The 230686-nt window shown below is 71.4% G+C and carries 207 protein-coding genes, 3 pseudogenes and 2 riboswitches (2 of these 212 running past the window's edge); of the genes and pseudogenes, 93 read left to right on the top strand and 117 right to left on the bottom strand.

Annotated elements, in window-relative coordinates; translation table 11 throughout:
- The 4 genes from CLT71_RS04645 to CLT71_RS04630 all read right to left on the bottom strand — a co-directional run.
- On the bottom strand, positions 1 to 399 hold the 5' portion of the coding sequence (locus CLT71_RS04645) for a deaminase (RefSeq protein ID WP_101366015.1). It extends 111 nt beyond the left edge of the window; only the first 399 of its 510 coding nucleotides appear in the window; it begins with the start codon at positions 397 to 399; its stop codon lies beyond the left edge, outside the window.
- A gap of 810 nt (positions 400 to 1209) precedes the next feature.
- Positions 1210 to 2121, bottom strand: coding sequence for an NADP-dependent oxidoreductase (locus CLT71_RS04640; protein ID WP_101366014.1), 912 nt, complete (start codon positions 2119 to 2121; stop codon positions 1210 to 1212).
- Between the two features lie 25 nt (positions 2122 to 2146).
- The gene (locus CLT71_RS04635; RefSeq protein ID WP_101366013.1) at positions 2147 to 2731 is read right to left on the bottom strand and encodes an NAD(P)H-dependent oxidoreductase; all 585 of its coding nucleotides are present in this window, start codon (positions 2729 to 2731) and stop codon (positions 2147 to 2149) included.
- Positions 2728 to 3303: a MarR family transcriptional regulator gene (locus CLT71_RS04630; RefSeq protein ID WP_101366012.1), complete on the bottom strand. Its 576-nt coding sequence runs from the start codon at positions 3301 to 3303 to the stop codon at positions 2728 to 2730. Before CLT71_RS04630 ends, CLT71_RS04635 begins: the two co-directional genes overlap by 4 nt.
- A gap of 107 nt (positions 3304 to 3410) precedes the next feature.
- Between CLT71_RS04630 and CLT71_RS04625 the strand changes: the two genes are divergently transcribed.
- The 5 genes from CLT71_RS04625 (at position 3411) to CLT71_RS04610 (ending at position 7489) form a co-directional block, all read left to right on the top strand.
- Positions 3411 to 4853, top strand: a complete 1443-nt coding sequence (locus CLT71_RS04625; protein WP_158242174.1) for a DHA2 family efflux MFS transporter permease subunit — start codon at positions 3411 to 3413, stop codon at positions 4851 to 4853.
- A 125-nt stretch (positions 4854 to 4978) separates the two neighbouring features.
- Positions 4979 to 6289 (top strand): sensor histidine kinase, encoded by a 1311-nt coding sequence (locus CLT71_RS04620; RefSeq protein ID WP_101366010.1) that lies wholly within the window; start codon positions 4979 to 4981, stop codon positions 6287 to 6289.
- The gene (locus CLT71_RS04615) at positions 6286 to 6945 is read left to right on the top strand and encodes a response regulator transcription factor (RefSeq protein ID WP_101366009.1); all 660 of its coding nucleotides are present in this window, start codon (positions 6286 to 6288) and stop codon (positions 6943 to 6945) included. Before CLT71_RS04620 ends, CLT71_RS04615 begins: the two co-directional genes overlap by 4 nt.
- Before the next feature lie 95 nt (positions 6946 to 7040).
- A complete protein-coding gene (locus CLT71_RS37800; protein WP_486483052.1) occupies positions 7041 to 7175 on the top strand; it encodes a hypothetical protein in 135 nt (44 codons plus the stop codon).
- Positions 7172 to 7489, top strand: coding sequence for a type II toxin-antitoxin system PemK/MazF family toxin (locus CLT71_RS04610; protein WP_101366008.1), 318 nt, complete (start codon positions 7172 to 7174; stop codon positions 7487 to 7489). Before CLT71_RS37800 ends, CLT71_RS04610 begins: the two co-directional genes overlap by 4 nt.
- Positions 7490 to 7505: 16 nt before the next feature.
- On the opposite strand, the gene CLT71_RS04605 is transcribed toward CLT71_RS04610, so the two are convergent.
- Positions 7506 to 8480 carry a helix-turn-helix domain-containing protein gene (locus tag CLT71_RS04605; protein WP_158242173.1) on the bottom strand — a complete coding sequence of 325 codons (975 nt, stop codon included), beginning with the start codon at positions 8478 to 8480 and terminating at the stop codon, positions 7506 to 7508.
- A 192-nt stretch (positions 8481 to 8672) separates the two neighbouring features.
- On the opposite strand from CLT71_RS04605, the gene CLT71_RS04600 reads away from it, so the two are divergent.
- Complete coding sequence (locus CLT71_RS04600) at positions 8673 to 12656, top strand: S8 family peptidase (RefSeq protein ID WP_158242172.1); 3984 nt, start codon at positions 8673 to 8675, stop codon at positions 12654 to 12656.
- Between the two features lie 86 nt (positions 12657 to 12742).
- Here CLT71_RS04600 and CLT71_RS04595 read toward each other — a convergent pair whose 3' ends face one another.
- Positions 12743 to 13279, bottom strand: coding sequence for a MarR family transcriptional regulator (locus CLT71_RS04595; RefSeq protein WP_199187507.1), 537 nt, complete (start codon positions 13277 to 13279; stop codon positions 12743 to 12745).
- Between the two features lie 68 nt (positions 13280 to 13347).
- Here CLT71_RS04595 and CLT71_RS37795 point away from each other — a divergent pair, with 68 nt between their 5' ends.
- The 3 genes from CLT71_RS37795 to CLT71_RS04580 all read left to right on the top strand — a co-directional run bounded on the left by CLT71_RS37795 (position 13348) and on the right by CLT71_RS04580 (position 16855).
- A complete protein-coding gene (locus CLT71_RS37795) occupies positions 13348 to 15102 on the top strand; it encodes an MFS transporter (RefSeq protein WP_101366005.1) in 1755 nt (584 codons plus the stop codon).
- Positions 15103 to 15249: 147 nt separating this feature from the next.
- Positions 15250 to 15675, top strand: coding sequence for an Hsp20/alpha crystallin family protein (locus tag CLT71_RS04585; protein ID WP_101366004.1), 426 nt, complete (start codon positions 15250 to 15252; stop codon positions 15673 to 15675).
- 202 nt (positions 15676 to 15877) lie between these two features.
- On the top strand, positions 15878 to 16855 hold the full coding sequence (locus CLT71_RS04580; RefSeq protein ID WP_101371136.1) for a tyrosine-type recombinase/integrase: 978 nt from the start codon (positions 15878 to 15880) through the stop codon (positions 16853 to 16855).
- Positions 16856 to 16887: 32 nt separating this feature from the next.
- On the opposite strand, the gene CLT71_RS04575 is transcribed toward CLT71_RS04580, so the two are convergent.
- Complete coding sequence (locus CLT71_RS04575; RefSeq protein WP_101366003.1) at positions 16888 to 18588, bottom strand: acyl-CoA dehydrogenase family protein; 1701 nt, start codon at positions 18586 to 18588, stop codon at positions 16888 to 16890.
- Between the two features lie 182 nt (positions 18589 to 18770).
- Between CLT71_RS04575 and CLT71_RS04570 the strand changes: the two genes are divergently transcribed.
- Positions 18771 to 19229 carry an Rv0361 family membrane protein gene (locus CLT71_RS04570; protein ID WP_143743368.1) on the top strand — a complete coding sequence of 153 codons (459 nt, stop codon included), beginning with the start codon at positions 18771 to 18773 and terminating at the stop codon, positions 19227 to 19229.
- A 29-nt stretch (positions 19230 to 19258) separates the two neighbouring features.
- Here CLT71_RS04570 and CLT71_RS04565 read toward each other — a convergent pair whose 3' ends face one another.
- Both CLT71_RS04565 and CLT71_RS04560 read right to left on the bottom strand, forming a co-directional pair.
- Entirely contained in the window at positions 19259 to 19957 is a 699-nt protein-coding gene (locus CLT71_RS04565; RefSeq protein WP_486483051.1) for a thymidine kinase, read from the bottom strand.
- Positions 19958 to 20056: 99 nt separating this feature from the next.
- On the bottom strand, positions 20057 to 20425 hold the full coding sequence (locus CLT71_RS04560; RefSeq protein ID WP_101366002.1) for a hypothetical protein: 369 nt from the start codon (positions 20423 to 20425) through the stop codon (positions 20057 to 20059).
- Positions 20426 to 20658: 233 nt separating this feature from the next.
- On the opposite strand from CLT71_RS04560, the gene CLT71_RS04555 reads away from it, so the two are divergent.
- Together CLT71_RS04555 and CLT71_RS04550 are read left to right on the top strand one after the other, a co-directional pair.
- Positions 20659 to 21864 carry an FAD-dependent oxidoreductase gene (locus CLT71_RS04555; RefSeq protein WP_101366001.1) on the top strand — a complete coding sequence of 402 codons (1206 nt, stop codon included), beginning with the start codon at positions 20659 to 20661 and terminating at the stop codon, positions 21862 to 21864.
- Positions 21861 to 22808, top strand: a complete 948-nt coding sequence (locus tag CLT71_RS04550; protein ID WP_101366000.1) for an RNA polymerase sigma-70 factor — start codon at positions 21861 to 21863, stop codon at positions 22806 to 22808. Before CLT71_RS04555 ends, CLT71_RS04550 begins: the two co-directional genes overlap by 4 nt.
- Positions 22809 to 22827: 19 nt before the next feature.
- Here the strand turns inward: CLT71_RS04550 and CLT71_RS04545 are convergent, their stop codons facing one another.
- Both CLT71_RS04545 and CLT71_RS04540 read right to left on the bottom strand, forming a co-directional pair.
- Positions 22828 to 24204: an MFS transporter gene (locus CLT71_RS04545; protein ID WP_101365999.1), complete on the bottom strand. Its 1377-nt coding sequence runs from the start codon at positions 24202 to 24204 to the stop codon at positions 22828 to 22830.
- A 62-nt stretch (positions 24205 to 24266) separates the two neighbouring features.
- Positions 24267 to 25040 carry a glycerophosphodiester phosphodiesterase family protein gene (locus CLT71_RS04540; protein ID WP_101365998.1) on the bottom strand — a complete coding sequence of 258 codons (774 nt, stop codon included), beginning with the start codon at positions 25038 to 25040 and terminating at the stop codon, positions 24267 to 24269.
- A gap of 116 nt (positions 25041 to 25156) precedes the next feature.
- Between CLT71_RS04540 and CLT71_RS04535 the strand changes: the two genes are divergently transcribed.
- Positions 25157 to 26515, top strand: coding sequence for a hsp70 family protein (locus CLT71_RS04535; protein ID WP_143743367.1), 1359 nt, complete (start codon positions 25157 to 25159; stop codon positions 26513 to 26515).
- Positions 26516 to 26588: 73 nt separating this feature from the next.
- Here the strand turns inward: CLT71_RS04535 and gndA are convergent, their stop codons facing one another.
- The 4 genes from gndA to CLT71_RS04515 all read right to left on the bottom strand — a co-directional run bounded on the left by gndA (position 26589) and on the right by CLT71_RS04515 (position 32253).
- A complete protein-coding gene (gene gndA, locus CLT71_RS04530) occupies positions 26589 to 28055 on the bottom strand; it encodes an NADP-dependent phosphogluconate dehydrogenase (RefSeq protein ID WP_101365996.1) in 1467 nt (488 codons plus the stop codon).
- 109 nt (positions 28056 to 28164) lie between these two features.
- Positions 28165 to 28821, bottom strand: coding sequence for a hypothetical protein (locus CLT71_RS04525; protein WP_101365995.1), 657 nt, complete (start codon positions 28819 to 28821; stop codon positions 28165 to 28167).
- Positions 28814 to 30739 (bottom strand): P-loop NTPase family protein, encoded by a 1926-nt coding sequence (locus tag CLT71_RS04520; protein ID WP_486483050.1) that lies wholly within the window; start codon positions 30737 to 30739, stop codon positions 28814 to 28816. Before CLT71_RS04520 ends, CLT71_RS04525 begins: the two co-directional genes overlap by 8 nt.
- On the bottom strand, positions 30736 to 32253 hold the full coding sequence (locus CLT71_RS04515) for a dynamin family protein (RefSeq protein ID WP_101365994.1): 1518 nt from the start codon (positions 32251 to 32253) through the stop codon (positions 30736 to 30738). The genes CLT71_RS04520 and CLT71_RS04515 overlap by 4 nt, the downstream gene beginning before the upstream one ends.
- A 205-nt stretch (positions 32254 to 32458) precedes the next feature.
- Between CLT71_RS04515 and CLT71_RS04510 the strand changes: the two genes are divergently transcribed.
- From CLT71_RS04510 to CLT71_RS04495, 4 genes are read left to right on the top strand one after another with little or no spacing between them, the layout of a single operon-like run.
- Positions 32459 to 35098 carry a LuxR C-terminal-related transcriptional regulator gene (locus CLT71_RS04510; protein ID WP_486483049.1) on the top strand — a complete coding sequence of 880 codons (2640 nt, stop codon included), beginning with the start codon at positions 32459 to 32461 and terminating at the stop codon, positions 35096 to 35098.
- Between the two features lie 19 nt (positions 35099 to 35117).
- On the top strand, positions 35118 to 35648 hold the full coding sequence (locus tag CLT71_RS04505) for a LuxR family transcriptional regulator (protein WP_101365992.1): 531 nt from the start codon (positions 35118 to 35120) through the stop codon (positions 35646 to 35648).
- A gap of 16 nt (positions 35649 to 35664) precedes the next feature.
- Entirely contained in the window at positions 35665 to 36300 is a 636-nt protein-coding gene (locus CLT71_RS04500) for an SDR family oxidoreductase (RefSeq protein ID WP_143743366.1), read from the top strand.
- 37 nt (positions 36301 to 36337) lie between these two features.
- The gene (locus CLT71_RS04495) at positions 36338 to 37015 is read left to right on the top strand and encodes a hypothetical protein (protein ID WP_101365991.1); all 678 of its coding nucleotides are present in this window, start codon (positions 36338 to 36340) and stop codon (positions 37013 to 37015) included.
- A gap of 19 nt (positions 37016 to 37034) precedes the next feature.
- Here the strand turns inward: CLT71_RS04495 and cpt are convergent, their stop codons facing one another.
- Positions 37035 to 37568 (bottom strand): chloramphenicol phosphotransferase CPT, encoded by a 534-nt coding sequence (gene cpt / locus CLT71_RS04490; protein ID WP_101365990.1) that lies wholly within the window; start codon positions 37566 to 37568, stop codon positions 37035 to 37037.
- Between the two features lie 238 nt (positions 37569 to 37806).
- On the opposite strand from cpt, the gene CLT71_RS04485 reads away from it, so the two are divergent.
- Both CLT71_RS04485 and CLT71_RS04480 read left to right on the top strand, forming a co-directional pair.
- Positions 37807 to 39648 (top strand): RNA ligase family protein, encoded by a 1842-nt coding sequence (locus tag CLT71_RS04485; RefSeq protein WP_101365989.1) that lies wholly within the window; start codon positions 37807 to 37809, stop codon positions 39646 to 39648.
- Between the two features lies 1 nt (position 39649).
- Positions 39650 to 42148, top strand: coding sequence for a poly(A) polymerase (locus CLT71_RS04480; RefSeq protein ID WP_101365988.1), 2499 nt, complete (start codon positions 39650 to 39652; stop codon positions 42146 to 42148).
- 43 nt (positions 42149 to 42191) lie between these two features.
- Here CLT71_RS04480 and CLT71_RS04475 read toward each other — a convergent pair whose 3' ends face one another.
- Entirely contained in the window at positions 42192 to 42986 is a 795-nt protein-coding gene (locus CLT71_RS04475; protein ID WP_101365987.1) for a lysophospholipid acyltransferase family protein, read from the bottom strand.
- 169 nt (positions 42987 to 43155) lie between these two features.
- Between CLT71_RS04475 and CLT71_RS04470 the strand changes: the two genes are divergently transcribed.
- From CLT71_RS04470 to CLT71_RS04460, 3 genes are all read left to right on the top strand, one after another.
- A complete protein-coding gene (locus CLT71_RS04470) occupies positions 43156 to 44598 on the top strand; it encodes a cytochrome ubiquinol oxidase subunit I (RefSeq protein WP_101365986.1) in 1443 nt (480 codons plus the stop codon).
- A 12-nt stretch (positions 44599 to 44610) separates the two neighbouring features.
- Positions 44611 to 45606 carry a cytochrome d ubiquinol oxidase subunit II gene (cydB, locus tag CLT71_RS04465; protein WP_101365985.1) on the top strand — a complete coding sequence of 332 codons (996 nt, stop codon included), beginning with the start codon at positions 44611 to 44613 and terminating at the stop codon, positions 45604 to 45606.
- 163 nt (positions 45607 to 45769) lie between these two features.
- The gene (locus tag CLT71_RS04460; RefSeq protein ID WP_101365984.1) at positions 45770 to 46639 is read left to right on the top strand and encodes a siderophore-interacting protein; all 870 of its coding nucleotides are present in this window, start codon (positions 45770 to 45772) and stop codon (positions 46637 to 46639) included.
- 95 nt (positions 46640 to 46734) lie between these two features.
- Here CLT71_RS04460 and CLT71_RS04455 read toward each other — a convergent pair whose 3' ends face one another.
- The 4 genes from CLT71_RS04455 to CLT71_RS04440 all read right to left on the bottom strand — a co-directional run bounded on the left by CLT71_RS04455 (position 46735) and on the right by CLT71_RS04440 (position 50952).
- Complete coding sequence (locus CLT71_RS04455; RefSeq protein WP_101365983.1) at positions 46735 to 48039, bottom strand: hypothetical protein; 1305 nt, start codon at positions 48037 to 48039, stop codon at positions 46735 to 46737.
- Positions 48036 to 48560, bottom strand: coding sequence for a SigE family RNA polymerase sigma factor (locus tag CLT71_RS04450; protein ID WP_101365982.1), 525 nt, complete (start codon positions 48558 to 48560; stop codon positions 48036 to 48038). Before CLT71_RS04450 ends, CLT71_RS04455 begins: the two co-directional genes overlap by 4 nt.
- A gap of 71 nt (positions 48561 to 48631) precedes the next feature.
- Positions 48632 to 50092: a glycine hydroxymethyltransferase gene (locus tag CLT71_RS04445; RefSeq protein WP_101365981.1), complete on the bottom strand. Its 1461-nt coding sequence runs from the start codon at positions 50090 to 50092 to the stop codon at positions 48632 to 48634.
- Positions 50093 to 50111: 19 nt separating this feature from the next.
- Positions 50112 to 50202: riboswitch (ZMP/ZTP riboswitch) on the bottom strand.
- A gap of 36 nt (positions 50203 to 50238) precedes the next feature.
- Positions 50239 to 50952 (bottom strand): hypothetical protein, encoded by a 714-nt coding sequence (locus CLT71_RS04440; protein WP_101365980.1) that lies wholly within the window; start codon positions 50950 to 50952, stop codon positions 50239 to 50241.
- Between the two features lie 312 nt (positions 50953 to 51264).
- Between CLT71_RS04440 and CLT71_RS04435 the strand changes: the two genes are divergently transcribed.
- The 4 genes from CLT71_RS04435 to CLT71_RS04420 all read left to right on the top strand — a co-directional run bounded on the left by CLT71_RS04435 (position 51265) and on the right by CLT71_RS04420 (position 55421).
- Positions 51265 to 51993: an SDR family oxidoreductase gene (locus tag CLT71_RS04435; protein WP_101365979.1), complete on the top strand. Its 729-nt coding sequence runs from the start codon at positions 51265 to 51267 to the stop codon at positions 51991 to 51993.
- Positions 51994 to 52097: 104 nt separating this feature from the next.
- Positions 52098 to 52547, top strand: coding sequence for a helix-turn-helix transcriptional regulator (locus CLT71_RS04430; RefSeq protein WP_101365978.1), 450 nt, complete (start codon positions 52098 to 52100; stop codon positions 52545 to 52547).
- 5 nt (positions 52548 to 52552) lie between these two features.
- Positions 52553 to 52963 carry a VOC family protein gene (locus CLT71_RS04425; protein ID WP_101365977.1) on the top strand — a complete coding sequence of 137 codons (411 nt, stop codon included), beginning with the start codon at positions 52553 to 52555 and terminating at the stop codon, positions 52961 to 52963.
- Between the two features lie 76 nt (positions 52964 to 53039).
- Positions 53040 to 55421, top strand: a complete 2382-nt coding sequence (locus CLT71_RS04420; protein WP_101371132.1) for an excinuclease ABC subunit UvrA — start codon at positions 53040 to 53042, stop codon at positions 55419 to 55421.
- A gap of 134 nt (positions 55422 to 55555) precedes the next feature.
- On the opposite strand, the gene CLT71_RS04415 is transcribed toward CLT71_RS04420, so the two are convergent.
- The 7 genes and pseudogenes from CLT71_RS04415 to istA form a co-directional block, all read right to left on the bottom strand.
- A complete protein-coding gene (locus CLT71_RS04415; RefSeq protein WP_143743365.1) occupies positions 55556 to 56017 on the bottom strand; it encodes a DUF5980 family protein in 462 nt (153 codons plus the stop codon).
- 348 nt (positions 56018 to 56365) lie between these two features.
- A complete protein-coding gene (locus CLT71_RS04410) occupies positions 56366 to 57178 on the bottom strand; it encodes an IS5 family transposase (protein ID WP_101365975.1) in 813 nt (270 codons plus the stop codon).
- A 622-nt stretch (positions 57179 to 57800) separates the two neighbouring features.
- Positions 57801 to 60287 (bottom strand): hypothetical protein, encoded by a 2487-nt coding sequence (locus tag CLT71_RS04405; RefSeq protein ID WP_101365974.1) that lies wholly within the window; start codon positions 60285 to 60287, stop codon positions 57801 to 57803.
- Between the two features lie 25 nt (positions 60288 to 60312).
- Entirely contained in the window at positions 60313 to 60942 is a 630-nt protein-coding gene (locus CLT71_RS04400; RefSeq protein ID WP_486483048.1) for an ABC transporter ATP-binding protein, read from the bottom strand.
- An 86-nt stretch (positions 60943 to 61028) separates the two neighbouring features.
- Positions 61029 to 61394 (bottom strand): peptidase inhibitor family I36 protein, encoded by a 366-nt coding sequence (locus CLT71_RS36355; RefSeq protein ID WP_158242171.1) that lies wholly within the window; start codon positions 61392 to 61394, stop codon positions 61029 to 61031.
- Positions 61395 to 61886: 492 nt separating this feature from the next.
- Positions 61887 to 62612, bottom strand: a pseudogene (gene istB / locus CLT71_RS04395) (IS21-like element helper ATPase IstB); the annotation flags it as partial.
- 80 nt (positions 62613 to 62692) lie between these two features.
- A pseudogene (gene istA / locus CLT71_RS04390) lies at positions 62693 to 64370 on the bottom strand (IS21 family transposase).
- Between the two features lie 350 nt (positions 64371 to 64720).
- Between istA and CLT71_RS04385 the strand changes: the two are divergent.
- Entirely contained in the window at positions 64721 to 65140 is a 420-nt protein-coding gene (locus tag CLT71_RS04385) for a DUF6086 family protein (RefSeq protein WP_101365972.1), read from the top strand.
- A gap of 256 nt (positions 65141 to 65396) precedes the next feature.
- On the opposite strand, the gene CLT71_RS04380 is transcribed toward CLT71_RS04385, so the two are convergent.
- Positions 65397 to 65723, bottom strand: a complete 327-nt coding sequence (locus CLT71_RS04380; protein ID WP_143743363.1) for a hypothetical protein — start codon at positions 65721 to 65723, stop codon at positions 65397 to 65399.
- Positions 65724 to 66282: 559 nt separating this feature from the next.
- Between CLT71_RS04380 and CLT71_RS04375 the strand changes: the two genes are divergently transcribed.
- From CLT71_RS04375 to CLT71_RS04365, 3 genes are all read left to right on the top strand, one after another.
- Positions 66283 to 67314 carry a tyrosine-type recombinase/integrase gene (locus tag CLT71_RS04375; RefSeq protein WP_101365970.1) on the top strand — a complete coding sequence of 344 codons (1032 nt, stop codon included), beginning with the start codon at positions 66283 to 66285 and terminating at the stop codon, positions 67312 to 67314.
- A gap of 85 nt (positions 67315 to 67399) precedes the next feature.
- Positions 67400 to 68575, top strand: a complete 1176-nt coding sequence (locus CLT71_RS04370) for a sensor histidine kinase (protein WP_101365969.1) — start codon at positions 67400 to 67402, stop codon at positions 68573 to 68575.
- The gene (locus CLT71_RS04365; protein ID WP_101365968.1) at positions 68572 to 69234 is read left to right on the top strand and encodes a response regulator transcription factor; all 663 of its coding nucleotides are present in this window, start codon (positions 68572 to 68574) and stop codon (positions 69232 to 69234) included. The genes CLT71_RS04370 and CLT71_RS04365 overlap by 4 nt, the downstream gene beginning before the upstream one ends.
- Before the next feature lie 84 nt (positions 69235 to 69318).
- Here CLT71_RS04365 and CLT71_RS04360 read toward each other — a convergent pair whose 3' ends face one another.
- The 4 genes from CLT71_RS04360 to def all read right to left on the bottom strand — a co-directional run bounded on the left by CLT71_RS04360 (position 69319) and on the right by def (position 72790).
- The gene (locus CLT71_RS04360; RefSeq protein ID WP_199187505.1) at positions 69319 to 70569 is read right to left on the bottom strand and encodes a hypothetical protein; all 1251 of its coding nucleotides are present in this window, start codon (positions 70567 to 70569) and stop codon (positions 69319 to 69321) included.
- 143 nt (positions 70570 to 70712) lie between these two features.
- Entirely contained in the window at positions 70713 to 71120 is a 408-nt protein-coding gene (locus CLT71_RS04355) for a DUF6223 family protein (protein ID WP_101365967.1), read from the bottom strand.
- A gap of 241 nt (positions 71121 to 71361) precedes the next feature.
- Positions 71362 to 72141, bottom strand: a complete 780-nt coding sequence (locus tag CLT71_RS04350; RefSeq protein ID WP_101371129.1) for an endonuclease/exonuclease/phosphatase family protein — start codon at positions 72139 to 72141, stop codon at positions 71362 to 71364.
- Positions 72142 to 72286: 145 nt separating this feature from the next.
- The gene (gene def / locus CLT71_RS04345; RefSeq protein ID WP_101365966.1) at positions 72287 to 72790 is read right to left on the bottom strand and encodes a peptide deformylase; all 504 of its coding nucleotides are present in this window, start codon (positions 72788 to 72790) and stop codon (positions 72287 to 72289) included.
- Positions 72791 to 73006: 216 nt separating this feature from the next.
- Between def and CLT71_RS04340 the strand changes: the two genes are divergently transcribed.
- The 4 genes from CLT71_RS04340 to CLT71_RS04325 all read left to right on the top strand — a co-directional run bounded on the left by CLT71_RS04340 (position 73007) and on the right by CLT71_RS04325 (position 78651).
- A complete protein-coding gene (locus CLT71_RS04340; protein ID WP_101365965.1) occupies positions 73007 to 75895 on the top strand; it encodes a DEAD/DEAH box helicase in 2889 nt (962 codons plus the stop codon).
- 61 nt (positions 75896 to 75956) lie between these two features.
- Complete coding sequence (locus CLT71_RS04335; protein WP_101365964.1) at positions 75957 to 77201, top strand: hypothetical protein; 1245 nt, start codon at positions 75957 to 75959, stop codon at positions 77199 to 77201.
- Positions 77202 to 77285: 84 nt separating this feature from the next.
- The gene (locus CLT71_RS04330) at positions 77286 to 78158 is read left to right on the top strand and encodes an SDR family NAD(P)-dependent oxidoreductase (RefSeq protein ID WP_101365963.1); all 873 of its coding nucleotides are present in this window, start codon (positions 77286 to 77288) and stop codon (positions 78156 to 78158) included.
- A 19-nt stretch (positions 78159 to 78177) separates the two neighbouring features.
- Positions 78178 to 78651, top strand: coding sequence for a MerR family transcriptional regulator (locus CLT71_RS04325; RefSeq protein ID WP_101365962.1), 474 nt, complete (start codon positions 78178 to 78180; stop codon positions 78649 to 78651).
- A gap of 55 nt (positions 78652 to 78706) precedes the next feature.
- On the opposite strand, the gene CLT71_RS04320 is transcribed toward CLT71_RS04325, so the two are convergent.
- Positions 78707 to 79900: a chorismate-binding protein gene (locus tag CLT71_RS04320; protein ID WP_101365961.1), complete on the bottom strand. Its 1194-nt coding sequence runs from the start codon at positions 79898 to 79900 to the stop codon at positions 78707 to 78709.
- A 124-nt stretch (positions 79901 to 80024) separates the two neighbouring features.
- Between CLT71_RS04320 and CLT71_RS04315 the strand changes: the two genes are divergently transcribed.
- Positions 80025 to 80225: a DUF5999 family protein gene (locus CLT71_RS04315; RefSeq protein WP_101365960.1), complete on the top strand. Its 201-nt coding sequence runs from the start codon at positions 80025 to 80027 to the stop codon at positions 80223 to 80225.
- A gap of 54 nt (positions 80226 to 80279) precedes the next feature.
- On the opposite strand, the gene gcvP is transcribed toward CLT71_RS04315, so the two are convergent.
- Positions 80280 to 83141, bottom strand: coding sequence for an aminomethyl-transferring glycine dehydrogenase (gene gcvP, locus CLT71_RS04310; RefSeq protein ID WP_101365959.1), 2862 nt, complete (start codon positions 83139 to 83141; stop codon positions 80280 to 80282).
- Between the two features lie 78 nt (positions 83142 to 83219).
- Positions 83220 to 83316: riboswitch (glycine riboswitch) on the bottom strand.
- A 315-nt stretch (positions 83317 to 83631) separates the two neighbouring features.
- On the opposite strand from gcvP, the gene CLT71_RS04305 reads away from it, so the two are divergent.
- The 5 genes from CLT71_RS04305 to CLT71_RS04285 are packed head-to-tail and all read left to right on the top strand — an operon-like array spanning position 83632 to position 89441.
- The gene (locus CLT71_RS04305) at positions 83632 to 85305 is read left to right on the top strand and encodes an ABC transporter substrate-binding protein (protein ID WP_101365958.1); all 1674 of its coding nucleotides are present in this window, start codon (positions 83632 to 83634) and stop codon (positions 85303 to 85305) included.
- Between the two features lie 9 nt (positions 85306 to 85314).
- Entirely contained in the window at positions 85315 to 86298 is a 984-nt protein-coding gene (locus CLT71_RS04300; protein ID WP_101365957.1) for an ABC transporter permease, read from the top strand.
- Position 86299: 1 nt separating this feature from the next.
- Positions 86300 to 87223 carry an ABC transporter permease gene (locus CLT71_RS04295; protein ID WP_101365956.1) on the top strand — a complete coding sequence of 308 codons (924 nt, stop codon included), beginning with the start codon at positions 86300 to 86302 and terminating at the stop codon, positions 87221 to 87223.
- Positions 87220 to 88428, top strand: coding sequence for an ABC transporter ATP-binding protein (locus CLT71_RS04290; protein WP_101365955.1), 1209 nt, complete (start codon positions 87220 to 87222; stop codon positions 88426 to 88428). The genes CLT71_RS04295 and CLT71_RS04290 overlap by 4 nt, the downstream gene beginning before the upstream one ends.
- Positions 88425 to 89441, top strand: a complete 1017-nt coding sequence (locus CLT71_RS04285; protein WP_101365954.1) for an ABC transporter ATP-binding protein — start codon at positions 88425 to 88427, stop codon at positions 89439 to 89441. Before CLT71_RS04290 ends, CLT71_RS04285 begins: the two co-directional genes overlap by 4 nt.
- Here CLT71_RS04285 and CLT71_RS04280 read toward each other — a convergent pair.
- Positions 89438 to 90073, bottom strand: a complete 636-nt coding sequence (locus CLT71_RS04280; RefSeq protein ID WP_101365953.1) for a carbonic anhydrase — start codon at positions 90071 to 90073, stop codon at positions 89438 to 89440. The two genes, CLT71_RS04285 and CLT71_RS04280, sit on opposite strands and share 4 nt — an antisense overlap.
- Before the next feature lie 327 nt (positions 90074 to 90400).
- On the opposite strand from CLT71_RS04280, the gene mgrA reads away from it, so the two are divergent.
- Positions 90401 to 91396: an L-glyceraldehyde 3-phosphate reductase gene (gene mgrA, locus CLT71_RS04275; RefSeq protein WP_101365952.1), complete on the top strand. Its 996-nt coding sequence runs from the start codon at positions 90401 to 90403 to the stop codon at positions 91394 to 91396.
- Positions 91397 to 91498: 102 nt separating this feature from the next.
- Here the strand turns inward: mgrA and CLT71_RS04270 are convergent, their stop codons facing one another.
- Complete coding sequence (locus CLT71_RS04270; RefSeq protein ID WP_101365951.1) at positions 91499 to 92098, bottom strand: TetR/AcrR family transcriptional regulator; 600 nt, start codon at positions 92096 to 92098, stop codon at positions 91499 to 91501.
- 111 nt (positions 92099 to 92209) lie between these two features.
- On the opposite strand from CLT71_RS04270, the gene CLT71_RS37790 reads away from it, so the two are divergent.
- Positions 92210 to 92692 (top strand): glycosyltransferase, encoded by a 483-nt coding sequence (locus tag CLT71_RS37790; protein WP_486483047.1) that lies wholly within the window; start codon positions 92210 to 92212, stop codon positions 92690 to 92692.
- A complete protein-coding gene (locus CLT71_RS37785) occupies positions 92689 to 93426 on the top strand; it encodes a macrolide family glycosyltransferase (RefSeq protein ID WP_486483649.1) in 738 nt (245 codons plus the stop codon). Before CLT71_RS37790 ends, CLT71_RS37785 begins: the two co-directional genes overlap by 4 nt.
- Before the next feature lie 125 nt (positions 93427 to 93551).
- Here the strand turns inward: CLT71_RS37785 and CLT71_RS04260 are convergent, their stop codons facing one another.
- From CLT71_RS04260 to CLT71_RS04245, 4 genes are read right to left on the bottom strand one after another with little or no spacing between them, the layout of a single operon-like run.
- On the bottom strand, positions 93552 to 94400 hold the full coding sequence (locus tag CLT71_RS04260; protein ID WP_101365950.1) for a fumarylacetoacetate hydrolase family protein: 849 nt from the start codon (positions 94398 to 94400) through the stop codon (positions 93552 to 93554).
- A 15-nt stretch (positions 94401 to 94415) separates the two neighbouring features.
- A complete protein-coding gene (locus CLT71_RS04255) occupies positions 94416 to 95036 on the bottom strand; it encodes an RraA family protein (RefSeq protein ID WP_101365949.1) in 621 nt (206 codons plus the stop codon).
- A complete protein-coding gene (locus CLT71_RS04250; protein ID WP_101365948.1) occupies positions 95029 to 97266 on the bottom strand; it encodes a hydantoinase B/oxoprolinase family protein in 2238 nt (745 codons plus the stop codon). The genes CLT71_RS04255 and CLT71_RS04250 overlap by 8 nt, the downstream gene beginning before the upstream one ends.
- A gap of 14 nt (positions 97267 to 97280) precedes the next feature.
- Positions 97281 to 99434: a hydantoinase/oxoprolinase family protein gene (locus CLT71_RS04245; RefSeq protein ID WP_101365947.1), complete on the bottom strand. Its 2154-nt coding sequence runs from the start codon at positions 99432 to 99434 to the stop codon at positions 97281 to 97283.
- 154 nt (positions 99435 to 99588) lie between these two features.
- Between CLT71_RS04245 and CLT71_RS04240 the strand changes: the two genes are divergently transcribed.
- Positions 99589 to 100620, top strand: a complete 1032-nt coding sequence (locus CLT71_RS04240) for a LacI family DNA-binding transcriptional regulator (protein ID WP_158242170.1) — start codon at positions 99589 to 99591, stop codon at positions 100618 to 100620.
- Between the two features lie 6 nt (positions 100621 to 100626).
- On the opposite strand, the gene CLT71_RS04235 is transcribed toward CLT71_RS04240, so the two are convergent.
- The 6 genes from CLT71_RS04235 to CLT71_RS04210 all read right to left on the bottom strand — a co-directional run bounded on the left by CLT71_RS04235 (position 100627) and on the right by CLT71_RS04210 (position 107475).
- Positions 100627 to 101913: a TRAP transporter large permease gene (locus tag CLT71_RS04235; RefSeq protein WP_101365945.1), complete on the bottom strand. Its 1287-nt coding sequence runs from the start codon at positions 101911 to 101913 to the stop codon at positions 100627 to 100629.
- Positions 101910 to 102488 carry a TRAP transporter small permease gene (locus CLT71_RS04230; protein ID WP_101365944.1) on the bottom strand — a complete coding sequence of 193 codons (579 nt, stop codon included), beginning with the start codon at positions 102486 to 102488 and terminating at the stop codon, positions 101910 to 101912. The genes CLT71_RS04235 and CLT71_RS04230 overlap by 4 nt, the downstream gene beginning before the upstream one ends.
- A 7-nt stretch (positions 102489 to 102495) precedes the next feature.
- Positions 102496 to 103485, bottom strand: coding sequence for a TRAP transporter substrate-binding protein (locus CLT71_RS04225; RefSeq protein ID WP_158242169.1), 990 nt, complete (start codon positions 103483 to 103485; stop codon positions 102496 to 102498).
- A gap of 173 nt (positions 103486 to 103658) precedes the next feature.
- Positions 103659 to 104594: a dihydrodipicolinate synthase family protein gene (locus CLT71_RS04220; protein WP_101365942.1), complete on the bottom strand. Its 936-nt coding sequence runs from the start codon at positions 104592 to 104594 to the stop codon at positions 103659 to 103661.
- 179 nt (positions 104595 to 104773) lie between these two features.
- Complete coding sequence (locus tag CLT71_RS04215; protein WP_101365941.1) at positions 104774 to 106711, bottom strand: hypothetical protein; 1938 nt, start codon at positions 106709 to 106711, stop codon at positions 104774 to 104776.
- A complete protein-coding gene (locus tag CLT71_RS04210; protein WP_101365940.1) occupies positions 106696 to 107475 on the bottom strand; it encodes an ABC transporter ATP-binding protein in 780 nt (259 codons plus the stop codon). Before CLT71_RS04210 ends, CLT71_RS04215 begins: the two co-directional genes overlap by 16 nt.
- A gap of 210 nt (positions 107476 to 107685) precedes the next feature.
- Between CLT71_RS04210 and CLT71_RS04205 the strand changes: the two genes are divergently transcribed.
- Complete coding sequence (locus CLT71_RS04205) at positions 107686 to 108249, top strand: dihydrofolate reductase family protein (protein ID WP_101365939.1); 564 nt, start codon at positions 107686 to 107688, stop codon at positions 108247 to 108249.
- Between the two features lie 171 nt (positions 108250 to 108420).
- On the opposite strand, the gene CLT71_RS04200 is transcribed toward CLT71_RS04205, so the two are convergent.
- The 16 genes from CLT71_RS04200 to CLT71_RS04125 form a co-directional block, all read right to left on the bottom strand.
- Positions 108421 to 109428: an RNA polymerase subunit sigma-70 gene (locus CLT71_RS04200; protein WP_101365938.1), complete on the bottom strand. Its 1008-nt coding sequence runs from the start codon at positions 109426 to 109428 to the stop codon at positions 108421 to 108423.
- A 255-nt stretch (positions 109429 to 109683) separates the two neighbouring features.
- Complete coding sequence (locus tag CLT71_RS04195; RefSeq protein ID WP_101365937.1) at positions 109684 to 110412, bottom strand: cell division protein DivIVA; 729 nt, start codon at positions 110410 to 110412, stop codon at positions 109684 to 109686.
- Complete coding sequence (locus CLT71_RS04190; protein ID WP_101365936.1) at positions 110409 to 111587, bottom strand: globin domain-containing protein; 1179 nt, start codon at positions 111585 to 111587, stop codon at positions 110409 to 110411. The genes CLT71_RS04195 and CLT71_RS04190 overlap by 4 nt, the downstream gene beginning before the upstream one ends.
- A 3-nt stretch (positions 111588 to 111590) precedes the next feature.
- Positions 111591 to 112040 carry a group I truncated hemoglobin gene (locus CLT71_RS04185; RefSeq protein ID WP_486483046.1) on the bottom strand — a complete coding sequence of 150 codons (450 nt, stop codon included), beginning with the start codon at positions 112038 to 112040 and terminating at the stop codon, positions 111591 to 111593.
- Positions 112041 to 112241: 201 nt separating this feature from the next.
- Positions 112242 to 112955: an ElyC/SanA/YdcF family protein gene (locus tag CLT71_RS04180; RefSeq protein WP_101365934.1), complete on the bottom strand. Its 714-nt coding sequence runs from the start codon at positions 112953 to 112955 to the stop codon at positions 112242 to 112244.
- A 170-nt stretch (positions 112956 to 113125) separates the two neighbouring features.
- A complete protein-coding gene (locus CLT71_RS04175; protein WP_486483045.1) occupies positions 113126 to 113764 on the bottom strand; it encodes a MerR family transcriptional regulator in 639 nt (212 codons plus the stop codon).
- Positions 113765 to 113979: 215 nt separating this feature from the next.
- Positions 113980 to 114444, bottom strand: a complete 465-nt coding sequence (locus CLT71_RS04170) for a bifunctional nuclease family protein (protein WP_101365933.1) — start codon at positions 114442 to 114444, stop codon at positions 113980 to 113982.
- Positions 114445 to 114751: 307 nt separating this feature from the next.
- Positions 114752 to 115459: a transcriptional regulator FtsR gene (gene ftsR, locus CLT71_RS04165; protein ID WP_101365932.1), complete on the bottom strand. Its 708-nt coding sequence runs from the start codon at positions 115457 to 115459 to the stop codon at positions 114752 to 114754.
- Positions 115460 to 115611: 152 nt separating this feature from the next.
- On the bottom strand, positions 115612 to 116064 hold the full coding sequence (gene odhI / locus CLT71_RS04160) for an oxoglutarate dehydrogenase inhibitor Odhl (protein ID WP_101365931.1): 453 nt from the start codon (positions 116062 to 116064) through the stop codon (positions 115612 to 115614).
- A 214-nt stretch (positions 116065 to 116278) separates the two neighbouring features.
- A complete protein-coding gene (gene gcvH / locus CLT71_RS04155; RefSeq protein ID WP_101365930.1) occupies positions 116279 to 116659 on the bottom strand; it encodes a glycine cleavage system protein GcvH in 381 nt (126 codons plus the stop codon).
- Between the two features lie 68 nt (positions 116660 to 116727).
- A complete protein-coding gene (locus CLT71_RS04150; RefSeq protein WP_486483044.1) occupies positions 116728 to 117693 on the bottom strand; it encodes a DUF881 domain-containing protein in 966 nt (321 codons plus the stop codon).
- 101 nt (positions 117694 to 117794) lie between these two features.
- The gene (locus CLT71_RS04145; RefSeq protein ID WP_101365928.1) at positions 117795 to 118127 is read right to left on the bottom strand and encodes a small basic family protein; all 333 of its coding nucleotides are present in this window, start codon (positions 118125 to 118127) and stop codon (positions 117795 to 117797) included.
- The gene (locus CLT71_RS04140) at positions 118124 to 119026 is read right to left on the bottom strand and encodes a DUF881 domain-containing protein (protein ID WP_101365927.1); all 903 of its coding nucleotides are present in this window, start codon (positions 119024 to 119026) and stop codon (positions 118124 to 118126) included. Before CLT71_RS04140 ends, CLT71_RS04145 begins: the two co-directional genes overlap by 4 nt.
- On the bottom strand, positions 119023 to 119673 hold the full coding sequence (gene clsA, locus CLT71_RS04135; protein WP_101365926.1) for a cardiolipin synthase ClsA: 651 nt from the start codon (positions 119671 to 119673) through the stop codon (positions 119023 to 119025). The genes CLT71_RS04140 and clsA overlap by 4 nt, the downstream gene beginning before the upstream one ends.
- A gap of 332 nt (positions 119674 to 120005) precedes the next feature.
- Positions 120006 to 120446, bottom strand: coding sequence for a DUF2267 domain-containing protein (locus CLT71_RS04130; RefSeq protein WP_199187504.1), 441 nt, complete (start codon positions 120444 to 120446; stop codon positions 120006 to 120008).
- A gap of 252 nt (positions 120447 to 120698) precedes the next feature.
- Entirely contained in the window at positions 120699 to 121937 is a 1239-nt protein-coding gene (locus CLT71_RS04125) for an RNA-guided endonuclease InsQ/TnpB family protein (protein ID WP_199187503.1), read from the bottom strand.
- 167 nt (positions 121938 to 122104) lie between these two features.
- On the opposite strand from CLT71_RS04125, the gene CLT71_RS04120 reads away from it, so the two are divergent.
- Positions 122105 to 123511: a selenium-binding family protein gene (locus CLT71_RS04120; RefSeq protein WP_101365924.1), complete on the top strand. Its 1407-nt coding sequence runs from the start codon at positions 122105 to 122107 to the stop codon at positions 123509 to 123511.
- A complete protein-coding gene (locus tag CLT71_RS04115; protein WP_101365923.1) occupies positions 123508 to 124146 on the top strand; it encodes a hypothetical protein in 639 nt (212 codons plus the stop codon). The genes CLT71_RS04120 and CLT71_RS04115 overlap by 4 nt, the downstream gene beginning before the upstream one ends.
- A 133-nt stretch (positions 124147 to 124279) precedes the next feature.
- On the opposite strand, the gene CLT71_RS04110 is transcribed toward CLT71_RS04115, so the two are convergent.
- Complete coding sequence (locus CLT71_RS04110; RefSeq protein ID WP_101365922.1) at positions 124280 to 125437, bottom strand: XdhC/CoxI family protein; 1158 nt, start codon at positions 125435 to 125437, stop codon at positions 124280 to 124282.
- A gap of 254 nt (positions 125438 to 125691) precedes the next feature.
- Here CLT71_RS04110 and CLT71_RS04105 point away from each other — a divergent pair, with 254 nt between their 5' ends.
- The 3 genes from CLT71_RS04105 (at position 125692) to CLT71_RS04095 (ending at position 127427) form a co-directional block, all read left to right on the top strand.
- The gene (locus CLT71_RS04105) at positions 125692 to 125904 is read left to right on the top strand and encodes a phosphatidylethanolamine-binding protein (protein WP_101365921.1); all 213 of its coding nucleotides are present in this window, start codon (positions 125692 to 125694) and stop codon (positions 125902 to 125904) included.
- Between the two features lie 26 nt (positions 125905 to 125930).
- Complete coding sequence (locus CLT71_RS04100; RefSeq protein ID WP_101371126.1) at positions 125931 to 126428, top strand: hypothetical protein; 498 nt, start codon at positions 125931 to 125933, stop codon at positions 126426 to 126428.
- A gap of 342 nt (positions 126429 to 126770) precedes the next feature.
- On the top strand, positions 126771 to 127427 hold the full coding sequence (locus CLT71_RS04095) for a hypothetical protein (protein WP_101365920.1): 657 nt from the start codon (positions 126771 to 126773) through the stop codon (positions 127425 to 127427).
- 55 nt (positions 127428 to 127482) lie between these two features.
- On the opposite strand, the gene CLT71_RS04090 is transcribed toward CLT71_RS04095, so the two are convergent.
- The gene (locus CLT71_RS04090) at positions 127483 to 127668 is read right to left on the bottom strand and encodes a hypothetical protein (RefSeq protein ID WP_369937580.1); all 186 of its coding nucleotides are present in this window, start codon (positions 127666 to 127668) and stop codon (positions 127483 to 127485) included.
- 105 nt (positions 127669 to 127773) lie between these two features.
- Here CLT71_RS04090 and CLT71_RS04085 point away from each other — a divergent pair, with 105 nt between their 5' ends.
- Positions 127774 to 128862, top strand: coding sequence for an SRPBCC domain-containing protein (locus CLT71_RS04085; RefSeq protein WP_101365919.1), 1089 nt, complete (start codon positions 127774 to 127776; stop codon positions 128860 to 128862).
- Between the two features lie 10 nt (positions 128863 to 128872).
- On the opposite strand, the gene CLT71_RS04080 is transcribed toward CLT71_RS04085, so the two are convergent.
- Positions 128873 to 130213: a DUF1343 domain-containing protein gene (locus tag CLT71_RS04080; RefSeq protein WP_199187502.1), complete on the bottom strand. Its 1341-nt coding sequence runs from the start codon at positions 130211 to 130213 to the stop codon at positions 128873 to 128875.
- Positions 130214 to 130317: 104 nt separating this feature from the next.
- Positions 130318 to 130521, bottom strand: a complete 204-nt coding sequence (locus tag CLT71_RS04075) for a hypothetical protein (RefSeq protein ID WP_101365917.1) — start codon at positions 130519 to 130521, stop codon at positions 130318 to 130320.
- A 132-nt stretch (positions 130522 to 130653) separates the two neighbouring features.
- Between CLT71_RS04075 and CLT71_RS04070 the strand changes: the two genes are divergently transcribed.
- Together CLT71_RS04070 and CLT71_RS04065 are read left to right on the top strand one after the other, a co-directional pair.
- Positions 130654 to 131691, top strand: a complete 1038-nt coding sequence (locus CLT71_RS04070; protein WP_101365916.1) for a DUF6461 domain-containing protein — start codon at positions 130654 to 130656, stop codon at positions 131689 to 131691.
- A gap of 201 nt (positions 131692 to 131892) precedes the next feature.
- Positions 131893 to 133068 carry a low temperature requirement protein A gene (locus CLT71_RS04065; protein ID WP_143743362.1) on the top strand — a complete coding sequence of 392 codons (1176 nt, stop codon included), beginning with the start codon at positions 131893 to 131895 and terminating at the stop codon, positions 133066 to 133068.
- Positions 133069 to 133071: 3 nt separating this feature from the next.
- On the opposite strand, the gene selB is transcribed toward CLT71_RS04065, so the two are convergent.
- The 3 genes from selB to CLT71_RS04050 form a co-directional block, all read right to left on the bottom strand.
- Positions 133072 to 134844, bottom strand: a complete 1773-nt coding sequence (gene selB, locus CLT71_RS04060; protein ID WP_101365914.1) for a selenocysteine-specific translation elongation factor — start codon at positions 134842 to 134844, stop codon at positions 133072 to 133074.
- Between the two features lies 1 nt (position 134845).
- Entirely contained in the window at positions 134846 to 136189 is a 1344-nt protein-coding gene (gene selA / locus CLT71_RS04055) for an L-seryl-tRNA(Sec) selenium transferase (RefSeq protein ID WP_101365913.1), read from the bottom strand.
- 119 nt (positions 136190 to 136308) lie between these two features.
- Positions 136309 to 136773 carry a winged helix-turn-helix transcriptional regulator gene (locus tag CLT71_RS04050; protein ID WP_101365912.1) on the bottom strand — a complete coding sequence of 155 codons (465 nt, stop codon included), beginning with the start codon at positions 136771 to 136773 and terminating at the stop codon, positions 136309 to 136311.
- 99 nt (positions 136774 to 136872) lie between these two features.
- Between CLT71_RS04050 and CLT71_RS04045 the strand changes: the two genes are divergently transcribed.
- From CLT71_RS04045 to selD, 3 genes are read left to right on the top strand one after another with little or no spacing between them, the layout of a single operon-like run.
- Complete coding sequence (locus tag CLT71_RS04045) at positions 136873 to 137580, top strand: DUF899 domain-containing protein (RefSeq protein WP_101365911.1); 708 nt, start codon at positions 136873 to 136875, stop codon at positions 137578 to 137580.
- Entirely contained in the window at positions 137577 to 138104 is a 528-nt protein-coding gene (locus CLT71_RS04040; RefSeq protein ID WP_101365910.1) for a pyridoxamine 5'-phosphate oxidase family protein, read from the top strand. The genes CLT71_RS04045 and CLT71_RS04040 overlap by 4 nt, the downstream gene beginning before the upstream one ends.
- Positions 138105 to 138139: 35 nt before the next feature.
- Positions 138140 to 139153, top strand: coding sequence for a selenide, water dikinase SelD (gene selD, locus CLT71_RS04035; protein WP_101365909.1), 1014 nt, complete (start codon positions 138140 to 138142; stop codon positions 139151 to 139153).
- Between the two features lie 90 nt (positions 139154 to 139243).
- On the opposite strand, the gene CLT71_RS04030 is transcribed toward selD, so the two are convergent.
- From CLT71_RS04030 to fdh, 7 genes and pseudogenes are all read right to left on the bottom strand, one after another.
- Complete coding sequence (locus CLT71_RS04030) at positions 139244 to 140350, bottom strand: substrate-binding domain-containing protein (protein ID WP_101365908.1); 1107 nt, start codon at positions 140348 to 140350, stop codon at positions 139244 to 139246.
- Positions 140351 to 140419: 69 nt separating this feature from the next.
- Complete coding sequence (gene mmsB / locus CLT71_RS04025) at positions 140420 to 141718, bottom strand: multiple monosaccharide ABC transporter permease (RefSeq protein ID WP_101365907.1); 1299 nt, start codon at positions 141716 to 141718, stop codon at positions 140420 to 140422.
- Positions 141715 to 143262 carry a multiple monosaccharide ABC transporter ATP-binding protein gene (gene mmsA, locus CLT71_RS04020; protein WP_101365906.1) on the bottom strand — a complete coding sequence of 516 codons (1548 nt, stop codon included), beginning with the start codon at positions 143260 to 143262 and terminating at the stop codon, positions 141715 to 141717. Before mmsA ends, mmsB begins: the two co-directional genes overlap by 4 nt.
- Positions 143259 to 143387: a hypothetical protein gene (locus tag CLT71_RS37780; protein ID WP_486483043.1), complete on the bottom strand. Its 129-nt coding sequence runs from the start codon at positions 143385 to 143387 to the stop codon at positions 143259 to 143261. Before CLT71_RS37780 ends, mmsA begins: the two co-directional genes overlap by 4 nt.
- 439 nt (positions 143388 to 143826) lie before the next feature.
- Complete coding sequence (gene nrfD, locus CLT71_RS04015) at positions 143827 to 144918, bottom strand: NrfD/PsrC family molybdoenzyme membrane anchor subunit (protein ID WP_101365905.1); 1092 nt, start codon at positions 144916 to 144918, stop codon at positions 143827 to 143829.
- Between the two features lie 64 nt (positions 144919 to 144982).
- Positions 144983 to 146032, bottom strand: coding sequence for a 4Fe-4S dicluster domain-containing protein (locus CLT71_RS04010; protein ID WP_101365904.1), 1050 nt, complete (start codon positions 146030 to 146032; stop codon positions 144983 to 144985).
- Between the two features lie 107 nt (positions 146033 to 146139).
- Positions 146140 to 149343 (bottom strand): annotated as a pseudogene (fdh, locus tag CLT71_RS04005) (formate dehydrogenase); the annotation flags it as partial.
- Positions 149344 to 149580: 237 nt separating this feature from the next.
- Between fdh and CLT71_RS03995 the strand changes: the two are divergent.
- Together CLT71_RS03995 and CLT71_RS03985 are read left to right on the top strand one after the other, a co-directional pair.
- Positions 149581 to 150849: a cytochrome P450 gene (locus CLT71_RS03995; RefSeq protein ID WP_101365902.1), complete on the top strand. Its 1269-nt coding sequence runs from the start codon at positions 149581 to 149583 to the stop codon at positions 150847 to 150849.
- A 229-nt stretch (positions 150850 to 151078) separates the two neighbouring features.
- The gene (locus CLT71_RS03985; protein WP_101365900.1) at positions 151079 to 152098 is read left to right on the top strand and encodes a magnesium transporter CorA family protein; all 1020 of its coding nucleotides are present in this window, start codon (positions 151079 to 151081) and stop codon (positions 152096 to 152098) included.
- Positions 152099 to 152199: 101 nt separating this feature from the next.
- Here CLT71_RS03985 and CLT71_RS03980 read toward each other — a convergent pair whose 3' ends face one another.
- Positions 152200 to 152964: a hypothetical protein gene (locus tag CLT71_RS03980; RefSeq protein ID WP_101365899.1), complete on the bottom strand. Its 765-nt coding sequence runs from the start codon at positions 152962 to 152964 to the stop codon at positions 152200 to 152202.
- Positions 152965 to 153259: 295 nt separating this feature from the next.
- Between CLT71_RS03980 and CLT71_RS03975 the strand changes: the two genes are divergently transcribed.
- Positions 153260 to 153616, top strand: a complete 357-nt coding sequence (locus tag CLT71_RS03975; protein WP_101365898.1) for a hypothetical protein — start codon at positions 153260 to 153262, stop codon at positions 153614 to 153616.
- A complete protein-coding gene (locus CLT71_RS03970; protein WP_101365897.1) occupies positions 153613 to 154272 on the top strand; it encodes a nucleotidyl transferase AbiEii/AbiGii toxin family protein in 660 nt (219 codons plus the stop codon). The genes CLT71_RS03975 and CLT71_RS03970 overlap by 4 nt, the downstream gene beginning before the upstream one ends.
- A 101-nt stretch (positions 154273 to 154373) precedes the next feature.
- Here CLT71_RS03970 and CLT71_RS03965 read toward each other — a convergent pair whose 3' ends face one another.
- From CLT71_RS03965 to CLT71_RS03945, 5 genes are all read right to left on the bottom strand, one after another.
- Positions 154374 to 155099, bottom strand: a complete 726-nt coding sequence (locus CLT71_RS03965) for a hypothetical protein (RefSeq protein WP_486483042.1) — start codon at positions 155097 to 155099, stop codon at positions 154374 to 154376.
- A gap of 457 nt (positions 155100 to 155556) precedes the next feature.
- The gene (locus CLT71_RS03960; protein WP_101365896.1) at positions 155557 to 156309 is read right to left on the bottom strand and encodes an amidohydrolase family protein; all 753 of its coding nucleotides are present in this window, start codon (positions 156307 to 156309) and stop codon (positions 155557 to 155559) included.
- Positions 156306 to 157043: a hypothetical protein gene (locus CLT71_RS03955; RefSeq protein WP_101365895.1), complete on the bottom strand. Its 738-nt coding sequence runs from the start codon at positions 157041 to 157043 to the stop codon at positions 156306 to 156308. The genes CLT71_RS03960 and CLT71_RS03955 overlap by 4 nt, the downstream gene beginning before the upstream one ends.
- Positions 157040 to 157936: a dihydrodipicolinate synthase family protein gene (locus CLT71_RS03950; protein WP_199187500.1), complete on the bottom strand. Its 897-nt coding sequence runs from the start codon at positions 157934 to 157936 to the stop codon at positions 157040 to 157042. Before CLT71_RS03950 ends, CLT71_RS03955 begins: the two co-directional genes overlap by 4 nt.
- 22 nt (positions 157937 to 157958) lie before the next feature.
- Positions 157959 to 159131, bottom strand: a complete 1173-nt coding sequence (locus CLT71_RS03945) for a DegT/DnrJ/EryC1/StrS aminotransferase family protein (protein WP_101365894.1) — start codon at positions 159129 to 159131, stop codon at positions 157959 to 157961.
- An 80-nt stretch (positions 159132 to 159211) separates the two neighbouring features.
- Here CLT71_RS03945 and CLT71_RS03940 point away from each other — a divergent pair, with 80 nt between their 5' ends.
- Positions 159212 to 160426: a response regulator gene (locus tag CLT71_RS03940; protein WP_101365893.1), complete on the top strand. Its 1215-nt coding sequence runs from the start codon at positions 159212 to 159214 to the stop codon at positions 160424 to 160426.
- Positions 160427 to 160474: 48 nt separating this feature from the next.
- Here the strand turns inward: CLT71_RS03940 and CLT71_RS03935 are convergent, their stop codons facing one another.
- The 11 genes from CLT71_RS03935 to CLT71_RS03890 all read right to left on the bottom strand — a co-directional run bounded on the left by CLT71_RS03935 (position 160475) and on the right by CLT71_RS03890 (position 173995).
- Positions 160475 to 161539, bottom strand: a complete 1065-nt coding sequence (locus CLT71_RS03935; protein WP_199187499.1) for a dihydrodipicolinate synthase family protein — start codon at positions 161537 to 161539, stop codon at positions 160475 to 160477.
- A 12-nt stretch (positions 161540 to 161551) separates the two neighbouring features.
- Positions 161552 to 162568 carry an NAD-dependent epimerase/dehydratase family protein gene (locus tag CLT71_RS03930; RefSeq protein ID WP_101365892.1) on the bottom strand — a complete coding sequence of 339 codons (1017 nt, stop codon included), beginning with the start codon at positions 162566 to 162568 and terminating at the stop codon, positions 161552 to 161554.
- 103 nt (positions 162569 to 162671) lie between these two features.
- Complete coding sequence (locus tag CLT71_RS03925) at positions 162672 to 163571, bottom strand: Gfo/Idh/MocA family protein (protein ID WP_101365891.1); 900 nt, start codon at positions 163569 to 163571, stop codon at positions 162672 to 162674.
- A 94-nt stretch (positions 163572 to 163665) separates the two neighbouring features.
- The gene (locus tag CLT71_RS03920) at positions 163666 to 164568 is read right to left on the bottom strand and encodes a carbohydrate ABC transporter permease (protein WP_101365890.1); all 903 of its coding nucleotides are present in this window, start codon (positions 164566 to 164568) and stop codon (positions 163666 to 163668) included.
- On the bottom strand, positions 164565 to 165464 hold the full coding sequence (locus tag CLT71_RS03915; RefSeq protein ID WP_101365889.1) for a carbohydrate ABC transporter permease: 900 nt from the start codon (positions 165462 to 165464) through the stop codon (positions 164565 to 164567). Before CLT71_RS03915 ends, CLT71_RS03920 begins: the two co-directional genes overlap by 4 nt.
- A gap of 121 nt (positions 165465 to 165585) precedes the next feature.
- Positions 165586 to 166800: an ABC transporter substrate-binding protein gene (locus CLT71_RS03910; RefSeq protein WP_199187498.1), complete on the bottom strand. Its 1215-nt coding sequence runs from the start codon at positions 166798 to 166800 to the stop codon at positions 165586 to 165588.
- 340 nt (positions 166801 to 167140) lie between these two features.
- A complete protein-coding gene (locus CLT71_RS03905; protein ID WP_101365887.1) occupies positions 167141 to 169552 on the bottom strand; it encodes a DUF6923 family protein in 2412 nt (803 codons plus the stop codon).
- Positions 169549 to 171537, bottom strand: coding sequence for a PQQ-binding-like beta-propeller repeat protein (locus CLT71_RS03900; protein WP_101365886.1), 1989 nt, complete (start codon positions 171535 to 171537; stop codon positions 169549 to 169551). Before CLT71_RS03900 ends, CLT71_RS03905 begins: the two co-directional genes overlap by 4 nt.
- A gap of 160 nt (positions 171538 to 171697) precedes the next feature.
- Entirely contained in the window at positions 171698 to 171874 is a 177-nt protein-coding gene (locus CLT71_RS36895) for a hypothetical protein (RefSeq protein WP_158242168.1), read from the bottom strand.
- 101 nt (positions 171875 to 171975) lie between these two features.
- Positions 171976 to 172686 (bottom strand): hypothetical protein, encoded by a 711-nt coding sequence (locus tag CLT71_RS03895; RefSeq protein ID WP_486483041.1) that lies wholly within the window; start codon positions 172684 to 172686, stop codon positions 171976 to 171978.
- A 373-nt stretch (positions 172687 to 173059) separates the two neighbouring features.
- Positions 173060 to 173995: a LysR family transcriptional regulator gene (locus tag CLT71_RS03890; RefSeq protein ID WP_101365885.1), complete on the bottom strand. Its 936-nt coding sequence runs from the start codon at positions 173993 to 173995 to the stop codon at positions 173060 to 173062.
- Positions 173996 to 174070: 75 nt separating this feature from the next.
- On the opposite strand from CLT71_RS03890, the gene CLT71_RS03885 reads away from it, so the two are divergent.
- Positions 174071 to 174817: a CTP synthase C-terminal region-related (seleno)protein gene (locus CLT71_RS03885; protein WP_101365884.1), complete on the top strand. Its 747-nt coding sequence runs from the start codon at positions 174071 to 174073 to the stop codon at positions 174815 to 174817.
- 75 nt (positions 174818 to 174892) lie between these two features.
- Here the strand turns inward: CLT71_RS03885 and ggt are convergent, their stop codons facing one another.
- Positions 174893 to 176728, bottom strand: a complete 1836-nt coding sequence (ggt, locus tag CLT71_RS03880; protein ID WP_486483040.1) for a gamma-glutamyltransferase family protein — start codon at positions 176726 to 176728, stop codon at positions 174893 to 174895.
- Positions 176729 to 177093: 365 nt separating this feature from the next.
- Positions 177094 to 178311, bottom strand: coding sequence for a M20 family metallopeptidase (locus CLT71_RS03875; protein ID WP_101365883.1), 1218 nt, complete (start codon positions 178309 to 178311; stop codon positions 177094 to 177096).
- Positions 178312 to 178611: 300 nt separating this feature from the next.
- Here CLT71_RS03875 and CLT71_RS03870 point away from each other — a divergent pair, with 300 nt between their 5' ends.
- Positions 178612 to 180402, top strand: a complete 1791-nt coding sequence (locus tag CLT71_RS03870) for a 5'-nucleotidase C-terminal domain-containing protein (protein WP_101365882.1) — start codon at positions 178612 to 178614, stop codon at positions 180400 to 180402.
- Between the two features lie 29 nt (positions 180403 to 180431).
- Here the strand turns inward: CLT71_RS03870 and CLT71_RS03865 are convergent, their stop codons facing one another.
- The 3 genes from CLT71_RS03865 to CLT71_RS03855 all read right to left on the bottom strand — a co-directional run bounded on the left by CLT71_RS03865 (position 180432) and on the right by CLT71_RS03855 (position 184586).
- Positions 180432 to 181319 carry a hypothetical protein gene (locus CLT71_RS03865; protein WP_101365881.1) on the bottom strand — a complete coding sequence of 296 codons (888 nt, stop codon included), beginning with the start codon at positions 181317 to 181319 and terminating at the stop codon, positions 180432 to 180434.
- Positions 181320 to 181404: 85 nt separating this feature from the next.
- The gene (locus CLT71_RS03860) at positions 181405 to 182349 is read right to left on the bottom strand and encodes a hypothetical protein (RefSeq protein ID WP_101365880.1); all 945 of its coding nucleotides are present in this window, start codon (positions 182347 to 182349) and stop codon (positions 181405 to 181407) included.
- Between the two features lie 188 nt (positions 182350 to 182537).
- Positions 182538 to 184586: an AfsR/SARP family transcriptional regulator gene (locus tag CLT71_RS03855; protein WP_486483039.1), complete on the bottom strand. Its 2049-nt coding sequence runs from the start codon at positions 184584 to 184586 to the stop codon at positions 182538 to 182540.
- A 75-nt stretch (positions 184587 to 184661) separates the two neighbouring features.
- Here CLT71_RS03855 and CLT71_RS03850 point away from each other — a divergent pair, with 75 nt between their 5' ends.
- Positions 184662 to 185540, top strand: coding sequence for an alpha/beta fold hydrolase (locus CLT71_RS03850; protein ID WP_101365879.1), 879 nt, complete (start codon positions 184662 to 184664; stop codon positions 185538 to 185540).
- 157 nt (positions 185541 to 185697) lie between these two features.
- Here CLT71_RS03850 and CLT71_RS03845 read toward each other — a convergent pair whose 3' ends face one another.
- On the bottom strand, positions 185698 to 188070 hold the full coding sequence (locus CLT71_RS03845) for a hypothetical protein (protein ID WP_101365878.1): 2373 nt from the start codon (positions 188068 to 188070) through the stop codon (positions 185698 to 185700).
- Between the two features lie 412 nt (positions 188071 to 188482).
- On the opposite strand from CLT71_RS03845, the gene CLT71_RS03840 reads away from it, so the two are divergent.
- The 4 genes from CLT71_RS03840 to CLT71_RS03825 are packed head-to-tail and all read left to right on the top strand — an operon-like array spanning position 188483 to position 191684.
- On the top strand, positions 188483 to 188911 hold the full coding sequence (locus CLT71_RS03840; protein WP_486483038.1) for a helix-turn-helix transcriptional regulator: 429 nt from the start codon (positions 188483 to 188485) through the stop codon (positions 188909 to 188911).
- Positions 188908 to 189708, top strand: a complete 801-nt coding sequence (modA, locus tag CLT71_RS03835) for a type 2 periplasmic-binding domain-containing protein (protein WP_486483037.1) — start codon at positions 188908 to 188910, stop codon at positions 189706 to 189708. Before CLT71_RS03840 ends, modA begins: the two co-directional genes overlap by 4 nt.
- Positions 189709 to 189762: 54 nt before the next feature.
- Positions 189763 to 190563, top strand: a complete 801-nt coding sequence (locus CLT71_RS03830) for an ABC transporter permease (protein ID WP_101365876.1) — start codon at positions 189763 to 189765, stop codon at positions 190561 to 190563.
- Positions 190560 to 191684 carry an ABC transporter ATP-binding protein gene (locus CLT71_RS03825; RefSeq protein ID WP_199187497.1) on the top strand — a complete coding sequence of 375 codons (1125 nt, stop codon included), beginning with the start codon at positions 190560 to 190562 and terminating at the stop codon, positions 191682 to 191684. The genes CLT71_RS03830 and CLT71_RS03825 overlap by 4 nt, the downstream gene beginning before the upstream one ends.
- A 62-nt stretch (positions 191685 to 191746) precedes the next feature.
- On the opposite strand, the gene CLT71_RS03820 is transcribed toward CLT71_RS03825, so the two are convergent.
- Complete coding sequence (locus CLT71_RS03820) at positions 191747 to 193105, bottom strand: cellulase family glycosylhydrolase (protein WP_101365875.1); 1359 nt, start codon at positions 193103 to 193105, stop codon at positions 191747 to 191749.
- A 487-nt stretch (positions 193106 to 193592) separates the two neighbouring features.
- Between CLT71_RS03820 and CLT71_RS03815 the strand changes: the two genes are divergently transcribed.
- A complete protein-coding gene (locus CLT71_RS03815; protein ID WP_101365874.1) occupies positions 193593 to 194486 on the top strand; it encodes a sulfotransferase domain-containing protein in 894 nt (297 codons plus the stop codon).
- A 122-nt stretch (positions 194487 to 194608) separates the two neighbouring features.
- On the opposite strand, the gene CLT71_RS03810 is transcribed toward CLT71_RS03815, so the two are convergent.
- Entirely contained in the window at positions 194609 to 194875 is a 267-nt protein-coding gene (locus CLT71_RS03810) for a helix-turn-helix domain-containing protein (RefSeq protein ID WP_101365873.1), read from the bottom strand.
- Between the two features lie 74 nt (positions 194876 to 194949).
- On the opposite strand from CLT71_RS03810, the gene map reads away from it, so the two are divergent.
- Together map and CLT71_RS03800 are read left to right on the top strand one after the other, a co-directional pair.
- Complete coding sequence (gene map, locus CLT71_RS03805; protein WP_101365872.1) at positions 194950 to 195768, top strand: type I methionyl aminopeptidase; 819 nt, start codon at positions 194950 to 194952, stop codon at positions 195766 to 195768.
- A gap of 162 nt (positions 195769 to 195930) precedes the next feature.
- On the top strand, positions 195931 to 196482 hold the full coding sequence (locus CLT71_RS03800; protein ID WP_143743360.1) for a hypothetical protein: 552 nt from the start codon (positions 195931 to 195933) through the stop codon (positions 196480 to 196482).
- Between the two features lie 152 nt (positions 196483 to 196634).
- On the opposite strand, the gene CLT71_RS03795 is transcribed toward CLT71_RS03800, so the two are convergent.
- The 4 genes from CLT71_RS03795 to CLT71_RS03780 all read right to left on the bottom strand — a co-directional run bounded on the left by CLT71_RS03795 (position 196635) and on the right by CLT71_RS03780 (position 199952).
- Positions 196635 to 196973, bottom strand: coding sequence for a peptidase inhibitor family I36 protein (locus CLT71_RS03795; RefSeq protein ID WP_158242167.1), 339 nt, complete (start codon positions 196971 to 196973; stop codon positions 196635 to 196637).
- A gap of 166 nt (positions 196974 to 197139) precedes the next feature.
- A complete protein-coding gene (locus CLT71_RS03790; protein WP_101365869.1) occupies positions 197140 to 197889 on the bottom strand; it encodes a GNAT family N-acetyltransferase in 750 nt (249 codons plus the stop codon).
- Positions 197890 to 198008: 119 nt separating this feature from the next.
- A complete protein-coding gene (locus CLT71_RS03785; RefSeq protein ID WP_101365868.1) occupies positions 198009 to 199211 on the bottom strand; it encodes an MFS transporter in 1203 nt (400 codons plus the stop codon).
- A gap of 150 nt (positions 199212 to 199361) precedes the next feature.
- Entirely contained in the window at positions 199362 to 199952 is a 591-nt protein-coding gene (locus CLT71_RS03780) for a DinB family protein (RefSeq protein WP_101365867.1), read from the bottom strand.
- Positions 199953 to 200091: 139 nt separating this feature from the next.
- On the opposite strand from CLT71_RS03780, the gene CLT71_RS03775 reads away from it, so the two are divergent.
- The 9 genes from CLT71_RS03775 (at position 200092) to CLT71_RS03735 (ending at position 209711) form a co-directional block, all read left to right on the top strand.
- Positions 200092 to 200526 (top strand): VOC family protein, encoded by a 435-nt coding sequence (locus CLT71_RS03775; protein ID WP_101365866.1) that lies wholly within the window; start codon positions 200092 to 200094, stop codon positions 200524 to 200526.
- Positions 200527 to 200974: 448 nt separating this feature from the next.
- Positions 200975 to 203569, top strand: coding sequence for a rifamycin-inactivating phosphotransferase (gene rph / locus CLT71_RS03770; RefSeq protein ID WP_101365865.1), 2595 nt, complete (start codon positions 200975 to 200977; stop codon positions 203567 to 203569).
- 233 nt (positions 203570 to 203802) lie between these two features.
- On the top strand, positions 203803 to 204216 hold the full coding sequence (locus CLT71_RS03765; protein ID WP_101371115.1) for a DUF6069 family protein: 414 nt from the start codon (positions 203803 to 203805) through the stop codon (positions 204214 to 204216).
- 39 nt (positions 204217 to 204255) lie between these two features.
- Complete coding sequence (locus CLT71_RS03760) at positions 204256 to 204609, top strand: YciI family protein (RefSeq protein ID WP_101365864.1); 354 nt, start codon at positions 204256 to 204258, stop codon at positions 204607 to 204609.
- 20 nt (positions 204610 to 204629) lie between these two features.
- Positions 204630 to 205829, top strand: a complete 1200-nt coding sequence (locus CLT71_RS03755) for an RNA polymerase sigma factor (protein ID WP_101365863.1) — start codon at positions 204630 to 204632, stop codon at positions 205827 to 205829.
- Positions 205826 to 206407, top strand: a complete 582-nt coding sequence (locus CLT71_RS03750) for a dihydrofolate reductase family protein (protein ID WP_101365862.1) — start codon at positions 205826 to 205828, stop codon at positions 206405 to 206407. Before CLT71_RS03755 ends, CLT71_RS03750 begins: the two co-directional genes overlap by 4 nt.
- Positions 206408 to 206678: 271 nt before the next feature.
- On the top strand, positions 206679 to 208055 hold the full coding sequence (locus tag CLT71_RS03745) for a glycosyltransferase family protein (protein WP_486483036.1): 1377 nt from the start codon (positions 206679 to 206681) through the stop codon (positions 208053 to 208055).
- A 239-nt stretch (positions 208056 to 208294) separates the two neighbouring features.
- Positions 208295 to 209011, top strand: a complete 717-nt coding sequence (locus tag CLT71_RS03740; RefSeq protein ID WP_486483035.1) for a serine hydrolase domain-containing protein — start codon at positions 208295 to 208297, stop codon at positions 209009 to 209011.
- 142 nt (positions 209012 to 209153) lie between these two features.
- Entirely contained in the window at positions 209154 to 209711 is a 558-nt protein-coding gene (locus CLT71_RS03735; RefSeq protein ID WP_101365860.1) for a hypothetical protein, read from the top strand.
- 4 nt (positions 209712 to 209715) lie between these two features.
- Here CLT71_RS03735 and CLT71_RS03730 read toward each other — a convergent pair whose 3' ends face one another.
- On the bottom strand, positions 209716 to 210018 hold the full coding sequence (locus CLT71_RS03730) for a metal-sensitive transcriptional regulator (RefSeq protein ID WP_101365859.1): 303 nt from the start codon (positions 210016 to 210018) through the stop codon (positions 209716 to 209718).
- A 125-nt stretch (positions 210019 to 210143) separates the two neighbouring features.
- On the opposite strand from CLT71_RS03730, the gene CLT71_RS03725 reads away from it, so the two are divergent.
- Genes CLT71_RS03725 through CLT71_RS03715 form a run of 3 tightly spaced genes read left to right on the top strand, consistent with a single transcriptional unit; the run spans position 210144 to position 213688 of the window.
- Positions 210144 to 210353: a heavy-metal-associated domain-containing protein gene (locus tag CLT71_RS03725; RefSeq protein ID WP_101365858.1), complete on the top strand. Its 210-nt coding sequence runs from the start codon at positions 210144 to 210146 to the stop codon at positions 210351 to 210353.
- 33 nt (positions 210354 to 210386) lie between these two features.
- Positions 210387 to 211382, top strand: a complete 996-nt coding sequence (locus CLT71_RS03720) for a hypothetical protein (protein ID WP_101365857.1) — start codon at positions 210387 to 210389, stop codon at positions 211380 to 211382.
- A 14-nt stretch (positions 211383 to 211396) separates the two neighbouring features.
- Positions 211397 to 213688 (top strand): heavy metal translocating P-type ATPase, encoded by a 2292-nt coding sequence (locus CLT71_RS03715; RefSeq protein WP_101365856.1) that lies wholly within the window; start codon positions 211397 to 211399, stop codon positions 213686 to 213688.
- 27 nt (positions 213689 to 213715) lie between these two features.
- Here the strand turns inward: CLT71_RS03715 and CLT71_RS03710 are convergent, their stop codons facing one another.
- On the bottom strand, positions 213716 to 214828 hold the full coding sequence (locus CLT71_RS03710; RefSeq protein ID WP_101365855.1) for a geranylgeranyl reductase family protein: 1113 nt from the start codon (positions 214826 to 214828) through the stop codon (positions 213716 to 213718).
- Positions 214829 to 215019: 191 nt separating this feature from the next.
- Here CLT71_RS03710 and CLT71_RS03705 point away from each other — a divergent pair, with 191 nt between their 5' ends.
- Both CLT71_RS03705 and CLT71_RS03700 read left to right on the top strand, forming a co-directional pair.
- Positions 215020 to 215256: a hypothetical protein gene (locus tag CLT71_RS03705; RefSeq protein WP_101365854.1), complete on the top strand. Its 237-nt coding sequence runs from the start codon at positions 215020 to 215022 to the stop codon at positions 215254 to 215256.
- A gap of 281 nt (positions 215257 to 215537) precedes the next feature.
- On the top strand, positions 215538 to 216908 hold the full coding sequence (locus CLT71_RS03700) for an MFS transporter (protein WP_101371113.1): 1371 nt from the start codon (positions 215538 to 215540) through the stop codon (positions 216906 to 216908).
- A gap of 91 nt (positions 216909 to 216999) precedes the next feature.
- Here CLT71_RS03700 and CLT71_RS03695 read toward each other — a convergent pair whose 3' ends face one another.
- Positions 217000 to 217596, bottom strand: coding sequence for an MBL fold metallo-hydrolase (locus CLT71_RS03695; protein WP_101371112.1), 597 nt, complete (start codon positions 217594 to 217596; stop codon positions 217000 to 217002).
- Between the two features lie 146 nt (positions 217597 to 217742).
- On the opposite strand from CLT71_RS03695, the gene CLT71_RS03690 reads away from it, so the two are divergent.
- The 5 genes from CLT71_RS03690 (at position 217743) to CLT71_RS03670 (ending at position 220226) form a co-directional block, all read left to right on the top strand.
- The gene (locus CLT71_RS03690) at positions 217743 to 217931 is read left to right on the top strand and encodes a hypothetical protein (protein ID WP_101365853.1); all 189 of its coding nucleotides are present in this window, start codon (positions 217743 to 217745) and stop codon (positions 217929 to 217931) included.
- A gap of 73 nt (positions 217932 to 218004) precedes the next feature.
- Entirely contained in the window at positions 218005 to 218505 is a 501-nt protein-coding gene (locus CLT71_RS03685; protein WP_101365852.1) for an Asp23/Gls24 family envelope stress response protein, read from the top strand.
- Positions 218502 to 219047, top strand: a complete 546-nt coding sequence (locus CLT71_RS03680; RefSeq protein WP_101365851.1) for a hypothetical protein — start codon at positions 218502 to 218504, stop codon at positions 219045 to 219047. The genes CLT71_RS03685 and CLT71_RS03680 overlap by 4 nt, the downstream gene beginning before the upstream one ends.
- Before the next feature lie 2 nt (positions 219048 to 219049).
- Positions 219050 to 219601: a DUF6286 domain-containing protein gene (locus CLT71_RS03675; protein ID WP_101365850.1), complete on the top strand. Its 552-nt coding sequence runs from the start codon at positions 219050 to 219052 to the stop codon at positions 219599 to 219601.
- Positions 219602 to 219623: 22 nt separating this feature from the next.
- Positions 219624 to 220226 carry a hypothetical protein gene (locus CLT71_RS03670; protein WP_101365849.1) on the top strand — a complete coding sequence of 201 codons (603 nt, stop codon included), beginning with the start codon at positions 219624 to 219626 and terminating at the stop codon, positions 220224 to 220226.
- A gap of 232 nt (positions 220227 to 220458) precedes the next feature.
- Here the strand turns inward: CLT71_RS03670 and CLT71_RS03665 are convergent, their stop codons facing one another.
- Positions 220459 to 220932 carry a MarR family winged helix-turn-helix transcriptional regulator gene (locus tag CLT71_RS03665; protein WP_486483034.1) on the bottom strand — a complete coding sequence of 158 codons (474 nt, stop codon included), beginning with the start codon at positions 220930 to 220932 and terminating at the stop codon, positions 220459 to 220461.
- Positions 220933 to 221011: 79 nt separating this feature from the next.
- On the opposite strand from CLT71_RS03665, the gene CLT71_RS03660 reads away from it, so the two are divergent.
- Positions 221012 to 221386, top strand: a complete 375-nt coding sequence (locus tag CLT71_RS03660) for a cupin domain-containing protein (RefSeq protein WP_101365848.1) — start codon at positions 221012 to 221014, stop codon at positions 221384 to 221386.
- A 30-nt stretch (positions 221387 to 221416) separates the two neighbouring features.
- On the opposite strand, the gene CLT71_RS03655 is transcribed toward CLT71_RS03660, so the two are convergent.
- The 6 genes from CLT71_RS03655 to CLT71_RS03630 all read right to left on the bottom strand — a co-directional run bounded on the left by CLT71_RS03655 (position 221417) and on the right by CLT71_RS03630 (position 226888).
- The gene (locus CLT71_RS03655; protein ID WP_101365847.1) at positions 221417 to 222049 is read right to left on the bottom strand and encodes a response regulator transcription factor; all 633 of its coding nucleotides are present in this window, start codon (positions 222047 to 222049) and stop codon (positions 221417 to 221419) included.
- On the bottom strand, positions 222046 to 223377 hold the full coding sequence (locus CLT71_RS03650; RefSeq protein WP_101365846.1) for a histidine kinase: 1332 nt from the start codon (positions 223375 to 223377) through the stop codon (positions 222046 to 222048). The genes CLT71_RS03655 and CLT71_RS03650 overlap by 4 nt, the downstream gene beginning before the upstream one ends.
- Positions 223378 to 223404: 27 nt before the next feature.
- On the bottom strand, positions 223405 to 224244 hold the full coding sequence (locus CLT71_RS03645; RefSeq protein WP_101365845.1) for an ABC transporter permease: 840 nt from the start codon (positions 224242 to 224244) through the stop codon (positions 223405 to 223407).
- A complete protein-coding gene (locus tag CLT71_RS03640; protein WP_486483033.1) occupies positions 224241 to 225239 on the bottom strand; it encodes an ABC transporter ATP-binding protein in 999 nt (332 codons plus the stop codon). Before CLT71_RS03640 ends, CLT71_RS03645 begins: the two co-directional genes overlap by 4 nt.
- A gap of 141 nt (positions 225240 to 225380) precedes the next feature.
- Complete coding sequence (locus CLT71_RS03635) at positions 225381 to 225800, bottom strand: hypothetical protein (RefSeq protein WP_101365844.1); 420 nt, start codon at positions 225798 to 225800, stop codon at positions 225381 to 225383.
- Entirely contained in the window at positions 225800 to 226888 is a 1089-nt protein-coding gene (locus CLT71_RS03630) for a S1 family serine peptidase (RefSeq protein ID WP_101365843.1), read from the bottom strand. The genes CLT71_RS03635 and CLT71_RS03630 overlap by 1 nt, the downstream gene beginning before the upstream one ends.
- 364 nt (positions 226889 to 227252) lie before the next feature.
- Between CLT71_RS03630 and CLT71_RS03625 the strand changes: the two genes are divergently transcribed.
- Positions 227253 to 228812 (top strand): M20/M25/M40 family metallo-hydrolase, encoded by a 1560-nt coding sequence (locus CLT71_RS03625; RefSeq protein ID WP_486483032.1) that lies wholly within the window; start codon positions 227253 to 227255, stop codon positions 228810 to 228812.
- Positions 228813 to 229015: 203 nt separating this feature from the next.
- Complete coding sequence (locus CLT71_RS03620; protein WP_101365841.1) at positions 229016 to 229684, top strand: YceI family protein; 669 nt, start codon at positions 229016 to 229018, stop codon at positions 229682 to 229684.
- 128 nt (positions 229685 to 229812) lie between these two features.
- On the opposite strand, the gene CLT71_RS03615 is transcribed toward CLT71_RS03620, so the two are convergent.
- On the bottom strand, positions 229813 to 230686 hold the 3' portion of the coding sequence (locus CLT71_RS03615; RefSeq protein ID WP_486483031.1) for a cellulose-binding domain-containing protein. Its footprint extends 821 nt past the window's final position; 874 of the gene's 1695 nt are visible here — the last part of the coding sequence; its start codon lies off the right edge, out of view; its stop codon occupies positions 229813 to 229815.

The following is a 230686-nucleotide window of genomic DNA, read 5'->3' as shown; positions in this document are numbered from 1 at the left end:
GGTACGCACACCGTCGCAGTCGGCGAAGAGCAGCGGCTCGCGTAGCGCCAGTACCACCCGCGCGATCCCGGCGTCGAGCAGCAGACCGGTGCAGGGCTCCGGCCGTGACCTGCGTACGGTGCAGGGCTCCATCGAGGTGTAGAGCGTCGCCCGGGACAGCTCCAGCGCGGCCGGCGGCGTCGAGCAGGGCGGCGTGCGGGCGGTGAACTTCGCCAGGGCGGCCTCCTCGGCGTGGTGGTGCGGGTCGGTCTCCCCGGTGTAGCCGGTGGCCAGCACGGCACCGTGCTGGCCGACGATGATCGCGCCGACGGCGTAGTGGGTCGGCGAGGGTGGCGAGAGCCGGGACAGTTCGATGGCGGTCCGCAACCACCGCCGGTCCTGTGCGGTGCCGCCCTTCATGCCCTGCCGAGACGGGCCGGCCCGGTCCCGCCACTCATCCGGCCCGACGCGGCAGCGGGTACCGCCGTCTGCCGTGCCGGCCCGCCGGCGATCCGGAGAGCGCGGTCGGGCCGAGGGAGTGGCCGCGAGCGGGGCTCGGCCGACGCCGTCGGCGAGGGGTCGGGGTACGTCGGCGGCGAACAAGGAGGCCGATCGGAGTACGTCGGAAATCGACAACGGAGGTGTGAGACTGCTGGCCAGCGGTCCACTGGGAGGCTGTTGATGGCGCGCTCACGGTCGGCTTGGGTGGGCAAGTCGTAGCGCCCGGTGCGATCCGGGCGGGAGTGGCCCATGAGTTCGTCATCGATCCATAGTTCGACGTCGGTGCGCAGCTGCGCGTGCTCGTGCACGGGGACCTCGCGGTACTTGTTGCCCTTGCCGGACCGCACGATGATCAACCCTTTGCGTGTGGACAGGCGGATGTCGTCCAGGTTCAGTGCGACGACCTCACCCGAGCGCAGCCCAGCCTAGAACGGGATCAGCGCGAGTACTCGGTCGAGTCGCCGCCAGGACGGTGTTGCAGGTCGGCGAACAGCGCCTCGCAATGGTCTCGCTGGTCGGAGGCCAGGTCATGCAGGCGGATGTCGTCCAGGTTCAGTGCGACGACCTCACCCGAGCGCAGCCCAGCCTAGAACGGGATCAGCGCGAGTACTCGGTCGAGTCGCCGCCAGGACGGTGTTGCAGGTCGGCGAACAGCGCCTCGCAATGGTCTCGCTGGTCGGAGGCCAGGTCATGGCGGACGGCGGCGATGACTTCCCGTAGCCGTCCGGGTCAGTCCACCGTCAGGACGACCTTGCCACGGACGTGCCCGGTCTGTACCTCGTGGTGCGCGCGGCTGGCTTGCGTGAGTGGGAACGTCGCGTGGATGGGTAGCTGCAGCCTGCCTTCTTCGTACATCGCGACGAGTTCGGTAAGCCCGGCGGTCGAGCGGGTACCGACGCGAAGTATCCCGAACGTCTTCGCGGCTTCGGCATCGACAAGGGTGCCGATGCGGTGCCGGTCACGCACGAGCACGAGGGAGGCGGTGATCGCGGCGCCGCCGATGGCATCGAGGGCGGCGTCGACGCCTCCGGGTGCGAGGGCGCGGATCCGGTCGACGAGGCCGTCTCCGTAGGTGACCGGAGTCGCGCCGAGCGAGCGGAGGTAGTCGTGGTTGTGTTCGCTGGCGGTGCCGATGACGGTGGCGCCCCAATAGCGGGCGAGTTGTACGGCGATGGTGCCTACGCCGCCGGCGGCGGCGTGGATGAGGACGGTGTCGCCGGGGTTGACGGCGATCTGGCGCAGTGCGGTGTGGGCGGCCTGGCCGGCCGCGGGTAGACCGGCGGCGACCGTCCAGGGCATGGTGGCCGGTTTGCGCACCGCGTCGGCGGCACCGACGACGACGTACTCGCAGTAGCCCTGGGCGGTGGCCGAGCCGAGTACCTCGTCTCCGTCCACGAAACCGGCTACGCCGTCGCCGACGTGGTCAACGATGCCGGCGTACTCGTTGCCGAGGCGTTGCGGAAAGTCGGCCGGCATGGTTGCGGCGAAGTCGCCGCGCCGCAGTTTGGCGTCGACCGGGTTGACGCCTGCAGCCTTGACCCGGACGCGGATCTGGCCCGCCGCGGGCGTCGGTAGATCGATCTCGACCGGGTGTAGCACGTCGGGGCCGCCGTAGGCGGTGAACACGATCGCTGTGACCATCGGGCTGTTCCTTTGGAATGGGTGATCAGGCAGGGTACGGCTGGGCGACGCGGGCGGCGCGCAGCGCCTGGGCCCACCAGGTGAGGTGACTCAGCAGCGTGGCGGCTGCAGTGTTGGCGGTGTGCGGGTCGACGAGTTCCCCATGGGAGTCGAACTGTTTGTGTGCCATGTGGAAGCTGACGGTCTCGCGGATACCGACGGCGTGTACCTCGGCGAAGACCTGGCGTAGCTGTTCGACCGCGCGGAGGCCGCCGGCCAGTCCGCCGTAGGAGACGAAACCCACCGGTTTGGCCTGCCATTCGGAGCGGACGGCGTCGATCGCGCGTTTCAGTGCGGCGGGGTAGCCGTGGTTGTACTCGGGGGTGACAAGGACGAAAGCGTCGGCGGCGCCGACGCGGGCGGTGAATGCCGTCACCTGTGCTGTCTGCTCCAGGTTGTCCGGTAGCGGGATGTCGTACAGGTCGATGACGTCGAGTTTCAGGTCGTCGCGTTGCTCGGCGCGGGCGACGAACCAGCGGCCCACCGTCGCGCCGAAGCGTCCGGTCCGGGTGCTCGCGATGATGACCGCGATCCGCAGCGGCCCGTCGATCTCGTAGTGCTCGGTGCTCATCGTGCTGTCCTTTCCTGGGCGGCTCGTACCTCAGGGTCGGCCGGGTCTCGTCGGGTATGGGCCGCAGGGGCCGGTAGGCCGCGGCGGATCTCGGTGAGCGTCTGGGCGAGGTCGGCGCGCTGCTGATCGGTCAGCCCACCGAAGGTGAGCCGTTCAAGCTCGGACCAGATCGCGCGGACCTTGGGACAGAGCCGTCGACCTTTGCCCGACAGAGCGACGATCATCGTTCTCTTGTCGGTGCTGGACGGTGTGCGCGTGACGAGGCCGGCGCGCTCCATCGCCTGGAGCGTGTTGGTGACGGTGGACCGGTCGCGCCCGAGAAAATGGACGATCTCCGACTGCGGAGATCGTCCATTTTCCTGCAGGAACAGCAGCACCAGCTCCTGCGGGGCGACCAGTTCGATGCGCTGCAACATCGCGGTCGCGGTCGCGGCGTGCGCGCGGACGACCTGCAGTAGCAGCGAGCTCAACGGCGCCTCGGCGACGCTTATCCCCACGTGCGGCGCGCGGGCGCCACCCGGTGTTTCACTCTTTGGCGTCGCGGTCACCGTGTCGCCAGTCTCAGTGGTCATGATCTCACGCTAACACCTTCGTTGGCATGCCAGCAATTCCGCCATACTGTTGGCATGCCAACAAGAAGGGGCGGGTTCACATGAGTCGGAACACGGGCGGGACAGGCGTGACCGAGCGGGACACGAGAGGGGAGTACCCGGCAGCCGCGCCGGCGACGACGGATCGGCTGGATCCGGCGCTGCTCCGGCTCGCCGGGATCGTGCTCTTCGGCGCGACGGCCGCGCTGCTGGACACCACCATCATCAGCGTCGCGCTGGATCAGCTCGGCCAGGCGTTCGCCGCCCCTGTCTCAACCGTGCAGTGGGTGTCCACGGCGTACCTGCTCGCGATGGCGCTGGTTATCCCGCTCACCGGGTGGTGCGTCGATCGGTTCGGCGCCAAGGCGACCTGGCTGTGCACACTTGCGGTGTTTCTCGCCGGCTCAGTGCTGTGCGCGGCTGCCTGGTCGGCGGAAAGCCTGATCGTCTTCCGGGTGGTGCAGGGACTCGGCGCCGGAATGATCCTGCCGCTGACCCAGGTCATCCTCGCGCAGGCAGCCGGCTCGCGCCGCTTCGGCCGGGTCATGGCGCTGGTCGCCATCCCCGGAAACCTCGTCCCCGTCGTCGGACCAGTGCTCGGCGGCCTCATGCTCAACGCCCTGCCGTGGCGCTGGATCTTCCTGATCAACGTGCCCGTCTGCGTACTCGCCCTCGTGCTGGCCTGGTGGAAACTGCCCGCCGATCCACCCCAGAGCCGCCCCCCGCTTGATGTGCTGGGCCTCGCCGTGCTCTCACCGGCCGTGGTGGCGATCGTCTACGGTCTGTCCAGGGCGGGTGCGGAATCCAGCTTCGCCGCCATCAGTGTGCTCGCGCCCATCGCGATCGGTCTCGCCCTCCTCACGGTGTTCGTCACGCACGCGCTACGTACCTCCAGGACGCCCATCATCGACCTGCGACTGTTCCGGCACCGCTCGTTCAGCGCGTCAGCCGCGCTGATGTTCCTGTCCGGCGCGGCGCTCTACGGTCCGATGTTCCTGCTGCCCCTCTACTACCAACAGGCCCGCGGATTCGACGCGCTCACCACGGGCCTCGTACTCGCCCCCCAGGGCATCGGCACGGCCCTCGCCCTGGCCGTCGTCGGCCCACTGGCCGACCGTATCGGCGCCGCACCACTGGCAGCCCTCGGCGCGTTGATCACCACAGCTGGCACACTCGCCTACACCCAGCTACCATCCGACCCCGACGACGTTCTCCTTATCGCGTCTCTCGTGCTGCGCGGCATCGGGCTGGGCGCGGTGGGGATCCCGACGATGGCGGCGGCGTATCACCAGCTACCGCGCTCCGCGATCCCTCGTGCGACCAGCGCCACCAACGTGATCCAGCGTGTCGGCGCGTCCTTCGGCACCGCGCTGGTCGCTGTGATCCTCCAACAGCAGATCAATGACCGGGCCAGCGGCGGCGCATCCCCCGAGATCCTCACTCACGCGTTCGCGAGAACCTTCTGGTGGACGGTCGGGTTCGCGGTCCTTCTCCTCCCACTCGCCATGTTCCTGCCTCGAAGAAACCGATAGAGCGCATTCGGGCCCGCGCCGGCAGCGGCGCCGGCTCGCGGGCTGCGGGATGACACGGCGCCGGCCTGCGGGATTACGTCCGTGGGCTGATGTCGCGTCCACCGGCGGGTGGCTAGTCTCGCGGCGTGGACGCCACCTCGCACCCGCTCCGGCCACCGCTGCGGCACCGCCTGCCGACGGCACTGCGGACGGCCCTGGTCTGGTGCGCGATCGCCGCCTTCCCGGTCGTGTTGGCCCTTACCGTGGCGATCACCTCGGACGCTCCCGGCCATTACTACAGCGTGCTGGGGACGATTCCCCGGTACGCGCTGCCGGCCCTGGTGATGGCGCTTCCCGTGGTCCTGCTGCGGCGCAGCCCGCTGGCCACCCTGGCGTTGATGCTGCTCGGGTCGGCGACGATGACGACCATGATCCACTCCTGGCAACAGGGCTACCTGGCCGACCTGCGGTACCTGCAACTGCTGGCGATCGACCTGGTCGTCGGGTTCGTCGCGGCGACCAGGTCCCGGCGGCTCTCGGTGACCGTCGCCGTGCTGACGCTCTGCGCCGAGATCGTCATCGGCTACGTCAATCCGGGCGACAACGCCGTCTTCCAGCCGGAGATCCCCACCCTGGGAATGCTCGCCGCCTGGATGATCGGCAACTCGATGCGGGCCCGGCGGCGGTACACCGAGGCGCTCCGCGCGCAGGCCACCAGCCAGGCGGTCACTGCGGAACGGCTGCGGATCGCCCGCGAACTGCACGACATGGTGGCGCACAGCATCGGCATCATCGCGATCCAGGCCGGGGTGGGCAGCCGGGTGATCGCCACCCAGCCGGCCGAGGCCGGTGCCGCACTGCGGGCGATCGAGACGACCAGCCGGGAGACCCTCGCCGGGCTGCGCCGGGTGCTCGGCGGGCTGCGGCAGGCGAGCCCCTCGGACCCGGCATCCCGGGATCCGGCGCCGACGCTCGGCGACCTCGACCGGCTGGCGGCGACGACGGCGGAGGCCGGGGTCCGGGTCGAGCTGTGCGAGCGGGGCGAGCGGCGTCCGCTGCCCACCGACATCGAGCTGTCGGCGTACCGGATCGTGCAGGAGGCGGTGACGAACGTCGTCCGGCACGCCGGCATCCCGCACTGCCGGGTGACCCTGGACTACCGGGCCGACGACCTGCACGTCGAGATCCTCGACGAGGGGCGCGGCGGTCCGGTCTCGGCGACCGGCTTCGGGATCACCGGAATGCGGGAGCGGGTCGGCCTGCTGCACGGCGACTTCGAGGCCGGCCCGAGACCCGGCGGTGGTTTCCGGGTGGCGGCCAGGCTGCCACTGCCGGCGGATGGCTCGACTCCGACGGCCGGATCGAATTCGACGGGCGGGTCGGGTTCGACGGGCGGGTCGGGTTCGACGGGCGGGTCGGGTTCGACGGGCGGGTCGGGTTCGGAGGTGTCGGCGTGAGCGTCCGGGTTCTCCTCGTCGACGACCAGCCGTTGATCCGCTCCGGGCTGCGGGTACTCATCGCCGACACACCGGACCTGTCGGTGGCCGGCGAGGCGGGTACGGGTGCGGAGGCGGTACGGCTCGCCCGCGAACTCCGGCCGGACGTGGTGGTGATGGACATCCGAATGCCCGGCATGGACGGTATCGAGGCGACCCGGCAGATAGTCGCCGACAACGGGTCGACCCGGGTGCTGGTGCTGACCACCTTCGACGAGGACGAGCACGTCTACGGCGCGCTCCGGGCCGGTGCCAGCGGTTTCCTGGTCAAGGACATGGCGGTGGACGACATCCTCGGGGCGATCCGGGTGGTTGCCGCCGGTGACGCGCTGATCGCGCCGAGCGTGACCCGGCGGCTGATCGCGGGCTTCGTCGGTGCCGCCCCGGCCTCCGCCCGTCCGGTGCGACCGGTCGCCGGCATCACCGAGCGGGAGCGTGAGGTGCTGACGTTGATCGGGCAGGGCCGGTCGAACGGCGAGATCGCCGAGGAACTGTTCATCACGATGGCGACCACGAAGTCGCACGTGGCCCGGCTGCTGACCAAACTCGACGCCCGGGACCGGGTACAGCTCGTGATCATCGCGTACGAGCTGGGGCTGGTCGCGCCGACCCGCTGACTCCCGCACCATCCGAAGACGACGGGGGAACGCGGCGCCGTCGACACACCCGCGCGGACACCTGCGCGGATACCGCCGGGCGTAGCATCGCGGACATGGCGGACAAGGTCATGCTCGACCGGGACCGGGTGGTCCGGGACGGGCTCGACGCCCTCGACCGGTACGCCGAGCGCGTCGACCACGCGGACAGGGTCGACGCGGGCTGGTCCGACCTCGTCGGCGCGGCGTGAGGCGGGGCGAGATCTGGACCGTCGGCGACCGTGCCGGGCAGGCCAGATACCGGGTCGTCGTGCTCTCCGGGGAGGCCCACAACGATCGGCCGTCCGGCTCGCCGTACTGCGCTCCGATCGTCAGGCAGCGCGGCGGGGGCGAACTGCCGCCGTTCGTGGTGCCGCTGGCGGAGACGGATCCGGTGACCGGTGTGGTGGTGGTGAACCGGCTGCGCCGGGTTCCGGCGTCGGTGGCGGTGGAGCGGGTGGGGATGGCGACCGGGGCGAGCATGGCCCGGATCCGGGAGGTGTTGCGGGACCTGTTCGAGCTGTGAGCCTGACCGGGGCCGGTCACACCCAGCCCCGCTCCCGGGCCGCCATGCCCGCCTGGAACCGGGTGCTGGCGTTCAGCTCGCTCATCAGGGCGCTGATGCGCCGCTGCACGGTACGCAGGCCCAGCCCGAGCGACCGGGCGATCGCCTCGTCGGTGACACCCGAGGCCAGCAGCGCCAGCAGCTTGCGGGTCAGCTCGTCCGGGCCGGCGGTCTCCGTCGCGGTCGCACCGGCCAGGAACGACCGCATCGGTACGGCTCGCGCCCACTCCAGTTCGAAGAGCGCGATCAGGGCGTCCAGCAGTGCCGACGGGTACACCACGAACGCTGCGTCGATCGCGTAACTGGCACTGCGGATCGGGATCAACGCGGCGGTGTCGTCGACCATCCACAGTTTCAGCGACGGGTCGGCGAGCACCCGGGCCTTCTCGCCCCGGGCGCAGGATTCGGCGACGTTCGCCAACCGGCCCGGCTGCTCGATGGCTTCCCGGGAGTACAGGATGCGGTACTCGATGCCCTCGCGGAGCCGCCGGAACTCGTGCTCGGCGTTGCCCTCGACGGCCATCGCGTACGGCGCCTTGTCGACTCCCCGGAACAGTGACTGCGCGCCCTCCTGGAGCGCGAACGCCCGGCTGCGGATGTTCCCTGCGCCGGTGATGACCTCCACCAGGTCGGCGGGGTGCACGTGTCGGGAGGAGCGGTGGAAGGTGGCCAGCAGCTCGTGCATCGCCCGGCGCACCTCGTGCAGTTCGTCCTCACGGCGACTCAGCAGCGGCTGGAGGGACAGGTCGGGCGCGGCCGCGACGTACCTGGCCTGCCGGCCGGGCAGCCGACTGGCCAGACCTCGCCGGCTGAGCTGACCGAGCGTGCGGGAGGCCAGCCGCACCGAAACGGCAGCCTCGTGCGCGAGGTCGGCGACCGACGACCTCGGATTGTTGATCAGTGCGATGTACAGACAGCTCTCGACGTGCGACAGGCCGATCGCTTCGAGCAACGCCCACCCCCGTGGCGGTGTCCCGCCACCTGGCGGGTTCTCGTCGGTTGGCGGCCTTGCTTCGCCGGCCGCCAACCCTCACGTTAGATGATCAGGGACGGCTAGATCATCTGCTGCCCGTTCCCCACTCCCTGATCCTCATAGCATGTGGAGGAACACGTGCGTATGCAGCCACCCGCGGGACGCGGCCGAATGCGACGCCGGGTCGCCCCCGTCGTGGCGGCCGTGCTGCTCGCCAGCATGGCGGGCACGCCCGGGTACGCGGCACCGGCGCCGGATCCCCGGCCCGGGTCCGGGTCCGGCCAGAGCGCCGCACCGGTCCCAGCCCTCGCCGGTGCCCGATCCGCACCGGTACGGCTCACCCTGATCACCGGCGACGTCGTCAGCTACTTCCCGGACAGGTCCGGTAACGCCGCCGTCACCGTGCATCGCAGCGGCGACCGCACAGCGGTGACCTTCCAGTCGCAGCGGGACGAGAACGGCTTCTACCTGTTCCCGAGCGACGCCCAGGGCTACCTGGCCGCCGGGGTGTTGGACCGGGAACTGTTCAACCTGGACGCACTCGTCGCGGCCGGTCAGGGGAACGCGACCGCCGACGAGCTTCCGGTGATCGTGCAGTACCGGGAGGAGAAGCCGGCCGCGCGGCTGGCCCCGAGCGCCACCGCGCTGCCGGGCGCGGCGGCGCCGCTCACCCTGGAGAGCATCAACGGTGCCGCCGTCCGGGTCCGTACGGGTTCGGCGGCGCAGTTCTGGGAATCCGTCGCCGGGCGCCGGGACGCCGCGCCCCGGTCCGGCACGCCCTCGCTGACCACCGCACCCACCGAACTCGGCAACGGCCTTCGCAAGATCTGGCTCGACGGCCGGACGACCCGCCTGGACGAGACCAGCACCCCGCAGGTCGGTGCGCCGGCAGCCTGGGCCGCCGGCTACGACGGCACCGGCGTCGCCGTCGGGGTGATCGACACCGGCGTCGACCCGAACCATCCGGACCTGGCCGGCAAGCTGCGTGCCGTGCGGAACTTCGTGCCCGCCGGTGATCCGGGCGGTGGGGCACCCGCCGACGTCACCGACCGGCAGGGGCACGGCACCCACGTGGCGGGCATCGTCGCCGGCACCGGTGCTGCCTCCGGTGGGCGGCACAAGGGCGTCGCCCCCGGTGCCGAACTGGTCATCGGCAAGGCGCTGGACGACAGCGGCAGTGGCTGGAACTCCGCCATCATCGAGGCGATGGAGTGGATGGTGGCGACCGAGGACGTCAAGGTCGTCAACCTGAGTCTCGGCGGCGAGCCCACCGACGGCAGCGATCCGATGAGCCAGGCGGTCGACGCCCTGACGGCGGAACACGGCGCGCTCTTCGTGGTTGCCGCCGGCAACTCCGGCCCGGACAGCCAGACCGTCGCCGCGCCGGGCGCCGCGTCGAGCGCGCTGACCGTCGGCGCGGTCGACCGGGAGGACAAGCTGGCACCCTTCTCCAGCCGTGGCCCGAGGATGGGCGACCGCGCGATCAAACCGGAGATCACCGCTCCCGGCGTGGGCATCGTCGCGGCCCGGGCCGCCGGGACCGCGATGGGTACGCCGGTGGACGAGCACCACACAAGCGCGTCCGGTACGTCGATGGCCACCCCGCACGTGGCGGGCGCGGCGGCGATCCTGGCCAAGAAGTACCCGGACTGGACGCCGGCACAGCTCAAGAACGCCCTGGTGCAGACCGCGCTGCCCGGTGACTTCACCCCGTACCAGCAGGGTGCCGGGCGGCTCGACATCGGCCAGGCCATCGGTCAGCAGGTCTTCGGTGACCACTCCACGATCCACGGGACGTTCAGCCACCCCTACACCGGCCAGACGACGCGGACACCTGTCAGCTACCGCAACACCGGGACGACGCCGGTGACGCTGGAGCTGACCGCCACCGCGACCAAGCGGGACGGTGGTGGGCCGGCCCCCGCCGAACTGCTGTCGGTGACCCCGTCGACGATCACCGTTCCGGCCGGCGGCTCGGCGACCGCACTCGTCACCATCGAGCCGGCGGCCGGCGCCCCGGGCTGGTACTTCGGCACGGTGCGGGCCAGCGCGCCGGGCATCCGGTCGGGCGTGCCGGTGGCCATCCACAAGGGTGCCGCCCAGCACACCGTACGGGTGAAACTCGTCGGTGAGTCCGATTGGACGTTCGCCCCCGGGTACCTCTCCGCGTGGCTGGTCAACGACGACGCTCCGGACCTGCTCGGCGAGCCGTACCTGATCTGGGTCGGCGGCTGGGAACTGACCGACGGCGGTGCCGCGATCGAGGCCTCGATACCGCTGGCCCACGGCGGGACGTACGCCGTCAGCACCGACGGCCTGTTCATGGACACCGCCAATCCGCTGCACCGAAACGGTGTGTTCATCCAGCCCGAACTGACCGTCACCGGGGACAGCACGCTGGTCTTCGACGTGCGCACGTTGACCCCGCTCACGGTCCAGACGCCCCGGCCGTCCGACGCGATCGCCCTGAACTACTCGTGGCACCGCACCACGGCGTCCGGGCGCGAGGTCGCCAGCGCCTCGATCTTCCCCTACCACGGCACCGCGCCGTCGACGCACTCGTTCGCGCCGACCGGAGCGGTCCGGACCGGGACGTTCACGCTCGCCGTCGACCAGCTCCGGGCGGCTCCGGAGGTACGGGTCACCGTCACCGGTCGGCAGCGCCTCGAACTGCACCCGAGGTACGTCACCGACGTCTCCAACCCGCTCGGCGAGTACGACGTGCCGAAGTTCGACGCCGACCGGCGGGCGGGACTGGCCACCGAAGCGGAGCTGCGGGCCGGCCGTGACGTCCGGGGCAAACTGGTGCTGACCCGGACGCGGACCCTGGAGGATCAGTTCGCGGTGCTGGACCTGGCCCACCGGGCCGGGGCGGCGGGCGTGTTCACCGACAGCTCCTTCGCCTGGGTGATGCAGCACCCAGACTACGCGGAGCACATGCGGGTTCCGCTGCTCTGGATCCCGCCCGACGAGGCGGACCGGTTGAGCCGGGTACTCGGGGGCGGTTCGCGGCCGACCGCCGAGATCCGGGTCGAGCGTGACCTGCCGTACCAGTACCGGATCGCGGAGCACCTCGACCGGATCCCGGACCGGTTCACCCTGGCACCCCGGCAGTTCAGCCAGGTCGAGAGCACCTTCCACGCGCAGCAGGCCGGGCAGAAGTTCGCCGAGTCGGCGCACGTCTTCAAGGGCGACCAGCGGATCAGCGTACGGGGTGACCGGTCGTTCTTCGGGGCGCGGAACCGGACCGACTACTACCAGAACACCGGCTCCGACGTGCTGTGGCAGCGGATGCTCTTCGTCGGCGGGACCGGTGACAAGGCGCCGTGGATCGCCGCGTCGAACCGGGGGTTCCCGAAGCCGACCCGGGAGCGGGAGGAGTGGAACGAGACGATCGTGCCGGCGCAGACGACGGCCGGGCCGAGCATGCCGGACGGTTTCCAGGTCGTCTTCCCGTGCGACGGGTGCCGGCAGGGTGACCGGCTGCGGCTGCGTTCGCTCAGCGCCGTCGGGTTGGGCCTCTACACGGAGGCGAGCGACACCAGCCGGACGTACCAGGGCATCACCGCCAACGAGGAGACCCGGCTGTTCCGGGGCGACACGGAGGTACCGGTGGCGGCCGACGAGGCCGGTCTGCCGTACTACCCGGTGCAGCCGGGGGCGGCCACCTATCGGTTCAGCAGTGTGCTGCGGGAGGACTACCGGATCGGGCCGCACCCGGGCCGGACGGTGGAGACGGAGTGGGTGTTCCGTAGCTCCCGGCCGGAGCGCGACCAGGTCGCCGCGCCGTACGGCTGCATCGACAGGCTGGTGCACGAGGATCCGAAGCCGTGCTCGTGGCTGCCGGTGAACTATCTGCGGTACCAGTTCGGGCTGGCGCCGGACGACACCGTCCGGCCGGGCTGGCTGCACAGCTTCACGGTCAGCGCCCAGCAGGGTGCCTCGACGGCGAAGCTGAAGTCGATGCGGGTCTGGACCTCGACGGACGGCACGAGGTGGACCCCGGCGGTGGTGGTGCCCGGGCTGGACGGCGGCTACCGGGTGCTCACCGCCACGCCGGGGCGGGCCGGGCCGGTCTCGGTGCGGGTCGCGGCGACCGACCGGGCGGGCAACTCGGTGACCCAGACCATCACGGAGGCCTACCGGGTGAGGTAGTCCGACGCCCGACGCGACGGTCCCGCCGGGAACCACCGGCGGGACCGTCGCACATTGGTGCGCATCCCCCGTCGTGGCGGTGCTGGTCAGGGCGTCGGTGGCCGCTCGGCGGCGACCATGATCCGGCGCAGCAGGTCGGAGAGGGTACGCCGCTCGTCGGCGTTCAGCGCGCCGAGCAGCCGGTACTCCTCGTGGCCGAGGACGTCCATCGCGCCGAGCCAGGCGGCCCGGCCCTGCTCGGTCAGCTCGATGTCGACCCGACGACGGTCGGTGGCCGACGGTGTGCGCCGGACGAAGCCGCGGGCGACCAGGGCGTCGATTCGGGCGGTGACCGAGGGCGGCGCCAGGTTGAGGTCGTCGGCGAGTTGGGAGGGCACCGCCCGGCCGTGCCGGCCGGCGAGCGCGTGCAGGGTGTCGAACTCGGGCCGCTGGAGGTCGAAGTCGACAAGCGACTTCTCCCGGACCCGGCGCAGGTGCTGGGCCAACAGTTTCGCCCGGGTCACCGCGCCCTCCACGTCCGGGTCGAGGTCGGGCAGCACGGGCAGCCAGCGGGCGACGTGCCCGTCGGTCCAGTCCTTCTGGTCCTCCACGTCCTTCTGGTCCACGTCCCTCCGGTCCTCCACGCGCCGATCATACGTCGGAGCGGAATTATTCGTTGACGAAAGGTTCGGCTCCGAAATAATCTCCGATCGTGATCCACCCGCTCCGGCTCCGTGCATTCCGCCTGCTCTTCCTCGGCCGTACGCTCTCCGCGCTCGGTGACGCCGTCGTGCCGGCCGCGCTCGCCCTCGCCGTACTGCGGGTTACCGGCTCCAGTTCCGCGCTGGCCCTGGTGCTCGGCTGTGCGATGGTGCCGAAACTGCTGCTGTTGCCCCTCGGCGGGGTGCTCGCCGACCGGCTCGACGCCCGGATCGTGGCCATCGGCACCGATCTGGTCCGCTGCGTCGTCCAGGTCTTCATCGGCGTCGAACTGCTCGGCGACGACCCGACGCTGGTGTCGATCGCCGTCGCCTCGGCGGTCGGCGGGGTGGCGTCCGCCTTCGCGATGCCCACCACCTCACCGCTGGTCGCCGGAGTGGTCGACGCTGCCGGCCGGCAGCAGGCCAACGCCGCGCTCGGGGCCGCCCGCAGCGTCACCGGCCTGGCCGGACCGGCACTGGCCGGCGCGTTGATCTGGGCTGCCGGGCCAGGCTGGGCGTTCGTGCTCGACGGTGCCAGCTTCGCGGTGAGCGCCGCGCTGCTGGCCGTACTCCGGGTACGCCGTGTGCCGGTGCAACGCCAGACGCTCCTGGCCGACCTGCGGGAGGGCTGGTCCGAGGTGCGCTCCCGCGACTGGTACTGGAGCAGCCTGGTGGCGCACGCGGTCTGGAACGGCGTGGCGGCGGTACTCGTCACCCTCGGTCCGGCGATCGCGGTCGACCGGCTGGGCGGCGAGGGTGTCTGGGTACTCGTCCTCCAGGCGGGTGCCGTCGGTCTGCTGCTCGGCTCGCTGCTGGCTGGACGGGCCCGGCTGCGCCGGCCGATCCTGGTGGCGAACCTGGGGCTGGCCACGTACGCGCTGCCGCTGATCCTGTTCGCGGTGGCCGCTCCATCGTGGACCGTGATCGTCTCGTACGGCGTCGCGCTGGCCGCCCTCGGCTTCCTCAACCCGGTCTGGCAGACCGTCGTCCAGGCGGAGATCCCGCCACACGTGCTCGCCCGGGTCACCTCGTACGACTGGCTGCTCTCGCTCGCCGCGATGCCCCTCGGGTACGCCCTCGCGCCGATCGCCGCCGACGCCTGGTCCCCGTCCGTTCCGCTGGTGCTCTCCGCCGTCGCGGTCACGGTGGCCTGCCTGGGCACCGCCGCGTTCCCCGGGGTGCGCCGTCTCGCGACCACCCGCCCGGAACCCGAGCCGCTCGCCGCCAATGAGCGGAAATCCGCTGGACGCGACGGCCAGAATGACAGAGTGGACAAGATCATTACCCGTGGCTGGACGGTCCGGGCCGAGCCGGTCGACAGCCCGGTGGCGAGCGCCCTGCTGCGCGACTACTACACCGAGATCGTCGGCCGCTATCACAGGCGGCCGGCCACCGACGCCGAGGTCGACCAGGTGCTGGCGGAGGAGAAGAGCGAGGACCTGACCCTGCCCACCGGGTTGTTCCTGGTCGGCTGGTACGACGACGAGCCGGCCGGCTGTGCCGGCGTACGGCTGGACGCCCTGCCGTACGCCGAGGTGACCCGGGTCTTCGTCCGGCCGGAAGCGCGACGGCGCGGGGGCGGGGTGCGGCTGCTCGCCGCCGTCGAGGAGGCCGCGGCGGCGCACGGGGCGACGACGATGCGGCTGGACACCCGGCACGACCTGGTGGAGGCCCGGGCGCTGTACGCCGGGCACGGCTACCGGGAGGTGCCCGCCTACTCGACGGGGCCGTACGCCGAGCACTGGTTCGAGAAGCAGCTCGGATGACCGTCGCGACGGCGGAGGTTGCGACGGTGGGGTTGACGGCCGGGGTGGTGGCGCGGTAATAAAGAAAAGAAGTTGAGTCACACCGACTCAACTTAACTTCGACCCGAACCCCAACCTTCGGCCCAGGAGAACCGAGGAGGATCGACGATGTTGATGCGTACCGACCCGTTCCGCGAGATCGACCGGATCGCCGAGCACTTCTTCGGCACCAACAGCCGACCGGCGGTCATGCACCTGGACGCCTACCGCGACGGCGACTACTTCTACGCGGCCTTCGACCTGCCGGGCGTCGACCCGGACAGCATCGAGTGCACGGTGGAGCGCAACGTGCTCACCGTCCGGGCCGAACGGCGCCGGCCGACCGGCGACAACGTCGAGCTCGTCGCCGCCGAGCGCCCGATGGGTGTCTTCACCCGCCAGCTCTTCCTCGGCGACACGCTCGACACCGAGAAGCTGGAGGCGGGCTACGAGGCCGGGGTGCTCACGCTGCGCATCCCGGTGGCCGAGCGGGCCAAGCCGCGCCGGGTCGAGGTCACCGTCACCGGTGGCGGCGCCCGCCAGATCAACTCCTGATCGTCCGACAGGTCCGGGCGATCCGCGAGACGCGCCGGACCGTGACCCCTCGACGCGCGCCAGTCCGCTCGACACCGGACGGGCGCGCGTCGAGGCGCGCGGGGCAGTGGCCGACGGGTGGGAAGTTCCGAGATCTCCGGGCGAGTCTGGCGCCGTCCCGGGTGAATGGTCTGAAAAACTTCCTCGCGTGTCCCGATCCACCCTGGTTCGCCGGACGGCGATCCGACAGGTGTCGACATCCACCCCGGACGACTTCACCGAGGCCTGGCTGCGTAACCGCCGGCTCTCCGAGCACACCCGGGCCGCGTACCGGCGCGACATCACCGGCTGGCTCGGCTGGTGCGCCGGCCGGCAACTCGACCCGCTCGACGCGACCTTCCTGGACGTCAACGCCTACGCCCGGGAGCTTGAGTCCAGCGTCGACCCGCGCAGCCGCCGCCCGCTGACCGCCGCCACGGTGGCCAGGAAACTCTCCGCGCTCTCCAGTTGGTACACGTTTCTCGGCAAGCTCGGCGCGGTGCCGGCCAACCCGGTCTCCGGCGCCGACCGGCCCCGGGTCGACCGCGACCACTCCGCCACCGTGGGGCTGAGTGCCGACGAGGTGGACGCGCTGCTGGCCGCCGCCGAGGCCGCCGCCGGCCCCACCGCGCTGCGCAACCGGGTGGTGCTGGCCCTCCTCGCCGACCTGGGGCTGCGGGTCGGCGAACTCGTCTCGCTCGACCTGTCGGACCTGGGCCAGGAACGCGGCCACCGCAGCGTGCGGTTCGTCGGCAAGGGCGGCCGGGCCCGCCGCCGGGCGTTGACCCCGGCCTCGGCGTACGCGGTGGACGCCTACCTGACCGCCCGCGCGGTCGTAGCCGGGCGGCCGGTGGAACAGCTCACCGGCGCACTGCTGGTGACCGCCACCGGCAACCGGCTCGACCGGCACGCCGTCTTCCGGCTGGTCCGGCGGTTGGCCCGGGCGGCCGGCATCCCGGCCTGGGAACGCCTCTCCCCGCACTCGCTGCGGCACGCCTTCGCCACCTCGGCCCGCGCCGAGGGGGTGCCGCTGGAGGACGTGCAGGACGCAATGGGACACGCCGATCCGCGTACCACCCGCCGGTACGACCGCGACCGGCACAACCTGGACCGGGACCCGGCGTACACGATCTGGGCGGCCCGCAACCGTCGGCAGGGCTGATCCGGCGACCGGCGAGCCTGCCGGGTGCCGGATCAGCAGAGCAGGTCCAGTTCCTGGTGCGCCTGTGCCGCGATGTCCGCGCCGCGCAGCCAGCGCCGTGCCCAGAGCCGGGCGGCCACCTCCGCCGTCTCGTCGCCGCCGGCCGCCTGCTCCACCAGCAGGGCGGTGGCCAGCGCGTACGCCATCCGCAGCGCCAACCCGCGCGCCCCGGCCAGCACCGCGACCGCCTCCGGGGTCACCTCGGCGAGCGAGTTGCGCAGTTCGGCGGTCGTGTCGGCGAGCGCGTCGGCAAGCGCCGGGTGCAGCCGCCGGGCGGTGTCGGTGGCGGCGTCGAGCCGGGCCAGCAGCGGGGTGGCGGCGTCCTCCCGGAGGACGGCCCGGAGCACGTCCAGCGCCAGCACGTTCGTGGTGCCCTCCCAGATCGGCAGCACCTGGGCGTCCCGCAGCAGCCGGGGTATCCCGGTGTCCTCGACGTATCCGGCGCCGCCGAAGCACTCGACGTACTCGCTGGCCGAGGAGACCGCCAGCCGTCCGGTGGCGAGTTTGGCCAGCGGCGCCACGATCCGCAGTTCGGCGGCGGCAGCCGGATCCGAGCCGACCTCGACCCGGCCGAGCAGCGCGAACGCGTGCCCGGCCAGCACGAACGCGCCGGCCGCGTCCACCGCCAGGACGCCGAGGGTGGCCCGGTGCAGAGGTGAGGTGATCAACCGTCCGCCGGCCACCTGGCGGGCGTCGGCGTAGGCGCGGGCGTACGCCAGGCCCCGGCGCATGCCGGCAGCGGCAGCCGCCGAATTGTGCAGCCGGGTCACCACCACCAGGGTCATCGCCCGGCTCAGACCCGGCCCGGACGGGTCACCCAACGGCCACGCGTACGCGTCGTGCAGCCCGATCTCGGCGGTCGGCAGGGCCCGGGTGCCGAGCTTCTCCTTGAGCCGGTGCACGGTGATCCCGGGCGCCGGGGCGGTCCCGTCGACGGCCGGACCGGCCAGCGGCGAGTCGGCGGCGTAGCGCGGCACCAGGAACGGCACCAGCACCCGGCTGCCCGCTCCGGCGCCCTCCGGCCGGGCCAGCGCCACCGCCAGCTCCGCGTCGGCGGCCGAGCAGAACCACTTCTCGCCGGTGAGCCGCCAGGAGCCGTCGAGAGCGGGGCGACCGCTGGTGGTCGAGCCGGCCAGGTCGGAGCCGCCCTGCGACTCGGTCATCCACTGCCCGCTGTTGACCACCCGGGCCGGATCGGTGGCGGTGAGCCGGGGCAGCCAGGTGTCGCGCAACGCCGGATCGACCTCGGGGCGGGCGAGCAGCGCGGCGGTACCGTCGCTCATCGCCACCGGGCAGGAGAAGGTGGCCGACTCCGGGCCGTAGAGGTGCAGCAAGGCGTGCTGGACGACCCGGGCCGCCGCTCCCCAGGTGCTCCGGGCCTCCGGCTGGTACGGCAGCGCCACCACGGCGTGCCGGGCCGCCGCCGCCCGCTGGGCCTGCCAGCCGGCGGAGGTCTCGATCCGGTCGATCCGGGCGCCCCACGGGCCGTAGCGGACCAGGGTCGGCGGGTGTGCCTCGGCGTCGGCGTGCGCGGCCCGCAGCGGCCCGGTGACGTCGGTGGCGAGCGCGGCGAGCCGGTCCGCCGCCGCGGCGTGCCCGTCCGGGCCGAGCTGGCGATCCAGCCAGGAGCGCAGCAGCCGGTCGCTGAAGTACGGGTCGGCGGGCACCGGGACCACCTGGACGTAGCGCTGCATCTTCTTCGTCCTCGGGGGCGAGGGCCGGCCGGTGGACCGGCGAAGCTGGCGGGGGGGGGGTGGTCCCGACCGTAGTCCACCCGGGCGGCCGGTGGCATCGACCGACGGCGATCATGGCCGGTCGGCGGCGGACCCGGCGGGTTTGGCACCTGCCGGACCCGACCGCATCTACCGTCGGTGGCATGGCCTACGAGCTGCCCGGCGGACGCGGGGCACGGCGACCGCGCCGGCTGCGTGGCGTGCTCGCGGTGGTGGCGGCCGGCCTCTTCGTCTGCTGTGTGGGCGCGGCCGGCCTCGGTGCCTGGAACTACCAGCACGTCCGGCAGTCCTCCGGCGCGGCCCGGGACGCGGCGGAGGCGTTCCTACAGGACGTGACCAGCGGCGACGCGGGCGGTGCCTACGACCGGCTCTGCGTCGACACCCGGGAGCGGTGGAGCCGGGAGGAGTTCGAACGGCAGCTCGCGGTACCACCGACGATCACCAGGTACGCCGTCGACGACGTCACCGTCGCCAGCGACCAGGGGCAGCTCCGGGCGACCGCGACGGCGGAGCTGACCCGCCGCTCGGGTGTGGTGGACCGGCGGGAGATGCCGATGGTCAGGGAGGACGACCAGTGGCGGGTCTGCGGCGACCCGTTCTGACCCCGACCGCGCGGGCCGCACTCCGGGCGTCAGCGGTGGCGGGCCAGGTCGCCGGAGCGGAAGTGTCGCCGGCAGAGCACCTGGTAGCGCACCTCGGCCGCCTCGACGGTGTCCCCGATGACCACCTGCTCGCCCTGCCGGACCACCACACCGTCGACCACCCGGGCGTTGAGCTGCCCCGGACGCCCGCACCAGCAGAGCACCTCGACCTGGATCCGGGACACCTCGTCGGCGAGTTCGAACAGCCGCTGCGCCGCCGGGAACAGGCAGGACCGGAAGTCGCTGGCCAGACCGAAGGCGAAGACGTCCACGTCGTAGCAGTCGACCAGCTCGGCCATCTGCTCCACGTGCCGCACGGTGTAGAAACACGCCTCGTCGCAGATCAGGTAGTCGAGCCGGTCACCCTCGGCCCACCGGCTCCGGACCAGCTCACACAGGTCGAGGTCGTCGGTGACCTCGATGGCCTCGTGTGCCAGGCCGATCCGGGTGGTGATCTGCGGGCCGAGGGACCGGTCGATCCTGGTCAGCACCAGCCCGTGCCGGCCCTGCCGGGCGTGGTTGTAGTTCATCTGCAGGGCCATCGTCGACTTGCCACAGTCCATCGGTCCCCAGAAGAACTTCAGGGCGGCGCCCTGCCGCAGCCGGCCGTCGCCGGCAGCGGAACATGCCTGGGCGAGCGCCGATTCGTCACCGGAGCGGGTACGGCTGGTGCGGCTGTCGTCGGTCACGCCCCGGGAGCCTAGGCCACCAGGCGTTCCGGTTCGACCCGCCGTGTCGTTGACCACTTCGGGCTGTCTGGTCGGTCAGCGCCCGCCTGCGGCTGCGGCTCAGTCCGGCCCGGAATCGCCATCCCGCCGCCCGGTGATCCGATCCCGCTGGTCGGAGCCGATCGCCGGCAGGAGATGCCGCTCGACGAGTTCGCGCAGCTCGGCGGCGAGGACCGGATCGCCCTGCACCAGGTCCCGGAACCGGCGCTGCCAGCCGTGCGCGAGTACGCGCTCCAGGTCGTGGTCACCTGCCTGGCGGGCGGCGAGCACCTCGGCGCGGATCTCGGTCAGGTCGGTGGCGATGTCGTCCGCCTCCGCCGGCCGGACACTGCGCCAGAACGCCACCGCCTCGGCCCGGGCAGCCGGCCAACCGGCACCGGCCATCGCGCCGACCAGCGCCGTACCGGCGGCCACCTCGATCGACTCCATCCCGCACCTCCTGCCTGCCCACGCGCCGCCCCGGGCCCACCCTAGGACAGATCGTGCGGCGAGGTGGCCGGGTGCCCGGTGCCGACCGGGCAGCCGGAGTGGTGGGGCGGTCCGGCCCGGCCAGCGGCGAGCCTCGACAGGCCCATGTCCCGGATCACACCGGGCAGATGTCACGTGCGGGCGGGCAGCCCACATCTGGTGGTCGTCACATCGGGTGAGGGGAGAACGGAACGATGACCACACAGCGGAAATCCGGCCCGGCGGCCGGCCACCGGGTGCTGATCCTGGGTGCGGGCTACGCGGGCATGTCTGCGGCCATCCAGCTCGGCGCCCGGACCAGGCGACGCGCGGACGTACAGGTGACCCTGGTGAACGCGCAGGAGTCGTTCACCGAGCGGCTGCGGCTGCCGATGGCGGCGACCGGGCAGCGGCTCGCCGAGCTGAACATCCCGCGCATGTTGGAGGGCACGGGCGTGCGGTTCGTCCGGGGCTGGGTGACGGCGGTCGACGCGGACGCCCGGACCGTACGGGTCGACGACGAACGGGTACTGCACTACGACACCCTGGTGTACGGGCTGGGCGCCGTCGCCGACACCGCCACGGTGCCCGGTGTCGCGGAGTACGCGCACACCCTGGACAGCGCCCAGGACGCCGAAACGCTCGCCGAACGGCTGGCGCTGCTCGGCACCGGTACGGTGGTGGTCGGCGGCAGCGGACCGACCGGAGTCGAAACCGCCGCGGAGATCGCCGAGCGGCACCCGGAGCTGGCCGTAGTGCTGCTGGGCCGGAGCGCACCAGGCGCGGCCATGAACCCGAAGGCCGCCGCATACCTGCGGTCCGCGCTCGGGCGCCTCGGCGTGGCGGTGCGCAGCGGGGTGGAGGTGGCCAGGGTGCTGCCCGGAGCGGTGGAGCTGGTCGGCGGCGGGACCGTCGCGGCCGACGTGCTGGTCTGGGCCGGCGGGACCCGGGTGCCCCCGCTGGCGGCCACTGCCGGGCTGACGGTCGACGAACGCGGTCGGATCGTCACCGACGCCACACTGCGCTCGGTGTCGCACCCGCAGGTGTACGCGGTGGGCGACGCGGCCGCGATCCGGCAGCGCTACGGCGTGCTGCACGGTACCTGCCAGGGTGGCATGCCGACCGGTGTGCACGCCGCGGTGGCGATCCTCCGTACGCTGCGGGGCAGCCGGCCCAGGCCGTTCCGCTTCGGCTACTACCACACCCCGGTGAGCCTCGGCCGCAACGACGCGGTGGTGCAGTTCACCCACCCCGACGACAGCCCTCGGCGGATCCACCTGACCGGTCGGATGGCGGTCCGGTACAAGGAGACCGTCACCGCCGCGCCCTGGCCCACCTGGCTGCGGATGAAGAAGATGCCCGCCTCGGGCGCGCTCTGGCCGAAGGGCGGTCGCTTCACCAGGAACCGGGGGACGCGATGACCGAGCCGCATCCGCCGGACCACCGACGACGGCCACCGGAGGACCCGGGCCAGCAGGTCTTCACCGACCACCGCAACCTGCTCTTCTCGGTCGCCTACCGGGTTCTGGGCAGCGCCGTCGACGCGGAGGACACGGTCCAGGACGCCTGGCTCAGATGGTCCGCCGCCGACCGGTCGCAGGTGGCCGATCCGTTGGCGTACCTGACCCGGATCGTGTCGAACCTGGCGCTGGAACGGCTGCGCTCCAGCCGGTACCGACGGGAGATCTACCCGGGGCCGTGGCTTCCGGAGCCGATCCTCACCGGCGGGGATGCCGCCGAGACGGTCGCCGACGCCGAGACGGTGTCGATGGCGATGCTCGTGGTGCTGGAGACGCTGAGTCCGCTCGAACGGGCGGTCTTCGTACTCCGGGAGGTCTTCGACTTCAGTCACGCCGAGATCGCGGAGGCGGTGCAGCGCTCCGAGGTCGCGGTACGGCAGGCCGCGCACCGGGCTCGCGAGCACGTGCGGGCCCGCCGGCCGCGCTTCACCGCGGACCGGGCGCGGCAGCGCGAGGTCACCGAGCGGTTCTTTGCCGCCGCGACCGGCGGTGACATCAACACCCTGATGGAACTGCTCTCCCCGGACGTCGCGCTCTGGACCGACGGCGGCGGCAGGGTCCGGCAGGCCATGCGCCCGGTCGTCGGCGTACGGCCGGTGGCCGCCTGGTTCGCCGCGATCGGCACCGTCAGCTACCAGGGCGTCGCGCCCGCCGACATGCGCGCCGAACTCGTGGAGATCAACGGCGGTCCGGGCATCGTGTTCGGCGCCGCGGACCGGGTGATCGCCACCGTCACGTTCGACTTCGACACCGGTGGTCGGATCACCGCGATCCACAACGTGGCCAACCCGGACAAGCTCCGGGCCGTGTCCGGCGGCACCAGGCACGACATCGGGACCCGGTGAGCCGGCGGGGGGATGCCCGTCAGAGGCGTGCCGGGGGCGTGTTGCCGGCGGCGACGATCGCCCGCCGGATCGGTACCGCCGCCAGCAACACGAACCCGATCACGAAGAACGCCAGCAGCGAGATGATCGCCACCCGGTAACTCTCGGTCATCCCGTACGCCAGCCCGAACAGCAGCGGGCCGAGCCAGCTCGTGCCCTTGTCGGAGATCTCGTAGAGCCCGAAGTACTCGGCCTCCCTGCCCTTCGGGATCAACTGGCTGAACAGCGAGCGGCTCAACGCCTGGCTGCCGCCGAGCACGATGCCGATCCCGCCGCCGAGCAGCACGAACGGCACCGCCTGGTTGGCCGGCAGCCGGAACGCGACCGCGAGCACCACGGTCCAGAGCACCAGGCTGATCAGGATCGTCTTCCAGGCGCCGATCCGTTTCGCCAGCGCGCCCATGCCGAGCGCGCCGAAGAAGGCGAGGAACTGCACCATCAGGATGGTCGGCACCAGTACGTCGTCGGAGAGCTTGAGCTCCTCGGTGCCGTACACCGCCGACAGCGAGATCACCGTCTGGATGCCGTCGTTGTAGACCAGGTAGGCGACCAGGAAGAACAACGTCAACGGGTACGCCTTCAGGCTGCGCAGCGTGTGCCAGAGCTGGCGGAACCCGTCGAGGAGTACCGGTCCCTGGGCCGGGCCGGCGACCGGTGGCCGGTTACGCAGCCGGATCAGCGGGATCGTGGTGAACGCCGCCCACCAGATGCCCGCCGACACCATGCTGTACCGGGCCACCTCGCCGGTGTCCATCCCGAGCGAGTCCTTGAACAGCACCCCCGCCACGTTTATCGCCAGCAGCAGCCCGCCGCCGATGTAGCCGATCGCCCAGCCGATGCTGGAGACGCTGTCCCGCTCCTCCGGCCCGGCTATCTGCGGCAGGAACGAGTAGTAGACGACGATGCTCGCCCCGTAGGAGATGTTGGCGATCAGGAACAGCCCGGCGCCGAGCAGGTAGCGGTCGCCGGTCAGGAAGAGCAGCCCGATGGTGGCCGCCGAGCCGATGTAGGCGAAGAGCGCCAGCATCTCCTTCTTGCGCGGCGACCGGTCGGCGACGGCGCCGACCAGCGGCAGTACGAAGACGGTCAGGAAGACCGACAGCGACACCATGTACGGGAAGAGCGAGCCGGGCGCGATGTCGATGCCGAGCAGGCTGATCCGCTCGCCCCGACACGGGTCGTCGGAGGCGCAACCGGCGGCCGACTTCGCGATCGAGGTCAGGTACGGGCCGAGGAAGACGGTGATCACCGTCGTGTTGAACGCCGAGTTCGCCCAGTCGTAGAAGTACCAGCCGACCCGCTCGTGCCGGGTGCTGGGTGGCGCCTCCGGCGCCGTCGCGGGGATGGTCTCGGCCATGTCGGTCCTTCGGTAGCGGGTTCTGGCGGCGGATCGGGGTCGGTGGCCCTGGTCCGACCGACCTACCGATCGGACGGCCAGTGGCCACGGCTCAGGTACGCCTCGCGCAGCACGTCGACGTGATCGGTCATGATGCCATCCACACCGAGGTCGAGTAACTCGTTCATCTCGGTGATGTCGTCGATGGTCCAGACGTGCACCTGGAGGCCGAGTCGGTGCACATAGTCGACGAACCGCCGATCGACCACCTTGATCCCGCGGTAGCGGATCGGCACCTGGGCGGCCACCACCGTCGGTGGCAACACCAGTCGCCGGTTGGCCAGCGAGGCGAGCCGTAACCGGGCGACCCCGCGCAGCCCGAGCGAGGTGGCGATCTTCGGCCCGGCCAGGATCCGCAGCCGGGCCAGCCGGGTGTCGCTGAACGAGGCGAGCAGCACCCGGTCGCCGGCCCCGGCCGCCTCGACGGCACGCACGGTCGGCGCCACCGCGCCGTCGGCCTTCACGTCGACGTTGAACCGGATCTGCGGCCAGGCCCCCAGCACGTCGTCGAGCCGGGGTACCGCCGCCGCCCCGCCGACCCGGATCGTCCGCAGGTCCGCCCAGCGCAGCTCGCCGATCCGGCCGGGCTGCCCGGTCATCCGGTCCAGTGTCGCGTCGTGGAAGACCACCGGCACGCCGTCGGCACTGGCGTGCACGTCGGTCTCGACGTACCGGTAGCCGAGGTCGACCGCCCGGGCGAACGCCTCGGTGGTGTTCTCGTCGCCGCGCGCGGCACCGCCCCGGTGCGCGAACGCCAACGGTGTCGGCGCGTCGAGATAGGCGAAGTCCCGGATCACCGTGCGAGTATGCCCGGCCTGGGTGACCGGCCGGTGACCGGCACCTTTCCCCGGTCGACCGGAACTCCTTCCGCGACCTGCCGGCGATCGGGGCGGGGTTCAGTAGGGTGCTCGCCATGCGGCTGCTCGCCATCGACTTCGGCACCTCGAACACCGTCGCCGCAGTGCGGGGCGCCGACGGGCGCGCCCGGCCGCTGCTCTTCGACGGCACCCCGCTGCTGCCGTCGGCGGTCTGCCTCGACCCGTTCGGCACGCCGATCACCGGCCGGGACGCGATCCGGGCGGCCCGGCTCGACCCGGCCCGGTTCGAGCCGGCGCCGAAACGCCGGATCGACGACGGGACGGTGCTGCTCGGCGACCGGGAGGTACCGGTCACCGAGCTGGTCGGCGCGGTGCTGCGGCGGGTGTCGACCGAGGCGTACCGGCAACTCGGCGGGATCGACGAGGTCCGGCTCACCCACCCGGCCCGGTGGGGCGAGCGTCGTCGCGGCCTGCTGGTCGCCGCCGCCCGTGCCGCCGGGCTGCCACCGCCCCGGCTGGTCGCCGAGCCGGTCGCGGCGGCGGCGCACTATCCGGCGGTACTCGGCACGGCGGTGCCGACCGGCCGGGCCCTGGCCGTCTACGACCTGGGCGGCGGCACCTTCGACGCCGCGGTGGTCCGGCGCACCGCCGCCGGTTTCGACGTGCTCGCCGAGTCGGGTCTGACCGACCTGGGCGGGCTCGACTTCGACCAGGCGCTTGTCGAGCAGCTCGGCCGCGGTTACGCCGTCGGCCGGACCGAGCTGTGGCAGACCCTGCTGAACCCGGCCGACGCGGGCCAGCGCCGGGCCCGGGAACTCCTCTACGACGACGTACGGGCGGCCAAGGAACTGCTGTCCCGGGCCGCCAGCGCGCAACTGCACCTGCCGGCGCTGGAGTTGCGGGCACACCTGACCCGGGACGAGTTGGAGTCGCTGATCCGCCGACAGCTCCAGCAGACGGTCGACTGCCTGGCCCGGACGATCGCCGCCGCCCGGCTGGACCCGGCCGATCTCGTCGGGATCTTCCTGGTCGGCGGCTCCAGCCGGATCCCGCTGGCCGCCCGGCTGATCCACACCGAGCTGGGCGTCGCCCCGACCACCCTGGAGCAGCCGGAGACGGCGGTCGCCGAGGGAGCCCTCCGACTCGACGACCCACCCCGGACCGCGTCGCCGCTGCCGGCACTGGGTGGCAGGGTGCCGCCGCAGACCGCCGTGGTGGCACCCGGACCGACCCCGGCGCGGTCCGGGGGGCCGTCACCGCCGCTTTCGGCCCAGCCCGGTCGCGCGGCCAGTGTGCCGGCGGAGCGGCACGACCGGACAGTTGCCGAACAGGTCGCCCCGACCGGCCGGTTCTGGACCGGCACAGCCGGGCTGGTCTCGACCGGGACGCTGGCCCTGCTGGTGCTCGCCGCCCTCGTCGTGCTGATCGTGGTCGTCAACACCGACCCCACCTGACCGCACTCCGACAGCTGTAAGGAAGGGCCCCCTCATATACAGAAAACGATATGAGGGGGCCCTTCCTTACAGCTCAGGCCGGGGACTCGGTACGGTCGCCGGCCCACCGGGTGTGGAAGCTGCCCTCGGTGTCCACCCGCTGGTAGGTGTGCGCGCCGAAGTTGTCCCGCAGGCCCTGGATCAGCGCGGCCGGCAGCCGGTCGCGCCGCAGCCCGTCGTAGTAGGACAGCGAGGAGCCGAAGGCGGGGGCGGGCACCCCGGCCTGGGCCGCGTAGCTGACCACCCGCCGCCAACTCGCAACACTGTCGGCGACCCCCTGCACGAAGTACGGCGCCACCAGCAACGTCGGCAACTGCGGGTCGGCGTCGTACGCCTCCCGGATCCGGTTGAGGAAACGGGCCCGGATGATGCAGCCACCCCGCCAGATGGTGGCCAGCGCCGCCGGGTCGATGTCCCAGCCGTACTCCTCGCTGCCGGCCCGGATCTGGTCGAAGCCCTGCGCGTACGCGACGATCTTCGACGCGTACAGCGCCTTGCGGACGTCCTCCACGAACGCGTCCCGGTCCACCTCGTCGGTCGGCGCCTCGCCACCCGCGTCGGCGTACGCCCGGGCCGCCGCCGCCCGCTGGTCGGCGTGCCCGGAGAGCGACCGGGCGAACGTCGCCTCGGCGATCCCGGTGATCGGCACACCGAGGTCGAGCGCGCTCTGCACCGTCCACCGGCCGGTGCCCTTCTGCTCGGCCCGGTCCTGGACGATGTCGACGAACGCCCTGCCGGTGCGGGCGTCGACGTGTCCGAGCACGTCGGCGGTGATCTCGATCAGGAACGACTCCAGGTCGCCCTCGTTCCACCCGGCGAAGATCTTGCCGATCTCGGCCGGTGTCGCACCCAGCCGCTCCCGCAGCAGGTCGTACGCCTCGGCGATGAGCTGCATGTCGGCGTACTCGATGCCGTTGTGCACCATCTTCACGAAGTGCCCGGCGCCGTCCGGCCCGATGTGGGCGCAGCACGGGGTGCCGTCGACCTGGGCGGCGATCGACTCGAAGATCGGCCCGAGCTTCCGGTATGCCTCCGGCGAACCGCCGGGCATGATGCTCGGCCCGAGCAGCGCACCCTCCTCACCGCCGGAGACACCGGTGCCGACGAAGTGCAGCCCGTGCTCGCGCAGCGTCTCCTCGCGCCGCCGGGTGTCGGCGAAGTGGGCGTTGCCGCAGTCGATGACGATATCGTCGGGTTCGAGCAGCGGGATCAGCTCGTCGATGACGTCGTCGGTCGGGCGGCCCGCCTTCACCATCACGATCACGGCCCGGGGCCGCTCCAACGAGGCGACGAAGTCGGCAAGCGACTCGCTCGGCACGAACGTTCCCTCGTCGGCGTGCTCGGCGACCAGGCTCCGGGTCCGCTCCGGCGACCGGTTGTGCACCGCCACCCGGTGACCGTGCCGGGCCAGGTTGCGGGCCAGGTTGCGGCCCATCACCGCCAGCCCGGTGACCCCGATCTGGGCCGTGGCGCCGGTGCTGCCACTCGTCGTCTCCGCCATCCGCTGCTCACTTCCGTCTGGGCCGGAAAGGTTCGGCCGGTTGCCACGTCCGTGCCGGCGTCGGAGCAGCGCGCGGAATCCCGCAGCAGGGCGGAAGGCCCGGTGTTCCTCAGCGCTCCTCCGGCAACCAGAACCGGGCAAGCGTACTCGTCGCCGGGTCGTCGGAGGCGGCCAGCGCCGCCCACGGGTCGGCGTCGGGCGGCAGCTGTGCGCCCGCGTACCCGGCCAGTTCCTCCGGGGCGACGGGCGCGGTCTCCGGTCCGGACGGCGGCGCGTCGACCGACTGGCCGAGCAGGGCAGGATCGGCCCACGGGAAACCGTCGACCGGCTCCGGTGGGGTGCCGAGGTCCGGCAACTCCGTCGACTCCCACCAGGCCGGCCCGTCCTCGGCGTACGGGTCCAGGTCCGGGTCGGCGCCGACCGGCGGGTCCGCCGCGCCGAAACCGACCTCGGCGGGTACCTCCGGATGGTCGTCCGGCCCGAACCCCTCCTCCTCCGCCGGGTACGGGTCAGCCTCGGCGTACGGGTCGGTGGTCGGCTCCGTCGGCAGGTCGTCGTAGCCGAGCGGGGGCGGCGGGTCGTCGGGTGCCCCGGGAAGGTCCCCGGGATCGGGGTCGGCGGTGCCGAACCCCTCGACCGGAAAACCGTCGGGCTGGTCCGGGCTCAGATCGCCGTAGGCATCGCCCTCGGGGCCACCGAAGTCATCGCCCTCGGGGCCGCCGAACTCCGGCTCGTCGGCGGACCAGCCGCCCCAGTGGTCAGTCATGTTCCCGCCCTCGTGCGTCGGTGGCCGGGGCAGGGGAGAGCACCCGGGCCCGCACCAGCACCTCGTCGACCTGCTTGACCCGGGCCCGGACCGTCTCCCGCTGCGCCTGCGTCGTGGCCCGGCGCCGGGCCCGTACGGCGGTGTCCTCGGCAGCCGCCGCGTCGATCTCGGCGATCCGCTCGTCGAGCTGCCGCAGCCGCCGCTCGATCGCGTCGTCCAGGGCGAGAGTCATCGCGTACTGGAGGTCGGTGAAGCGGTGGGTGATCTCGTCCGACAGGACAGCCCGGGCGTCGGCGACCACCTCCCGCAGCCACATCCGGGCCTGCTGCCGGTCGGTGTGCACCCGGCGGCGGTACAGGATGAAGCCGCCGGCGGCGAGCCCCAGGCCGAGCCCGGCGAACGGGATCAGCAGGCTGCCGCCGACCAGCGCACCCGCGCCGAGCGCCGAGGCGCCGGCCATCGCGCCCCGGCTGGCCAGGAACGCCATCGACCCGGCCGACATCGCGATCATCATGTTGTCCGGGCCGCCGCCGGAGCGGCGCGGCTTGCTGGCCAGCGCGTGCCGCAGCGTCGCGTTGAGCCGCCCCAGCACGAACCGCAGCTCGTCGGGGTGGAACACCTCGGCCAGCACCCGCTCGCCGACCTGCCGGAACCGCACCTCCAGATCGTCCGACAGCCGCACCGACAGCGCGTGCAGCGCCTCGTCGACCTGCTGCGGCAGCCCTTTGAGCTCCTCGCCGCGGGCCTTGTCGATCCGGTTCAGGAACTCCTCCTGGAGGGCTCCGGCATAGCCACGCAGCAGCCCGGTCGCCTCGACCCGGGCCCGCTGCGTCTCGGTGCTCAACGCCAGCGACCACTGCCGCGACTCGGTACGCTTGCGCGCCGCCAGCGCCGCCCGGTCCTGCTTGATCCGCAGTAGGTCCGCCGGATCGGGGTCGGCGGCCCGCAGCCGCTCACCGAGTTCCAGGTCGTACCGGACCAGTTCGCTGCGTACCGTGCGCAGCAGGTTCGCCTGCCGCAGCAGGTGGCCCCGGCCGGCCACCCCGATCAGGGCGTGTTGCAGCTGCGCGATCCGGGACTCCCGGAGCAGTTCGCCGGCCGCCTCCGCCGGCATCGTCCGGGCCAGTTCGGCCAGCCGGGCCGAGACCGGAAACCACGGCGCGCCGCCGAACCGGGGGGCGTGGGCCTGCAACTGTGCCCGGTTGTCGGCCAGGATCGTCCGCCACCCCGGATACGCGTCGGTCTTGGTCAGCGCGAAGACCACCAGGTTGACCCGCTTGCTCGCCTCGATCAGGAAGTCGAGTTCCGGCTGCGCGAACGGGGCGGCGGCGTCGACCACGAAGAGCAGGGCGGTGGCCCGGGCTGCCGCGTCCAGGGCGATCTGCGCGTGCGCCGGTTCCAGCCCGCCGGTGCCCGGGGTGTCGACCAGGCTCAGGTACTGCAACAGCGGCGCCGGATGCGTCACCTCGATGTGCCGGGGCGGCCGCTGGTCGTCCGGCAGCCGCCCCAACGGGGTGGCCCAGTCCCGCAGGTCGGCCAGGGACAGCGGCAGCGGCTCGGGGCGGCCCGGCAGGAAGGCCCGGGCACCCGACTCGGCGCCCGGCACGAACTCCAGATAGCAGCAGGTGGCGACCGCGACGTCGACCGGCGACAGCCCCGGCACCCCAACCAACGCGTTGACCAGGGAACTCTTTCCACGTTTCGTCTCGCCGACCACCACGATCGAGGGGCGGGTCACCACCTGTCGGCGCAGCGTGTCGACCTCGGCGGCGGCGTCCGGGGCGACCTTGCGCAGGTACGCCAGCCCGCCGTCGACCGCCCCGGTCAACGCCGCGCCGAGCGCCGCCTCCGGATTCCCGCCACTTTTCGCGGCCGGCGCGGCGGCACCCGCCCCGGTGGCGGTACGGCCGGCGGTCACCGCGGGCTCCCCTCGGCGCGTACCCGCTGGGAGAGCAGGAAGAAGCCACGGTGCGCCACCTGCGCCACCCGGGACTGCGCCGGGCTCGCCCCGGCGACCGCGTACACCCGCCACCGGGTGGCGGCCTCCAGCGCGGCCCGGGCCAACTGCTCCGGAGCGGCGGCCGGCAGGCTCAGGATCCAGCGCGGGTCGGTGGAGAGCGCCAGCCGGGTCAGCTCCTGCTCCATCGGCTCCGGCAACTCCACCGAGCCGGAGCTGACCAGTTGGGCCACCTCCAGCAGCCGCAGCCGGTGGTACTCCGGCTGTTGCAGCACCTGCTCGATCGCGTCCCGCAGCAACTCCCGCTCCTCCGGTCGGGGAGCGTGGCTGGCCAGCTTCTCCAGCGTCGAGAGCCCCCAGCCGGCCTTGATCGCGTCGGTACGCCACCGGAACGCCTGGTCGAGGGTGTTACGCAGCCGGGGGAACCCGGACGCGGCGAGCAGCAACCGCACCAGGTCGCCGCTGGACAACTGCGGCTCGGCGGTGAACTGGGCGATGGCGAAGCCGATGCCGTACAGGTCGAGCAGCCGCAGCAGCCGCTCCCGCTGCTCCGCCGGCACCGGACAGTCCCGGGAGGTGAACAGGTCGACCGAGGCGAGCAGCACCGCCCGTTCCCCGGCCGGCAGCCGGGCGATCGTTCGCAGCGCCTCGCAGTCGGCGGCGGTGAGCCGGCCGGCCTCGGTCGTCTCGGCCAGCAGCCCGACGATCGGCACCACCTCGGAGACCACCCGGCGCAGCACCCCGGTCTGGTCGGCGGCGAGCGGACCGGCCACCGGCCACGGGTCGGCCGCCCCGCCGACCAGCTTGTCCACCTTGTTGAACAGGCCGAGCGAGTTGATCGGGTTGCTGGCCAGTCGCGCCGAGACCGACCGGAACGCCTCCAGCGCCGCCAGGTCGTCGTCCCGGACCGACTGGGTGAAGACGTAGACAATCGCCTCGGCACCGGCGATCGCACCGGCCGAGTCGTCGTCGATGTTGTCGTCGAACGGGGCGGTCGCGGCCTCGAACAGGAACCGGCGGGCACCGGCGCTGACCGAGGTGTTCGTCGAGGCGAGGCCGGGGGTGTCCAGCACGGTCAGGTCCCGCAGGTGGTAGCTGGTCAGCGTGACGTCGACGTAGGAGATCTCGGCACGTGGCACACCGAGCCGCTGCGGGATCATGCCGGCGTCGTCGAGCGGCAGGCTGAGCCGGCTGCCGTCCCGGCGTACCACGTCGACCCGGTCGGCGGTGCCGTAGCGGAACTGGGTGACGATCCGGGTGCACTCACCGACCTCGGTCGGCGCCACCCGCCGACCGATCAGCGCGTTGACAAGCGTCGACTTGCCGGCCTTGAGCCGGCCGGCGATCGCCACCCGCAGCGGTTCGTCGAGCCGGCGGCGTACCCCCGACACCTGGGCTCCGGTGGCGGCGCCGAGTCGCGGACCTACCTCGTCACAGAGGTCGGCGACCCGGGCGCTGAGCGGACCTGCTCCCATCACTCGTCAGCCGGCGGTGCGGTCGGCGACAATGGCAGCAACCCGGTGGTGGAGCACGCTCATCTCGTCTGCTGTCCTTCCGACACGACGGCGGGGGCGGGCTGCCCCTGCCGGACACCACACTACGAATATCCTGCCGGCGCAGGATCCCATGTTCGTGCCACCGTCATGGCGGCACGGCGTCGACCCGGGCGGGGGAGGACCAGTGCGGCACGCGTCGGTCGGTGATCTGCCCGACCAGTCCCGCCCCATCGACCTGCCCGGCGACGGGCCGGCCGGTGAGCCGGCACCGGACGTGGTCGCGGTCGGCTCCCACCTGCTCACCACCCCCGGCCTGGTGGTGCTGCACAGTGGACCCGGCGGCGGGCGCAGCACCGCACTGCACCGGCTCGGCGCCGCCTTCCGGGGGCCCGTCTTCGCCGGTGGCGGCCTGGCCAGCCTGCCCGGCGAACCGGCGTTCGCGCTGGCCCGCGCCGTCCGGGTCCGACTGCCCGCGCACGATCCGGCGCTGCTCGCCGAGGCGGTCCGGTCCCGGGTACGTGGCGGCCTGCTGCTCCTCGACGACCTCCAGTGGGCCGATCCGGCCACCCTCGCCGCCCTGGTACCGCTGGCCACGCACTGCCGGGTCGCGGTCGCGCTGCGTACCCCGCACCGGCTGCCGCCGCCCGCGGTGGCGGCGTTGCGGGCCGTCGCGACCGGCTGGCTCGCCGTGCCGCCACTGACCGTGGAGTCGGCGACCGCACTCGCCCGGCGGATCGCCCCCGCGCTCGGCCCGGCGACCGTCGCCGCCATCGTCCGGCAGGCCGGCGGCACACCACTCGCGGTGGTGACCCTGGCCCGCCAGGCGGCGGCACGGCGGCAGCCCGGAACAGACGACTCCGACGCCCCGGCACAGCGGCGACCGGAGCCGGTGCCGGCGGACCACGACGCCGACCAGGTCGGCTACGCGGTCGCGGCGGCGCTGGCCGACCTGACCCGACCGGCCCGCACCACGATGGCCGCCCTCGGGCTGCTCGGCCGGCCGGCTCCGGCAGGGCTGCTCGGTGCCGGGGTCGACGAACTGCACGCCGCCGGCCTGGTCACCGTCGATCAGGACACGGTCGCCCCGGTGTCGCCGTACGTCGCCGAGGTCGCCGCCGGGCTGCTCGACGAGTCCGGTCGGCAGGCGCTGCACCGGCGCCTCGCCGACCTGGTACCGCCGGTCGAGGCGGTACGGCACCTGGTGGCGGCCGGTGACGGTGTGGCGGCGTACCGGCAGGCGCTGGCCACCGCCGCCACCGTCGACACCGCGGGTACCCGGGCCGAACTGCTGCTGCTGGCCTGCACGCTGCCCGGCGTCGAGCCGGAGCCGGCGGTACGGGTCGACGCCGCCCGATCCGCGCTGGCCTGTGGCCGGCCCCGGGCGGCGGCCCGGGTGCTGACCACCGGCACACCGCTCGGGGTCGACCCGGACCTGTTGCGGGCGGAGGCGCTGGTCCAGCTCGGCGACCTGGCCGGTGCCCGGTCGGCGGCGACCCGGGTGCCGGACTCGGCCACGCCGGAGCAACTCGCCGCCCGGGACCGGATCGTGCTGCTGGCCCAGCTCGGCACCGACCCGGCCGAGGCGACCCGCTCGGCGGCCCGGATCACCGCCCGGCACGGCCCGGAACCGGCGTACCCGGGCCTGCGGGCGGCGCTGGCGGCGGTACGCGCCGCGAACCGTGCCCCGGGTTGGGAGTCCGCGCTCGCCTCGGCCGCCGTCGCGGCGGGTGCGGCCGGTGATCTGCTCTCCGCCCGGTGGAGCGCCTGGCTGCTGGTCGAGACCCTCATCGCCGACGGCCGGCTCGCCGAGGCCGGACAGGCCGCCGAGGCGGCCGAGCACGCCTGCGCGGCCGATCTCGCCTACAGCTGGCAGACCCGTTTCCTGGCCGCCCGGCTCTGGTGCGCGGCGCTACGCGGCGGCCCGCCCGCCCTCGGCTCCGGCGCGGCTGCCGGCCCGGCGGGTGCCTTCGGTCCCGGGCCGGTACTCGACGCCGACGAGGCGCTGCGCCGGGCCGGTGACCTGACCGACCGGACCCTGCCCGCCCCGGCCCGGGGCTATGCGGTGGCCGCCGCCAGCCTGGTCGAGGCCGACGGTGGGCTGCTCGGCCCGGCCCGGTCCCGGCTGGCCGCCACCACCGGCGGCTCTGCCGGCGCCGACGCGCTGCTCGACTGGGTCAGCCGGGAGGCTGCCTGGCTCGATGGTCAGCCCGACCGGGCCGGCGGATCATCCGCCGGCGGCCCGCCACTGATCGACGGGCTGCGGCAGATCACCGCACGCTGGGCGGCGTACGACGGCGCGGAGGCCGGTTCCACTCCCGGTCCTGACGGCGCGGTGACGGCGGTGCCGCCCGGGCCGGTGCCGGTGTGGCAGACACTGGCCGCCTGGGACACCCCGGGCGGTGACCCGGCCGGGTTCACCCGGGCCGCGCACGACTGGCGGGATCTGGCGGTCCGCGAGGAGGTGCGCTGCCTGCTCGCCGCAGGCCTGCACGAGCCGGACCCGTCCCGGAGCGTCCCGGTGCTGCTGACCGCCGAGGAACGTGCCGAACGGGCCGGGCTGGTCGTGCTGCTCGGCCGGATCCGCCGGGCGCTGCGCCGGCACGCCGTACGCCGCGACGTCCGGGGCTCTCGCGCCGACGGTGACCTCACCGACCGGGAGCGGGAGGTGCTCCGGCTGGTGGCGGCCGGTGAACCGACCCGACGCATCGCCGGGCAACTGGGTATATCCGCAGAGACGGTGGAGACCCACGTCCGGTCCGGGATGCGCAAGCTGGGCGCCCGCACCCGTACCGAAGCCGCAGCGCTCGCCATGGAGGCGCTGTGACTGGTGCTGGAGGTGCGCGATGACCGACCCGCCGCGCTACGTCGTACCGTCGGCGACCGACGCGACCACTGTGCTGCGCCGGCTGGCCCGGGACGGCTGGTCGACCCGGGAGGGGTTCGCGGTCGCCGAGCCCGGCTGGGACCTGGCCGCCGCCCGGCTGGTGCTGTTCGGCCGGGTACCGGACGCCGAGACGGTCCGGCTGGCGGTGCTCGCCGCCGCCCGTGGCGCCGGAGTGGTGGCCATCGTCGACCCGGCCGGCGAGGTCGGGCGGGCGCTCGTCGACGACCTGAGCAGGCTCGGCCCAGTGCACCGCAATCCGGACGAGGCGCCGGAGTCCGACACCGAGTCGGTGCTGAGTCGGCTGATTCCGGAGCAGCGGGCGCTGCTGGAGCGGCTGGCCGACGGCGAGACGATCGCCGCGGCTGCGGCGGCGGAGTTCCTGTCGCTGCGTACCGCCAACCGGCGGATCGCGCAGGCCCGCGAGGCGCTCGGGGTGCGTACCACCCGGGAGGCCGTTCTCGCCTACCTGCGGCAGCGCCGGTCCGGCTGACCACCACCGGACTGCGATCCGTGGTTCGGCTCGCGCGCTGAGCGCCGCGCCGGTCGGCTGCAAAGCTGCCGGCGAAGAGGCGGTTCGTCTCGGCGGTCGGCAGGGATGGCGCGGTGGCTACCCGGGCGACCGGTCCTGGTCGAGCAGCCGCGCCACGGCGTCCGACGCTCACCGATGTGGATGCGTTGACCCCCCTGTTGCACGGCAGCGACGCGGTCCTGTCCGGAGTGGGCCCGCGCGGCCGCAACGACGGACCCGTCGCCTCCACCACCACGCACGCGATCCTGAGTGCGATGCAACCGAGGGTGTCCGTCGACTCGTCGCGGTCAGCGCCGCTCCGGTCGGCCCCGCACCCGACGGGGACAGCTTCCTCAACCGCCGCATCGTCCTGCCGGCCATCAGCGCCCTGCTCCGGGATCTCTACGCGGACCTGCGAGCCATGGAGGATGCGATGGCGAAAAGCCCGGCGGACTGGACGGTGGTGCGGCCGCCGAAGCTCGTCAACAAGCCCCTGACCGGCCGATACCGCACCGCTGTCGGCCACAGCGTCGCCCGCGGCTACACGATCTCGCGGGCCGACGTGGCCCACGCCATGCTCGCCGCCACCGACGACTCCGCGTCGATCCACCGTGCGATCGGGGTCGCGTACTGACCGGCCGCACCTTCCCATCGATACCGAAGGACGAACGATGCCGTACCCGCTGCCCCAGCTCGCCGAGCCGGAACCGTACGGATTCCTCTACCTGGGCTTCCCGGCCGAGCCGGCGCAACGAGCACCCGTCTACCCCCGCACTCCCCGTCGGCAACGGGCAGCGGCGCGGCTCGTGCAGGCCGTCCCGGCCCTCGTGAGCCGCCCGGAGATCGCGTCCGTTCGCGTCTTCCGGGCGGTGTTCATCCCGCCGCTGCCGGGCACCCTGCGGTACGACCTCGTCATGCTCATCCGTACGCAGCGGGTGGACCAACTGCCGGCCGTGCGTACGTGCGACGAGGTCTCGGCCCTCGACGGCGAGCAGATCCTCGCCGGGATCAACGTGGCCCGGATCGGCGACACCGAGGCACGCGCCGACGGCACCTTCCTGTTCAACCACTTCACCGCCCCGCCGGACACCGATGCCGAAGCCGTCTGGCGCTCCGTCACCGGTTGGTACACAAGCAAGACCGGCATCGACAACTCGACAGCGCTGCGCCCCACCGGACCCTCGCCGTTAGCCCTCGTCAACTACGCGCGGCTGCCCGCCGGGCCGATTCGTTTCCTGTCCGGGCAACTCAGGCGGCCGAGCTTCCACCGCTTCGTGCGCGCCACCCTCGCCAGCAACGGGATGCGCGCCCTGCCCGCCTTCCACCGGCTCGTCCACCCGTCGGGTTGATGACGCGGCGCCGGGACGGTCAGACCACGTACGAGGCGATGGTGCGGGCACACTGGAGCGACTCGGTACGACCGGAGTCGACCTCGACGTCGTAGCGGACGCCCCGGTGCACGATCTCGGCCTGCGACACCGCCATCCCGATCACCCGGTCCCCTCGGGCGATCTCCCGGCCCGCCGCGACGTCCGGAGCACAGCGCACCCCGACCCACAGCACGTCGAGGTCCGCCAGGTATCGACCGGTGCGTTCCTGGGAGGCGCCGCCGCCGAGGAACACCTCGTCGAGGATGATCCGCGCTCCGGCCCGTGCCATCGCGGCGATGCCGACCATCCAGGCATGCTGCAACTCGTCGAAGTCCGCGCCGACGACGACCTCACCGTCGGGCCCGAAGGTCAACCCGGTGGGGGAGTTCAGCATTGCCGGCGGCAGTCGGCCGATCAGGTCGTCCACTCCGAAGCTGATCCATGGGCGCGGAAGGATGTGCTTGAGGCACCGGGCGATCGCCGACTTGCCCGAGCTGGAGCCGCCGTTGAGCACGATGACCTGTGTCGACAAGTGATCGTCAACCTTTCCGGGATCCGCTGCCCCCTTGCGCACCGGCGGCTTGGCGATGACGACGCAGCCGGACGTTCTCCAGCAAGCGGAGTGGTGCCGGCCATCGGGATTCTTTCAGGCTGTCACATCCCGCTGACACCCGCGGCCGGGCCACGTGTGCGGCGAGCGCGAAATGACTGGTCGAGGCTGCCCGTGCTGCGTACCGTTTCCGATCAGTTGTCGTCACCAGGAGTGGATCATGCGAGTGCCGTACCCCCGCACGCCGCATCTGCCCTGGTCGCCGGGGGTGAGCGCGGACGACCTGCGGGTCGGGGACCTGTCCGGTCTGCGTGGCCGGGAGGTCGTGGTGACCGAGAAACTCGACGGCGAGAACACCACCCTCTACCGCGACGGCCTGCACGCCCGGTCGCTGGACTCGGCACACCACCCGTCCCGCGCCTGGCTGAAGGCACTGCACGGCCGGATCGCCACCGGACTGCCGGCCGGCTGGCGGATCTGCGGCGAGAACGTCTACGCCCGGCACTCGATCGGCTACCAGGATCTGGCGAGCTGGTTCTACGCCTTCTCGGTATGGGTCGATGACCGGTGCCTGGACTGGGATCGCACGGTCCGGTTCACCCGGCGACTCGGGCTGCCGGTGCCGCCGGTGCTGTGGCGGGGCACCTTCGACGAGCGGGCGCTGCGGGCGCTGCGGGTGGATCCGGCCCGGCAGGAGGGTTACGTGGTCCGCAGCGTCGACGGGTTCACCCGTACCGAGTTCGCCGGCCGGGTCGCGAAGTGGGTACGCCGTGACCACGTACGCACCGACGCGCACTGGATGCTGGCGCCGGTGATCCCGAACGACCTCGGCCGGCACGCCGCGCTCTGGGAGGTGCGCTCGGGTGGCCCGGTGGACGTACCCGCGTTGATCGCCGCCACCCTCGGCGACAGCACCCCCGACCTCGGCACCGCCCCTCGGCACAACACCGTCGACCCGTCCGGTGTCCCGCAGCCGGTCGACCGGGTCGAGGAGGTGGTCGCCGACGTCCGGGCCCGGCTCGACCTGCTGGGTCGCTCCGGTGATCCTCGGCTGGCGGGAGTGCTGGCCGCCCTCTACACCCAGGTCCGTCTGCCGGGGTTGCCGGCCCGTCTGGTGTCGCCGCTCGGCATGCCGCTGGCCCGCCGGGTCGCCGACCTGGTGGAGCTGCACACCGGCCCGCACCGGCCGTTTCCCGACGAGACGCGTCGGGCCGGCCTGATCCGGCTCGCGGACGGAGTCGACGTCGGCGTCCTGCACGCGGTTGCCGCAGCGGTGCTGACCGGCCGCGACGACGCCGACACCGCCGAGGCGCGGGAACAGGTGGCCTGGTCGGAACTGCACGCGGAAGAGGCCGGCCTGCTCGGCGAGGCACCCCTGCGACAGCTGCGGGCCGGGCTGCGGGCGACGCTGCGCGGGTACGACCCGGAGGTGGCGGACAGGTGCTGGGCGGAGACGCGCCAGGCGTACGCGGACGGCCGGATCGACACGCCTGAGGAGGCCCCGGCGGCAACCTGGCGGTGGCGGTCGGGGCAGTTTCCCCGGCTGGTGGTGACGGTCGGGCCGGCCGGCAGCGGCAAGAGCACCTTCGCCGGTAGCCTGCCGGGCGTCACCGAGGTCGTCTCCCTCGACGAGCTGCGTCAGGCCCGAGGCTCCCGCGCCGACCAGCGGGCGAACGCGGCGGTGCTGCGCGCCGGCCTGGACCGGCTCGACACCCTGCTGGCCGGGGGCGGGACTGTCGTCTGGGACGCGACGGCGCTGACCCGGCAACAGCGCTCCCTGGTGCACACCGTGGCCCGCCGCCGCGACGCGCTGACCACGCACGCGGTGCTGCTCGTCCCGGCCGACCTGCTGGCTCGGCGAAACGCCGACCGGGCGTACCCGGTGCCGCCGGAGGTGCTCGACGGACAACTTCACCGGTTCCGCCTGCCGTGGGCCGGAGAGGCGCACCGCACCTGGTACGTCGGCCCGGACGGCACGATCGAAGACGTCGCCGGCAGCCTCGACGACGAGGAGCCGGACGTCTTCGCCGCCGGCGAGCCGGTGCTCGGCGGGGTGCGGTGAGATGCGGACGAGTACGGAGATCTACCACCGGATCCGCTGGGACCCTCGGTTCGACCCGGCACGGTTCGTGTTAGGGGTCAACGTCCGGGGCACCGACCCGAAGCGGATTCCGTTGCCCGCGTTCACGCCCGACGGCGACATCCCGTGGCATCGGGTGCTGTTCATAGAGGCGGACGGCGAGGTGGTGTGGGACCGGGCCGCCGGCCTGGACCGGATCGACTCGGCGCAGGTCGGCCGCGTCCGGCACCCCCGGCTGCTCCGAGCGCCGTCGTTCACCGCCGGTACGCCGCTGCGGTGGTCGCCCGGCCCGGATCCCCTGTCCGAGGTACCGGTCTCGGGCTGGCACGCCGCGCCCTCGCCGTCCGGCACGGCCGGGCCACCCGGCCCGGGCCGGGTGCGGGTGCTGACCTGGAACACCCTGTGGGACCGGTACGACAGCGAGCGGATCGACACCGCCCGGCGCCGGCCGCTGCTGCTGGCGGCACTCGAGCGCGCCGACGCGGACGTGATCGCCCTGCAGGAGGTCGAATCCGACCTGCTGCACCTGCTGCTGCGCGCCCCGTGGGTCCGCGCCGGCTACACCCTCGGCACCGAGCCGACCGGGCGGGAGGTCGACGACACCGGGCTGCTGCTGCTCAGTCGCCTGCCGGTCCGGGAGTCCGGCCGGCATTCGCTCGGCCCGCACAAGGCGGTCGCGGCGATCACCGTGGAGTCCGCCGCCGGGCCGGTGGTGGTGGCCGGCACCCACCTGACCAGCGACCACACGTCCGGCGGGGCAGCCCGACGGCAGGTCGAACTGGCCCGGCTCGCCGAGGCGCTGGCCGGGATCGACGGGCCGGTGGTGCTGGTCGGCGACTTCAACGACGGCGGAAGCGGCCCCGGTGTGCTCCCCGAGGTCCGGGACGCCTGGTCCGAGGTGCACGGGGTCGGTGACCGCACGCCGACCTTCGACCCGCTGGTCAACCCGTTGGCGGCCGTCTCGTCACTGTCCGGCCGGCCGGCCCGGCTCGACCGGGTACTGCTGCGCGGCACCGTACTGCGGGCCGAGGCCGCCGCCCTGCTCGGCAACGCCCCGGCCACCGCCGACGGCCTGTTCGTGTCGGACCACTACGGCGTCACCGTGGACGTCATCGTCGTCGACAGCTCGGCCGGCCCCGGTGCCGTACCCGGCAGTTCGGTCACGCCCGGAGCGTTCGACACCGGTGAACTGCGCTGGCCCGATGCCGACCCGTCCTCGCCGGATCTGGACGCCTGGCAGGCGGAGGCGGACCGCCCGCAGCGACTCGCGGCCGGCGGACCGGTGCGTGACAGCTCCGGCGTACCGGGGGAGGAGCGCACCGATCCGCTGACCCGGCAGGTGCTGTCGCGGCTGCGGGAGGTCCTGCCGGAGGCGGTGCCGCACCTCGTCGGGTCGCGGCGGCTCGGTTGCGCGGCGCCCGACGCCGACCTGGATCTGGTGCTGGCGCTGCCGGGCCGGCTCGACCTGCCCGCGGTCGAGGCCCGGGTGCGGGCCGCGCTGCCGGCCGCGACCGGGCTGCGCCAGGTGGTCGGTGCTCGGGTGCCGGGGCTGCGGCTGCACGTCGACGACCGGGACGTCGACCTGGTGCTGGTCGCGACCGGGGACGTTCCGGCAACGGCGGCGGTGACCCGCCGGGCCGAGCTGGGCCCGGCGGCGGCGATGGCGTTGAGCGCGGTCAGCGACGCCGAGGAACTGCTCGCGGCGGTACGCGGACACCGGTCCGCCTTCGTCGGGCTGTCCCGGATCGTGAAGGCGTGGGCGCGGGTACGCGGGATCGACTCGGCACCGTTCGGCGGGCTGCCCGGACTGGCCTGGACGGTGCTGGCGGCCCGTACGGTGCGCCAGGCCGGCGACCTGCCCCCGCTCCTGCTGCTCAGGCAGTTCTTCGCCGACTGGGCGGCCTGGGACTGGCGTGAGCCGATCAGTCTGCGCCCGTCGACGGGACCGACCGAGCCGGCCAACACCGGCACCGGCACCGATACCGACGGCGACACCGATGCGCCGGTGCGGATCATGACGCCCAGCGCACCGGTCCGGTCCTGCTCCGGGCAGGTCTCCGTCGCCGGCCGTGATCTGCTGACCCGGGAGCTCTACGCCGCCTGGGAACTCCTCGACACCACACCTGCCCACGAACCGATCAGCCGGCTGCTGTCGCCGCCTCCGCTGCATCGCCGACACGCCGCCTGGGCGGTGCTGACCGTGCGGGCGGTTCGGGGCGAGGCGTTCGACGTGACGCTCGGCCGGGTCCGGGGTCGCATCCGTGCCCTGCTCACCGCCGTGGAGCGGGCCGGTGTCCCGGAGTCGCACGCCTGGCCGCGCCCGTTCGACCGTACGGCGGAGCTGGCCCGGTACGCGATCGGCCTCGGCCCGACGCCACCGGATCGGGACGGGCTCGCCGAGGTGGCCGCGACCTGGACGCCGGGACTGCTGGGTGTCACGGTCGACTGGCGGCCCGGCGGTGAACTGCCAACCCTGCGCTGAACGGACCGGCCGTCGCGCCGACCCGTTCGTCCGGGCGGGTTGCTCAGGTTCCGGCTGGGGTGCCGGGGCCGCCGCGACGGTGTTGGCGGCGGGTCTCGGTCGGCCGGGTCGGGTCGACGTGGCGGGGCCTGTCGGGTTCGTCGGGGCGCAGCGGCGCCAGGGCGACGGTGAGCGCCTCGATGATCGCCTCGGTGGCCCGGGCGGCGGCGCCGGGACTGGCCGGGTCGATCCCGGTCAGGTCGACGGGTGGGCCGAAGTGCACCCGGATCACCGGGCGGCGCAGCATCGCCCGGCCGACCGCCCGGAGCATTCCGGTGGGTGCGGCGTACGGCAGCACCTCGTGGGCACCCCACTGGGCGACCGGTACCACTGTGGCGCCGCTGGCGAAGGCGAGCCGGGCGGTGCCGGTCTTGCCCCGCTCGGGCCACATGCCGGGGTCGAGTCCCATCCGCCCCTCCGGGTAGACCAGCACCACCGAGCCCTGGGTGACGGCCGCCGCCGCGTGTTCGAGGGCGAGGCCGACGGTCGGGGTACGCCGGTCGACCCGGATGTGTCCGCTGGCCCGCATCGCGGAGCCGACGATCGGGGCCCGGAACACCCCGCCGGTGGCCATGATCCGGGGTGCGATCCGGCGTACCCGGCAGGCGGCGGCCAGCACGACCGGGTCGAACGGGTTGATGTGGTTGGCGGCCAGGATCAGCGGCCCGTGCCGCAGCCCGTCCGGTACGTCGCCGGTGACCCGTAGCCGGGCGAGCAGCCCGACGACGCCCCGGGCGAGCACCTGGAGGAAGAGCCAGAAGCGAGGGGCGCGCCAGGGCGCGGTGGTGGTGGTCTCCATCAGCGGTCGATCGTCGCACGCGCCGGCCGTCAGGGCGGCCCGGGGCCGACAGGTGTCGCCTCGGCACCGGACTGTTGGACGGCGGCGACGTGATCGACCTCCCAGCACCACCATCTACGACGACAGGTAGTATTTACTACGTCCGGTAGTAAATACCTGGGGGTCAACCGTGGACGCGCTCGACGTCGCCCGGTGGCAGTTCGGTGTCACCACCGTCTACCACTTCCTCTTCGTACCGCTGACCATCGGGCTGTCGGTGCTCGTGGCGATCCTGCAAACCCGCTGGCACCGCACTGGGGAGCTGCGCTACCTGCGGCTGACCAAGTTCTACGGCAAGCTCTTCCTGATCAACTTCGCGATGGGCGTGGTCACCGGCATCGTGCAGGAATTCCAGTTCGGGATGAACTGGAGCGACTACTCCCGCTTCGTCGGCGACGTCTTCGGCGCCCCGCTGGCCATCGAGGCCCTGCTCGCGTTCTTCCTCGAATCCACCTTCATCGGACTGTGGATCTTCGGCTGGGACCGACTGCCCCGCCGGATCCACCTGGCCACCATCTGGGCCGCCGCGATCGGCTCGACGCTCAGCGCGTACTTCATCCTGGCCGCGAACTCCTGGATGCAGAACCCGGTCGGCTACCGGATCAACCCCGACACCGGCCGGGCCGAACTCACCGACATCGTCGCCGTGCTGACCAACAAGGTCACCCTGGTCACCTTCCCGCACACTCTCGCCGGCTGCTTCCTCGTCGCCGGGGCGCTGATGGTCTCGATCGCCCTCTGGCACCTGCGCCGCCCGGCCGGCGAGACCGCCGACGAGGTCCCGACGGCGGGGGAGAACCGTGCCGCGTTCCGGTTCGCCGCCCGGTTCGGCTCCTGGGTCACCCTGGTCGCCGCCGTCGCCGTCGTGATCAGCGGCGACCTGCAAGGCAAGATCATGACGCAGGTACAGCCGATGAAGATGGCCGCCGCCGAGGCGCTCTACACCACCGAGCAGCCCGCCTCGTTCTCCGTACTCACCGTCGGCAGCCTGGACGGCAACCGGGAACTCTTCGCCATCAAGATCCCGTACCTGCTCTCGGTGCTCGGCACCGGCGACCCGAACGGCCAGGTACAGGGCATCAACGACCTCCAGGCCCAGTACGTCGCCCAGTACGGCCCCGGCAGCTACACCCCGATCATCCCGGTCACCTACTGGAGCTTCCGATTCATGATCGGCTTCGGGTTGGCCGCCGCCGCCATCGCCGCGCTCGTGCTCTGGGCACAGCGCCGCGGCCGTACCCCGAACTCCCGCTGGCTGGTCCGGGCCGGCCTCGTCATGCCGGTCCTGCCGCTGGCCGCGAACTGCTTCGGCTGGATCTTCACCGAGATGGGCCGGCAGCCGTGGGTCGTGTTCGGCGAGATGCTCACCCGCGACGGTGTCTCCCGCAGCGTCTCCCTGGCCGAGGTACTCACCTCGTTCACCGCCTTCACCCTGGTCTACGCCACCCTCGCGTTCGTCGAGGTCAAGCTGCTGATCCGGTACGCCCGCGCCGGCCTGCCGGACACCGCCGCGCCGACCGAACCCGAACCCGACGCCGACGACGAGGACCGTCCGCTCGCCTTCGCCTACTGACCGGAGTCCACGATGGACCTGCCCACCTTCTGGTTCCTGCTCATCGCCGTACTCTTCGTCGGCTACTTCATCCTGGAGGGCTTCGACTTCGGCGTCGGCATCCTGCTGCCCGTCCTCGGCCGCGACGACCGGGAACGCCGGGTGCTGATCAACACCATCGGACCGGTCTGGGACGGCAACGAGGTCTGGCTGATCACCGCCGCCGGCGCCCTCTTCGCCGCCTTCCCCGCCTGGTACGCCAGCCTCTTCTCCGGCCTCTACCTGCCGCTGCTACTCGTGCTGCTCGCCCTCATCTTCCGGGGCGTCGCCTTCGAGTACCGGCACAAGCGCCCCGAGGCCGGCTGGAAAGCCCGCTGGGACCTCGCCATCTTCCTCGGCTCACTGATCCCGGCCGCCCTGTGGGGAGTCGTCCTCGGCAACCTGCTGCGCGGCGTACCGCTGGACGCCCGAAGCGACTACACCGGCGGACTGCTCGACCTGCTCAACCCGTACGCGCTGCTCGGCGGGGTGACCACGACGGCGCTCTTCGTCACGCACGGCGCCGTCTTCCTCGCCCTCAAGACCACCGGTGAGATCCGGGCCCGCGCCGGCCGGCTCGCCGCCCGGGTCGCCACCGCCACCGCCGGACTCACAGTCGCGTTCCTGGCCGTCGGCCTGACCATCCGGAACACCCCGGCCGCCGTCGGCCTCGCCGCCGTCGCCACGCTCGCCCTGGCCGGCACCCTCGCCGCCACCCGGGTACGCCGGGAGGGCTGGGCCTTCGTCGGCACCGCCGCCGCGATCGGGCTGACCGTGGCCGCCCTGTTCGCCGCGCTCTTCCCGACCGTGCTGCCGTCCACCGCCGACCCGGCCGGCACCCTCACCATCCACAACGCCGCCTCCAGCCCCTACACCCTGACGGTGATGACCTGGGTGGCCGCCTTCTTCACCCCGGTCGTCCTCGCCTACCAGGGCTGGACCTACTGGGTCTTCCGCAAGCGGATCGGAGTCGCCAACATCCCGCGCTGACGCCCATCACCCCAACGCCACCGCCGGGCTACCTCCGCTAGTTGAGACTTTCCCCGAACCCACACCGGAGCAGGGCAGGAAAAGTCTCACATAGGAGTTCAATGAAACAATTGAAGGAGTCGTGCCGGGGCAACGCCCGCTCGTAACCTTCGAAAGGCACCCGATGGGACAGCTCCCGATCCGGTTCATCCGGGTCGCCGAAACCGCCCGGATCACACCACGGATGGCCCGGATAGCCTTCACCGGCGACGACCTCGCCGACCTGCACCTCGCCGGCCCCGACCAGCAGGTCAAGCTCTACTTTCCCAGACCCGGGCAACGCCGCCCCCGGCTGCCCGACCCCGATCCCGACCTCTGGCGCTGGTACGCCGGCTTCGCCGAGATCCCCGCACCCGTTCGCCCGTGGACCCGCAGCTACACCATCCGGGCCCACCACCCGCACGGCAACCTCGTCGACATCGACTTCACCCTGCACGAACACGCCGGCCCGGCCACCCGATGGGCCGCCTCCGCCACCCCCGGCGACACCCTCGGCATGTTCGGCCCGTCCCCGGTCTTCGCCCGCCCCCTCCCGCTCGGCACCACCGACTGGATACTGCTCTGCTGCGACGAATCGGCGCTGCCGGCGCTCGGCACCATCGTCGAGGCGCTGCCGGCCGGCACCCGGGCACACGCCTTCGTCGAGATCCCCGACCGGGCCGAGGAGCAGCACCTCGACACCCCGGCCGACCTCACCCTGCACTGGCTGCACCGCGACGACCCGCCCACCGCACACGGCAACCCACTGCTCGACGCCGTACGCGCGGCGACCTTCCCGGCCGGTTCGGTCCTCGCCTGGCTGGCCGGTGAGGCCGGCACCGTACGCGCCCTGCGCCGGCACCTCGTCGACGACCGGGGCCTGCCGAAACAGTCGATCGACTTCACCGGCTACTGGCGACGGAACCTGACCCAGGACGACGACCCGACCGACGAGGACCTCGCCGAGGTACGCGAACGCCTCGCCGACGCCGAGAACGCCACCCAGGCCCGGTGAACCCCCGGTGGGCGCCGGCCCTGCACCTCGGCGCCCACCGGGCAGCACCGCCCCACGGGGCCGGCGACGGTGAGCGGGCGCGCCGGGCCGACCGCTCAGCGCAGCGGGACCGTCTGCGCCGGACCACTCGGCGGGGTCACCCGCAGCTCGACCGCCTCCGCCGGCAGCAGCGCGGCGTCCCGGCCCGCGTCCCGCCACCCCTGGTCCGTGAGCCGGTAGTCGAACGCCGCCCCCTCCGCCGCCACCGCCGTGCCCTGCCCGTCCGGCAGCCGCAGCCGCACAGGCAGCACCGCCGACCAGTCGGCGATCCCGCTGGCCACCGGCCGCAACGGGGCCCCAACCGGGCCGAGCAACGCGATCACCCGAGCCGGATGGTCGTCGTACTGGACCGTCGTCAGCAGCAGCATCCGGCCGTCCGGCGTCACCCCGTACACCGTCAGCAGCGGTGACCCGTCGACGGTGTGCGTACCCCACGGGTCGTGGTAGTCGGCGAGGACCTCGGGCTCGTGCACGTACCGCCGGACCAACTCCGGCGGGTCATGCCACACCGACTCGGCACCCGGCAGTACGTGGTCGCGCAGTGGTGGCGACGGCCGGTCCCGTCCCCCCGGAAACAGGATCTCCGAGGCGTTGCTGAGATGCACCAGCTCGCGCCCGCCGTCCGCTGACCGCAGCGCGACAGTGACCCTCCTGCGCTGGGGCGGCACCGCGAGCACCGCGGCCCCGTCCCGGAACGACACCTGCGCGAACGCCCGCTGCACCCGACCGTCGGGGGTGAACCGCAGCTCCGGGGAATACTCCACCACCCGCCCCACGTCCAGCACCAGCAACACCTCCCGGTCCCTACCGAGCAACGCCGCCTGCGAGTTGCCGTCCATGCCGTCCTCGGGTACCTGCTCCACCGTCATCACCCGCAACCGGTCACCGACCGACTCCACGAACGCGGCCAGCGCCGCCAACCGCACGTCGCCCGGCTGCCGCACCACCGGATGCTCGGCGGTGCGCTGCATCACGAACGCCGCCGGCCCGGCCGGGGTACCACCGGCCCACACCACGTGCGGCGCCCCGCGTACCCCGCCGTCGATCGCGGCGACGTGCCGCCGCCACACCTCCAGCAGCCGCCGCACGAACGCCTCGTCGCCCGCCAGGTCACCCCGGGACGGCCGGTCGAACAGCGGCGCCGCCACCTCCGGCCCGCCGCGACCGCCGCCCGTCCACCGCAGCATCCCGCCGGACGACGCCGTCGCGACCGCCAGCAGACCGGCCGCCAACACCCCCCGACGGCGCAGCACCCGCCGCCGCCCACCCCGGCGTACCCCTTCGAGCAGGTCCGGCGGTCCACTCAGCTGGGCCGTCGCTCGGTGCAGGACCCTCCGCACCTCGGCATCGTCGATCGTCATCGCACACCCCCGGAATCGTTGGAAACAGCCGAGACGAGACCGGAACCGGCAAGCGCCACCCGCAGCCGCGCCAGCCCACGCGCCGTGTGGCTCTTCACCGCACCCTCGGAGCAGTCCAGCGCGACGGCGACGTCGGCGACCGACAGATCCTCCAGGAACCGCAGGACCACCGCGGCCCGCTGCCGGTGCGGCAACGACCGCAACGCCGCGACGACCGACTCCCGGACCAGCACGTCCTCGCTGCGGTCCGGCGTCACCGGCTCGACGTCGGCCAGCGCCCGCTCCGGCCGCCGGGCCCGCCGCCGCCACCGGCTCGCCGCCCAGTTCACCAGAGCCCGCCGGGCGTACGCCTCCGGCACCGTCCGTACCCGACGCCACCGCAGATAGACCTGCTCCAGTACCTCCTGGAGCAGGTCTTCCGCCTCGTGCCGGTCACCGGTCAGCAGGTACGCGACCCGCAACAGTGCCACCGACCTCGTCCGGACGAAGTCGTCGAAGTCCGTGCCACGCGAGTCTCGCATCCACCCTCCCAGTCCCGTCTCCTGTCAAGACACCGCCGGAGAGCGGGAGGGTTACCACCTGGGAGCGGAAATCAGCCCAGGTCGACCACCGGATACAGCGGATAGTCCGCCAGCAGGTCGGCGGCCTGCCCGGCCACCCGCTGCGCCACCGCCCCGTCCAGCACATACCGCGCCTTCGACGGGACATCGTCCGGCCCGACCCCCGGGCGGGTCGCCGACAACACCGTGTGCACCAGCCCGGCCACCTCGTCCATCTCGGCCACCCCGAGCCCCCGGGTCGTCAACGCCGGCGTGCCGAGCCGGACACCGGAGGTGTACCAGGCACCGTTCGGGTCCCCGGGTATCGAGTTCCGGTTCGTCACGATGCCGGCGTCCAACAGCGCCGCCTCGGCCTGCCGCCCCGTCAACCCGTACCCCGTCACGTCGACAAGCAGCAGATGGTTGTCCGTACCCCCGGTCACCAGCCGCGCCCCCCGGCGCAACAGCCCCTCGGCCAACGCGACGGCGTTCTGCACGACCCGACCCGCGTACGCGGCGAACTCGGGCCGCCGCGCCTCCGCCAACGCCACCGCCTTGCCGGCGATCACGTGCGGCAACGGGCCGCCGAGCACCAACGGACAACCCCGGTCCACCTGGTCGGCGAACTCCGGACCGCACAACACCATCCCGCCGCGCGGGCCCCGCAACGACTTGTGCGTCGTCGAGGTCACCAGATGCGCGTGCGGCACCGGATCGAAGTCACCGGTGAACACCCGCCCAGCCACCAGCCCGGCGAAGTGCGCCATGTCGACAAGCAACGTCGCACCGACCTCGTCGGCGATCTCCCGCATCAGCCGGAAGTTCACCCGACGCGGATACGCCGAATAGCCGGCCATCAGAATCAACGGTCGGAACTCCCGGGCGATCCGGCGCACCTCGTCGTAGTCCAGCAACCCCGTCTCCGGATCGGTGCCGTAACTACGCTGGTCGAACATCTTGCCGGAGATGTTCGGTCGGAAACCGTGGGTCAGATGCCCGCCCGCGTCCAACGACATGCCCAACATCCGCTGGTCGCCCAGCTCCCGGCGCAACACCGCCCAGTCCGCCCCGGTCAGCTCGTTCACCTGCCGGACCCCGGCCCGCCGCAACGCCGGCGACTCCACCCGCTCCGCCAGCACCGCCCAGAACGCCACCAGATTCGCGTCGATCCCCGAATGCGGCTGCACGTAGGCGTGCGCGGCCCCGAACAACTCCCGGGCATGTTCCGCCGCCACCGACTCCACAGTGTCGACATTGCGGCAACCGGCGTAGAAACGGCGGCCGACCACGCCCTCGGCGTACTTGTCGCTGAACCAGTTACCCATAGCCAGCAGTACCGCCGGAGACGCGTAGTTCTCCGCAGCGATCAACTTCAACGACTCGCGCTGGTCGGCCAGTTCCGCCCCGATCGCATCCGCGACCCGGGGCTCGACCGCACGCACCACATCCAACGCCGCGCGGAACGCGACGGATTCCGTGGACCTCGTGCCGACCGGAAAGACCGGATTGACCATGGCAGCCTCCTGGGCGAAGGGAATCGGCCCAGGCGCACGGCACACGTCACTCGACGGGACCGCTTCCCGATGGTTGATCCCATCCCAGCACGCCAGTCACGGTCCGGGCCGAGCCTACCAACCGGAGCGGCCCGGACGGCAACGAATCACCCCGCGTCGCGCAACTCCGCCAGCCGCGCCTCGATCTCCGCCAACTCGGCCCGCAACTTCTCCGCCTGCTGCTCGGCCTCCCGCCGCTCCACCGCCATGATCTGCTCCACCGCCTCGTGCACACCTGGAACATCGATCAACGCCACCATCTTCAACGCCTCGGCCGGCTTGATCACGTACGGCTTCGCCAGCGATTTCGCGCCCTGCGTCGCCGCCAGCGTCCACTCACCGTCCGCGTACGTCAGGGTGACCGTCAACCCCGCCGGCCCCTTCGGCTTCGCCGCCTTCGTCGCCCGACGGGCCGGCTTCGGCTCACCCTCACCGTCCGCCGGACGGGCCGGGGGAGTCTCCACTGCGGTCACTGTTGCCTCCTCGCGGGGCGCCGGAACCGGCTCCCTGACAATCTTGAACTCTGGCTCCGGGACCGGCTCCGGCTCCGGCTTGACCGGCGCCCGCCGGGTCGCGCCCTTCGGCGCCACAACCAGATCGCTGGGGGAGAAGGGCAGCTCGTCGCGGCCGAACCGGACCACCACCCACTCCTCGGACACCTCCGGATCGGTCAACTCCACCACCTGACCGAGCTGCCCGGCCACCTGCCCCGCCGCCTCGGTGAACATCACCTTCGGCTTGCGCCCCGCCGCCAACGCGTCCCTGATCTGCTGCAACTCCTCGGTGGACAACCCCGGTTGGGCGGTACGCGCGGCAGCCATCAGAACCCTCTTCCGTACACCTGTTTGATTCATGACTTACTACCAGGCCGGCCCGACAACGTCGAGACGGACACACCGGTCCGAGATCAACAAAACCAGGACCCGGGACACCGTCCCGCCCCGACCAAGCCGCCGAACCCACAACCGTCCCGCCCCGGAGGACCCGCCGAACCCACACCTGGCAGGATCGCCAGCTATCGAACCCGCGCGGATCACCCGCGCCGAACGAAACCCGCGGGCGCACCACAGCGCACCCGCGACACCCCGGCCCGGACCCGGCAGCCGGGAGGCGACAACCAGGGGGAGAGGACCATGACTCCACTGACGGTGGTGACCGGCGGCGGACGGGGAATCGGCGCCGCGACAGTACGACAACTCGCCGACGCCGGACACGACGTCGTCTTCTGCTACCGGCGCGACGCCGAAGCCGCCGACGCCGTACTCCGCGAGGTCACCGCCGCCGGACGCCGGGGCCTCGCCGTCCGCGCCGACACCACCGACCCCGACCAGGTCGAACGACTCTTCGACCAGGTCGCCACCCTCGGCGAACCCACCGGCTTGGTCAACAACGCCGGAGTGACCAGCCCGATCGGCCCGTTCGAGGAACTGACCCTGGCCGATCTGCGCCGCGTCGTCGACGTCAACCTCATCGGCTACGTCCTCTGCGCCCAGCAGGCCGCCCGCCGGTTCCCGTCCGGCGGGGCGATCGTCAACGTCTCCTCGGCAGCCGCCACCCTCGGCAGCCCCGGCGAATACGTGCACTACGCCGCCGTCAAAGCCGCCACCGACGCCCTCACCGTCGGGCTGGCCAAGGAACTCGCCCGCAAGGGCATCCGGGTCAACGCCGTCGCACCCGGCACCATCGACACCGAGATCCACACCATCTCCGGAGTACCCGACCGGGCCCAGCGGGTCGCCAGCCGGATACCGCTCGGCCGCGCCGGCCGGGCCGACGAGATCGCCGCCGCGATCGTCTGGCTACTCGGCGACGGCGCCTCCTACACCACCGGCGCCGTACTCCGAGTCGCCGGCGGCATGTGACACCCCGCCGGACATCTCCGGCCGGCTCCGTCACGGCCTGCCGTCACGGCCTGCCGCCGTGGCGGACTAGGCAATTCCCGGCAGGTCGTGGCAGCATCACGCAGGTGAGCAGCACACTCGCCGAGGCACAACACCTGCGCGACCTCGCCCGGCTGCGCCGCGTCCGAGACCGGATCGACCGGGAGCACGCCCAGCCGCTCGACGTCGAGGCGCTCGCCCGTGGCGTGAACATGTCCGCCGGACATCTCAGCCGCCAGTTCCGGGCCGCCTACGGTGAGTCACCGTACTCCTACCTGATGACCCGACGCATCGAACGCGCCATGGCACTACTGCGCCGCGGCGACCTCAGCGTCACCGAAGTCTGTTTCGAGGTCGGCTGCTCCTCACTGGGCACCTTCAGCACCCGCTTCACCGAACTGGTCGGCATGCCGCCCAGCACATACCGGACCCGGGCCGCCGACCCCACCGCGGAGCTGCCACCCTGCATCGCGAAACAGGTGACCAGACCGATCAGGAATCGAGAAGCGCGGGTCAGCGAGCCGCAACTAGCGTGACGGACATGGACATCAACATTCACGCCGCCTTCCTCCCGCACACCGACCCCGACGCCGCGCTGGCCTTCTACCGCGACACCCTCGGCTTCGAGGTCCGCAACGACGTCGGATACGGCGGCATGCGCTGGATCACCGTCGGTCCCCCCAAGCAGCCGGAAACCTCGATCGTCCTGCACCCGCCGGCCGCCGACCCCGGCATCACCGACGATGAGCGCCGCACCATCCTCGAACTGATCGCTAAGGGCACCTACACCGCCATCACCCTGGCCACCCACGACCTCGACGCCGTCTTCGACCGGGTACAGGCCAGCGGCGCCGACGTCGTCCAGGAACCGACCAACCAGCCGTACGGCATCCGCGACTGCGCCTTCCGCGACCCCGCCGGCAACATGATCCGGATCAACCAGCTCGGCTGACCGCCGCGACCACCACAACCCCTTGGTCGGTCCCGCGAAGGCGACCCCCACCCGAACAATGGAGAACACCACAAGCATGGCCATGAGGACGGACACCACGTCGCACGTCGCCGACAGCCACGACCTGATCCGCGTACACGGCGCCCGCGAGAACAACCTCAAGGACGTCAGCGTCGAGATCCCGAAGCGCCGGCTGACCGTCTTCACTGGCGTCTCCGGCTCCGGCAAGAGTTCACTGGTGTTCGGCACCATCGCCGCCGAATCCCAGCGCATGATCAACGAGACCTACAGCAGCTTCGTACAGGGGTTCATGCCGACCCAGGCCCGCCCCGAGGTGGACGTACTCGACGGTCTGACCACCGCGATCATCGTCGACCAGGAGCGGATGGGCGCCGACCCGCGCTCCACCGTCGGCACCGCCACCGACGCCAACGCGATGCTGCGAATCCTCTTCAGCCGCCTCGGCGAGCCGCACATCGGCCCACCCAGCGCCTTCTCCTTCAACGTCGCCTCCGTCCGGGCCAGCGGGGCGATCACGATCGCCGGCAAGACCACCAAACAGACCTTCAACCGCACGGGCGGCATGTGCCCCCGCTGCGAAGGCCGCGGCCGGATCTCCGACATCGACCTCAGCCAGCTCTACGACGACTCCAAGTCGATCGCCGAGGGCGCCTTTACCATCCCCGGCTGGAAGTCGGACAGCTGGTGGACCGTACGCACCTACGCCGAATCCGGCTTCCTCGACCCCCACAAGCCGATCCGCGACTTCACTAAGCGGGAGATGCAGGACTTCCTCTACCGGGAACCGACCAAGGTCAAGGTCGAGGGCGCCAGCCTCACCTACGAAGGACTGATCCCCAAGATCCAGAAGTCGTTCCTGTCCAAGGACCGGGAGGCGATGCAACCGCACATCCGGGCATTCGTCGACCGGGCCGTCACCTTCACCACCTGCCCCGAATGCGGCGGCACCCGGCTCAGCGAGGCGGCCCGATCCGCACGGATCAAAGGCGTCAACATCGCCGAAGCGTGCGCCATGCAGATCAGCGACCTCGCCGAATGGGTCCGCGACCTCGACGAACCATCCGTGGCACCGCTGCTCGCCTCGCTGGGCCAGACCCTCGACTCGTTCGTCGAGATCGGGCTCGGCTACCTCTCCCTCGACCGACCCTCCGGCACCCTCTCCGGCGGCGAGGCACAGCGCACCAAGATGATCCGCCACCTCGGCTCCTCGCTCACCGACGTCACCTACGTATTCGACGAACCCACCATCGGCCTGCACCCACACGACGTCCAGCGGATGAACGACCTGCTGCTCCGGCTCCGGGACAAGGGCAACACCGTACTCGTCGTCGAACACAAACCCGAGACCATCGCGATCGCCGACCACGTCGTCGACCTCGGCCCCGGCGCCGGTACGGCCGGCGGCACCGTCTGCTTCGAAGGCACCGTCGAAGGACTACGCGCCAGCGACACCACCACCGGTCGACACCTCGGCGACCGGGCCGCCCTGAAGAAGACGGTACGCAAGCCCACCGGCACCCTGGAGATCCGCGGCGCGACCGCGAACAACCTGCGCGACATCGACGTCGACATCCCACTCGGAGTACTCGTCGTCGTCACCGGCGTCGCCGGCTCCGGCAAGAGCTCACTCGTGCACGGATCCATCCCGGCCGGCGCCGGCGTCGTCTCGATCGACCAGGGCGGCATCCGCGGCTCCCGCCGAAGCAACCCGGCCACCTACACCGGACTGCTCGACCCCATCCGCAAGGCGTTCGCCAAGGCCAACGGCGTCAAACCGGCACTGTTCAGCGCCAACTCCGAAGGCGCCTGCCCCACCTGCAACGGTGCCGGCGTCATCTACACCGACCTGGCCATGATGGCCAGCGTCGCCACCACCTGCGAGGACTGCGAAGGCAGGCGGTTCGAGGCATCGGTACTCGAATACCGCCTCGGCGGCCGCGACATCAGCCAGGTACTCGCGATGTCCGTCACCGAGGCCGAGGAGTTCTTCGGCACCGGCGAGGGCCGCACCCCGGCCGCGCACGCCATCCTGCGCCGGCTCGCCGACGTCGGACTGGGCTACCTCAGCCTCGGCCAACCGCTCACCACCCTCTCCGGCGGTGAACGGCAGCGCCTCAAGCTGGCCACCCACATGGCCGAGAAGGGCGGCGTCTACGTCCTCGACGAGCCGACCGCCGGACTTCACCTCGCCGACGTCGAACAACTACTCGGCCTGCTCGACCGGCTCGTCGACTCCGGCAAGTCCGTCATCGTCGTCGAGCACCACCAGGCGGTGATGGCGCACGCCGACTGGATCGTCGATCTCGGTCCGGGCGCCGGCCACGACGGCGGCACGATCGTCTTCGAAGGGCCGCCGGCCGACCTGGTCGCCGCCCGATCCACCCTGACCGGCGAGCACCTGGCCGCCTACGTCGGCGCCAGCGACACGAAGGGCTGAGGCAGGGCGCTCGGCGGTGATCGGCACACCTCGTGCCCACCGGCCGCACGCCCGGCGAGCACGACTGACCATGGTCCGTGCCGGCGTCCCAGGACGCCGTCACGGACCGGTCGCGTCTCGGGCCGACCCCCGGGTCAGCAGCGTTCCTGGAAGTCGATGATGACCGGCACGGTCTGCGTCACCCGTCCGTCCGACGCCCAGAGCACCGAGTGGTACCGGCCGACCGGGGTCGCCGCGACGCTGAACGGGGCACCGTTGAGAACCAGATGGCGGTCACTGGACCCGGGCGGGATGGAGCCGTTCGGGATGGGGGCGGCGCCAGGGGGCAGGTTCGTCACTCCGGACGTGATCGGTGTCGACCAGGTTCCGTTGATCGAGACCAGGAAGTACAGGCCGGCCCTGGCGAAGTTGGCCGGAGTGCACATCCGCTGCGGACGGTTGGGGTCGTAGTCGACGAGTTCCCAGGTCACCGGAACGTTCGAGTCCGTGGTTGACGGGGGTGTCGACGCGGCGGCGGGCGAGCCGCCGGTCAGTGCCAGCGCCAGTGCTGCTGCCACGCCGATCACGAGCTTGAGCACACTACGGGTGGGTCTCACGAACAGCTCCCTCGGTCGTTGCCGGTCCGGGCGACCCGGCGTCGCCCATCCGCAAGTATCAATGGATAGATGATTGCGTTGTCAAGCAAACAACCCGAGGTGCGACGTCGACGTGCCGACCGGGGAGTAGCCGCACGGTCGCACGCACCAACACGTTCTACGACGAAGCCGGGCAGATCCACCCGATGATCCGTGGGTCACGGCCGCGGGCACGCGTCGCGTCTTCGGGTACGACGAGAGTGGACCTGCCGAGCGGCGATCGATCCGGCTGGCACGGAGAGGCACGGACCAGTCGAGCCACAGTCAGCCCGCGCGCCGGAACTTTTAAGAGCCTGGTAAATAAGGGTTTCAGGTGGGTTGGTGGCGGGCGAGTCGGCGGGTCATCACGATGATCATCGCCCATTGGACCATCGCGGCGTGGTGCTCAGGCAACCGTTCGTAGTCGCGGACGGTACGGCGGCACCGGTTGATCCAGGAGAACGTGCGCTCGACCGCCCACCTGCGGTGTAGGACCACGAACGTGGTCTGACCGGCGAGTTTCGTCACGACGCGTACGGTCATCGCGAGGTGGGTGGCTGCCCAGGCGATGGCCTTGCCCGTGTAGCCGCTGTCGGCCCAGACGAGACGGATCGTGGGGAAGCAGGTGTGCAGCGCTTGGAGCAGGGCCGGGGCGGCGGTGCGGTCCTGGACGTTCGCGCCGGTGACCAGGACCGCCAGGAGCAGGCCGCAGGTGTCCACCGCGATGTGCCGTTTACGGCCGTTGACCCGCTTGCCCGCGTCGTAGCCGCGGGTGGTGCGGCTGACGGTCTCCGCGCCCCGGATCGACTGGGAGTCGACCAACGCCGCGGTGGGTTGCCGGTCACGGCCTTCGACCTGAACGCGGACCTGTTCACGCAGGCTGTTGTGGATCCGGTTGAGGATTCCGTCGGCGGTCCAGGTCCTGAAGTAGTGGTAGACCAGCCTGTGGTGGGGGAAGTCGGCCGGTAGCGCGTCCCACTGGCAGCCGGTGCGGTTGAGGTAGCGGATCGCGTCGACGATGTCGCGGCGGGGGTAGATGATCGGCCGGCCACGTCCGGTGCTGGCCGGAACGTGTGGTGCCAGGATGGCCCATTCGGCGTCGCTGGTGTCCGACGGGTAGTGCCGTGGCCGGGCGGTGGGCAGGTGAGCGTCGAGGGTGGCCGGGGTGGTGGATGCGGCGACACCGGCGACAAGGTATACAGACAGGGTTGGGCCTTCGGTCGTGCTGGTTTAGTCGCCGTTGCTCGTACCGGAGGCCCTTCCTCATGTCACGCCCGCCACGCTGGCTGTGACGGGTGTCCTCGGCCCCAGGGTGACGGTTGAAGCCGGCCCCATCCGCTGTTGAGGCGCTTGGTTGGTGGCAGAGCTATTTGGCCCCACCTGCATCGGCCGCGGACGATGGCCGTGTCAATCGTGGCTGGCCCCAGCTTGTTGATCGTGCGTCTGACGACTTCCCGAGGGTGTCCGTTGACAGCGAACTTGGTCTTCTTGCCATCGAACCTGGACCGCTGGCCGTCCCTGCCAACGAAGTTGGTCCACCGCAGTTCAGGCGCCGGAGCGTGCCCGGTCGCCCACGACCGATCTGCCACCTGCAGTGATCAGTCCTACTGCTGGCGTGCCATGCGATCTGATCCGGCCTGGTCAGCGCGTTGGTCGTGGGTCAGGTTCGGTGGCACCGGACAGAGGGGTTTCGGAATCACGATCTGGGGCAGCCTGCGGGGTTGTCGGCTGGTGAATGCCGACCCGCCCCGCAAGGGGGCTTCGGTCAGGCGGTCAGGCGGTCTTTGCTGATGAGGCGCCGGCTGGACGCGATGGTTGCGGCGAGGGTTGCGAGGTAGAACGCGGCAGTGATCAACATAAGCCATGTCCACGGGATGGACAGGGTGAACCCTCGAAGTTTGACTGCGGCGATGACGACTGGCGGCACGGCGATGAGCGCGGCCAGCGCGGTGCTGGTCAGGATAACGAGGCCGTTCTGGATGAGCAGGACGTGCCGCGCCCATCGCGGGGACAGTCCGATGGCGATGAGCCGGCCGAGGTAGCTGCGCAGGGTGATCACCTGGCTCCTGGCGAGGGCCATGGTCGTGGCTAGGACGATCGCGGCGAGGCCGAGGACCGCCCCGTAGTAGGCCGGCGGAACCGTGATGGGCTCCGGCGGTTGGTAGATGCCGACCTGGAGCGGGTCGAGGCCGTTGTCGATCGCGGCCTGCTCGGCGGCGGCTGCTTGGGCCTCGGTGACGTCGGTGAATACGATCGCCGCCGGGCTGATGGTGAGGTTGAGGCGTTGCGCGGTCGCGCTGAGCAGCAGCCCGCTGACTCCGACGGTCCAGGCGGGTTCGAAGGTTGTGCGGCTGGCGGGCAGGGGCGGGCTGGAGGCCGCCGCTCGGTCACTGGCACGGTCGTGGCTGAGCAAAGTCCGCGTGCCGGGTCCGTCGCTCCACACGAGGAGGCCACCTCGTTGCAACGTCTGTCGTTGCGTTTCGGTGAGGGCACCGTTGTTGAGGCGGCTGGCCTGCTCGGGGGTGTCGACCACGAGTACCGCACCGATACCGGCGTCCTTGACTGTGACGTGCACCGTCTCGGTCGTGAGGTAGCCGGTCTTGACCGGCTGCGCTGCGTTGGCGAGTCGGGCCGATACGGCGGTGACCACCTCGGGAGAGGGCGGATGCATGGCCCCTCCGGGTCCGGACAGCACCACCTGGTGCGGTGCGACGGTGGGGACGACGTCTTCCTGCGCCGTTGTGATCAGTGTTGCCAGCAGCGTCATCAGTCCCAGGGGGGCGCCGAGCGTCGCCGTGAGGACCGCGACGGCGGCGACGGCGCGGGTGCGGTCATTGTGCAGTTGCTGGCGGCCCAGGCGGGTCCGAGGATCGCTGGTGGGTAGCAGGCGGATCGCCGCGCCGACGGCTTCCGGTGTGAACAGCAGGACCGCCGCCGCGACGGTCGCGGTCAGCACCATCGCCTTCGGGACGGTGTCGAGCATGCCGATCTGGATGACGATCGCGGCCCCCAGGATGCCGGCGGCGGTCCACCGCACGGTCACGCCGCTGACACGCGTTTGCTTCTCTGCCGACGTCGGCCCGGGAGGTGGGTCGGTGCTCGCCGCTACTCGCGACGGCCGAGAGTGGGCCAAATGCAGTAGGAGCGCCGCCACGACGCACGCCGCGAACGTGACGCCGAGCAGCCGCGCGGGGGGCGCCAGCAGACCCGGCCAGGGCGAGATCGGCCCGGCGAGGAACCGGTCCACCACCGGCCGGCTGGCGGCACCGAGGCCAATGCCGGCGATGATGCCCGCAAACGTGGCGGCGAGCGTCCACACCGTTGTCGCGGCGGCGACGCCCGCTGTGGCGGTAGCTCTGCTCATCCCGATGGACGTCAGGATCGCCAGGCTTCTATGGAAGCGGCGCGCGTTGAGGCCGAACACGGCGAGCACCGCCAGTAGCGGCAGCGCCAGCGAGGGCAGGTCGTAGGCGAGCGGGATCCGGTCGGTCCACGACCGGCGGGGTGTGGTCAGCTCGTCTGCTCGGGTGCGCACCTCAGCGGCGAGCTGCGCCTCGACCGCGGCCGGCGACGCTTCCATGGCATCTCCTGCGGCGACCGCGGCGACGGCGGTGAGTACCTGCTGTTGGACGCCGCCGTTCCACAGCAGCGTCGCGGTTGCCAGGACGGTGGAGAAGTTGCGACCGGTTGCCTCGCTCAGCGATGCCCAGGTGCCTTGCGCCGCGAGGATCCGCGGGGTGGCCCCGAACAGGTCCTCGGCAACGCCGACCACGCGCAGGCGGTCGTTGCCGGAGAACACTGTGAACGACTCGACCGGACCGAGGACGCTCCGCAACGCGTCGGTCAGCACCACCTCGCCCGGCTGGCTCGGCCACCGCCCTTCCCGCAACTGGTAGCGGTCAGGGAACGGCTCCGCCGGCCACGGCGCCTCGCTGTAAAGGGTGAACGGCGGTCGGGTCATATCGGGGCGAACGTCGAACGAGGCCAGTGTCACGACCACCTCCGCTGCCCCGGCGGCCCGAGCCGCCGTAGCGACCTCGTCGGCCACCTCCCCATCGCCGGGCCGAAGGGTGGTGACGTTACTCAGGTCGATCTGCGAGTCGAAGCGCCCAAGGTCGCGCACCGTGACCTGGTGCGGGGACAGCGTGAAGGCGTTGAGGGTGACGAACACCGCCACCAGCAGCGCGGCCGTCGCTGCGACGAGGAAGGTCGACCGTGCCAGCGACCTGCTGCGCGCGAATCTGCGCGCCACGACAGCAACCAACCGGGCTCGCACCTCAGGTCGTCCCATCCGCCGCCCGCTCCCGGCGGACGACGCTCCCGTCGACCATCTCGTAGACGGTGTCGGCGTACTCGCGGCACATCGGGTCGTGCGTGCACACCACCGCCAGGGTGCCCTGGTCACACAGTTGCCGCAGCAACCCGAACAACGCGTGGGAATTGGAGGAGTCCAGCGCCCCGGTCGGTTCGTCGGCCAGCAACACCCGCCGGTCCCCGACCAGTGCCCTGGCTATCCCGACACGCTGCCGCTGCCCGCCAGACAGCTGGCTCGGGAGTCGACTGCCCAGGCCCTCCAGCCCAACCCGCGCGAGTTGCTGATCTGCCAGCTCCAGCGCCCGCCGGTAGGGCACGCCGGTGACCTCCAACGGCAATGCCACGTTCTCCCGGGCCGTGAACTCCTCAATCAGGTTGTGGTCCTGGAAGATGACCCCGACGTCCGTCAGACGCAACCGCGCCCGCTGGTCCTCGTTGAGCCGACCGACCTCGGTCGACTCAACGAGGATCCGGCCCGCGTCCGCCTGGTCCAGTCCCGCGATGAGGTTCAGCAGCGTCGACTTACCGGACCCACTGGCGCCGAAGACGCAGACGAACTCGCCCGCACTCGCTCGCAGGTCCGCATCCCGCACGGCCCACACAGTCTCCGAATGGGTCACGAAGCGACGGCTGACACCCTCGACGGCGAGCAGGGATTCAGCAGCGCTGGCCGGTGAGGTCAGCACCCGCGGTCAGTCCGCCACGACGACAGCTCATCGCTGTTGAACACATTCACGTTGTCGTCCTCGGTCAACGCCGGCATAGTCCTGCAATTCCCTCCGCCGTCGTGGTCGTAATACCAGGCGGCACTCGTATTCGTCCGGTTCTCCCACGAGTCCATGTGATCGTTTGCAGCGGCACTCACATTCGAGATGCCTCCGCCCGGACCGCGCGACCCCAGGAATCCGACCCAACTGTTGCCATCATAGATGCATACAAGGTTGGATCCGCAGAAAGCCGGGTTCCCGGCCGAGGCGGCGGCCGGGAACGCTAGCCCTCCGGCCGCGATCACCGCACTCACAACCAACAGTTTCTTGACACCCATGCGCACTCCCTCCCCATGTCCGGCGGTCCCTGTGGCGTGACCACCAGACGCGAAATGTGAATATGCGAAACGTAATGCGTCCATTACAGGCAGTCAATGGAAGGCTGGCGTCCGGCCTTGCAGAAGGTGAACCTTCTGACATGACTCTTATTCATCCATCCCGCGCATTTGGATTTCACCTCGCACATTCCCGGATCGGGATAGGAATAAAGGCGACAGCGCCGAGGTGTGGGTGTACCACGGCTGCGACTTGCCCTCCGTCCGGCGACTTCGTCTGCTGGATAGACGGACAACCTGCACTGACGCTAGCCTCCGGCTTGGCCGGGACGCGACCCCGCAGTGGGGATACGTGAGGTTTGCTTCGAAGGTCGCCACTTCCACAGTCGGTGGATGCGTAACTAAATGTGAGTGATGATTGGTCGGTCGAGGCAACGTCGGGGCCAGAGAGCAGGGCTCATCGCTGGCGATCCCGATGGCGGTGCCGCGTGCGGATCAATTCCGCGCGGCGGCTTGCGATACGAGTTGTGTCTTCGTGCGGGCGAGTCGGTAGGAGTTGGTGCCGGTTTGGATGATGTTGCCGCCGAAGGTGAGGCGGTCCACGATGGCCGCGCACAGGCGCGGGTCGGTGAAGGTTTTGGTCCAGCCGGAGAACGCTTCGTTGCTGGCGATGGCGACGCTGTTCTTCTCTTCCCGTTCGGTGAGGACCTGGAACAACAGTTCGGCGCCGCGACGGTCGAGTTCCATGTAGCCCAGTTCATCGATGCAGAGCAGGTCGACGCGGCCGTAGCGGGCGATGGTCTTGGTGAGCTGCTTGTCGTCGGCGGCTTCAACGAGTTCGTTGACCAGCTTGGCGGCCATTACGTAACGGACCCGGTATCCGGCCATCGCGGCGGCGGCGCCGAGGCCGATGAGCAGATGAGACTTGCCGGTGCCAGAGTCGCCGATCAAGCACAGGGGTTCACCGTTGCGGACCCAGGCGCAGGTGGCCAGCGTGTGGATCATGGCGGGATTGACGTTGGGGTTGGCGTCGAAGTCGAAGTCTTGTAGCCACTTGTCTCGTGGGAAGCCGGCGGCTTTGATGCGTCGTTCGGATCGGCGTCGGTCGCGTTCGTCGCACTCGGCGAGGAGCAGTTCGGCGAGGAAGCCGCGGTAGGTGAGCTGTTGTCGTTTCGCGGTGTCGGCGACGTCCGCGAAGCGGCTACGCAGGGTCGGTAGCCGCAGGGCGCGGCAGGCGGAGTCGATGGCGGCGTCGGCGGCCTGTTCGGTCAGGGCGCGTCCGCGTTTGGCGAGGCTGCTGGTCATGACACTCTTCCGGTCTCGGCGGACGGGCCGCTGCTGGGCGGGGACGCTATTCGACGGAGCTTGAGTAGTTCGTCGTAGTGGGCGACGCTGGGCAGCGGTCGCGGGTCCCGCGGGAGGCCGCCGATTACCGCGTCCGGGTCGGCCAACCGACGTTCGGTCAGGCTGACCACCCGTGCGGCCCGGTCCGCCGCATGCGGTTCCGGCTGCGGGTGGTTGTGGTTCGCGTCGCTGCTGGGTGCTCTTGCGGGCCTCGACCGCGACCACGTCTGCGGTGGCGGTTCCGATGCGTAGGGCTGCCTCGATTCCGGAGACGACGTTGGCGTGGGGCAGATGCCGGTGCAGCAGGAGTACCTCGACCAGGGCTCGGGTGCCGCCGGCGTCCCCGAGAGTCCGGCGGGCCTGGCCCCAGAACGCGTCGTGCGCCGTGGTGAACATGCCTGCTTTGCGGGCCTGCGCCAGCGCGACGGCGCCCGGCAGGGCGCCGGGCTTGCGGGCGAACACCTCCAGGTAGTGATCGAGCACGAGGGTCTGGGAGCCCTTGTTGACCGAGCGGGCGTGCCGGACGACTTCCCGCCGGCCGTCGAAGACGACCAGTTCGGAGGCCCGGAGGCAGACCCGTACCTGCCGTCCGATCAGCGAGGCGGGCACCGAGTAGTAGCAGCATCGCACCGTGATCCGGGCGAACCGGTCGACCCTCGGATGCAGCCACAGGCCGGGCTCGAAGGCATCGCTGGGCAGCGCCGCTAACAGCGGCGCCTCCACGGCAAAGTTCTGCCCGACCGTTCGCACCCGCCCAGCGATCCGTCGAGCCTCATCGGCCCGGTCGGCGGCATCGATCCGCTCGTTGAGTTCGGCCAGGCTGTTCACGACCGGTATCGGGGACAGGTGCGTGCGACGGAACCGGCCGACCTCGCCCTCGACTCCGCCCTTCTCATGCGCGCCCTCGATCCCAGGCATGCAGTAGAAGGGGTCGAAGCCGTAGTGGGACCGGAACGCCACCCAATGCTCCGACTCGGTACGGTTCCGGCCCAACAGCACCCGGGACACCGCCGCGCGCAGGTTGTCATAGCGGATCTTGTCCGTCGGCACACCGCCGATCACCGTGAACGCGTGGACATGCCCCTCGATGAACGCCTCCTGCCCCTGCGAGGCGAACACCCGGTGCACCGCCTTGCCCGAGTACGACAGCCGGAACGCGAACAGGAAACACTTCAACTTCTCCCCGGCAACCTCGACCCACACATCGCCGAAGTCCACCTCGGCCTCCGCCCCGGGCGCGTGACTCTGGACGACGAACGCGGTCTGTATCGATCGGCCCGCGCTGGCGGCGATCTCCGGCCGACGCCGCCGCACGTAGTCCCGCACCGTCGAGTACGACAATCCGTGCGCGTCATGCTCCTCGACCAGCCGGGCGTGGATCCGCCGCGCCGTGTGTCGCTGCTTACGCGGCGCTGTCAGATCCGTCACCAGCATCTGATCGATCACGGACTGGACTGGATCCAGCTTCGGGGCCTGCGCCACCCGAGGCTTCCGCGGCTCCGGCACCGCCGAGGCCAGCGCCTGGCGCACCGTTCGCCGATGCACTCCGTGCCGCTCCGCCAACGCCCGGATCGACAGTTCCTCCCGGCGGGCGTCACGGCGGATCGCCTCGAACAGCTCCACCCTTGGCCTCACCCGGGCTCCCAACGAGACGTTCACGGATCACACGCCCGGAGCGTAAGACCTGATCAAGGTGGGGCCAAGTATGACTGACACGACACACCGGACAAAGACAGGTGGGGCCATATATAACCGCCACACCCATCACCACCCATAACTACAACCGGAGCCGGCTTCAACCGTCACCCTGGGGCCGCTCAACTCCGTCACAACCAGCCACGCCGCACACCGGGTGATCATCGATCCTTCATAGGGCGACAGCCTGCCCTAGACCCTTATTTACCAGGCTCTAACTGGTAACCCGTCGTATTGCGGGACGAGGAATTCGAGTTGGTGATCGTGGGGCAGTAGGCGATCATGGTGCGGTGAGTCAGTACTTTCAGGCGGGCGAACCTGTTCTGTGGAACCCGTCGAACGGCGTCGCCGAGCTGTTCGTCCGCTCGGCTGAGGCGTTGGTCCCGGTCGTGAACCAGCCGTCAGGTCTCGCTCCAGTGATCAACGACGAGTACGAGGTCGATATGGAGGTGTTCGGGGCGTTCGTGAACGCGCTTGTGCGCCGGTATCGCTCCTCGACTCATCTGATCCTGAGGTCGTTGCTGGAGGGGTTCATCGCGACTGCCCTGGTTCTCGTCGAGCGAGGTGGCGGCGTCGTACCCGCGCTGGATGACCTCCCTGAACTCGATCTCAGGGATGTTTCCGTTGGCCCCGGTGACCTTGGTGTTCGGGGGGACGCTGGGCGGCTGGTGGGACTTGCTGCGGATCATTCACGGGCCATGCCCCGTTGATCGCGGTCCCCGCGTAGCGGAGGAAGTCGGCCCCTGCCTGGTTGGCGTATTCCATGGCTGTCTGTGGGCTGATGCCGAGGGCTTGGGCGAGGACTGAGGGTGGTGCTTGACGGACGATACTGAGCCAGGTTCCGGTGCGGCTGGCGAGTGCTGGCACGCCCGCCAGGCGCAGCATGGTGACGGTGTGGTTGTTGGTCAGTGGCTTGCCGGGCATCGCGCCGGGGAACATCAAAGCCTCCGAGCTACCGGGGGAACCTCAAACATGAGCGGTGAACTCTTCCAGGTCCCGGCCCTGCCAGTTCCACGGCCAGTCGCTGGTGAACCGCTGGAACCGGCGTATGAGATCGATACGCGCGGTGATCCTGTCGGCCGCGAGGTTGCGGGACAATTGCTGATCGCGCCACCCGGCCAGCATCCCTTCGAACATCTGTTCATCAGGCCGTAGCAGGGGAGACGCACCGACCACGAACAGTTGGGGAGCGATCCCTGCCACGTTGCTGCCACCGGCCACCGCGATCCCTCCATGACGAACGAATCGTTCATCCGATGAGAACGACGGCCGGTATGCCGAGGTCACGCCCATCAACCGACCCGCGTCAACGGACCCCTCGGATCCCGCCGGTACCGGCACCACAGACCGCACAGCCCGTGCTGGGCCTGAAAATCACACAACTCCGATGAGTCTTCTCGTCTACTTCGACTCATCGGAGTTCCGGGTCGATAATGTACATTATGTCAACTAGCGGGTTATCGGGACGCCCCCGCCGGAATGCCGACCCCCGCGAAGACGTCGAGAACCCTGGCGCAGTGGACAGCGCCGTCGGGAGGCGGCGGAGTTTCGGCGACGGCACTCGCCCCGACGCGGGCGTCCCGCTCGGAGTCGGGTCGACATCGCAGTCGATCTCCACGCCCCACCGACGCGGCTGGGCCGGGAACCTGACGGCGGCTGGCGGTGTTGTGCGCGCGGCTGGTCGGGCGCCGGAGGCGACCGGCACGCACGTACCGACGCGAGACCTCACCCGCCACGCTGTTCGGCGTCCACCCCTCCCCGGCCCGCGTGGTCGAACTGGTCGGGTTTCCGGGGCGCCGCCGCAAGATCGTGTAACTAGCTAAACATCACCCAATCGTGCATAATATTCGTTATGCAGGACAAAGAGGACTTTCTGCTACTCCCCCTCGTCGAGCAGTTCCTGACGTCCCGGGCCACCCGCAAGCCGTCCCCGCACACGCTGGCGGCGTACCGTCGAGACCTGCTGGCGGTCGCCGGGCTGGTCGCCGACCACCAGCCCGGCACTCCCCTCCCCCTGGCGGACCTGCCGATCAGTGCCCTGACCACCCGGTCCCTGCGGGCGGCCTTCGCCCGCTTCGCCGCTCCCCGCGCCGCCGCCTCGATCTACCGGGCCTGGTCCACCTGGAACGGGTTCTTCGACTTCCTCGTCGCCGAGCAGGTGGTGGCCGGCAACCCGATGCCCTCCGTCGACAAGCCCCGGGTCCCCCCTGCCCCACCGAAGCCGCTGCGGGGCGAGCGTACGCCGGAGCAGTTGCTGGCCGGGGTCGCCGAATCGGACCGGCGGCAGCGAGATCCGTGGCCGGAGCGGGATCTGGCGGTACTGGCCCTGGCGCTCTGTGCGGGGCTGCGCCTGGCCGAGTTGCTGGCCCTGCGTACGGGTTCGCTGGTGGGCCGGGACGGTGAGCGCCGGATCGAGGTGACCGGCAAGGGCAGCCGTTCACGGTTGATTCCGGTGGAGCCGGAACTCGACCGGGTGATCGCGGACTATCTGGAGAGCCGGCGTCGCCGGTTCGGTTCCCGGACGGTCGGGCCGGATTCGGCGCTGCTGGTCGACCGGGAGGGTGCGCCGCTGCGCCGGGGTGGCCTGCAGTATCTGGTGGAGTCCTGCTATCGGCGGGCGGGGATCACCGACCGGGTGCCGCCGGGTGCGCGGCTGCACGCGTTGCGGCACACCTTCGCTACCCGGTTGGCCGAGGACGGGGCGAGTGCTCCGGAGATCATGCGGTTGTTGGGGCACGCGAGTCTGGCGACGAGTCAGAGCTACATCGAGGTGACTGCCGACCAGGAGCGGGCGGCGGTACGGGCGAACCGCACCAACCGGTCGCTGGGTCGGCTGTTGGCGGGCCGCTCGGCCGGGAGCGGGTCCAGCGAAGTCCGGCGGTAGGCGGGCCGGACACGTCGGGTGTCAGCGGCGATCGTCTTTGCGGTCGGCTTCGCTGGCCTGGTCGAGGGCGGTTAGGCTTCGGCGCATGCCGAGGTGGCGGTGGCACGGTCGGGTGGCGGATGTGGCCCTGGTGTTCGTGGTCGCCCTGGTCGGCGTCGTCGGGCTGGTGGTGCAGTCGGCCGGTGTGGACAGCGCGGCCGAGTGGGTGGCGCTGGCGGCGGTGTTGGGGTCCTCCGCCGCGTTGTGGGTGCGTCGTCGCTATCCGGTGCTGGTGGGGGTGGTGGCACTGGTCGCCGTCGGCGGGTACGGGGCGTTGCTGCACCGACCGGGCCCGATCATGCTGGTCTTCGTCGTGGCGCTCTACACCGTTGTCGACGCGGGGCGGGTGTGGGTCGCGATCGGGCTGGGGGCCGCCTCGGTGGTCGCGTTCGCGGTCGCGGACGACTATGGCCGGGCGGCGGGTGGCGGTAACGGGGCGACGTTGTTGCACGCCGGTTGGCTGGTTGCGGTGATTGTCGGGGTGACCCGTAACCGCCGGGCCTATGTCGCGGAGGCGGAGGCCAGGGTGCTCGCGGCGGAGCGGGGCAAGGAGGCGGAGGCTCGGCGTCGGGCCACCGAGGAGCGGTTGCGGATCGCCCGTGAGCTGCATGACGTGCTCGGCCACCACCTTTCGTTGATCAATGTGCAGGCCAGTGCCGCGTTGCATCGTCCGGATCCGGTGCGGTCCGCCGAGGCGCTCACCGCGATCAAGCGGGCGAGCAAGGAGATGCTTGGTGAGTTGCGTACGGCGTTGGGGGTGCTGCGGCAGCCGGACGGGGTGGGTACGCCGGGGTTGGGTCGGCTCGGTGAGTTGGTGCTGACGGCGGGCCGGTCGGGTTTGGAGATCCGTACCGAGTTGGCCGAGACGCGGTCGTTGCCGCCGGAGGTCGAGTTGGCGGCGTACCGGATCGTTCAGGAGGCGCTGACGAACGTGACCCGGCACGCGGACGCGACCGCTGTGCTGGTGCGGGTGCGGCGGGATGGTGACGATGTGCTGGTGGAGGTGGAGGACGACGGGCGGGGCGGCTCGGGTGTGCCGGGTAACGGGATTGTCGGTATGGGCGAGCGGGCCCGGGCGTTGGGTGGTTCGTTGACTGCGGGTCCGGGGCCGGATGGTGGGTTCCGGGTGTCTGCCCGGTTGCCGGTGCGACCGGCTGTGCTGTCGTCGGGGTCGGGGTCGGGGTCGGTTGGGTTGTCGGTGCAGGCGGGGGGCGTGGCGTGATCCGGTTGCTGCTCGCCGACGACCAGAATCTGGTGCGGGCGGGGTTTCGGTCCATCCTGGAGGGTGAGGAGGGCATCGAGGTGGTCGGTGAGGCCGCCGACGGTGCCGAGGCGGTACGGCTGGTCGGGCGGTTGCGGCCGGATGTCGTGCTGATGGACATCCGGATGCCGGGGTTGGACGGTCTGGCGGCGACTCGGGAGATCGTCGCGGGTTCCGATGCCCGGGTGATCATTCTGACCACGTTCGACCTCGACGACTACGTCTACGGGGCGTTGCGGGCGGGTGCGAGCGGTTTTCTGGTGAAGGACACCGAGCCGGCGGAGTTGATCCACGGGGTGCGGGTGGTGGCCCGTGGGGATGCGTTGATCGCGCCGTCGATCACCCGCCGGTTGATTTCCGAGTTCAGTGCGCGGGTCCGTCATCCGGATCCGGGGCCGAGGTTGCGTGCGTTGACCGAGCGGGAGCGGGAGGTCATGGCGTTGGTCGCCGCCGGGCTCTCCAACGACGAGATCGCGCAGCGGCTGGTGTTGAGTCCGGCGACCGCCAAGACGCACGTCAGTCGGATCCTGACGAAGACGCGGGTTCGGGATCGGGCACAGTTGGTGATCCTGGCGTACGAGTCAGGGCTGGCGGTGCCGGGGTGGCTCGCCCGTTCCTGAGCCTCAACTGCCGGCTTCTGGTCTGGCCCCGGGTCGCTTCAGCGGTGGTGCGTCCCACGCCGGGGACGCACCACCGCTGTCGGGTCAGGGCAGGGTGCTCAGCGGCACGCTGTAGAGGACCCGTCCGCCGGGGCCGGTCGGGTTGTCCCGGGACCATTCGGTCGTCGACCACACCTCACCGGTGGAGTACCAGTACGTCACCGCTTCCGGGTGCAGTGACCAGCAGGTGGTGGTGACGGTGCCGCCGATCGTGCAGGTGCTGGACCGGCCGTTGCCGCCGCCGGGGGTGAATCCCCAGATCTGCCCGTGCAGGCTGATCGAGCTGTGCACCACGTACCAGCGGTTGTTGAACGACAGCACGCCCTGCTGGTTGCCGACGCCGCTGGCGTACGCCTCGGACGGGGTGGCGGAGGTCGGCAGCAGGAAGTCGGCACCGAACGGATAGCGGATCAGCCGGCCGCGTTTGGTCTGGTCGCTGAAGTATTCGGCGGTGACCAGGCTGTCCGGGCTGGTGCTGCGGTCCAGTGACAGGGACGAGAAGCACGGTACGCCGGTGTCGCTGTCCATGCTGCACGCGCCGCTGCTGTAGGTGTAGTGGCCGATCTGCGGCATGACGTACTTGTAGCCGTACGCCGCCCAGCCGCCGCTGACCTTGCCGATGTCGGAGACGGTCGAGGTGGTGCGCAGGATGTGGCTCATGCTGAACACCCGTAGTGCGACGGTGCCGTTGCCGACGGCGTTGACGATCAGCTTGTCACCGAACCAGATCATGCCGCCGATGTGTGTCTTGGCCGCGCTGAAGTCGCTGCCGGTGGAGTTGGGGTCGACCAGGTAGACCCAGCGGTACTTCGGTGCGGCCGGGTTGGTGTAGTCGATGAACGCGACCCGGGCGTCGTTGCGGCGGGTGCCGCTGCCCCAGGACCAGCCGGAGAGGATCGCCCGCTTGGCGCCCCAGGCGCCGTCGTCGTCGGCGTCTCCGGAGCTGGTGATGCCCTGCGGTGACCAGTTGAGGTCGGTGGCGTCCGCGGTGTCGAAGCACCATTTGGTCGTCGCGGCGGGCGCGATCGGCAGCGCGGCGAGTTCCTCGCTGTTGCAGGTGGCCATCGTGCGGTTGGCGTCGTCGAGGACGGTGGCCACGCCGACGTTCGGCAGGGCGTCGTCGAGTGCCTTGATCGCGGCGGCCGGTTCGGCGTGCCAGGTGAGACCCATCTTCGTCGTACTGGTGGCGACGAGCGGGTCGGCGTACGCCGCGGCCGCGGGTGAGGCGGGCAGTACCGCCGTCGCGATCGTGACGGCGACTACCAGCCCAGCGCCGACCCATTTTCGTCCATCCATTGTGAACCCCCCGTTCGTCGATTGCTGGCGGCCACCTTAGCGATCCCGGGCGCTCGCCGCCGTCCCGCTGCTCCGGTTCGACGATGTCGGCCGGATCGACGATGTGGATGGGTGTCGGATCGACGATGTGGATGGGTGTCGGGTCAGCCGGTGCGGCGGGAGCGGTTGACGGTGAGTCCGCCGAGGAGTGCGCTGGTCAGTCCCAGCGCCATGCCGAGGACAGCCCCGGCCAGTCCGTTGCCGGTGCCGACGCGGCCGCCGGAGGTGGCTGCCACCACCGCGCCGATGAGCAGGCCGATCAGTCCCAGTGCCAGGGCGGTGAGGGCGCCGCGTCGCCCATCGCCGGCGCGTCGGGTGGAGCGGGCCCGGGCCATTCCGCCGATGATGATGCCGGCGAGTCCCAGCAGCACGGCAACGATGGATCCGGCCCGGCCGGAGGACATGTCGTAGCCGGCGGCGACCGGCTGGCTGGCGGCGTACGCCGGTGTGTCGAGCCAGCCACCGCCGAGCAGGGTGGCTGCGGCGGTGGCGGACAGGTGGCGAACGAACATCGGTGGATCCCTTTCCTCGCACGGCGTGCTGACTGCGGCAGCGTATGTACCGGGCTGGGCCCGGGTCGTCATGCCGGAGTTGCCGGTGGGCGTACTTCCCGGGTGGTACGTGCGGGCGAGATCGTGCCGCCGGGGCGGTACCCGGAGGTCGTGGTGCGGGGCCGGTTGGCCGGTGTCCTGTTCCGAGGGCTGACGGCTGAGGGCTGACGGCTGACGTGCGGTCAGCCGAGGTCGACGACGTTCAGGCGAGGTCGACGACGAGTGGCCGGTGGTCGGAGATGGTGGCGATCGGGGCGTTGACGGCGGTGACGGCGGGCAGTGGGTGTCCGTCGCGGGGGTCGGCGAGGATGTGGTCGAGTTGGACCCGGGGTTGCCGGGCCGGGTAGGTGGGGCGGTGGCCGAGGGAGCGCCAGCCGGAGACGAGGGTGGCGAGTCCGGCCGGCAGGTTGAGGTCGCCGAGCAGGATCCGGGGTGGGGGCAGGGTACGCAGGGCGCGGATGACCTGGCGTAGTTGCCGGATGTTCCAGCCGGGTACGAAGGAGAGGTGGGTGGCGGCGGCGGTGATCGGCCCGTACGGGGTGTCGAGGGTGGCGGCGAGGACGACCCGGGGTTCGTCGCGGAGCAGGATGATCCCGCCGCCGGGGCCGGGGTCGAGCACCGGGGAGCGTACCGGTGCCGAGGCGAGCCGGGTGACCTGCCAGGAGCGGACCGGGTAGCGGCTGATCAGGCCGATGCCGTAGAGGGGTTCGCCGTGGCCGTCGTCGTCGTGGGTCAGTGGCCGGAATCGTTCGCCGGGGGTGCCGACGACGGCGGCGGCGAACCGGTGTTCGGGGGCGTTCATCGCGTTCGCGGCGATGGCGGTCAGGTCGAGATGGTTGCTGCGGGACTGGTCCCGGTCGACCTCCTGGAGGGCCAGGATGTCGGCGTCGAGTGCGGCGACGGCGGCGGCGAGCCGGGTCTCGTCGACGAGGCCGTCGTGCGGGGACCGGCCGTGCAGCAGGTTGAAGGTTGCCAGGCGCACGTGCACACCTTACGGCGGGTTGTGCGACAGTTTCGGCGTGCTCTTCAAAGCGCTGTGTTGTTCCGCGCTCATCTTCGTGGTGTTGGGCGCGGCCGGTGTCTGGTTGCGGCGTCGGCGGGGCCGCTGATCCGGGCTGTGGGTGGGGTCAGCGGTCGGGGGTGGCGAACCGTCCGGCGCGGATCTCCCGGAGTGCGCGGCGTCGGGCGTCGCCGCGCAGGGTGTCGACGTAGAGCCGGCCGTGCAGGTGGTCGGTTTCGTGCTGGAGGGCGCGGGCGAGGAAGCCGCTGCCGGTGATGGTGAGGGGTTCGCCGTACTGGTCGAAGCCGTGTGCGGTGGCGTGCATGGCGCGCGGGGTCGGGAAGTAGAGGCCGGGGATGGAGAGGCAGCCTTCGTCGTCGCCCTGTGTTTCGGTGGAGAGTTCGAGGGTGGGGTTGACCAGGTGGCCGCGGTGTCCGTCGGCGTCGTAGGCGAAGACCTGGGCGCTGATGCCGATCTGGGGTGCGGCGACTCCGGCGCGGCCGGGTGCGCCGAGCAGGGTGTCCATCAGGTCGGTGACCAGGTCGCGTAGTTCTGCGTCGAAGCTGGTGACCGGTTCGCAGGGGGTGCGCAGGACGGGGTCGCCGATGATCCGGATGGGCCGCATGGTCATGACCGGAACCCTATCGGTTCGTTACCGCTCCGGGGTGGCCCCGGGCGGGCTGCACGGCAGTGGTGTGCCGGTGGGGGTCGGGCGGGTGCCGGTCCGATCGACGGTCATTTCCGTACGCCGTACGGCTATAATGGCCCGGCTGGTACGGGGCGCGCCTGCCACCGGACGGGATCCGGGGCTCGGGGCGGCCGGCGAACGAGGGAGCGGCACCGACAGATGCGACCGAACACGACGCCGGGACCCGGCGACACGTCCCCGCCCGGACACTCCGCCGACGAGCGCCCGGAAGAGCGGTGGACGACGCACTGCGCCGTGGCGTTCGAGCCGGCCGATCCACCCCGGGCCGGGGTACTCGCGTTCTGGCGACCCGACGGCGGTGACCTGCCGGCCGACGGGCCAGGGCGGGCCGGAGAGCTGACCGTCGTCCTGCCGGACGGGGCCGGCGTGCGGACCCGGCTGGTACCCGCACACCGGCTGCCGGTCGGCGACGCGCTACCGCTGCTGCTGGCGGTCGACCCGGCACCGGACCGGCCGGTCGACCCGGCACTGGGCTACTGGTCTGCGGCGGCGCGGCTGGCCCTGCACCTGGTGGCCCGGCGCCGGATCCTGCCGACGGTCTCCCCCGCCGGCTTCGACGCCTGGACGGTCGGTGCGCTGGACCCCGACGACGCGGGCCGGATCCGGGAACTCGCCGGCGCGATGCCGACCCGGGCCCGGGCGAACCCGCTGCCGGCCGAGGAGGCCACGCCCGGACCGATCCTGCCGGACGCGGCCCGCCTGCTGCGCGGCTTCCTCGACGCGGTCGCCGACACCCTGCCCCGGTCCCCCGCCGCCCGGCACGCCGCCGGCACCGACGTCTTCGCCGCGACGGCGCCGCAGTCGGTACCCCGGCTGCGCGGCTGGGCCGAGGAGCTCCGCGCCGGTCTCGACTCCGGTGTGCGGCTCTCGGTACGGCTGGAGCCGGTCGACGGCGACTTCACCCGGCCCGGGCTGCGGGCGGTGGTGCAGGTGCACAGCCTGGTCGACCCGGCGCTGGTGGTCGACGCCGCCGCGCTGTGGCACGGCGATGTCGCCGGGTTCGGGTCCCGGGCCCGGCTCGACACCACGCTGGCGATCCGCCGCGCCGCCGGGGCGTGGCCGCCGCTGCGGCACCTGCTCGACGCCGCCGTCCCCGACGCGCTGCTGCTGACCGACGAGGAGGTGACCGAGCTGGTCGCCGACGCCGCCGGCCGGCTCGACGAGGCAGGGGTGGCGGTGCACTGGCCCCGCGAGCTGGCCGCCGGCCTCACCTCCCGGGCGGTACTCGGCGCCGCCGAGGCGCCCCCGTCGGACCTCGCCACCTTCTTCGGCGGGGACGGGCTGCTCCGCGTCGACTGGCAACTCGCCCTGGGCGGACGACCGCTGACCGCCGCCGAACTGGACACCCTCGCCGAGGCGCACCGGCCGGTGGTGCGGCTGCGCGACCAGTGGGTACTCGTCGATCCGGAACTGGCCGCCCGGGCCCGTAGGCCGGGGCTGCCGCCGGTCGGTGCGGTCGAGGCGCTCGGCGCCGCGCTGACCGGGACGGTGGAGGTCGACGGGCGACCGGTGCAGGTCGACGCCACCGGCTGGCTGGACGGGCTGCGGCGGCGGATCGCCGACCCGGAGTCGGCGGCCCCTGACTCCGGATCGGAGCGGATCGGGGTGCCGGCCGGGCTGGCCGCCACCCTGCGGGACTACCAGCTACGTGGGCTGCGCTGGCTGGCCCGGATGACGGAGCTGGGGCTGGGCGGCTGCCTCGCCGACGACATGGGGCTCGGCAAGACGGTCACGCTGATCGCCCTGCACCTGCACCGGCAGGCGGATCCGGCGACCGCCGGCCCGACCCTGGTGGTCTGTCCCGCCTCGCTGCTCGGCAACTGGGAACGGGAGATCGCCCGGTTCGCCCCCGGCACCCCGGTACGCCGCTTCCACGGCGGTCGCCGGGACCTCGACGCGCTGGCCGGCGGGTTCCTGCTCACCACGTACGGGACGATGCGGCTGGACGCCGACCGGCTCGCCGGGGTGCGGTGGGGGCTGGTCGTCGCCGACGAGGCGCAGCACGTGAAGAACCGCGCCTCGGGTACCGCCCGGGCACTGCGCCGGATTCCGGCCGCCGCCCGGGTCGCTCTTACCGGTACCCCGGTGGAGAACAACCTGACCGAGCTGTGGGCGATCCTGGACTGGACCACGCCCGGCCTGCTCGGCCCGCTGCCCCGGTTCCGGGCCCGGTGGGCGGCGCCGATCGAGTCCGGTCGGGACCCGGCGGCGGCGGGACGCCTCGCCCGGCTGATCGCACCGTTCCTGCTGCGCCGCCGCAAGTCGGATCCGGGGATCGCACCGGAGCTGCCGCCGAAGACCGAGACCGATCATCCGGTGGCGTTGACCGGCGAGCAGGCCGGGCTCTACGAGGCGGTGGTGCGGGAGGCGCTAGCGCGGATCCGGGACAGCAGCGGGATGGCCCGCCGGGGCCTGGTGCTGGAGTTGCTGACCTCGCTGAAGCAGGTCTGCAACCATCCGGCGCACTACCTGCGGGAGGCGCGACCCCGGCTGGCCGGCCGCTCCGGCAAGCTGGAACTGCTCGACGAGCTGGTCGACACGATCCTCGCCGAACGCGGCGCGGTGCTGGTCTTCACCCAGTACGTCGCGATGGCCCGGCTGCTCGAACGGCATCTCGGCGACCGGGGCGTACCGACCGAACTGCTGCACGGTGGCACCCCGGTGGCCCGCCGCGACGAGCAGGTACGCCGGTTCCAGGCCGGTGAGGTGCCGGTCTTCCTGCTGTCGCTGCGGGCGGCCGGTACGGGGTTGAACCTGACCCGCGCCGATCACGTGGTGCACTACGACCGGTGGTGGAACCCGGCCGTGGAGGAGCAGGCCACCGACCGGGCGTACCGGATCGGGCAGACCCGTCCGGTGCAGGTGCACCGGCTGGTCACCGAGGGGACTGTCGAGGACCGGATCGCCGACCTGCTCGCCGTCAAGCGGGACCTCGCCGACGCGGTACTGGCCGGTGGCGAGGCGGCGTTGACGGAACTCTCCGACGCCGAACTGGCGTCCCTGGTCGAGTTGCGCAGGCCGGCGTGACCGCGACCGTCGATCGGATCCGGTGTGCCGAACGCGCACCCGGGGTGGAAGGTGGGGGCGAATGAGCGGCGAGGACCGGGTCCGGGGCTTTCCGGCGTTCCCGCCGGGGCGGCGTGCCCGCGGCAGCCGCTCCTGGTGGGGTGACGCCTGGATCCGGGCGCTGGAGGAGACCACGCTGGACGAGACGCTGCTGCGCCCGGGGCGGCGGATGGCCACCGCCGGGCAGGTCGGCTCGATCACCGTCAGCCCGGGCCGGATCGCCGCCGAGGTGCACGACGGGGTGCGTGACGTGCCGTACCGGACCCGGGTTTTCGTGGAGCCGATGACCGACGCGCAGTGGTCGCGGTTCTTCGACCAGGTGGCGGCGAAGGCCGGGCACATCGCCGCGCTGCTGGACGGGGAGATGCCGCGCGACCTGGCGTCGTCGGCCGACGACGTCGGGGTCGCCCTGCTGCCCGGCCTCGGCGACCTGCAGCCGGAGTGCGACTGCCCGGAGTTGGTCGCGGCGGCGTGCCGGCACGCCGCCGCGCTCTGCTACCAGGCGGCCTGGCTGCTCGACGTCGACCCGTTCCTGCTGTTGCTGATCCGGGGCCGGGGGCGCCGGGAGGTGCTGGCCGAACTGCGGCGCCGGGAACACCGGCCGGCGGCGGACGCCAAGGCGCCGGACCAGCCGGCCGGGCCGGCGCCGGATGCCGGGGTGCCGGCCGCGCGGGCGTACGCCCGACCGGATCCGCCGCTGCCGGCACCGCCGCCACCGCCGGAGCCCGGGGTGGCCGGGCCGGCGCTGCCGGACGCGCCGGGGATCGCGGCGGAGGTGCTGTACGGGCTGGTCGAGAACGCCGCAGTGCGGGCCGGCGCGCTGCTCGACGCCGGTCCCGACGGCCCGCCGCCGGCCCTGCCGGAGCGGGTGGACGCGGTCCGGCTCGCGGTCGGGGCCAGCGGCCCGGTGCTGGCCCGGCTGCGGCAGGCGGCCGGGCGTACGGCCCGGGAGTTCGGCCGGGCGGTACGGGCCTTCGAGTACGGCGGCCAGGCCGGCCTTTCGGTGCTGGACGAGGCGTGGACTCCGCCCCCGGTACGGCTGGCGAGGGCCCGGGCGGATCTGACCGCCGGCTGGGCCGGTGACGATCCGCCGGAGCCGCAGGTGTGGCGTAACCGGTGGACGTTTCCGGCACACCGGGCCCAGTTGCGGTACGGCCGCGACGGCCGCTGGTACCCGTACCGGGAGTTGGCCGGCGGCGACTGGTGGCCGGCCGGCCCGCCCCGCGACGACCCGGCGGACGCGCTCGCCGACCTGCTCGGGGACTGACCGGGCCGGTGATCGGTCCGGCGGTGCCGCCGAGCCTGAACTCGGCTTGCTTTCGAGCGCGCTCGAAGCTTTAGCGTCCGGGCCATGGCCACGACGAACGAGACGAAGACATGGATCATCACGGGCGCGAGTTCGGGCCTCGGCCTGGCGCTCGCCGAGGCGGCACTCGCGGCCGGCGAGCATGTGATCGGGACCGCCCGCCGGGTCGACCGGTTCGACGGGCTCAAGGCACGGTACGGGGATCGGCTCCTCGCCATCGAGCACGACGTGCGCGACACGGCGGAGGCGGCTGCGGTCGTGCAGCGGGCGCTGGAGGTCTTCGGACGCGTCGACGTGCTCGTCAACAATGCCGGCGCTGGGCAGGTCGGCGCCGCCGAAGAGATCACGGATGCCGCGCTGCGGGCCATGCTCGAGCAGCACCTGTTCGGCCCGGCCGCCTATGTGCGTGCCGTACTGCCCCACCTGCGGGAGCGTCGCTCGGGTGCGATCGTGCAGATGAGCAGCCAGGGCGGGCGGATGTCGTTCCCCGCCGTCGGCAGCTACTCGGCCGGTAAGTTCGCGCTCGAGGGCTGGTCGGAGGCGCTCGCGGGCGAGGTCGCACCGTTCGGCATCCGCGTTCTCATCGTCGAGCCCAGTCGCTTCCGCACCGCGTTCAACGCCGCCGACGTGCTCAACACGGCGCAGCAGAGCTCGATCTACGACGAGGTGATCGGTGGCGTACGCGCGAACATGGCCGAGGCCGACGGCATCCAGGAGGGCGATCCGGCACGCGCCGCCCGGGTGATCCGCGACATCCTCGACAGCCCCGACGCGCCGCTCCGGCTCCCGCTCGGTGCCGAGGCGGTTCGCAATCTGACCCGCGTCTACCGTGCTGCGCTCGACGACGTCGAGCGATGGGCGTCTGTGAGCGAGTCGGCAGACTTCCCGGGCATGCCGCCTGCGGTGCGGGCGTTCTGATCGCCGTACGCTGTGGGCCATGGCCACCGAAGCGCTGATCGGACGCATCCTCGCGGCCAGCGACGGGCCATCCTCGTCGACGATCGATGCGCTGCACGAGCTGCTCGACGACGCCACGATCGAGGCCTCGGCGACACTCCTGGGCATCGCCGAGGCCGCCCGGCTCGTCGGCCTGTCGACGCACACCCTCCGGTACTACGAGCAGGAGGGACTCGTCCGACCCGCTCGCAACGCCTCCGGGTACCGCGAGTACTCCGCGTTCGACCTGCGTCGCCTCGTCTTCCTCACCCGGATGCGTCTGTCCGGCATGACCATGACCGACCTCAAGCGCTACATCCTGCTCGTCGAGCAGGGCCCGAGCACCATCCCGGAACGCCGCCGCATCATGCTCGACCAGCGAGCCCGGATCATGCGGCAGATCCGTGAGCTCGGCCTGGCCCTGGAGACCACCGAGTACAAGATCCGCGTCTACGGTGGGCACCCGGAAGGCTGACGACCGCCCGCTGTCCAACGGGCCGATGTGCACGAGATTCGGCGGGCTGGGACAGCTACCCCGGGCGTCGGGCCAGGATGGCCCGGACCGGGCCGGACTTGGCGGCCGCCTCGGCGACCTCCGCGGCCGGGTCGCTGCCCCAGGTGATGCCGCCGCCGGCCCAGACGTGCACCCGGTCGGCGTCGACCGCCACCGTCCGGATGGTCAGCCCCAGGTCGATCCGGTCCGGGCCGATCCAGCCGAGCCCGCCCATGCTGGCGCCCCGGCCGACCGGTTCCAGGGCGGCGATCTGGGCCAGCGCGGCGAGCTTGGGCGCGCCGGTGACCGATCCGCCGGGGCAGACCGCGCGGAGCAGGTCGGCCAGCCCGTGCCCGTCGGCGAGGGTGGCCGAGACTGTCGACTCGGCCTGCCACAGGTCGGACCAGCGCCGGATGGCGTAGAGCTCGTCGACCCGGACGGTGCCGGTGCGGGCGATCCGGGCCAGGTCGTTGCGTTCCAGATCCACGATCATCACGTGTTCGGCGCGTTCCTTGGCGGATTCGAGCAGTTCCCGCCGGCCGGGGCCGGTCGCCGGCCGGGTTCCCTTGATCGGCCGGGTGTGTACCCGGCCCCCGGTCACCTCGACCAGGGTTTCCGGGGAGGCGCAGCCGATCGCCCAGCCGGGGCCGGTGAGCACGCCGCCGTACCGGGCGCCGGGTAGCCGGGTCAGCCGGGCCAGTGCCGGCAGTGGATCTCCGGCGTACCGGGCGGAGCCGTGGCCGACGATGTTGACCTGGTAGATCTCGCCGGCCGCGATCGCGTTCCGGGCCTGCCGGACCGCGTCGGCGTGTTGCTGCGGCGTCCAGCTCTCGGTCCACGGGCCGAGTTCCCAGCCTCCGGTCCGGTGCCGGGGTGGCGGGGCGGGGCGGTCGTCGTGCCGGTAGACGACGGCGACCAGGTCGGGGACGGCCGGGGCCGGGCTGGCCGGGCCGGTCGGGGCGCCGACCATCCGGGCTCCGGCGGCGGCCGAGACGAACACGGCGGCGCCGCAGACCGGGTCGGCCGGGCTGTGCACCCCGGGGCGGGTCAGGTCGCGGACCGGGAGGCCGTGCCCGGCGAGGAACTCCGTCAGCAGCGTGGCGGGGTCGTCCGGGCCGTCGGCCCGGCATTGAAGCCGGTCGTGTTCGACGAGCCGGGGTACGCAGTCCGCGGGCGCTCCCGGTGGCGCGAATGGGAGCGCTTCCACGACGTACGGTTGGATCTGCCTCATCCGAAAAGTGGATTCTTCCGGTCAGAGACGGATACCCGCTCGTCATCACTGGGCGTGAAGGGGTACCGTCCGTCACTGGTCATGTGAACCATGCCACAGCACCCCCCATAGTCCGGAGAACCCGATGTGCCAGCACGAACCGACCTGCCCCTCCGCCGAAGCGACCGACCGGGAAGCCGCCCGGGTGCTCGCCTGCTTCCGTGAGCAGGGGTGGAGCCTGCTTTGCAATGGCGTCATCCTCTTCGAGGACACCGGCGAACTGTTGCCCGACGGCAGCACCATAGCGCCGCACCGCGGTCCGGCCCGGCACGCCCTGGTCGGCTGATCCGTCACTTACAGTGACCGGCCGGCGCCTGTTATGCCGGCCGGTCGTCCGTTCTCAGTTCTCGAACGCCTCCGGCGGCGGGCAGGCGCAGACCAGGTTCCGGTCTCCGTAGGCGCCGTCGATGCGCCGCACCGGCGGCCAGTACTTCGCCCGCCGGTCGACCCCGCCCGGATAGCCGGCCACCGACCGGGGGTACGGGTGCGGCCACTCGTCGCCGGCCACCATCGCCGCGGTGTGCGGCGCGTTGCCGAGCGGGTTGTCCCCCTTCGGCCACTCCCCTGTCCCCACCTTGTCGATCTCGGCCCGGATCGCGATCATCGCGTCGCAGAACCGGTCGAGTTCGGCGAGGTCCTCGCTCTCGGTCGGCTCCACCATCAGGGTGCCGGCGACCGGAAACGACATCGTCGGGGCGTGGAAGCCGTAGTCGATCAGCCGCTTCGCCACGTCGTCGACGGTGACCCCGGTCGCCTTGGTCAGCGGCCGCAGGTCGAGGATGCACTCGTGCGCCACCAGGCCCTTGTTGCCGGCGTAGAGCACCGGATAGTGGCCGCGTAGCCGGGCCGCGACGTAGTTGGCGGCGAGTACCGCCACCCCGGTCGCCCGGCGCAGGCCGTCCGGCCCCATCAGCCGCAGGTACGCCCACGGGATCGGCAGGATGCCTGCGGAGCCGTACCGGGCGGCCGAGACCGCCGGCCGGCCGTCGGCGTCGAGCGGGTCGCCGGGCAGGTACGGCGCCAGGTGTGCCCGTACCGCCACTGGGCCGACTCCGGGGCCGCCGCCGCCGTGCGGGATGCAGAACGTCTTGTGCAGGTTCAGGTGTGACACGTCGGCACCGAACCGCCCCGGCTTGGCGTACCCGAGCAGGGCGTTGAGGTTGGCGCCGTCCACGTAGACCTGGCCGCCCGCGTCGTGCACCCTGGCGCAGAGCGCGGCGATGCCGCCCTCGTAGACCCCGTGGGTGGACGGGTAGGTGACCATGATCGCGGCGAGGGTGTCCCGGTGCGCCTCGATCTTGCGGTCGAGGTCGGCCAGGTCGACGTCGCCGTCGGGGGCGCAGCCGACCACCACCACCCGCATCCCGGCCATCACCGCGCTGGCCGCGTTGGTGCCGTGCGCCGAGGACGGGATCAGGCAGACGTCCCGGTGCCCCTCGCCGCGGTCGCGGTGGTAGGCGCGGATCGCCAGCAGCCCGGCGAGTTCGCCCTGTGAGCCGGCGTTCGGCTGCACGCTCACCGCGTCGTAGCCGGTCACCTCGGCGAGCCAGCCTTCGAGGGAGGCGACCAGGTCGCGGTAGCCGGCGGTCTGCTCGTCCGGGGCGAACGGGTGCACGTCGGCGAACTCCGGCCAGCTGACCGGCTCCATCTCGGTGGTGGCGTTCAGCTTCATGGTGCAGGAGCCGAGCGGGATCATGCCCCGGTCCAGGGCGTAGTCGAGGTCGGCGAGCCGGCGCAGGTAGCGCAGCATCGCGGTCTCGGAGTGGTGCGACCGGAAGACCGGGTGGCTCAGGTAGTCGCTGGTCCGGGCGAGGTCGGCCGGCAGCGCGGACGACGGCTGTCCGGTGGGCGGGCTCACGACCTGCCCGGCGACGGTGCCGAAGGCGTCCCAGACGGTCGCCAGGTGCGCCTCGGTGGTGGTCTCGTCGCAGGCGATGCCGACCTGGTCGGCGCCGACCAGCCGCAGGTTGACCCCGCGCCGCGCGGCCTCGCCGACCACCTCGGCGGCCCGGCCGGGGAACCGGGCGAGCACGGTGTCGAAGAACGCCTCGTGCACCAGCTCGACGCCGTCGACGCTGCGCAGTCCGGCGGCCAGGGTGGCGGCCCGGCGGTGGGTCCGTTCGGCGATCGCCCGCAGCCCGGCCGGGCCGTGGTAGACGGCGTACATGCTGGCCATCACGGCGAGCAGCACCTGGGCGGTGCAGATGTTGCTGGTCGCCTTCTCCCGGCGGATGTGCTGTTCCCGGGTCTGCAGCGCCAGCCGGTAGGCGGGATCACCGGCCGCGTCCCGGGAGACCCCGACCAGCCGGCCGGGCAGCATCCGCTCCAGGCCGGCCCGGACCGCCAGGTAGCCGGCGTGCGGGCCACCGAAGCCCATCGGTACGCCGAACCGCTGGGTGGTGCCGGCGGCGATGTCGGCGCCGATCTCGCCGGGCGGGCGGAGCAGGGTAAGCGCGAGCAGGTCTGCGGCGACCGTGACGAGTGCCCCGGCGGCGTGCGCGGCCTCGACCAGGCCGCTGTGGTCGCGGACCGCGCCGGAGGCGCCCGGGTACTGCAGGTGCAGGCCGAAGAACTCCTCCGGCAGCGGCTCGGCGGAAAGATCGAGTACCCGTACCTCGATGCCGAGCGGTTCGGCCCGGGTGGCCAGTACGGCGATGGTCTGCGGCAGGGTGTCGGCGTCCACGACGTACACGTTCGTCTTGTTCTTGCCGGCGCGGCGGGCCAGCGTCATCGCCTCGGCGGCGGCGGTGCCCTCGTCGAGCATGGAGGCGTTCGCGGTGGCCAGCCCGGTCAGGTCGGTGACCATGGTCTGGAAGTTGAGCAGTGCCTCCAGCCGCCCCTGGCTGATCTCCGGCTGGTACGGCGTGTACGCGGTGTACCAGGCCGGGTTCTCCAGCACGTTGCGGCGGATCACCGCCGGGGTGTGGGTACCGGAGTAGCCGAGACCGATCATGGAGACGGCGACGCTGTTCCGGGCGGCCAGCGCGCGCAGTTCGGCGGCGACCTCCTCCTCGGTGGCGGCCGGCGGCAGGTCGAGGTCGCCGGTCCAGCGGATCGCCTCGGGGATCGCGGCGTCCATCAGGTCGTCGACGGAGTCGTAGCCGACGGTCTCCAGCATCCGGCGCACCGCGTCGGTGTCGGGGCCGATGTGCCGGTCGGCGAACTGCCCGCCGTCGCGGGTGGGCTGCGGTGCTGTGGTCATGGGGCGCTCCCGGGCGAGGTCGACGCTGCAACCTCCCCCTCTGTCACGCTCCGCGACGTCGCGGGCGCTCCACAGTCGCCTGCCCGCGGGCTCCTTTTGCCTGAGAGGTTCCGGGGAGGATTTGCCCCTTCGGCGCCGCCCCACGCTGCCGGGCGGTCTCTCGCTCGCGAGTGTTGTCGGCGTTGGCAACGGTACCAGTGACCGGATTTCCGCCGGGTTTCGGTCGCTCCCCGTTGATCAGGAGCAGCCGCCAGCCGGTGGGGTGGGCCGGCGGCATCCGCCCTGGCCTGGACACCCGGCAGAACCGGTTAAGCGGCGTCGGAACGGGCGGTTTGGCCTCGTTTCGCACTCGGCCGGACAGCGGCCGATCTCGAGTGGCAATCGGTTGTCATCTATTGACTGTTAACCGGTTCGGTGTTGTCATCGACCTCACCTGCCCCGGCCCACCAGGTGGCAACCCGTCCGACATCCCCCGATCCGGGAGGCAACGATGCGCCGTACCCTCGTCCGCCGGCTACTCGCCGCGCTGGCCACGGCGACGCTGGCCGTCGGTGTGACCGCCGGCTGCGGTGACGACGGTGACTCGTCCACGGGCGCCGAAGGCAGGATCATCAACGTCTTCTCCGGGGCGAACGCCGGTTTCGTGCCCAACTTCAACCCGTTCTCCCAGAACAGCGTCGCCGGCACGATGAGCGTGCTCTACGAGTCGCTGCTCTATTTCAACGCCGCCCGGGCCGACGACGTGCAGCCACAGCTCGCCACCGGCTACGAGTTCGCCGACGACGGCCGGCGGCTGAACCTGACCATCCGGGAGGGGGTGAGGTGGAGCGACGGGAAGCCGTTCTCGGCCGAGGACGTCGCCTTCACCTTCAACCTGATCCGGGACAACCCGAAGATCAACCAGAACGGCCTGCCGATCGTCGAGGCGGTCGCCGCCGACCCCACACACGCCTCGATCACGTTCAGCCAGGGCGTCTACACCCGGCTCAACCTGATCGCCGGCCGGACCTGGATCGTGCCGAAACACATCTGGTCGACCATCGCCGACCCGTCCGCCTTCACCAACGAGAAGCCGATCGGCACCGGCGCGTTCACCCTCGCCTCGTTCAGCCAGCAGAACTACGTCTTCGAACGCAACCCGAACTACTGGGAGGCGGGCAAGCCGAAGATCAGGGGGATGCGGTTCCACCAGTTCGCCAGCGCCGACAGCGCGATCGCGGCGCTCGCCGCCGGCCAGCTCGACTGGGCCGGATCGTTCATCGCCGACATCGACAAGCAGTACGTCAGCAAGGATCCGGAGCACAACAGGTACATCAACGAGTCGCAGCTCTACCTGACCAACCTGATCCCGAACCTGGACCGGGCACCGTTCGACAGCGCCGCGGTGCGCAAGGCGGTCAGCCTGGCCCTGGACCGGGACCGGATCATCCGGCTGGCCTTCTCCGGGTACGGCAAGCAGGCCAGCCCGGCCCAGCTGCCCCGGCCGCTCTGGGACGACTACATCAAGCCGGAGTACCGGGACCGGAAGCTGGAGTTCGACCCGGGCCGGGCCGAGCAGACCCTCCAGGCCGACGGTTGGGCCAAGGGCACCGACGGGATCTACGCCAAGGCCGGCCGGCGGCTCTCCTTCACCGTCAAGGTCGTGCAGGGCTACAACGACTACATCTCCGCGCTCCAGATCATGACCCAGTCGCTGAGGTCGGTCGGGATCGAGATGAAGACCCAGGAGGTCTCCTTCACCGCCTTCTCCACCGACCAGCAGACCGGCGACTTCGACGTGATCATCACCAACCTGTACAGCGAGGGCACCGCCTACTCGTGGTACAGCCGGGCGTTCTCCAGCAAGCGGACCGCGCCACTGGGCCAGCAGGCCGGCTCCAACTACGGCCGCTTCCGCAACGCCGCCGTGGACGCGGCACTGCTGGCGATGGAGAACACCCCGCCGGACCAGCGGGACGCGATCCGGGAACAACTGTTCAAGATCCAGGACGTGATCGTCGAGGAGTTGCCGTACATCCCGATCCAGCAGTCGGCCTCGCTTATCGAGTACCGCACCGAGCACCTCGGCAACTTCCCCACCGAGGAGAACCACTACGCGCTGACCACCCCGTACAACGGCCCGGACATGGGGATCGTGGCCAAGAACCTCACCCCGGCCGGCTGAGCCGCCCCGATGCGCTACCTGCGGCGCAAGGCGCTCTTCTACCTGGTCGCGGTCTGGGCGGCGGTAACCCTCAACTTCCTGATCCCCCGGCTGATCAAGGGCAATCCGGTCGACGCCGTACTGGCCAAGACCCAGAACATGACCCCGATGTCGCCGGACGCCCGCCGCGCCCTGGAGTTGCAGTTCGGGGTCACCGACGACCCGCTGTGGCAGCAGTACCTCGGCTATCTCGGCAACCTGCTGCGCGGCGAGTTCGGGCTCTCCGTCGCCTACTACCCGACCCCGGTGTCGAAGGTGCTCAGCCAGAGCCTGCCGTGGACCGTGGTGATGGTCGGCGTCGCGACAGTACTCAGCGTGCTGCTCGGGATCACCCTCGGCACCCTGGCCGGCTGGCGGCGCGGCACCTGGTTGGACGCGCTGGTGCCGACCACCACCTTCCTGGCCGCCATCCCGTACTTCTGGCTCGCCCTGGTGCTGCTCTGGCTGCTCGGCGGGGTACTCGGCTGGTTCCCCCTCAACAGCGGCTACAGCTACGAGACAACGGTCGGGTTCAACTGGCCGTTCCTGCGCAGCGCGATCTACCACGGCATCCTGCCGGCGGCCTCGATCGTGCTCGCCTCGGTCGCCGGCTGGCTGCTCGGGATGCGCAACATGATGGTCTCCACGATGGCCGAGGACTACGTGCTGACCGCCGAGGCCAAGGGGCTGCGACCGCGGCGCATCATGATCCAGTACGCGGCACGCAACGCCGTACTGCCCAGCGTGGCGGGGTTCGCCATCACCCTCGGCTTCGTGGTCAGCGGCTCCATCGCCACCGAGATCGTCTTCTCCTACCCCGGCGTCGGGATGAGCCTGGTCGCCGCGGTCGCCAACGCCGACTACCCGCTGCTGCAGGGCATCTTCCTGGTCATCTCGCTGGCGGTACTCGGCGCCAACTTCGTCGTCGACCTGCTCTACGCGGTGATCGACCCCCGTACCCGGCAGGCCGGCTGAGATGGCGACCATCGAGACCCAGCACGACGTGACCGGCGAGGTCGTACCCGGGGTGGTGGTGCCGACCCGCCGACCCCGCTGGCGGGGACTGCTGCGCTCCCGCAAGCTCGCCGCCGGACTGGCCATCGTCGGGTTCTTCGCCCTGGTCGCCGTACTCGGCCCGCTGCTGGTCGACGACCCGAACCTGGTGAGCGACGACGGGCTGCTCGCACCGTCGACCGACCACCTGCTCGGCACCACCACCACCGGCCAGGACGTGTTCCGGCAACTCGTGGTCGCCACCCGGGGCTCGATGGTCGTCGGCCTGGTCGTCGGAGTGCTCGCCACCGTCGTCTCGGTGCTTGTCGGCGTCCTCGGCGGCTACGCCGGTGGGCACGCCGACGAGAGCCTCTCACTGGTCAGCAACGTCTTCCTGGTGCTGCCCGGCCTGCCGCTGGTGGTCCTGATCACCGACTACGTGCAGACCCGCGGTGCGCTGGCCATCGCCCTGATCGTCTCGATCACCGCCTGGGCCGGCTCGGCCCGGGTACTGCGGGCCCAGACCCTGTCGCTGCGCTCCCGCGACTACGTCGACGCCGCCCGGGTCAGCGGCGAACCCGGCTGGCGGATCGTCACCTTCGAGATCCTGCCGAACCTGCTGCCGCTGATCGCCGCCCAGTTCGTCTTCGCGGTCATCGGCGGCATCCTCACCGAGGCGGCGCTGGCCTTCCTCGGCCTCGGCGGCTCCGGATCGTGGGGCACGATGCTCTACTTCGCGCAGAACTCGCAGGCCCTGTCCCAGGGCGCCTGGTGGTGGTTCGTCCCGCCCGGCCTCTGCATCGCGCTGGTCGGCGCCGGCCTCGCCCTGATCAACTTCAGCCTGGACGAACTGATCAACCCGAGGCTGCGGGTGCCCCGCCGCCCCCGACGGACCGGACCGGCATGACCCCCGACACCACACCCCGTCCCCCGGTCACCGGCACCGACCCGGTGCTGTCGGTCCGCGACCTCAGCGTCGTCTACGACGGCGCCGACCCGGTACGGGCGGTCCGGGAGGTGAGCTTCGACCTGGCCCGGGGCGAGGTGCTCGGCATCGCCGGTGAGAGCGGCTGCGGCAAGTCCACCCTCGCCTACGCGATCACCCGACTGCTCAAGCCGCCCGGCCGGGTCACCTCCGGCGGGGTCTTCTTCCACCCCGCCGACGGCCCGCCTGTCGACCTGTCGACGCTGCACGGCGAGGCGCTGCGCCGGTTCCGGTGGAACCGGGTCGCGATGGTCTTCCAGGGGGCGATGAACGCCCTCAACCCGGTGCTGTCGGTACGCCGCCAACTCGCCGACGTCTTCACCGCACACCGCCCCGAACTACGCCGCGCCGAGCGGGAACGACGCTGCCGGGAACTGCTCGACCTGGTCGGGATCGGCCCGGAACGGCTCTCGGCGTATCCGCACGAACTCTCCGGCGGGATGCGCCAGCGGGTGCTGATCGCGATGGCGATGGCGCTGCGCCCCGACGTGGTGGTGATGGACGAGCCGACCACCGCGCTGGACGTGGTGGTGCAGCGCGACATCCTGACCGAGATCGACCGGCTCCGGGTCCGGTTCGGTTTCGCGGTCGTCTTCATCACCCACGACCTCTCCCTGCTGCTGGAGATCAGCGACCGGCTCGCCGTCATGTACGGCGGCCGGATCGTCGAGTACGGCCGCGCCGCCGACCTGTGCGCCGCGCCGGGTCACCCGTACACGGTCGGGCTGCTGCGCTCCTTTCCGAGCCTGCGCGGCGAGCGGACCGTACTGCACGGCATCCCCGGCAGCCCACCGGACCTGTCCCGACCGCTGCACGGCTGCGCGTTCACCCCCCGCTGCCCGTACGCCTTCGACGCCTGCCACCGGCTCGACCCGCCGCTGCTGGCCGCCGGCAGTACCCGGGCCGCCTGCCTGCACCACGACCCGGCGGTACGCCCGGACGGCCCACCGGCCGGCCTCCGGGCCGGTCGGTTCGACTCCGCCGACCCGGCACCCGACCCCGGGCCACCGCAGCACGAAGGCGGACAGCCGGTGAAGGTCCGGCCTGCCGATCCGTCGCCGGGTGGGAACAATCCGGCCGGGTCGTCGCCGGTCGGGGACGGTTCCGCCGGAGGTGGTGACCGATGACCACGTTGACGGTCAGCCACCTGAGCAAACACTTTCCGCTCCGGGACGGGCGGCGCCGCCGCACGCTGCGGGCCGTCGACGACGTCTCCTTCGAGCTGCGCTCCGGGCAGACGGTGGCGCTGGTCGGCGAGAGCGGCAGCGGCAAGTCGACGATCGCCCGGATGCTGGTCCGGCTCACCCCGCCGACCGCTGGTGAGATCCGCCTCGACGGCACCCCGGTGGCCGCCGACCGCCGGTCGGTCCGCCGCTACCGCCGGGACGTGCAGATGGTGTTCCAGGACCCGTTCGGGTCACTCAACCCGGCGCACACCGTCGAGTACCACCTGCGGCGGCCGCTGCGGCTGCACGGGGTCGCCCGCTCCGCGGACGATGTCCGGGCGGCCGTGCACGACCTGCTGGGCAGGGTCAACCTCACCCCCGCCGACCAGGTCGCCCGTCGGCTGCCGCACGAACTCTCCGGCGGTCAGCGGCAGCGGGTCGCGATCGCCCGCGCTCTGGCGCCCCGGCCCCGGATCCTGCTCGCCGACGAGCCGGTGTCGATGCTCGACGTGTCGATCCGCCTGGACATTCTCCACCTGATCGACAGGCTCAAGCGGGAGGAGGAACTGGCCGTCCTGTACGTCACCCACGACCTCGCCACCGCCCGCTACTTCGCCTCCTCGATCATGGTGCTGTACCGGGGCCAGGTGGTCGAGTCCGGCCCGAGCGACGAGGTGATCCTGCGCCCCGCACACCCGTACACCCAACTGCTGGCGTCGGCGGCGCCGGATCCGGGCCGTCCGCGTACCGCCGCGCCGGGCGGGATGCGGGCCCTGCGCGGCGGGCAGCAGACGGCGACCGTCAGCGGCGGTTGCCTGTTCCGGGACCGTTGCCCGGCGGCGATGAAGGTCTGCCGTACCGAGGTGCCGGAATTCCCGGTCGGCGCCGGTCACCTGGCCCGCTGCTGGCTGCACCGGCCCGACGACGGGCAACGCCGGTCACGGCTCGGCGACGGGTCGGCGGAGCGGCCCTAACCGGCGGTCGGGGCGGCGCCCGGCACCGTCAGCGACACCCGGCCGTCGGCCAACTTGTAGAACATCCCGACGACGTCGCAACGGCCGGCGGCTACCGCGTCGGCGAGTTCGGTACCCGGCGCGGTGATCGTCTCGATGGTGTGCCGGGTGTGGATCGCGGCGGTTCCGGCGTCGTCGCTCACCTGCTGCTCATGGGCGGCCTCGATGCTCGGGGTGACCCGCTCGACGATGGCGCCCAGGTTCCGGCCCGGTAGCCGGGCACCGTCCAGGGCCGCCCGGGTGGCCTGGATCGCCCCGCAGGTGTCGTGACCGAGGACGACCACCAGCGGCGCCCCGAGCACCACCACCCCGTACTCGATGCTGGCGGTCACCTCCGGGCCGACGATGTGCCCGGCGGTGCGGACCACGAACAGGTCGCCGAGCCCCCGGTCGAAGATGATCTCGGCGGCGAGCCGGGAGTCGGAGCAGCCGAAGACCACCGCGAACGGCCGTTGCGCCGCCGCGACCACCGCCCGGTGCTCGGCGTCCTGGTGCGGGTGGACCCGGGTACCGGCGACGAACCGCTCGTTGCCGGCGAGCAGCTCGTCGAGGGCCTCGGTGGGAGTGGCCGGCCGATGGTCCAGGTATGCCATGACATTCCCTTTCGACGTCACCACATCGGGTGGTGAAGCGAGGTCGACGCCTTCGGCGACCTGATGCGTACCGATCAGATAACACGTATCGCCCCGCCGAGCCGTCCGAACCCGGCCCGACCGTGATCGACGGAACATCGGCCGGTGCCTGGACGGAGGACCCGCGCACGAACAGGCTACGACCCGGCCGCCCGCTCCGCCGGGCCGCCACGCGGCCGGGACCGGATCGACACCGCTCTCTCGATCTTGCTGGGTGGGTTGCGACGGAGAGGTCGAACCTGCCGTCCCCGCCGCCGGAAGCGAGCCGGTTTCAATAGGGTGACGAGCGTGACCTACCTTGCCGCGGACGACCGCTACGACTCGATGACCTACCGCCGGACCGGCCGCAGCGGCCTGCGACTGCCCGCCATCTCGCTCGGCCTCTGGCACAACTTCGGCGACGAACGGCCGTGGCAGCAGCAGCGGGAAATCTGCCGGCGGGCGTTCGACCTCGGCGTCACCCACTTCGACCTGGCCAACAACTACGGCCCGCCGGCCGGCTCGGCGGAGGAGAACTTCGGCCGTACCCTCGCCGCCGACCTCGCCCCGTACCGCGACGAGCTGGTCGTCTCCACCAAGGCCGGCTACTACATGTGGCCCGGCCCGTACGGTGAGTGGGGCTCCCGTAAGTATCTGGTCTCGTCGCTGGACCGGTCGCTGCGCCGGATGGGCCTCGACTACGTCGACATCTTCTACCACCACCGGCCCGACCCGGACACGCCGCTGGAGGAGACGATGGGGGCGCTGGACGCGGTCGTCCGGGCAGGCAAGGCCCTCTACGTCGGGCTGTCGAACTACACCTCCGAGCAGACCCGGCAGGCCGCCGCGATCCTGGAACGGCTCGGTACGCCGCTGCTGATCTCCCAGCCGTCGTACTCGATGCTGAACCGGTGGATCGAGGCGGACCGGCTGCTGGACACCCTCGAAGAGGTGGGCGCCGGCTGCATCGCCTACAGTCCGCTCGCCCAGGGCCTGCTGACCGACCGTTACCTGGACGGCATCCCGGCCGACTCACGGGTCCGTACCAGCGTCTTCCTCAACGAGAGCGACCTCGACGAGACGACAATGGCGACCGTACGGGCGCTGCACGGCATCGCCGGACGGCGCGGCCAGTCCCTGGCCCAGCTCGCGCTCGCCTGGGCACTGCGGGATCCCCGGATGACCAGCCTGATCATCGGCGCGAGCAGCGTCGCCCAACTGGAGACGAACGTGGCCGCGCTGGCGAACCTGACCCTCACCGACAGCGAACTCACCGAGATCGGCAGCCACCTGTCCGTCGACTGAACGGCCCGGTGCGCGTCCCGCATCCGACATGGTCATCGCCGGTATCGTGGTGCCGGGCCAGGGTCTGCTCGACGAGCTGGCTGGCCCTGCCGTGCCCCAGCGTCAGGCAGCAGCAGGACGGGTGCCGGGAGGGGTGATGGCGGCGACGGCCAGGTCGACGATGCTGTCGGCGTAGTCGTCGGTCAGTGGGCCGTTGCGGTACAGCCAGCGGTGGTAAGGCGGGCCGAACAGCAGCTCCGCCACCTGGTCCAGGGGTGCGTCGGGGCGGACCTGGCCGGCGTCGCGGGCGGCTTCCAGGCGGGTGCGGACCGCGTTCAGCTGGGGGCGGAGCAGGCGGTCGCGCGCCTGGTCGGCCAACTCCTCGTCGGCGAGGGTCTCGATGGTGATGGCGCGGGTGGTGGCGGACAGTCGTGGATCGGCGAGTTCGGCGATCGTGGCCCGGAGAACCTGGCGCAGATCAGCCCGCAGGTCGCCGGTGTCGGGCAGCACGATGGCCTCCGGCATGTGGTCGGCGAGCGCGTCCAGGAGTACCGCGCCCTTGCCGCGCCACCAGCGGTAGATGGTCTGCTTGCCGACCCCGGCGCGGGCGGCGATCGCCTCGATCGTCACGGCCGGGTAACCGGTTTCGGTCAACAGCTCCAGGGCGGCGGCGAGGATCGCGCGGCGGGACTGCTCGTTGCGACGGGCGGGCTGTGGAGTCACACCGACAGCGTACAACGAGACGCAACGTCTCGTCTTGACGCGCCTGCGGTCGCCGTGCTCTGCTTGTGTCGAGACGCGACGTCTCGTCTCTCTAGTCCAGCAGGAGATTCCGTGCCACACATCGCAATGGTGAGCATCCCGTTCCACGGTCACGTCAACCCGAGCCTGGAGATCATCCGGACCCTCGTGCGGCGCGGGCACCGGGTCACCTACGCCAACGACCCCGCCTTCACCGAGATCATCCAGGGCGCCGGTGCCGAACCGAAACCGTATGAGTCAACGCTGCCCAGCGACGGGGGCTCCGGAACCGACGATCCGATCGAGCAGCTCACACTCTTCCTCGACGATGCCATCGCCATGCTGCCGCAGTTGCGGGCCGGCTATGCCGACGATCGACCGGATCTGTTCCTCTACGACATCGCCGGCGCGCCGGCCCGGCTACTCGGCGAACAGTGGGGGATTCCCGCCATCCAACTGTCCTCGACGTTCGTGGCCTGGGACGGCTACGAGCAGGAGATGGCGCCAGTGGTCGACGCGATGCGGGCTGATCCGCGCGCGGCGCCGACTATTACCGGCGCTTCGAGAGGTGGCTGACCGCCGAGGGTTCGTCGGTCACCGACAGTATGGCGTTCCAGGGGCGGCCGGTGCGCAGCCTCGTCCTGGCGCCGGAGGCGCTCCAGCCGAACGCCGACCGGGTGGACCGGTCGGTCTACAGCTTCGTCGGCCCGGTTCTGGGCGACCGCTCCCACCAGGGTTCCTGGGTCCGTCCGGACGATGTGGAGAAGGTGCTGCTCGTCTCCCTCGGCTCCGCGTTCACCCGGCAGCCCGAGTTCTACCGTCGCTGCATCGCCGCCTTCGGTGACCTGCCCGGCTGGCACACCGTTCTGCAGATCGGTAGCCAGGTCGATCCCGCCGAACTCGGTCACATCCCGGACAGCGTCGAGGTCTGCCCATGGGTGCCGCAGCTTGCCGTACTGGAGCAGGCAGATGCCTTCGTCACCCACGCCGGCATGGGCGGCAGCAGCGAAGGCCTCTACTGCGGGACCCCGATGATCGCCGTACCGCAGGCGGCCGACCAGTTCGCGAACGCCGAGCAGTTGGCCGCCCTCGGCGTCGCCCGGGTCGTCGACTCGGCCACCGTCACCGCCGGGCAGCTCCGCGAGACGCTGCTCGCCCTCTCCGCAGACCCCGCCGTGCTGGCCCGCTGCGCCGACCTGAAGCGGCAGGCCCGCAGGGCTGGCGGCGCCGACCGGGCCGCCGACCTGATCGAGGCCGAACTCACCGCGACACGCGGCCGAACCGGGCAGCGGTCCGGAAGCGGTGGATGAACCGCCGTCACCTCCCGTCCCTGACCAGTGCCGGAGTCAGGGACGAGAGGTGACGCGGTCGCCCACCACCGGATCGACACCGGATCGTCCGGCCAGCCGCCAGCGCCGACCTCGTCCGGCACCGCTCAGGCGTCGACGAACTCGTTCCTGATCGTGCCGAGCCCCTCCACCTCGCACTCCACGACGTCACCGGCGGCCAGGAAGCGCGGCGGCTTGAAGCCGAGGCCGACCCCCGGTGGCGTCCCGGTGAGGATCACGTCGCCCGGCTCCAGGGTGATGGTCGCGGAGAGGAACGCGATCAGCCGTGGAATCGTGAAGATCATCGAAGCGGTGGTCGAGTCCTGCCGCACCTCGCCATTCACCCGGGACGAGATGCGCAGCGCGGCCGGGTCCGGGACCTCGTCGGCGGTGGTGATCCACGGCCCGATCGGGCAGAACGTGTCGGCGCTCTTCGACCGGGAGAACTGGGCGTCGGCGCGCTGCCAGTCCCGCGCCGAGACGTCGTTGGCCACCGCGTAGCCGAAGACGTACCCGAGGGCGTCCGCCTCGGCCACCCGCCGCGCGGTCCGGCCGATCACCACGGCGAGTTCCGCCTCGTAGTCCGCCTGCCGGGTCACATCGCCGCCGATCCACACCCGCCCGTACGGGTCGTTCAGCGAGTTCGGGTACTTCGCGAAGACCACCGGGCGGTCCGGCGGGGTCGCCCCGGTCTCCCGGGCGTGATCGGCGTAGTTCAGCCCGATGGCGAGCATCTTCGAGGGACGCACCACCGGACACCTCAGGGTGGCCTCGTCGACCTCGACGGTCGTCAGGCCGCCCTGGGCGACCCGCTCGGTCACCGCCCCGAGATTGGTGACCAGGCTCGGCAGGTCGGGGTGGTCGAGGCCGACCGCCGACAGGGGCGCCCACGATCCCGGCGCGACCTGGACGGCGTACTCCGTCCGTTCACCGACAGCTATCCGACCAACTCGCACGACGTTCCCTCTTCCTCACTCGACTCGAAGACCCAACAGATCGGCGCTGCGCCGGCCGGCCGCCAGCTCGGCCAGCCACCGTTCCTCCAGCTCGGCCCGCTGGCGCGCCGCCGCCAGCACCTCGTTGCGGCGCGCCCAGCCCACCGCGACGACCCCGTCCTCGTCACCGACGACGAGGTCACCGTCGGCGACCACCGCGCCGCCGCACGAGACGCTGCCGCCCCACCGGCCGCCGCCCGCCTTGTGCGGACCGGCCGGGCAGGTGCCGACGGCGTAGACCGGGAAGTCCCGCCGGCGGATCCCGGCGATGTCGCGCACCGCGCCGTCGACCACGAGCCCCCGTACGCCCCGGGCCTGGGCGGCGACGGTGAGCACCTCGCCCCAGACCGCGCGGTCGGGGTAGCCGCCGGCGTCCACCACGAGGATCCGGTCCGGCGGTACGTGGTCGAGGGCCAGGTGCAGCGCGGCACTGTCTCCCGGCATGATCCGGACGCAGAACGCGCGACCGACGAGTCCGTCACCACTGAGCTGGCGCAGCCGGGAGGCCAGCACCCCGAACCGCCCGGTGCAGTCGGAGATCGGCGCCGTGCCGAGCCGCTGCCAACTCCCGCGCTCCTGCTCGGTCAGCTCAGTCATCGGTCGGCTCCGCCGCGCCCGTGGCCGCCCCGACGAGCGTGAACGCCGGGCCGGGTTGTCCCGGGATGACCAGGTCGGCCTCCAACTGGCGTCCGCAGCCGGGGCAGTAGAACAGCCGGATCGCCACCGGTCGCGCGTCGCCGACGTACTCCTGGCCGCGGACCGGTCCGGCGGTGGAGGTGGGCAGCTCCTCGACGAGGCAGCCGGAGCGGAAGTCCGCGCGCGCCGGTCCGAGGGCGTGCCCGCAGCGCAGGCAACTGCTCCGGTCCGCGTCGTGGTCGATCTCGACGATGTCCCAGTAGCGCGTGCGTCCGGAGTCGGTCGCGGCCGCGAGCCCGTCGGGCAGGGCGATCGGGTACGACTCGACGTAAGGGGTCGAGCGCCGCAGGCGTTCGCGGCGCAGTTCGTCACGGTCGTGCCCGGTACGGTCGGCGTCGACCTCCTCGGCGCCCTCCTCGCCGGTGAGCACCACCCCGTACACCTGACGTGCCTGTGCGCGGGAGACCAGCCCGGCCCGCACGTCGGCGAGCACCAGCCGCGGTTCGCGGTCGAGCGGGTCACCGAAGCCGCCGCCGCCCTGCCAGTTGTGGTACTCGACCGTGTCGGTGTCGAACCGGATCTTCGAGCTGTTGATCTCGCCCACGGTGAACTCGCCCCGGATCTCGTCGAGCGAGCCCGGTAGGGCGGAGAGCGCCCGGTTCCCGGCCAGGTGGCCGGTGCGCAGGTAGCGCAGGAACCGGACCGTCGCGCCGGGCAGGCCGCCGGCCACGCCTATCGCGTTGGGCGTGACGTTCCCGACCCCGGCGAACGAGGTGGCCAGCGGCCCGGCCGACTCGTACGGGGTGATCGCGACCTCGGCGGAGACGCCGCCACGGAACCGGCCGGGGCCGCCGGAGTCGGCGAGCTGCCGCCGGAACATGTAGATCAGCGGGTACGCCTCCTCGGTGGCCTCGACGGACGGGATGTTGGCAGTCGTGTTGATGATGATGCCGCCGCTGTCCACCCCGTCGGCGTACGAGCGGGCGCCGCAACCGGCGGCGAAGTGGCTCGCCTCGGGGGCGACGGTGAGCAGGCCGTCGGAGTTGCGGCCGACCATGGAGACGCCGAGGGAGGTGCCGCACCAGCTCGCCATCGCCTCCTCGTGGTGGCGTGGGCTGGCGAGCATCATCCGGGAGAGCGCCACCAGGCAGAGGTTGAGCGTGACGATGATTGCCGAGATCGTCGACATCGAGACCGGGGTCGGGTACTCGGCACTCACGATCGTGCCGCGCGGCGCGGTGATGTCGACGCACCGGGCCGCACCGTCGTTCCAGGTCAGGTCGTAGCCGAGCACGATGCAGACGGCGGAGAGCGCCGCCGCCCGAAGGCCGCCGTAGGCGCAGTTGGCGAAGCCGTCGATCTGCGGATCCGAGCCGGTGAAGTCGAGCGTCAGCCGGTCGCCCTGCTTGATGACCGTACAGACGATCTTTCGGACGTTCTGGTCGTGGCCGTCGTGGTCGAGGTACTGCACCTCCCGCCACACCCCGTCGGGAAGCGAGCGCAGCCGCTGGCGCATCCGCTCCTCGACCTGGTCGATACCGCGCCGCATCACCCCGTCGAGCACGTCCGGGCCGAACTCGTCGGCGATGCCGAGCAGCCGCTCCCGGCCGACCTGGTTGGCGACGAGCTGGCCGCGCAGGTCCAGTTCGGCGAGGGGTTCCCGGATCTGCGCCATGATCAGTTCGACGATGTCCTCGCGGATCTCGCCCCCCTCGACCAGCTTGGTCGGGGGCAGCCGCAGTCCTTCGTCGAAGACGGCCCGGGCGTTCATGTTGAACCCGCCCGGCTCCGAGCCGCCGATGTCCAGCCAGTGCCCCGAGGCACCGACCCAGGCGCGCAGCACGCCGTCGTGGTGCACCGGGGCGACCGTCGCCACGTCCGGCTGGTGGGTGGCACCGAGGTAGGGGTCGTTGCAGATGAACATGTCGCCGGGGTTGATCCCCGGGTGGACGGCACGCTTCTCCAGCACCGAGCCGACGAGCAACCGCAACACGTGCGCCTGGGTGGTGATGTAGGGCCCCATCGCCACGAGTTGGCCGTCCGGCAGGGTGATGCCGGTGCTGGCGTCGTAGGCGCCGACGAGGATCGGCGAGCCCGACGTCCGCATGTACTTGATGCCCATCTCTTCGGTGATGTCGAGGATGCGGTGCCACACGACTTCGAAGACGACGGGGTCGATCCGGTCCGTCATGACGCTCGATCTCCCTACGCGGTGAAGCTGATGATGAGGTTGCGGGCCGCGTCGACCTGCCCACGCGCGTCGCCGGGGATGACGATGCTGGTGCCCGGTTGCTCGACGATGGCCGGCCCTTCGACGAGGTCCCCGGCCCGCAACGCCGTTCCGATGTGGACGCCGGTCGGGCGCCAGCGGCGTTCCTCGGGCCAGTACACGTCGCGCTGGGACGCGGGCTCGACGGTGCGCCGGCTGTCGGACCCGGCGAGCCCGACCTTCAGCGGCGCGAGGTCGTTCGGCGCCACCGCGTCCACCCCGATCCGCAGTACGACCGCCCGGGCCGACTGCAGCCGCGCGGCGTCGCCGTACAGCAGTTGGTACCTGTCCTCGAACGCCCGGGTCAGCCGTGCCGAGAGCGGCTGCGTGGAGTCGCCGTCCGGCAGTCCGACCCGCACGTCGTGGAGCTGGCGCTCGTAGCGCATGTCCGCCCACCGGGACACCTGGACGTGCGGACCGTCGAGCCCCTGCGCGTCGAGTGCCCGCCGCGCCCTCGCCTCCAGTTCCCGGTACGCGCCGTCCAGCGCCTCGTCGTCGGCGCTCAAGTCGTGGCTGACCGAGCGCTGGGCGCTCTGGATGGTGTCCGAGACGACCGCCCCGAAGGCCGAGTACGCGGTGGCGCTCAACGGAACGACGATCTCCCGTACCCCGAGGTTGCGCGCGTACCCGGCGGCGTGCACCGGCCCCGCTCCCCCGTACGCGGCGAGCACGAACTCGCGCGGGTCGTACCCCCGCTCGATGGTGGCCTTGCGTACCAGGTCGCTCATGTGCGAGTCCACCACCTGCCGGACCCCGGCCGCGGCGGCGGTCACGTCCCCGTCGAACAGCGGGTCTGCCACGTGCCGCCGCATCGCCTCGGTGGCCAGGTCGGTGCGCAGCAGCAGCCGCCCGTCCAGAAAGCGCTCCGGGTCGAGGTAGCCGAGCAGGAGGTCGGCGTCGGTGACGGTGGGCCGTTGCCCGCCCCAGCCGTAGCAGGCCGGTCCGGGCGAGGCGCCCGCCGACATCGGGCCGATCCGGAGCCGGCCGGTGTCCGCCCAGGCGATGCTGCCGCCGCCGGCGCCGATCGAGACGATGTCGATCATCGGGGAGAGCAGCGTGTACTGGTTGATGATCGTCTCCGGTGCGACCGACCATCGACCGTTGATGACCAGGCCGACCTTGAACGTGGTACCGCCCACGTCGGTGGCGATGATGTTCGGCCGACCGGCGGCGACGGAGAGCTTCTGCACCGCCACCATGCCGGCGGCCGGGCCGGACTCGATAGTGCTCACCGGCAGCGTCGACCGCACGTCGTTGACCCCGCCCCCGGCCTGGAACAGCAGGACCGGCACGCGCAGGCCCCGGGTCTTCAGCTCCTCCTCCAGCCGTTGGAGGTAGCGCTCCAGGGTCGGCCCGACATAGGCGTTCACCACCGTGGTGGAGGCCCGCTCGTACTCGCCGGTGATCGGGGCGATCTGGTGCGACAGCGAGACGTGCGCATCCGGGGCGACCTCGCGGATCACGTCCCGGACGGCCAGCTCGTGGACCGGGTTCTGGTGGCTCCACAGCAGGGAGACCGCGAACGCCTGCACACCCTTGGCGAGCAGGTCCTCCACTGTGCGCCGTACCGCCGCGGTGTCGATCTCCTCGACGACCCGGCCGTGCCGGTCGACGCGCTCGGCCACCTCGCCGACCCGCTCCCGGGGCACGATCTGCGGCGGCTTGTCGGTCGCGCGCAGGTGCCGCCGCTCGGTGAGGCTCTTGCCGGCGACCCGGCCCCGAGCGCGCATGATGAGGATCTCGTCGGCGAAACCCCGGGTGGTGAGCAACCCCACCACCGAACCGCCCGTCCAGGTGAACATCACGTTCGTGGTCTGGGTGGTCGCGTGCGAGAAGCGCACCGTGTCGGCCAGCATCGCCTCGGTGCGCAGGTCGAGCTGCTCGGCGGCGAGCCGCAGCCCCTCGAAGAGCCCCTCGGCCAGGTCGGCGGGGGTGGTCGGGGCCTTGGCCACGAACTCCTGGCCGGAGTTCACGTCCACGACGCACACGTCGGTGAACGTGCCACCGATGTCGACACCCAGTACGTAGGGCATGTACTCCACCTCCCGGACCAGCGCGTACCTCGGCAGGGCGCGCCTCCTGTCCGGCATGGCAGGAAACGCGAGTCAGGTTGCCGAAGCACCGCGAAATCGATTGCGCTACCATACGGGCGGTCCCCTGCCGAGTCAATAACCTCCGAGGTTGGAATACCGTGGTCAACACATCAGGGCACGGCGATATGCGCCGTGCGAGCGGGAGGTCCCGGTGACGCAACAGAAGCGCCAACAACCAACCCTGAAGAGCATCGCCGCGGCGGCCGGGGTCCATCCGTCCACTGCCTCCCGTGCCCTGAACGGCCATCCGGAGGCCCGGGTGCCGCCGGACACGCTCGCGCGCATCCAGAAGGTGGCCCGGGAGCTCGGCTACGAACCGAACCCGTGGGCGCGCAGCCTGCGTACCCAGCGGACCATGATGATCGGGCTGGTGATTCCACGGCTCACCGACGTCGTACTGGCGCAGATGTTCGAGGCCGCCGAGGAACGCGCCCGGACTCTCGGTTACCAGGCGATCACCGTCAACACGTTCGATCGCGAAGAGTCGCAGCGCGAACTCGTCAACCGGCTGATCGACCGCCGGGTGGACGGGCTGGTGCTGGCCACCCCGACCGTCGACGACCAGCTGCTGCCCGTACTGGCACAGGACAACTTCCCGTTCGTACTGCTCAACCGCGCCACGGCCGACCATCCCACGGTGCGTGGCGACGACGAGATGGGCGGCTACCTGGCCACCCGTCACCTGCTGGAGGCCGGACACCGGCACATCGCGCACCTCGCCGGCCCGCAGGCCACAAGTACCGCCCGGTTCCGGCTGCAGGGCTACCAGCGCGCGCTGGGCGAGTTCGGCGTACCCTTCTCGCCCGACCTGGTCCGCTACGGCCGGTACGACGCCCAGAGCGCGCTGGCGGCCACTGAGGAGCTGCTGGCGACGCCGACCCCGCCGACCGCCCTGTTCGCGATCAACGACGTCAGCGCGCTGGCCGCCATGGCCGCCGCCCGGCGTCGCGGCCTGCACGTCCCCGACGACCTGGCGGTGGTCGGGTACAACGACTCGGAGACCGCGGCGCTGCTGCCCATCCCGCTCACCAGCGTGCACGTTCCGCTGCTCCAGATGGGACAACGCGCGGTCGAGCTGCTGATCGACCGGATCAACGGCTCCGTGATCGAGTCGGTCGTCCTGCCACCTCGGCTGGTCGCGCGCGACTCCTCCCGCGCCCGACCAGCCGAGGTGGTTTCGTGACCCGGCTCAACGCAACAACGGCAGCAGCCAGTTGTACGTCTGCGGCACGAAGGTGATGAGCAGGGTGAGCGCCAGCAGCGCGACCAGGAACGGGGTGATGGCGACGCTCAGCCGCCCCATCGAGACCTTGCTGATGGACATCGCCACGAAGAGGCTCGCTCCCACCGGTGGGGTCGCCAGCCCGATGGTCAGGGCCAGCACGACGACCACGCCGAAGTGGACGGGGTCGACACCGAACTGGATGGCCGCCGGCAACAGCACCGGTGTCACCACGATGATCCCGGGCACCGGGTCGAGTGGCATGCCGACGAGCAACAGGATGACCAGCGAGATCAGCAGGAAGACCGCCTGGCTGTCGGTGACCGACAGCATCGCGGTGGCCACCTTCGCCGGCACCTGGGAGTAGGCCAGGCACCAGTTCAGCAGCGCCGACGCGATCACAATGATCATGACCACCGCCGTCATGACCACCGACTTCTCCAACACCGCTCGGATCTTCCGCCAGTTCAGCGTCCGGAACACGACGAGGCCGACGAGCAGCGCGTAGACCACCGCCACCCCGGCCGCCTCCGTCGGCGTGAAGATCCCGGCGAGGATCCCACCGATGATCACCACCGGCATCAGTACGGCGATGGACGCGTCGCGCAGCGCGACGGGAAGCGGGGTGGCGGCCTTCTGCTCCTGCTCGGTCTGCGGCCTCGGGCGGAAGCCGCTGCGCTTGAGCATGACGAAGTTCATCACGATCACCACGACGCCGATCAGGATCCCGGGGATGATGCCGGCGACGAAGAGTTCACCGATCGACGTCTCACTCTGCACGCCGTAGATGATGAACGGGATGCTCGGCGGGATGACCGCGCCCATCAGCGACGCCGCCGTGATCGTCGCGATGGAGAACTCGCGGCGGTAGCCGTCCTTCTCCATCTCCGGCACCATCGTGATGCCCACGGCGGCCAGGTCCGCGGCGGCTGCCCCGGTGACGCCGCCGAAGAGCATCGACACCAGCGTGGCGATGTGCGCCAGACCGCCGTAGACCTTGCGCATGATGATCCGGGCGAGCACCAGCAGCCGCTCGGTGAGCCCGACCTCGTTCATCAGGTAGCCGGCCAGCACGAAGAGCGGGATCGCCATCAGCGTGAAGTCGTCCATGCCGACGAAGAGCCGCTGCGCGACGATCGTCATCGGCACGTCCGTGACGAACCAGACGTAGATGATGCCCGACCCGAGGATCACCAGCGCCAGCGGCACGCCGAGCGCCATCAGGCCCACGAATCCACCGACAAGATGGATCATGACGCTCCCTCCTCATCCCCGTCGGCGGCGGGTTCCGGCCTGACCAGCCGGACGAGGGCCTGCAACGTCATCAGCAGGAAGCCCACCGGGATCGACAGGTACGCCCAGGCGATCGGGATCTGCAACGCCGGACTCGTCTGGTTCCGTTCGAAGTTGGCGATGGTCAACTCCGCGCCGAGCAGGGTCACCACGGCGCAGAAGAAGATGGTGATGACCTCGGCGACGCGCCGTGCCCCGACGGCGCCCAGCAGTGGAACCCGGCGCAGCACCGAGCCGACCGACACGTGCTCGTTGCGCCGGTGCGCGGAGCTGAGCCCGAGGAACACCAGCCACATGGCGAGGTAGCGGGCAAGCTCCTCTCCCCACAGCAGGGAGGAGTTGAGGACGTACCGGAAGAAGACGGCCGAGATGACCACTCCCACCAGCGCGCAGAAGAGCGCGCTGGCCACCACCAGCACCGCCCGGTCGAGCCGGCCGAGCAGCCGGTCGGCGAATTCCACGGTTCTCGACCACCGGCCGGCCGCCGGTTGCCCGGCGGCCGGCGCGGCGGTGGCCGCGGTCTCTCTGGTCACCATCGGCGAATCAGCCTTCGCGGACTGCGAGGATCTGTTCGAGAAGCTGCTCGGCGTTCAACTGCTTGGCCCACTTGTCCCAGGCCGGCCGGACGGCGTCGACGAAGGCCTTCTCGTCGATCTCGGTGAGTGTCACCCCGGCCTTGCTCACGTTGTCGATCGCCGTCTGCTGCTTGGTGCGGAACACCTCACGCTCGTACTTGGCCGCCTCGGCCATCGACTCGTCGATCAGCTTCCGCTCCTCCTCCGACAGCGAGTCCCAGAAGGTGGAGCTCATGATGATCGGCCGCGGTTCGGCGAGGAACGCCACGTCGGGCGTGGTGGCGTACTTGATCAGCTCGTGCAGCTTGAGCGAGTAGACCGAGCCCCAGTCCAGGGTCGCGCCCTTGACCACGCCGGTCTGCACACCGGTGTAGACCTCGCCGAACGGCATCGGTGTCGGGTTGGCCCCGAGGGTCTGCAACGCGTCGGCCAGCGCGGCGTTCTCGATCGACCGCAGCTTCAGGCCCTTGAGGTCGGCCGGTACCTTGATCGGCCGGTCGACCGTCTGGATCGAGCTGTCCCCGGTGCTGAACCAGTCGATGACCTCGAACTTCCCCTCGTCCTTGATGCGCTTGGCGAGCTCGGTCGCCGCCGGGGAGTCGATGATGCGCTGCATGTGGTCCTGGTTCTGGATCAGGAAAGGCAACTCCAGCAGGTTCACCGAGGGGGCGAGACCGGCGAGCGCACCCGCGCCGACACCGATGTGCACGGCGCCGTCGAGAATGGACTCGTTGATGTCACGCTCGTTGCCCAACTGTCCTGCGGGGTGCAGCTGGACAGTGATCTTACCGTCGGATTTCTGTTCGATGACTTCTTTGAACTTCGTCGCCCCATCGTGATAGGGAAACGTCTCTGGCGTGATGTAGGCGAAGACGAGCTTCCTGCTCTGCACTTCGCCTTCTGTTGCCGACGTCGTCGGTCGACCACAGCCGGCTGCCGCCAACCCGACGATGCTCACGGCCGCGATCAGCCGGAGTGACGATCTCTTCCACATGTCAACACATCCTTACGACGGTGACCTCTATGATCGTTGGGCAATATCTCAATCTGTTTTTCGTAATTGGGTGGAGAATCGCTCCCCCATTCGGAACCGAACGGATGGGGGAGCGAGACGAACCGGAAAGGTGCGGTTCAGTCGAGCAGGCCGACCTGGCGCAACGTGTTCCGGATCTCGGTGCGGTCGGCCTCGGTCACCGGCGGTTCGGGCGCCCGCGCCGTGGCGTTGGGCAGCAGACCCATCTGGAACAGCGCCTCCTTCACCCGTGCGACGAACGACCACGGCGTCTGCCCCAGATCCCGGGTGAAGGTGTTCATCAGCGGCACGAGCTTCTCGTTTGCGTGCTGCACCGCGGCCGTGTTGTCACCCGACTCGACGAGTTGGTAGAGACGGGTCCACAGGTGGGTTCCGACATTGCCGACGCCCACCATCGTGCCCGCCGAGCCGTAGAGAAGCATGCCGATCAACGTGTAGGTGTTGTTGTCGGCGAACAGCGCGGTACGCCCGGCGACCGCGTCGTAATCGGCGGCGTACGTCTCCATCGAGGTGGCTTCCTTGATGCCCACCACGTGGTCGATCTGGGCGAGCCGCGCGACAGTGCTCGGCGGGTAGCACACCCCGGATGCGGTCGGGTACTGGAAGACCGTCATCGGCAGATCGATGCCGTCCGCGAGATCCTGGAAGAACTTGACGACGTTGTCCTCGTTGTTGAGGTGGCCGCGCCGAAGAGTGTTGTAGAAGGGCGAGTTGATCTGGAGGACATCCGCCCCCGCCGCCTTCAGTTCCCGGCCGAAGGCGATGGTGTCGACGGTGGATGTCGGCTGCAGGCCGGAGATGACCGGAACCCGCTTGTCGGCGACCTCGGCGACGGTCCGCACGACGCGCAGTTGCTCCTCGCGGTTGAGGCTGGTGACCTCACCGGTGTAGCCGCAGGTGAGCAGTCCGGTCACCCCGTCCACGGACAGAACGTGCTCCACGTACTTGCGGAGGGCGTCCAAGTCGAGCGACTCGTCCTGATGGAACGGGGTCACCACCGCCGTGACCACACCCTGCAGACCGATCGTTCCCATCGCTACTCCCTCTGCGAAAACGATTGTGCGTGGTGCAGAGGCTAGGCTTCCGCTCCCCCGAGCGTCAAGGCCCGCCCGCAGTTTCCAGACCAAAAACAACCGGCAGTTGATCGAGAGGTACCCCGGAGACGACGACGAGTCGGCACCCGTCGGGTGCCGACTCGTCGTCCGGGACGGAATCAGCGGCTGGCGTGCTCCAGGGGCCGTTCCTCGTTCGGGGCCGGATCCGCCGTGAGCTGTTCGGCGGCGCGGTGCCGCCGCTCGTGCCGCATCGGGATGACCGTGCCGATCACGATCAGCACGATGCCGAGCACCGTGAAGGCCAGCGCGACCGGGATCCGCCACGGGTCTTCGAGGTGCAGGGCGGCGAACCACAGCCTGTGCTCGCTGTCGTTGAGGATCATCCAGAGCGGGACCAGACCCTGCGGGAACAGCGGGATCCAGCAGAAGATCCACAGGAAGGTGACCAGTGCGGCCCTGCCCCTGGGCAGTTTCGGCGCCGGGGCTGCGACCCGGCCCTGCCCGTCGACGGCGCCCAGGGCGACCGTGCCGCCGCCCCGCATCGCGGAGAGCAGTTCCGGGCCGGTGGCGCGCAGCCGTTTCTCGGCCTGGCGTCCGCCCCAGACGGTCAGCCAGGCGCCGGTGACCAGCCCGACCGCGACCGCCGCCCAGCTCAGCGCGGGCAGGTCGAAGCGGGTGCCGGCCCAGGCGACCAGGGCCGCCGGGACCGCGGCGACCGAGGTCAGCAGCAGGACCCCGATGAGCTGGCCGAAGATCGAGCCGGCTTCCAGGGGGTTGCCACTGCGTTTCTTCGGTTCCATCACCGGCACCAGGGCGTAGACCGAACTCAGCACGATCAGGCCGGCGCCGCCGCCCAGGGTCGCGGTGAGCAGGGCGAGCGCCCACGGCCAGGTCTCGGCGCTGCCTCCGTAGATCGTGCCGACCACCGTGATCAGGATGGTCACCGGCGCGACCTGGAGCAACCACGCCAACTGGCGGCCGCGGACCTCGGCCCGTTCCCGGCCCGGGTTGACCAGACCCAGCCACAGCGCGGTGCCGTCGAGGCCGAACAGGTTGGCCGAGGTGCCCGCCGCCATCACCACGACGATCACACCGGCCCAGGGCAGCATGCCCCGCCAGTCGATGATCAGCGGAACGAGGGTGTAGAGCACGCCGAAGAAGATCGAATAGAAGTACAGGTGGTTCCGCATCAGGTCACGCGACCAGGTACGCAACTCCTTCGCGGCGACCACACCCGTAGCGCCCCGCTCGGCGAGCCGGTCCAGCAGGGTGCCCTTCTGCCCGCTGCCCTTCGGCGCCCACTGGTGCGGGCGGGTGGTGATGCGGCGGACCAGCAGTCGCGCCCAGATGCCCAGCGAGGCGAGGACCAGCACGACCAGGCCGCCGAGCGTCGTCCCGACCAGGGCCCAGTCACCGCGGCCGGCCGCCTCGATCGCGGTGATGCCCCACGAGGACGGCAGCCACTCCAGGACTGTGGAGAACCGGGGCGGGAAGCCGTAGGTGAGCAGCTCGGAGTCGACCGCCGCCCAGATCAGCACCCAGGACTGGTTGAGGATGACCGCCATGCTCGCGTTGACCAGGGCGGCCAGGACGGCGCCGACCCGGGACCGGACGGCGACCGCGAGCAGGCCTACCACCAGCCGGGACAGCACCAGCACCAGGATCAACTGGAGCGCCACGGCCACTATCGAGATGCCGACGCCGGCCGCGCCGTGCGCACCGGCGAAGATGATCAGGGCCGAGAAGGCGATCAGGCTGACCACCGGCGCGATGCCCACGAAACCGGCGACGAGCAGGCCGAATGCGAGGCGCAGCGGCCGGATCGGAAGCAGGCTGAAGTGTTCCGGCCGCAGGCTGTCCTCACCGCCACCGGTGTAGACCGGGCCGAGGATCCAGCCGAACATCCAGCAGGCCAGCAGGACGGCGAGCATGTCCGACCGGACCGCGGCCGGGGCCAGGTCGGTCGCGGCCAGCACGATGGTGCCGACGGCCAGCAGCAGCCCGGCAACCCCTCCGGTGATCATGTTGGCCGCGCGGGTGCCGGTGAGCGTGTGCGCGAGTACCCGCAGGCGGATGGCGATCAGGACGCCAGCCACGACAGCGCCCTCCTGGTACCGGCCTCCGCACCGACCAGCGCGACGAAACGGCTCTCCAGGCTGTCGCCGGCCCGCACCTCGGCGAGCGTTCCGGCGGCGACCACCCGGCCGCTGTCGATCACCGCGACGTGGTCGCAGATCTGCTCGACCAGGGCCATCACGTGGCTGGACAGCACGACCGAGCCGCCACCGCCGACGAAGGTCTGGAGCATCCCCCGGATGGTGAGCGCGGAGACCGGGTCGACCGCCTCGAACGGCTCGTCGAGCACGAGCAGGCGCGGGCCGTGCAGCATCGCGGTGGCCAGGCCGATCTTCTTCCGCATGCCGGTGGAGTAGTCGTTGACCAGGGTGCGCTCGGCCTCCAGCAGGTCGAGGATGTCGAGCAGTTCCTCGGCGCGGGCGGCTGCGGTGGCGCGGTCCATGCCGCGCAGCCGGGCCAGGTAGACCAGCAGTTCACGGCCGGTCAGGCGCTCGGGCAGGGCGAGGCCGTCGGGAAGCACGCCGACCAGGGCGCGTGCCTCGACCGGGTCGGCCCAGACGTCGACACCGAAAATCCTTGCGGTACCCGCGTCGGGGCGCAACAGACCGACCGCCATCGAGAGAGCGGTAGTCTTGCCGGCACCGTTGGGGCCGACGACGCCGTAGAAGGAACCGGCCGGAACGGCGAAGGTGACGTCGTGCACGGCCGTCTTGGGACCGAAGCGCTTGACGAGCCCCGCCAGCTCCAGAGCGGATGTCGATCTGGTCTGTGTGGGTAGTTGCACGAGAGGTCGCCCCCGTCCGAAGCAAGGTTGTGGGAGGCCGATCCTAATCAGGCGAACCGGCAGTTCGGTGCCGATGCCGCCCTGCACGCTCGCGGCGACGCGCGGCAGGTTGCCTCCCCGGGATCAGGTCGAGGCTCAGGCGCATACCGATTAGGTTCCCGCGCCGTGCCCGTCTGTACCTGTGAAACAGACCTACGGAAGGCTGGCACGATGCGAAAACTGATCTTCGGCATGAACGTGAGCCTGGACGGCTACGTCGCCGCGCCCGGCGACGACCTCGGCTGGAGCGTACCGAGCGACGAGCTGTTCCAGTGGTGGTCCGACCGGGTTGCGGCGACCGACCTGGCGCTGTACGGGCGCAGACTGTGGGAGACGATGAGTTCCCACTGGCCGACCGCCGACCAGCAGCCCGGCGCCACACCGGCGGATATCGAGTTCGCCCAGCGCTGGCGGGACATGCCGAAGGTGGTGTTCTCCTCGACGACCCGCCCGGTCGACTGGAACACCCGCCTGGTCACCGGCGACGCGGTCACCGAGATCACCCGGCTCAAGGCCGGAGACGGCGGCCCCATGGACATCTGCGGCGCCACCCTTGCCGCGGCGGCCATGCGGGCCGGGCTGATCGACGAGTACGTGCTGGCCACCACCCCGACCCTGCTGGGCGGCGGCAAGCCGTTTTTCACCGCCCTGGACAGCTGGGTCAACCTGAACCTGGTGGAGACGCGGACGTTTCCCGGCGGGGTGGTAGTGACCCGCTACGAGACGAGGCGATGAGCACGGGCCGGATACCCGGCTCCCGACAGTGATCTTCGGACACGACGCCGCCCCGCCGGCGTTGCCGGCGGGGCGGCGGTGTTCGGATCGTCGCGTTGGTGCTCATCGCGCGACGATCTCGATGACCGCGGCCCGTGTCGGTGGACTCGTCGACGATCGAGACCCGCCTGATCACAGTGTCGGCGGCAGGCCCAGCCACGGTTTGTCCCTGGCGTCGAATCCGGTGAGCTCGGCGATCCTCCCGTCGACGACGTGCAGCACCGCCATGGTGAACAGCCGGTACTCCGGGTCGTCGGGGCTGCGAAGGTAGAGCGCGGCGGCAGGCATCCGGTTGACCGTCGTGGCGATACCGCGCCAGTCGTCGTAGCCGTGCTGGAAGAGCCCAGCGGAGACCCAGCCGTCCACCGCTTCCCTGGCCGTCGTGACCAGGGTGCCCGGATCGGGCAGCATCGCGAAGCGCAGGTCGTCGCGCAGCAGGGACACCAGCCCGTCGAGATCGTTGCGCTCATGGGCGCCGACATACGACTTCACCACACCGCGCTCGTCATTCGACAGTTCGTGGGTGGCGGGGCTGCGCCAGTCGAGGCGGCGGTCGGGCAACTGCTCGCGCATCGTCACCCGGGCCCGCTGCAGTGCGCTGGTCACCGACGCGACGGTCAGCTCCAGGGCGTCGGCGGCTTTCGACGCCGGCCAGCCGAGGACGTCACGCAGGATGAACACCGCCCGCTGCCGTGGCGGCAGGTGCTGGACGGCGACGATGAACGCCAGCTCGATCGTCTCCCGCGCCACCACCGACTCCTGCGGGTCCTCGGGGAGCATCCGGTCGGGGTACGGCTGCAGATACCCCACCTCGGAGCCGGGGTCCGGCAGCCCGGACGGTACGGGTGTGCGGTCGTTGCGCTTGGCCAGAAAGTCGAGGCAGGCGTTCGTCGCGATCCGGTACAGCCAGGTCCGCAGCGCCGCGTGGCCCCGGAACGACTCCCGTTTGTTCCACGCTCGCAGGAACGTCTCCTGCGTCATGTCCTCGGCGTCATCGTAGTTCGCGAGCATCCGGTAGCAGTGCACCTGCAGCTCACGCCGGTGGCGCTCGGTCAGCAGCGCGAACCTCGCGGCGTCCTCCGCCCGGACCGCCGCGATGAACGTGGCCTCGTCGGCGCCCAGCTCTCTGGCGTCGGTCATGTCAGCAATCCTTCCACCGGTGCGATAGGCCAACAGAACTGACGACGCGGCGGAGGATTTCTGATCGGTCGAGCCACTGACAGCAGCGCGGTCCCGGCTGGACGGACGACCCCGCAACCGGCGGCCCTGCCAGCCGCCGGAACGCTCGCCGAGATGCGGGCCGGCGCCGGCCACCGACCTGCACCGGGCAGGCCGGCCAGCCCGGTCACCCCGACGGGCCGGGCGGGGCCGACAGTTGCACACCTGCTGGCGCGATCACACCTGCTGGCGCGGCTGCTCCCGACGCGGCGGCAGCGCCTGCCGGGCCACAGCCGCCGGCGGCGTACCGCCACTGCCGTTCCCCGGGCCCACCTCCCGGGCGAGCCGGTCCATGCTCCGGGCCAACTGCTCACTGCCGTCGTCGAGATGCCGGGCCGCCGCCTGCATGTGCGAGATCATCATCTCGCCGAAGATCCGCAACGCCTCCCGGGTCGCGACCGTGTCGTCGAAACTCGACCCGGCCGACGCCCGGTACTCCTGCACCGCCCGCTCCGCCTCGTTGCGGGCATCCTCGGCCGCCGCCCGCAGGTAGTTCTCGTACTGCACCCGGGCGTACTCGGCGACCCGGCGGGCGTAGTCGTGCGCCTGGGCGATGATCTGCTCCGCCTCCCGCTGCGCCGCCGAAAGCAGGTTCACCTCCTTCGACCCCGGCAACTGCGGCCGGCTGTCCGCACTCGGCAACACTCCGTGCCGATGCAACTCCACATGGTCGTGCAGCCGCCGGTTCTCCGCCCGCAGATCCGCCACCTGGGTCGCCAACAGGTCCAGCTCGTCGGCCACCTGGTGCCGGAACCGGTCGACGTCCCGCTCGTCGAAGCCACGCCTGGCAAACGACGACGTGCTGAACTCCCACCTCCGGACCCGGTCCGCCGTGATCCGCACCCGGGGACTGGGACCTGAGGGCGCCGCGGTGCTGTCGTACTCGCTGATCGGGCTGGCGTTCACTGCCTACCTCCGTCTGCCGGCCTCTGCTCCTGCACCTCACCGATCCGCCGACCGGGCGAATACCACTGCCCACCCGGCGACTCGTAGTGCAGTTGCCCGGCGTGGTAACCCGCCTGCGCCAGTCCGTTGACCGCACCCGACACCATCGCGTCGGAGCCGCAGACGAAGACGTGCCGGTTGCGCCAGTCGCCGTCGGCGAGGGCGCGATCCACCACCTGGACGAACTCTCCGGGCCGGGACGGGTCGGCGTTGACCACGTACGTCACCCGCAACCATGGGTACGACGCCACCAGCTTCTCGATCGCGTCGACGTCGTAGAACTCGGTACGGGACCGGGCGCCGACGTACGCGTCGACCCGCCGACCACCGCCTTCGGCCGCCACCTGCTCCACAAGCGCCCGCAACGGCGCCCAGCCGGTGCCGTTGGCCAGCAGCAGCAGGTCCGTGCCGCCGGACGCCTGCCGCAACGTCAGCCGCTCCCCCACCGGGGCCGCCAGATGCACCTGGTCACCGACGCTCGTCGCGTACACCAGCCGGGAACTCACCGCCCCGCCCGGCGCCGCCCGCACGTGCAGTTCGATCGTGCCGTCGCTGCGGGGCGCGTTCCCGGGCGAGTAGTAACGCCACGCCCGGGTCGTCGGACTCGACACCCCGATCGACTGACCCGCCTCGAACGGCAGCAGGTACTGCGGCCGCAACGTCAGCACCGCGATGTCGAACGTCCGCGGCTCGTGCGCCACCACCTCACCGACCCACCACGGCGGGCTGACGTTCTCCGCCGCCGTCGCGCCGTCGGTCATCACCTTCGCGACCAGCCCGTACGCCGCAGTCCAGTCCGCGGCCAACTCCTCGGTCCAGCGCTCGCCGAGGAAATGCGCCAGCGTGGCCAGCAGCGCCTCACCGACCGCCGGATAGTGCTCCGCCCGGACCGCGAACTTGCGGTGGTCGGCACCGAGGGACTGGAGGAAACCGACGAGCTGGTCCACCTGGTCCACATTCGACACGATGTGGCCCAGCGCGGTGACCAGCCGGTCCCGCTGACCGGCCATGTTCGTCGGAAACATCTGCCGGACGTCGGGGTGGGCGAGGAACAGGGTCGAGTAGAAGTAGAGCGGCACCTGGTCGCCATGTCCGGCGACCAGGTGCCAACTCTGCTTGAGACGAGCGATGTCCACGGGTCAGACGCCAGCCGACGTACCGCTCGACACCACCTGGTCGCGTACCGAACCCAACGTCGCCCGTACGTCGTCCAGAATGTCCTCCGGCACGCCGAGGCTGGTCAGGGTCTCGACCAGGTGCGCACCGACCCGGGCGTAGTGCTCGTCCGGAATGTTCAGCGGCTGGTGCGCCTCGGCCAGGTCCCGGCCGGCGTAGTTGTTCGGCCCACCGAGCACCACGGTCAACATCAGCACCATGTGCCGGCGCTGCTCCTCCATGTTCACCGAGGTGAAGTAGCCGGCCAGTTCCGGGTCGGCGAGCACCCGGTCGTAGAACAGCCGCACAGCCGCCTTCACCGACTCCGCCCCGCCGATCCGCTCGTAGTGCGAGGGGCGGGCAGCGGAACCGGCACCGTTGGTCGAGGCGCTGTCAGCGGGGGATGACACGGCGCTGTCTTGTGGATCCGTCACGGTCTTCCTTCCAGCGCGACCGGCATCGCGCGGCGAGTGAGGGGCGTAGCACCGACAGTGTCGACCGACGGGCGGATGACCGCCGGGTGACACTGGGTGGGGACACTACCGCGCCCACCCGTACTGTGTCATCCAACCCGAATCGGTGTCATCCGTACCCAACCGGCCCGGCAATCATCAGGCTCGATCCGATCCGCACCATCATCCCCATCGGACGCCGCCCCGGCCACCCCCTTCACCGACAGCGGCACCACACCGGCCGCCCCATCGGTGCCCGTCAGCCCGCCAACGCGTCCCGGACCCCGGCTCGGCCGGCCCCAGAAACACCGGATCCCGCCCGCTCAACACGTCGTAGACCGCCTTCACCGCCGCGAAGTGCTCCCGGAACCCGCCCCAGCGCCAGGCCCGCTCGAACCGGCGTACCGAATCGTCACCGACACCGACCGCGTCCACGCCAACCCGCCGGCACACCGCGACCGCCCGCTCGATGTGGAAGCTCTGGGTGACCACAATGGCCCGATCCACCCCGAAGACCCGGCGCGCCCGCGAACACGAGTCGTAGGTGTCGAACCCGGCATGGTCCTGCACCACCAACCGGGCCGGCACCCCCCGCTCCACCAGCCAACGGCTCATCGCACCCGGCTCGTCGTACGCCGAACTCCGGTGGTCGCCGGAGACCAGAACCGCCCGGACCTTGCCCGCCTGGAGCAACTGCCTGGCCAACTCCAGCCGAGCGGCCAGAAACGGCGCCGGAGTACCGTCCGGATCGACCTGGGCACCCAGCACCAGCGCGACCGGCGCCGCCGGCACCTCGGCCGGCCGATACACGTGCTCCCGCGCCGACTGCCGCACCCAGACCACACTGCCGACCACCGACACCGGCAACAGCAGCGACGCGACAAGCACCGCGAACATCAGCCGTCGACGCCAACGGCGGCGACCCGCCCCCCGACGCGGACGACCCGAACCGGACGACCCGGGCTCGGAAGCGGACGACCCAGGCGACGAAGCAGACGGCATAGCACCAATTATGCGATAACGATCAAGACGGGCCGGCGGTCGCAGCCCACCCGGCACCGGGGGAATCAGCCCGCGCGTCGCCGGGCCCGGCGGGCCGCCAACTCGTCACCGGCTGCGGTCGCGGACGGCTCCGGCGTCTCCCCCGCCAGCGGCGCCTCCCCGGCCGGCTCCGCCGGCAGATGCGACAGCGAGCCCTGGACCTCCTTGAACGCCCCACCGATGGCGATCCCGAACACCCCCTGCCCACCCTGCAACAGGTCGACGACCTCCTCCGGAGACCGGCACTCGTAGACCGTCGTCCCATCCGAGATCAGCGTGATGCCGGCCAGATCCGCCACCCCACGCGACCGGAGCGCGTCGATCGCCCGCCGGATGTTCTGCAACGAGACCCCCGCGTCCAGCAGCCGCTTGACCACCTTCAGCACCACCAGATCCCGGAACGAGTACAGCCGCTGCGTCCCCGACCCGGAAGCGTCCCGCACACTCGGCACCACCAGCGCCGTACGCGCCCAGTAGTCCAACTGCCGGTAGCTGATCCCGACGGCGTGGCACGCCGTCACACCCCGATAGCCGACCGAGCCGTCCTCCACCGGCGACCCGGGGGCCGGGTCGTCCTCCGCCACCCGACGATCCCCGTCGACGTGCCGCCGATCCATATCCTGAAGATTCGACCTACCCGGATCAGGGTCCTGTGGCTCATGCATCGGACAACCTCCCCGCCCGTGCGGTGACACGTCGTTTCCGGGACGTGCACCCCTCGACAGGCCAACCCTATAGCCCGGCTGGAGGGTTGCCCCGCAGGAAATGCCGCGACACGCCGCACTCGGGGATCACCGCAGGGTTACCCCACAGCGAATCGATCGTTACCCCGGCACCGACCACGAACAGCGACCCGACGGCCACCTTTCGCCTCAGGCCCTCAGCCGGCGAAGTCCTCCGGGCGGACCTGCTCCAGGAACTCCCGGAACTTCTCCACCTCGTCCTCCTGCTCGTCCGGAATGATGATCCCGGCCTCGGTGAGCACCTGCTCCGCACAGCGGATCGGCGCACCCACCCGCAACGCCAACGCGATCGAATCCGACGGCCGGGCCGACACCCGCAGACCGTCCCCGATCAGCAGATCGGCGTAGAAGACGTTCTCCTTCAACTCCACGATCTCCACCGCCCGCAGCGGAGCCTGCAACGCGGCGAGAATGTCCCGCAGCAGGTCGTGGGTCAGCGGGCGGGCCGGCTTGACCCCCTGCTGCTCGTAGGCGATCGCGGTAGCCTCCACCGCCCCGATCCAGATCGGCAGATAACGGTCGCCCTCGACCTCTCTGAGCAGGACGATCGGCTGGTTGGTGGGTAGCTCCACCCGAACCCCGACCACGCTCAGCTCGCGCACCGCCGCCTCCGTGTCGTTGTCGTCGTCCCCACCACCGTCCTGCGGCGGCCGATGCTACCCGCCACCGGAGCCGGTATGCCCCTTCCCTGCACGGTACACGGGCTCGGATAACACCGCCCCACCCGCGCGCCCGGCAACCGCCGCACCGCACCGATTACCCCGGGAAGCGTACGCCACGCCCGCCGCCGCAGATCTTTCCCGGCGCACCGCCGGACCACCAGCCGGCCGCTGGCCGAGTGCGCCACACCACAGCCGCGCACCCCGGCCGGACAACCAGCCCAGGACGGCACAACCACCGCCCCGACCCTCACCGGCCCAACGTCCCGCGCAACCCCACCCGGACCAGCGCCGCGTGCAGCCGCTGCGACAGGCCCACCAACTCCCGCGCCGCCTCCGCCGCCCGCGCCCGCGCCGCCGGATCGTTCTGCCGGGCCAACGGCGCCACCAACTGGGCGAACAACCCCACCTCGCGATCCGCCGCCGTCCGATAACCCCGCAGATGCCTCGGCTCCAGCCCGTACGCCGCCAACCCCGCCACCGCCTGCGCGATCACCACCGCGTCCGCGTCATACCAGCCGGGTGGCTGCGACACCACCAGACCCATCCGCTCCAACTCCGCCAGCAACGCCTCGGCGAGCCCACTGCGGGACAACAACTCCGTCCGGTCCAGCCGGCTCTCCGCCGACTCACCGACCGGAACAGCCAACTCCCGACCCGGCACCTCACCGTCCGGCCCCACCGCCACCAGCGACGGCCGATGCCGCTCCGACCCCGGCAACCCGTCCCGATCAGCCTCCGCGAGCTGCTCCCGGATCACCCGCAACGGCAGGTACTGGTCACGCTGGGCGGTCAACACGAACCGCAGCCGCGCCACGTCGTCCCAGCTGTACTTCCGGTAACCCGCCGGAGTGCGTTGCGGCTCGACCAGACCCTCCGACTCAAGGAAGCGCAGCTTGGAAATCGTCGTGTCGGGAAACTCCACCCGAAGCTGCGCCAGCACCTCACCGATGCTCATCAGCGAACCCTTTTCGGCCTCCCCCTGCGGACCGTCGTGGTCACGCGTGGAAGCCGGAGCGCGCGTACCGCGCGGATCAGGTGGATAAAGGTTCGGTGGCTGGCCCCGAGCGGCCGCCCCCGGACCGGGAACAGCCGCCGCCGCACGCTCGCTCACCCCCGGACGGCCCCCTCCTCCGGACGCGGACCGGCGATGAAGACCAGCCGGAACTTACCGACCTGGACCTCGTCACCATTGCTCAGCGTCGCTGCCTCGACCCGTTCCCGGTTCACGTACGTCCCGTTCAGGCTGCCCACGTCCCGGACGGTGAACGTGCCACCGTCCCGATGGAACTCGGCGTGCCGACGGGACACCGTGACGTCGTCCAGGAAAATGTCACTGTCCGGGTGCCGGCCACTCGTCGTCACATCGTGGTCCAGCAGGAACCGGGCACCGGCATTCGGACCACGCCGAACCACCAGCAACGCCATGCCCGGAGGCAGCGAACCTGACATCCGACTCGGAACGACGTCGGTCTCGGGCCCCTCCAACATCTCGTCGAGAGAACCGAGGTTCAGCGTCGATGTGACGTCGAGTGGGGGGAACTCGTCGTCTGGGCGCGTCATTGGGACCACCTCACGGATCTGTTCGGTCGGCGTCGGGTGTTACGGGTCTGGCCGCCGGGCACCATCGAGGCCCAGCGGCTGGCTCCCCCGTGCCTGGGAAGGCATTTCCGCAACGCGCAACTATTGGTTCTCGGTCGACTGGGCGAGCCTAGCCAGCGCCGAAATACAGGGCAACCAGACGCGCGGACACAACCACGCGCCGACGTCACCACGATCAGCTCTCGGTCAGCTCCCGATAAGCCTCGGCAGTCAGCAGACCCGCCACCGCCGACGCGTCACCAGGCGCGATCTCGACCAGCCAACCCGAACCGTACGGGTCGGAGTTGATCACCTCGGGAGTGTCCGCGAGCTGCTCGTTCCGCGCCACCACCGTACCGGTCAACGGCGCGTAGATCTCCGACACGCTCTTGGTCGACTCCACCTCGCCGAACGATTCGCCGGCCTGCACCGTCGCGCCCTCGTCGGGAAGCTGGACATACACGATGTCGCCCAGCGCGTCCTGCGCGAAGTGGGTGATGCCCACCCGCACCGGTCCGCTGCCGTCGCCAGCCACCCACTCGTGCTCGGCGGTGTACCGCAGGTCCTCAGGAATCACCAGACGCGTCCTTCTTCGTCGCACCAGCCAGATCCGGGACGCCGAATCGCCGCCCCGACCGCACCCGGTCAGGAGACCGGACGCGCATGTTGCAGAACCTTCGACGGGCTGACGGCCGTCACCTCGACCATCTCCCGCTCCTCGATCGCCACGTTACCGCCGTCCCCGCTGACCGATGCCACCACCCCGCCCGGGATGTTCAGTGCGGTTTGCATCGTCTTCGGATCACCGATCACCGTGATCATGAACGGTCCGGTCAACCGCCGTCCACTCACCGAGATACCGCCGTTCGCGTCGAGGAAGTACGTCGAGGCGATGATCCGCACCGTGGCACCGTCACCACCCGAGATCTGCATCGCCTCCGCACCCGCACCCCGCAACTCCTGCACCGCGTCCAACACCCGCGACGCGGCGATCGGCTTGCTCACCGGCATGAAGGTCACGGTCAACCCCGGCCCCCGCGCCTGCACCATCCCCGACAGGATCCCCAGCTCGTCGGCGCGCCGGGTCGCCTCGTCCAACGCCGCCTGCCGCCCCTGCGCACCGGAGTTCAGCTGACGCTGGCTCTCCTCCAGCGCGCCGATGTCCTGCCGAACCCGCTCCTCCTGCGCCTCCAGGTCCGACAGGATCCGCACCAGGTCCTCCTGCCGGGTCGTCTCCAGCGACGCGCCCGTGGAGTTCGTCCGCACCTGCACCACCAGGGTGAAGCCGAGCAGCGCCAGCAACACCCCGATCATCGCGTTCGCCCCCGTCAGCCTGGACATCAGCCGGCGAGCCGCCGGCACCGGCCCAGCCGACTCGGACGCCTCGCCTGACTCGCCCGACCGGATCGGCACCGTCTCGTCGGCCTCGTCGGTCCCCGGCAACGGCACCGTCGGCCCGTCGTCGGCCGACGAACGATCGGCCGCCGAGCGACCTGTGGAACCGACGTCCGCCGACAGATCCGCGGTCGGGCCGTCGTCGACCGCAGCCGCCCCGCGCTCGGGCCGCGACTGCCCGGCACCGGCCGAACCCGACGCCACAGGCTGCGTCACCTCGCCGTCCGACGACTCCGCGGCCGCCGGCATACCACCCGGACGGCCCGCAGCCCCGGCCGGACCCCTCTGCTCACTCGCCTCCGCCATCGCCGTCGAACCTACGCCCGGAACAGGTGCCGGCGAATAGCCGCCACGTTGCCGAAGATCCGAACACCGAGCACCACCACGACACCCGTGGACAACTGCCCACCGACACCGAGCTGGTCACCGAGATAGACGATGATCCCGGCGACCAGCACGTTCGAGATGAACGAGATCACAAACTGCTTGTCGTCGAAGATGCCGTCGAGCTTCGCCCGCACCCCGCCGAACACCGCGTCCAACGCCGCCACCACGGCGATCGGCAGATAAGGCTGGAGCGCCGACGGAACCGTCGGATCCAACCAGACGCCGAGCAACACCCCGACGAGCAACGCGAGCACAGCGATCATCGGCCGCCTCCAAGCTGACTGGGGGAACCCCCACCACCCGCCGACGACCCCGACGGCATCGGCGTCGGCTCGGGCGAGGGTGTGGCATAGCGCAGCCGCGGCTCCGTCGCGGCCGGCAGGGTCAGGTCGTCGACCCTACGGAACTCGAACGACATCCCATGCTCCTCAGAGACGCTCTCCAGCAACCGGGCCGCCGCACTGTCCCGGAACCGCCGCTCCAACTGACCGGGGCCGATCGCGGAGACCTCGTACGGGCCGATCACCGGCTTGAAGTCCACCAGGATCGCCCCGCCCGCCGCCCGGATCGTCGAGGTGGACGTCAACCGCTGCCCGTTGATCGAAATCGCCTCCGCGCCGCCGCTCCACAACGCGTTCGCGATGTCCTGCAGGTCCCGGTCGAGCACCCGGCCGAGATTCGTCCTGCCGGCCCCGGTGACCGCGTCCGCCTCGTCCGGCGCATCGGCGACCCGCACCACAAGACCGTCACCGCGCACCCGGCCCAGCCCGGTCGCCGCCTCCAGATTGCGCAGGTTCGCCGCCGTACTGCCGGAGAGCGCGGCGTCCCGCTGCCGCAGCACCTCGGCACGCAGCCGGTCGGCCTGCTGGGTCAGCGCGGTGTTCTCCGCCTCGCGCTGCTTGATCTGTGTCACCAGCCCGGCCCGTACCTTGCTGCGGTCCGGCTCCGCCGCCACGGTCTGCCGGTAGGCCATCGCCAGCAGCAGCCCCAGCACCACCAGGGTCACCAGGGTCACCGCCCGGGGCGCCGACCCGCGCCACCCGGTCGCCGGTGCACCGCGTCGACGCCGTTCGGCCGCGTCGGCATAACCCGGATCGAGCGGATTCTGGAACAACTCGGTGAGGAAGTCCGCCGCGTACGTCCGCCTGCCCTGCCCGGTCATCCCACCTCCGCCCGCGCCGAGCGGGTCGCCCGGATCAGCCGGCCCGCCTGGATCACGTACAGCCCGCCGGCCAGCCAATACAGGCCCAGTCCCCACAGCGCCAGCCCCCAGCCGATCGCCCCGGCGACGGTAGCCGCCCCGGGCACCGTAGCCGCGAGCAGCAGCACCGGAAAAGCGGCCAGTAGTACGAACGTCGCCGTCTTGCCCAGATAGTGCACCGGCGGCGGGCGGTAGCCATAGCGGCGCAGTACGGCCAGATTGGCGGTCATCACCACATCCCGGGCCAGCAACGCGACGGTGAACTGCCACGGCACCACGTCGCGTACGGTCAGCGCGACCAGGGTGGCCAGGATGTACAACCGGTCGGCTACCGGATCGAGCAACTCGCCGAGCCGGCTGACCTGGTGCAGTCGCCGGGCGACGAAGCCGTCCACCCAGTCGCTCAGGCCACCGACGGCGAGCACGACCACCGCAGCCCCGGCCGCGTCGGCGACCAGGAAGAGGTAGAGGAAGAGCGGCACACCGAGCAGCCGCACGAAACTGATCAGGTTGGGGACGGTGAGGATTCGCCCCGTCGAGCCCACCGGCCCGGCGGCGGCGTCACCGGTTGGCTGGGCGTCATCCGCCCGCGCCGGCCGACGCGACACCGAACCTCCCTCCGCGCCACGGCCCGGCGTCCGCACGATGGCGGAGGACGGTCCAGAAACCGGTGCGCGCTCCGACCGACCTCCCCAGGAACGCCTGAGGCATTCCGGACGAGTGACGGCATCTGCCGCAGCCCCGGCAACGGTATGTGTTCGGCTTCCGTGGCTGCTCAATTGCCGTGCCACTATATCCGGCCCGATTTTGCTCCGGTCGTCCGTGTCCGGTGTCTTCCCTTTCCGTCGGGTCGACGTGACGGGCGGCACGTCCGGTAAGACATCCTAGGAAGCTAGCTCAGGAGGTGGTTCGGAAAATCAGGCGTGCCGGGCGGGCAGCGTCAGCCGCTCAGGCCGGCCCGGCCGAACAACGGGGCGTACCCGGACGGGAGTTGGGTCAGCACGTCGTTGAGCTCCCCGCCGGAGATGGCCTCGGCCAGGGTGCAGAGCACGGCGCTGGCGTCCCACTCGGCGGTCCGGGCACTCGCCCCGGCCCCGGTCGCCACCCGCCCCAGGAACTCCCGCGCGCCGAACGCGCCCGCAGCGCCCTGCCCGGCCGAGATCAGGGTCGCGGCCAGCGGGCCGGGCAACTGCGCGGCCAGGTCCTCCGCCTCGTCCGGGGTCAGCCGCTGGGCCAGGATGCCCAGCACCAGGTGGGTCACCCGTTCGGCCTCCGCCGGATCGGCGTACTCGCCCCGGTCGCGCACCTTGGCGACGAACTCGTCGTACCGCACTCCCCCACCCCCGTAGCCGGTGTCCGGTACGCCGATACCCGCCGGCACGCCGATGATGCGCTCCAGCCGACATCGGAAGCGGTTGCCCCTCGCTGCTCGTCGGCACTGCTGGCGGCGGATGCCGGGGGCCTTGCTGACGATCAGGAGATTGACGGATTCTTATCGGAACATCGACGCTCGGCGTCCGGGCGCGGCCCTTTCGGGGGTATCTACATATACAGACAGGTTTACTCGGTAATGCGCCTGCCGAGGTCGACCGACCGACCGTGGACAGGAGAAGTCTTGACATCCTCCGCCGCCCTAAAGGGCGGGGATTCCCTTGGTCGCCCTTGGGTTTTCCTGCTTCGACGCCGACTGCCTCGTCCGGGCGTCCGCCCGTTGAGGTCTTACACCGGCTCCACAGGCGGTAACGGAGAGCCCCTCCGCCAGAATGTTGCGGGCCGCGTTGACGTCGCGGTCGTGGACGGTGCCGCATCGGCAGGTCCACGCCCGCACGTCCAGCGGCATCCGATCAGCGAGCACACCACACGTCGAACACCGCTTGGTCGACGGGAACCAACGGTCGACAACGACCACGTCCCGACCGTGCCAGTCGGCTTTGTATTCGAGCATGGTGCGGAACTGCCGCCAGGCCGCGTCGCTGATGGCGCGGGCCAGAGTGTGGTTCTTGACCAAGTTCCGTACGGTCAGGTCCTCGATCACGATCGTTTGGTTGTCACGAACAAGTCGAGTGGTCAGTTTGTGCAGGTGGTCTCGACGCCGGTCGGTGATCCGCGCGTGGATCCGGGCCACCCTCAACCGGGCCTTGGCCCGGTTCACCGACCCCTTCTCCCTGCGGGCGAGTTGACGCTGTGCGCGGGCCAGAGCGGACCGGTCGCCGCGTTCGTGACGCGGGTTGGTGACCTTCTCCCCGGTACTCAACGTGAGCAGGCTGTCCAGCCCGGCGTCCACCCCAACGGCCGTATCCGCAGCCGGGGACGATTCGATCACATCGTCGCAGAGCAGGGACACGAACCAGCGTCCCGCCGCGTCCTGCGACACCGTCACCGTGGACGGCGACGCACCCGCCGCGTCCTGCGACACCGTCACCGTGGACGGCGACGCACCCCGCGGCAACGGCCGCGACCACACGATGTCCAACGGCCCGGTCATCTTGGCCAGGGTCAACCGGCCGTTGCGATAGCGGAACGCGCTGCTGGTGTACTCCGCCGACTTCCGCGACTTCTTCCTGGACTTGAAGCTCGGGTACCGGGCGCGTTTGGCGAAGAAGTTGACGAACGCGCCTTGCAGGTGGCGCAGGGCCTGCTGCAACGGCACGGACGACACCTCGTTGAGGAACGTCAGTTCCTCGGTCTTCTTCCACCCCGTGAGCATCGCGCTGGTAGCGGTGTAGTTGATCCGTTCCCGTCGCAGGGTCCACGCCTCGGTGCGAGCCTGCAGGGCCAGGTTGTAGACCTTCCGGACGCAACCGAACGTGCGCGACAGTTCTGCTGTCTGCGCCTCGGTCGGGTAGAAGCGGTACCTGAACGCCCGCTTCACGGTCCTGGACACGACTCACACGCTAACGCCCCAGCTGGTGAGCCTTACGGTGCCGCGCGGGTGGACGCCTGTCCGCCTTGCCGGCGGACCGGCTGTCCCTGCCCTACTCCGCAGAAGTTCCGTTTCCACTCCGGCCTGAAAGCCGGAGTATCCACGGAAGGAATCCGATGACCAGATGGACTCCGGACCCGACCTTCTACGCCTCGCCGCGAGACGCCGCCGGGGCGCCACCCGAGAAACTGGCGTACGTCGCCGCCTTCGACCGGACCGCCCGGCAACCCGACGCGATCGCCGTGGTCGACGTCGATCCGGACTCCCCCGACTACGGCAGGGTGGTGGGCTGGACCGAGCTGCCCTACCCCGGTGACGAGCTGCACCACTTCGGGTGGAACGCGTGCAGCAGCGCGCTCTGCCCGACCGCACCGCACCCGCACGTCGAGCGCCGCTACCTGATCGTGCCCGGGCTCCGCTCGTCCCGTATCCACATCCTGGACACCAAGGCGGACCCGAGGCGGCCCGAGGTGGTCAAGGTGCTGGAGCCGAAGGAGCTGGCCGACGGCGCCGGCTACTCCCGGCCGCACACCGTGCACTGCGGTCCGGACGGAATCTACGTCTCGGCGCTCGGCGGCGCGCACGGTGCCGACGGGCCCGGCGGGATCGCCGTGCTCGACCACGACACCTTCGAGGTACGCGGCGGCTGGGAGGTCGACCGGGGTCCGCAGTTCCTCGCGTACGACTTCTGGTGGCACCTCAACCAGGACGTGCTGGTCAGCTCCGAGTGGGGCACCCCGTCGATGATCGAGGACGGCATCGTCGGCGAACTGCTGCTGGGTAGGAAGTACGGGCACGCCCTGCACTTCTGGGACCTGCGCCGGCGGCGGCACGTGCAGACCGTCGACCTCGGCGACCAGTACCAGATGCCGCTGGAGCTGCGCCCGGCGCACGACCCGACGAAGACGTACGGCTTCGTCGGCGTGGTGATCAGCGTCGAGGACCTCTCCGCCTCGATCTGGGTCTGGCACCGCGACGGCGAGCGCTGGGCCGCCACCCGGGTGATCGACATACCGGCCGAGCCAGCCGACCCGGCACTCCTGCCCGACCTGCTAAAACCGTTCGGCGCGGTACCCCCACTGGTGACGGACATCGACCTCTCGGTGGACGACCGCTTCCTCTACGTCTCCTGCTGGGGCACCGGCGAACTGCGCCAGTACGACGTCCGCGACCCGTTCCACCCGGTGCAGACCGGCGCGGTACGCCTCGGCGGGATCGTCGGCCGCACGGCCCACCCGGCCCGCCCCGACCTGCCGCTGGCCGGTGGACCGCAGATGGTGGAGGTGAGCCGGGACGGCCGGCGGGTCTATCTGACCAACTCCCTCTACGGCGCCTGGGACGACCAGTTCTATCCGGACGGGGTGGGCGCCTGGCAGGCCAAGCTGGACGTCGACACCGAGCACGGCGGGATCGCCCCCGACCCACGGTTCTTCCCGCACGGCGACGACTTCCGGGGGCTGCGCGTGCACCAGACCCGGCTACAGGGCGGTGACGCCTCCTCCGACTCGTACTGCTTCGGGTGAGCTGGACGCAACTGGCCGGCCTGGTCGCGCTCGGCGCGTTCCACGGGCTCAACCCGGCGATGGGCTGGCTCTTCGCGGTCGCCCGGGGCCTGCAGGAGCGCCGCCGGGCGGCCCTGTTCGGGGCGCTGCCGGCGATCGCGGCCGGGCACGGCGCCTCGGTCGCCGTACTGGCCAGCCTGGTCACCGCGACCCGCTCGGTGCTGGCCAGCACCGTACTGGCGGTGTCGACCGGTGCCCTGCTGGTCGGTTTCGGGCTGTGGCGGATGCTCTCCCGCCGGCACTTCCGCTGGGTGGGGATGCGACTCTCGCTGGCCCAGCTCGCCGGCTGGTCGTTCCTGGTCTCCTCCGCGCACGGCGCCGGCCTGATGCTGCTCCCGGTGCTGCTGACCGGGCCGGCGCCGGTCGCCCCGGGACATGGCGGGCACCTGGCCGGCGTACCTGCCGGCGCGCTGACCGGGTTGGCCGCCGCCGGTGTGCACACGGCGGCGATGTTCGCGGTGGCGGCCGGCTGCGCGCTGCTGGTCTACGAGGTGCTGGGTACCGGGATCCTGCGCCGCGCCTGGTTCAACCTGGACCGGCTCTGGGCGGCGGTGCTGGTCGCCACCGGCCTGGTCACCCTGGTCACGGCATTCTGAGCCGCGTTGACCATGACCGTGCCGGCCCAACTCTCGGTAAGGTCCCGGATCAACGAGTCCTCGTCAGCGCGGTGCCGAGTCGGCGAGCCCGTTGCTGCGACCGCCGAACCGTCCGGCGCCTTCGCGGTCGGGATCAGCCGACCGGGGCCGCCTGCTCGGGTACCCCCGCCTCGTGGTGGATCCGGCCGGAGATCGCCGACAGCCGGCTCCCGGTGCCGCCCCAGCGGCCGGCGATCACCTCGGCGGCGATGCTGACCGCGGTCTCCTCCGGGGTACGTGCCCCCAGGTCGAGCCCGAGTGGTGAGGAGAGCCGCCCCAGCTCCGTCGCGGAGAGGCCGGCGGCGCGCAGCCGGGCCAGCCGGTCGTCGTGGGTACGCCGCGAGCCCATCGCGCCGACGTAGCCGAGCGGCAGCCGCAGGGCCACCTCGAGTACCGGCACGTCGAACCTGGGCTCGTGGGTCAGTACGCAGACCACGGTGCGCCCGTCGAGCCGGCCGGCCTCGGCCTCGGCCCGCAGGTAGCGGTGCGGCCAGTCGACCACCACCTCGTGGGCGTCCGGCAACCGGCGCGCGGTGGCGAAGACCGGACGGGCGTCACACACCGTCACCCGGTAGCCGAGAAAGGCGCCGATCCGGGCCAGGGCGGCAGCGAAGTCGATCGCGCCGAACACGATCATGCGGGGCGGTGCGGCGTACGCCGCGACGAAGAGCAGCAGATCGTCGCCGCGACGTTCGCCCTGGTAGCCGTAGCGGAGGGTGCCGGTGCGGCCGGTGGCCAGCAGTCCCCGGCTGTCGTCGGTGGCCGCCGCGTCCAGCCGGTCGCTGCCCAGCGAACCGGCGGTGCGGTCGGGCCAGACCACCAGGCGCCGGCCGAGCCGCCCGGCCGGGTCGGTTGCCCCGGCCGACACGCAGGTCACCACGGCGACCGGCTCGCCGGCCCGGATCGACGCCGCCACTTCGGCGAACTCGCCGAAACCGGCCGGATCGACCCGTTCGACGTAGACGTCGAGCACGCCCCCACAGGTGAGGCCGATCGCGAACGCGTCGTCGTCGGTGACTCCGTACCGTTGCAGGGCCGGCTCTCCGCTGGCGGTGACCTGCCGGGTCAGGTCGTAGACGGCGCCCTCGACGCAGCCGCCCGAGACGCTGCCCACCGCGGTGCCGTCCGGGCCGACCAGCATGGTCGCACCGGCCTGGCGCGGCGCGGAATGCCAGGTCTCGACGACCGTCGCCATCCCGACCGGTTCGCCCGCCCGCCACCACCGGTCCAGTTCGTCCAGCACGTCACGCATGACCCGCTCACCCGTACCCGTTCCGTCTGCTCGGTCGGCCGGTAGCCCGGCGCTCCGACGTGGTTGCCGGACAACGCGACAGCATTCGCCGATCGTCCCATATGTCCGATCAGTCGCGCCGGCCCCACCGCAGACCGCACTGCGAGATTACGCGCCCGGCCGGGCGGCGGGCACGGCCGTCACGCTGCGTGAATGGCCCGGAGCCGGGCGGGTAGACCAGCCGGGACGGCGCCTGACACGACGGGAGGCAGCCCATGCCAGGACCACGACCGGGCAGCAACGCGTACGACGTGGAGCGTGCGCGGCTGCGCAAACGCATAGACGACTCCGGCCGCCGGACCAACGACGGCAAGGCCGACGACACCGCGAACCGGTACCTCCAGGAGGAGCGTGGCCGACGGGGCTTCGTCAGGGGTGAACGGGGACTCGGCCCGAAGGGCGAACGCGGCCCGGGAGAGCCGAAGTGAACGGGCCGGCCGCCCTAGCCGATTTCCTGGACCGGCAGCCCTCGGGTGGTCCGGTCGCCGACGCGGTCGACGGGGTGATCGCCGGGGCGGTCGGCAGCGTGGCGCTGAACGTGGTCACCTACCTCGACATGGCGCTGCGGGCACGACCGGCCAGCAGCACCCCGGAGGAGAGCGCCCAGCGGCTGGCCGACCTGCTGCATGTCGGTCTGGGGCCCGAGGATCGGGCGGCGAACCGCCGCTCGGGCCTCGGGCCCCTGCTCGGCTACGCCACCGGGGTACTGGCCGGGGCGGCGCTCACCGTCATCGGGCTGCGTCGCCTCCCCGGGCCGGTGGCGGCCGGGCTCTTCGGTGCCGGGGTCATGCTGGCGTCGGACGGCACGTTGACGGCGCTGGGCCTGACCGATCCGCGCCGGTGGAGCCGGACCGACTGGCTCACCGACATCGTTCCGCACCTGGCGTACGGGGTGGCCGCCGTCGCCACGCTCGGCCAGTTGCGTCGCCGCCAGCCACGTCGCCGCGGGTGAGCCGGCTGCGTGGAACGTCCCGGCCCGCCCCTCTTGCGCGCACCGGGCCCGGTCCGCCGGGACCGGGCCGCCGCCGGCCGTCGGAACTGGGGCGCCGGCCGTCCGGGACGGGTCACCGGGTGCCGTACCTTCGTCATCGCCGTCCCCTTCCGCCCCGCAGCCGGTGGGCGCCGACCGGCGGTGGTCCGCCGGCCGGCGGGGTGCCCCGGGGGTTCGCAACCGTCCGGTTCGCCGGGCGGGTCACGCACGGCCGGGTACCCGACGGGGGAATACCCGGTGCGGGTGCCGCCATTCGGTCAACCGCCCTGGTGCGTACGGCCGCTGCCCGGGTAACCGGACTGAATGAACCGTGACCGCGCACTGGTACGGGTGCTGCTGGACCGGCAGGGCCGCACGTACGCCGAGGAGGCGGGCATCCGGCTCGCCGACCGGCCCGGCCCGCTCTACCAACTGCTGCTGCTGACCACGCTGCTCAGTACCCGGATCCGGGCGGGTGTGGCGGTGGCCGCCGCCCGGGAACTCTTCGCCGCCGGCTGCCGTACCCCGCAGGGCACGGAGGCGCTGAGTTGGCAGGACCTGGTCGACGCGCTGGGTCGGGGGCACTACCGGCGCTACGACGAACGGACCGCGACGATGCTGGGCAGGGCGGCACGAGTGTGCCTGGAGCGGTGGAACGGCGACCTGCGTCGGTTGCACCGGGAGGCGGGCGACGACCGGGACGCCCTCCGGCGCGAGCTGACCCGGTTTCCGGGCATCGGACCGACCGGAGCGGACATCTTCCTCCGGGAGGTGCAGGCGGTCTGGCCGGGCCTGCGCCCGTACGCCGACCGTCGGGCGGTGAACGCGGCCGACCGGCTCGGCCTGCCGTCCACACCGGACAGGCTGGCCAGGCTGGTCGGCGGCGCCGACTTCCCACGGCTGGCGTCCGCGCTGGTCCGGGTCTCCCTCGGGCAGCAGTCGATCGGCGAGCTGACCAGGGCCGCCGCCGGCACCCGGTGACGAGCCGGCCGGGTGGTGGGTCGACGGCTCGGGTCGAGCCGGGGGTGTCGCCGGGTCAGCTCACCGGCTTGCCCGAGGTCGGCCGGGTCAGGTACCAGACGGTCAGGCCGGCGGCGACCGCCAGCAGCAGGACGGTGTTCGTGACTCCGCCTCCCTCCCCCTCCTGTCCGGTGCTGCCGAAGTAGATGACGGCGAGTGCCGCACCGATCGACAACAGGGTGCGCAATCCCTTGTTTTTCACGCAAACCATACTAATTTCGACAGAGCGCTCGCTTTCGTTGATTCGGCCAAACAAGCCCGGCAGGGCAGGGAAATCCGGATCGGCCGATGGCCGTACAGTTCCGCCGTGACCGAAATCCGGACCACTGTCGAGCTGCGCCACCCCCCGGAGCGGGTCTGGCGGGCCCTCACCGATCGCGAGCTGCTGCCGAAGTGGTTCGCCTCGGTCGAGCCACGGCCCTCGTCGATCAGCCGGTTCGAGCTGCGCCCCGTGGACCTGCCCGAACTCGACGAGCTGATCGTCATCGAGCTGGTCGAGGTCGATCGGCCGCATCGGTTGCTGTTGCGCTGGCCGGAGGAGGGCCGGCCGACCCGGCTGGAGTGCGAGCTGACCCCCACCGCCGAGGGCTGCCGGCTGACCGTCGTGCACGGCGACGACGCGGAGCCCTGGCTTCCGGCCGACCCCGCCGGGCGCGAGGAGTGTTACCAGCGACTGCTCGACACCCGGCTGCCGGCCGTACTCGACTGGCTGGCGTTCCGGGAGGTGGACCTGCCCGGACCGACCCAGGTCATCCCGGCGGTGCCGGCCGGGCGGGCCGGACCGAACCGGTCCCGGCGCCGAGGCGGCGCCGCGCTGGCCGTCCTGGCCCTGGCGGTCGGCGCGGTGGTAGTGGTCGCCGGCCTGACCCTGGGACGGGGCGACGACGCGCCGCCCGGTGCGGCGGCCACCGTCGGCAGCGCCGCGCCGAGCACGCCGCCGGGTACCACAGCTCCGGTCGCCCGGACCCCGGCCGGCGCGGCGACCCCGGCCCAGCCCAGCCGGCCGGCCCGGGCCGGGGCGACACCCCGCCGTACGTCGCCGGCCGCCACCAGCGGCACCGCACCGAGGCCGGGTCAGCCGAGGTTGAGCGCCAGCTACAGCACGGTGTCGAGCCGACTGCTCGGCTACCAGGGTGAGGTGGTGGTGACCAACGACGGCACCGCGACCGCGACCCGATGGACGGTGGTGATCACGCTCTCCGGCGGCGCCCAGGTGGCCAGCGCCACCGGGGCGGAGAGTTACCGGCAGGAGGATCGGCAGGTCACCTTCACCGGCGCACCGCTGGCGGCGAACCGGTCGGCGACGATCAGGTTCGAGGTCGAGCGCGACACCACGCTCACCCAGAAACGGCCGACGAGCTGCGCCGTGGGCGACCAGCCGTGCGCCGGGCTGTGAGGCCGACGGCTCAGTAGAGCAGGTACGGGCGCCGCCGTCGGTCGAACTCCGCCAGCTCGGCCGACCAGGCCCCCACCACGTCCGACACGTCCGCCCCGGCGTCGATCATCGTACGCAGCCGGGTGGAGCCGGTGAGCTTGTCGATCCAGTACGGCCGGGCGGCGTCCCAGCTGTCCGCCCGCCAGGCGAACGCCGGATATTTACGGGACTCGACGAGCATCGCCACCCCGGCTCGGACCGGGTCGAACCGGGCCGGGTCGGTGACCCGCACCTCCACGCCCGCGCAGAGCTTGTTGAGCAGGTCCGGCTTCTGCCCGGCCGCGGTCGGCGAGAAGTACGCCTCCCGGAACTCGACCCCGGGCAGATCCCGGGCGACCAGCCGGTCCACCAGGTGGTAGTCGAAATCGGTGGCCAGGCCGCCGACCAGCTCGAAGGGCCGGGTGGTGCCCCGCCCCTCGGTCATCGAGGCGACGCCCTCGAACATGCAGGTGCCGGGGTAGACATGTGCGGTGTCCGGGGTCGGCACGTTCGGGCTGGGCATCACCCACGGCACCCCGGTGTCCTGGGCGAAGTCGCCACGACGCCAGCCCCGGCAGCGCACCACCGTCAGGTCGACCGGCCGGCCCGCCTCGGCCGGCAGGAACTCGCCGTTGTAGAACCGGGCCAGTTCACCGACCGTCATGCCGTGCTGCTGCACGATCTCCTTCTTGCCGACGCCTGAGGTGAACGGCGTGGTCATCATCGGCCCGTACGCCCGGCCGCCGATCGGGTTGGGTCGGTCGAGTACGACGTACCGGATGCCGAGCCGGGCGGCGGCGACCATCGAGTCGTAGAGGGTCCAGATGTAGGTGTAGAAGCGGGCGCCCACGTCCTGGATGTCGAAGACGACTGTGTCGACTCCGGCCCGGGTGATCAGTTCACCCCACTTCGCCTGCGAGGCGCCGTACGCGTCGTAGACCGTGATGCCGGTCCGGGCGTCGATCCCGGTCCCCTCGCTGCCACCGGCCTGGGCGGAGCCCCGGAAGCCGTGTTCCGGCCCGAACGCGGCGGCGAGCTGCACCCGGCCGGAGGCGTGCATCAGGTCGACGAGGTGGCGGTAGCGGGAGTCCACCCCGGTCGGGTTGGAGAGCACCCCGACCCGCTGGCCGGCGAGGACGGTGAATCCGGAGTCGACGAGCACGTCCAGCCCGGTGCTGACCCGCCGGCCGTGCCCACCGCCGCGCCCGCCCGATCCGGAGCGGTCCGCCCCGGTCTCCGGGGCGGCGGAGGCGACGGCTCCGTCGAGGGTGCCGGCGGTGGCGCCCAGGGCGCTCACGGCGGCGGTGCTGGCGAGGAACCTTCTGCGTTGCACGACGGCCTCCCGGGGGCGGGGCTGGGAACGTGCTTCGGAAGTTACCTACGCCACAATGGTTGGTCAAGAAGGAAAACTACGACAGCCGGAACGGCTACCGAGCCTCAGAGGTCCTCCGCCACCAGATCGCCGAGTTCGATGTTCTGGATCATCAACCAGCGGGCCAGCGCCGGCATGCCGTACAGCCACAGTGGGGCGGACTCGGTGGTGCCGTTGGTGGCGTAGACGGCGAACCGCAGGTCGGGAGCGTGGACCGCCTCGATCCGCCAGCGGTGGTTCTTGTCCCGCCAGATGGCGGATGGGTCCATGCCCCTCACCGTAGTGCCGTCTGCGGTAGCGTCCGGCGGATTCTGTCGTACGCCCGGAGTTGACTGGCGGACGGTTGGGTTGCGCCACCGGCGGGTGCGGGTGGCGGGCGGTGGATCGAGGACGGGGGCGGCGTGGCCGGTTACGAGTGGCTCGACGACTACCACCTGACCGAGGGGTTCTGCCTGACGTTCGTCCGGGACCCGGACGAGGAGGCGGTGCTGCGCCGGTTCGGTGTCGATCCGGCCAGCCTCCGGTCACTGGATGGCCTGGCCGAGTCCGCCGAGCCGGCCGACTATCCCGTGCTGGCCGGCCGGCTCGACGGCTGGGTCTTCGTGCTGGAGGAGAACGGTTACGAGGGAAGCCGGCCCGAGGTGCTGCGAGCCGTCTCCGCCGACACCGAGGCGCTGTCGGTCTACACGAACGTCAACGGCAACCGACGGTTCGCCCACGCCGTGCAGGGCGTCGTGCGCACCGGATTCGATCCGAGTTCGCCGGTACGGCGCTGGGGCGAGGAACCGGACGCCCTGGTGCCGCTGATGCGCCAGGTCGGCCTGCCGGACAGTGGCGACGCCGGCTGGTCCAGCGCCGGGCTGGAGGCCGGTTTGCGGCTCGCCGACCTGATCACCGGCGTGCACCTCGACGCCGACCGGCTGTCCGGGCCGCTGACCACCGGCGAGCTCGTACCCCTGCTCCCGGACCCGCCCACGCTGCCGAGCTGGATGCTGCGCGAGGACCACGAGCTGCTGACCGCGATCACCTCCGCCGACCCCGGGCTGCTGCGCCGGGTCGTGGTGGCCGAGGCGCGGTGGCATGCCGACGAATCGGGGATCACCGAGCAGCCGGTGGTGGCCCAGGCGCTGGCCGAGGCGGACCGGGGCGGGACGCGCGTCGTGCCGGACGACTCGGCACTCGGTCTGTTCCTGCGCGATCTGGCCTGCCAGGCCGACGTCGCCGGCAACTCACTCGCGCTGCCGACCCAGCGGGGTCGGATGACCGACGCAGAGCGGCTGCAGGCGTTCCGGCGGCACACCGCCGGGCTGGCGGTGGCGGCGGCGCTCTTCCCCGATCCGGTCCGGGCCGCCTATCAGGTGCTCGGCTGGGTGGCCCCGGCCCGCGACCCGATCCGGGTCGCCCGCCGGACGCAGTTGCTCAGCGCGCTACGCGGCTGAGGCGACTCCGGCCCGGCGGCCGGCACCGCGTCGCGTCCAGCGCCGCGACTCCCTCGGTCAAGTTGCCAATACCCGAAGCCGCGAACCGGACCGTCCGGCCCGTGGTACGACTGCATCGACAGCAGGGTGTACGGCGGGTCCGTGCAGGTCGAAGCGGCAGCCGGCAGCCCGGATGCGGCGGGTTGGGAGAACGGGCGGCCGATGGCGACGGGCAGACACTCCACGCTGATCCGCGACCCGAGCCATCCGCAGCGGGCCACTCCGGTGGAACTCTTCTACGACCTCGTCTTCGTCTTCATGCTGGCCCGGCTGGCCGAGGCATTGATCATGAAGCTGACCCCGCTCGGCGTCTACCAGACGCTTCTGCTGCTGCTGGCCATCTGGTGGGTGTGGTCCTACACCAACCTGACCACCGACACGCTCGACTCACGCCGCCCCGCCGTCCAACTCGTGGTCATCACGATCATGCTCGGCAGCCTGCTGATCTCGACCGCACTGCCCGAGGCGTTCAACGGCCGGGCCCTGCTCTTCGTCTCCTCGTACGTCGGCATCCACCTGTTCCGCAGTGCCGCCCTCGCGGTGATTCTGCGGAATCACCGGCTGCGCAACCGCCCGCTGCGCGGGATCTTCTGGTTCAGCCTCTCCGGCGCGATCTGGTTCGCCGGGGTCTTCGTCACCGGCACACCACGGCTGCTGCTCTGGACGGCAGCCCTGGCCATGGACTACCTCGGGCCGGTGGTGCGCTGGCCCACCCCGTGGATCGGACGCTCGCCTTCCTGGGAGTGGAACACCGCCGGGGAACACCTGGCCGAGCGGTACCGCCAGTTCATCATCATCGCCCTTGGCGAGAGCGTCGTGATCACTGCCCGCACGGTACGGAGCACCAACTACGGGCCGGAGCAGGCCGCGGCCGTACTGGTCTCGTTCGTCAGCACCGTACTGCTCTGGTGGATCTACTTCTACCGGGCTCGGGAGAAGCTCGGCAGCGCCATCATCGGCTCGGCCGACCCGGGCCGGGAGACCAAGTGGGCCGGGTACGCCCACCTGATCATGGTGGCCGGCGTCGTCCTGACCTCGGTCAGCGACGAGCTGGTCATCAGGCATCCGATGGGCAACACACCCGGCGGCTGGGTCGCGGTGATCGTCGGCGGTCCCACGCTCTTCCTCGCCGGCCGGATCCTGCTGGGACACGAGGTCTTCATCCGGGTGGCCCGACCCTGGCTGGTCGGGATCGCCGTGCTGGTCCTGACGGCACCGATGATGGTCCTGCTGCCGCCGCTGGCCGTCGCCGCGGTCGTGCTGCTCGTCCTGCTCGGGGTCGTCATCGCCGACGTGGTGACCGTCCACGAGCCCGGCGGCACGCCCAGCATCACCTAGCGGCTACGAGCGGGTCGGGGTGCCGAGCACGATCCGGGCGTCGTCCGGCAGCCGGCGGGTGGCGCCGCGCCGGTCCAGCAGTTCGAGTAGCGGCACCGCCACCCGCCGGGTCGTACCGAGGGCCTGTCGCGCGGTGCTGAGGGTGAACGGCTGCGGCAGTTCGGCAAGTACCCGGATCGCCCGGTCGGGGGCGTCCGGCAACAGGACGACGTTGTCGGCGAGCTTGAGCAGGACACCAGCGCGAACCGCGGCGCCGATCTCCCGGTATCCGAGCCCGAACTCGGCGAGCCGGGCCGCCTCCGGGGCCACGAACGGCCGCTCGGCCAGCTCCGCGCCGACCCGGCGTACCGCCCGGGCAACCTGCTCGGGCAGGCCGCCGGCCGCCCCGTCCACGCCGATCCGGCCGTCCCGGGTCAGCAGTGGCGCCGCGACCAACGCCTCGACCAGGAGCCGGTCCGGCAGGTCGAGCAGCCGGCGGGCGGTCTCGACCGGTACCCCGGGCTCCAGCGGATGCGCCCGCGTCCACCGGGTCACCCCGTCGACCAGTCGCCGCCCCAGTTCCCGCCAGTGCGCCGGGTCGGCGTGCCAGTCCCCCACCACCGGCGTGGTCGTCACCGTCACGCCCATCCGCTCCAGCGCGGACCGCCGGACCAGGCCACGCCGGGCCAGCTCACCCGCCTCGTCGGGGCGGCCGTCCAACCCGGCAAGCACCGCCGCCCGGCCAGCCGCCGCACCACGCCGGCTCAACCTCGGCGGTACGACGTCGAGCACCGTCACCCCGCCGGCCACGTGCCGCCGACCGGGATCCCGCAGCAACGCCCGGTCACCGACGCAGAGCGGTAGCGGCCGGTCCAGCCGCAGCCGGGCGGTGTCGGCGCCGAGCGGGCGTACCCGGGCGGTCACCGCGGCGGAGCCGACGTGCAGGGTCAGCTCCGCCGGCAGCCGCGCCACCGGATCACCGACCAGCCGGACGTCGACCAGGTCGGTCTGCTGGAACCGTCCCGGGGTGAGCAGCGCGTCGCCCCGGCCGACCTGCTCCCGGGCCACCCCGCGCAGGTTGACCGCGACCCGGGCCACCCCGGCGACCTCGGAGACCTGGGTACCGAGGGTCTGCAACCCCCTGATCCGGACCCGCCGCCCGTCACCGGTCAGCTCCAGCTCGTCACCGGTGCGCAGCACTCCCCCGCCGAGGGTGCCGGTCAGCACCGTGCCGCTGCCCCGGATGGTGAACGCCCGGTCCACCCAGAGCCGCACCGGGCCGCCCGGCTCCGGTACCGGCAGCCGGGCGGCGAGCCGGTCCAGGGCGGCGCGCAGCTGCGGCAACCCCGCCCCGGTGAGCGCGCTGGCCGAGACCGCCTCGACCGGGCCGAGCGAGGTGGCGGCGATCTGGGCGAGCGCCAGTTCGGTTGCGGCGGCCGGATCGGCCAGGTCGGTTCGGGTCACCACCAGCAGCCCGTGCCGGACTCCGAGCGCGTCCAGCGCGGCCAGGTGCTCGGCGGACTGCGGCATCCAGCCCTCGTCGGCGGCGACCACGAAGAGCGCGGCCGGGACCGGACCGACCCCGGCCAGCATGTTCGGGACGAACCGCTCGTGCCCGGGTACGTCCACGAAGGCCAGTACCGTGCCGGACGGCAGTGCGGTCCAGGCGAAGCCGAGGTCGATGGTCATGCCCCGGCGCCGCTCCTCCGCCCAGCGGTCCGGCTCCATCCCGGTCAACGCCCGGACCAGCGTGGACTTGCCGTGGTCGACGTGTCCGGCGGTGGCGATGACCTGCACGTCAGCTCTCCCGCCAGCTCCGGGGCACCCGCAGGAGGGCGTTGCGCACCGCCTCGTCCCGGTCGGCGGGTACGCAGCGCAGGTCGAGCAGCAGGCGACCCCGTTCGAGCCGACCGACCATCGGCGGGTCACCGAGGCGCAGCGGTTCGGCGTACTCCTCGGGTAGTGCGAGGGCCCACGAGTCGAGGGTGACCTCCGGCGCCCCGCCGCCACCGACGACGGCGTGCGTGGCGACCACCTCGGCCTTCAGGCCACCGGCCGCCAGCCGGTCGCGGAGCCGCTCGGTACGCAGCCGCAACGCGGCCGGGGTGGCCCGCAACGCCCGCCAGGTGGGGGTTTCCGGACCGGTAAGGGTCGCCTCCAGGGCGGCCAGGGTCAGCTTGTCCACCCGCAGCGCCCGGGCAAGCGGATGCCGGCGCAACAGCTCGACCAGGTCGGCGTCGCCGAGCACCAGCCCGGCCTGCGGACCGCCGAGCAGCTTGTCGCCGCTCGCGGTGACAAGCGCCGCACCGGCCCGCAACGCGGAGGCGGCGTCCGGCTCGGCCGGCAGCAGCGGGTCCGGCGCGAGCAGCCCGGAGCCGATGTCCACCACCACCGGTACGCCGAGGGTGGCCAGCTCCTCGACGGGTACGGCCGCGGTGAAGCCCCGGACGACGAAGTTCGACGGGTGCACCTTGAGCACGAAGGCGGTACCCGGCCCGACCGCCGCCGCGTAGTCGGCCAACCCGGTCCGGTTGGTGGTGCCCACCTCCCGCAGTGTCGCGCCGGTGCTGGCCAGCAGGTCCGGCAGCCGGAACCCGTCGCCGATCTCCACCAGCTCACCCCGGCTGACCACGATCTCCCGGCCGGCGGGCTCGCCGTCCGGGCGGAACGCGGCGGTCAACGCGGTCGCGACCAGGGCAAGGGCGGCGGCACCGTTGTTGACCACGTGCACCGCTTCGGCCGCCGGTACCGCCGAGGCGAGCGCGGCCAGCACGCCCCTGCCCCGGCGGGCCCGCCGGCCGGTCCGCAGGTCGAGTTCCACGTCGGTGTGGCCGGCCGCCGCGATCACGGCGTCGACGGCCGCCGCCGACAGTGGCGCCCGGCCGAGGTTGGTGTGCAGCACCACGCCGGTGGCGTTGAGCACCGGGCGCAGTCCGGTGGTGGTGGCCGGCAGTGCGGCGAGGGTGGCCGGGACGACCTCCTCGGGGAGGATCTCACCGCGCCGCACCCGGTCCTGGGCGGCGCTGAGCACGGCCTTGAGCCGGACCCGTCCGACGGTCGCCTCGGCGCTGGCCAGCCGGGGGTCGGCGAGCAGGACGTCGGTGCGTGGCACCCGTCGCCGCGGATCGACCGCCCCGTCCATTCCCACCTCGCTGTAGAAACCCGTTCACTCGGCACTTAACCACATTCGATCTCCAGCCGCCCGGGGAAGTCCACGACCGGCCGGGATGGACGGTGGCGATCGGAGCGCGCCGGGGCGGGTCAGCCGGCCGGGGTGACCGCGCCGGGGCCGGGCAGCAGGTCGACGTCGGCGGCCCGGATCGGCTCGCCGCAGGCGGAACAACTCAGCTCGACGTGACCGACCTGCCCGCAGGCCCGGTGCCGGTGCAGCACGGGTGGGCCCGCCTCGCCGGCGGTCCACCGGTCGCCCCAGCGGACCATGACGAGGAGCAGGTCGCAGAGTTCCTGTCCCTTGTCGGTGAGCAGGTACTCGTACCGCGGCGGCCGGTTCGAGTACTCCCGCCGCTGGAGGACACCGTGCTCGACCAGCCAGCGGAGCCGCTCGGCGAGCACCTTGGTGGAGATGCCGAGATCCTGCTGGATCTGGTCGAACCGGGTGATCCCGGCGTAGACGTCGCGCAGGATCAGCGGGGACCAGGGTTCTCCGACGACGTCCAGGGTGCGGGCGATCGAGCAGGCCATCTCGGCGAACCGGGTTCGCTGCATGCCACCACCCTAGGCGATCTGACTTCCTTCAGGGAAGGGACTTCGGTTAGAGTGTGCCGGACCACATCCTTTCTTCAGGGAAGTCACCGTGGAGGAACCATGAACCGACCTCAGGTGGTACCGGCCGAGCAGTGGCGGACCGCCCTGGCCACGCTGCGCGACAAGGAGAAACAACTCACTCGGGCGCTGGACGCCCTGGCCGCCGAGCGGCGCCGGCTGCCGATGGTCCGCGTCGACAAGGACTACCGGTTCGTCGGCCCGGACGGGCCGGTGGGGCTGCCGGATCTGTTCGAGGGACGCCGGCAGCTCATCGTCTACTGCTTCATGTGGCACGGCGCCGACCACGTCTGCTCGGGCTGCGCGATGTTCACCGACAACATCGGACACCTCGCCCACCTGCACGCCCGGGACACCTCGCTGGCGCTGGTCTCCCGGGGGCCGCTCGCCGAGATCCTGCCGGTGCGGGAGCGGATGGGCTGGTCGATCCCCTGGTACTCCTGCGCCGACAGCGACTTCACCGACGACATGGACGCGGGCGACGGATTCGGGCTCAACGTCTTCCTCCGCGACGGTGCCGAGGTCTACCGCAGCTACTTCACCACCGACCGAGGGGTGGAACGGCTCGGCAGCGGCTGGACCTTCCTCGACCTCACGCCGTACGGGCGGCAGGAGACCTGGGAGGACTCGCCGGACGGGTGGCCACAGGGGCAGCCGTACGGGTGGTGGCGGCTGCACGACGAGTATCCGGCGGAGACCGCGGCCCCGAGCGGCACGGTCGGCGTCGATTCGGTGCGGGGGCGGTCGTGAGCGGCCGTACGCCCGTCGCCGAACTGCTCTTCCGGGCCGGGGACGCGGCGCCGATGAGCCTGGACGAGGCGACGGTACGACCATGGAGCCAGGCCCGGACGGCGTTGGAGTCGACGGCGAAGGGCTGGCTGACGACCGTACGGCCGGACGGCCGGCCGCACGTCGCGCCGGTGATGCCGGTCTGGGCCGACGACGCGCCCTGCTTCACCACCCGCCCCGGCTCGCGCAAGGGCCGGAACCTGGCCGGCGCCCCGGCCTGCGCGCTCAGCGTCGCCGCCGCCGACCTCGACCTGGACCTCGTGCTGGAGGGCGATGCCGTCCGGCTGCGGGACCCGGCGCTGCTCCGGCAGGTGGCCGACACCCTCGCGGAGAAGTACCGGTGGGAGCTGACGATCCGCGACGGCATCGTCCGCGATCCCGGACTGCCGGGCGAACCCGAGTACGCCTTCTACCGGGTCACCGTGCTGCGCGGCTTCGGCTACGGCGCCGACGGGTCGACCGCGACCCGCTGGCGCTTCGGCTGAACTGCGGAGCGGTCGGCGGGTGCGACGATGGTCCGATGAGCACCGGGGAGCGCCATCGACTCACCCAGTACGCGCACGGCGGCGGCTGCGCCTGCAAGATCCCGCCGGGCGAGCTGGAGGAGGTGGTGGCCGGACTGGTCGGCACGTCCGTTCCGGCGGGGCCGGGTGAACTGCTGGTCGGGCTCGACGACGGCGACGACGCGGCGGTGGTCCGGTTGGAGTCGGGTACCGCAGTGGTGGCGACCGCCGACTTCTTCACCCCGGTGGTCGACGACCCGTACGACTGGGGCCGGATCGCCGCCGCCAACGCCCTCTCCGACGTCTACGCGATGGGCGGTACCCCGGTGGTGGCGGTGAACCTGCTGGCCTGGCCCCGGGAGGTGCTGCCGCTGACCCTCGCCGCCGAGGTACTGCGCGGCGGGTTGGACGTGGCCCGGGAGGCGGGCTGTCACGTGGCCGGTGGGCACAGCGTGGACGACCCCGAGCCGAAGTACGGGATGGCGGTCACCGGGATCGCCGACCCGGAGCGGCTGCTGCGTAACGACGCCGGCCGGGCAGGGCTGCCGCTGACCCTGACCAAGCCGCTCGGTGTCGGGGTGCTCAACAGCCGGCACAAGCAGACCGGCGAGGTGTTCGCGCAGGCGGTGGCGGCGATGACCGAACTGAACCGGGCCGCCTCGGTGGCGGCGGTGGCGGCCGGGATCCGCTGCGGCACCGACGTGACCGGGTTCGGGCTGCTCGGCCACCTGCACAAGCTGGCCCGGGCGTCCGGCTTGACCGCCCGGGTGGAGGCGTCGGCCGTACCGTATCTGGACGGTGCCCGGGCGGCGCTGGCCGACGGTTTCGTCAGCGGCGGCACCCGGCGGAACCTGGCCTGGGTGCGCCCGCACCTGGACGCGGCCGGGATCGCCGAGGACGAGTTGCTGCTGCTGGCCGACGCGCAGACCTCCGGCGGGCTGCTGCTCGCCGGTGAGCTGCCCGGCCATCCGGTGGTCGGCGAACTGCTGCCGGCCCGGGACGGCGGGCGGACCCTGGTCGTCACCGGTTGAGCCCGCCGGACAGGCCGGCGAAACGCGGAACGGGTCCCCGGGATCGACGATCCCGGGGACCCGGAGGGCGCAACCCGCTGCTACTGCTGCTTACTTGGCGCCAGCGGTGAGCGGGGCCAGCTTCGGGTCGTTGGCGTACGCCTCGACCACGTTCTTCTTGGTGACGATCAGCGGCTCCAGCAGGTTGGCCGGGACGACCTTGACACCGTTGTTGTAGGACTCGGTGTCGTTGGTCTTCGCCTCGTTACCGGCCTGGAGGGCCTTGACCATCTCGATGGTCTCCTTGACCAGGTTCCGGGTGTCCTTGTTGATCGTGGAGTACTGCTCGCCGGCCACGATCGACTTGACCGACTCCACCTCGGAGTCCTGCCCGGTGACCACCGGCAGCGGCTTGCCGGCGCCCTTGACCGAGGTCAGGATCGCCCGGGCCAGGGTGTCGTTCGGGGAGAGGACACCGTCCAGCGTCTTGCTGCTGTAGGTGGAGGTGAGCAGCGAGTCCATCCGCCGCTGGGCGTTCTCGGCCTTCCAGCCGTCGGTGGCGGTCTGCTTGATGTCGGTCTGGCCCGAGCCGACCACCACGTTGCCGGCGTCGATCTCCTTCTTCAGCACGTCCATCGCGCCGTCGAAGAAGACACCCGAGTTGTTGTCGTCAGGCGAGCCGGAGAAGAGCTCGATGGTGTACGGCCCGTTCGGCTTCTTGGCCTTCATGCCCTCGAGCAGGGCCTGGCCCTGGAGCTGGCCGACCTTGAAGTTGTCGTACGCGACGTAGTAGTCGACGTCCTTGCTGTTCTTGATCAGCCGGTCGTAGGCGATGACGTACGCGCCGGCCTGCTTGGCCTGCTCCACCTGGGTGGTGAGCTGCGCCGCGTCGGTCGCGCCGATGACGATCACCTTGGCGCCCTTGGTGACCATCGCCGAGATCTGCGCCTGCTGGTCGGCGACGGTGCCGGTGGCGCCGGCGTACTGCACGTCGGAGGAGAAGCCTGCCTCCTTGAGCCCGTTGGTGAACAGGTCACCGGCGAGCACCCAGTTCTCGGAGGTCTTGGCCGGCAGCGCCACACCGATGAGCGAGTTGGCGGCGAAGCCCTTCTCGGACCCGGCGTCGCCGCCGCCGTCGGTGGACCGCTCGGAGCAGGCCGTGAGGGCCAACAGGGCGATGGCGCCGGCGGCGACACCCCTGGTTAGGAACTTACGCATTGCAGGTTGCCCTTCTTTACAGGGTGGTGGGGGTGGGGCGGAGGTTTTCCGCCCCACCGGCGGTGGCCGTCAGCGGGCCACCGGAGTCTTGGCGGGCTCCTGACCCGTCTCGACGCTGGGAGCCGCCAGGGTGGGTGCCTCCCGGCGGAAGGGGCGGGTCACCGATCCGATGACCGAGAAACGTCCCCGGTTCTTGTTGTAGACGTCGAACGCGACGGCCAGCAGCAGGACCAGACCCTTGATGATCTGCACCCGGTCCGAGCCGACACCCATCAGCTGGAGGCCGTTGTTGAGTACGGCCATCACCAGACCGCCGACGATCGAGCCGCTGATCGTGCCGAGGCCGCCGGAGACCGCCGCGCCGCCGATGAAGACCGCGGCGATGGCGTCCAGCTCCCAGCCGATGCCGTCCTGCGGGCCGGAGGCGGCCGACCGGGCGACGAAGATCATGCCGGCCAGCGCGGCCAGCACCGACATGTTCATCATGACCAGGAAGTTGACCCGCTTGAGCTTGACGCCGGAGAGTTCCGCCGCCCGCGAGTTGCCGCCGACCGCGTAGATGTGCCGGCCGCCGGCGGTGTTCCGGGTGATGAAGGAGTAGATCACCACGAGTACGCCGAGGATGATGCCGGAGACCGGGAAGCTGGTCCCGACCCGGCCGCCAGCGAACCGGAAGGCGGCGTACAGGATCACCGCGACCGGCACGGCGACCCGGATGGCCGAGATCCACAGCGGCGCGACGTCGGCGTCCATCTCCCGGCGGGTACGCCGGACCCTCCACTCCCGGACCACCACGGCGACCGCGACGAGCAGGCCGAGCAGCAGGGTGAGGTTGTTGTAGCCGGTGTCCGGACCGACCTCCGGCAGGAAGCCGGCGCCGATCACCTTGAAGCCCTCCGGCACGGGAATGGTGTCGGCGCTGCCGATGAACTGGTTGCCGCCCCGGAACAGCATCATGCCGGCCAGGGTGACGATGAACGCCGGTACCCCGATGTAGGCCACCCAGAAGCCCTGCCAGGCCCCGATCACCGCGCCGACCAGCAGGCCGAAGAGGATCGCCACCGGCCAGGGCAGCGACCACTCCTGCATGGACTGGGCCACCACGATGCCGACGAAGGCGGCGATCGAGCCGACCGACAGGTCGATGTGGCCGGCGACGATCACCATCAGCATCCCGATGGCCAGGATCAGGATGTACGAGTACTGGCTGACCAGCGAGATCATGTTGCTCGAGTTCAGCGTCAGCCCGTCGGTCAGGACCTGGAACAGCAGGACGATCGCCACCAACGTGAAGATCATCCCGAACTGCCGGGCGTTTGATGTCGTCCCCGCGAACAGGGACTTCTGGAGTTCCTTTATGCGACTCACCGGATCTGCGCCTTCTTCGCTGAGGTCATCTGCTTCATGAGGAGTTCCGGATCGGCGTCCCGCCGTTCGATGTTGCCGGTGATGGTGCCCTCGAAGACCGTGTAGATGCGGTCGCAGAGGCCGATCAGTTCCGGCAGCTCCGAAGAGATGACGATGACGCCCTTCCCCTGGTCGGCGAGCTGCTGGATGATGCCGTAGATCTCGTACTTGGCGCCGACGTCGATGCCCCGGGTCGGCTCATCCAGGATGAGCAGGTCCGGGTCGGTGAACATCCACTTGGCCAGCACCACCTTCTGCTGGTTGCCGCCGGAGAGCTTGGCGACGCCCTCGTCCACGGTCGGGGCCTTGACCCGCAGGCTCCTGCGGTAGCTCTCGGCGGCCTGGTGTTCCCGGACCGGGTCGACCACACCGTGGTCGGTGATCTTCGAGAGCTTGGCGGAGACCACCGAGGTCTTGATGTCGTCGAGCAGGTTCAGGCCGAGCGACTTGCGGTCCTCGCTGACGTACGCCAGGCCGTGCTTGATGGCGTCGGCGACCGACTTCAGCACGATCTCCCTGCCGTCCTTGAAGATCCGCCCGCCCTGGTAGACGCCGTACGAGCGGCCGAAGACGCTCATCGCCAGCTCGGTACGACCGGCGCCCATCAGCCCGGCGAACCCGACGATCTCGCCCCGCCGCACGGTGAAGCTGGAGCCCTTGGCCACCATCCGGTCGGGCGAGACGGGGTGCCGGACGGTCCAGTCCCGCACCTCGAAGAAGACCTCACCGATCTTGGGCGTGTGGTCGGGGAACCGGCTGTGCAGCTCCCGGCCGACCATGCCCCGGACGATCCGGTCCTCGTCCACCCCGTCCGCCTTGACGTCCAGGGTCTCGATGGTCCGGCCGTCCCGCAGGATGGTGATCGAGTCGGCGATCTCGGCGATCTCGTTCAGCTTGTGCGAGATGATGATCGAGGTGATGCCGCGCTGCTTGAAGCCGCGCAGCAGGTCCAGCAGGTGCTGGGAGTCGGCCTCGTTCAGCGCGGCGGTCGGCTCGTCCAGGATGAGCAGCTTGACGTCCTTGGCGAAGGCCTTGGCGATCTCGACGAGCTGCTGCTTGCCCACGCCGATGTCCTTGATCAGCGTGTCCGGGTCCTCGCGCAGCCCGACCCGGGCCATCAGCTCCAGCGCCTGCCGGTTCGCGCTCTTCCAGTCGATCGCGCCGGCCCGCCGGGGCTCGTTGCCGAGGAAGATGTTCTCGGTGATGGACATCCCGGGCACCAGGGCGAGTTCCTGGTGGATGATCACGATGCCGGCCTGCTCGCTGGCCCGGATGTCGGAGAAGCGGCTCTCCTCACCCCGGTAGATGATCTGCCCCGAGTAGCTGCCGTACGGGTAGACCCCGCTGAGCACCTTCATCAGGGTCGATTTGCCCGCGCCGTTCTCCCCGGCGATCGCGTGGATCTCGCCGCGCCGGACCACGAGGTTGACGTCCGAGAGCGCCCTGACCCCGGGAAACTCCTTGGTGATCGAGCGCATCTGGAGCAGTACGGGACCGTCGTTCATCGCCGACGCTCCCCGGTCCGGGCCGGTACGGCGGACCGGCGGGAGGCGGCCGTCGCGGGCCGCCCGTCGTCGGGGCGCCAGAGGGAACCGCGCGCGTCCAGCGGCTGGTCGCCGCGCCGCGTCATCAACATCATTGTTGCCTCCGGGCAGGTCGTTCAGACCGGCTGACATTCTTTTGTTGCCTGGAGGAACTTATTGGAAAGCGAGGAAGTTTCGCAAGATTTCGTGACCTGGTCTTGACAAATTCACAGGCTTCCGGCTCATCAGCTGGTACCGGGCGTCACCGTAGGTATCGGGCGTACACCACCGGGCCCGATCAAGACGTTTCGGCCGGAGCATCCGCAGAGGCACCGGGACCGCCGCCGGGGCACCAGTCGTCGGTTCCCCGCCGTTGGCTGGCGGTCCGCCCGGCGATCGACGGGATCAGACCCGGTCCTGCCCGCCGAGCGCGCCCACCATACGCGCGTCACCCTCCGCCACCGCCACGGCGGGCCGCCGGAAAGTGCGGCCCGTCACGCTGCTGGCCAGCAGCCCGGACCCGGTTCGTCCGGTGACCGGGGGTGGCTACGGTGCGTCGGCCTCCCGGCTCGCCTGCCGCTCCCGCTGCGGCACCACGGTGTACTTCGGGTCCCGGGCGGAGACGACCCCGGCCTCGAAGACACCGAACCGGGTCAGCACCGAGGCCGCCAGCAGGGCCGCGCCGGAGAGCACCGAGAGCGTCCGGCTGCGCCGGGCCAGCAGCGCACCTGCGGTACCGGCGGCCAGCAGCAACCGGGCGCCCTGGAGCAGCCGGGCCGGCCGGCCCGTCCGGTACGGCTCGCCGGTCAACCCCATCCGGCCGATCCGGCGCTCGGCGACCGTCTCGAGCACCGCCCCGGCCACCGCCAGCCGGACGGCCGGGCCGCTCTGCGCCGCCGGCGTGGTGATCAGGCCGGCGCCCGCACCCGCTGCCAGCGCGCTGCCGGCGAAGAGCAACGGCAGGTCCGGGTAGGCGTCGTGCCAGGCCGGCATGGCGGTGTCGGCGAGCAGCACTCCGGTGTACGTCGCCAGCGCCGGTGCCGCCGCGGCGGCGGCCAGCCCGGAGATCCGGCCGAGGGGTGGCAGCAGCCGACGGGCCAGCCCGGGTACGCCCCAGCGGGGCAGGACCGCGGCGAACTCGCTCAGCGCGGCCACCCCCGCCGCCGGCCCGAACACGGCCAGCAGCCAGGTCCCCATCGACATCGGTGAGGTCGGCTTGGCGACCCGCAACATGTGGTGGAACCGGGCCGGCCGGCCGAGATCGTTGATCAGGAAGTAGGTGCTCGCACCGAGGGCACCCAGCGAGACGAGCCGGCCGGACCGGCGCAGTGCCGGCCGCCCGGTCAGGTCCGCACCGGCGGCCAGCAGCGACGATCCGGCGGCCAGCCCGCCGGTGAACAGGTACGCCGGGATGTCCCGCCGCCACACCGGCGCCTTGACCACCGGCCGCCCGTAGTACGAGCTGAACTCGGCAGGCGGGACGACCACCGGCTGCCCGGCGACGACACCGGGCCCCGCACCGCCCTGCCACCCGGAGCGGCGTCGCAGCTCCCCCCCGTTGTGCTGGGCGAGGCCGTCCGCGGCCGCCCGGAGCCGCTGGCCGAGCGGCCCGCCGCCGTCCGGTCCCGGCTCGGTCATGGCACCTCCTCGAATCGCTCGTCGGGCCGCCCTCGCCCAGGTCCGGCGGACGCGGTCCGGGCGGTCACCGGGGCCGCCCGACGAAGGCGGCGACCGCGGCGGCCGTCATGGTGAGTGCGGCCAGCCCGGCCCGACGCCACATCCGGGGCAGGTCGCGGGTGGTCACCACCGGATCCGGCGGCAGCCCGTACACCTCGGGTTCGTCGAGCAGCAGGAAGAACGCGCCGTCCCCACCCACCCCGTCGTCCGGGTCGTGCCCGTAGAGCCGGGCCTCGGCGACACCGTCGGCGTGCAGCCGCTCCACCCGGGCGCGGGCCCGCTCGCGCAGCTCGTCGAGCTCGCCGTACTGGATCGACTCGGTGGGGCAGGCCTGGGCGCATGCCGGCATCCGGCCGGCGCCGATCCGGTCGTAGCAGAGCGTGCACTTCCACGCCCGGCCGTCGCCCTTGCGCTGGTCGATGACGCCGTACGGGCAGGCGGGGATGCAGTAGCCGCAGCCGTTGCAGATGTCCTCCTGCACCACCACGGTGCCGAACTCGGTACGGAACAGCGAGCCGGTCGGGCAGACGTCGAGGCAGGCGGCCTCGGTGCAGTGCTTGCAGACGTCCGACAGCATCAGCCAGCGCAGGTCGGCCCGGCCGTCCCGGTCCGCCTGCCGGCCGGGCAGGTCGGTGCCGGGCATGCCGAGGAACTGGGTTCCCGCCGCCATCCGGCCCGCCGGGGCGGGATCCGGGGCCGGCGGCACGCCGGGGCTGGTCCCCTGCTCGACGACCACTCCGGCAGCCGCCTCGGCGGTCGCCGGGGCAATCGGCGGCCCGCTCGGAAGACCGGCCAGCGGCGGTGACGACTGCCAGCCGACCCGCCGGGGCTGCTCGACGAAGGCCACGTGCCGCCACGAGTTGGCCGTCAGCGCCCCGGTGTTGTCGTAGGACATGCCGAGCAGGTCGAGCCCGCTCTCCGGCACCAGGTTCCACTCCTTGCAGGCGACCTCGCAGGCCTTGCAGCCGATGCAGACGCTGGTGTCGGTGAAGAATCCCATCCGGGGTGGCGGGTCGAGGTGACCGGCCCGCTCGGCGGGGTTGACCGGCGCCTCTGAGGGCCGCGTCTCGACCATGCTCATGCCTCCCGTTCCGGGTCGCCGTCGTCGTTCGGCCGCCCGGGTGCGCCGCCGGCACCGGTGTCCTGCGGGCCGACGGTGACTATCGGCGGATGGTGCCCGTCGAGGCCGGCCCGCCGCCGGTAGCCGGCGAGGTGGTCGAGCAGTTCCGGGCCTCTCGGGCGGCGGCCGGCCCGGATGTCGCAGGTGCCGACCTTGCTCTCCTGGATGAGTACGTTCGGGTCGAGGGTGACCCCGAAGAGGTCGTTCGCCGGCTCGCCCCGGACCAGCCCGTTGCCGCCGAAGTGGTACGGCAGCCACACCTGGTGGATGAGCCGGCCCTCGATCCGCAGCGGGGTGAGCCGGTCGGTCACCATCACCCGCGCCTCGATCACGCCCCGGCTGGTGACCAGGTGTGCCCAGCCCAGGTGCGTCAGTCCACGTTCGACGGCCAGCTCCGGCCCCACCTCGACGAACATCTCCGGTTGCAGTTCAGCCAGGTACCGGACGTTGCGACTCATCCCGCCCGCCGTGTGGTGCTCGGTGAGCCGGCTGACGGTGAAGACGTACGGGAAGACGTCGGAGTGCGGCTCCGGCGGGCTCGGGTTGGTCGGGTTGTCCGGCCGGTCGTACGTCTTGCGGATCGGATTGGCCTGCTGGCCGTAGAGCGGGTTGCGGATCGGGGACTCGACCGGCTCGTAGTGCGTCGGCAGCGGCCCGTCGAGAATCCCGGCCGGCGCGTACAGCCAGCCCTTCCCGTCGCCCTGCATGATGAACGGGTCGTCGCCGGCCAGTGCCGCCACCCCGGTCGCGCCCGGGTCCGGCCGGTACGACGGCGGCTTGTTCTTCTCGAAGTCGGGTACGTCGTGCCCGGTCCACTCGCCCCGCTCCGCGTCCCACCAGACGTACCGCTTGCGTTCGCTCCACGGCCGCCCCTCCGGATCCGCCGAGGCACGGTTGTAGAGGAGTCGCCGGTTGAGCGGCCAGGCCCAGCCCCACTCGGCGGCGACCCAGTTCTGCTCGCCGCCAGGCTTGCGCCGGGCCGCCTGGTTGACCCCGTCGGCGAAGACCCCGGTGTAGATCCAGCAGCCGCCTACTGTGGAACCGTCGTCCTTCATCTCCACAAAGGAGTTCAGCGGGCGGCGGGTGGCCACCTCGTAGCCGTTGATCTCCCGTAGCACCGCCTCGGCCTCCGGCTCGGCGTGCGGGCCCTCGGTGGGATAGTCCCAGGCCAGGTCGAGCAGGGCCCGGTCGCGGGGTCGGGTGGAGCCGGCGAGCTTGCCCCGGATGATCCGGCCGAGGTGGTAGAAGAACCAGAGCTCGGAGCGGCAGTCGCCGGGTGCCTGGACGGCCTTCTCCCGCCACTGCAACAGCCGCTGGGTCTGGGTGAAGGTGCCGGGTTTCTCCACGTGCGAGGCGGCCGGCAGGAAGAAGACCTCGGTCCTGCACCGCTCCGGGGCGATCTCGCCGGTCTCCACCTCCCGGCTGTCCTTCCAGAACGTCGCGCTCTCGATCATGAAGAGGTCGCGGACCACCAGCCAGTCCAGGTTGGCCATGCCGAGCCGCTGGGCGCGGCCGTGCGCCGAGCCGATCGCCGGGTTCTGGCCGAGCAGGAAGTACCCCTTGACCCTGCCGTCGATCATGTTGAAGACGGTCTGGTACGTCCCGTGGTCGCCGGTCATCCGGGGCAGGTAGTCGTAGCAGAAGTCGTTCTCCGGGGTGGCCGCCGCTCCCCAGTACGCCTTGAGCAGGTTCACCGCGTACGCCCGGGCGTTGCTCCAGAAGCCCTTCTGGCCCGGGTGCTGGATGCTCCCGATCCACGTCTCGAAGGTCGGATGCTCGACGTGGTTCGGCATCGGCAGATAGCCGGGGAGCAGGTTGAACAGCGTCGGGATGTCGGTCGAGCCCTGGATGCTGGCGTGCCCGCGCAGCGCCAGGATCCCGCCACCGGGCCGGCCGACGTTGCCGAGCAGGAGCTGGATGATCGCCCCGGTCCGGATGTACTGCACCCCGACACTGTGCTGGGTCCAGCCGACCGAGTAGACGAGCATGGTGGTGCGGTCCCGCTTCGAGTTCTCCGTCCAGGCCCGGGCGACCTCCTCGAACCTCTCCCGGGGGACCCCGCAGACCCGCTCGACCAGTTCCGGGGTGTAGCGGGCGTAGTGCCGCCGGAGGATCTGATAGACGCAGCGCGGGTGCTGGAGGGTCTCGTCCCGTTCCTCCTGGCGGGAGACCGGCGGTCCGTGCGACTCGTGCCGCAGCCCGGCAGCGCTCTCCCGCTCGGTGGCGGTGTCGTTACCTCCGTCGTTCTCCTGGCCGGCGTACTGCCAACTCGACTGGTCGTAGCTGGTCCGGTCGGGGTCGTAGCCGGAGAAGAGGCCGTCGAGATCCTCGGTGTCCTGGAAGTCCTCGCTGACGATGCTCGCCGCGTTGGTGTAGGCGAGCACGTACTCCCGGAAGTCCAGTTCGTTCTCCAGGATGTACCGCACGATTCCGCCGAGGAACGCGATGTCGGTGCCGGCCCGGATCGGCGCGTACGTGTCGGCGAGCGCGCTGGTCCGGGTGAAGCGGGGATCGACGTGGATGATCTTGGCGCCCCGTTCCTTCGCCTCCATCACCCACTGGAAGCCGACCGGATGCGCCTCGGCCATGTTCGAGCCCTGGATGATGACGCAGTCACTGTTGAGCAGATCCTGCTGGAAGTCCGTCGCGCCGCCGCGACCGAAGCTGATCCCCAGACCGGGGACGGTGGCGGAGTGTCAAATCCGGGCCTGGTTCTCGATCTGGATCGCCCCCATCGCGGTGAACAGCTTCTTGATGAGGTAGTTCTCCTCGTTGTCCAGGGTCGCGCCGCCGAGGCTGGCGATGCCGAGGGTGCGGTGCAGCGGCCGGCCCTCGTCGTCGACGTCCTCCCAGGTGGCGTCCCGGGCGGCGAGCACCCGGTCGGCGATCATGTCCATCGCGGTCGGCAGGTCCAGCTCTTCCCAGTCGGTGCCGTACGGACGGCGGTAGAGCACCCGCTGCTGGCGCAACTCGCTGGTGACCAGGTTCTTGCTGGCGGCGCCCTTCGGGCAGAGCCGGCCCCGGGAGATCGGGCTGTCCGGATCTCCCTCGATCTGGGTGACCCGGCCGTCGGAGACGTAGACCCGCTGCCCGCAGCCGACCGCACAGTACGGGCAGACCGACCGGGCGACCGAGTCGGCGCTGTCGGTCCGCGGGGTCAACCCGGCGGAGCGGGCCGACTTCGCGGCGGCTCCCCGGCCGAGCGGGTCGGTGCCGGTGAGCTGGCGGTAGACCGGCCAGCCCTCGATCCAGGTGCGTACCCCCACCGTCAGCACCTCCTCCAGCCGGTCGCCCGACCCTCCGAGGGTAGGTCAGCCAGACCGTGCCCCGAGGAGAAGCGCCGAAACCCGTAAGGACCGGAAAGTGCCGAGAAATTTTCGGATCATCGCTCGACCGAGCAAACCCGCCCCGGCCTGCGAGGACGGGGCGAGGAGCCGCAGAACGGTTGCCAGCAACGCGAATGACTATGCCACTCGACGTGATTGTGGCAGTACTCTGACGCGATGTCTGTCGATCAATCCACCGAGACCGGATCGGATCACATCCCCCGGATCGACTTCGACCACCACTCCCCGGAGTACCGCGCCAACTGGCGGGCGATCTCCGACGACCAACTGGCGCGCTGCCCGGTCGCTCGGACCGACGCCTACGGCGGCTTCTGGGTGGTGGCCGACCACGACGGCGTCAGCCAGGTGATGCGGGACCACGCCACCTTCAGCTCGGGCCGGAACACCGAGGACCCATCAGACCCTCGGCAGGGCATCGTCATCCCATCCAACCCGATCAAGCAGATCCCGTTGGAGCTGGACCCGCCGGAGTACAACCCGTACCGGCGGATCATGAGCCCGTACTTCTCGCCGACAGCTGCCCGCGAGTCGCTGCCCTTCGCCGAGCAGGCCACCGACGCCCTGCTCGACCGGGTCTGCGCCAGCGGCCGGATCGACCTCGTGCTGGACTACGGCAACCCGCTGCCCGCACTGGCCACCATGAAGCTGATCGGGCTCCCGCTCGACGACTGGCAGACCTACGCCGAGCCGATGCACCGGGTCGCGGCGTCGCCGCCGAGCGACCCCGACTTCCCGCGCAACGTGCAGATCATGGGGCAGCTCGGCGGTGCCATCGCCGCCCAGGTGCCGAGGCTGCGCGAGGAGCCCGGCGAGGGGCTGCTGAGCGGACTGGCCACGGCCACCATCGAGGGCGAACCGCTGCCCGTCGAGGAGGTGGTCAGCGCCGCGCTGCTGGTGATCCAGGGCGGCGTGCACACCACCACCGCGCTCTTCGCGCACACCATGGTCTGGCTGGCCGACCATCCCGAACACCGGGCGGCGCTGATGGCCGACCCGTCACTGTGGGAGCACGCCACCGAGGAGTTCCTCCGGGTCTTCCCGCCGGCGATGGGCTTCGCCCGGACCGCCACCCGGGACGTCGAGCTCGGCGGGCAGCAGATCCGGGCCGGCGACCGGGTGATGATGTCCTTCGCCGCCGCCAACCGGGACCCGTCGGTCTTCCCCGACCCCGACGAGGTACGGCTGGACCGCTCCCCCAACCGGCACACCAGCTTCGGGCTCGGGATCCACCGCTGCATCGGGCTGAACCACGCCCGTGTCTGGTTCCCGCACATGGTGCGGCGGGTGCTCGAACGGATGCCGGACATCGTCATCGACCGGGACGCCACCCAGCAGAACGAGAGCGTCGGCGTGATCAACGGCTTCGTCAGCATGCCCGCCACGTTCACCCCGCACGAACCGCTCGGCGTGACCATGCCGGACTGACCCGGATGCCCGGTCCGGCCGGCGGTCGGGGCATGCCGCGATCCGGCACGCCCCACCGTCGGCCGGACCGGCACGCCGTGCGGCTCACGGGCGAGTCCGGGTACCCGGGCCCGAAGATCGCCCGTCCGATCTCCTCGCCGCGCCGCTCCGGGCCGGGTTCGGGGAACCACCCCGCCGGCCGGCACCGTCGGCCTACCGTCAGGAACGTGGCGGACGAGGCGGCGGACGGATGAGCGACACCCGCATGTACCGGGACGGCGCCCTCGTCGATCGGGGCTTCCCCGCCCGGGAGGTCGGCGCGCGACTGGCCGCCGACGACCGGGTGGTGATCTGGCTCGACGTCTGCGGGCCGACCGAGAACGACCTGCGGCTGCTCGCCGAGGAACTCGGGATGCACCAGCTCGCCCTGGAGGACGTCGTCCAGCAGGCCCAGCGGGCGAAGCTGGACCGGTACGACACCCACCTGTTCCTGAACACCTACATGGTGCGGCTGGACGCGGCCGGCGGGCTGACCGACAACGAGGTGTCGGCGTTCATCAAGCCCCGGGCGCTGGTGACGGTCCGCTACAGCGACCGGTTCGACCTACGACAGGTGCAGGCCCGCTGGGACGAGAGCGCCGAACTGGCCCGGCACGGGGTGGCCTTCCTGCTCTACGGCCTGCTCGACACCCTGATCGACGGCCACTTCGCGGCGGTGCAGCAGCTCGACGCGACCCTGGAGCGGGTCCAGGCCGCGATGTTCAAGGAGCGCCGTGGCCAGTCGGCCGACGGTGACCAGCGTGGCGACGTGCACGACGCGATGAGCCGAGACGAGGTGCAGCAGCGGATCTTCCTCGCCCGGCGGGATCTGGTCCGGCTGCGCCAGGTCACGCTACCGATGCGCGAGGTGGTGAACGCGCTGATGCGTCCCACCATGCACACCGTCGACCAGGAGATGTTGCCGTACTACCAGGACCTGTACGACCACGTGCTGCGGGTGATCGAGTGGAGCGACTCGCTTCGCGACCTGAACACGACGATGCTCGAAACGAACCTGATGTTGCAGAACAACCAGCTCAACCTGATCGTCAAGCAGGTCACCGCGTGGGCGGCGGTGATCGCCGTGCCGACGGCGGTGACCGGGTTCTTCGGGCAGAACCTCGCCTTTCCGTGGCGGCACACTCCGGCGGAGTTCATCATCTCGCTCGTCGTGACGCTCGGACTGGCGGTCGCGCTCTACGTGATCTTCCGCAAGAAGAGTTGGATCTGACCGAGGTCCGGGTCGCCCGCTTCGACGTTTCGGGGAGGCCGGCGTGCGCCGAGCCTCCCCGAAACGGTTCCGCCGGACGCGAGATATCGGAGCGGGCGGCGTCAGCGGGACCAGACGTCCTGCACGATGTCGGCGGCCTGGTCCTCCCACTGGGCGTACGCGAACGGGTACGCCGACACCTGCACCGCCTGGGCGGCATCGGTCAGCGGCCGGTCCCACCAGCGGTCGACGCGCTTGAGGCCGTCGAAGAAGGCGGTCGCCGAGTAGTCACGGTCCCGGATCTGCTCCGGCGAGCCCCAGCCCGACGACGGCCGCTGCTGGAACAGCCCCAGCGAGTCGTGGTCGTTCCACTGCCCCAGGTGGCCGAGGTTGCGCAGCTTCGACTCCTGGAGGGCGGTGGCGACGCCGATCACCGCGCCCCGCTGGCCCATGTCCATCTTGCGGGCCACCCGGACAATCTCCCGGGCGTTCTCCCGCTGCTCGTCGTCGAGGTCGATCCGCGACTGGTAACCCTGCACCCCGTTCGGGACCAGCTTGGCCCGGGACGGCCTGTCGTCCGAGTTGCCCCGGTCGGCGGGCCGGTAGCCGTCCCCGCGCGAGTCGTCGTTCCGCACCGACTGGCTGTACGCCGCCGACCGCACCCCCGGGTCACCGGCGGCGGCGACCACGCCGACCGGACCGGCCACCGCCGAGCAGGCGGCCGCGCAGGTGAGACCCGCGACCGCCAGCGCGGACCGGCGGGCGATCGGAGTTTCCGCGACGGCCGGGAGCCGCCGGGTCACCGGATGTGCGGCGATGGCGGGAAGCCACCGCGTGCGAGCGGTCTCCGCGATGGCGGGGAGCCATCGTCCGAAGATCGGATTCATGGTTGCCCCTTTCGATCTGATTCCGGGAGGGTCGTGCTGTGCTGTCCTGGGCCACTCGGCCCGGTGGACACGGAGGTACGCCCGCGACCAGGGGGCTGATCCACGGGCGTACCGACATGCACAACCAGCCGGACCAGTCCGGCATTCCGGATTTGGTAGCGCCGGATCGACTGGTGGAGCCACCCCGGCCCCGGCCCGGCTCCGGTGCCGTCCAGGGCCGGCGGGCAGGCCGGACAGACAAGCAAAATCGGGTACGGACGATTCACTCCCGCCTCGTTCCGGCTACCCTGAGCGCATGCAGTACGCCGCTGCGGCCGGAACCGGCGTCGCCTATCTGGCCCGTCCGGGCCGGCCCGCCGTCGTGAGCCCCACCGTGGCGGAGCTGACCGGCCCGACCCGGGGTACCGTCGTGCTGCCACATCGGCTGATGTGGGGTCCGGAGCGCAGTTTCGACCTCGACGATCCCGACCAGTTGCTCTGGATGTACGAGAACGTCCTGCGCGAGACCACCCGCACCGACGACCTGCGCCGGTTCCTCAACGGCCGGGTGCTCCGCCGGGTCTGGCCCGCGTTGAACCTGCCCCGTGGGGTACGCGCGGCCTGGGAGCGACGGCACCCTTCGCTGGCAGCCGGTGATCGCCGGGCGGCATGACCACCACCCATCTCGACGACTTCTACCGACAGGTCGCCCGGGTCGCCCTCTCCGTCGCCGACAAGCACGGGTTCGTGCTCGGCGGTGGGGTGGCCTGGGCGGCACACGGGCTGGTGTCCCGGCCGACCGAGGACGTCGACCTCTTCGCCGACGTCGACGGTGCGGCGGCCAGCGCCGAGGCCGAGGTCCGCAGCGCGCTGGAGACGGCCGGCTTCACCGTCGCCGACGAGGACCCGTCGGGCGACCTGGCCGGCCTGTTCAGCGGCTTCGACCTGGACATGAAGGACTTCCTCGTCAGCCGGGGCGGCCGGCGGCTGCGGCTCAGCCTGGGCCGGCTGGACCGGCACCGCAGCCCGGTGGTGATGGACCTCGGGCCGGTCATGCACGTCCAGGACCTGGTTGCCAGCAAGACCGCCGCCCTGGTCACCCGCCGCGAGGTCCGGGACTACATCGACGTCGCGGCGGCACTCGACAGGTACGCCGTGCCGGACCTGATCCGGCTCGCCACCGAGTACGACCCGTCGATCGAGCCGGACGACATCACCGCCGCCGGCCGCTACCTGGACCGGCTGCCCGACCAGCGCTTCGCCCGGTACGGCCGGGACGCCGCTCAGGTTCGGTCGATCCGCGCGAAACTCGCCGACTGGCCCCGCTGATCCCGCTCGGAGCGGTGCCCTGGGGTCGAGCCGGAGACGCCGAAGGCCGGACCCGCCCGGGGTCCGGCCTTCGATCTGTCCTTGCTCAGCTGTTGTGGTCCTTAGCTGTTGTTCCAGGCGTTGGCTACCAGGTCAGCGGCCTGGTCCTCCCACTGCGCGTACGCGTCCGGGTACGCCGACACCTGCACCTTCTGCGCCGCCACCGTCAACGGCAGGTCCTGCCAACCATCAACCTGCCTCAGACCCTTCAGGAACGCCGTGGTCGAGTACTCCGGATCGGTGATCTGCTCCACCGAACCCCAACCCGAGCTCGGACGCTGCTGGAACAGCCCCTGCGAGTCATGGTCGTTACGCGCACCCAGATGACCCAGGTTCTCCAACTTCGACTCCTGCAGGCTGGTACCCACCGCGATCACCGCGGCACGCTCATCCAGACCCGCCTTCTTCGTCGCCTTCACAATCGCCCGCACATTGTCCGACTGCTCACCCGACAACGGAATCCGCGACTGCTCACCCTGCACACCACGCGGCACAAGCCTGTCCCGCGACGGCTTACCACCCTTACGATCCTTACCCTTGTCACCCTTACCCTTGTCACTCTTACCCTTGTCACCCTTGTCGTTCTTGCCCTTGTCGGGCTTGTCGGCCTGCATCACCGACTGCGACACGGCCTGACCGGCATGCTCCGGAGCAGCCTGCGCGGCCACGGCCGGGCCGGCGACAGCGCCACCGACGAACGCCAGACCAGCAACACCCAGAGCGGTCCTACGAACCAGAGAAGTCTGCGCGACGGCCGGAAGCCATCGGCTGAACAGAGTCGTGTTCACGATGGTCCACCTTCCAATCGGGGATGAACACCCCACAGGGGGACACGGGGTGCCATTGGAGAAAAGATCGTTCGCCCGGCTCACACGCACGGGGGGTGCTGGTACTCAGGCGAACACCATATGTAACGACCGCAGGCCCCGGATCATTCCCGGCGGCCCGGCCACCAGCCCAGCTCACGGGCGGTGCTACTCAGCCGTACGCGAGATGTAACGACCGGCCGGCGGCCGGCATTCCCAGCCTCGAGCCCCGGGCGGGGAAGGCATGTCCCCTGATGGGCGTGGTGCCACCAAGTCACCAAGGTGACATGGTGGCACCACACCCAAACGGGATATGTGCCGTCCAGAGCCCGCCGTCCGGATTCGGGCGACGGGTGGTCAGAGCAGCGGGGCGACGTCCCGGGTGCGACCGCACGCCAGACGTACCGACTGGCGGGCGCCCACATCCCGCCGGGGCGGGTCAGCCGGCCGGCCGGAAACCGGACATCGGGTCCAGCCGGAACAACTCGGCGGCGTTGCGCCAGGCGACCCGCTCGGCCACCTCGTCGGTCAGACCGGCCGCCATCACCGCCCCGTACGCCGCCGCCGGGTCGATGAGCGTCGCGTCGGTACCGAACAACAGGCGCCGGGTGTCCACCGACGCGGCGACTGCGGCGAAGCGCCCGGCCTCGGTGTGCGAGAAGCAGGGCTCCAGCCAGAGTCGGTCCACGGAGTTGGCGGCCTCGACCGCGTGTCGCCAGCCGTCCGCGCCCATGTGGCCGGCGATGGCACGCAACCGGGGCAGGTCGGCACAGACCTGGGCCAGGTCCAGCGGCGTCGATCCCCAGGTGTGCACGAGGGCCGGCACGTCGTGCTCGGCGACGAGGGCGAGGGCGTCCCGGGTCTGTGCGGACGCGATCGGCGACGACGTGTACTCCGTGTGGATTTTGACGCCGACGAACCGTCCGGTGGGCAACAGTTCCGCGAGGTCCCGGGCGGCCTGGTCGAGCCGGCGGGGGTTGATCGTCAGGTAACCGAGCATCCGGTCGGTCTGCTCCAGCACGCCGGCCATGGCACGGTTTCCGGACGCCGTGTCGTAGATGACCGCCTCGGTCGCGGAAACGATCGCCAGGTCGATCCCGTACCGGTCCATCACGGCGAGGTTGGTGGCGATCGCGCCCACCTCCATGGTGAAGAACCACGGTCCCCAGTGCGCGTGCACGTCGATGATCACGCCGAGTCTCCCAGGATCCGCCGCGCGTTGCCGCCCGCCACCGCCGCCACCGCAGCAGGGTCGAGCCCGGACCGGGCCAGCCGCAGGCGGGGTACGACGGCCTCGTAGAAGGGCGTCCGGGAGCCGTAGAGCAGCCGGGCGGCGCCCAGTTCGGCGGCGACCGTCTCGATCGCGTCTGGCGAGTTGAGCAGCCGTGTCGACGTGTGGAAACCCGGCTCGTCGCGGGCTGCCACCACGAAGTCGCCCAGGTGGTAGAAGTGCGTGTCGAGGAAGACGACCGTGGCCCCGGCCAGCGGGCGCCAGAACTGCCGCACGTCGCCACCGGTCAGCACCACCAGACCGGCTTCGGTCGCGCGCCGGGCGACGTGCCGCACCGCCGGATAGTCAGCCGCCACCCCCTGTTCGTCGGGGAAGAGCCGGACGGCCCGGACACCCCGGCCGGCGAGCCGGACGATCTCCCGTTCGGCGCCGAGCGGATCACGTAGGTCGACCGCACCGACCGGCAGCACCGCCGCCGGGTCGAGGCCGAGCACCTCGTCGTTGCCCGTGGGTACGTCGAACAGCGCCGCGCGCAGGCTGGCGACCGCCGCCCGGCCGATGCCGTTGGACGACAGCGTCTGCGCCACCTGGGCGGGCGTGCCGCCCGGTCCCGGCCGATCGGGATAGCTGCCGACGAGGACGTCGATGTCGAGGTCGATCGCGGGCAGGTCGGTGGCGGTGAACGGGTTGGTCACAGCGCCGCCAGCACGCGCAGCACCCGGTCGCGATCCTCGGCGGGTAGTGCCGGGCCGAACGGATCCTGGGCGTACCCGTCCGGAATCCGTTGCTCTGCGGCCGCGATCCAGAGCATGCGCTGCACGTACCCCTCCATCGGCTCGGTGAAGGTCACCTCGGCGAGCCGGTCCAGCCGGGCCGAGGCGGTCACGAAGTCGGCGTACTCCTTGTCGGCGTAGGCCCGCAGCACCGCGGCCGTGACCGGCACAGCGGCGGCGGCCAGGCCGACGAGGGCGGCCTGCGCACCCCACAGCAGGGAGGGGCCGAACATCCGGTCCTCGCCGGTGATCGCCAGCCGCCCGGCGCGGTGCGCGGCGGCCAGCGTCTCCTGGCAGGCGATCGCGTCGTGCAGCCGGGCGACCTTCACCCCGGCCACCCCCGGATGGTCCAGCAGCCCGGCCAGTACGTCGGACGGGTACGGCCGGAGGTAGAGGTCGAAGGCGAGCATCGGAAGGCCGGCGGCCCGCCACACCGCCTCGTGGTGGCCGAGCGGGTCCTCGGTCTCGGGAAACACGAGCACTCCGGTGGCGCCGAGCGCGGCGGCCTGGACGGCCTGGGCGGCGACCGCCTCGGTCCGCTCCCCCGGTCGGCCGCCCACACCGACGATGACGGGCACCCCGGTGCCGACCGCCTCGCGGATGACCTGGGCCCGCACCGGCTCGGCGAGGAACGGGCCACGTCCGGTGTGTGCGAGCACGGCGAGGGCGTCCGCGCCGTCGGCGACCAGCCCGCGAAGGTACCCGCCGAGGACCGCCGGAGCCACCGTGCCGGTCGTGGTGCCCGGCGTTGCCGTCGCGGCGACCAGCCGCCAGCGAAGCCGGTCGCGCAACGCCGCCGCCCGAGCGTCGATCACGACAGCACCACCCGAACGTCGATCACGGCGTCACCGCGGCCCGGACGGCGTGGGCGATCTCGTCGACGTTCTCGTCGGTGTAGCGCTCGTTCCAGTCGATGACCACCAGGGTCCGGTCCAGCAGTCGTTCCGCCACCGGAAACGCGCCTGGGCCGTAGGCCGGGAGCCGGTCGGCGGGCGGCACTGTCAGCGGGTACCGCGAGGTGCCGTAGACCGGCGTCCCGGTCAGCGCGGGTGCGCAGTGCAGCGGGTCGTCGAGGTAGCCCGCGCGGGCCGGCACCCCGGCCGCGGCCAGCTTGCCGACGACCTCCTGGTTGGACAGCGGTGGGTCGAGCACGATCGGGAACAGCCACCAGGCGTGCGCGGGGACGTCAGCCGGGAGGTGTACGCCGGGCAGGTCGGCAAGCGCGGCGACGAGCCGACCCGCCGTCCGGCGCCGGTCGGCCAGCACCCCCGGCAGTTTGGCCAGTTGGGCTCGGGCCACCGCGCCGGCGAGTTCGGTCATCCGGTAGTTGAGCCCGAAGCTCTCGTGCCGGCGGGCGCCGTCGCGCGGCCATCCCTTGTCGGCGAAGAGCCGCATCCGGCGGGCGAGGGTGGCGTCGGGGGTGATGACCAGTCCGCCGTCGCCGCAGGTGATGTGTTTCCACTGCTGGAGGCTGAAGCAGCCGACGGCACCGGCGGTGCCGACCAGCTGGCCGTCCGGATAGCGGCCGAGCCACGCCTGGGCGCAGTCCTCGAGAAGTGGGACGCCCGCAGACTCGGCCACACTCCGCAGGTCTGCGGCGGCACCGAAGAGGTGTACGGCGAGGATCGCCCGGGTCCGCGGGCCGATCGCCGCCGCCACCGCCGCCGGGTCCAGGTTTCCGGTGTACGGGTCCACGTCGGCGAAGACCGGTACGGCGTTCTGTGCGAGGATCGGTGCGACCGTACCGAAGTCACTGATCGGTGAAGTGATGATCTCGTCACCCGGTTCGGGAGCGATGGCCGCGACGGCCAGGTGCAGGGCTGCGGTTCCCGAGCTGCACGCCACCGCGTGGGGCACTCCGTACGCCTGCGCCATCTCCCGTTCGAGCGCCCGAACCTCGGTGCCCCAGACCGAGCTGAGCATGCCGGAGCGGAGGACCCGGGTAACCGCCTCGATCTCTTCCGTGCCAAGCGTCCGGCCGCTGGAGTCGGCCATGCTGGGATACGACACCCATCCTCCCCAGCTTCACGAATACCGGCCCTGACCGTAATAGTAGGCTGTGGGATCACGCAACCCCAGGGGAGATTCTGGTGTCTGTCAAGATCGGAATCATCGGGCCGCACGACCTCGTCGACGAGGTCGCGGCCACTTGTGAGGAACAGCCAGGGGTCACCGCTCGGCGGCTCAACTACGACCACGAGACCCAGGCGCCGGCGATCGTCGAGGCACACGCCGGACAGGTCGACGCATGGTTGTTCACCGGCGTCGTGCCCTACACCCTGACCCGTGAGGCTGACGTGCTGACCCGGCCGGCGACATTCGTCGACTACACCGGGGCGACCCTGCTCCAGGCTGTCGTACGGCTGCTGCGCGAGGGACACGACGTGACCCGGCTCTCGATCGACACCGTCGCCACCGCCGACGTCACGACGACGTTCGCCGAGGCGGGACTGCCGATGGACAGGGTACGGCTGCTGCCGTACCGCAGCGGGCTCGGCTCGGACGACGTGATCGCCTTCCACCGTCGCCACCGGCGCACCGGCACCACCGCGGTCACCTGCCTGAGCTCGGTGCACGAGGTGCTGCGGCACGAGATGCCGGCATTCCGGCTCGCCCCGTCGAACCACGCGGTGCGGACGGCGCTGCGCCAGCTGATGCTCCGGGCGAACAGTCAGGTGCAGGAGGACGCACAGATCGCGCTCGGCCTGGCCGAGTTGCCGGACGCCGACGGCCTGCTCAAGGAGGTGGCCGCGCTCGGCGGCACCCTGGCCCGGTTCGCCCACGGCACGCACCTGATCGTCACCACCCGGGGACCGTTGCACGACGCCACCGCCGGCTTCACCGCGCTGCCGATGCTGGGGCGCCTCGCCGACCGGCACGGCACGGTGCGGATCGGCTTCGGGCTCGGCAACAGTGCGGCGGAGGCGGAGAATCTCGCCCGCCGCGCGCTGAGCCGGGCCCGCCGGATCGGCCCGACGGCGGCGGTACTCTCGCTGCGGGGTGACACCGACATCGTGCTCGACACCACGGTTCCGGTACCGCCGGCACAGGACGCGAACCTGGCCGTCATCGCGCAACGGGTCGGCCTGTCCACCTCGACCCTGCTGCGGTTGCGCCAGGTCCGCGAGGCCATCGGGGTGGAGCCGCTGACCAGCCGTGACGTGGCCGAACACCTCACCATCGCGCAACGCACCGCCCGCCGGATGCTGCACCGGCTGGAGCTGGCCGGCCTCGCCGAGCGCACCGGCAATCTCGCCTCCGGTGGCAGCGGACGCCCGTTGACGCTCTACCGGCTGACCCTGTGACCGGTCGGGGCGGCCCGGTCAGCCCCTGTGACCGGTGGGGCGGCCCGGTCAGCGCAGCCAGTCGTCCAGGTGGCTGGCGACGAAATCGTCGTCACGCAGGTGCGGGTAGGCCCGGTGGATCCGGTCCAACTCCGCCATCTGCCCCGGGGAGAGCTCCTCGGCGGGATCCAGGCACCAGCGGCCGGCCAGCAACCCCTGCCGGCGCAGCACCTCGTGGATGCCGGGGATACAACCGTGATAACCGTTGGCCGCGTCGAAGATGGCCGCATTCGCGTCGGTGAGGTGCCCGTCCAGGGTCAGCAGCCGGCGCAGCGCCGCGTCGTCGCCGCCCCGGGCCAGTCTGGCCTCGGCGAGCAGAGCCACGGCCGTACGCACCCACACCGCCCACTGGCCGAGCAGCCCGCCGACGAACTCCACCTCGACCGGCTGTCCACCCACGACGATGCGGTGCGAGGCCACCAGGTCGGCCAGGATGTGGTCGTCGTTGCCGGTGTAGAGCGCCAGGTCACCCACCCGACCGGCGGAGCAGACGCCGTGCAGCACGTCCAGGGTGCGGTACCTGTCGAAAGGCGCCACCTTGATGCCGACCACCGAGTCGATCCCGGCGAGCCTGGCCCAGAACTCGCGGGACAGGTGCCGACCGCCGACGGCGGGCTGGAGGTAGAAGCCGATCACCGGAAGCACCTCGCCGACCGCGTTGGCCCGGTCGATCAGCTGGTTCTCGTCGAGGTCCGCTGCCGGCGAGAGCAGCACCATGTGGTAGCCGAGCGAGGCGGCCAACTCGGCCTCGGCCACCGCCTGGGCGGTCGGGCCGCAGACGCCGGCCACGAGTACCGGATCCGCACCGGCCGCGGTCTCGGCGGCCAGTTCGAGTACCGGTCCCAGCAGGCCGACCCCGGGGTCGTGGATGGCGAACTGGGTGGTGTGCACGCCGACCGCGATTCCGCCCGCACCGGCGGCCAGGTAATAGCGGGTGAGTGCCCGTTGCCGGCGTTCGTCGAGGCGGCGGTGCTCGTCCAGCGCGAGTGGATGTGCCGGGATGACACAGCCGCGCTGGAACCGTTCCAACGCCGAGGTGCGTCCTGCCGTGGAGCCGGTCACTGGAGCAGGCAAGGTGTCGTCTCCCTAGAAGTTGCCGTCGCGGCGCTGGAAACCGGTGGGCTTGCCGTGGGTCGGCAGGCCTGCGGCGACCCAGTGCGCGGTCAGTTCGACAAGTTCGGCCAGCGGCAGGTCCGGGTAGCCGAACAGGCCGTGGCAGAGCTGGGCGTTGGACAGCAGCGCGGTGGGCGCCTCGGTACCGGTGAAAACCGGTTCACGCCCCAGCCGCTCGCCGAGGGCGGTGGCCACCTGTCGGATCGAGACCAGTTCGGGACCGGTCAGGTTGAGTACGAAGGGCGGATCGGCCGCGTGGCGCAGGGCGCGCAGGGTCACCTCGTTCGCGTAGCCCTGCCAGACGACGTTGGCGTGCCCCATGGTCAGGTCGACGGGTTGCCTCGCCAGCACCGCGCGGGCGACGTCGACAAGTACGCCGTAGCGCATCTCGACTGCGTAGTTGAGCCGGATCAGCGCCAGCGGGGTGCCGTCGCGCTCGGCGAAGTGGGTGAGGATGCGCTCGCGCCCGAGGCAGGACATCGCGTACTCCCCCACCGGACCGAGCGGCGTCCGCTCCACGCAGCCGCCGCTGACCACCGGCACCAGGGGGTAGACGTTGCCGGTGGAGAGCGCCACCAGGCGCGAGCCGGCGAAGCGCTGCGCCACCCGACCCGGCAGGTAGGCGTTCGTCGCCCAGGTGGCGTGCTCCCGACCCGAGGTGCCGAACTTCGCGCCGACCAGGAACAGGACGTTGCCGGCGTCCGGCAGGGCGGCCAGGGCCGCGTCGTCGGCGACGTCCGCCTCGACCACCTCGGCGCCCGCTTCCCGCAGCGATCCGGCCAGACCGGGTTCGGAGAACCGGGACACCGCGACGACCCGGGCACCGGTGCCGGCGGCCGCGATCCCGCGCAGTGCCAGCCGGACCAGGCTCGGCCCGAGCTTTCCACCGGCACCCAGGACCAGAATGTCGCCGTCGAGCTTGCGGAGGTCGTCCACCAGAGCCTCGCGGGGAGACGACAGACGGTCCTCGAGTTCCGCAACCGATCGCATGGCCCAGCCCCTCCCGAAGTAACGGCCATGACCGTAACTGGCGGGCGAGACGGACGTCAAGACGGCCGGTGCACCCTGAGCCGCCGCCGTCCTCGGTGGACAGTCAGTGCGGTTGCGCCGGACCGGCCTGTTCGCGGGCGGCCGACAGGACACCCAGTACGGCCCGGGTCTCCGCCCACGGAACGGGACTCTGCGCGCGCCCGACCATGCCGAGGAACGCCTCGATCGTCGCCCGGTAGCCGAGTTCGTCCGCCCCGCCGCGCAGCGCGACGCGCCGTTCCCCGGTCCGGGTGTGCACGGTCACCTCGTACGACTCGCCGTCGCTGACCCCGAGCACCTCGACCGAGCCCGGCACGCCGTCCGCCCACTGCAGGCTCAGTAGCCCGGTGTCCTCCGACCGCAGCCCGTGATGGAGCCGGGTGGTACGGGCGGCGCCGACCAACCGCACCGCCGGACCGAGGAGGGCCACCAGCAGTTCCACCCCGTGCAGGCCCATCATCACCATGGTCCCGCCGCCGACCGCCGGATCGTCCTGCCACGGGTTGTATCCGGTGGCCCAGAGGCCGACGTCGTGGCGCACCGTCGCACGGACCGCCAGAACGTCGTCCACGGGTACCGAGAAGGCCCGGAAGGCCGGCGCGAAGCGGAGTACCGACGAGGAGAGCACCAGTTCCGGCGCCCGGCTGACCACCGCGTCGAGCCGGGCGAGCTGCCCGGCGGTGGCCGCCGCCGGCTTGTTGACGAAGCAGGGCAGGCCCAGGTCGAGCACCCGGGCCAGCGCCGCCGGCACGCCGGGGGTGGGCACGGTGAGCACCACCCCGTCCGGTCGGGTCGCCAGCAGGGCGGCGAGGTCCGGCGCCACCGCGACGTCGGGGTGCTCGGCGCGGAACCGTGCCAGCCGGTCCGGCTCCTCCGCCCAGACCACCAACTCCGCGTGCTCACGAAGCATCCGGGCGTCGGTGTAGGGATGGCTGGTGGCCAGGCCGGCCAGGGCGATGCGCATGAACCAGCAGGCTACTCAGGTCCGCCGGGATCACGCCATCGCCGGCCGGCCAGGTCAGCCGGCCCGTCCAGGGTGCACGCGCGTCCCGGGACGGTCACCCCTTGATGCCGGAGGTGGCGATGCCCTCGGTGAAGTAGCGCTGACCGATCAGGTACGCCATGAAGATCGGAACGAACGCCACGACCGACCCCGCCAACAGCATGTTGAGCGGGACGTTCTCCTGTTGCAGCGATGCGATGCCGGTGGTCAGGGTACGCATGTCGAGGCTCTGACCCACGATGAGCGGCCAGAGGAAGTCGTTCCAGTGCCACAGGAACACGAAGACGCCCAGGGTGGCCAGGATCGGTTTGATCAACGGCAGCACGATGGAGAGGTAGACCCGCCACTCCGAGCAGCCGTCGATCCGGGCCGCCTCGAAGAGCGAGTCGGGCAGGGCCGCGATGAACTGCCGCATCAGGAACACCGCCTGGGCGTTGGCCAGGGTCGGCACGATCATGCCCCAGTAGGTGTCCACACCGCCGAGTTCGGCCACCAGGATGAAGGTCGGAATCATCGTGACGTGGTACGGCACCATGAGCATCGCCAGGAACGACCAGAAGATGGGTTCCTTGCCCGGGAACCGCTTCTTGGCGAAGGCGTAGCCGGCCAGCGACGACAGCAGCAGCACGCCGACCACCGAGACCACTGAGTAGATCAGCGTGTTGACGGTCCAGCGCAGGATGCTCTTGGCGCCGAACACCGTCTCGTACGCCTCGACGGATATCGGCGAGGGCAACAGCGCCTCGGGAAAGACCAGCGGTCCGGTCGGCTTGAACGACAGCACGACCATCGCGTAGAAGGGGAAGAGGGTGACGCCGGCCGCGACCAGCAGCAGCACCGCGCGGACGTACCGGCCAGCCCGGGTGCCACGATCCGGCCGGTACGGTCGCCGTGAGCCGCTCTTGCGAGCCGGCCGCGGCACCGGCCTGGTCTCCGGCTCGGTCAGGGTGTCGGTCATGTCTCCCTTCCCAGGGTCAGTCGCTGGATCAGCGCCACGATGACGGTCATCACGAAGAGCACCACCCCGATGGCGCTGGCGTAGCCCAGGTCGAAGTAGCGGAAGCCCTGGTCGTAGAGCAGGTAGATGAGGTTGTAGCTGGCTCGCACGGGTCCGCCGCCGGTCATCACGAAGATGGTGTCGAAGACCTGGAACGAGACCGTCGTCTCGATGACTGCGAGGAAGAACAGCGCGGGGCGTAGCTGCGGCAGCACGATGTACCGGAAGCGCTGCCAGGCGGACGCGCCGTCGGTCATCGCCGCCTCCTCCAACTCGCGCGGAATGTCGTGCAGCCGGGCGAGCAGGATCAGCATGCCGTACCCGAAGCGGGCCCAGACCGAGACCAGCACCAGTGCCGGGATCACCAGCACCTCGTCGGCGAGCCAGGACTGCGCCGGCAGGCCGAGCGCGTTCATGGCCCGGGACCAGGGGCCGGCGTCGGAGAAGATCCAGGCGAAGATGACACCGGCCAGGACGAGACTGGTCACCACCGGCAGGAAGAAGATGGACCGGAACACCTTGCTTCCTCGGAACGCGCGCCGGGTGAGCAGCGCCATGCCCAGGGACGCGAGCATGGACAGCGGCACGGCCAGGAGGGTGAAGACGACCGTCACCCGCAGGGCGGACCAGAAGGTGGGGTCTTCGACAAGCCGGCGGAAGTTCGCCAACCCGGTCCAGTTGGTCTCCGCGCCGATCGTGTAGTCGGTGAAGCCGAGCAGCACACCGGCGATCGCCGGCCCGAACCGGAACGCCACGAACAGCAGCAGGCAGGGCAGGACGAAGAGCAGCGCCATGCCGGCCTCCCGGCGCGACGGACCCCGTGGGCGACGGATCACCCGGGTTGGCGTTGCGACCATCTGACAACCTCCTTCCGGTCCGTGCCTGGCCGCGGCCGCCACGAACCGGTCGCCGGAACCGTATCGGCCTGCGGCGCCGGGTCGGTCGACCCGGCGCCGTCGCGGACCTTTCCGAGGACCACTAACCGAGCAGGGCGTTCGCCGCCTTCTCCGCGTCGGCGAGGGCCTGGTCGACCGACTTCTTGCCGAGCAGAGCCGCCTGGATCTCCGGAGCCAGGGCGCCCATGATGTCCCGGGACTTCTCGTTCAGCGGGCCGACCGTGGTCAGGCCGACGTGCTTCTCCAGCTCACCGAGGACCGGATCGCTGGCGTACAGCGGACCCGTCGACTTCTTGGGCGAGAAGAACCCGGCCGCCACGTCGTACTCCTTGGCGTTCTCCACCGACGTGGCGAACGAGATCCACTCACCGGCGGCCGCCTTGTCCTCGGCGCCCTTGAGCATGACCAGCGAGCCTACGGTGCCGTACTGGGCCTGCTTCGTCCCTGTCAGCGGTGCGAGCGCCTGGATGTTGTCCTTCCCCCAGACGGGCTCGATGACGGCCGGTTCCATGTTCCACACGCAGCCCACCTTGCCCTGCCCGATGCGGGTCTGCTCGATCGGCGGCATCGTGGTGATCAGGCTCTTGTCCACGTAACCGCCGTCGACGAGCTGCTTGAGGTAGGTCAGCGCCTTCTTTCCGGCGTCGCTGTTGAAGGCGACCGACCTGCCGTCCGGGCCGAAGACGTCCCCGCCGGCCTGCCAGAGCAGCGGATAGAAGGTCAGGTTGAGGGTCTGCTTGGGGTCGCCCGGGTAGGCGGTGACGTCGAACCCCTTGGCCTTGAACGCGGGCGCCATGGCGAGCAGATCGTCCCAGGTCTTCGGGTATTCGGCCTGGCCGACCGCCGCGAACACCTTCTTGTTGCAGAGCAGCCCCTGACCGCCGGTGAGGATCGGCGCACCCATCATCTTGCCGTCGATGGTGACCGACTGCTTGACGTTGTCCAGGTAGTCGTCCTTGGCCGCGGCGTCGAGGTACGCGTCGACGGGCTCGATGTTGCGGGCGTACTTGGGCAGCTGGTCGGGGATGAGGTAGACGACGTCCGGCCCCTTGTTGCCGGCCAGCGCGGTCGACAGCGACTGGTCGCGGTTGGCCCAGGGGAAGATTTCCACCTTGACGTCGATGTCGGGGTGTGCGGCCTTGAACGCCGCCACCTTCTCGGTCCAGAACGCCCGGTGCCGGGTCTCGTCGGCAATCACGGGATAGGTCCACATGACGATGGACTTTGTGGAGTCACCGGAGTCACCGGACCCACCACAGCCGGTGACAACCAGCGCACCCGCCAGTAGCCCCGCCATGGCCGCCAGGCACCTTCGAACACGCATTCGGCATCCTTCCAGGGGAGAGTTCGCCGTAATCTAGCTTACGGTCCGGGCCGATACCAGCCATCCGGGGTATCGACCTGGTATCGACCTGCTTCTCACGCAGTGTTGCCATATCGGCCCGGACCGTAATTGTCAGCAGCCGCAGTACTGCCGCTCGGCCCGTAGCCAGTCGGCGGCCCGACCGGCATGCCTGGGCCGGGTTCCGGCTTCGGCAGTACGCCGGAGACGGCGGCACCGGTGCCGAGCGGGCACACCACCGTGGGCGCGGGATTCCGGACGGCACCTCCGAAACCCCGCGCCCACCGGCGCACCGCTACCGGGAGCGGGACCTCCCGGCCGCGGCGATCAGCGCGTCCGCTTCGCCGCCGTTGATCGCGCCCGTCGCCACCAGGCCGTTCACCGCACGGGCCACCGCCGCCACGTACGCCCCGTGGTTGGGCCACTCGGCGTCGGCGTCCGGGAGGCGATCGTGCAGCGTGCAGCCGTAGGACACGAACCGGTTGCGCACCCCGCTGTCCACCTTCGAGACGAACACGGTGGGTCGCAGGTCCGAGCCGGCGCACGGGTCAGCGGCCGGCCGATAGCTGGCCAGGTTCGTGTAGTTCGACCAGCCGGGCGGACGCAGCAGCAGGTACATCGTGCCGTCCGGGGTCGCGGTCAGCCGGTTGAGGCCACCGCTGCGCAACACCTGTGCGGTGCCGGCCAGCGAGTCAACCAGGAAGAGCCGGCCACCCGAGGTGCCGTACAGATAGCCGTCCCGCCAGAGCAACGCCCCGTCCTGGGCACCCGTACCGCCCTGGAACACCTGGACACGACGGACCACGGTGCGGGTGTCGGGGTCGAAGACGAACACCGTACCGTCCGCCAGGCCCCAGATCCGACCGTCCGGCCCACGGGTCAGCTCGTTGATGCTGTGCGCACCGGGCACCGGGGTGTACTCGGCGGTTTTGCCACCGGTGGCCGGGTCGTAGACGAAGAGCCGCGCCTCAGTGGCCCGGGGCCCTGGCGTGCCCTGCCCACCCTCCACACTGGAGCCGCCGAACACGACGTCACCGACCGGCAGCAGGGCGGAGACCGTCTGGTCGGGAACGATGTCGCGGTGCACCTCGAACGTCCCCGAGGCGATGTCGTACTCGGTGAGCGCCCCGCCGTACAACCCGTAGCCGGGCGTGGTGCCGAGATAGACGGTCTCCGAGGTGGGCACCACCGCGACCGGTCGGTTCTGGTGATGGCTGGCCTCAAGACTCAGCAGCTGCCGGGGGTTGGTCGAGTCGGCCGGCAGGCGCGGGTCCCACACGGTGAGCGCACCGCTCGGGTAGCTTCCCGCGTAGAGCTTCCCGTCGGCCCAGTCCCACCCCTCGACCTGACCGAGCCGGGGGGCGGTGGAGGTGCGTCGGGTGGCCGGGTCGTACACCCCGGTGGTGCCGTTGAGGTACGCGTTGACGACCACCGTGCCGTCACTCGGGTTGCCGAGGACGTGCATCAGGTTGACCGGCACGTACTGGAACGGCGACGACCACTGGGACAGCGATCCGTCCGCCGGGTCGTACCGGAACGTCCCGCCGGAGTAGTTCCCGGCCAGGCCGTACAGCACGGGGCGCCCGCTCTCGGTCACCCAGCCGTACCCGATCGCCACGCCACGGGTGAGCACCACCGGGTTTCCGGCCCGGGTCACCGCGCTTACCGTGTTGGTGGCCAGGTCGTAGCGGGTCAGTACCGCACCGGTGGTGGTGAAGTAGATCGCGCCGTCGGCGGTGGCGGAGACCCCGCGCGCCGCGAGCGGGTAACGCTGGACGGTCGATCCGGTGGCCGCGTCGGTGAACGACAACTGCTGTCCGGTGGCCGCGTCGAAGACCACGAGCTGCCCGTCGACGTTGCCGAAGACCCGTCCGTCGGCGTAGTCGAGGTCGTTGAAGGCGGTACCGGTGAAGCCGGCCGGGGTGATCTCCCGCCGCTCGCCGGTGGCCACGTCGATGCGGAACAGCCGGGCCTTCGGGGTGGCCAGGCCCACGAAGAGCGCCCTGCGGTCCGGGTCGTAGACCGCGGCCCGGGCGTACTGCTGCACGCTGTCGAGGCTGCCGTAGTCGGTGACCGCGCCGGTCGTCGGGTCGTACCGGAAAGCGTGCGCGTGCGGATAGGTCCCGCCGTAGACGGCACCGTCCTCACCGGCGGTCAGGCCGTACAGGAACTGCTCGCCGGGAATCGGCTGGCCGAGGTCGGTCACCGCATCGTCACCGGGCCGGTACCGGTACAGGTGCCCGTTGTTGTACGAGCCCACGTAGACGGTGCCGTCCGGGACGACCGTGATGCCCCAGCCCCCGGAGGCTCCGGGCAGTGGGATGGCCCGCCTGAGGGTGCGGTCGGCCAGGCCGACGACGTTGAGCGCGGCGTTCTCGCCGGCCGGCACCGCGTAGATGACGGGTGAGCCGTCGGCGTCCCGGCCGAGGGCACCCTCCATGATGGTCAGCGCGGTGAGCGGGGTGCCGAGATCGGTGAACACCCCGCCGTCGACCGGGTCCGTGGCCGCCGTGGCGCTGGCCGGGGCCGGCGACAGCAGCGGAAGCAGAGCGGCCAGGGCTGCCGCCACGACGACGCTCCCCCGGCGGCGGATCCGGGCAGGTCTGCGGCCGATCGGGTCGGCGCTCGTCCGGGTCGGTCCGTCCATGCTCTGCTCCCAGTGGTCGGTGCCGCGTCGCGGCTCGGGCGTCGGGACGGGGCCGCTCATGCGACAGTGACCCGGTAGAGGGTCGGGCCGTCCGCCAGGAAGATCCGGCCGTCGGGGTGGACCGCGAGGTAGCCGGCGGTGCGCTGCACCACTGTGCGCACTGCCAGGTCGGCCCGGGAGACGCTGGCCAGGACGTTGCCGGCGAGGACGTAGAAGGTGTCGCTAGCCGCGTGGTAGCCGAGCCGACCGGTGCCGGCCGGTACGGTGACCCGCCGGACCACGCTCCGGCTGGCCAGGTCGAACGCGCAGAGTTGGCCGCCGGCCAGCAGCCAGATCCCGCCGTCCCGGTCGGTGACCAGCCCGCTGACCTGGGCCGCCCCGGGCACCGGTACGACCTCGAAGACCTTGCTGTCGGTCGCCGGGTCGAAGCCGAACAACGCCGCCTCGGTGCGGGTCGGTGGCGGCACGGAGTATCCGCCGTGGATCGACGTGCCGCCGATCACCAGCCCGGCTGCACCGGTCAGGGTGATGATGGACTGGTCCTCCACCACCGGCCGGTGCACCCGACTGGCGCCGGTGGCCTTGTCCACGATGACCAGGGCGCCACCCAGTTCGACGTTCGGCATCGTGCCGTACGCCACCCAGCGACCCACGTCGGCACTGGCCCGGGCCCGTACCTGGTCCAGGGCCTTGAGGTCGACCACCTTCACCGGGTTCTCCGGCGCACCGGGCGGGCCCGGCGAGTATTCGGGGCTGTTCCACGCGGCGGTCGGGTCGTACCTGTAGAGCCGGGCGTCCGGGTAGGCACCGATCCAGACGGTGTCGCCGAGGTCGAGCACACTCTCGGTCTGGGAGAAGCGGTTGAACTGGGCCGCACCGGTGTCCGGGTCGATCTGCGCGATGCCCCCGTTGAGGTAGCCGCCGGCCCACAGCCGTCCGGTCACCCCGACGCTCAGGCTGGAGACCGGGATCGGCTCGCCGGGTACGTCGGTCTGGGTTACGTCGGACCGCCCGGTGATCGGGTTGTACCGGAACATCGCGCCCCGCCACAGCAGACCGGCCAGGGTGCGTCCCGGCCACTTCGGGTCGGCGAGGGTCACCCAGCCGATACCCCGGTTGTTGACGACCCGGCCGGCGAACTCCACGCCGGTGTCGGTCTCGACGCCGGTCTTCGGATTGAGCCCGGTGAGGCGTCCGTTGCGGGTGTAGTAGACCAGACCACGGGGGCCCGGTTCGCTGACGTCGAGGCCGGCGACGTTGTCCCGCAGCGGCTGCCAGCGCTGGGTCGCGACCTCCCAGATGCCCAGTCGGCCGTTGGTCGCGCCGCCGAAGCGGGCGTACACCCGGCCGTCGTAGGCGTTGAGGTCGTACACCGCGAGCCCGGCGCCGGGGCCGAGGTCGTCGGGGAGCGGCAACTCCCGCATGGCGCCGCTCTCGGCGTCGATCTCGAAGAGGTGCGCGTCGGGCTGGGTGCCGGCATAGATCTTGCCGTCGAGCACGGCGATGCTGCGCACGTACTTGTTGCCGGCGAGGACCGGCCCGTAGTCGCGGGTCGCGCCGGTGGCCGGGTCGTAGCGGAAGACCCGACCGTTCAGCGAGGTTCCGCCGTAGAGGATGCCGTTCTCGTCGACGGCGAGCCGCCAGATGTAGATCTCGCTGGGCAGCGGCCTGCCCAGGTTCTCGATCGGGCTGTTCCGGCCGGGCCGACGGCGGTACAGCGAGCCGGTTTCGTACGTGCCGACATAGACGGACCCGTCCGGGGCGACGACCACCGCGTAGGAGCCGGGCGAGCCCTCGATTGGCTGGTAGGAGACGGTTCGACCGGTACGCGGATCGACCGCGGCGAGATGGGCCGGATTGCCGGTGACCGCGGACCAGATGACCGGGCGGCCGTCGGGACCCGGCCCGACAGCGCCACCGATCAGCAGCACGTCGCGGAGCGGAACACCGAGATTCTCCACGGTGGCCGTCGCGGCCAGGGCCGGGGCGGCGACGGCCGTCGAGCCGACCACTCCGACGGCCAGCCCGCCAGCGAGGCCGGACATGAGGTTTCTTCGAGAAAGAGGCACCGGGACTACTCCTGCCGTTGACACGGATCGTGGATTACGGTCCAGGGTGAAACCAAACTGACGGGCAGGTTATCGGCCCGGAGACAGCTCAGTCAACGCATGATCCCTGGCTCGACGGTATACGGTCGCGGCCGTATCACCCGCCGTTGCCGACCGGCCGACCGGAGGACACCTGGCGGATCACGGCCACGCCCCCGGCGGCGAGGCCGACCTCGGCAACCGTCCGCGACTCGTGCCCGAGCAGATCCACCCCGGGCGAAGCCAGCCGGACGGTGGCCGGCGCGGCGGCATGGTTGAGATCAGGTGATCGCACAGGTACCGCCGGGCGGCTCACCTGCCGTCGCCGGATCCGCAGACGCCGCTGGCCGGGTCCCCGTGGTGGGACCCGGCCAGCGGTTTACGTTCGTTCGGTTCTTAGCTGTTGTTCCAGGCGTTGGCTACCAGGTCAGCGGCCTGGTCCTCCCACTGCGCGTACGCGTCCGGGTACGCCGACACCTGCACCTTCTGCGCCGCCACCGTCAGCGGCAGGTCCTGCCAACCATCAACCTGCCTCAGACCCTTCAGGAACGCCGTGGTCGAGTACTCCGGATCGGTGATCTGCTCCACCGAACCCCAACCCGAGCTGGGTCGCTGCTGGAACAGGCCCTGCGAGTCATGGTCGTTACGCGCACCCAGATGACCCAGGTTCTCCAACTTCGACTCCTGCAGGCTGGTACCCACCGCGATCACCGCGGCACGCTCATCCATACCCGCCTTCTTCGTCGCCTTCACAATCGCCCGCACATTGTCCGACTGCTCACCCGACAACGGAATCCGCGACTGCTCACCCTGCACACCACGCGGCACAAGCCTGTCCCGCGACGGCTTACCACCCTTACGATCCTTACCCTTGTCACCCTTGCCCTTGTCACCCTTGTCGTTCTTGCCCTTGTCGGGCTTGTCGGCCTGCATCACCGACTGCGACACCGGCGAACCGGCATGCTCCGGAGCAGCCTGCGCGGCCACGGCAGGGCCGGCGACAGCGCCACCGACGAACGCCAGACCAGCAACACCCAGAGCAGTCCTACGAACCAGAGAAGTCTGCGCGACGGCCGGAAGCCATCGGCTGAACAGAGTCGTGTTCACGATGGTCCACCTTCCAATCGGGGATGAACACCCCACAGGGGGACACGGGGTGCCATTGGAGAAAAGATCGTTCGCCCGGCTCACACGCACCGGGGGGTGCTGGTACTCAGGCGAACACCATATGTAACGACCGCAGGCCCCGGATCATTCCCGGCGGCCCGGCCACCAGCCCAGCTCACAGGCGGTGCTACTCAGCCGTACGCGAGATGTAACGACCGGCCGGCGGCCGGCATTCCCAGCCCGAGCCCGGCGGGGGGAGCATGTCCCCTGATGAGCGTGGTGCCACCAAGCCACCAAGGTGACATGGTGGCACCACACCCAAACGGGATATGTGCCGTCCAGAGCCCGCCGTCCGGATTCGGGCGACGGGTGATCAGAGCAGCGGGGCGCCGGGCGGCCGACCTTTTTGCCCGGTGATGGCGTCGGTGAGCAGGGTGACCAGAGGCCCCGTCGAGCGCGGTCGTAACAGCTCTGTCCGATGCACCAGCCTCGGGGCGTTCAGCGGCACCCCGGCCATTCCGGTCCGGGCGGGCACCGCCGAGCGGGGCAGTACCGCCAGCCCGTGTCCGGCGGCGACCAGCATGACGAGTACGGCGATGTCGGTGCCCTCGTACCGGATCGACGGTCGCGGGGTGTCCGAACGGGCGGCGGCGCGCAGGTCCGACAACGGTGCGGCGGCGTCGGGTGCGTCGATCCACCGCGCGTCGAGCAGGTCGTCCAGGGCGAGGCCGGTACGCCGGGCGAGCGGGTGACTCTCCGGAAGCAGGACGACGAGTGGCTGCTCAGCCACCGCGACAGCACCTGGTGCACCGGATTCGAGGCCGAGCCCGTGGGATTCGAGCAGGTGCACCGGGTCGCTGGGCGCGACCACCCCGTCGACCACGGCGATCGTGTATTCGCCGGTGGCGAACCCGGCGGCCACCGACTGCCGGTCGGCCACCCGGACAGTCACGTCGAGGCCGGGGCGGACCCGGCGTACGGCGCTGAGTGCCGCCGCAACCCCGTCCGTCGCGGCCAGCGGGGTGAGTCCGAGTCGCACCGGCTCGGCCGGCTCGGTGGCCGCCCGCCGCACGTCGGCCCGGGCGGCGTCGAACCGCAGCAGGATCGGGACGGCGTGTTCGAGCAGCCGCTCTCCGGCTTCGGTCGGTGCGACCGGCCGGCGGCGCAGCAGGGCAACCCCGAGATCGTGCTCCAGCGCGGCGATGTGCTGCGACACGGCGGACTGGGTGTAACCGAGCCGTTGGGCGGCCGCCGAGAACGAGCGGCAGTTGGACACCATTACGAAGGTACGCAGGAGGTGCGGGTCCACGGCATCAGTATTGCTTATCGAGGCAGCACTGATCATCGTTGGTACTGCACGAGGTCGGTGGGTCAGGATGACGTCATGAGAGAGACCCGCTCCCCCTTCACCGCCCGGATCGCGGCTGTCGGTGACCGCTCGCCACATGTCCGTGCGCACGCCCGGATTCCCGCACTACTCGACGCGCTGCGGACCCGTGACCGGCTCGACCTGGACCTGTACTGGATCCCGACACCCGAGGCGGCGAACACCGGCACGCTGGCCGGATTCGACGGGATCTGGCTCACCCCGGGCAGCCCGTACCGGAGCGAGGCGGGTGCGGTCGACGCCGTCCGTACCGCCCGGGAGCGGGGCATCCCGTTCCTCGGTACCTGTGGCGGATTCCAGCACGCCCTGCTGGAGTACGCGCGCAACGTGTGCGGGCTCTCCCGGGCCACGCACGGCGAGAACAGCCCGGAGGCGACCGCGGACCTGCTCATCGAACCGTTGGCGTGTTCTCTGGTCGGGCACGAAGGGGCGGTGCGGTTCGCACCCGGCTCGCTGGCGGAACGGGTCGTCGGGGCGAGCCGGAGCGTCGAGCGTTACCACTGCTCCTACGGGGTCAATCCGGGCTATCTCGACCTACTACACCAGTACGGGCTGCACCTGACGGGCTTCGACGATGCCGGAGACGTACGCGTCGCCGAGCTGCCGGGGCATCCGTTCTTCCTCGCCACCCTGTTCCAGCCCGAACTCGCGGGTGACGGCAGCGTCGCGCACCCGGTGATCCGTGCCTTTGCGACGGCCGCCGCCATACACGCCGGCACCCTCGACCCGACGCCCGCGACCTGACCACGCCGGGCCGCCCCACCGTCGAGAGGTCTCGAGGGAGGCGGCCGAGCGGGTCGCGTACGGTCGGGGTCCGGGTCAGCGACCGGGCCGGACGACTCCGGCCGCCCCGCCGCCACGGCGTACCGGTTCCGCCGACGCCACCAGACCGTGCCGACCGGTGAACTCGATCGCGGTGGCCGCGCCGAGTTCGGCGGTACCCGTGAACGGCGGATGGCCGAGCGCGGCGAGTGCGGCGCCGTGGGCGCTGGCGAAGGCCGGTTCCGCCTGTGGCGCGGCGCTGTTGCGCTGGGACGCCCGGGGCGCCGCCATCGCCTCCGGCAGGGACATCCCGAGATCGATCCGGTTGACGAGCATCTGCAACACGGTGGTGATGATGGTGGCTCCGCCGGGGGTGCCGAGCGCCAAGAACGGACGGCCGTCATCGTCGAGCACGATCGTCGGCGACATCGAACTGCGGGGCCGCTTGTTCGGCGCCGGCAGGTTCGGGTCGGGTGCGGCACCCGGGGTCTGCGCGAACGTGAAGTCGGTCAGCTCGTTGTTGAGCAGGAATCCACGTCCGGGCACCACCATGGCGTTCCCGCCGGTCTGTTCGATCGTCAGGGTGTACTCGACGACGTTGCCCCACCGGTCGGCCACCGTCAGGTTCGTGGTGCTCTGCCCGGGGTTGCCCTCGGCAGCCGCCGTGCCGGTCGCGCAGTCGCCGTACCTGCCGTCGGGTTCGCCGGGCGCCACCGGCTTCGGTGCGGCCCGGTCGGGGTCGAGCCGGCAGGCGCGCTCGGCCGCGTACCGGTCACTGAGCAGTTCGTCGAGGATCCGCCGCGAGGTGCCGTCGGCGACGTACCGGTTCCGGTCGGCGTAGGCCAGGGCGCTCGCCTCCAGGTAATGGTGCAGCGCCTCGGTGACAGTCATCCTGGACAGGTCGAAGCGCTCCAGGATGTTCAGCGCCTCGCCGACCGCGACACCGCCGCTGGACGGCGTCGACATGCCGTACACCTGGTAACCCCGGTAGTCCGACCGGGTCGGCGCGGGGAAGCGCAGCTCGTAGCGGGCGAGGTCGGCCCGGGTCATCCCGCCGGGTTCGATCGGGTACTGCCACGGCACGGCGGGGTCGGCTGCGACCGGCGGGCGGCGTACCGCCTCGACGAGATCCGCACCGATCGGGCCGGTGTAGAAGACGTCGATGCCCCGCCGGGCGATCTGCCGGTAGGTCTCGGCCAGGTCCCGGTTGCGCTGCACGGAATTGACTGCCGGTGGCTGGCCACCCGGCAGGTAGAGCTTCCGGGTGGCGTCGAACTGGGCGAACGCCGCCGCGTTGTCGGCCACCTGCTGCCGGAACGTCGAGTCGACCACGAAGCCCCGCTCGGCAACCCCGGCCGCCGGGGCGAGCGCCGCCGACAGCGGCCGGCTCCCCCACCTGCGCAACGCCTCGTGCCAGGTCATGAGCGTCCCGGGTACGCCGACCGAGAGGCCACTGACCCGGGCCTGCTGGAAGGGGTACGCGGTGCCGGTGGCCGGGTCCACGAAGGAGTCCGGGCGGATGGCGGCAGGTGCCGACTCCCGACCGTCGATCGTGTGCACCCGTCGGGTACGCGCGTCGTAGTAGACGAAGAAGCCGCCACCCCCGACGCCGGCCGAGAACGGCTCGGTCACGCCCAGCGTGGCAGCCGCCGCCACCGCCGCGTCGACCGCGTTGCCGCCGCGACGCAGTACGTCCAGGCCGACGGCGGTCGCGGTCGGGTCGACCGTGGAGACGGCACCGCCGTACCCGTGCGCGGTCGGTGTCTTGGGTGGTTCGCCGAAGTGGCCGGCGGCGGCCGGGGTGGCGCTGGTCGGCGCCGACGTGGCGGCCAGGGTGACGGCCACGACGCCGGCCACCGCCATCCGGGCCGTTGCCCTCTTGGTGAGCTTCATTGCCCCTCCACGGTCAGGTTGCGTCCTTGATATGCCCTCGGCCGCGCATTGGCAACTGGAGGCAGGACCGACCGACTGCCGAACGGCGACACCGGAACGTCCACTTCGGACGTTCACGCCGGACGACCTCCCTCGCCCGGCGGCACTGTCCCGGCCGCGACCGTCCTGATCGTTCCTTTGTGGTACGTCGTGGCACTCGTCTGTGCCGTGACGGCCAGCTCAACCTCTACGGCTTCCTAGGAAGATAGGTTGTAGGGTTGCGCCGGTCGCGGCTTGGTTGGGGCGGTGGCCACCGAATGAGGTGGTGACGGCCGTCCGAGGGAGTGACGGCCGCCTGAGGGGTTGGCGTGGCTGCGAGCGGCCGGTCAGGCGGGGCCGGGGGCCGGGCGGTCGGCTGGCGGTCCCAGCCGCCGGTAGGCCAGCTCGGCGAGCAGCGCGGCTCCGTCGGCGAGCACGCTGTCGTCGTAGACGGCCCGGGGCGAGTGGTTGCTCGGCGCCGTCACCGGGTCGTCGGTGGCGCAGGCACCGAGGAAGACGAAGGCACCGGGCACCTGCTCGAGTACCCGGGAGAAGTCCTCGGAGCCGGTCAACGGGTGGCGCATGTCGACGAAGCGCTCGGCGCCGAACAGCTCCCGTACCGTCGAGGCGGCGAAGTCGTGCTGGTCCGGGTCGTTGACCGTGACCGGGTACTCCGGCTCGTACCGCACCTCGGCGCGCAGGCCGTGCGCCGCCGCGATCTGCTCGCACAGTTGGACGGCGTACCTGCCCAGCTCGACGTGCACGGTCGGGTCGAAGGCCCGTACCGTCGCCTCGAAGGTCGCCTCGTCCGGGATGACGTTGCGCCGGGTGCCGGCGTGGAAGGTGCCGACGGTGAGCACCACCGGCTCGAACGCGTCGAACCGACGGGTGACCATCGTCTGCAACGCGGTGACCATCTCGCAGGCCGCCGGCACCGGATCCAGGGTCACGTGTGGCCGGGAGCCGTGCCCGCCCGCCCCGACGACGGTGACGAAGAGTCCCGCCGAGCCGGCCATCAGCGGGCCGGGGCGGGAGGAGAAGACTCCCCGGTCCAGGATGGACGAGAGCACGTGCAGGCCGTACGCGGCCTCGACCGGGCGACCGGCGGCGGTCAGTACGCCCTCGTCGATCATGTGCCCGGCGCCGTTGTAGCCCTCCTCGCCGGGCTGGAACATGAAGACCACGTCACCGGCGAGTTCGTCGCGGCGGGCGGCGAGCAGCCGGGCGGCACCGACCAGGCCGGCGGTGTGCAGGTCGTGCCCGCAGGCGTGCATCACCCCGTCGTGCCGGGAGCTGTAGTCGACACCGCTGCTCTCGGTGATCGGCAGGGCGTCCATGTCGCCTCTGAGCAGCACCGCCGGACCGGGCCGCCCGCCCCGCAGCACGGCGGTGATCGAGGAGAGCCCGGCCCCGGTGCCGATCTCCAGCGGCAGGGGTTCGAGGGCGGCCAGCACCCGTTGCTGGGTACGCGGAAGATGCAGGCCCTCCTCCGGAATCTGGTGCAGTTCCCGGCGCAGCCCGACCAGTTCGGCCTGGATCTCCGCCGCATCGTCACGCAGGCTCATGCCTCTCCCCCGCCCTGGTGGTACCGCCGTCCGAATCCTACGGAGCGGGCCCAGATGATCAAGTGTGATGATCATGCCGTACGCCGGTCAGAGCGGGGATGACGGGTGGTCGTCGATTGGTGACTCGGCTGGCGTGACCCGCGACCGGTGGTTATGGTGCCGTCGGCGCGCCTACCCGGCGCACCCCGGTGGACCTTGCTCGACCTCCCCCAGTGATCCGTCAGGCCCCGGGGATGAGCGTCAGGCGCACACCCGGGCCGCTCAGGTCGCGCGGGGTCCGATGTCTAGGAAAGGCTCGGCATGACCCCTCTTTCCGGCCCTTCACGACGCCAGGTGCTCGCCGTCGCCGCGGCAGCGGCGGCAGCACCGCTCGTCGGGGCCGCACCGGCACAGGCACACCCGCAGACCAGGCCGAAGACCTACGACCTGACCGTGCTGGGCACCTCGGACACCCACGGCAACGTCTACAACTGGGACTACTACCGAGACGCCGAATACGACGACAGCGCGCACAACGACGTCGGCGTGGCGAAGCTGGCGAGCCTGGTCAAGCAGATCCGGGCCGAGCGGCGGGGCAGGGCGACCCTGGTACTCGACGCCGGTGACACCATCCAGGGCACGTCGCTGGCGACGTACTACGCCAAGCAGGAGCCGATCACCGAGACCGGTGAGACGCACCCGATGGCCCGGGCGATGAACATTCTCGACTACGACGCGGTGACGCTCGGCAACCACGAGTTCAACTACGGGCTGCCACTGCTGGACAGGTGGATCAGGCAGCTCGGCTTTCCCGCCCTGGCCGCCAACGCCGTCAACGAACGCACCGGCAAGCCGGCCTTCACGCCGTACCTGATCAAGAAGGTGTCGCTCGGGCGCGGTGCACCGACGCTGCGGGTCGGCATCCTCGGCCTGACCAACCCCGGCACCGCGATCTGGGACCGGGGGCACGTCGAGGGCAGGCTCCGCTTCGAGGACATGGTCGCGACCGCCGCGAAGTGGGTACCGGTGATGCGCCAGCGCGGCGCCGACATCGTGCTGATCTCCGCGCACGGCGGCGACAGCGGTACGTCGAGCTACGGGCCCGAGTTGCCGAACGAGAACCCCTGCGCGATGATCGCCGAGCAGGTACCCGGGATCGACGCCATCCTCTTCGGGCATGCCCACGCCGAGGTGGTCGAGCGGTTCGTCACCAACATCCGGACCAGCGAACGGGTGCTGATGTCGGAGCCGTCGAAGTGGGGCCAGCGGCTGACCCGGATGGACTTCACCCTGGAACGGGACCGCAACCGTTGGCGGATCACCGGCAAGCGGGCCACGATGCTGAACAGCAACACCGTGCCCGAAGACCCGTTGGTGCTCGCGGCGGTACGCCGGCAGCACGCCAAGACCGTCGCGTACGTCAACCAGGTGGTGGCGACCTCGGCGGTAGAACTGTCGGCTGCCGAGTCCCGATACCGGGACACCCCGATCCTCGACTACATCAACAAGGTGCAGACCGACACCGTCGTCGCCGCACTGGCCAACGGCCCGTACGCCAGCCTGCCGGTACTGTCGATCGCCGCGCCGTTCAGCCGTACCGCGATCTTCCCCGCCGGGGACGTACGGATCAAGGACGTGGCCGGGCTCTACATCTACGACAACACCCTGGAGGCCGTACTCGTCAACGGCGCCGAACTCCGCGCCTACCTCGAGTACTCGGCGAAGTACTTCCGCACCCTCGGGCCGGGTGCTCCGGTCGACCCCGCGCAGATCAGCGACCCGAGCGTGCCGGACTACAACTACGACACCGTCTCCGGGGTCGACTACGACATCGACATCAGCAGGCCGGTGGGCCAGCGGATCACCAGGTTGACCCACCCGGGCGGCGGAGCACCTGTCGCGGATACCGACCAGTTCGTGATCGCCGTGAACAACTACCGGCGCAGCGGCGGCGGCAACTTCCCCGGCATCGTCAAGCCGCAGATCTACAACGAGCAGCGGGAGATTCGCCAACTGCTGATCGACTGGGCACAGGCCAAGGGCAGCATTGATCCGGCCGACTTCTTCGAGCCGAACTGGCGACTGGTCCGGGAGGGCGTACCGGTCTTCTGAGCGAGGTCGGTCCGGAGTTCCGGCGCGGCTCACGGGTCGCCGCCGGTGGAACGGATCGACCGGCGCGGCGGTGTGTGGTCGGTGGGGCGCTCGGCCCGGGGAATCCTCGGCCGAGCGCCCTTCCCATCACGAGGCCGGCGCTGGCGGGTCGCGGCGTGGCCGAGATGTGGCCGGAGCGGCCGGAGCACGTTTAGCGGGCCGCGCCGGGGGGAGACACCCGCTCCGGACGGGAAGTGCCCCGTCGGACGATCGCCGTTGCGGGACCGACAGGTCCGCCGGGCGGGGGTCACCGGTGGAGTCGTCGGTCGGCCGCCAGTCGGTGCCTGGCCCGATGTCCGGACGCCGCCGTCCCGGGTGTGCCCGGGGTGGAATCCCGGTGCCGTGCCGAGGAGAAGAGCCGGACGAGGAGGAGCCGAGATGGCCGACTCACGACGGGCAGGCCCGATCCGATCCACCGTCACCGAACCGCGTCGACCGGCGCACGGTCGTGGGGGCAGCACGCGTACCCCCACGAGACCCGCCGCCGCTCGTAAGGCCACCGGCGCGAAGAAGGCGCCAGGCAGGAGTACCGCGCGGGCGAAGAAGGTCGCCACCGCCACCCGGCGGGCCACCGGGGCCACCGCGGCGAAGACCCCGGCGAAGCGGCCGGGACGCACAGGGCGGACGGCTGGGAAGGCCACCACTCCCGCCAAGCGGGTCGCGCCGTCGAAGCGGGTACCGGCGAAGAAGGCCACCGGGACCAAGGCCACCGCGAAGAAGGCCACCGGGAAGAAGACCACCGGGAACAAGGCGACCGCGAGGAAGACCACCGCCAGGAAAGCCACGGCGGCGCGGAGCACCGCGGCGAAGCGCACCCGCACGGGTACGGCGACGAAGCCGCCGGCCCGGAAGGCCACCCGCTCGCGGTAGCCCTGCACCCCGCTCGCCGGGGACCGGCTCGCCCCGGCGATCTCGTCCTCATCACCCGGAACGACGGACCGGACCGGCGACCGCCCGGCGGAGTCAGATCTTGGGGATGACCGCCGCGATCGTGGTGGCGACGAGCGGTCCGACGATCACCAGCCCGGACTGCAACTCGCTGATCGTGGTGCGGTTGACGCCGAGGATCTCCTCCAGTTTGATGCGGTCCTCGGCTGCGGTGATCAACTCCGCCTTCGGCACGTGCGCGATTTCGGAGAACTCGTCGATGTACACCTGACAGCGCCGCCGCAGCAGGGTGGCCGCCGGCACGTGCATCAGGGCGATCAGGATCGAGCCTGCCGCACCGATGACGAACGCGGTCGACTGGGGAATCTGCTCCGAGCTTCCCCACCCGACCGCCGCCGCGCAGACAAGCACCATCAGCAGTAGCAACGAGCCCATCATCTGCAACAGCCGGGCCAGCATCCGGCGCAGTCGCATCAGTGCGGCCAACTGCTCGCCGGGAGTACCGGTGAGACCGCGCATCGAGACGACCCTGACGCCGGCCAGCGTCGCCCCGGCCGGCAGCGCCCCGAGGACCACGATGGAGACGAAGGCCACCGCCCGCCAGGTGAGCCCGCTGCCGATGATCGCGTGCGCGGTGACGACGCTGCCGGTCACCAGTACCAGGAAGGCCAGCACCGACGGGACGACCCGGCGTACCGGCACCGGCTGGATCCGTTGCAGGTCGTGCCAGCGGGCCACCCCGGACCCGATCGTCGACCCGCTCAGCGCACCGAGCAGTCCGGCGACCGCCGTCCAGAGGAGCCACTGGTTGCGAAACTCCGGCACCTGCCGGTCCGGGTTCGAGAAGGCGATCCCGACCGCTGTGGCCGCGCCCGCCATCATCATCAGGGTACGGACCACCCGCGGCCAGCCGACCAGGCCCAGCGGACGTGGGCTGCTCCGGTGCGGCTCCGGTGGGGGTACCGCCGCTGCGACGGCGGTGGGTGCGGGGGCGGCGAGCGATGCCTCCAGGGCGGTCATGGCAGACGACTCTAGAGGAGGTCGTCCCCTCGGCATCAGACTCTCCATCCAGGACCCCGCCGCACCAGCCGACGCCACCAAGCCAGCCACCTGCCGGACCAGCCGACCCACCGGGGCAGCCGACCCCACCGGGGCAGCCGAATTCACTGGGCGGTCGGTCTCACTGGGGACAGGTGGCAGTCCGGTGGTCAGGTGGCGGTGCCGTCGAGGGCGGTGGCGAGCCGGTCGAGGTGCCAGGCGACCGGGCCGGCGGTGAGCATCCCGCTGCCGGCACCGGCCAGCTCGGCTGCCGCCGGGGCGAGTTCGGCGTGGGCGCGTTCCACCACCACCCGGTCGCCCAGCGCGATCGCGGCTCGACCGGTGAGGCACCAGAGAGCCTCGAAGAGCAGGTCGTGCGGCGGATCCGGGGTACGGCGCAACGCCACGGCAGCCTCGTCCCGGCGGTCTCGCGCCAGCAGGACGAGCGGTCGGGCCCAGGGGGCGTACGGGCCCCAGTCGGTCGACTCGTCGACGTCGGCCGGTCGGTCGTGCCAGACCCGCAGGCAGAGCAGGGCGAGTGGCAGGAGTCCCCGCTCGACTCCGGGCATGCCGGTCCCACCGAGCTGTGCCGCTGCGGCCCGGTAGGCGACCTCCGCCTCGGCGAACGGCGCCCCGGTCGCGGCCAGCCGCAGCGCCCCGTACCACCGGGTGAAGACGGCGACCAGCGGTCGTTCGTGCCGCTCGGCGACCCGGTCAGCGGCGGCGGCATGCCGGTCCGCGACAGTGAAGTCCCCGAGCGCGCTGCGCGCCTGGAGCCGGATCAGGTGGCCGAGCACCTCGAACGTCGGCAACCCGTTCCGGGCGGCGAGCGCGACGAGTTCCGCACCGACCTCGTCGCGCTCCGGGGCCAGTCCCGCACGCCGGAAGCCCTGCATGAACACACCGTTGAGGGCGAAGGCCAGCAGCGCCGGGTCACCCAGCCGGCGGGCGATCCGCTCCGCCTCCCGGGCCGCCTCGGACCCGCGCGTCGCGCGGGTGCCGCGCGACTCGACGGCGATCGTGGCCAGCAGCCGGGCCCGGGTGGCGGCGGACGAGTCGGGGTGCAGGGCGGCCAGGGTACGTTCGGCAGCCGCCACGATCAGTGCGGCCTGTTCCGGGTCGTCGGAGCGGGTCCAGATCGCCGGTACGTCGTACCCGCCGATCACCCGCGCGGTCAGTTCCGGGTCGCCGAGCTGCTCGGCGGCGGCGATGGCCGCGAACCGCTGTTCCCGGGCGGCTTCGAGCCCGCCCCCACCGGCCACCGCGAGGCTGCGGAGCAGACCGACAGTCGATTCGAGTCGGGCCCGGGCACCGGAGGCCACCGTCCGGTCGTATGCCGCGGCGGTCTCCGCCCAGACCCGGTCGGCGGTCGAGGAAGCATCCCCGGGCTCGACCGGCTCAACTTGACGGAGGATGTCGGTCTCCTGGCGGAGGATGTCGGTCTCCAGCCGGCGCAGTCGTGGCCCCGGGTCGACGCCGAGCTGGTCGAGCAGGAGTGTGCGGGCCCGGCGCAGCACGGCCAGCGCGTCCCCCTGCCGGTCGGTGCGGTAGAGGGCCAGGGCCAGCAACCGCCAGGCTTCCTCCCGCCAGGGGTGCTCGGCCACATGGCCGTCGAGTTCCGCGACGACCTGCGCGGCCCGACCGAGTGCCAGCAACGCCTCGGCCCGCGACTCGACGGCGTGCAGCCGAAGCTGTTCGAGTCGACTGCGCTCCGAACGGGCCCACTGCTCGTCGTCGAAGCCGGCGTAGGCGGGACCGCGCCACCAGCCCAGCGCCCGGTCGAGGCGGTCGAGGGACGGTTCGGGCGGCCCGGCGGAGGTGGCAGCCACGGCCTCCTCGAAGCGCCAGGCGTCGACCCCGTCCGGCGCGGCCCGCAGCGCGTAACCCGGGCCCTCGGTGACCAGCAGCCGGGCCGGGTCGCGCGGTGCCCGGGCCGGCTCCAGCCCGCGCCGCAGCGCCGCCACGAAGGTCCGGACCGCGCTCACCGCACCCGGCGGCGGCTCCGCCCACAGGTCGTTGACGAGCCGGTCGACCGGGACGACCCGGCCGCGTGCCACGACGAGCCGGGCCAGCACGGCGCGGTGTTTCGGCCCTTTCAGGTCGATTGGCGCACCGTTGCCGTCCCAGGCCACAACCGGTCCGAGCACCCCGAAGGTGACCTGCACCCATCCACCCTTCCATGCCGAGGCGACCAACGTAGCGCGCTCCCGGTTGCTCATCCGTTGCTCATCGGGGCTCGGCAGGCTGGACGGGCTGCCCACCGGCGGGCAGGACCGATCAGGAGAGGATCCACCATGGCTGTGACCATTCCCGGCTTCGACCACCGGCGCGTCAGGGTCGACGACGACGTCACGCTCTCCGTGGCGGTGGGCGGCTCGGGCAGCCCGGTCGTGCTGCTGCACGGCTTTCCGCAGACCCACCTGATGTGGCGGCACGTCGCCACCGACCTCGCGGCCGAGCACACCGTGATCTGCCCCGACCTGCGCGGGTACGGCGCCAGCGACAAGCCCGCCGAGCACGGCGCCGAGACGTACGCGAAGCGGACCATGGCCGCCGACATCGTCACCCTGGCCCGGGAGCTCGGCCACCCGCGCTTCGCGCTCGCCGGTCACGACCGGGGCGCCCTGGTCGCCGTCCGGGCCGGTCTCGACCACCCGGAGGCGATCTCGCACCTCGCCGCGCTCGACGTGCTACCGACCCTCGACATGTGGGACGTCCTGCACGGCGTCGGCGCGGCGGTCGCCTTCCACCTCTATCTGATGGCGCAGCCGCCGGGCCTGCCGGAACAGATGATCTCCGCCAGCCCGGATGCTTTCTTCGGCCACTTCCTCGACGGCTGGGCCGGTGACCCGCAGGCGATCCCGGCCGAGGTGCGGGCCGAGTACCTGCGGGCGTCCCGGGAGGCGGTGCCCTCCATCGTCGCCGACTACCGCGCCTCGGCGGGGATCGACGTCGCGCACGACGAGGCGGACCGGGCGGCCGGGCGCCGGCTCGGTATGCCGGTCACGGTGGTCCAGCAGGACTGGGGGGCCGCGCTCGGCTACGACGCCGCCGCGCTGTGGCGGGCCTGGGCTCCGGACCTGGTGCACCAGACCACCTCGGCCGGGCACTTCATGGCGGAGGAGGCACCCGGGGAGATCAGCGATGCGATCCGGGCGCTCGTCGCCCGCTGACGCCCACGAGCGTCCGTCGTGCACCGCCACCCGCAGCGCCAGGCCGCGCGCCCGGGTACGGCCAACCGAGCGGTCCCGCCCGATCGGCGGAGCGGGAAACCGCCGGAGGTACCCCTGACAACCCAGGATTCCTCCGGCGGTTCACCTGTGGATCAGCTCACGCGTCGTCGTCCTGGACGGTGAGCATGCCGTAGGCGTCACCAACCGAAACGCCCTGCACGGCCTTGACCGCGACGATGTAGCGCCGGCCGTCCCCGGGCTGGGTGTTGCCGGTCACCGCGATCGGGATGGCGATGGTGGTGCTGCCCGGCGTCACGTTCACCACGCTGGCGCTGGCGAACCCGGTCGCCGGGTCCACCACGAAGACCCGCACCTGTCCGGTACCGCTGCCGGAGACCTGCGCCGGCAGCTGGTAGGTGACAGTCCCCGAGTTGCCCTCCTGGACCGTCCGCTCTCCCAGGTCGACCCGGGGCAGCGAGACCGGCTGCGGTGCGGGGGTACCGGGTCGCCAGCCCCAGGCGTCGATGAACCAGATCCTGGCCCACGTCTCACCTGCGCGCGGCACCAGCACCAGGGTGGTGATCTGGCCGAGGTTCAGCCCGGCCGCCCTGGCGTTGGTCAGCGGCATCCGTACCTCCTGCGCCCAGTCGTCGGACGACTGGGTGGGCGCCGGCAGCGGGTCGAGGGTGGTGGTGCCCAGCGTGGCCTGCCGGCCAGCCGAGTCGGTGACGGCGACGTCGAACTGGGTACCCGGCGAGCCGGACGGAACCCCGACCCGCAACGCCACCTGCTCCGCGTCGGAGAGCGAGACCGCCGTCGGCGGGCGGAGGCCGACCGGTGTGCCCGGTGCCCGCCAGTCCACCTCGATCGCGTACCGGCCCGCCTCCGGAACGACCGGGTCGAAGGAGGCGAAGTGCGGGGAGTTGGAGTTGCGGCACCCGGTGGGTGTGCTCAGCGGGGTGATCTGCTCACAGAGCCGTCCGGCGGGGCTGGTGATCACTGTGGCGGCGTCGGGGACCAGCAGACGGGTCCGGTTGCCGCCGACCGCGTGACTGAGCACGGTCGCCGGGTCGGTCGAGGGTGCCCGGACGCCGGATCCGTCGAGCAGCGGGCGTACCTGGTCGTTGCCGGCGACGAAGGTGGCCGCCGCGGCGGCGACGTAGGTGGCGCCGACGTTCTGCTGCTGTTGCGGCGTCAGCCGCATCGTCGACGCCGTCCGGCAGACCGGGTCGTTCTGGCTGGGGTAGTCGTCCCAGGACATCGCGACGGAGAGCCCGGGAGTCCACTCGGTGTTGAAGTAGTTGTGGTTGGCGCCGATGGCGTAGACGACGCCGTGCAGGGCGTAGCCGCGCCCCACCCCACGGGTGGCGTCAGCGTAGAGCTGCCCTTGCAGGTCGGTGAGGTCACCGTCGCAGCTCGGCAGGATGGTCACCGACGGTACGTCCGGAGCCGGGTTGTGGCTGTAGATCGACGGGGCGATAAGCGCCAGCCCGCGGATCTGCCAGCGCACCGTACCGGTGTAGCCGTCCTGGCCGGCGGGTGGCAGGGTGAGGCTGTCCACGGCGGCCCGGCTGACACCCTCGCCACCTCGGGAGTGCCCGACCAGCAGCACGCTGGACATGTTCGGCACCGGGGCCGAACGCACCACGGCAGGTGCGCTGGGGCGGCCCGTGCCGGCCCAGTCCGCCCAGCGGCCCAGGTGCAGCCGGACCAGCGAGGAGCGGGCCTGCGCGCCGGCGTCCTGCGGTGGCAGGCCGAGGCCGTCCTGGGCGTTGACGGAGTTGGCCGAGATGGAGACTGTGACGTATCCCTGTGAGGCCAGCACCTGCTGGATCCGCTCGTACCCCCGGTAGCTGGGCAGCGAGTTCCAACCGCTCGGGCAGGGCCAGACCGTTGTCGGCTCGGCGGTGCCCTGGTAGCAGGTGGGGTGCCGGCCGTGCAGGATCAGCACCAGCGGTCGCTGGCCCGACGTTCCCTGCGGCGCCACCACGTAGCCGCGCATCTCCACCGGTACGGCGAAGCCCGGCAACTGCACGTCCGGCAGCGCGTACTCGCCACTGATCGTGGAGTACGGGCCGGGTACGCCGGGGTCGACCGGGTTCGGCGGCAGTTGGGCGGCCGTGAACGTCGGCGTCTCCTCGCTCCGGCTCGCGTCACCGGAGTCGACCGGCGCGTCGAGGCGCCGCCCGCCGGCCCGTACCTGTAGTCCGGTCAGGTCGCGGGCGGTGACGTCGTCGATGGAAAGGTGGAAACCGCGCTGGTCGCTCGTTGCCCCGGGACGGCCGAGCAGCCGGTCACCGGCGTAGAACCCGATCGCCGCGCCCCCGGTCCGGACCGGCTGGGCCGGGTGCCAACTGAGTTCGAAGCCGGTCGCGGTCGCTCGCAACCTCCAGTCGTCCGGCAAGGGCGTCCGGGCGACGACCGCGGCCCGGCCGGATGGTTCCGCCGGGTCCGCCCAGGCGGCGCTGCCGCCGCCGAGCGTCACCGTCAACGAGATGGCGGCAGCCATCACCGCTCTGCCGACGTGCATGGACGTCCTCCCCCGTGTGTATTCCGTTGTCGGTGCAGTCGCGAGCCACTCGGGAGCGCTCCCACGCCGCTGCGAAAGCCATCCTAGATCGATCGACCCGTCACGATCAATGGATCGTGTTCGTCTGACTACTGTGGATGAGCAATCGGGCAGGATGTGGGCAAGGAGCGCGGCCGAGCCAGCACAGATCCACATAGAACGGACCGCTGGCGCCGCCACCGACGTCACGGCACCGGCGGCGACATCGGCCGGGGCCCGCTCGCCGGCCGACCTCACCATTCCGGTACGTGGCGAAGCTCGCCCGCCACTCCCAGGTCTCGAGCGGATGCAAGCCGATCCGGCTGTTGAGCCTCGCAAATGCGGCATAGCGACGCGGCTTTACCCAGCAGATGCTGGAGCGTACCCTGACCGGGTGACGACGAGGTTCCGGATCGGCGAGGCGGCAGAACTGCTCGGGGTCAGCGTCGACACGGTGCGGCGCTGGATCGATGCCGGCCGCCTGCCCGCGCTCCGCGACGAGTACGGGCACCGCCTGATCGACGGGAAGACGCTTGCCGCATTCGTGCGGGCTCAGGCGGCCGAGCCGGACGAGCGCACCGAGGACTCCTCGGCACGCAACCGCCTGCGCGGCATCGTCACCGCCGTGGTCAAGGACACGGTGATGGCCCAGGTGGACATCCAGGCGGGCCCGTTCCGGCTGGTGTCGCTGATGAGCCGCGAGGCCGTCGAGGACCTCGGCCTGGAGGTCGGGTCGGTCGCGGTGGCGGTGATCAAGTCGACAACTGTCGTGGTGGAGAAACCGACGACTGCCGTCAGCGGCCGAGGAAGGACCGGTCAGTGAGAGCGACGCGATTCCGCGCCGGCCTGGCCACGCTCACCGCACTGGCGGTGCTGACGCTCGCCGGCTGTGGCGACGGTGACGAAGGCTCCGCAGCGCCGTCGTCGGGCAACGGCAGCCAGGTCACCGGCACCCTCACCGTCCTCGCGGCGGCGTCGCTGACCGAGTCGTTCACCAGACTGGGCCGTGACTTCGAGGCGGCCAACCCGGGCGTACGGGTCAGCTTCAGCTTCGCCGGCAGCTCCGCGCTGGCCAACCAGATCGGCCAGGGCGCACCGGCAGACGTCTTCGCCTCCGCGTCGGCGGCCAACATGAGGACCGTCACCGACGCCGGTGACGCCGACGGCGCCCCGACCACCTTCGCCCGGAACCAGCTCGTGATCGCCGTGCCGAAGGGCAACCCCGACGGGGTGACCGGGCTGGCCGACCTGACCGGGGCGGGCGTCAAGGTGGCGCTCTGCGCCGAGCAGGTGCCGTGCGGAGCGGCAGCGCAGCAGGCACTGGCCGGAGCAGGGGTGAAGGTCACGCCGGTCACCCTGGAGCAGGACGTGAAGGCGGCGCTGTCGAAGCTGCGGCTCGGCGAGGTCGACGCGGCGCTTGTCTACCGGACCGACGCCAGGGCCGCCGCCGAGGACGTCGACGGGATCGAGTTCCCCGAGTCGGCCGGAGCCATGAACGACTATCCGATCGTGGTGCTCAGGGACGCGCCCAACAAGGCGGCCGGGCAGGCGTTCGTCGGGTACGTGCTCTCCGACGCCGGCCGGGGCGTACTCGCCGCCGCCGGATTCCAGGCACCGTAACCGGTGTCCCTCCTCGATGACGCGCCCTCGGCGCCCCCGGCCGGAAGGAGTGCGGTGGCGCGGCGGCGCCGGCGCACCGGCCGGGTGCCGGTGGCACTGCTGCTGCCGGCCGCGCTCGGCCTGCTCTTCCTGGTGCTGCCCCTGATCGGTCTACTGTTACGCGCACCGTGGAGCACCCTCCCGCACCGGCTCACCGAACCGGGGGTGGTGACCGCGCTCCGGCTGTCGCTACAGACCGCCACCCTCGCCACCCTGCTCTGCCTGCTGTTCGGCGTACCGCTGGCCTGGCTGCTCGCCCGGGTCGAGTTCCCCGGCCGCCGGGTCGTACGCGCGCTCGTCACCGTGCCGCTGGTGCTGCCGCCGGTGGTGGGCGGCGTCGCCCTGCTGCTGGTCTTCGGCCGTCGGGGACTGCTCGGCGAGTGGCTCGACAGCAGCTTCGGGATAACCCTGCCGTTCAGCACCGCCGGGGTGGTCCTCGCCGAGGCGTTCGTCGCGATGCCGTTCCTGGTCATCGCCGTCGAGGGGGCGCTGCGCGGCGCCGACACCCGCTACGAGGAGGCGGCGGCCACCCTCGGCGCCGGTCGGTGGACCACCTTCACCCACGTCACGCTGCCGCTGGTGGCTCCGGGCATCGCCGCCGGGGCGGTACTGTGCTGGGCGCGGGCGCTCGGCGAGTTCGGCGCCACGATCACCTTCGCCGGCAACTTCCCGGGCCGGACCCAGACCATGCCGCTCGCCGTCTATCTGGCGCTGGAGACCGACCTGGAGGCGGCGATCGTGCTGAGTCTGCTGCTGCTCACCGTCTCGGTGGCCATCCTGGCCGGCCTGCGGGACCGCTGGATCACCAGCCCATGACGGCCGTCTCGGTGACCCGGGCCGACGCCGAGACCGGCGTGCCGCTGCTCGACGCGCACCTGGTAGTCGACCGGGGGTCCTTCCGGCTCGACGTCGCGCTGCGGATCAGCCCCGGTGAGGTGGTCGCACTCCTCGGCCCGAACGGCGCCGGCAAGACCACCGCACTGCGGGCGCTGGCCGGCCTGCTCCCGCTGACCGGCGGGCGCATCACCCTCGACGGTCGGGACCTGGACCGGCCCGACCGGGGCCGCTGGACGCCACCCGAGCGGCGGTCGATCGGGGTGGTCTTCCAGGACTACCTGCTCTTTCCGCACCTCACCGCCCTGGACAACGTCGCCTTCGGGCCGCGCCGGCACGGCATCGACCGCAGGCAGGCCCGGCGACACGCCGCCGAGTGGCTCGACCGGATGGGCCTGGCCGGACTTGCCCGGCACAAACCACGGCAGCTCTCCGGCGGCCAGGCCCAGCGCGTGGCCCTGGCCCGGGCCCTCGCCGTCGACCCGGCACTGCTGCTCCTCGACGAGCCGCTGGCCGCGCTCGACGCCCGGACCCGCCTCGACACCCGTACCGAACTGCAACGCCACCTCGGCGCCCATCCCGGTGCCACCCTGCTGGTCACGCACGACCCGCTCGACGCCCTCGTCCTCGCCGACCGGCTCGTCATCGTCGAGGAGGGCCGGGTCGTCCAGGAGGGCGACGCCGCCACGGTCACCGGGCAGCCCCGCACCGACTACGTCGCCCGGCTGGTCGGGCTCAACCTCTATCGCGGCGTCGCCGACGGTGACGCCGTACGGATCAGCGACGGTTTCTCGCTCACCACCACCGACCACCCGCGCGGGGAGGTCTTCGTCGCGTTCCCGCCCTCCGCGGTCGCCCTCTACTCCGGCCGCCCCGACGGCAGCCCTCGCAACGTCTGGCAGGGCACCATCTCGGCGATCCAACGCCACGGCGACAACCTGCGGATCCAACTGGCCGGGCCGATCCAGGTCGCCGCCGACATCACCCCGGCCGCCGCCACGCAACTGCGACTCGCTCCCGGGCAGCCGCTCTGGGCGGCGGTCAAGGCGACCGAGACCCGGGTCTATCCGGCGGCCGGCGGGCGGGCACAGGCGCACCGGTAGCGGACCGGCTGCGAAGGCCGGTACGGCAGGGCCGGGATCGTCCTGCCGTACCGGCCGGTGGCTCAGCTCGCGGCGCAGGCCAGCGTCGGCGCGCTGTTGGTGCCGGTCCAGGAGCCGAGGAACCCGAAGGTGGTGCTCGCCCCGGCGGCGAGGCTGCCGTTGTAGCTCATGTTCCGGGCCGTCACGTTCGACCCACTGGTGGTCACTGTCGCGTTCCACGCCTGTGAGACGCGCTGGCCGTTGCCGAAGGTCCAGGTCACCGTCCAGCCGTTGACCGTCCTGCTACCGGCGGTCACCCGCACCTCACCCTGGAATCCGCCGCCCCACTGGCCGGTGACGGCGTAGGTGGCGGTGCAGGCGCCGCTTCCGCCCGGCGGGGTGGTGGTGGGGTTCACCGGTGGGGTGGTCGTCGGCGTGACCGGCGGGGTGGTCGGGCCCGGCGTCACGCTGTTGTAGACGCTGGCCTGCCGGGCGGTCGCCCTGATCCCGTTGGCACCGTTGAAGATCCGCTCACCCCAGGTGGTGAGCTGGTTCGGGTCGAAGTTGGCGGCCATGTCGAGGATCGGATCGGTGTTGCCGCTCCACGACCAACCGAGGTAGCCCAGACCACGTGCGTTCGCCTCGGCGAGGATCGTCTCGTGGTCCACCTCGCCGGAGTTGAACCGCCAGCCGAACTCACCGATCACCAGCGGCCAGCCGTTGGCCTGGAATCGGTTCAGGTAGTCCGTGATGCTCGCGGCGGTGTTGAACACCGCGTACATGTGGATCGACAGTACGGTGTTGCGCTGGGTGTCGGCGTCCAGGATCGTCTGTGCGTTGTCCCGCATGACGTACTGCCAGTCCTGGCCCCAGTTCGGCCCGTCGACCATCAGCAGGTGCTGGAAGCCGTTGCTGCGCATCCTGGCGATGGCCGAGGTGGTGGCGGCGGTCCACTGCCCGGCGTTGGTGTTGCCGATCGGCTCGTTGCCGATGTTGATGACGACGAAGTTCTCCTGACCGACAAGTGCGCTCTTCTGGCTGATCCAGTAGTCGACCGCCTCGTCGAGTGAGGCGGCCGCCCCCTCCTCGCCGTAGCCGGTGGTGTCGTGCACCTCCAGTACGCAGATCAGCCGGTTCTGCTTGCACAGTGAGATCACCGCGGCGACATCGGTGGACGGACCCCACCGCTTGCCACTGCCGAGTACGACGCGCACGGTGTTGGCGCCGAGCGCCTTGATGTCGGCGAACGCCCTGGTCTGGCCGGTGAACCAGACGTGCGGGTGGTTGACGCCGCGCATGACGAACGTCTGGCCGTTCGCCTCGACGATGTTCCGGCCGCTGATGTGCAGGCCGACGGCGGCTTCCGCCGGCCCGACGGAGAGCAGTACGGAACCGGCGACCGCGAGCAGGACGGCGCCGAAGGCAGCGAGTTTTCTTCTCATGACCTACCTCGAGCTGAGGCCCCGGTACCGGGGCAGGGCGGGGTGGCCACGGGCCTGAGCCCCCGACGATCGCTGCCCTGCTCTCGGGGGTGGGTGGGCGCAGTCCGCTGGCTGGTTCTGGATGATCCGGCTCGTGGACGCACGGTACGCCGCACCGACCCCGCGTGCAATCCATCAGCTTCGATGCGGGGCCCTCCTGAGTCGTCGAACCGCGAGCTCGGTGCCGGTTCGGGCAGGCTGGACCGCCGAGGGCCGGCCACTGCTGAGATGTGAACGCCGGGTAAACCCGATGTAGCCTCGTGGGCGGAGCTGAGGCATCCGGCATTGCCGGAGCGCGACCCACCCGGCGTGTCCCGGCCCTGGCTCCACCTCGACGTTCGAGGGCGCCCACCAGCTTGAATCGTGTCCCGACCCGCACCACCTGAATACGTGTCTCGACTTGGCCTGACGGTCCCCCGGCCGTGCAGGTATGGAGAGGATTTAGGCGATGATGGATCGTGCCGTTACCTTCACCAAGCACCACACACCCAATTCCGTACGCGTGGTGGCGCGACGAGTGATGTGTGAGGCGCACAACACCAGACTGCGACTCGCCGTACCGGTCGAAGTCCGAAGCGAGTACGTCAACGTGTATCACTGCACCATCCGCAAATCAGCCAGCCAATGGGTCAAGGCCGTGTTCAACGACCCGGTCGTGTACCGGCATTCTGGCCTGCTCCCCTACGACCCGCGCCCCTACAAGTGGCGCTATCCGCAGCCCTTCCCGCCCGGTCGAATGGTCTCGTCTCTCTTCGTGTCCCACAAGGGCTTCATGAACATCCCCAAGCCCGACCGCTACCGGGCCTTCTTCGTGATGCGCGATCCCCGCGACATCGTCGTCTCCGGCTACTTCTCCTACCGAAGCTCGCACACCGCCATGGGTGACGTTCCGCAGGTGCGCAAGGCGCTGCAGGACAAGTCGCCGAAGGAGGGCCTGCTGCACGTCATCGAGCACCTCGACAACAAGGGCACCTTCCGGTCCCTTCGCGCGTGGGCGAATGCTCAGAGCACGGAAGCCATCCGGCTGTTCCGGTACGAGGACCTGACCGGGGAGCGGCAGGTGGACGAGATGGACCAGTTGATGCGCCACTGCGGGATCGTCATTCCACGGCCCGAACTGGAGGCCCTGCTGTCCCGGTACAGCTTCTCGAGGATGCGGAGCGGCCCGGAGAATCCGGGGACGGTCTCGCACTATCGCAAGGGGCGGTCCGGCGACTGGCGCAACCACTTCGACGACGACGTGCACGAGGCGTTCGTCGCGGCAACGGGTGACCTTGTCGAGCTACTCGGATATTCGGCGCAGGTTCCGGCTCCACACAAGTCGCGGGAACAGGATTCCTGAACACTTCGCCGAACGGCGGCGGGCCGGGTCGGGTTACCGGCCCGGCCCCATTTTCCCGCGCGGCAGGCCGCTGCCGCAGCGGCGGGCAGGTTCCCCCACCGGAGTTTCTGGGCGGCGGGTGGTCAGGACGCCTGACGGATGGGCATGTCGGCCAGCCAGACGTCGGCCAGCTCACCGAGGGGGACGTCGAGGGCCTGGCTGAGGCAGACCACGGTGCCGAAGGCAGGTGCGGGCAGGCGCCCCGCCTCGATCTTGCGCAGCGTCTCCGGGGAGATACCGGCCGCCACGGCCACCTCGACCAGGCTGCGGCCGGCCCGCGCGGACCGGAGGGCAGCTCCGAGGCGCTGACCCGCGGCGATCTGTTCGGCGGTGAGCGGTTGGCGAACCATGACCGCAGGATACCCCTCCGGGGAGCCCGGCCAGACGTGGTATAAAAATACCGCACCGGGAGAGGGAGGCTGTCGTGATCGAGTTCAAATCCGCCGTGGAGATCGACCGGATGGCGGTGGCCGGTCAGTTCGTCGGCGAGTTGCTCGCCGAGCTGAGCGCACGCGCCGCGGTCGGCGTCAACCTGATGGACCTCGAACACCACGCTCGGCGCCGGATCGCCGAACGCGGCGCCGAATCCTGCTACTGGGACTACTCCCCCTCGTTCGGTCGCGGCCCGTTCCGGAACGTACTGTGCCTCTCCGTCAACGACGCGGTGCTGCACGGCCTGCCGCACGACTACCTGCTGCGGGACGGTGACCTGCTCAGCATCGACATGGCGGTCGGCATCGACGGCTGGGTCGCCGACTCCGCGCTCTCGGTCGTCGTCGGCACCCCCGACCCGGCCGACCTGAGGCTGATCGAGGCCACCGAGGTCGCGCTGGAGGCCGGCATCGCCGCCGCCCAGCCCGGCGGTCGTCTCGGTGACATCTCCGCCGCGATCGGCGAGGTCGCGCATTCCTACGGCTACGGTGTGAACGCCGAGTTCGGCGGCCACGGCATCGGCCGCACCATGCACGAGGCGCCGCACGTGCCCAACCGAGGCCGCCCCCGCCGAGGCATGAAACTCGAACCCGGCCTCACCCTCGCCATCGAGCCCTGGTTCTGCCGCTCCACCGACAAGATCAGGTTCGACGACGACGGTTGGACGATCCGTTCCGCCGATGGTTCCCGCACCGCCCACTCCGAACACACGGTCGCGGTCACGCCATCCGGCCCGCAGGTCCTGACCCGTCGCCCGACACCGAGCGCCAGCTCGGCCGAGCGCGCCGAAAGGCCCGGCACCGCCTCCTGACCGACCGCCACCTCTGTCCAAAGCCGACCCACCGTCCGCGTCGGGTCCGGCTCCGCTGCCCGGCGCCGCGGTGGCACCCGGGGCCGGTCCCGGGATCGGGTACGCCGAACCGCCGCGTCTCGGTGACCCACCGGTGGCCTGTCACACCCTAGGCTTGCCGGCATGGCACCCCCGACACCCGAAACGGGCTCGAACAGCAGGCTGGTGCGGGCCCCCAACGAGGTCATCGCCCGCATCGAGCAGGAGGTCCTGCCCAAGGTCGGCACGACTCGAAAGTGGACGGTGCTGGGGGCCTACGCCCTCGTCTTCACCTGGCCACCGGTCTTCGTCGCGCTCGCGGTCACGACCCTCGTCGCACCCTCGGTGACCAACGGGGCGAGTGTCGGCAGGACAGCCCTCTGGGCGCTGCTGTTCGCAGTCCTGAACGCGATCTCGGCGATGCTCACGACACTGCGACGGCGCTCGCCCGAGCGTGAGGCGGCCGAGCCGGACGGCTCGGCTCGAAAGATCGTGCTGCGCCTCGCGATGTATGCGTTGCTGACCGCCGCGTATGCGGGCGTGGTGCTGGCCCCGCAGGGGCTTTCGGTCGGTCAGATCGCCACGCTGGCGGCGGTGCTGTTCGTGGTACTGCACGTGTTGCCGATGGTCGTGGCCAGGCTGCTAGGCAGGCTCGGCCGGCGCCATCAGGCCGACCGCTCCGAGCCGGCGTCGTGACCGCGCTTCCCGCGCGGCAGGTCCCCGGGTTTGCGCAGCACACGCGCTGCGCCCCACCGACGCTCGCAGGCGGGCACCGGGTACCCGCCTGCGAGCGTCGGATGTGACCCCGGACAGCCGCACCGGTAGTGCGTACCGCCGGGGCAGGGTCGCTACCGCTGGACCCAGACACTGTCCGGGGTGAACGAGCCCAGGTTGGAGATGCCGGAGTTGCTCGGTACCTGGTACGGGTCACCGAGGCAGTCGTCGTTCTGGAACATGGCCGAGCTACGGGCGTGCGTGTTCTGCACCGAGTGCGCCCGGTCGCCCCAACCCGCGTCCACCAGGCTCACGCAGGTGCCGCTGGGGTTGAGGGAGGTCACGGCGAACATCTCACCGGTGTAACCGACTCCCTCGTAGAGGCAGAGGGCGTTCGACGGGCAGGTCGCGGCGGCGTCGATTGTGGACACCGCAGCCGCCGAGACCGCGCCGGACGTACCGAACAGAGCCACCGCCGACAGACCCGCTACGAGAAGAGAGGAACGCAGACGCCGTACCAACACATCGACCTCCGTGAGTTGGATGTTGGATTCGGACTATATCCACGTGTCGCCCGGCACGGTAGTTGTCCGGCATTGCCCATTGCAGCGGATCCCGATCCAGAAAGACGGGACTGGCTCAGCGCAGGGCGCGATGATAAGTGCGGATGACGTCCCCGTCGGGGGTGACCCGCTGGGACCCGGCCTCCCACCCCAGACGCTCGTAGAAGCCGACCGCCCCGAGCGGTCCGGTCGAGGTCTGCACCTCGATCGACGCGGCACCGGCAGCCCGGACGTACTCGACGAAACGCTCCACCAACCACTCACCGATCCCGCTCTTGCGCCAATCCGGCCGCACCGCCAGCGCGGTCATGACGGCGACCTGTGCCGTGGAGGTCGACCGGGCTGGTACCGGCGCTGACCGGCGGTGGCGCAACCGGTGGATCCACGGCCGGACCCGCGATCGCAGCAGGCGGGCGGCGACGCGGGGCCGGACGGAGATCGCGGCGAGCCCGGCCACCGCCAGGGAGAGCACGGTACGCCGGTCCGCCATCAACCCAGCGGCGTAGCCGGCCTGGTCGCTGGTGCCGATGAGGAATCCGACAAGCTCCTCCGGGGCGGCTGTGGGGTCGACGACGACATAGCCGACGCCGTGCGGCGAGTCGAGGAAGGTTCGCTGCCAGCGACGGACGAAGCCAGCCCCGAGCGACGGGAAGAGCCCGAAGGGCAGGAGCAGTACATGCGCATCAGCCGTGGCCGGCAGGTCCTCGTGCGTCGCCGGCCGCAGCAGGATCTGCCCGGAGGCGGGTTCGGTTGCCGTGGTACCGGAATTCGGCGCCGACGTGCCGCCGACGTCGGCGCCGCTGGTGGTCCTGGGCAGGAAACGCATAACCTCGACAACCTCGATATCAGGGCGGAAGTCCGCCCCCGCCGCAGGTCACCTCGCCTTGCTGGTACCTCCGGTAGGTCCTCCGGACGCCCCCGCTGTGCTACCCGCGTCCCCTCGCGTTATGCCTGCTTCGGAAACCGGACATCGGGCGTGGTGGCCAGCAGGAACGTCGACACGGCCGCGAACGCGGCGGCACCGACGAAGACCAGACCCGGGGACGCGTGACTGAGCGACCACCCGAAGGCCAGTCCGGCGGCGATCGGCACCACGGTCTCGGCGACCGCGCCGATTCCGGTGAGCGCGCCCTGCACGATCCCCTGCTCCTCGGCCCGGACGTTGCGTGAGATCCACGACTGGGCGGCCGCGCCACCGACCGAGCCGAGCACCCCGACCGCCTGCACGAGGTAGAGCATCCACCCGACGGAGACGAACGCCGTAGCCGACAGCGCCGTGACGCTGAGCAGACTGCCGGCCACCGCGGCCCGCTTGTCCCCGAGCCGGCGGACCACCGGACCGACGGCGCGGGCCTGGAAGACCGCGCCGAGGAGCGCGGCGGCGGCCATCACCACGCCGATGTGCGTGGTGCTCCAGGCGAACTGGTACGTGAGGAAGAACGTCCAGGTCGACTGGTGGATCATCCGGGCGACATCGGCGCAGAAGCGGGCGTAGCCGAGCCGCCCGAGTACCGGCCGACGCAGCACGACGGCGACGGCGCGGAACGGGTTCGCCGTCCGCAGCGTCAGTGCGGTGCTCCGGTCACCGGGTCGCGACTCGGGTAGGACGAACCAGCCGTAGGCGACGTTGCCGAAGGACAGCGCGGCGGCGGCGAAGAACGGCAGGCGCACGTCGACGGCACCGAGCAGGCCGCCGATGGTCGGACCGGCGATGAAGCCGAGCCCGAACGCGGCGCCGACCAGCCCGTACGCGCGAGCCCGCGACTCGGGTTCCGTGACGTCCGCGATGTACGCGTTGACCACCGTCCTCGTTCCGGCACAGGCCGCCGCGAGGGCGTGGAACACCAGGAGCGTCCAGGGGGTGTGCGACATCGCGTGGGCCAGCCAGTCCACGCCGAGACAGGCCAGCGACACGAGCAGGACGGGCCGTCGACCGTACCGGTCGGAGAGCCGCCCGAGCAGCGGCGAGACCGCGAACTGCAACAGGCCGTAGATCGATCCGAGCAGACCCGACCAGAGGACCGCCGCGGCGGCGTCCCTGGTCACGGCCGTCATCAGGGAAGGCAGGATCGGCACGATCAGGCCGAGCCCGAGCATGTCGAGGAAGACGGTGACGAGGAGGAAGGAGAGGGCGGGCGCCCGGCGCATCACGGCTCCTGAGTCTCGAGGGGCAGGGCCCCCTCGAGACTCACGGTCCGCCGAAAGTACGGAGGATCAGATTATCTGCGCTGTCAAACGGTTTTTCTGGTCGCGCCGTGGGCTACGGTGCGTCCCGGCGCGAGAACACGGACCGGGCGGTCAGCCGAACCGGTCGGCGAGTTCCGTCAGCTTGCTGACGTAGGCCGGCCAGTCCACGTCGTCCGGGAGGTTGGTGTTCTCCCGGCGCAGGCCGATCGCGTTGTCGTACTGCTCGCGCATGATGTCAGCGTGACCCGCGTGCCGGGCGAGGTCGCAGATCACATGCACGATGACCTTGTGCAACGTCACGTCCTGCGCGCCCGGCCGCCACCACGGCACCTGACCGGGCGCGTCGAGCGGTAGCTCTTCGATCGTCTGGTCCGCGAATTCCGCGACCCGGCGGTACAGATCGATCAGGCCGTCCTTCGTCTCGTCCTCCCGCGCGTACCAGTCTGCCTGCGGGTCCTGCTCGAACGCCTCCACCGGGACCAGTTCCCCGGGCGTCGGGAACTCGCGTCCGAAGACCGGGCCGAAGTAGCTGGCCTCGACGTTGAGGCAGTGCTTGACGGCTCCCAGGAGGTTGTTGCCGGTCGCGGTCCGGGGAAGCCGCGCCTCGCGTTCGCTCAATCCGTCGAGCTTCCAGATCAAATCGTCGCGTGTCACCCGGAGGTAGCGCAGCAGCGCAGCCTTCGGGTCGTCAAGATCAGCCATGCCCGCCAGTCTTCCTCATCCGCCGGAACCGGCCACGCGTGGCGCCACCCCCAGGATCGCCACCGGTTGGCCGGGCCGGCGTCCCCGGCACGGCCGGGCCGGCGCAACGGCGCGAGGTCCGCCCTCCTATGCTGGGCCGATGGCGTCGGTCAAGCAGATCCAGGTCACCTTCGACTGCGCGGAACCTGAGCGTGTCGCTCGGTTCTGGTGCGAGGTGCTGGGATACGTCGTGCCTCCGCCGCCGGACGACTTCGCCAGTTGGAGCGACTACGACCGGTCGCTGCCGCCCGAGCGGCAGGGTGCGGCGTTCGCCTGCGTCGACCCCACGGGTGTGGGCCCGCGGCTGTACTTCCAGCGCGTCCCCGAGGGCAAGGTCGTCAAGAATCGAGTACATCTCGACGTGCGGGCCGGTACCGGGCTCGTGGGCGAGGAACGCCTGGCCGTACTCGAGGCCGAAGCCGCCCGACTGGTCGCGCTCGGCGGGGTACGCGTGCGACTATTACGTGCCGACGACCACAACGAGTCGTGCCTCGTGATGCAGGACGTCGAGGGCAACGAGTTCTGCCTCGACTGAGTCACCCCTTTCGGCTCCGACACCGCACGCGACGACTCGGCCCGCGAGGGCTGGTTCGCCGACGGTGACCCGAGGGGCCGATCCCTCCTCCGCTCCGTACCCGTCGCCCGGCCAGCCTCCGGGCGCGCTTCCGGCTGTCCAGCAACCGATGGGCTGGACGGATCAGGCCGAACAAAGAAATCGAAGAAGGCCGAAGAAGAGACCGCAAAAAAGACGTCGAAGAACAGACAATGGCAAGGAGATCTCTCCCTGCCACTCCTAACTTATACCGCACCGGGGGCCTTGCGGCAAGACCCGGGTTGTGGCGCAGAATCGTCGGCCGAGCCACAACCTGCGGAAATGGGGGGCGCAACGTGCGCATGTTGTTGTCGGTGTTCGGCGAGGTCGCGGTCCGGGTGGGTACGCCGCCCGTCTGGCCGGTACGGCCGAGTGCCTCGGGGGTGTCGAAGTGATCGAGCAGTACGTCTTGGATCTGCGAGAGATTGGCGGGACGCAGCCCGCGATCGTCGGTGGCAAGGGCGCGCACCTCGGCGAGCTGTCACGGATCGACGGGATCCGCGTGCCGGCCGGGTTCTGCGTGACGACGGAGGCCTTCCGGCGGATCACGGCGGCGGCCTCGATCGACGATCGGCTCGATCGGCTGTCGCGGCTGAGCCCGGACGATCGGGAGTCGATCCGCACGCTCAGCGCGGAGATCCGCCGAACCATCGAGGAAACCACCATCCCGGACGATCTCGTGGTGGCGATCACCGGCGCCCTCACCCGGACCGGTGAGCAGAGCGCCTACGCCGTCCGGTCCAGCGCGACGGCGGAGGACCTGCCGACGGCCTCCTTCGCCGGCCAGCAGGACACCTATCTGAACGTCGTGGGGCGGGCGGCAGTTCTGGAGCACGTCAGCCGGTGCTGGGCGTCGCTGTTCACCGAGCGGGCCGTGACCTACCGCCAGCGCAACGGAATCGACCATCGTACGGTCCAGATGGCCGTGGTGGTGCAGCAGATGGTCTTCCCGCGTACCTCCGGCATCCTCTTCACGGCCGATCCGGTCACGGGCAACCGGAAGGTCTCCACAGTGGACGCCAGCTTCGGGCTGGGCGAGGCCCTCGTCTCCGGCCTGGTGAATCCGGACGTCTTCAGGGTGCGCGACGGCGAGATCGTCGACCGGACGGTCGCCGCCAAGAAGCGTGCCATCCACGCGGTGCCGGCCGGCGGTACCCGGGAGGTGGCGATCGACCCGCAGCGGCAGGAGCAGCCGGCCCTGACGGATGCGCAGGTACTCCGGCTGGTGCGGCTCGGGCGTCAGATCGAGGCGCACTTCGGCCGCCCGCAGGACATCGAATGGTGCCTGGTCGACGAGGAGTTCCAGATCGTCCAGAGCCGGCCGATCACCACGCTCTTTCCCGTACCCGTGGCCCCTGACGCGGAGAACCACGTCTACCTCTCGGTCGGCCACCAGCAGATGATGACCGACGCCATGAAGCCGCTCGGGGTCTCCATGTGGCAGCTGACGGCCATGGCACCGATGCACGAGGCCGGCGGGAGGCTCTTCGTAGACGTCACCCCGGGGCTCGCCTCGGCCGCCGGCCGCGCCGCGCTGCTGGCCGCGATGGAGCGAGCCGATCCGTTGACCAGGAACGCGCTGGAGACCGTCCTCGACCGAGGCGACTTCATCCCGCCTGCTCGGGAAGCGGCGCCCGGCGGGCCGCCGGCCGGCGGTGCGCCCGCTCCGATCGAGGCCGACCCGGCCATCGTCAGGGAACTCATCGAGCGCAGCGAGGCGTCCATCGCCGCCCTGCGGCGCAACATCCGGGGTAGGACCGGACCCGCGCTCTTCGACTTCCTGCTCGAGGCGTTCCAGGATCACAAGCGGGCTATCGGCGATCCGCTGAGCATGCAGGTGATCATGGCGGGCATGGAGGCCACCTGGTGGCTCAACGACCGGTTGCTGGAGTGGCTGGGCGAGAAGAACGCGGCCGACACACTCACCCTGTCGGCTCCGCACAACGTCACCTCCGAGATGGGGTTGGCGCTGCTCGACGTCGCCGACGTGATCCGGCCGTACCCGGAGGTGGTGGCGTTCCTGCACGAGGTCGAGGACGACGGCTTCCTCGACGAGTTGCCGAAGTTCACCGGCGGCGCCGAGGCCCGCGACGCGATCGAGAGCTACCTCGACCGTTACGGCATGCGCTGCGTCGGCGAGATCGACATCACGAGGCCACGCTGGAGCGAACGCCCCAGCACGCTCGTGCCGCTGATCCTCGACAACGTGCGGAACTTCGAACCGGGGGCCGCCGAACGGCGCTTCGCGCGCGGACGGCGGCAGGCGGAGCAGAAGGAACAGGAGGTACTCGCCCGCCTGCGGGACCTGCCGGACGGGGAGCGGAAGGCGGACGAGGCAAAGCGGATGATCGACCGGGTCCGGACCTTCATCGGGTACCGGGAGTACCCGAAGTACGGCATCGTCAGCCGGTACTTCGTCTACAAGCAGGCGTTGCTGGCCGAGGCCGAGCGCCTCGTGCGGGCCGGCGTCATCGGTGAACCGGAGGACATCTTCTACCTCACCTTCCAGGAACTCCACGAGGTCGCGCGTACGAACCGGGTGGACGCCCGGCTCATCGAGGAGCGCAGGGAGGCGTTCCGGGCGTACCAGGCGCTCACGCCGCCCCGGGTACTCACCTCGGACGGCGAGGCGCTCGTCGGGGCGTACCGGCGGGACGACGCGCCCGCCGATGCCCTGGTCGGGCTGCCGGTCTCCACCGGGACCGTCGAGGGGCGGGCCCGGGTCGTCCTCGACCTGGCGCAGGCCGATCTGGAGGCGGGCGACATCCTGGTCACTGCCTACACCGATCCCAGTTGGTCACCCCTGTTCGTGGCGGTCGCGGGCCTGGTCACCGAGGTGGGTGGCCTGATGACCCACGGCGCGGTGATCGCCCGGGAGTACGGCCTGCCGGCCGTGGTCGGGGTGGTCGACGCCACCCGGCTGATCCGGGACGGGCAGCGGATCCGGGTGCACGGCACGGACGGGTACGTCGAGATCCTGTCCTGACCGGGATCGAGAGCGGTCGAGACCGCCTCGGCCGCCGCGTGGCTTCGCCGGGGTCGGGGTGACACGGGACTATCGTGGCTTCATCCGCTATGCCGGAATTTCTCCTGGACGTACACCGGGCTCGAATCTTCCCGAGAAGATCTGGCCGGGCCTGTCGATCGGGCTTGATCCTTTTCGTAGCCCTGGTGAGAGCCCGGCACGGAGCCGGTCCGTACGCCCAACTGGAGGGCACGATGACCACCACTGTTACCCCGACCCGCGCCACCGGCTCGACCGTCGGTGCGCTGATCCGGACCGGCGTCGTCGCCACCGTCGCCGCGAGCGTCGCCACCACTGTCGTCGCCGCCGCCGGCCACGCGGCAGGAGTCAGTCTCGACATCGGCGGCACCCCGATCCCGCTCAATGGGTTCGGGGTGCTGACCGCTGTCTTCTCGCTGATCGGCGTGATCATCGCCGCGCTGATGACCCGGTTCGCCAGGCGTCCCCGGCGCACGTTCGTCCGGACGACAGTGGTGCTGACGGTCCTGTCGCTGGTGCCGGACGTGGTCGTCGACGCCGGGGTGGCCACCAAGGCACTGCTGATGCTCACCCACCTGGTCGCGGCCGCGATCGTGATCCCCGCTGTCGCACGCCGCCTGGCCGGCTGACCCGTCGCCATCCGAGGCGCCGAACTACGGAGGACAGTCATGAAGCAGTACCTGCTTTCCGTGCATCTCGTCGAGGGCGCGCCGACGCCGTCCGACGAGGAGATGCAGACCATGTTCAGGGAGACCGATCGGATCAACGAGGAACTACAGGCCGCCGGTGCCTGGGTCTTCGGCGGAGGACTCCGGTCGCCGGACAGCGCCACGGTCGTCCGGGTCGAGAACGGCGCCACCACCATGAGTGACGGGCCGTTCGTCGAGACGAAGGAGCACATCGCCGGATTCTGGGTCATCAAGTGCGCGGACCTGGACCAGGCGCTGGCCTGGGCCGAGAAGTGCGCGGCGGTCTGCGGGCCGATCGAGGTACGCCCCTTCGACGACCTGTCCCAGGCCTGAGCGGGAGCCGGTCACCCGACATGGACCTGGCGAGCATCTACCGGGCGGAGTACGGCCGCTGCGTCGCCACCCTGACCCGCCTCCTCGGTGACATAAACCTCGCCGAGGAGGCGGTCCAGGACGCCTTCACCACGGCACTGCAGAAGTGGCAGACCCCGCCGCCGAACCCGGGCGCCTGGATCGTGACCACGGCGCGGAACCGGGCCATCGACCGGCTCCGCCGGGAGTCGACCCGGGAGACCCGGCACGCCCAGGCCCTGCTGCTGCACCAACAGGACCAGCCCCAGGAAGTGGGACCGGTGAAAGACGACCAACTCCGACTCATCTTCACCTGCTGTCACCCGGCGCTCGCGCCCGACGCGCGTACCGCCCTCACGCTCCGGCTGCTCGGCGGCCTCGAAGTACCGGAGATCGCCCGGGCCTATCTGATCCAGGAGGCGACGGTCGCCCAGCGGATCGTGCGGGCCAAGAAGAAGATCCGCGACGCCGGCATCCCCTACCGGGTGCCCGAGGAACACGAGCTGCCCGACCGGCTACCGCCGGTGCTCACCGTGCTCTACCTGATGTTCAACGAGGGCTACACGTCCACCGCCGGACCACTGATCAGGACGGACCTCTGCGCCGAGGCGATCCGGCTCGCCCGCGAACTGGCCACTTTGATGCCGGACGAGCCCGAGGTCCTCGGCCTGCTCGCCCTGTTGCTGCTGACCGAGGCGCGCCGGCCGGCCCGGCTCGGCCCGGCCGGCGAACTGGTGCTGCTGGCCGACCAGGACCGGTCGTTGTGGGACCGGGCGCTGATCGCCGAGGGCCACGACCTGGTACGCCGTTGCCTGCGGCGCAACCGGCCCGGCCCGTACCAGATCCAGGCCGCGATAAGCGCGGTGCACACCGACGGCGACGCCACCGACTGGCAGCAGGTCCTGGCCCTCTACGACCAGCTCCTCGCGCTCGCGCCGAACCCGATCGTCGCGCTCAACCGCGCGGTCGCCGTCGCCGAGGTGCACGGACCGGCGGTGGCGCTCGCCGCATTGGAGGACCTCGACCTGCCGGGCTATCACCGACTGCCCGCCACCCGCGCCGAACTGCTGGCCCGGCTCGGCCGCGACGCGGAGGCCCGAGCCGCCTACGACCAGGCGATGGCACTGGCCACCAACGAGACCGAACGCAGCTTCCTGAACGACCGTCGTACCGCACTCGACCGCACGAGGAGAGAGTCATGACCGCCACCTACACCTTCGACGTCTTCACCAGCCTGGACGGCTTCGGCTCCGTTGACGGTGGTGACTGGGGCGGCTACTGGGGCAAACAGGGTCCCGAGCTGCTCGAACACCGCCTCGCCCTGTACGACGAGGAGCAGCGCATGGTCTTCGGCGCCGACACGTACCGGGTCTTCGCCCAGTTGCTCGCCGAGAGCACCGAGGAGTCCGAGGTACGGGACGCCTGGGTCACCAGGATGAGGGAACTCCCGGCGACTGTGGTGTCGAACACGCTGGCCGAACCCCTCGACTGGCCGGACGCGACCCTGGTGCGTGGCGACGCGGTCGAGGTCGTGGCCCGGCTCAAGCAGGAGTCGGCGGTGCCGTTGCGCTCGCACGGCAGCCTGTCGATGAACCGGGCGCTGATGGCCGCCGGTCTGGTCGACCGGATCCAGGTGACGGTCTTTCCGGTGATCACCGGCAAGACCGGGGCGGAACCGATCTTCCAGGGTGCCGACGACTTCGACCTGGAGCTGGTGGCGAGCCGGACCCTCGACGGCCGTACCCAGGAACTCACCTACCGGCCCACCCTGCATCGCTGAGGCCCGCCTCGACCCTCGACCGCCTGGCCAGGCTGCCGCTGGTAATCGAAATGCCGGCCGTGCGTGGTTCGCCACGCACGGCCGGTGCGCACCTGCCGGCAGTCGTTCGTCGCCTCGGGCGGGGGCGCGGCGGAATCGGGCGGGGCGCGGCGGAACCGCGCGTGATCGAGGTTCGGTCCAGGAACGGTGCAGGGGGAATCGTTACCTTTTCTGCTTACCGCTGCCCGGACACCGATCCGGACGACCGGCGCGGTGGATGCGGAGGAGCGCCGTGACAAGCACCTACCTGGGCGCCGACGCGGACGAGGCCGGACACCCGCCGCCGCGCCGCGAGCCGGAGTCGAGCAGACCGGCACCGGCCGGGCCACATCGCCGGTACCCGATGGTCGGTCTGGTGGTGCTGCCGGTGGTGGTTGCGGCCGCCGCAGTTGCGGTGCAGCAGGCCACCGGAAGCTTCTGGGGAGACCTGGCGACGTACCAGGCGGGCGCCTCCGCAGCGGCCTCCGGGGACGGCGCGCTCTACCAGGCCACGCATCGGGGAACGGACGGCATCGCGCTGGGTTTCACCTATCCGCCGTTCGCGGCCCTGCTGTTGCAGCCGCTGGTGCCGGTCGGTTTGCCCGTCGCGGTCGGGCTGTGGACCCTCGCCTCGGTCCTCGCGCTGCTGGCAGCGATCTGGCTGACACTGCGGGCGGTGGGTGTGCCGGCGGAGCGTCGCGCGCTGGCGACGTTGGCCGGCGGGGTCGTCGCGCTGCCGATGTTCCCGGTCTCCGGGCACCTCCAGACCGGACAGGTCGGGCTCTTGCTGATGCTGCTCGTGCTTGTCGACCTGACCGGCGACCCCCGGCGGCGCTGGTCCGGGCTCGGCGTGGGAATCGCCGCCGGGATCAAGCTCACTCCGTTGATCTTCGTGCTCTACCTGCTGGTCACCGGCCGGTTCCGGGCCGCCGGTACCGCGCTCGCCGGTTTCGCCGCCACCGTGGCGCTCGGGTTCGCCTGGCGGCCGGACGACTCGGTGCGGTTCTGGACGGACGCGCTCCTGGACACCTCCCGGGTCACCGCCGATCCCCGGACCATCCTGAACCAGTCGCTGGCCGGTGCGCTGGCCCGGCTCACCGACTCTGCCGAGCCGGGTACCGGCTGGCCCGTGCTGGCCGTGATCGTCGCGGTGCTCGGGATGGCGGTCGCGGCGTACTGGGCCCGGGCCGGGGAGCATCTGCTCGGCGTTCTCGCCTGTGCCACGACCGGTCTCCTGGTCTCCCCCGTCTCCTGGCACCACCACTGGGTCTGGTGCGTACCCGCGCTGGCGCTGCTCGGCGTCAGGTCATGGCGGGCGCGCAGCCGGCTTGGGCTCGCCGCCACCGCCCTGGCCTGGCTCGTCCTCGTCGGCACCACCAGTTGGGTCCTCGCCGGGCTGCACGGCTGGGACCTGCACTTCCGGGGTTGGGGCCTGCTCTACAGCAATCTCTACGTGCTGGTCGGCCTCGCCGGGCTCGGCTACCTTCCGGTCCACCTGCGGCGGGCCGGGAGACGCGGTCCGGCCCGTCGCCCCGTCGACCCGCCCGGCCGGGTCCGTCGACGCGGCGCGCCGCGTCCGTCCGGTGCCGAGCCGCGGGCGCTCGGGCCGGCCTCCGGCGGCGGGACGTAGCACCCTCCACTTCGGAACAGTCGCGCCCGGGCCGTCTTCCGGTATCCGAATCAGTGGCCCACCTGCCGCTGCGCAGTCGGGTAAGGTTCGGCGGCGTGACCCTCACCCAGCCGAACGGACGTCCTTGCCAGCGGGCACCGCAGCAGATCGTGCGAGCAGTGTCGCTCCGGCCGGGAGGTGCCCGGTGAGACGGCATCGCACTTGGTGACGGACTGGTTCCCGAGCCTGCCGCACCGCTGTTGCGACACTTCCCGCAGTACCCCGACCTGGCGGCCGATCCGGCCCGGGCCCGGCTCACCGTCGAGCACGCGCTGACGATGTCGCTCGGGTTGGAATGGCGGGAGGAGCTGCCGTACGACAGCCCGGCCAATGCCGAGATCGCCATGGAGTTGGCGCCGGACCGGTACCGGTACGTGTTGGAGCGGCCGATCGTCGACCCGCCCGGCACCCGCTGGCAGTACTGCGGAGGCGCCAGCGCGTTGCTCGGCGGGCTCATCACCGCCGGGACCGGCCAGCCGCTGGCGGAGTACGGCCGCAGTGCCCTGTTCACCCCGCTGGGAATCGACAACGTGGAGTGGATGAGCGGCGCCGACGGGGTGGCCTCGGCCGCGTCCGGTCTCCGGCTCACGCCGCGCGCACTGGCCAGGATCGGCGAACTGGTGCTCGCCGGAGGCTCGTGGCAGGGCCGCCAGCTCGTCCCCGCCGGATGGATCGACGAGATACTCCGGCCCCGCCTGGAAACCACCTGGAACGCCCGGTACGGATACCACTGGTACGTCGACACTGTCGCTGGCCACCGGGTGGTCTCCGGCGCCGGCAACGGCGGCCAGCGCCTGTTCGTGGTACCGGAACTGGATCTGGTGGTGGCGGTGACCGCCGGCAACTACAACAGCCCGGAGCAGTGGCGCACTCCGGTGGCGCTGCTGGAGCGGGTCGTCCTGCCGGCGCTGACCTGACGGCACGGCGCCGGGGCGGGGACGGCGCCACCGGTCCTGTAGATCAGGGGAGACGGCGCCACCGGTGCTGTAGATCAGGTAGGCGCCGCACCGCGACGACCACTGCGGCCGTACGGTCACCTCGACGCGGTACGGTCGCACGGTGGACCAGGCCGAGGAGGGCGCCCGGATCGGCGCCGCGCTTACCGGTTGGCTGGGTCGGCTGGCGTTCACCGACCAGACGAGTGACGAGGTCACCGTGCTGCTGATCGACTCGGTGGCGGCGTGGGCGATGGCGCAGGGCTGGCGGGTGTACCGGCGGGCCGCCAGCGTGATGCCGCTGCCGCCGCCGTACGAGCACCGGCAGTCCATAGTGGACATCGGATGCGCACGGCCGGACGGCGCACCGGTCGTGGTCGAGGTCGACCACTCCGACCGGCAGCGTTCGGTCGACAAGCTCAGGCTGGAGGCACAGGCCGGCCGGATCGCCGTCTGGCTCCGCTGGGGCGATCGCAGGTTCGAACCGCCACCGGCCCCGATCGCGATGGTGCCGTTCCGGGTCACCTCCCGGCCGGGCCGGGAGGGGTCCGGGCGGCGGTACTCGAGGTTGCCGGCGACCGACCGGCCGCCGCCGGCCCACCTGGGCGGGAACGTGCGACTCGGCAACCAGGTCGATCTCTTCCCGACCCCCGAGGGTCAGGCCGACCCGGCCCGGGACTGACCGGTCAGCCGCGCTTCATCAGCCGCCCGACCGCGGCCATCATCTCGGTGGCCATCTCGTCGGCCCGGCCCTCGGCGGCCCCCTCGTGCATGCAGTGCCGGGCGTGCCCGTCCAGCAGCCCGAGGGCGACCTTGTCCAGGGCGGCCTGGATGGCGGAGATCTGGGTCAGCACGTCGATGCAGTAGCGGTCGTCCTCGACCATCCGCTCGATCCCGCGCACCTGCCCCTCGACTCGACGCAGCCGCGCGAGCAACTGGTCCTTGCTGGCGGTGTAACCGCGCGTCGGGGTTTCGGCGGGTGTCGTCATGCCACAAGCATAGCTAACCCCCCAGGGGTATGCTACGGTCCTGGAGTACGGATACCCCCGAGGGGTAATCTGCGCGTCGCATACCCCCCTAGGGTATAGGGTGGGCTGGGAAGGGAGAACCGTAAATGATCACCCAGAGCTACCAGGTCAAGGGCATGACCTGCGGACACTGCGCCAACGCGGTGAGCACCGAGGTCGGCGCGATCCCCGGCGTGACCGAGGTGAGCGTCGACGTGCCCGCCGGCGCGGTCACCGTCACCAGCGACAGCCCGGTGGACACCGAGCGGCTCCGCGCCGCCGTCGACGAGGCCGGTTACGAACTCGTCACCTCCTGACCGCGCTCCAGCCAGCAGAAACCAGGTAACCCGATGAACACCGCGACGAAGTTGGGCGCCTTCGCGCTCGGGCTCGCCACAGTGTTCGGCGCAGCGTACGGGGCGGGCCAGCTCACCGGCCCCGTACGCACCGCCGACTCCACCGACTCCACCGGTTCGGCCCACTCGACCGGACACGGCACCGATGCCGGGACGACCGGCGCGCCCCGGCTGCCCGGTGGACTGCTCGTCTCCGACCGGGGCTACACGCTCACCGGCGTACCGGCCCCGGCAGATGAATTCGCGTTCCGGATCACCGGGCCGGACGGGGAGCCGGTGACCGGCTACGACGTGGCGCACGACAAGCGGATGCACCTGATCGTCGCCCGCCGGGACCTCTCCGGCTTCCGGCACGTGCACCCGGAGATGTCGGCCGACGGCACCTGGCGGGTCGCCTCACCGCTGAGCGGTCCCGGCAGCTGGCGGGCGTTCGCCGACTTCAAGCCCAGCGGCGCGGAGGCGCTCACGCTCGGGCTCGACGTCGCGGTCCCCGGCGACTTCCAGCCCCGCCCGCTGCCGGCACCGGCGCCGACCGCCGAGGTCGACGGATATCAGGTACGCCTCGACGGCGCCCTGACGCCGGGACAGACGAGTCAACTGACCCTGACCGTCAGCCGCGACGGGCGACCCGTCACCGACCTGGAGCCCTACCTCGGCGCGTACGGCCACCTGGTCGCGCTCCGCCAGGGTGATCTGGCCTACCTGCACGTGCACCCGGACGGCGAGCCGGGCGACGGGCGGACAGCCGCCGGTCCCGGGATCACCTTCTACGCCGACGTCCCATCGGCCGGCACCTACCGGCTGTACCTCGACTTCCAGCACGGCGGCACCGTCCGTACCGCCGAGTTCACCCTCTCCGCCGGCACGCCGGCCGAGCCGTCGCCGACCGGCACCCCGGGCAGCGACGCGACACCCGGGCGGCCCACCCCGACGCCCACCGCCGGAGCGGACGGGTCCGGGCACGGCGAGCCCGGACACGGACACAACTAGCCCAGGAGGCAGCAATGGCACCGGCCGCCGGACGACCACCGATGGCGCCCAACCGGATCGAACTGAAGATCGGCGGGATGACCTGCGCCTCCTGCGCCAACCGGATCGAGAAGAAGCTCAACCGGCTGGACGGGGTGAACGCCACCGTCAACTACGCCACCGAGAAGGCGACAGTCACCTTCGACGACAGCCGTACCCCGGACGAGCTCATCGCCACGGTGGAGAAGACCGGCTACACCGCCGCGCTGCCACCGCCACCCCGGTCGGCCGAGGAGTCCGGGCCGGAGCCGGGAGCGCCAGTCGACGAGCTGCGGACGCTGCGTACCCGGCTGCTGGTGTCGCTGGTGCTTACCGTACCGGTGATCGTCCTGGCGATGGTGCCAGCCTGGCAGTTCGACTACTGGCAGTGGCTCTCGCTGACCCTCGCCGCCCCGGTCGTCGCGTACGGCGGACTGCCGTTCCACCGGGCCGCCTGGATCAACCTGCGGCACGGGGCAGCCACGATGGACACCCTGATCTCGCTCGGTACGCTCGCCGCGTTCGGCTGGTCGGTCTGGGCGCTCTTCCTCGGCACCGCCGGTACGCCCGGGATGACCCACCCGTTCAGCCTCGCCATCGGACCGAGCGACGGCGCCGGCAACATCTACCTGGAGACGGCGGCCGGGGTCACCCTCTTCATCCTCGCCGGCCGCTACTTCGAGGTCCGGTCGAAGCGCCGGGCCGGCGCCGCGCTGCGGGCGTTGCTCCAACTCGGCGCCAAGGAGGTGACGGTGCGCCGCGACGGGGTCGAGACCCGGATCGCTGTCGACCGGCTCGCCGTCGGTGACCGCTTCGTGGTCCGTCCCGGCGAGAAGATCGCCACCGACGGCGTGGTGGAGGACGGCTCCTCCGCGGTCGACGCCAGCATGCTCACCGGGGAGTCGGTACCGGTCGAGGTCGGCCCCGGCGACCAGGTGGTCGGGGCGACCGTCAACGCCGGTGGCCGGCTCGTCGTCCGGGCGACCCGGGTCGGGTCGGAGACCCAGCTCGCCCAGATGGCGACCCTGGTCGAGCGGGCCCAGGCCGGCAAGGCCCAGGTGCAGCGCCTGGCGGACCGGATCTCCGGAGTCTTCGTACCCGTCGTGATCGCCCTCGCCGCCGCCACCCTCGGCTTCTGGCTCGGTTCCGGGGACGGCGTCACCGCTGCCTTCACCGCCGCCGTCGCGGTGCTGATCATCGCCTGCCCCTGCGCCCTCGGGCTCGCCACGCCGACGGCGCTGCTGGTCGGCACCGGCCGGGGCGCCCAGCTCGGCATCCTGATCAAGGGACCGGAGATGCTGGAGTCGACCCGTCGGGTGCAGACGGTGGTGCTGGACAAGACCGGCACCGTCACCACCGGCCGGATGACGCTCACCGAGATCCTCCCGGTGGACGGCCAGGACCCGGACGAACTGCTGCGGCTGGCCGGTGCGCTGGAGAACGCCTCCGAGCACCCGATCGCCCGCGCGGTCGCCACGGCCGCCGCCGAGCGGACCGGGCCGCATCCCGAGGTCGACGGGTTCGCCAACGTCGAGGGGCTCGGCGTGACAGGTACCGTCGACGGCCGTGTGGTCACGGTGGGCCGGGCCCGGCTGCTCGCCGAGCGCGGTCTCGACCTGCCCGGAACGCTCGGCGCGGCGGTCGAGCAGGCCGAGGCCGCCGGCCGGACCGTGGTGCTGGCCGGCTGGGACGGCCGGGTCCGGGGAGCGTTGGTGGTCTCGGACGCGATCAAGCCGACCAGCCGCGAGGCGGTCGCCGGACTGCGCCGGCTCGGCCTCACCCCGGTGCTGCTCACCGGGGACAACACCGCGGTCGCCCGGTCGGTCGCCGCCGAGGTCGGCATCGACGAGGTGATCGCCGAGGTGCTGCCGGCCGAGAAGCTCGACGTGGTCAGGCGGCTCCAGGACGAGGGCCGGGTGGTGGCGATGGTCGGCGACGGGGTCAACGACGCCGCCGCGCTCGCCCAGGCGGACCTGGGGCTGGCCATGGGCACGGGTACGGACGTGGCGATCGAGGCCGCCGACCTGACCCTGGTACGCGGTGACCTGACCGCCGCCGTCGACGCGATCCGGCTCTCCCGGGCCACGCTACGGGTGATCCGGGGCAACCTGTTCTGGGCGTTCGCCTACAACGTCGCCGCGCTGCCGCTGGCCGCGATCGGGATGCTCAACCCGATGATCGCGGGTGCGGCGATGGCCTTCTCCTCGGTCTTCGTCGTCGGCAACTCGCTGCGGCTGCGCCGCTTCACGCCGTACCGGCCCGACCGGGCGGTCGCCGCCGCCGGATAGTCGCCCGTCGGGGCGTCGCCGGGGCGGTCAACCGAGCAGGGCCAGTGCCGCGCGTACCCGGCGACGCTCCAGGGCGTGGTCGAAACTGGTCTCGCCCCGGCAGAAGTCGGTGAACATCCGCCAGCCGGGCGGGGTGGCGAGGACGGTGTGGAAGATCCCCGGGTGCCGGGAGAACGCGGCCAGGATCCGGTGCCCGGCCCGCATCGGCGGGACGAGCTGGTCGTGCACCGCCCGGACGTACCCGTCGAGATCGCCACCGGCCGCGGCGGTGCCGGCGAGCGCGCCGGAACGCAGCGCGAAGCTGATCCCCTCCCGGGTCCACGGCTCCAGCAGCCCGGCCGCGTCCCCGGCGACCAGCACCCGACCGTGCCGCAGCGGGGAGTCGTCGGCGCGACACCGGGTCAGGTGTCCCGAGTCGTGCACCGGCTCCAGGCCGGACAGGCCCAGCCGCTCGACGAACCGCCGCAGGTAACCCCGGGTCCGCTCCCCCTCGCCCCGGGCCGCGATCACCCCGACCGTCAACCGGTCGCCCTTGGGGAAGACCCAGGCGTACGACCCGGGCAGCGGTCCCCAGTCCAGCAGCAGCCGGCCACGCCAGCGCTGCTGTAGCGGGGCGGGGACGGGAATCTCCAGCTCCAGCCCGAGGTCTACCTGCGCGTACGTCACCCCCACCTGACGCGCGGTCACTCCGGCCGAGCCGTCGGCGCCGACCGCCACCCGGGCGTGCAACTCGGTGCCGTCGGCGAGCCGGACGCGTACGCCGTCGGGGTGCTGCTCGACCCCGCGCACCGCGACCCGTTGCCGGATCTCGGCGCCCGCGTCGACGGCGGCGGCCCGCAGCCGGTCGTCGAACTCCTCGCGCCGCACCATCGTGAGCAGTTGTCCCGGCCGGTGCCGGCGGGTGAACTCCCGCCGCCCGTCGGCGGTGAACGTCACCCGGTCCACCCGGTCGTCCGCCGGGACCTCGATCCGGGCGGCGGCGATCGCCAACGAGGTGCCGAGCAGGCCGCCGCCGCAGGTCTTGTAGCGCGGATGTTCGGCCCTCTCCAGCACCACCGTCCGGGCTCCGGCCCGCGCGGCGGCGAGCGCGGCAGAGAGTCCGGCCGGTCCGGCCCCGATCACGGCGACGTCCCAGGTCACGGGTAGCAGCCTAGGCGACCGGTCGGGCGGTGCCCGGAACGGGACGCCGTGATCGTGGACGCCGGCTCGCACGGTTGGTGCGGGTCGGCGATCGGCGACGGATCGGGTGTCCCGTGCATCAACGTCGCCGAGATGGGTAATCGCGGCCTCGCGAACTGCCCGCGCAGTGTGGCGCGGGCGAGGAGGTCACCATGCAACAGCTACATCTCACCGAGATCGAACAGCGGGTGTACCAGGCGGTCACCACGCTGGAGGCCCGGGGACAGGTACCGTTCCCAGAGGCCATCGCCGAGGAGGTCGGCCTGCCGCCGGAGCAGCTGACGGCGCCGCTGCACGTGCTCGGCGAGAAGAACCTGCTGCACCGCGAGGACTCCCCGATGGAGGGTCTGGACTTCGGTCCGCGTTGGTGCTCCCAGCAGCTCGCCTGAGCCACGGCGGCCGCACGTCGCTGACCAGGCGTTCGGAGTGATTTGCGGTAGTCTGTGCCCGGCGGTCACCGTTCGGGATCCGCCACTCGGAGCCGGCACAGTCAGCGAGGCCCGATTTGAGCGCGGCACAGAGGACTCCCCCGGGTCGGACCGGGCGGCCCACAGCGGGCGGCCCGGACGGAGCGGCCGAACCCGAACCAGACCCGCTGGCCGGGCTGGACGAGCGGACCGCCACCCGGCGGCGCAGGCAGATCCTGACCGTCGGGCTGGTCGCCGCGTTCATGACACTGCTCGACGTCAGCATCGTGAACGTCGCGATCCCGTCGATCGACCGGGCGATCCGCGCCAACCCGAGCGATCTGCAGTGGATCCTCTCCGGCTACGCGCTGACCTTCGGCCTGCTGCTGGTACCCGCCGGCCGGTTCGGTGACGTCCGGGGCCGACGCAACGTCTTCATCCTCGGTCTCGCGCTCTTCACCGTGACCAGCGCGGCTGCCGGGCTGGCCGAATCGCCGGCCTGGCTGATCGGCGCCCGACTGCTCCAGGGCGCGGCAGCCGGACTGGTGAACCCGCAGGTGATCGGGCTGATCCAGCAGCTCTACCGGGGTGCGGCCCGAGGCCGTCCATTCGGGATGCTCGGCGCCACCATCGGCATCTCCACCGCCGTGGGCCCGCTGCTCGGCGGCGCCCTGATCGCACTCGGTGGTGAACACCTCGGCTGGCGGTTGGTCTTCTTCGTCAACGTGCCGGTCGGCATCGCCACGATCCTCTTCGCCTGGCGACTGCTGCCGACCGGTCCCGGGCGGCGGACCAGCCGCCGGGGTCTCGACCCGGTCGGCGTACTGCTGCTCGGCCTCGGTGTCGTCCTGATCCTGCTGCCGCTCGTGCAACGGCAGCAGTGGCACGGGCCGCTCAAGTGGCTGCTGATCCCCGGTGGCCTGCTGGTGCTGCTCGGCTTCGTCGGCTGGGAACTGCGCTACCGTCGCCGCCGGGAGCCACTGTTCGACCTGGCCCTGTTCCGGCTCCGGTCGTACTCGCTCGGCACCCTGATCGGGCTGCTCTACTTCGGCGGCTTCGTCGCGGTCTTCTTCCTCTTCACCCTCTACCTGCAGAGCGGGCTGCGGTACACCGCCCTGGAGGCCGGCCTGGCGATCACGCCGTTCGCGCTCGGCTCGGCCGTCACCGCGGGGCTCGGTGGCCGGATCGTCAACCGCTTCGGCCGGCCACTGGTCGCGGCCGGCCTCGCCACCGTCGCGATCGGGCTCGGTGGCGTGATCCTGGCCCTGCACTTCGTGCCGGGGCGCGGCGCACCGCTGGCGACCGCCCTCCCGCTGCTCGTCGCGGGGCTCGGCAGCGGGCTGGTGATCACCCCCAACCAGAACCTCACGCTCTCCGAGGTGCCGGTCGGCCAGGCCGGCAGCGCCGCCGGGATGTTGCAGACCGGCCAGCGGATCGGCGCCGCCGCAGGCATCGCCGGAGTTGGCGCGATCTTCTTCAGCACCCTGTCCGCCACGCACGACGGCTGGTCACGCGCCTTCCGGGACGCGCTGCTGGCCACCATCGGCTTCGTACTGATCGCGCTGGTGGCGGCGATCGTGGACAGTTGGACCGAGCGTCCCGGTACCCCGGCCGGTCCCGGCCGCACCGGTTGAGGGTCATACCCAGCACAGGCGCGGGTGTCGTCGGCCGGGCACCGGCGTGAGTGGTTCGGCCGGCCGGGGGCGGAGGACCGGCCCGGGTGGGTCAGGCCGTCTCGCCCGGAGTGAGCCAGCGGTAGCAGCCCCCGGTCTCCTCGCCGAGCCACCCGTGCACGCTCTGCAGTCCCCGGTCGTTGACCTGCGCGTCGTGGATGCCGTACGCCCGCTCGGGTGCGACGTCCCGGACGAAGTCGATCGCCTCGGCGGTCTTCAGCCACGATCCCTGCACCGGCACGAGCAGCGTCTCCACCGGCACCTCCGGCCGGTGCACCGAGTCGCCGGGATGGTAGACCCGCTCCTCGACCAGGTACCCGAGGTTCGGGCAGTCCGGCTTCCCGCCGTAGATGGTGGCGTGCCGGCCGCCGAAGGCGCGTACCCGCAGGCCGGCGGCGGTGAACTCCTCCCCGGCCGTGACCGGGTGCACGTCGAGGTTGGGGATGTTCGCCCCGGCCGGCGCGTAGACGGGAACGCCGAGACCGGTCAGTCGCAGCACGTCGATGTGGTCGGTGTGCTCGTGCGTGACCAGGACCGCGTCGGCACCGCGCAACGCGGCCGGCTCGCTCCAGGTGCCGGGGTCGATGACGAGGACGGCACCGTCGTGTTCGAGCCGTACGCAGGCGTGGGTGTACTTGGTGAGCTGCACCCGGGACACGGTACCGGCGCTCCGGACGAGCATGATCACAGCTGATAGTGACGCAGATCACATATCTCGTCTGGTCAGCGGGGTTCGACCTCTGCGCCAAATGTGTAAGCCACTGCGCACCTGCCGCACCAGCCGGGGAGGAACCCATGTCACGCCAACAGTTCGGTTTCGTCGCCGGTTTCCTCGTCGCGGCGGTGTGGGCGATCGCCGGTTTCGGAGCGGCCGCGGGTGCCGTGCTCGCCGGCCTGATCGGCTGGCTCGCCGTACGGGTGATCGACGGGGACCTCAACGTCGCCGGACTGGCCGACCGGGCGTCCGCCGCTCGCCGCCGCTGAGCGGGTGCCGGCCACCCGCACCGGACATTCCGAGCACCGAGCACCGACCATCGGCAGGAGATGGGGACAGGCGATGGCTGACAGCAGTACCGCCACCAGGAACGACAACCGGAAGCAGGCCGCCGCGCCGGGGCCGGTGCCAACCCCGGACGGCAGCGGCCCGCCCCGGGCCGAGTTGAGCACCGAGACCGGCAAGACCCGCATCGCGGAAGGCGTGGTAGCCAAGATCGCGGGTTTCGCGGCACGGGAGATTCCGGGCGTGCACTCGATGGGTGCCGGTCTGGCCCGGCGGGTCGGACAGCTCCGCGGACTCGTCCCGGGCGGCAGCGAGACCATCCGGCAGGGCGTCTCGGTCGAGGTCGGCGAGCGGGAGGCGGCGATCGATCTGGACATCGTCACCTTCTACGGCCAGAGCATCGTCGACGTCTCCGAGGCGGTACGCCGCAACGTCGTCGACCGGGTGCAGGCGATGACCGGTCTGCGGGTCGTCGAGGTGAACATCAACGTCGACGACGTCTTCGTCGAGGGCGACCAGGACGGCGACGGCGAAGACCGCCAGCAGCGGGCGCGATGACCAGCCGAGCGGCCCCCGACGCGGCTACCGACGCGGCTACCGACGCCGCCACCCCGGCCACGGGCACGGGCACCCGGACCACGGGCACCCAGACCACGGGCACCCAGACCACGGGCATCCCGACCCGGGCCACCGACCGGGGCAGCTCGGGAAGCCAGGCCACGAGGGCCGACCCAGCCGCTGGCAAGGGCCCAGCGGGTGTCGCCGGCCCAGCCGGTGTCAACGAACTGGCGGCTGTCGCCGATCTCGGCGCGCTCGCCGGGAGGGTCCGGGATGCCGTACTGGCCGTCCCCGGGGTGTCCGGACTGACCCCCGGTACCGGCGTGGAGGTGTCCACGCTCTTTCCCGGCGGCAAGATCGTCGGCATCCGGCTCGGGAACCCGGTCGAGGTGCACGTCACGGTCGGCCCGGTCCCGATCACCCCGGTAGCCACGCAGATCCGGGCGGCGGTGCGCGGCGTACTCGCCGACCTCGGGCAACCGCCCTCGGTGGAGGTGGTGGTCGACGACATCGACCTGCCGGTCGCGGTGGACGGGAGCTGAGGATGCGTCTGGTCAACCGGCTCGCCACGCTACTGCTCGGCTGCGCACTGCTGGGCGGTGGACTGCTGTTGATCATCGAGGTCGTCGCGGTGGCCCTGGACCGTGGCTCCGTGGTGGTCGACCGGGCGGGCTGGTACCGGACCCTGACCGGTGCCCGATTGGCGGATCCCTGGGTACGGACCGGGATCATCGCCGCCGGTGTGGTCGGGCTGCTGATCCTGTGGGGACAACTGGTCCGCTGGAAGCCCGACCGGCTGCCCGCCCGGATCGCCGACGGTTGGCATCTGCACCGCCGGTCGGTGGAGCGGCAACTGGCGACGGCCGCGAACTCGGTACCCGGAGTCGAGTCGGCGCGTGCCCGGGTCCGCCGGGAGGGCACCGGCTGGCGGACCAGGATCCGGGCGTCCGGCGACACCTCGGTCCGGCTGGCGGTGGAGTTCACGGTCCGGCACGAACTGGAGCAGCTGGGGGCCTCCGCAAAGGACCATGTCGACGTGCAGATGGTCCCGTCGGGCAGCCACCCCCGCACCGACGTGGCCCGGGTGGAGGGCTGATGCGGCGAGGCGGGGAGCCGGCATGACGAACAGCGCCATCCGGGTGCTCTGGACGGTGGTCGGCCTGGTGCTCACCGTCATCGGCGTGGTGGGGCTGATCGCCAGCCTCGGCCACCTGGCCGGTGTCGACAACGAGGCGCCGCTGCTCTGGTCGGGACTGCTGCGCACCTGGCGCGGCATCGACCCGTGGGGCCTGGTGATCCTCGGCGTACTCGGGCTGCTCCTCGCCTGGCTCGGATACAGGCTGCTCGGCCGGGTACTCCGGGCCCGTCGCTACCCGGTGCTCGGCGACCTGGACCTGCGGTCCGTCACCGGCCAGACCGCCGCCGCCGGCACGGCGCTGCCCGGCGCCACCCGCGTCCGGGGCGCCCGGCTGGCCCGTGGCCTGGAACGCGACCTCGCCCGGGATCCGCAGGTGCGCCGGGCCTCGGTCACGCTGGCCGGCACGGCACCCCGGCCGGAACTCTGGATCGAGTTGCAGCTCAACTCCCGGGCCGGGCTGACCGCCGTCCGGGACCACGTGGTGGCGGCGGTCGAGCGGTTCCGGGACACCTCCGGGCTGGCCCCGCGCCGGCTTGAGGTGACCGCCCGGATCGACGCCGCCGCTCCCGTCCGGGTGCACTGAGCCGGCCCGGCCGCCCGCAAGGGGCTGGTCGACACCGCTCGGGCTCGGGTCGATCGCAGCTGCGGAGGGCACGGCCCGGCCCGGCGGCGACGGCCGCGACGGCCGGGCGCCGGCCATCACCAGAGCAGGCGCAGCGGCGGTCGGGCGCCGGCCATCACCAGAGCAGGCGCAGCGGCGGTCGGGCGCCGGCCATCACCAGAGCAGGCGCAGTGGCGGTCGGGCGCCGGCCATATCACCAGAGCGGGCGCAGCGGCGGTGGCTTGTCGCCGGCCAGGTGCCGCACCAGCCGGCTCAGCTCGGTACGCAGCGCGGCGAGGCCGTCGGCGCCGATCCCGGCGGCCAGCTCGGCCTCCAGGCTGTGCAGCACCCGGCCGGCGACCGCGAGGTGTTCGGTTGCCCGGTCCGTCAGCACGATCAGTCGCCGCCGCCCGCCGCTCGGATGCGGCTCGCGTCGCAGGTAACCGCGCCGTTCGAGTTCGTCGACGATCTGCCCGGCGGCCTGCTTGGTCACGCCGAGCCGCTCCGCCAGCTCGGTGCCTGTGGCACCACCGCCGCGCAACGCCTGGAACGCCAGTCCGTGCACCGGGCGCAGCTCCGGGTAGCCCGCCTCGGCCAGCCGCCGGACGAACTCGGCGAGCACCAGTTGGAAGCCCATCCCGAGCAGGAAGGTCAGCTCGGTACGGGCCAGAGGGTCGTCTGTGGTCACGTCCCATCTTGACACGGCTGAGTCAAGCAGCTTTACTCAATGCCTCGAGTAAAGCTGCTTGACCTATGAAGGAGACGACATGATCGTGGTGACCGAGAGCGAGAGCCGGACGACCCGTACGCCCGGTGGAACCGTGTCCGGACTCGCCGCACCCAGCCAGGGCAGCGGTGAGCTGGCCACCTGGCGGGTCCGGATGGTGCCGGACGCCGCCGGACCCGTGCATGCGATCGACCGGGAACAGGTCTGGATGCCGCTGGCCGGGTCGTTCGCCGTCACCGTCGACGGTCAGACCCGGGTGGTCGGCGCCGGTCAGGCGGCGATCCTGCCCGCCGGGGTGACCCGGCAGATCCGGGCCGGCGCCGAGCCCGCCGAGGCCCTGGTCTGCATGCCGATCGGCGGCACCGCCACCGTCCCGGACGACGCCGAGCCCCGCGAGCTGCCCTGGGCCCGCTGAGCGGTAGGAGGTGCCGCGCCCGGGACAGGTTCAGAGCCAGCCGTACCTACGGGCGATCGCCACCGCCTCGTGCCGGTTGGCGGCACCGACCTTGCCGGCCGCCGACGAGAGGTAGTTGCGCACCGTCCCCGGCGAGAGCGAGATGCGCTGGGCGATCTCCTCGATCGGCGCGCCGTCCGCCGCCAACTCCAGTACGTCGGCCTCGCGGGGCGTGAACGGGCTGTCCCCGGCACTGATCGCCTCGGCGGCCAACTGCGGATCGACGTACCGGCCGCCGCCGTGCACACTGCGGACCACGTCGGCGAGCACCTCGGCGGAGACCGTCTTCGGCAGGAAACCCCGTACCCCGACCGAGAGCGCGCGTTTCAGGTGACCGGGCCGGCCGTGGCTGGTGACGATCATCGTCCGGCAGCCCGGCACCTCGGCCCGGATCGCCTGGGCGACCGCGATGCCGTCCAACTCCGGCATCTGCAGGTCGAGCATGGCCACGTCGGGTCGCAGCGCCCTGGCCAGTGACAGCGCCTCGGTGCCCGTCGCGGCCTGCCCGATCACCACCAGGTCGTCGTGCAACCCGAGCAGCGCGGTCAGCGCGCCGCGGATCAGGTGCTCGTCCTCGGCGAGCAGGATCCGGATCGGCTCCGGCGACTCCGCCCGACCCGTCACGAGTGGTTCCGCTGCGTCGGTGCAACGCCGGACACCGGACCCGACGGCGCATCGCCTGGCGGCGCAGAGTCCAAGGATGCGGCTGCGGCTGCGGTCAGCGGCAGTTGCGCGGTCAGGCGGAACCGCTCCGGGCCGGGCCGGCTGGCGGTCAGCCGACCACCGAGCGGCGCCAGCCGTTCGGAGAGCCCGAGCAGGCCGTTGCCGAAGACCGGCGGGCCACCCGGACGTACCCCGTCGTTCTCCATGACCAGTGTCACCAGGACAGGGTCCGGATCAGCCTCCGATCGGTCCACATCGGCTTCCAACCGTCCCCGGCGCAGCGAGACGGTGCAGGTCACCGCCTCGCTGTGCCGCAACACGTTCGTGGTGGCCTCCCGGACCACCCAACCGAGTGCGCTCTGCGCCTGCAGGCTCAGGTCACGCCCCTCCCCCAGCACCCGGCACCGCACCCCCGCCGAACCGAGCACCGCACGGGCGCCGGCCAGCTCCGCGTCCAGGTCGGCGGCGCGGTAGCCCCGGACGACCTCGCGTACCTCGGTCAGCGAGTCCTGTGCGATCCGGCGTACCTCCAACATCTCCTCCACCGCCCGGGGCCGGTCCCGCTTCGCCAACTGCGCGGCCAGTTCGCTCTTCAGCGCCACCACCGACAGGTTCCGGCCGAGTACGTCGTGCAGGTCCCGGGCGAACCGCAGCCGTTCCTCGGCGACGGCCAGCCGCACCTGGTTGCCCCGGGAGCGTTCCAGTTCCCAGAGCACCCCCAGCATCCAGAGCGAACACCGGAAGGCGGCGAGCAGTACGACGAAGCCGAAGAAGAGCATCCAGACCGACATGCCCAGTACAGCTGCTGACGCCCCGTCGAGCAGTCCGAGCAGCAGTACCAGGCCGGCCAACCCGACGGCGCCGCAGAAGGCGTACCGGGGTGTGGTCACGGTGCAGAGCGCGCCGAGGAAGTACCAGGAGACCAGTACCGTCACCGGCAACGTCCATCCGGCGGAGTCGGCCTGCTGCCGGGTCAACGCATTGGTGATCTCGATGACGACGATGGTGACCAGGGTCAGGCATCCGGTCGCCACGACCAGTCGGATGGGGCGCTCCCGGCGGCCGAGGAAGTGCTCGATCCCGGCCCGTGCGGCGAGCAGGCAGAGCACCATGTGTGTGGTGCCGAGCCCGATCACCACCACCCGGCCGGCCGTCGGCCACGCCTCGCCGGTCGCGTCGAAGAGCACGAACGGCTCGGTCGCCAACACCAGGTAGAGCGTGGCCCGGGTGACCAGGTCGAACCGCTCGGGCTGGCCGCGCCCGGTCCACCAGCCGGTCAGCTCACGCATCCCGGGACCTCCCTGTCGCGCGTTCGACTAGTGTCGGGTGTCCCAGCGGAACCAGCGCCTGGTCGCCGAGACACCCGCGGCCAGCCACACCAGTATGATCAGCGCCGGTCGCACCGCCTCGGCCAGTACGCCGACGAAGTCGCGCGGCGCGTCGACGCCGGTGGTGCCGACCCAGCCGAGCCGGGCCAGTTCGAGCACCGGAGTCAGCGGCAACATCTGGAACGCCGCGGCGACCCCGTCCGGCAGCGAGTCCACCGGGCCGGTGAACCCGGAACCGATCATCGACAGGACCAGCAGCGGCAGCGTGGTGATCTGTGCGGTCTCCACAGTCCTGGTGAGGCCCGACGACGCGGCGGCGAGCAGCACGAAGACGGCACAGCCGGCCAGCACGGCGACGAGCAGCAGCGGCAGGTTGACCGGTACCGGCAGGCCGAAGAAGATCGTCGCCGCGACGACGGTGAGCAGCACCTGGGTCAGGGCCAGCACCAGGGCCGGCACCGCCGCGCCGATCAGGATCTCGGCGTCGCTCACCACCCCGGTCCGCAGCCGCTTGAGCACCCGCTCCTCGCGCCGTGCCACATAGGTGGTCACCAGGTTGTAGTAGACGACGTAGAGCAGGACGAAGCCGAACATGGTGGTGGCGAGCAGCGCCCCGGTGGTGACATGCCCGGCACCGTCGATGAAGGTCGAGAAGAGCGCCACCGTGGCCAGCGGCAGCAGCAGCGCCGTGGTCGCGGCGGTCTTGTTGCGCAGCAGCAGGATCATCTCGGCCCGGCCGAGCGCGCCGATCCGGCGCAGGCTCACCGGCCCGAGCCCGAGCCGCCGGAGCCGGTTGCCACCGCCGGTCGCCTGTGTCGATGCCGTCATCGGACCTCCTCCTCGACCGAGTCCTCGGAGTGCGCCACCGCCAGGAACGCCTCCTCCAGGGAGGCCGACCGGGCGTCCAGCCCGGTCAGTTCGAGGCCGCGCCCGTTGGCCCAGCCCAGCAGCGCGGTGAGCGCGGGTTGCAGCGCGTCGGTGTAGAGGGTCAGCCGGCCGGGGGTCGCGGCCGGCGCACCGGCCGGCGGCGGTTGTGCGCCGGGCAGCGCCGGCAGCTCCGCCCGGTCGAGCCCGTCCGGCAGCACGAAGCTGATCCGGGCCGGATGCGCGGCCACCACCTCGGCGACGGTACCGGCGGTGACGATCCGTCCCCGGTGCATGATGGCAAGCCGGTCGGCCAGCTCCGCCGCCTCGGCGAGGTAGTGCGTGGTGAGCAGCACGGTGAGGCCGTCGACGAGCAGCGCCCGGACCAACTGCCAGGTGTTGTGCCGGCTCTCCGGGTCCAGCCCGGTGGTCGGCTCGTCGAGGAAGAGCACGTCCGGCCGGCCGAGGATCGCCATGGCGAGGTCGAGCCGGCGTCGCTCACCGCCGGAGAGGGCCTTGACCTGGGTACGCGCCCGGTGGCGCAGGTCCACCAGCTCCAGTACCCGGTCGACCGGTTGCGGGTCGGGCAGCGTACCGGCCCACATCCGGGCGGTCTCCGCGACTGTCAGGTCGGCGGGGAAGCCACCCTCCTGGAGCATCACGCCGGTTCGGGGCCGTACCGCCGCCCGGTCCCGGTAGGGGTCCCGCCCGAAGACCCGGACCGTGCCGCCGCTGGGCCGATCCAGCCCCTCGACCAGTTCCAGCGTGGAGGTCTTGCCCGCCCCGTTGGTGCCGAGCAATGCGAACAGTTCGCCCTGGCCGACCGAGAAGGAGACCCCGCGTACCGCCTCGAAGCCGGCGCTGCCGCCGTACCGTCGCCGTAGGTCGTCGACCTGGACGACCGTCTCCCGGTCGACCGACACCGCCCGCGGGTCGGTGGCCGTCATCGTCTCTTTCATGCCTCGATTGTTCGGCCCGTAGCCGGCCGGCGGCAGTGCCACCACTCACCGGTTCCCGTGCGGCACACCCGGTCGGGCCCGTGACAAATGTCAACCGGCTCCCGCCGGCCACCACCGACCGGGCGGCTCGGGTCGCCGGGGTCAGGGGGCCGGGACCACCGCGACCGGTCGCGGTGGTCGGGTGGAGAGGTCCACGACCCGTGCGGTACCGACCGGCGCGTCGAGCGGTACGGCGGTGCTCTCCACCCGCGCCGAGTTCGGCACCGCCTCGGCCGGCCCCGCTGCCCGCTCCCGTACCCAGACCAGCAGGCCCAACTGGTCGCCGTCGCGACGCTGCTCGACCCGGTCGATGCCGTCGGCCAGCGCCGACATGCCGACCCGGATCCGCAGTTCGCGGTCGGCGGGGCCGGGGCTGCGTTCGAGGGTGAGGCTCAGCGCCGGAACCACCCGGGGCGAGGCGGCGGTGCCATCGCCCGGCTCCGCACCCGCACACGCCGCCGGAGTCGCCGCCACGGTCGAGAAGACGACCATGGCGGCAACCCGGCGGCGTACGGAGCGCATCAGCTCAGGTTACGCACCGCTGCGTAGAGATTCGACACACCGTCACCGAAGTACGGCCCGTAGATCTGGGTCAGGTCGTTGCCGACGTGGTAGCTGTTGACGCTTATCGTGTAGCCCGAGTCGCCGTTGAAGTCGGCCAGCCAGGCACCGCCACTGCCACCGCCCTGGATGGTGCAGGCCAGCTTCAGGTCCCCGAAGAGGACGTACCGGCGCGACGTCGGGCCGTCGCAGGTGATCAGGTCCTCGCCGTCGAACGGTGAGTTCAGCGGGAACCCGAAGTGCCACACCGACGGGGTGGTCGGCCCGTTGATCCGGATGCCCTGGCTTCCCGTGACGTCGGCGAGCCGGCGCCCGGCGTTCAGGTGCATCACCGCGACCCCGACGTCGTACGCCCGGTCACCGTTGTTGATCCAGCCGTTGAGCGACCAGAGTTCCCGGGCGGTCCAGGTGCCGAGCGGCCGGTCGCCGTAGTAGTAGTCCGGGATGAAGGTCCAGTTGGTGTTCTGCCAGGCACCGCCGGAGCCCTCGTGCACGCAGTGCCCGGCGGTGAAGACGGTGTTACGGGCCTCGGTGCTGACGACCACGCCCGAGCAGTGCCAGAGCCCGCCGTTGTGCTGGTAGAGCACCTTGCCGTTGGTCAGCGACACGAAGTCGTGCCGCCACGGCCACGAGGTACCGGTCGGGCCCGCCAGCACCGACGCGTCGCCACGGGCGGCCTTGGTCGAGCCGGCTCCGGACTGCCCGTCGAGGCCGGTCGCGGCGGCACGCGGCGGCAGCCCGGCCACGACGGTCTCACCGAGTACGGAACTCTGCGCGGTCCTGCGGAGTTCGGCCAGTGAGACGCCGTTGTCGGCCGGCCTGGCCGCGGCGATGCGCTCCTTGGTCCAGAACCGGGCGAGCGCGGTCTCCGGAGTGCTGCCCAGCGCGGCGGCCTCCGGGCTGAGTCGGACCGAGGTGGAGCTGACCCCGGCGGGATCCGCCGCCGGTGCGGCCGAGGCGCCCGCCGTCGTCGACGCAGACGACAGGACGGTGGCGGCCAGGATGACGATCGTCGCGGTGGTGGTCCGAAGAGATGGTCGTAGTCGCATGGATGTCCCATCTGATGCGAGGCAAATCAGGACCGGCTCTCGAGTGCCGCACCGAAGGTATCGAGGGACATTCATATGTTTCTGTCACCTGGACGGCAGTGTCGGAAAACTCGCCGGCCGTCCGGGAGCGCCGACGTGGCGGTGGACCGGTCCGGCGGCCACGGTGGGGCGCCCCATTTCGGGGCAGGCGGGGAATCGAACACTCCGCTGTTGCCGCCGCGCCGCCGGGTCGCCACGCTGCTCATCGCGGATGAAAGTCGTCGATGTGCTGCCGACCTTACCGGGGCGGCGACACGACGTCCGCGCCCCGCGCCCGCCGATCGGCGGCGTCGGGGTGAAACCAGATCCTGACCAGGGAGGACATGTGAACCGTCGTCTGCTGCACTGCCTCACCGGCGCCGTACTGGCCGCCGTCGGCGTGGTCGTCGTACCCGCCGGGGCCGGACCGGCCGGGGCCGGAGCGCCCGGCCCGACCGCCGAATCCGTTCGCCCGCTCGCCGCGCCGGACATCTCGCTGACCAACGTGAAGGCACACCTGGCCCAGTTGCAGTCGATCGCCACGGCCAACGGCGGCAACCGGGCGCACGGCCGCCCCGGCTATCTCGCCTCGGTCAACCACGTCAGGGCGCAACTCGACGCGGTCGGCTACCGCACCACCGTGCAGTCGTTCAGCTACAACGGCGCCACCGGCTACAACCTGCTGGCGGACTGGCCGGGCGGCGATCCCGAGGACGTGCTGATGACCGGGGCGCACCTGGACAGCGTGGCCGCCGGCCCGGGCATCAACGACAACGGTTCCGGCTCCGCCGCCATCCTGGAGGTGGCACTGGCGGTCGCCCGGACCGGGCTGGCTCCGCAGCAGCACCTGCGGTTCGCCTGGTGGGGTGCGGAGGAGTTGGGACTGCGCGGCTCGCAGTACTACGTGAACAACCTGCCGGCCGCCGAGCGGGCGCGGATCGGCGGATACCTGAACTTCGACATGATCGGCTCACCGAACGCCGGGTACTTCGTCTACGACGGCGACAACTCCGACGGCGTCGGCTCCGGCCCGGGTCCCGCCGGATCGGCCCGGATCGAGCAGACGATCCAGGCGTACTTCAGCTCGATCGGGGTGCCGACCCGGGGTACCGACTTCGACGGCCGCAGCGACTACGGGCCGTTCATCCGGGTGGGGATCCCGGCCGGCGGCACCTTCACCGGCGCCGAGGGCGTCAAGTCGAGCAGCCAGGCCGCGCTCTGGGGCGGCACGGCCGGAGCCGCGTTCGACCCGTGCTATCACCGCGCCTGTGACACCACGAGCAACATCAACGACACCGCGCTCGACCGGAACGCCGACGCGATCGCGCACGCGGTGTGGACGCTGGCCGGTACGCCGGCACCACCTGGCAGCACGGTCTACGCCGACACCTTCGAGACGGCGACCGGCTGGACCGTCGATCCCGCCGGTACCGACACGGCGACCGCCGGCCAGTGGGTCCGGGCGGATCCGGCGGCCACCAGTTCGGGGGTGGCGACCCAGCTCGGCACGACCGTCAGCGGCAGCTTCGACCTGGTGACCGGACCGCTCGCCGGCAGCAGCGCCGGAGACCACGACGTGGACGGCGGGGTGACGAGCGTCCAGTCACCGCCGATCAGCCTGCCGACCGGCGGCACGCTGACGCTGGACTTCTCGTGGTATCTGGCACACCTGAGCAACGCGAGCAGCGCCGATCACCTGCGGGTGCGGATCGTCGGCAACAGCACCGGCACCGTGCTCGACGTCGCGGGTGCCGCCGCCAACCGGGCCGCCGCCTGGCAGGCCGCGAGCGTGAACATCTCGGCCTTCGCCGGGCAGACCGTCCGGATCGTGGTCGAGGCGGCCGACGCCGGTGGCGCCAGCCTGGTCGAGGCGGCCGTGGACGACGTACGGATCGTGCAGAGCTGACCGCCTCGATCCTCCGGAGCTGACCGGGCGGCTCAGGACACCTCCGTTCACGACACCTCCGTTTCATCATCACTGAAGGTGACGATCGTCACGGACGCCGCCCAGGTCAGGAAAGTCTCACCGGCCATCTGACTACTCTGTGGCATCGGCGAGCGGGATGATCACCGCTCCGCGCAGCAGTCGTCCGGGGGGAAAGCAGCAGCATGACCGGTTCCGCCACACGCTCCTGGCAGGGCATGACGATTCCGGCGCCCGGCACCTATCTCCTCGACCCCGCGCACAAGCGGGTCGGCTTCCTCGCCCGGCACATGATGGTGAGCCCGGTACGCGGCGAGTTCGGCGAGGCGACCGCACAGATCATCGTCGACGCGGACCCGTTGGCGTCCTCGGTGACCGCGACGATCGCGGCGGCCAGCATCGGCACCGGCAACCCCGACCGGGACGCCCACCTGAGCAGCCCCGACTTCCTCGACGTGGCGCAGTATCCGACGCTCGAATACCGCAGTACCGGAATCAGATGGCGGCCGGACCGGAACGACTCGATCTTCTACTGGGCCCGGTTGCGCAGCCAGCGTCCGGGGCGACGGGGCGGGCTCGCCGTACCGGAGCAGGTGGAGAAGGCGTCGGCCCGGTTCGTACTCACCGGCGAGTTGACCGTCAAGGGGATCACCCGCCCCGTCGACCTGCAGGTGGAGTTCGGTGGCACCCGGCGCGACCCGTACGGCCAGGAGATCTTCGGGTTCAGCGCCTCCGCCGAGATCGAACGCGAGGACTACGGACTGGTCTGGAACGTCGCCCTGGAGAGCGGCGGGGTGCTGGTCGGGAAGAGTGTGCGGATCGAGATAGCCGGCGAGGCGATCCGGCAGCCCTGACCCGGCCCGCCTCCGCTCGCACCGCGCCTTCGCTCGCACCGGTTACGAGGGCGGGAGGGTGCCGGGTGATGCGGGCCGGGCCCGCGACGGAGGGATCCGCCGCGGGCCCGGAGCAGGGGCTGCCGTCGTCAGTTCGGGGCGTGCACCCCGGTGGCGTTCCAGTCCCTGGTGGCACCACGGACGTACATGGTCGACGACTGGTTGCCGGAGAAGTACTGCCGGATCGAACCGGCGAAGGGTGTGCTGGCGGCGTTGCGGCCGTACACGTCGGTGTAGATCGTTGTCGGGCCGCTGTTCTGCACCTGGAAGGTACCCGGCCGGAACTCCCGCAGGGTGCCCTTGAACGGCGAGCGCGGGTCGTCCCAGGCGAGGTTCTGCCCGGCCTGGCGGGCCTGGTTGCAGTAGTCGCCACCGGCGAGGTTCGTGTAGCACAGGTCCACGATCCGGCCCAGGTTGTTCGGCTTGGTCGGGTCGTAGTAGCGCGACGGGTTGACCACGTAGAACAGCGGCGCGAGCCGGAAGCTCAGCCCGGAACCCGTCACCTGGACGTCGGAGAACCAGAAGTCGTCCATGTCGGAGACGGTGAACGGCACCGGGTTGGGATAGAGCGGGTCGTTGTGGGTACGGCCCTCGCGGATCGCCTGCACGCAGCCCGGCTCGGTGATCAACCGGCCCAGCGAGCGGGTGTCCGACGGCGAGTCCGCCGGCACCGCCGGCGCGACGTTGATGAACGCCCCACCGAAGCCCGGGCACTCGCTGGGGCTGAATCCCCCGGCCCGCCCGAGCGGGATCATCGCGTTGTACCGGGCCTCGGTGACCTGGCCGCCGTTGCTCGCGGTGCAGCGCTGGTTGAAGAGCAGCTCGTGGACGTTGTTGCTGAACGCGTCCGGCGAGTGGGTGCCCTGGTGGAACTTGAGCAGGGTGTCGCAGGTCGCGATCGTGGTGCCCTGCGGCGGGAAGAAGCTGGTGCCGTTGTCGCCCTGGATCACGTTGACGTTGTTC

It is taken from the genome of Plantactinospora sp. CNZ320, from assembly GCF_002846275.1.
This window is presented reverse-complemented; position numbering and strand designations above follow the sequence as displayed.

Bases quoted from the DNA above. Each gene is read 5' to 3' on its own strand.
- CLT71_RS04640 (WP_101366014.1), bottom strand. From the start codon at position 2,121: ATGGTCACAGCGATCGTGTTCACCGCCTACGGCGGCCCCGACGTGCTA.
- CLT71_RS04635 (WP_101366013.1), bottom strand. From the start codon at position 2,731: ATGAGCACCGAGCACTACGAGATCGACGGGCCGCTGCGGATCGCGGTC.
- CLT71_RS04630 (WP_101366012.1), bottom strand. From the start codon at position 3,303: ATGACCACTGAGACTGGCGACACGGTGACCGCGACGCCAAAGAGTGAA.
- CLT71_RS37800 (WP_486483052.1), top strand. From the start codon at position 7,041: ATGGCGGACAAGGTCATGCTCGACCGGGACCGGGTGGTCCGGGACGGG.
- CLT71_RS04600 (WP_158242172.1), top strand. From the start codon at position 8,673: ATGCGACGCCGGGTCGCCCCCGTCGTGGCGGCCGTGCTGCTCGCCAGC.
- CLT71_RS04585 (WP_101366004.1), top strand. From the start codon at position 15,250: ATGTTGATGCGTACCGACCCGTTCCGCGAGATCGACCGGATCGCCGAG.
- CLT71_RS04575 (WP_101366003.1), bottom strand. From the start codon at position 18,588: ATGCAGCGCTACGTCCAGGTGGTCCCGGTGCCCGCCGACCCGTACTTC.
- CLT71_RS04570 (WP_143743368.1), top strand. From the start codon at position 18,771: ATGGCCTACGAGCTGCCCGGCGGACGCGGGGCACGGCGACCGCGCCGG.
- CLT71_RS04560 (WP_101366002.1), bottom strand. From the start codon at position 20,425: ATGGAGTCGATCGAGGTGGCCGCCGGTACGGCGCTGGTCGGCGCGATG.
- CLT71_RS04555 (WP_101366001.1), top strand. From the start codon at position 20,659: ATGACCACACAGCGGAAATCCGGCCCGGCGGCCGGCCACCGGGTGCTG.
- CLT71_RS04550 (WP_101366000.1), top strand. From the start codon at position 21,861: ATGACCGAGCCGCATCCGCCGGACCACCGACGACGGCCACCGGAGGAC.
- CLT71_RS04545 (WP_101365999.1), bottom strand. From the start codon at position 24,204: ATGGCCGAGACCATCCCCGCGACGGCGCCGGAGGCGCCACCCAGCACC.
- CLT71_RS04535 (WP_143743367.1), top strand. From the start codon at position 25,157: ATGCGGCTGCTCGCCATCGACTTCGGCACCTCGAACACCGTCGCCGCA.
- gndA (WP_101365996.1), bottom strand. From the start codon at position 28,055: ATGGCGGAGACGACGAGTGGCAGCACCGGCGCCACGGCCCAGATCGGG.
- CLT71_RS04525 (WP_101365995.1), bottom strand. From the start codon at position 28,821: ATGACTGACCACTGGGGCGGCTGGTCCGCCGACGAGCCGGAGTTCGGC.
- CLT71_RS04515 (WP_101365994.1), bottom strand. From the start codon at position 32,253: ATGGGAGCAGGTCCGCTCAGCGCCCGGGTCGCCGACCTCTGTGACGAG.
- CLT71_RS04505 (WP_101365992.1), top strand. From the start codon at position 35,118: ATGACCGACCCGCCGCGCTACGTCGTACCGTCGGCGACCGACGCGACC.
- CLT71_RS04495 (WP_101365991.1), top strand. From the start codon at position 36,338: ATGCCGTACCCGCTGCCCCAGCTCGCCGAGCCGGAACCGTACGGATTC.
- CLT71_RS04485 (WP_101365989.1), top strand. From the start codon at position 37,807: ATGCGAGTGCCGTACCCCCGCACGCCGCATCTGCCCTGGTCGCCGGGG.
- CLT71_RS04480 (WP_101365988.1), top strand. From the start codon at position 39,650: ATGCGGACGAGTACGGAGATCTACCACCGGATCCGCTGGGACCCTCGG.
- CLT71_RS04475 (WP_101365987.1), bottom strand. From the start codon at position 42,986: ATGGAGACCACCACCACCGCGCCCTGGCGCGCCCCTCGCTTCTGGCTC.
- cydB (WP_101365985.1), top strand. From the start codon at position 44,611: ATGGACCTGCCCACCTTCTGGTTCCTGCTCATCGCCGTACTCTTCGTC.
- CLT71_RS04460 (WP_101365984.1), top strand. From the start codon at position 45,770: ATGGGACAGCTCCCGATCCGGTTCATCCGGGTCGCCGAAACCGCCCGG.
- CLT71_RS04455 (WP_101365983.1), bottom strand. From the start codon at position 48,039: ATGACGATCGACGATGCCGAGGTGCGGAGGGTCCTGCACCGAGCGACG.
- CLT71_RS04450 (WP_101365982.1), bottom strand. From the start codon at position 48,560: ATGCGAGACTCGCGTGGCACGGACTTCGACGACTTCGTCCGGACGAGG.
- CLT71_RS04445 (WP_101365981.1), bottom strand. From the start codon at position 50,092: ATGGTCAATCCGGTCTTTCCGGTCGGCACGAGGTCCACGGAATCCGTC.
- CLT71_RS04440 (WP_101365980.1), bottom strand. From the start codon at position 50,952: ATGGCTGCCGCGCGTACCGCCCAACCGGGGTTGTCCACCGAGGAGTTG.
- CLT71_RS04435 (WP_101365979.1), top strand. From the start codon at position 51,265: ATGACTCCACTGACGGTGGTGACCGGCGGCGGACGGGGAATCGGCGCC.
- CLT71_RS04425 (WP_101365977.1), top strand. From the start codon at position 52,553: ATGGACATCAACATTCACGCCGCCTTCCTCCCGCACACCGACCCCGAC.
- CLT71_RS04420 (WP_101371132.1), top strand. From the start codon at position 53,040: ATGGCCATGAGGACGGACACCACGTCGCACGTCGCCGACAGCCACGAC.
- CLT71_RS36355 (WP_158242171.1), bottom strand. From the start codon at position 61,394: ATGGGTGTCAAGAAACTGTTGGTTGTGAGTGCGGTGATCGCGGCCGGA.
- CLT71_RS04380 (WP_143743363.1), bottom strand. From the start codon at position 65,723: ATGGGCGTGACCTCGGCATACCGGCCGTCGTTCTCATCGGATGAACGA.
- CLT71_RS04375 (WP_101365970.1), top strand. From the start codon at position 66,283: ATGCAGGACAAAGAGGACTTTCTGCTACTCCCCCTCGTCGAGCAGTTC.
- CLT71_RS04370 (WP_101365969.1), top strand. From the start codon at position 67,400: ATGCCGAGGTGGCGGTGGCACGGTCGGGTGGCGGATGTGGCCCTGGTG.
- CLT71_RS04360 (WP_199187505.1), bottom strand. From the start codon at position 70,569: ATGGATGGACGAAAATGGGTCGGCGCTGGGCTGGTAGTCGCCGTCACG.
- CLT71_RS04355 (WP_101365967.1), bottom strand. From the start codon at position 71,120: ATGTTCGTTCGCCACCTGTCCGCCACCGCCGCAGCCACCCTGCTCGGC.
- def (WP_101365966.1), bottom strand. From the start codon at position 72,790: ATGACCATGCGGCCCATCCGGATCATCGGCGACCCCGTCCTGCGCACC.
- CLT71_RS04340 (WP_101365965.1), top strand. From the start codon at position 73,007: ATGCGACCGAACACGACGCCGGGACCCGGCGACACGTCCCCGCCCGGA.
- CLT71_RS04335 (WP_101365964.1), top strand. From the start codon at position 75,957: ATGAGCGGCGAGGACCGGGTCCGGGGCTTTCCGGCGTTCCCGCCGGGG.
- CLT71_RS04330 (WP_101365963.1), top strand. From the start codon at position 77,286: ATGGCCACGACGAACGAGACGAAGACATGGATCATCACGGGCGCGAGT.
- CLT71_RS04325 (WP_101365962.1), top strand. From the start codon at position 78,178: ATGGCCACCGAAGCGCTGATCGGACGCATCCTCGCGGCCAGCGACGGG.
- CLT71_RS04320 (WP_101365961.1), bottom strand. From the start codon at position 79,900: ATGAGGCAGATCCAACCGTACGTCGTGGAAGCGCTCCCATTCGCGCCA.
- CLT71_RS04315 (WP_101365960.1), top strand. From the start codon at position 80,025: ATGTGCCAGCACGAACCGACCTGCCCCTCCGCCGAAGCGACCGACCGG.
- gcvP (WP_101365959.1), bottom strand. From the start codon at position 83,141: ATGACCACAGCACCGCAGCCCACCCGCGACGGCGGGCAGTTCGCCGAC.
- CLT71_RS04305 (WP_101365958.1), top strand. From the start codon at position 83,632: ATGCGCCGTACCCTCGTCCGCCGGCTACTCGCCGCGCTGGCCACGGCG.
- CLT71_RS04300 (WP_101365957.1), top strand. From the start codon at position 85,315: ATGCGCTACCTGCGGCGCAAGGCGCTCTTCTACCTGGTCGCGGTCTGG.
- CLT71_RS04295 (WP_101365956.1), top strand. From the start codon at position 86,300: ATGGCGACCATCGAGACCCAGCACGACGTGACCGGCGAGGTCGTACCC.
- CLT71_RS04290 (WP_101365955.1), top strand. From the start codon at position 87,220: ATGACCCCCGACACCACACCCCGTCCCCCGGTCACCGGCACCGACCCG.
- CLT71_RS04285 (WP_101365954.1), top strand. From the start codon at position 88,425: ATGACCACGTTGACGGTCAGCCACCTGAGCAAACACTTTCCGCTCCGG.
- CLT71_RS04280 (WP_101365953.1), bottom strand. From the start codon at position 90,073: ATGGCATACCTGGACCATCGGCCGGCCACTCCCACCGAGGCCCTCGAC.
- CLT71_RS04255 (WP_101365949.1), bottom strand. From the start codon at position 95,036: ATGACTGAGCTGACCGAGCAGGAGCGCGGGAGTTGGCAGCGGCTCGGC.
- CLT71_RS04250 (WP_101365948.1), bottom strand. From the start codon at position 97,266: ATGACGGACCGGATCGACCCCGTCGTCTTCGAAGTCGTGTGGCACCGC.
- CLT71_RS04245 (WP_101365947.1), bottom strand. From the start codon at position 99,434: ATGCCGGACAGGAGGCGCGCCCTGCCGAGGTACGCGCTGGTCCGGGAG.
- CLT71_RS04235 (WP_101365945.1), bottom strand. From the start codon at position 101,913: ATGATCCATCTTGTCGGTGGATTCGTGGGCCTGATGGCGCTCGGCGTG.
- CLT71_RS04230 (WP_101365944.1), bottom strand. From the start codon at position 102,488: ATGGTGACCAGAGAGACCGCGGCCACCGCCGCGCCGGCCGCCGGGCAA.
- CLT71_RS04220 (WP_101365942.1), bottom strand. From the start codon at position 104,594: ATGGGAACGATCGGTCTGCAGGGTGTGGTCACGGCGGTGGTGACCCCG.
- CLT71_RS04205 (WP_101365939.1), top strand. From the start codon at position 107,686: ATGCGAAAACTGATCTTCGGCATGAACGTGAGCCTGGACGGCTACGTC.
- CLT71_RS04200 (WP_101365938.1), bottom strand. From the start codon at position 109,428: ATGACCGACGCCAGAGAGCTGGGCGCCGACGAGGCCACGTTCATCGCG.
- CLT71_RS04180 (WP_101365934.1), bottom strand. From the start codon at position 112,955: ATGTTCGCGGTGCTTGTCGCGTCGCTGCTGTTGCCGGTGTCGGTGGTC.
- CLT71_RS04175 (WP_486483045.1), bottom strand. From the start codon at position 113,764: ATGCATGAGCCACAGGACCCTGATCCGGGTAGGTCGAATCTTCAGGAT.
- ftsR (WP_101365932.1), bottom strand. From the start codon at position 115,459: ATGAGCATCGGTGAGGTGCTGGCGCAGCTTCGGGTGGAGTTTCCCGAC.
- odhI (WP_101365931.1), bottom strand. From the start codon at position 116,064: ATGACGCGCCCAGACGACGAGTTCCCCCCACTCGACGTCACATCGACG.
- CLT71_RS04145 (WP_101365928.1), bottom strand. From the start codon at position 118,127: ATGATCGCTGTGCTCGCGTTGCTCGTCGGGGTGTTGCTCGGCGTCTGG.
- CLT71_RS04140 (WP_101365927.1), bottom strand. From the start codon at position 119,026: ATGACCGGGCAGGGCAGGCGGACGTACGCGGCGGACTTCCTCACCGAG.
- CLT71_RS04120 (WP_101365924.1), top strand. From the start codon at position 122,105: ATGACCAGATGGACTCCGGACCCGACCTTCTACGCCTCGCCGCGAGAC.
- CLT71_RS04110 (WP_101365922.1), bottom strand. From the start codon at position 125,437: ATGCGTGACGTGCTGGACGAACTGGACCGGTGGTGGCGGGCGGGCGAA.
- CLT71_RS04105 (WP_101365921.1), top strand. From the start codon at position 125,692: ATGCCAGGACCACGACCGGGCAGCAACGCGTACGACGTGGAGCGTGCG.
- CLT71_RS04095 (WP_101365920.1), top strand. From the start codon at position 126,771: ATGAACCGTGACCGCGCACTGGTACGGGTGCTGCTGGACCGGCAGGGC.
- CLT71_RS04075 (WP_101365917.1), bottom strand. From the start codon at position 130,521: ATGGACCCATCCGCCATCTGGCGGGACAAGAACCACCGCTGGCGGATC.
- CLT71_RS04065 (WP_143743362.1), top strand. From the start codon at position 131,893: ATGGCGACGGGCAGACACTCCACGCTGATCCGCGACCCGAGCCATCCG.
- selA (WP_101365913.1), bottom strand. From the start codon at position 136,189: ATGGACGGGGCGGTCGATCCGCGGCGACGGGTGCCACGCACCGACGTC.
- CLT71_RS04050 (WP_101365912.1), bottom strand. From the start codon at position 136,773: ATGCAGCGAACCCGGTTCGCCGAGATGGCCTGCTCGATCGCCCGCACC.
- CLT71_RS04045 (WP_101365911.1), top strand. From the start codon at position 136,873: ATGAACCGACCTCAGGTGGTACCGGCCGAGCAGTGGCGGACCGCCCTG.
- selD (WP_101365909.1), top strand. From the start codon at position 138,140: ATGAGCACCGGGGAGCGCCATCGACTCACCCAGTACGCGCACGGCGGC.
- CLT71_RS04030 (WP_101365908.1), bottom strand. From the start codon at position 140,350: ATGCGTAAGTTCCTAACCAGGGGTGTCGCCGCCGGCGCCATCGCCCTG.
- mmsA (WP_101365906.1), bottom strand. From the start codon at position 143,262: ATGAACGACGGTCCCGTACTGCTCCAGATGCGCTCGATCACCAAGGAG.
- CLT71_RS37780 (WP_486483043.1), bottom strand. From the start codon at position 143,387: ATGACGCGGCGCGGCGACCAGCCGCTGGACGCGCGCGGTTCCCTCTGG.
- nrfD (WP_101365905.1), bottom strand. From the start codon at position 144,918: ATGACCGAGCCGGGACCGGACGGCGGCGGGCCGCTCGGCCAGCGGCTC.
- CLT71_RS04010 (WP_101365904.1), bottom strand. From the start codon at position 146,032: ATGGTCGAGACGCGGCCCTCAGAGGCGCCGGTCAACCCCGCCGAGCGG.
- CLT71_RS03995 (WP_101365902.1), top strand. From the start codon at position 149,581: ATGTCTGTCGATCAATCCACCGAGACCGGATCGGATCACATCCCCCGG.
- CLT71_RS03985 (WP_101365900.1), top strand. From the start codon at position 151,079: ATGAGCGACACCCGCATGTACCGGGACGGCGCCCTCGTCGATCGGGGC.
- CLT71_RS03980 (WP_101365899.1), bottom strand. From the start codon at position 152,964: ATGAATCCGATCTTCGGACGATGGCTCCCCGCCATCGCGGAGACCGCT.
- CLT71_RS03975 (WP_101365898.1), top strand. From the start codon at position 153,260: ATGCAGTACGCCGCTGCGGCCGGAACCGGCGTCGCCTATCTGGCCCGT.
- CLT71_RS03970 (WP_101365897.1), top strand. From the start codon at position 153,613: ATGACCACCACCCATCTCGACGACTTCTACCGACAGGTCGCCCGGGTC.
- CLT71_RS03930 (WP_101365892.1), bottom strand. From the start codon at position 162,568: ATGCGATCGGTTGCGGAACTCGAGGACCGTCTGTCGTCTCCCCGCGAG.
- CLT71_RS03925 (WP_101365891.1), bottom strand. From the start codon at position 163,571: ATGCGCATCGCCCTGGCCGGCCTGGCCACCAGCCATCCCTACACCGAC.
- CLT71_RS03920 (WP_101365890.1), bottom strand. From the start codon at position 164,568: ATGACCGACACCCTGACCGAGCCGGAGACCAGGCCGGTGCCGCGGCCG.
- CLT71_RS03915 (WP_101365889.1), bottom strand. From the start codon at position 165,464: ATGGTCGCAACGCCAACCCGGGTGATCCGTCGCCCACGGGGTCCGTCG.
- CLT71_RS03910 (WP_199187498.1), bottom strand. From the start codon at position 166,800: ATGGCGGGGCTACTGGCGGGTGCGCTGGTTGTCACCGGCTGTGGTGGG.
- CLT71_RS03905 (WP_101365887.1), bottom strand. From the start codon at position 169,552: ATGAGCGGCCCCGTCCCGACGCCCGAGCCGCGACGCGGCACCGACCAC.
- CLT71_RS03900 (WP_101365886.1), bottom strand. From the start codon at position 171,537: ATGTCCGGCCTCGCTGGCGGGCTGGCCGTCGGAGTGGTCGGCTCGACG.
- CLT71_RS03885 (WP_101365884.1), top strand. From the start codon at position 174,071: ATGAGAGAGACCCGCTCCCCCTTCACCGCCCGGATCGCGGCTGTCGGT.
- ggt (WP_486483040.1), bottom strand. From the start codon at position 176,728: ATGAAGCTCACCAAGAGGGCAACGGCCCGGATGGCGGTGGCCGGCGTC.
- CLT71_RS03875 (WP_101365883.1), bottom strand. From the start codon at position 178,311: ATGAGCCTGCGTGACGATGCGGCGGAGATCCAGGCCGAACTGGTCGGG.
- CLT71_RS03870 (WP_101365882.1), top strand. From the start codon at position 178,612: ATGACCCCTCTTTCCGGCCCTTCACGACGCCAGGTGCTCGCCGTCGCC.
- CLT71_RS03860 (WP_101365880.1), bottom strand. From the start codon at position 182,349: ATGACCGCCCTGGAGGCATCGCTCGCCGCCCCCGCACCCACCGCCGTC.
- CLT71_RS03855 (WP_486483039.1), bottom strand. From the start codon at position 184,586: ATGAGCAACCGGGAGCGCGCTACGTTGGTCGCCTCGGCATGGAAGGGT.
- CLT71_RS03850 (WP_101365879.1), top strand. From the start codon at position 184,662: ATGGCTGTGACCATTCCCGGCTTCGACCACCGGCGCGTCAGGGTCGAC.
- CLT71_RS03845 (WP_101365878.1), bottom strand. From the start codon at position 188,070: ATGCACGTCGGCAGAGCGGTGATGGCTGCCGCCATCTCGTTGACGGTG.
- CLT71_RS03825 (WP_199187497.1), top strand. From the start codon at position 190,560: ATGACGGCCGTCTCGGTGACCCGGGCCGACGCCGAGACCGGCGTGCCG.
- CLT71_RS03820 (WP_101365875.1), bottom strand. From the start codon at position 193,105: ATGAGAAGAAAACTCGCTGCCTTCGGCGCCGTCCTGCTCGCGGTCGCC.
- CLT71_RS03815 (WP_101365874.1), top strand. From the start codon at position 193,593: ATGATGGATCGTGCCGTTACCTTCACCAAGCACCACACACCCAATTCC.
- CLT71_RS03810 (WP_101365873.1), bottom strand. From the start codon at position 194,875: ATGGTTCGCCAACCGCTCACCGCCGAACAGATCGCCGCGGGTCAGCGC.
- CLT71_RS03800 (WP_143743360.1), top strand. From the start codon at position 195,931: ATGGCACCCCCGACACCCGAAACGGGCTCGAACAGCAGGCTGGTGCGG.
- CLT71_RS03790 (WP_101365869.1), bottom strand. From the start codon at position 197,889: ATGCGTTTCCTGCCCAGGACCACCAGCGGCGCCGACGTCGGCGGCACG.
- CLT71_RS03785 (WP_101365868.1), bottom strand. From the start codon at position 199,211: ATGCGCCGGGCGCCCGCCCTCTCCTTCCTCCTCGTCACCGTCTTCCTC.
- CLT71_RS03780 (WP_101365867.1), bottom strand. From the start codon at position 199,952: ATGGCTGATCTTGACGACCCGAAGGCTGCGCTGCTGCGCTACCTCCGG.
- CLT71_RS03775 (WP_101365866.1), top strand. From the start codon at position 200,092: ATGGCGTCGGTCAAGCAGATCCAGGTCACCTTCGACTGCGCGGAACCT.
- CLT71_RS03765 (WP_101371115.1), top strand. From the start codon at position 203,803: ATGACCACCACTGTTACCCCGACCCGCGCCACCGGCTCGACCGTCGGT.
- CLT71_RS03760 (WP_101365864.1), top strand. From the start codon at position 204,256: ATGAAGCAGTACCTGCTTTCCGTGCATCTCGTCGAGGGCGCGCCGACG.
- CLT71_RS03755 (WP_101365863.1), top strand. From the start codon at position 204,630: ATGGACCTGGCGAGCATCTACCGGGCGGAGTACGGCCGCTGCGTCGCC.
- CLT71_RS03750 (WP_101365862.1), top strand. From the start codon at position 205,826: ATGACCGCCACCTACACCTTCGACGTCTTCACCAGCCTGGACGGCTTC.
- CLT71_RS03730 (WP_101365859.1), bottom strand. From the start codon at position 210,018: ATGACGACACCCGCCGAAACCCCGACGCGCGGTTACACCGCCAGCAAG.
- CLT71_RS03725 (WP_101365858.1), top strand. From the start codon at position 210,144: ATGATCACCCAGAGCTACCAGGTCAAGGGCATGACCTGCGGACACTGC.
- CLT71_RS03720 (WP_101365857.1), top strand. From the start codon at position 210,387: ATGAACACCGCGACGAAGTTGGGCGCCTTCGCGCTCGGGCTCGCCACA.
- CLT71_RS03715 (WP_101365856.1), top strand. From the start codon at position 211,397: ATGGCACCGGCCGCCGGACGACCACCGATGGCGCCCAACCGGATCGAA.
- CLT71_RS03705 (WP_101365854.1), top strand. From the start codon at position 215,020: ATGCAACAGCTACATCTCACCGAGATCGAACAGCGGGTGTACCAGGCG.
- CLT71_RS03700 (WP_101371113.1), top strand. From the start codon at position 215,538: ATGACACTGCTCGACGTCAGCATCGTGAACGTCGCGATCCCGTCGATC.
- CLT71_RS03690 (WP_101365853.1), top strand. From the start codon at position 217,743: ATGTCACGCCAACAGTTCGGTTTCGTCGCCGGTTTCCTCGTCGCGGCG.
- CLT71_RS03685 (WP_101365852.1), top strand. From the start codon at position 218,005: ATGGCTGACAGCAGTACCGCCACCAGGAACGACAACCGGAAGCAGGCC.
- CLT71_RS03680 (WP_101365851.1), top strand. From the start codon at position 218,502: ATGACCAGCCGAGCGGCCCCCGACGCGGCTACCGACGCGGCTACCGAC.
- CLT71_RS03675 (WP_101365850.1), top strand. From the start codon at position 219,050: ATGCGTCTGGTCAACCGGCTCGCCACGCTACTGCTCGGCTGCGCACTG.
- CLT71_RS03670 (WP_101365849.1), top strand. From the start codon at position 219,624: ATGACGAACAGCGCCATCCGGGTGCTCTGGACGGTGGTCGGCCTGGTG.
- CLT71_RS03660 (WP_101365848.1), top strand. From the start codon at position 221,012: ATGATCGTGGTGACCGAGAGCGAGAGCCGGACGACCCGTACGCCCGGT.
- CLT71_RS03650 (WP_101365846.1), bottom strand. From the start codon at position 223,377: ATGCGTGAGCTGACCGGCTGGTGGACCGGGCGCGGCCAGCCCGAGCGG.
- CLT71_RS03645 (WP_101365845.1), bottom strand. From the start codon at position 224,244: ATGACGGCATCGACACAGGCGACCGGCGGTGGCAACCGGCTCCGGCGG.
- CLT71_RS03640 (WP_486483033.1), bottom strand. From the start codon at position 225,239: ATGAAAGAGACGATGACGGCCACCGACCCGCGGGCGGTGTCGGTCGAC.
- CLT71_RS03635 (WP_101365844.1), bottom strand. From the start codon at position 225,800: ATGCGCTCCGTACGCCGCCGGGTTGCCGCCATGGTCGTCTTCTCGACC.
- CLT71_RS03630 (WP_101365843.1), bottom strand. From the start codon at position 226,888: ATGCGACTACGACCATCTCTTCGGACCACCACCGCGACGATCGTCATC.
- CLT71_RS03620 (WP_101365841.1), top strand. From the start codon at position 229,016: ATGACCGGTTCCGCCACACGCTCCTGGCAGGGCATGACGATTCCGGCG.